We start from the raw sequence: 230686 nt of genomic DNA on the forward strand, positions 1-230686 counted from the left end.
CCCCTCTACCGGCACGACGAGGAGACGACGGCGTGAAACGTCGTCCTCGCCGCACTGCCTGCTGAACCAGGGCGGGAAAACGAGGACTTCGCCGCCGCGGCTGCCGGGGCGGCTGTTCTCCTGGACGGGGCCGGCGTGGCCGGGGCGGAGACCGGGTGCACGCACGGCATCGCCTGGTTCTCCTCGACACTGGGCGGGCTGCTGCTGAGCACCATCACCGCACAACCTGCCCGGCCGCTTGCCGACTGCCTGGCCGACTCCATCCGGGTCGTTCGGTCCTTGCATGAGGACAGCTGCGATCTGACCTATCGGGCCAGCCCGACCAGTACCGTCGTTGCCGTCCGGGTCGGCGCGGGAGCTCTGGAATACGTCGTGCTCGGTGATTCGACGCTCCTCCTCGCCGACGAGGACGGGAAGACGACTGCCATCACCGACCAGCGCCTGGACGAGGTCGGCAAGCGGCTCCGCGGTCCAGTCGACGAACTGCTCACGGGCTCACCCGAACATGCTGCCGCCCTGGCCCGGTACCGGGATGCCCTTACGGGGCTCCGCAATCGGTCGGGCGGCTTCTGGATCGCCGGGCCCGATGCGCAAGCGGCCGAACACGCCCTGACCGGGGTGGTACCGCTGGAGAACCTGGCGTCCGTAACGCTGCTGAGCGACGGGGCGACGCGCCTTGTCGACTCCTTTGACATCGCTACTTGGGAAGGGACGTTGTCAGTCCTCAGCTCTGCCGGGCCCGGTGAACTGATCCGCCGTGTGAGGGAAGCAGAGACCGGCGACCCTGATGGTCGGCGCTGGCCGAGCGGCAAAGCGCAGGACGATGCCACTGTTCTTCACTGGGTGCTGTCGGAGTAACCGGCGCTGCCCCTGCTCTCGTCCTCGCTCAGATGCGATAGGCCCCTGCTGGTACACCGCGGGTGACGCCGTACGGGGTCAAGGCGATGACGCCGGTTCCCCGTGACGGTGTGTCGGGGCCGATGTGGAGAGGGCTGACGCCGTAGGAGTCGGCGAGGTCGGCGGCGAGGTCGTGCGCGGCCCACTGCCACTCGTCCTCGTCCTCCTGGCTTTCCTGCGCCGGGTCCCAGGCGGGTTGCAGCCCCAGTTCCGTACGACGTGCTCGCTCGTACGGCACGGGTTCGCCGAGGGTGAGCAACTCGTCCTCTCCCACGCCTGTTTCGCAGTACCGCCGGACCACTACGCCGTGTTCGGCGATGAGCCAGGCGGAGCCGTCTCCCTGGCCTCCGTAGTAGTAGGCATGCGCCCGCCCGTAGCGGACGCTGAGTTCGGTGCACAGGCGCAGGACGTCATCGCGACGTTCCTCGCCGCTTGGGTCGCACCAGGCGCCGAGGACGAGAGTCCATCCGTTCAGCTCGGGCGTCACGAAGACCCGTTCGTAGCCGGTGTAGGGGTCTTCGTCGTCGCCGCAGCCGTGGCCGTCGGCGTCGACGATGTCGTTGCCGAGGGCGAAGGTCACAGGTCTTGGGTCGACCACGCCGAGGGCGCGCAAGATGCCGGTCTGGTCGCCGCTCGGGAGGGCGATCCAGTGATTCCAGCACCCCCACATTCCTTCGGGCCGGTCGTCCGGGAGCTTGACGCGTATGAGTCGTTCGATCGCGGCCACGTCGGCGGCGGACAGTGCGGGCTCCCCGCCCAGGGCGGCGAGCACCGTTAGCGCTCGCGCTCGCTGTTCTCCCGGCCCCACCTCCCGAATGCGCTGGAGCAGTGGAATCACGTGCGGTCCCTGGAAGACCAGGGTGTCTTGTGCCTGGCGGGCGACTTCCTGGTCCGGATCTCCGAGCAGCGGCAGCAGGGCGGCCACGGCTGACCGGCCGGCTTCGCCGCAGTACTGGATTCCGCGGACCGCTTCGCGGCGTACCAGCGGCACGGGATGGGAGAGGGCCGCGGTGTAGCGCTCCAGGAAGGCTGGACCGACGTGAGAGAACGCAAGGGCTATGTGCTTGAGGGAGCGCTCATCGGACGCGGAGACGAGAGCCTGGAGCAATCCATCGAAGCCCGAGTCCCCGATCCGCTGGAGGACGTCGGTGATCGGCCGCCAGGGCACGGGGGAATCTGCGGCTGTCAGCGCCCGTATCAGCTGCTCCACTGCGCCGCTCCCGAGCGCGACCAGGGCGTCTGCCGCTGCTTCGCGTCGGTCCGGCACCCCGAGGTCCCGGACCAAGTCGGTGTCCACCACGTTCCTCCAGGAAGTCGACCGGTGCCGGACGCATCATCGTGCAGGGGTCTGACACTGGCCGTGCGACCTTCTCGTATATCCCCCTAGACGGTTGACGGTCCGTCGGTCTAACGTAGTCGTCAATCCCCCTAGACAGTTCGGGCGGGTCGCCCCTCTGCTGTCTAGGGGGGTATCCAACTCAAGCGGTGCGGACTGAACGCATCGCCAACCAAGTGAGGTTCACGAAATGCGTGTCATCCCCGTAGACGTCTCGGCCGCGACGCTCCTCGTCACCAAGCTGCCCGAGGTCAAGGTGAAGGACCGTCAGACCGGTGAGATCGCCGTCGACCCGGTGACCAACGACCGGCTCATGGTGCTGGAGCTGGTGTTCATCGCGGCGGGCGGTTCGGACATGATCAAGGTCACCGTTCCCGAGAAGGGCATCGGTGAAGGCCTGGTGATGGGAGCTCCGGTCATCCTGCCCGGCCTCATCGCCCGGCCGTGGGAGAGCGAGTTCGGCGGACGGATGCGTCACGGTATCGCCTACCGGGCGGACGCTGTCATGGTCAACGCCCCGGCTCCGGTGCAGGGCTGAACGCCATGACTGACACCGTCTGGACGCTGGCACTGTGCCTGCTGGCACTCGCCGCCCTGCTGGTCCTGCGCCGCCGCGCACCGGTCGCGTTCTGGTGGTTGGTCGGCTACCCGTTCGTCGCGCTGCGCGTGTTCACCACCTACCGGGCCACGATGGACGCGTGCGGCCTGACGGTCCCGGCCTCGGCCGTCCGTCGGGCCACGGCCCGGATGATCGGAAGGGAAGCCGCCCCCGTCCCGCCTCGGCGGTCGCTGCCGTGGCCCACCGGGTCCGGGCTCGTGATGCGGCTGCGCATGGCGACCGGGCAGGCTCCCGAGGACTTCATGGCCTCGGCCGACCGGCTGCGCCACGCCTGGGCCGCGCACGCCGTACACATCCGCCCCACCAAGCCGGGCTGGCTCGAACTGCGCCTGATCGGCTGGGACGTTCTCTCCGACGTGCAGCCCGCACGGCGGTGGAAGCAGCGCGGGCCGCTCACCCTCCCGCTGGCGCTGCGGGATGACGGACGGTGGCACGTACGGGACTTCCGCGCCGTGCCGCATGAACTCATCCTCGGAGCGACGCAGTCCGGCAAGTCTGTCTACCTGCGGAACCTGGTGTGCGGCCTGGCCCGGCAACGGGTCGTGCTCGTCGGCGTCGACTGCAAATGGGGCGTCGAACTGGCTCCGTTCGCGCCCCGGTTGTCTGCGCTCGCCGATACCCCGGACCGGGCGAACGAACTCCTTGACGTCCTGCTGGAAGAGATGGAGGCACGGTTCCGCCTGATCGGTCTCTCGTCCGCTGCGGGCCCGGACGCCGTGCTCACCTCGGACGTGTGGGGGCTGCCGGACACGGTACGGCCGGTGCCGGTCGTGGTCGTCGTCGACGAGGTCGCCGAACTCTTCCTCGCCGCGAGCCGCGACGATGAGAAGCGACGCGACGCCATGGTCACCAAGCTGATCCGCATCGCCCAGCTCGGCCGCGCGGCCGGCATCTACCTCGAAGTGTGCGGGCAGCGCTTCGGCTCCGAACTCGGCAAGGGCGCGACCATGCTCCGCGCCCAGCTCACCGGCCGCATCTGCCACCGGGTCAATGACGAGTCCTCGGCGAACATGGCGCTCGCCGACATCTCTCCGGAAGCGGCCCTCGCCGCCACCTCCATCCCGGCCGAACGGCCCGGCGTCGCGATCGTCGGCGACTCCTCCAGCGGCTGGTCCCGCGCGCGCTCACCGCACCTGTCCCTCGACGAGGCAGCGGCCATCTGCCGCAACACCTCCGCCCTGGTGCCGGAACTGCCCCGCCTCGACTCCTTCCGGCCCGGCGTCGCCGTCGAGTCCTTCAAGGCGCTCACCCCGGCCGGCGTGCCTACCGCCCGCCCGGTGACCGAGTAGCCGCACCACCCTCCCCACGGTCGGCGTGACCGCCTCGCGCCGCATCCCTACCCCTCCCATGCCTCGAACAGGAAGGAACCCGAGCCGATGCGCGCCCAGTTGGCCCGTGTGGACGCCGTGATCGTCCAAGCCGTCATCGCGGGTGCCCTGTCCTTCTCGCACCTTCACGACCTCGCCGACGCGGCCGGACAGGGCGGCTGGAAGGCATGGGCCTATCCCGTCTCCGTCGACCTGCTGCTCGTCGCCGCCTGGCGCCGGATGCGCGAACAGCAGCGCGCCGGGCAACCGGCCGGGGGACCGCGGCTGTGGTTCCTGATCGCCCTGGCCGCATCCCTCGGGGCCAACATCGCCACCGCCGGGCTCCTCGACCTGGACGACGTTCCCGCGTCGCTCCGCGTCGTGGTGGCCGGCTGGCCCGCCGTCGCCTTCTTCGGCGGAACCCTGCTCGCCCACACACCACGCACCCCGGACGCGCCGACAGGCACGGTGACACCCGCGGCGGACACCGAACCGGCCCCCGTTCCGGCTGCGGTCGACGCGCCCGAACATGACGCGCTTCCGGCCCTGGTCACGGGCCCGGACTCCGATTCGGAGCCGCCCGCAACCCCCGAACCAGTCGCGGCTGTCCCCGCTCCGACGCCTGCCCCGGCCGTCACCCTCCCGCCCGCTCTCGTCGACCGTGCCCAGGCCCTGGCCGAGGAACACCGCGCCACCACCGGTCTCGCCGCCGACCCCGACGCCGTCCGCGCCCGCCTGGGCCTGCCTCCATCCATGACGCCCGCTGTCGCCGCCCACCTCTGAGAAGGGACGAACACCGTGAACCCGCGCTTCCGCAACGTCCGCCGCATCGGCCCCGTGCAGGTCGCGTCCTACATCGCCCGCGGCCGAAACCGCCACCTCGCCGCCTGCACCGCACCCCGCTGCGACTTCTCCACCGAGTACGACAGCCGCGCCGCCGCCGAACTCGCCGCCCGCACCCACCGCTGCAAGGCCTGAGAGGAGACCGCTGCCATGACTGTCCCGCTCTGGTTCGCCGTGCTCGTCGTCGCCGTCCTCGGCATCCAGCTCGCCCGCCCGCCGTGGTGGCTGGTCGCCCTACTCCTCCTCGGCGGCTACCTCGTGGCCAACAGCGTCCTCGCCCCCGCCGTCGCCACGCTCCTCGACTGACCACAGAAGGGACCGCCCCGTGTTCACACCCAAGTACCCCCGCCTGGACACCGCCCCGATCACCACCATCACGCCCCCGACGACCTACAGCCCGTCGGTCTACAACCCCACCGCCTACGCCCCGGCCCCGGCCCCGATGGCCCCCGCCTCCAACCGGCCGGCGGTCCAACTCACCCCGGGCAGCGTGCTCACCCTCGTCGCCGGTGGGGGAGCCCTGGTCCTGGTCGTCGGCGCGGTCCTGGTCTCCATGCTCCTCGCGGTCGCCGTCACTGCCGCTTCCGTGGCCGTCTGCGCGGTCGTCTGCGCGGTCGTCATCCGCTCGATCCTCAAGAGCGACCGCCGCTGACCTCATCTGCGCAGCATCCCGGCCTGCCCACGGTGTCTAGCCCCCTATGCAGGCCGGGGTGCTGTGCCCGTCTCGAACTTCCGCCCCTCCAAGGAGGCACCCGCACATGCGCCCCCAGGCTCCTGCTGGAGCCATCCGCCAACTGGCCGCCCTCGCCCAGTACGGCGACCTCAGCACCTACGCACACCAGGTTCAGCGGCTCGGCGGCTGCGAGCGGCCCGTACGGATGGAGGGCCACCGCCTCGACGTCCACGCAGCAACCGGCGAAATCGTCCGCGAGATCTTCGACCGCGACCTTCCCGCCGGACAGCTCCTCATCCGCTGCAACAACCGCCGCGCGACCCGCTGCGCCGCCTGCGCCGAGGTCTACCGCAAGGACACCTACCACCTCGTCACGGCCGGCCTGAGCGGCGGCAAGGGGATCGGCCCGGCCGTCGCCCAACACCCCCGCGTCTTCGCCACCTTCACCGCCCCGTCCTTCGGCCCCGTCCACAACCGGCCCGGCGCCGGTCGCTGCCGCTGCGGACGCCTCCACCCGGACGACGACCCCGCCCTCGGCACCCCGCTGAACCCGGACCGATACGACTACCGCGACGCCGTCCTCTGGAACGCGCACGCCGGAGCCCTGTGGGCCCGATTCACCACCTACCTACGCCAACAGATCGCCTCCCGAGCGGACATCACCCGCTCCGAACTGCGCCACTGCCTCAAGCTCTCGTACGCCAAGGTCGCCGAGTACCAGCGGCGCGGAGCCGTGCACTTCCACGCCGTGATCCGCCTCGACGGCCCTGAAGGTGCTGAGGACTCTCCGCCTGCCTGGGCCACGACAGAACTCCTCACCGACGCGATCCGCTCGGCCGTCCGCCTCGCCGAGACCCCCGGCCTGACCCTCGCCGGCCACGCCCACACCTTCCGCTTCGGCGAACAGCTCGACATCCGCCCCATCCGCTCCGCCGACTTCACCGGAACCACCGACCTGACCAGCCGGGCCGTCGCTGCCTACATCGCCAAGTACGCCACCAAGGGAGCGGAGAGCGCGACCGGCACCATCGACCGCCCGATCCGCAACCCCATCACCGATCTCATCGGGGCCGACGTCACCGACCATGCCCGACAAATGATCCTCACCTGCTGGCACCTCGGCGGACTGCCAGAACTCGAAGAACTCCGGCTCCGTAAGTGGGCTCACATGCTCGGTTTCCGCGGCCACTTCTCCACCAAGTCCCGCGCGTACTCCGTCACCCTCGGCGCCCTCCGCCAGGAACGGGCCGACCACAACGAAGCACTCACCCGCGAACGCGCGGCTCTGGCCGGCCACCCCCTCCCGGACCCGGACACCGTGCTTGTCCTCTCTCATTGGCGCTTCGCCGGTACCGGGCTGACCGCCGCTGAATCCTGGCTCGCCACCTCACGGCGACCCGACGCCTCCGAGACGGAAGGAGACTCGTCGTGGACCGCCGACGAGACGAACTGATGACCGTCCCGCAGATCCTCACCGAGCTGGGCGGAGTCTCCCGCCGCACCTTCTATCGCTGGCGCGAGCTGGGACAGGCTCCGGAAGCGATCAAGCTCCCGAACGGTGAACTCCGCTTCTGGCGAAGTGACTTCACCTCGTGGCTTCACGGACTCGGGGAGGCGGCGTGAAGTCCCATGACGTGAAGGTGTGGAGCATCCGCAAGCGGCCGTACAAGACCCCGTCGTACGACGTGCGATGGAAGGTCGGCGACGTCCCGCCATTCTCCGAGACCTTCCGGACCAAGGCTCTCGCCGACAATTTCCGCGCGAAGCTGCTCCGTGCCGCGCAAAAGGGCGACGCATTCGACACTGAGACCGGTCTGCCGGATTCGATGGCCCCGATCAAAGAGTCCCTCACCTGGTACGACTTTGCGCGGGCGTATGTCGCCATGAAATGGCCGCACGCCGCTCCGAACTCCCGCGACAGCCTGAACGAGACGATGACGCTCGTCACGACTCACCTCCTGGCCGACCGCGCCGGTCGTCCTGCGGATGACGTGTTGCGGCGTGCCCTACGGGGCTGGGCCTTCGTTGTCCAGGCCCCGGACGAGGAGGCCCCGCCGGTGGACATCGCCAACGCCCTCCGCTGGGTGGCCAAAGCCTCGCTGCCGCTGACGACGCTCAAGAACCCGGCAGACATCCGCAGCGTCCTCGACTCGCTCAAGCTCACCCTTGCTGGTGCTCCGGCCGCCGCAGAGACGGTGCGACGTAAGCGGGCTGTCCTCTTCAACGCCCTGGCCTACGCAGTAGAGCTGGGGGAGCTCCCGGAGAACCCGGTCACGCTCGTGAAGTGGAAGCTGCCCAAGGTCACGAAGGAAGTTGACCGCCGAGTCGTGGTGAACCCCCGGCAAGCGGCTGAGCTTCTGGGCGCAGTCTCGTACGTCGGTGGGTACCGCCGGGCCCGTGGGCGCCGACTCGTCGCACTCTTCGCCTGCATGTACTTCGGTGGGCTGCGGCCGGCGGAAGCCGTGGCTCTGTGCCGTACGGACTGCACGCTGCCGGACAAAGGATGGGGCTCGTTGATCCTGGAGAAGAGCCGGCCGACCGTCGGGAAGCGCTGGACCGGAACGGGGGAGGTGCACGACAACCGCGGCCTCAAGAATCGACCCGCCAACGAGACCCGCATCGTTCCCGTTCCGCCCCGCCTGGTGCGCATGCTCCGGGCTCACATCGAGGAGTTCGGCACGGCCAAGGACGGTCGGCTGTTCGCCAACGAACGTGGGGGAGTGGTCGCCTCGACGACGTACTGGCGTGTCTGGGACGAGGCGCGGCACCTGGCGCTCACGCCGGAACAGGTGGCCTCGCCGCTGGCGGCTCGACCGTACGACCTGCGGCACGCGGCGCTCTCCTCGTGGCTCAACGCCGGCGTAGACCCGACAGAGGTTGCGGAGCGAGCGGGCAACAGCGTCGAAGTGCTCCTCAGCCGCTACGCGAAGTGCCTCGACGGGCGACAGGACGTCGCCAATCGCCGGATTGCTGAGCTGTTGGACGATGCCCCTCCAGAATGAGGAGACGGCACAGCCCGATCTACATCGAGCGCAGACTACTCACGTGAGTAGTCTGCGCTCCTCTGTATGGATCGGGCCTTCGGCACCCAGACGTTCAGAGGAAACAGAGCTCGACGTCTTTGTCTATGCACAGTCGCAGGACCACTGCCAGCTGCCGAGCGTCCTCGATGTGCTGCTGGAGGAGTGGTTCTGTGGGCTCCAGTAGCCATTGGCCGATGACTGCTTCCAATCGGGGAAGGATGCCGGCGCACTCTGCTGCCGAAAGGGGGTCGCCGCCGTCGTCCGGGTGATCGAGGAGCGGCTCCAGGCAGGTGGAGAGGTCGCTCCAGGGGCGGTCTCCACCGAAGCCCCACATCGCGGAGAGCACGAATCCCTCGGCCCGTGCCAGCCGTTCCCGGAAAGCGTTGAAGCCGGTGTAGGACCAGGCGACGTCTGGGCTCCTGGTGTTCCCATCCCCTGGGAACAAGGTCAAACCCACGCTGTCCTCCTCGCTCGCCGAGTGGACAGGATCGGCCAGAACAAGGGGCGCCAGCAAGCGAAATGATCGCCTGACGGCTGGTGGGATCATGGGGTCGGAGTCGTCCTGGATATCCCCGTTCCCAGGGCCCACCCCACGCCAGTGATCACAGGTATGCCGACCACAAGATCAGTTACGGCGCAGCCTTACAACGGCTAACACAATGAGCTGAGTTGTCGGTGGGTGATGAGGCAGCAGGCGAGTTTGAGGAATGCTTCGTGGATGTCGGCTCGCCGTTCCCATCGGATCCGCAGACGTCGGAAGCCGTGCAGCCACGCAAAGCTCCTCTCCACGACCCAGCGGTAGGTGCCCAGTCCTGTGCCGTGCAGGGTGCCGCGGCGGGCGATCGCGGGCACGATGCCGCGGGCGCGGACCTGGTCGCGGTAGATGTCGTGGTCGTAGCCTCGGTCGGCGAACAGCGAGTCCGGCCTGCGGCGGGGACGTCCGACCCGGCCGCGGACCGGCGGGATCGCGTCGAGCAGCGGCAGCAACTGCGTGACGTCGTTGCGGTTGCCCCCGGTCAGCAGGACCGCAAGCGGGGTGCCGTGCCCGTCGGTGATCAGATGGTGTTTCGAGCCGGCCCGGCCCCGGTCGACCGGCGAGGGGCCCGTGTGGATCCCCCTTTTAACGCCCTGACGTGGGAGGAGTCGACCACGCACCTCGACCAGTCCAACCGGGAAGCCGCATTCAGCTCGGCCAGCAGGACCTCGTGCAGCCGCTGCCACACGCCGGCCTCGTTCCAGTCCCGCAGCCGCCGCCAGCACGTCATGCCCGAGCCGAAACCGAGCTCCTGCGGCAAGTACTCCCACTGGATCCCGGTATGCAGCACATACAAGATCCCGCACAGCACGTCCCGGTCCGGCAACGGCTTGCGGCCGGGATACCGAAAGCGCCGCTCACGCTGCGGTAACAGCGGCTCCAGGCGATCCCACAGCTCATCCGACACAATCCACGGCGACGTCCCCACACCAGACCGAACGCTCAACTCCCGCGCCAGTCACGGCAGCCAGGACCGATCCACCTCTTTGTGTTAGCCGTTGTTAGTCTCGTAGCGGTGGGTCTGCGTCGTGCACTCTCGAGCGTCAGACTCCCGCGTGCGCAACGAGGGCCCGACCTGCGGATTCCTACCCCGCGGCCAGTCCACGCATAGTCCACAGCACCCGACATACGGCCGCCCCGAGCGGCACACGCCTGCACATACGCCAAGACCCCGTCCTCAGCGAAAGCGCTGGTGGCGGGGTCTTTGGGCACCTAATCCAAGGTGCCCCCGGCAGGATTCGAACCTGCGCACACGGCTCCGGAGGCCGTTGCTCTATCCCCTGAGCTACGGGGGCGTGCCGGTCGTGAGGTGTTGCTCGCGGCGACGGGTAGAACACTACCAGCTCGCTCGGGGTGTTCATGAACGGGTTTCTGCGGGTCCGGGGAGGGGTGTCGGTCGCCCGCACGGGGGTGGAAGTGGGGAAAACCCGGACGCGGTGGCCGGTCCCGACCTACTCTCGAGTTGTGCCAGGCGCGTCGGGCCGGGTGCTTGTTGTGGACGACAACAAGGTCATCCGGCAGCTGATCAGGGTCAATCTCGAGCTGGAGGGCATCGAGGTCGTGACCGCGGGCGATGGTGTCGAGTGTCTGGATGTCGTTCATCAGGTGCAGCCCGATCTCGTGACGCTCGATGTCGTCATGCCCCGGTTGGACGGGTTGCGTACCGCCGCTCGGCTGCGTGCCGATCCGCGGACGCGTGATCTTCCCCTTGTCGTGATCAGTGCCTGTACGCAGTACGAGGTCGAGGCCGGTCTCGAGGTCGGCGTCGACGCGTTCCTCGCCAAGCCCTTCGACCCTGCCGAACTTGTCTCCGTCGTAAGGGAGTTGATGGAGCGTGGGGAAGGTGTGGGTCTGGAGAGGGGGCTCGGGACCGTGCTCGGGGCAGGGGAAGGCGTAGGGGCGGGGAAGGGTGTAGGGCCGGGCGGTGCGGGCTCAGGGGCCGAATAACGCCGTTCTGTAAGCCCGACGCAAATCAGTGGATCAGTGGATCAGCGGATCAGGAGATGAGTCCCGGTCCCCGTCCCCGTCCCCGTCCTGGTCTGTACGGCCCAGTGGGTTCTGCTGCCCGAACCATTCGCCCGGCTTGCCCGGCACCACTCCCCATTGCGGTCCGCACAGCCTCAGCACCCAGCACCCCACCCCCGCCCCAGCCGGCGCCCCTCCGAAGCCGTTGCCCCGCCCCCCTCCCCCCGCGTCCACATCCCGGACCACCGGCAAACCGGCTCGCCTACCCACCCCCCTCCTCCCCTACGCTTGTGCCGTGACCCCCGTCGAGCTCTCCCGTACCGTGCTGCGCGCGGTGCGTTGTGCTGTCGATGACGGGGAGCTGGGTGTGGTCGTGCCGGGGCGGGCTTTGGTCACCGCTCCGGGGCCCGGTGGCTGCGGGGACTACGCGACCAATATCGCCCTCCAGCTCGCGCGGCCGGCCGGGCAGTCGCCGCAGCGGGTCGCCGAGGTTCTCCGGCCGTATCTCCTCGGGGCCGTCGGGGTCAGTGACGTCGTCGTCACGGGGCCCGGGTTCCTCAATATCAGCCTGCACGGGGCGGAGGCGTCGGTCGCGCTCGTGCGGGAGATCCTGCGGAGCGGGGTGAGGTACGGGCACGCCGATCGCCCCACCGGGCAGCTCGTGCAGCTGCATGCCCGTCACGAGGTCCGCGCCGTTGTTTTCATGGACGTGGTCGCCCGTGTGCTGCGTTCGCAGGGAGCCCTCGTCCGTACCAGCTGTGTGGCGCGTCCCGAGCGGGAGTGGACGGAGGTGCTCGGTGCCGAGGTCGACGCGTACGGCAGGCCCGACGCGCCGGCTCCGCTCGAGGTCAACGTACGTCCCGTCCCCGCCGCACCGGCCGATCCCGTTTCGCTCGGTCGCGACGCCGGTCGTTGGGCTCTTCTCCACCCCGCCGCTCACGACCGGCCCCGGATCACCGCCGAGTACCTGTCCCAGCGGGAGGGCAACCCGCTCTTCCGGGTCCGTTACGCCCACGCCCGCACCCGGGCGCTCAGCCGTAACGCCGCCGACCTGGGCTTCGACGCCCACCCCGGAGACGTCCAGGACGTACGCGAACTCGAGATCGCTCTCGCCGACCATCCCCGCATCCTGGCCGCGGCGGCGACACAGCACGCTCCCGACCGTCTCGCCCGGCATCTCCTCGCCGTCGCCGACGCCGTCACCCCTCTGTTCCCCACCGTCCTGCCCCGTGGTGAGGAGAAACCCTCGGCCGCCCACCGTGCCCGGCTCGCGCTTGCCGAAGCCGCCGGGACGGTGCTGGCCGGCGGCCTGTCCCTGCTCGGCATCGACGCACCCGACCATCTCTGAAAGAGCACGCCCAAGATGAGCCGTTCCGCCCACCCCGCCGGGCCCCGTCACGCCGATGTCTTTCCGGAGGGGCACTACTCCGCCCCGCCCGCCGATCTCAACGCCCTCCACCCGAAGGTCTGGGCGCATACCGTCACCCGTAACACCGACGGTGTGCTGACCGTGGGCGGTGTCGACGTCGCCGCCCTCGCCGAGGAGCACGGCACCCCTGCCTACATCCTCGACGAGGCCGACTTCCGGGAGCGGGCCCGTGCCTGGCGTACCGCCTTCGGGGCCGACGCCGACGTCTTCTACGCCGGCAAGGCGTTCCTGTCCCGGGCCGTCGTGCGCTGGCTGCACGAGGAGGGGCTCAACCTCGACGTCTGTTCGGGCGGCGAGCTCGCCACCGCCCTCTCCGCCGGCATGCCCGCCGATCGCATCGCCTTCCACGGGAACAACAAGTCCGTCGACGAAATTCACCGCGCCATCGACGCCGGCGTCGGGCGTATCGTTCTCGACTCCTTCCAGGAGATCGTGCGCGTCGCCCATGTCGCGCAGTCCCTCGGTAAGCGGCAGCGGGTGCAGATCCGTATCACCGTCGGCGTCGAGGCCCATACGCACGAGTTCATCGCCACCGCGCACGAGGACCAGAAGTTCGGGATTCCGCTCGCGGGCGGACAGGCGGCGGAAGCCGTCCGGCGGGCTCTCCAGCTCGACGGGCTCGAACTCATCGGGCTGCACTCCCACATCGGGTCGCAGATCTTCGACATGTCCGGCTTCGAGGTCGCCGCCCACCGGGTCGTCGGGCTGCTCAAGGACATCCGTGACGAGCACGGCGTCGAGCTGCCCGAGATCGACCTCGGCGGCGGGCTCGGAATCGCGTACACCAGCGACGACGATCCCCGCGAGCCCCACGAGATCGCCAAGGCGCTCACCGAGATCGTCACCCGTGAGTGTGAGGGCGCCCGCCTCCGCACTCCTCGTATCTCCGTCGAGCCGGGGCGCGCCATCGTCGGCCCGACCGCCTTCACCCTCTACGAGGTCGGCACCATCAAGCCCCTCGACGGGCTGCGTACGTATGTCTCCGTCGACGGAGGCATGTCGGACAACATCCGTACCGCGCTGTACGACGCGGAGTACAGCGTCGCGCTGGTCTCCCGGACCTCCGACGCCGAGCCGATGCTCGCGCGGGTCGTCGGCAAGCACTGCGAGAGCGGCGACATCGTCGTGAAGGACGCGTTCCTGCCCTCCGACCTGGCACCGGGTGACCTGATCGCCGTACCCGCCACGGGCGCGTACTGCCGGTCCATGGCCAGCAACTACAACCATGTGCTGCGACCGCCCGTGGTCGCCGTGCGCGAGGGGGAGTCGCGGGTCATCGTGCGGCGGGAGACCGAGGAGGATCTGCTGCGGCTCGACGTGGGCTGAAATCGGGGACGGGACGGCAGAGAGAACGGCTGAGAGAGCGATAGAGAGAATGGCAGTCGGAACGGTCGGCGGAACCGGCCGCTGAACGACTGCCGGAAACCGCCCACGGACGTCGACAGGCGTCGACGGAAAAGGGCGGAAGATCTCCTGTCTGCCACCCCGGTGAAAATGAAATAGATGTCTCACGATCCGGACCAGGGATAGAAACTCCGGTCCGGTGAGTGAGACTGGGGCAACCGGAAACAACCGTAGACGGTATGAGGAAACGAGGTCGGATGATGCGTACGCGTCCGCTGAAGGTGGCGCTGCTGGGCTGTGGAGTGGTCGGCTCAGAGGTGGCGCGCATCATGACGACGCACGCCGACGACCTCGCCGCGAGGATCGGGGCCCCCGTTGAACTGGCCGGTGTGGCGGTTCGGCGGCCTTCCCGGGTCCGGGAGGGCATCGACCCCGCCCTCGTCACCACCGACGCCACCGCCCTCGTCAAGCGCGGCGACATCGACGTCGTCGTCGAGGTCATCGGAGGCATCGAGCCCGCTCGTACGCTCATCACCACCGCCTTCGAGTACGGCGCCTCCGTCGTCTCCGCGAACAAGGCGCTCCTCGCCCAGGACGGCGCCGCGCTGCACGCCGCCGCCGAGGAGCACGGCGAGGACCTCTATTACGAGGCCTCCGTCGCCGGCGCCATCCCGCTGATCCGGCCGCTTCGCGAGTCCCTCGCCGGGGACAAGGTCAACCGGGTGCTCGGGATCGTCAACGGCACCACCAACTTCATCCTCGACAAGATGGACTCCACCGGCGCCGGGTACCAGGAGGCCCTCGACGAGGCCACCGCCCTGGGATACGCCGAGGCCGACCCCACCGCCGACGTCGAGGCGTTCGACGCCGCCGCCAAGGCGGCCATCCTCGCCGGGATCGCCTTCCACACGCGCGTGCGTCTCGACGACGTGTACCGCGAGGGCATGACCGAGGTGACGGCGGCCGACTTCGCCTCCGCCCGGGAGATGGGCTGCACCATCAAGCTGCTCGCCATCTGCGAGCGGGCCGCGGACGGCGGGTCGGTCACCGCGCGCGTGCACCCCGCGATGATTCCGCTGAGCCACCCGCTGGCCTCCGTGCGCGGCGCCTACAACGCCGTGTTCGTGGAGTCGGACGCGGCCGGGCAGCTCATGTTCTACGGTCCCGGCGCCGGCGGTGCTCCCACCGCCTCCGCCGTGCTCGGCGACCTCGTCGCCGTCTGCCGCAACCGGCTCAGCGGGGCAACGGGGCCCGGCGAGTCGGCGTATGCCGCCCTGTCGGTGTCGCCGATGGGCGACGTCGTCACGCGCTACCACATCAGTCTGGACGTCGCCGACAAACCGGGTGTTCTCGCCCAGGTGGCGACCGTGTTCGCCGAGCACGGGGTGTCCATCGATACGGTGCGCCAGCAAGGGCGACAGGACAGCGACGGCGAGGCCTCTCTCGTCGTCGTCACCCACCGCGCGTCCGACGCCTCCCTCACCGGGACCGTCGAGGCGTTGCGCAAGCTCGACACCGTGCGGGGTGTCGCCAGCATCATGCGGGTTGAAGGAGAGTAACCAGCAATGACCCACCAGTGGCGCGGAATCATCGAGGAGTACCGGGACCGGCTGCCGGTATCCGACAGCACGCCCGTCGTGACGCTCCGTGAGGGTGGCACGCCCCTCGTGCCCGCGCAGGTGCTCTCCGAGCGCACGGGCTGCGAGGTCCACCTCAAGGTGGAGGGCGCCAACCCCACCGGGTCCTTCAAGGACCGCGGCATGACCATGGCCATCACGCGGGCCAAGGAGGAGGGCGCGCAGGCCGTCATCTGCGCCTCCACCGGCAACACCTCCGCGTCCGCCGCCGCGTACGCGGTGCGGGCCGGAATGGTCTGTGCCGTCCTCGTCCCGCAGGGCAAGATCGCGATCGGCAAGATGGGCCAGGCCCTCGTCCACGGCGCGAAGATCCTCCAGGTTGAGGGGAACTTCGACGACTGCCTCACGCTCGCCCGTTCGCTGAGCGACAACTACCCGGTGGCGCTGGTCAATTCGGTGAACCCGGTGCGCATCGAGGGCCAGAAGACGGCCGCCTTCGAGATCGTGGACATGCTCGGCGACGCCCCCGACATCCACGTCCTGCCGGTCGGTAACGCGGGCAACATCACCGCGTACTGGAAGGGGTACCAGGAGTACGCCGCCGACAAGATCGCCGTGCGGACCCCCCGTATGTGGGGGTTCCAGGCTTCGGGCAGTGCCCCGATCGTGCGCGGCGAGGTCGTCAAGGACCCGTCGACCATCGCCACCGCGATCCGCATCGGCAACCCGGCCTCCTGGAAGTTCGCGCTGGCTGCGCAGGAGGAGTCCGGCGGCTTCATCGACGAGGTGACGGACCGTGAGATCCTGCGCGCCTACCGGCTGTTGGCCGCGCAGGAGGGTGTCTTCGTGGAGCCCGCGTCCGCCGCGTCCGTGGCCGGTCTGCTGAAGGCCGCCGAGCAGGGCAAGGTGGATCCGGGGCAGAAGATCGTGTGCACCGTCACCGGCAACGGTCTGAAGGACCCCGACTGGGCCGTCGCCGGCGCCCCGCAACCCGTCACCGTCCCGGTCGACGCGGTGACGGCGGCCGAGCGCCTCGGCCTCGCGTAGGCGGCCCGTGCGTCGCCCGTGAGTCACGTGCGGGCGACGCGCGGAGGGCCGGAAAGCGGCTCGCGGGGGGCTTTCCCGCGCAGGGGTGCACAGGGGGCTTGCGACACGCATCGTGCGCCGCCTGTGCGCCCTATGTCGCCACAGAACCTTCCTTCGATAGGCTGGTACCGAATCCGCCCGCCGCATATGCCGCAGTGCCGCGTTGTCGCCGTGTCGTAGCCGCGTCGTCTCCGCGGACTCCAGGGTTCTCCGTACAGGTCTCCCGTACATATCGAATGTCATTCGACAGTCCCGCAGCTCAAGGAGAGTCATCGCGAGATGGCCGGTCCCGCCTTCCGCGCCGCCCCCGTCCGGGTGCGCGTTCCCGCCACCAGCGCCAACCTCGGCCCGGGCTTCGACGCCTTCGGCCTCGCGCTGGGGCTCTTCGACGACGTCGTCGTCCGGGTGGCCGACTCAGGGCTGCACATCGACATCGCGGGGGAGGGCAGCGAGACGCTGCCGCGTGACGAGAAGCATCTCCTCGTCCGCTCCCTGCGCACCGCCTTCGACGTCCTGGGCGGCCAGCCGCGCGGCCTCGAGATCGTCTGCGCCAACCGCATCCCGCACGGCCGCGGCCTCGGCTCCTCCTCCGCCGCGATCTGCGCCGGAATCGTCGCCGCGCGCGCGGTGACCATAGGCGGCGAGAGCAAGCTCGACGACGCGGCCCTGCTCGAGCTCGCGACCGAGATCGAGGGCCATCCGGACAACGTGGCGGCCTGTCTGCTGGGCGGGTTCACCCTGTCCTGGATGGAGGCGGGCGCCGCGCGGGCGATCAGGATGGAGCCCGCCGATTCCATCGTTCCGGTGGTTTTCGTGCCCGGGAAGCCGGTCCTCACCGAGACCGCGCGCGGTCTGCTCCCGCGCTCCGTCCCGCACGTCGACGCCGCCGCCAACGCGGGCCGGGCCGCACTGCTCGTCGAGGCCCTCACCCGGCGCCCCGAACTGCTGCTGCCCGCCACCGAGGACCGTCTGCACCAGGAGTACCGCGCGCCGGCCATGCCCGAGAGCGCGGCATTGGTGGAAAGGCTGCGCGCCGACGGGATTCCCGCCGTCATCTCCGGTGCCGGACCCACCGTGATGGCGCTGGCCGACGCGGGCACGGCCGACAAGATCGAGGCCTCGGCCGGCGCGGACTGGGCCGCGAACCGCCTGGCCCTGGACCTGAAGGGCGCGTGCGTGTTGCCGCTCGCGCCCGCTGGTGACAGCCACTCCGGCGACATTTAAGCGCACGGTTGCCGGATTTCGAGAGGGGGAATGTTTGTTGGATCCGGTAGTGTTAACCTCAAGTCTGCACCCGACCCCACCATGGCGAGGTGCTTCGTGTCCCCCTTCGGGACAGACATTCTTCCGGGAGCTCCCCAAGCCGCACTGCGTTCCGTACGTCGTACCTGGGCAGTACGCAGTACAGCGACGCTGAGTGGTCCACAGGGCACGCTCCGGAATTGGTGCGACCACGCCGCGTGACACTGAGTGTCATGGCTCGTCGCGGTAGCGCCATCACCAGCAAATTCTCTTCCGCCGCTTTGGCGGACCACCGCCCCGGCTTCGCCACAGCAAGGACCGAAGTCGGACAGCACAACCGGTCGCCGAGCCAGACAGGCCGACGTCCGCTCCAGGGAAGGACCCTTCGTGAGCGACACCACCGATCTGATGGGCGCACGTGTCGAGGAGACAGCTGCCGCGCCCGCCACGGACGCCTCCGCGCCTGCCACCGGTGCCGGCTCCCGGCGGCGCCGCGGTACCGGCCTCGAGGGCATGGTGCTGGCCGAGCTTCAGCAGGTCGCATCCGGCCTCGGTATCAGGGGCACGGCGCGTATGCGCAAGAGCCAGCTGATCGAGGTCATCAAGGAGGCGCAGGCGGGAGGCGGAGCAGCCGCCCCCAAGGCCACGACGAGCCCCGCCGGGGACGCCGCCGAGACCAAGCCCAAGCGCCGCGCCACCTCCAAGGCGCGCACCGGCGACGAGGCCGTCGAGAAGAAGGCGGACACCGCCAAGGCCGAGGCCCCCGCCGAGAAGGCCGTGGCCCAGCAGCAGATCGAGATCCCCGGCCAGCCGGCCAGCAACGACGCGCCCACCGAGCGCCGTCGCCGCCGCGCCACCGCCGACGCGGGCAGCCCGGAGACGGTCGTCGCCGAGGCGAAGGCCGCTCCGAAGGCCGAGGCGTCCGCCCCGGCGCAGACCGAGGCCCAGGCTCAGCCGCAGGGCGACGCCAAGAGCGACGCCGACGGTGGCGAGGGCCGCCGCCGCGACCGCCGTGAGCGCGGCCGCGACCGCGGTGAGCGTGGCGACCGCGGTGACCGTCGCAAGGGCGACGACCAGCAGGGTGGCGGCCAGCAGCAGCGGGGCGGCCAGCAGCAGGGTCAGCAGCAGAGCGGTGGCCGTCAGGACCGCCAGCAGCGCGACAACGGCCCTCAGGACGACGACGAGTTCGGCGATGGCCGGCGTGGCCGTCGCGGCCGTTACCGCGACCGCCGTGGCCGTCGCGGGCGTGACGAGATCGGCGCCGCCGAGCCGCAGGTCGCCGACGATGACGTCCTGATCCCCGTCGCGGGCATCCTGGACATCCTCGACAACTACGCCTTCATCCGTACGTCGGGTTACCTGCCGGGCCCCAACGACGTGTACGTCTCGCTCGCCCAGGTCCGTAAGAACGGCCTGCGCAAGGGCGACCACGTCACCGGCGCGGTCCGTCAGCCCAAGGACGGCGAGCGCCGCGAGAAGTTCAACGCGCTGGTCCGTCTGGACTCCACCAACGGCATGGCGCCCGATTCCGGGCGCGGGCGACCGGAGTTCAACAAGCTGACCCCGCTCTACCCGCAGGACCGCCTCCGTCTGGAGACGGACCCGGGCGTGCTGACCACCCGCATCATCGACCTCGTGTCGCCGATCGGTAAGGGCCAGCGCGGTCTGATCGTGGCCCCGCCGAAGACCGGCAAGACCATGATCATGCAGGCGATCGCCAACGCGATCACGCACAACAACCCCGAGTGCCACCTGATGGTCGTCCTCGTGGACGAGCGTCCGGAAGAAGTCACCGACATGCAGCGGTCGGTCAAGGGCGAGGTCATCTCCTCGACCTTCGACCGCCCGGCCGAGGACCACACCACGGTCGCCGAGCTCGCCATCGAGCGCGCCAAGCGTCTGGTGGAGCTGGGTCACGACGTGGTCGTGCTGCTCGACTCGATCACGCGTCTGGGCCGTGCGTACAACCTCGCCGCCCCGGCCTCCGGCCGCATCCTGTCCGGTGGTGTCGACTCGACCGCCCTGTACCCGCCGAAGCGCTTCTTCGGTGCGGCCCGCAACATCGAGGACGGCGGCTCGCTGACCATCCTCGCCACCGCTCTGGTGGACACCGGGTCCCGCATGGACGAGGTGATCTTCGAGGAGTTCAAGGGCACCGGCAACATGGAGCTCAAGCTCGACCGGAAGCTCGCCGACAAGCGCATCTTCCCGGCGGTGGACGTCGACGCGTCCGGTACCCGTAAGGAAGAGATCCTGCTCGGCAACGAGGAGCTCGCGGTCACCTGGAAGCTGCGCCGGGTGCTGCACGCGCTCGACCAGCAGCAGGCGATCGAGCTGCTCCTCGACAAGATGAAGCAGACGAAGTCGAACGGCGAGTTCCTGATGCAGATCCAGAAGACGACGCCGTCGACGGGCAACAACGACTGACGTCGTTCAGCCGAACACCGAGTGAGGGCCGCCCCTTTGAAGGGGGTGGCCCTCACTCGTGTCGTACCGGCGGGATACGATCTCGCTCTTCACGCTTTCTTCAGATTCGAACTTTGATCCCGAGGGGGGACTCGAGTGGGTATACCCACGTCCGGAGGCGGTCGGCACAGACGCCGGATACGGATCGCTCTGCCCGTGGTCGCGGTCGGCCTCGCCGCCACTGTCGCCGGTGCGCTGCTGAGCTCGTCCGCGCAGGCGGCCGAAGCGCCGCCGGCGCCCAGGGCCACCGCGCCGTCGGCGAAGGAGCTCCAGAAGCGGCTCGACGTCGCCCTGGCCGGTGACGACATCGCGGGGCAGACGTCGAAGGAGTCGCTGACCGCGGGCTCCAAGGCCACCACGGTCGACCCGAAGATCATCGGTGGTACGACCACCACCATCACCAAAGCGCCGTGGATGGCCCAGCTCTGGTACGGCGACGATCGCGGTACGCCGGACAACACCAGCGACGACATCGGCTTCTTCTGCGGCGGCGCGGTCGTGTCGCCGACCAAGATCCTCACCGCCGCGCACTGCGTCAAGGGCTACGACTGGAAGGCGCACGGCGCCATCGTCACCGGCACCACGCAGCTGCCGTCCGAGGGCGATGTGCACGGCGGCACCGTCAGCGGTGTCTGGCTCCAGTGGAATCACTGGTCGTACAACGCCTCGACGATCGACAACGACATCGCCGTGCTGACCCTGCCGAACCCGGTCAAGGCCACGCCGATCCCGCTGATCACGCCCGCGAACACCGGGTCGTACGTGGCGGGCACGAAGGCCACGGTCTACGGCTGGGGCCGCACCACCTCCACCAACGAGGACATCTCCGAGACGCTGAAGACGGCCACGCTGCCGATCCAGTCGGACACCACCTGCGCGAACACCTACGGCGCCGACTTCGTCAAGGGCCACATGGTGTGCGCGGGTACCCCCGCCACCGGAAGCGACGAGGGCACCACCTCGGCCTGCAACGGTGACTCCGGCGGTCCGCTGGTCTACGGCGGCCGGATCGTGGGCGTCGTCTCGTGGGGTGTGAAGGACTGCGTCGAGAGCGGCGCGTACAGCGTCTTCAGCAAGGTCACCTCGTACGTCGGCACGGTCTACCCGCGCATCGACGACACCAACCTGAGCGGCGACCACAACGCCGACCTGTGGGTGCGCAACGCGGCCACCCAGACCGGCTACGAGTTGGACTCCAAGGGCACCACGCTCGCCGCCCGGCAGTCCTGGGGCACCTGGAGCGGCTACAACCTCCTCCTTCAGACCGACCTCGACCGGGACGGCTACCAGGACCTGATCGTGCGCCGTACGTCCGACGGGGACGTCTTCTGGAAGCACTACGTGCCCGCCAGCGAGACCTGGGCCACCCAGCTCGTCGGCGACAACTGGAAGACCCGCCTGTCGATCGTCGCCCCCGGTGACGTCACCGGGGACTACCTGCCCGACCTGCTCTCCGTGGACTCCGCCGGCGTCTTGTGGATCTACCCGGGCAAGGGCAACGGCAGCTTCGGCACCCGCGCGAAGGCCGGCACGGGCTGGAACAGCTTCAACTTCGTGCGCGGCCACGGCGACTTCAACGGCGACGGCCGGGCCGACCTGCTCGCCCGCAACAGGACCAGCGGCGCCGTCTACCTGTACCGGGGCCGGGGCACGACCGGCACGGGCGCCTTCGCGCCCGGCCTCAAGGTCGCGACCTGGAGCAACACCACGTACAACGCGTTCGCCACGGTCGGCGACGTGAACGGCGACGGTATGGCCGACCTGCTGGCCCGTACACCCGCCGGCAAGCTGGTCCTGTACCGGGGCAACGGAGGGGCCACAAATGTGATCTTTTCCGCAGCGCTCTCCCTTGGGACGTCTTTCAAGCAGTATGACCTGTTCGGCTGAGTCCGGCCGAACTTGCAGGTGAGTGGGGGTAGACCTCACTCGCCCCTGTCACGCAGCGTGCCCGGTCCACCGCGGACCGGGCACGACGCGTTGTGCAACCCTGTCCCGAGTTTCCCCGTCTGACCTGGCGGAGTGACGATGGTGAGGTTGCACGAGAACAGAGGAGCACATGTCCGCCGAGAGCACGCCGGAGCCCGGAACCCCGGGTGAGGCCGGCACAACGAGCGGGGCGGCCGGCAGCAATGGCCCGCGCCACCGCAGGCAGCGTGGCCGACGCAAGGGGGTGCTGATCGCCGCATGGAGCGCCGCGGGCGTCCTCGTGCTGGGCGGCACCGGTGTCGGCTACCTCTACTTCAAGCTCAACGGCAACATCAAGAGCGTCGACATCGACCAGGCCCTGGGCACCGACCGGCCCACCAAGGTCGACAACGGCTCCGAGAACATCCTCGTGCTCGGCTCGGACACCCGCTCCGGCACCAACAAGAAGCTCGGCGGCGGCACGGACGACGGCAGCGCCCGCTCCGACACCGCGATGATCATCCACGTGTACGAGGGCCACAAGAAGGCCAGCGTGGTCTCCATACCGCGCGACACGCTCATAGACCGCCCCGCCTGCACCGACACGAGCGGTGCCACGCACGACGCCGCGTCCGACGTGATGTTCAACTCGGCGTACTCGACGGGCGGCGCGGCCTGCGCGGTGAAGACGGTCGAGTCGATCAGCGGCGTCCGTATGGACCACTACCTGGAAGTCGACTTCTCGGGCTTCGAGAAGCTCATCGACGAACTCGGCGGCGTCGAGGTCACCACGACCAAGGCCATCGACGACCCCGACAGCCACCTGAACCTCGAGGCCGGCACGCACACGCTCACCGGCGAGCAGGCGCTCGGCCTGGTCCGCACCCGGCACGGCGTCGGCGACGGCTCCGACCTCGGCCGCATCCAGCTCCAGCAGGCCTTCATCAAGGCCCTGGTCAACCAGGTCAAGCAGGTCGGCCTGTTCACCAGCGGCACCAAGCTGTACGACCTCGCGAACACCGCGACCAAGGCCGTCACGGCCGACTCCAAGCTCGGCTCGCTGAACTCCCTGATGTCCTTCGCGAACGGCCTCAAGGGCATCAGCGCCGCCGACATGAACATGGTCACGATGCCGGTCCGGTACGACCCGTCCAACCTCAACCGGGTCATCGTCGCCAAGGCGAAGGCCGAACAGGTGTGGACGGCCCTGAAGAACGACCGGCCCATCCCGAAGGCCGCCACCGAGGGCACCGCCACGGGCGAGGCGGCGGGGGTCGTGACGTCCTCCTGAGGGCCTTCGCGCACCCCGGGGAATAGATCCCCCCGCCCCCCGGTTTTGGGGGATGCGGCCAGTCCTGGCAGACTGGTACGTCGGCTCCGGTTCACGTTTGTCGTATCCCGCGGCAGCGACCCGGCGCCCTCCCGAAACTAGGAGACACCTTGAAGCGCGACATCCACCCCGAGTACGTCGAGACGCAGGTCAGCTGCACCTGTGGCGCCTCGTTCACCACCCGTAGCACGATCGAGAGCGGTTCCATCCGCGCCGACGTCTGCTCCGAGTGCCACCCGTTCTACACGGGCAAGCAGAAGATCCTCGACACCGGTGGCCGTGTGGCCCGCTTCGAGGCCCGCTTCGGCAAGGCTCCCGCCGGCTCCAAGAAGTAGCGAGCCCCTTTTCGCCGGTCCACGGCAGTGTCCCCGCCCAGGGGCACGCCGGGACCGGCGTTTTTGGTCGCCCGCCCTTCCCCCACGCACGTCATTCAGGAGCGCATCATGTTCGAGGCCGTCGAGGAGCTGCTCGGAGAGCACGCCGACCTGGAGAAGAAGCTCGCCGACCCGTCGGTCCACGCCGACCAGGCCAACGCGCGCAAGCTGAACAAGCGCTACGCCGAGCTGACGCCCATCGTCGGCACGTACCGCTCCTGGAAGCAGACCGGGGACGACGTCGAGACCGCGCGCGAGTTCGCCTCCGCCGACCCGGACTTCGCCGCCGAGGTCAAGGATCTGGAGAAGCAGCGCGAGGAGCTGACGGAGAAGCTGCGGCTGCTGCTCGTGCCCCGGGACCCGTCCGACGACAAGGACGTCATCCTCGAGATCAAGGCGGGCGCGGGCGGCGACGAGTCGGCCCTGTTCGCCGGCGACCTGCTGCGCATGTACCTCCGGTACGCCGAGCGCGTCGGCTGGAAGACCGAGATCATCGACGCGACCGAGTCCGAGCTGGGCGGCTACAAGGACGTCCAGGTCGCGGTGAAGACCAAGGGCGGACAGGGCGCCACCGAGCCCGGGCAGGGCGTCTGGGCGCGGATGAAGTACGAAGGCGGCGTGCACCGGGTGCAGCGGGTCCCCGCGACCGAGTCCCAGGGGCGGATCCACACCTCCGCCGCCGGTGTGCTCGTGACGCCCGAGGCCGAGGAGGTCGACGTCGAGATCAACGCGAACGACCTCCGCATCGACGTCTACCGGTCCTCCGGGCCCGGCGGGCAGTCCGTCAACACCACCGACTCCGCCGTGCGCATCACGCACATTCCCACCGGAGTCGTCGCCTCCTGCCAGAACGAGAAGAGCCAGTTGCAGAACAAGGAGCAGGCGATGCGTATCCTGCGCTCCAGGCTGCTCGCAGCGGCGCAGGAGGAAGCGGAGCGGGAGGCCGCCGACGCCCGCCGCAGCCAGGTCCGCACCGTCGACCGCTCCGAGAAGATCCGCACGTACAACTTCCCGGAGAACCGCATCTCGGACCACCGCGTCGGCTTCAAGTCGTACAACCTGGACCAGGTCCTGGACGGCGACCTCGACGCGGTGATCCAGGCCTGCGTCGACGCGGACTCGGCCGCCAAGCTCGCAGCCGCGTAAGCGTTGTAGGACGTACGCACGACGAGTACGACACGGAGGACTTGCGTGAACCTGCTGCTCGCAGAGGTGGCCCAGGCCACCCAGCGGCTGGCCGACGCCGGCGTGCCCTCGCCGCGCAACGACGCGGAGGAGCTCGCCGCGTTCGTGCACGGCGTGAAGCGCGGTGAGCTCCACTCCGTGAAGAACTCCGACTTCGACGCCCGTTACTGGGAGACCATCGCCCGGCGGGAGCAGCGCGAGCCGCTCCAGCACATCACCGGGCGGGCCTTCTTCCGGTACCTGGAGCTCCAGGTCGGCCCCGGCGTCTTCGTACCGCGCCCCGAGACCGAGTCCGTGGTCGGCTGGGCCATAGACGCGGTACGCGCCATGGACGTCGTCGAGCCCCGCATCGTGGACCTGTGCACCGGCAGCGGCGCCATCGCGCTCGCCCTCGCCCAGGAGGTGCCGCGCTCGCGTGTGCACGCCGTGGAGCTGTCCGAGGACGCCCTGCGCTGGACGCGCAAGAACATGGAGGGGTCCAGGGTCGACCTGCGTCAGGGAGACGCCCTGGACGCCTTCCGCGACCTCGACGGCCAGGTCGACCTGGTCATCTCCAACCCCCCGTACATCCCGCTCACCGAGTGGGAGTACGTGGCGCCCGAGGCGCGCGACTACGACCCCGAACTCGCCCTGTTCTCGGGGGAGGACGGCCTCGACCTGATCCGCGGCATCGAGCGCACCGCGCACCGGCTGCTGCGTCCCGGCGGTGTCGTCGTCATCGAGCACGCCGACACCCAGGGCGGCCAGGTGCCGTGGATCTTCACCGAGGAGCGGGGCTGGGCCGACGCGGCCGATCACCCCGACCTCAACAAGCGCCCGCGCTTCGCGACCGCCCGCCGGGCGACGCCATGAGCGGTCCCCACACTTTCGACCCGCAGCAGTACGTGTACGAGGAGGCCCGCTGATGGCACGGCGATACGACACCAACGACGCGACCGACCGCGTGACCGGTCTGCGCGAGGCCGCGTCCGCCGTCCGCCGTGGCGAGCTCGTGGTCCTCCCGACCGACACGGTGTACGGCATCGGCGCCGACGCGTTCTCCTCGGAGGCCGTCGCCGACCTCCTCCAGGCCAAGGGCCGGGGCCGCAACATGCCCACCCCTGTCCTCATCGGCTCCCCGAACACGCTGCACGGGCTCGTCACGGACTTCTCCGAGATGGCCTGGGAACTGGTCGACGCGTTCTGGCCGGGCGCGCTGACGCTCGTCGCCAAGCACCAGCCGTCCCTCCAGTGGGACCTGGGCGACACCCGCGGCACGGTCGCCGTCCGTATGCCGCTGCACCCGGTCGCCATCGAGCTGCTGACGGAGGTCGGCCCGATGGCGGTGTCGTCGGCGAACCTCACCGGGCACCCGGCGCCGGAGAACTGCGACTACGCCCAGGAGATGCTCGGCGACTCCGTCTCCGTCTACCTCGACGGCGGCCCGACCCCCGGCAACGTCCCCTCCTCGATCGTCGACGTCAGCCGAGAGGTGCCGCTGCTGCTGCGTGAGGGCGCGATCTCCGCGGACGAGCTGCGGAAGGTCGTACCCGACCTCGAGGTGGCGAATTGACAGCCCCTGACGCGGGGCGTGGCATAGGCAACGGGGAACGTGCCGCGGAACAGACGACGACGTTCGGGTTTCCGCGCGACAGCTTCCGCATCCTCCACGTCAGCACCGGCAACGTCTGCCGCTCGCCGATCACCGAGCGGCTGACCCGGCATTTCGTGTCGCAGCGGCTCGGGGTGCTGGGCCGCGGGCTGATCGTGGAGAGCGCGGGCACCTGGGGTCATGAGGGCGCGTCCATGGAGGCCAACGCGGAGACCGTGCTGGCCGACTTCGGCGCGGACGCCACCGGGTTCACCGGCCGCGAGCTCCTCGACGAGCACGTCATCATGGCCGACCTGGTCCTGACGGCGACCCGCGACCACCGCGCCCAGGTCATCTCCATGGGCCACTCGGCGGGCCTGCGCACCTTCACCCTCAAGGAGTTCACCCGCCTGGTGAATGCCATCGACCCGGCCACTCTCCCGCCGCTGGACGAAGGCGTGGTGATGCGCGCCCGGGCCCTGGTGCGCGCGGCGGCTGCGCTACGCGGGTGGCTCCTCGCCCCGACACTCGAGGCGGACGAGGTCTACGACCCGTACGGGGCGCCCCTGCCGTTCTTCCGCTCGATCGGTGACGAGATACACCAGGCCCTGGATCCGGTCGTCACCGCTCTCACCGGGGTTCCCGCGAGGATGTAGCGACCGCGCGCGCCCCCCGGCCCGGGCCTACATTGGACGTACGTCACCGTCGACGCCCGGAGCACATCATGTCGGTCACCCATGTCCCCGAGACCGATGTCCTGCGCCGGCAGGACCCCGAGCTGGCCGAGATCCTGCTCGGGGAACGGGAGCGGCAGGCGTCGACGCTCCAGCTGATCGCCGCCGAGAACTTCACCTCGCCCGCCGTGCTGGCCGCGCTCGGCTCGTCGCTCGCCAACAAGTACGCGGAGGGCTATCCGGGGGCCCGGTACCACGGCGGCTGCGAGATCGTCGACATCGCCGAGCGGATCGCCGTGGACCGCGCCAGGACGCTGTTCGGCGCCGAACACGCCAATGTGCAGGCCCACTCGGGCTCCTCCGCGATGCTGGCCGCCTACGCCGCGCTGCTCCGGCCCGGCGACACCGTCCTGGCGCTGGGGCTGCCCGACGGCGGGCATCTCACGCACGGCTCGCCGGCCAACTTCTCCGGCCGCTGGTTCGACTTCATCCCCTACGGGGTGGACGCGGAGACCGGGCTCATCGATCACGAGCAGGTCCGTACCCTGGCCCGGGGACACCGGCCCAAGGCCATCGTGTGCGGGTCCACCGCCTACCCGCGCCACATCGACTACGCCTTCTTCCGCGAGGTCGCCGACGAGACGGGCGCCTATCTGATCGCCGACGCCGCCCATCCCATCGGGCTCGTCGCCGGGGGAGCGGCGCCCAGTCCGGTGCCGTACGCCGACCTCGTCTGCGCGACCACGCACAAGGTGCTGCGCGGGCCGCGCGGCGGGATGCTCCTGTGCGGCGGCGAGCTCGCCGAGCGGGTGGACCGGGCGGTCTTCCCGTTCACCCAGGGCGGCGCGCAGATGCACACCATCGCCGCGAAGGCGGTCGCGTTCGGCGAGGCGGCCACCCCGGCGTTCTCCGTGTACGCCCATCAGGTGGTCGCCAATGCGAGGGTTCTCGCGGCGGCTCTGGAGGCGGAGGGGCTGACCGTCACGACCGGCGGGACGGACACCCACCTCATCACCGCCGACCCGGCACCGCTCGGCGTCGACGGGCGCACCGCGCGCGGGCTGCTCGCGGCCGCCGGGATGGTGCTGGACTGCTGCGCCCTCCCGCATGTCTCGGGCGCGGATGTCACCGCCGCCCACGTCCGTGGCCTGCGCCTGGGCACCGCGGCGCTGACCACACAGGGCATGGGGGAGGAGGAGATGGCGCGGGTCGCGGCACTGCTGGCGGGGGTGCTGCGGGACGAGGTCGAGAGCAGGAAGGCCCGCGAGGAGGTGCGCGAGCTGGCCCTGGCGTTCCCGCCGTATCCGGGCTGAAACGGGGCAGGCGTGTCGCGTACACACCCTCGTGCGTCCCCGCGCACAGCCTCACGTGAAACCATCGTCACTACCCGGAAGTCCTCACACATATGCGCCGTGCGGTAGTCGATCGCTAGGGTGTGGGACTGAGATGGCCAGCGAGACCTGTGGGGAAGCCCGTGCGTGAATACCTGCTGACGCTCTGCATCACGGCCGCGGTGACGTATCTGCTGACAGGGCCGGTACGGAAGTTCGCGATCGTGGCCGGAGCGATGCCGGAGATCAGGGCCCGTGACGTGCACCGGGAACCCACTCCGCGGCTCGGCGGGATCGCCATGTTCTTCGGCCTGTGCGCCGGTCTGCTGGTCGCCGACCACCTCACCAACCTCAACGAGGTCTTCGAGAAGTCGAACGAGCCGCGCGCCCTGCTCTCGGGGGCCGCGCTGATCTGGCTGATCGGTGTCCTGGACGACAAGTTCGAGATCGACGCCCTGATCAAGCTGGGCGGCCAGATGATCGCCGCCGGCGTCATGGTCATGCAGGGTCTGACCATCCTGTGGCTGCCGGTGCCGCTGGTCGGCACGGTCGCGCTGACCCAGTGGCAGGGCACCCTGCTGACGGTCGCGCTGGTGGTCATCACGATCAACGCGGTCAACTTCGTGGACGGCCTCGACGGCCTGGCGGCGGGCATGGTGTGCATCGCCTCGGCGGCGTTCTTCATGTACGCCTACCGCATCTGGTACTCGTACGGCATCGAGGCCGCCGCGCCGGCGACGCTGTTCGCGGCGATCCTGATGGGCATGTGCCTGGGCTTCCTGCCGCACAACATGCATCCTGCGCGGATCTTCATGGGCGACTCCGGCTCGATGCTGATCGGGCTGGTGCTGGCGGCGGGCGCGATCTCCGTCACGGGGCAGGTCGACCCGGACATCATGCGGCTGTTCTCCGGCTCCGAGCGCAACGCGGTGCACCAGATGGTGCCGGTCTACATCCCGCTGCTGATGCCGTTGACGATCATCGCGATCCCGGCCGCCGACCTGATCCTGGCGATCGTGCGCCGCACCTGGCGCGGTCAGTCGCCGTTCGCCGCGGACCGCGGGCACCTGCACCACCGGCTGCTGGAGATCGGCCACTCGCACAGCCGCGCGGTGCTGATCATGTACTTCTGGTCGGCGCTGATCGCGTTCGGCGCGCTCACCTACTCCGTCAACGCGGCTTCCATGTGGATCGTCCTCGGTGTCGTGATCCTCAGTGCGATCGGTCTGGCGCTGCTTCTGCTGCCGCGCTTCCGGCCGCGCACCCCGCGCTGGGCCGAGGCCTTCGTGCCGCCGCGTTACCGGCGCCGGGGCGGGCTGGCGGCCGAGGCGCAGGAGACCGAGGCCCCGGCCGGGCAGTACGGGTCGACCGGTCCCGAGCAGCCCGCTGCCGTCGACGCGCAGAGCCCTGTCACGGTGGGGGTTTCGGGGGCGAACGGGGCCACCGCGATCGGTGGCCGGGGCAGCTCCAAGGTAAGAATCTGACTAGAGCATTGCCAAGTCGTGGGAGAACCGATGGAGGGCAAAGCCCCCCAATACCAGACAAGCCCTCCCGGTTTCTGCACAGACGCGCACTGTCACTCTCATGTGTGACAGCGAGCACACCTGCCAGGTAAAGACCTCATCAAATAGTTTGTGATACGGTTCACGAGAACCCCCCGGACAGAGCCGAAGGACCGCACTACGACGGTTCATTGGAGTGAGGTGGCGTGAGGTCTCTCGCCCCTCGGGCCGGGACTACGCTCGTCCATGACGACACCCTGCCCCCCTTGAATGCGGAGTTGCCGCCATGCAGTCCAACGACGTACGAACACTCCTGCACTGTGCCCTGCCCACCGCAACCGCGGGTGTGGCGGGAGTCGCGGTGAGTGCCGCCGTTGCCGGCGGCAAGGGAGCGCTCGGCGCCGTGTTCGGTGCGGCTCTCGTCCTGCTGTTCATGGGCGGCGGTCTGGTGGTGCTGCTGCGCACCGCGCGCCAGCTTCCCCATCTGTTCCAATCGATGGGGCTGTTGCTCTACACCACCCAGATCCTGCTGCTGATGATCGTGCTGATCACGTTCAAGGGGACCTCGGCCTTCAACCCGAAATGCTTCGCGTTCACGCTGCTGGCGGCCACCCTGGTGTGGATCGCCGCCCAGGTGGTCTCGCACATGAAGGCCAAGATCCTCTACGTCGAGCCGGATTCCGCTCGGGCGTCGTCGTGACCTGTAGGGCCGGTGTAAAGGGACTTCCGCTCTTTTGCTATGGTCTCGCCACAACTGCGGCAGAGCTGGCGCGGGCGGCAGTCGAGCCTGTGACGTCTCACGGTTCGGAGCCCAGTAGCCGCCCCCACATCCGCAAGTCCAGTCCAGTGCCGTCCCGCGGTCGCAGGCCGCGCCGACACATCGAGGTTGCCGTACCCATGCGCCACGCTGAAGGAGCTCGCGGTGAGTAACGCCAAGACGCTCGCCTTCGAGACCGACTGTCATATTTTCGACGGGTGCGGTTTCCCGACCCCCGGCCTGCACTCGTTCCTCTTCGAACCGCTCTTCACCGTCGGCGGCATCGAATTCAACAAGCCGATGCTGCTCTCGCTGGTGAGCACCGTCATCGTCATCGGATTCTTCTGGGCGGCCTTCAACAAGCCGAAGCTGATTCCCGGCAAGCTCCAGATGGTCGGCGAGGCGGGCTACGACTTCGTCCGTCGCGGGGTCGTGTACGAGACGATCGGCAAGCGCGAGGGCGAGAAGTACGTCCCGCTGATGTTCTCGTTGTTCTTCTTCATCTGGATCATGAACCTGTGGTCGATCGTCCCGATCGCGCAGTTCCCGGCCACCGCGGTCATCGCGTTCCCGGTCGGTCTCGCGGCCCTCGTCTACATCGTGTGGATGAGCGTGACGTTCAAGCGCCACGGGTTCATCGGCGGCTGGAAGAACATCACCGGCTACGACCCGTCGCTCGGCCCGGTGTTCCCGATGGTCATGTTCTTCGAGTTCCTGTCGAACGTGTTCATCCGGCCGTTCACCCACGCCGTCCGGCTCTTCGCCAACATGTTCGCCGGGCACGTCCTGATCCTGATCTTCACCATCGGGACCTGGTACCTGCTCAACGGCATCGGCATCGCCTACTCGGCGGTCTCGTTCCTGATGGTCATCGTGATGACGGTCTTCGAGCTGTTCATCCAGGCCCTCCAGGCCTACGTCTTCATCCTCCTGTCCTGTAGCTACATCCAGGGCGCGCTCGCCAAGCACCACTGAGCACCTGCTCAACATCCCCTGAACTTCCGGTGGCCAACCCCCACCGGCCTGTGTAAAGAGAAGGAAGTTACGGCATGTCCGCTCTCGACACCCTCGCCGCGGTCGAAATCAAGGGCAACCTCGCTGCCATCGGCTACGGTCTCGCGGCCATCGGCCCCGGCGTCGGCGTTGGCATCATCTTCGGTAACGGCACCCAGGCGCTGGCTCGCCAGCCCGAGGCCGCCGGCCTGATCCGTCAGAACCAGATCCTCGGCTTCGTCCTCTGTGAGGCGCTCGCCCTGATCGGTCTGGTCATGGGCTTCGTCTACCCGACGTCCTGATCCGGTCATCGCCGACGAGAGAATTCCACGGAAGGAACTGATGTGATCTCGCCCTTGCTGCAAATCGCGGCTGAGGAGGAGGCCCAGAATCCTCTGATCCCGGAGATCCCCGAGCTCGTCATCGGTCTGATCGCGTTCGCGATCGTGTTCTTCGTCCTGGGCAAGAAGCTCCTTCCGAACATCAACAAGGTTCTGGAAGAGCGTCGCGAAGCCATCGAGGGCGGGATCGAACAGGCCGAGATTGCTCGCACTGAGGCCCAGAGCGTCCTGGAGCAGTACAAGGCCCAGCTCGCCGAGGCCCGTCACGAGGCCGCGCGGCTGCGCCAGGAGGCGCAGGAGCAGGGCGCCGCACTCATCACCGAGATGCGTGCGGAAGGCCAGCGCCAGCGCGAGGAGATCGTCGCCGCCGGACACAGCCAGATCGAGGCGGACCGCAAGGCCGCCGCGTCCGCGCTGCGTCAGGACGTCGGCAAGCTCGCCACCGACCTGGCCGGCAAGCTCGTCGGGGAGTCCCTCGACGACCACGCCCGCCAGAGCCGTGTCATCGACCGCTTCCTCGACGACCTCGAGGAGAAGGCCGAGGCATCTCGATGACCGCACACGGAGCGAGCCGCGAGGCATTCGCAGCAGCCCGTGAGCGTCTCGACGCGCTGACGGACTCCACGTCCGTGGACGCGGCGCAGCTCGCCGACGAGCTGGCGGCCGTCACCGCGCTGCTCGACCGCGAGGTCTCGCTGCGTCGGGTCCTCACCGACCCGGCGCAGGCCGGCGAGGCCAAGGCCGAGCTGGCCCAGCGCCTGCTCGGCGCCCAGATCAGCGGCGCCACCGCCGACCTGGTGTCCGGCACGGTGCGTTCCCGCTGGTCGCAGTCCCGCGACCTGGTGGACGTGCTGGAGGAGCTGGCGAACATCGCCGACCTCACCGCCGCGCAGAAGGCCGGCAGGCTCGACAACGTCGAGGACGAGCTGTTCCGCTTCGGACGGATCGTCTCCTCGAACACCGAGCTGCGCGCCGCACTGACCAACCGGAAGGCCACCGCCTCGGCCAAGAGCGAGCTGCTGCGCAGCCTGCTCGGCGGCCGGGCCGACGCGGCCACCGAGCGACTGGTGACGCGCCTCGTGACCGCGCCCCGGGGACGTAGCCTGGAAGCGGGCCTCGAGTCCCTGTCCCGGCTCGCCGCGGAGCGCCGGGACCGCATGGTCGCCGTCGTCACCTCGGCGGTACCGCTGAGCGACCCGCAGAAGCAGCGCCTCGGCGCCGCTCTCGCCAAGCTCTACGGCCGCCCGATGCACCTCAACCTCGACGTGGACCCCGCGGTCCTCGGCGGGATCCGGGTGCAGGTCGGTGACGAGGTGATCAACGGCTCCCTCGCGGACCGCATCGAGGACGCCGCCCGCCGCATGGCGAGCTAGCAGCAACTCAAGACCGCAGTACGAACTGATGGCGGCCCTGGTTGGGCCGTGCAGAGGATTCACCTCTTTCAGGGGGGAGTCCCCATCCCCCCAAAGTGAAACTTCGGGCCCAACAAGGAGAGCAGGGAACCCAGATGGCGGAGCTCACGATCCGGCCGGAGGAGATCCGGGATGCGCTGGAGAACTTTGTCCAGTCGTACAAGCCGGACGCGGCCTCGCGCGAGGAGGTCGGTACGGTCACCCTTGCCGGCGACGGCATCGCGAAGGTCGAGGGCCTTCCCTCGGCCATGGCCAACGAACTGCTGAAGTTCGAGGACGGCACCCTCGGCCTCGCGCTCAACCTCGAAGAGCGCGAGATCGGTACCGTCATCCTCGGCGAGTTCAGCGGCGTCGAGGAGGGCCAGCCGGTCACCCGCACGGGAGAGGTCCTGTCCGTCGCCGTCGGCGAGGGCTACCTCGGCCGTGTCGTCGACCCGCTCGGCAACCCGATCGACGGCCTCGGCGAGATCGAGACGTCCGGCCGCCGTGCCCTGGAGCTCCAGGCTCCGGGTGTCATGGCCCGTAAGTCGGTCCACGAGCCGATGGAGACCGGCTACAAGGCCGTCGACGCGATGACCCCGGTCGGCCGTGGTCAGCGTCAGCTGATCATCGGTGACCGCCAGACCGGCAAGACCGCCCTGGCCGTCGACACGATCATCAACCAGCGCGACAACTGGCGCTCCGGTGACGTGAAGAAGCAGGTCCGCTGCGTCTACGTCGCCATCGGCCAGAAGGGCTCGACCATCGCCTCCGTGCGTGGCGCCCTCGAAGAGGCCGGCGCGCTGGAGTACACGACCATCGTCGCCGCCCCGGCGTCCGACCCGGCCGGCTTCAAGTACCTGGCGCCGTACACCGGTTCGGCCATCGGTCAGCAGTGGATGTACGAGGGCAAGCACGTCCTCATCATCTTCGACGACCTCTCGAAGCAGGCCGACGCCTACCGCGCCGTGTCGCTGCTGCTGCGCCGCCCGCCGGGCCGTGAGGCCTACCCGGGCGACGTCTTCTACCTGCACTCCCGTCTGCTGGAGCGCTGCGCGAAGCTCTCCGACGACCTGGGCGCCGGCTCGATGACGGGTCTGCCGATCGTCGAGACGAAGGCCAACGACGTCTCGGCGTTCATCCCGACCAACGTCATCTCCATCACCGACGGCCAGTGCTTCCTGGAGTCGGACCTGTTCAACGCCGGTCAGCGCCCCGCGCTGAACGTCGGTATCTCCGTCTCCCGAGTCGGTGGTTCCGCGCAGCACAAGGCGATGAAGCAGGTTTCCGGCCGCCTCCGCCTCGACCTCGCCCAGTACCGTGAGCTGGAGGCGTTCGCCGCCTTCGGTTCCGACCTGGACGCCGCGTCGAAGTCCCAGCTGGAGCGCGGTCAGCGCCTGGTCGAGCTGCTCAAGCAGGCTCAGTACCAGCCGATGCCGACCGAGGACCAGGTCGTCTCCGTGTGGGCCGGTACCACCGGCAAGATGGACGACGTTCCGGTCGCCGACGTCCGCCGCTTCGAGAAGGAGCTCCTGGAGTACCTGCACCGCAAGGAGCAGGGCCTCATGACCTCCATCAAGGAGGGCGGCAAGATGTCGGACGACACCCTCATCGCCATTGCCGACGCGATCGCCGAGTTCAAGAAGCAGTTCGAGACCTCGGACGGCAAGCTTCTCGGCGAGGACGCCCCGGCCGCGGCCAAGTGACGTAAGGAAGGGACCTGACTCATGGGAGCCCAGCTCCGGGTCTACAAGCGTCGCATCCGATCCGTCACCGCGACCAAGAAGATCACCAAGGCGATGGAGATGATCGCCGCCTCGCGTGTCGTCAAGGCACAGCGCAAGGTGGCGGCCTCCACGCCGTACGCGACCGAGCTCACCCGCGCGGTCACGGCGGTCGGTACCGGCTCGAACACCAAGCACCCGCTGACCACGGAGGCGGAGACGGCGACCCGTGCCGCGGTGCTGCTCCTCACGAGCGACCGCGGACTGGCCGGCGCCTTCAACTCCAACGCCATCAAGGCCGCCGAGCAGCTGACGGCGCGGCTTGAGGCGGAGGGCAAGGAGGTCGACACGTACATCGTCGGCCGCCGCGGTCTGGCCCACTACAACTTCCGCGAGCGCAAGGTCGCGGAGTCGTGGTCGGGCTTCACCGACGAGCCCACCTATGCGGACGCGAAGAAGGTCGCGGGTCCGCTGATCGAGGCCATCGAGAAGGAGACGGCGGACGGCGGCGTGGACGAACTCCACATCGTCTTCACCGAGTTCGTCTCGATGATGACGCAGACGGCGCTCGGCGACCGTCTGCTGCCGCTCAGCCTCGACGAGGTGGCCAAGGAGTCGGCGCCGAAGGGCGAGATCCTTCCGCTGTACGACTTCGAGCCGTCGGCGGAGGACGTCCTCGACGCCCTGCTGCCTCGGTACGTCGAGAGTCGTATCTACAACGCTCTGCTCCAGTCGGCTGCCTCCAAGCACGCCGCCACGCGCCGTGCGATGAAGTCGGCGACCGACAACGCGGGAGACTTGATCAACACGCTCTCCCGCCTTGCCAACGCGGCCCGCCAGGCCGAAATCACCCAGGAAATCAGCGAGATCGTCGGTGGCTCCGCAGCCCTGGCCGACGCGACCGCGGGGAGTGACAGGTAATGACGACGACAGTTGAGACGGCCGTTGCCACGGGCCGCGTCGCCCGGGTCATCGGCCCGGTCGTCGACGTGGAATTCCCCGTCGACGCCATGCCGGAGATCTACAACGCCCTTCACGTCGAGGTCGCCGACCCGGCGAAGGACGGCGAGAAGAAGACGCTGACCCTGGAGGTCGCCCAGCACCTGGGTGACGGCCTGGTCCGCACGATCTCCATGCAGCCCACCGACGGTCTGGTCCGCCAGGCCCCGGTCACCGACACCGGCAACGGCATCACCGTTCCGGTCGGCGACTTCACCAAGGGCAAGGTGTTCAACACCCTCGGTGAGGTGCTGAACGTCGACGAGCAGTACGAGGGCGAGCGCTGGTCCATCCACCGCAAGGCCCCCAACTTCGACGAGCTCGAGTCGAAGACCGAGATGTTCGAGACCGGCGTCAAGGTCATCGACCTGCTGACCCCGTACGTCAAGGGCGGCAAGATCGGTCTGTTCGGTGGTGCCGGCGTCGGCAAGACGGTGCTCATCCAGGAGATGATCTACCGCGTCGCCAACAACCACGACGGTGTCTCCGTGTTCGCCGGTGTCGGCGAGCGCACCCGTGAGGGCAACGACCTCATCGAGGAGATGGCGGAGTCGGGCGTCATCGACAAGACCGCCCTGGTCTTCGGCCAGATGGACGAGCCCCCGGGCACTCGTCTGCGCGTGGCCCTGGCCGGTCTGACCATGGCGGAGTACTTCCGCGATGTGCAGAAGCAGGACGTGCTGTTCTTCATCGACAACATCTTCCGCTTCACCCAGGCCGGTTCCGAGGTCTCGACCCTGCTCGGCCGCATGCCCTCCGCGGTGGGCTACCAGCCGAACCTGGCCGACGAGATGGGTCTCCTCCAGGAGCGCATCACCTCGACCCGTGGTCACTCGATCACCTCGATGCAGGCGATCTACGTCCCCGCGGACGACCTGACCGACCCGGCCCCGGCCACCACGTTCGCCCACCTCGACGCGACGACGGTTCTCTCCCGTCCGATCTCCGAGAAGGGCATCTACCCGGCCGTGGACCCGCTGGACTCCACGTCCCGCATCCTGGACCCCCGCTACATCGCGGCGGACCACTACAACACCGCGATGCGCGTCAAGACGGTCCTCCAGAAGTACAAGGACCTCCAGGACATCATCGCGATCCTCGGTATCGACGAGCTGGGCGAGGAGGACAAGCTCACCGTCCACCGTGCCCGTCGCGTGGAGCGCTTCCTGTCGCAGAACACCCACGTCGCCAAGCAGTTCACCGGCGTCGACGGGTCGGACGTCCCGCTGGACGAGTCGATCACCGCGTTCAACGCGATCATCGACGGCGAGTACGACCACTTCCCGGAGCAGGCGTTCTTCCTGTGCGGTGGCATTGAGGACCTCAAGGCCAACGCCAAGGAGCTCGGCGTCTCCTGAGCCTCGTGCTCTTGAAGAGGGGCGGGCGCGTCCCGCCCCTCTTCGTACGCCCACTAGACTTGTAACCAACACCCGGCAGATCCGCCGGGTGGTGACCCGAGGAGCCACCTTGGCTGCTGAGCTGCACGTCGCGCTGGTCGCGGCCGACCGAGAGGTCTGGTCCGGCGAGGCCACCCTGGTCGTCGCGCGCACCACGTCGGGCGACATCGGCGTCATGCCCGGTCACCAGCCGCTGCTCGGTGTGCTGGAGTCGGGCCCGGTGACCATCCGTACGAGTGATGGTGGAACGGTCGTCGCCGCGGTGCACGGCGGTTTCATCTCGTTCGCGGACAACAAGCTGTCACTGCTGGCCGAGATCGCCGAGCTTTCGGACGAGATCGACGTCCAGCGCGTGGAGCGGGAACTCGAGCGCGCGAAGGCGGAGGGCGATGCAGCCGCCGAGCGTCGCGCGGACGTACGACTGCGTGCGGCGGCCTCGCGCTGAGCCAGCGTGTAACCGCTTGACGTCACTCAGCCGCGGTCGGCACCGGAGCAATCCGGAGCCGACCGCGGCTGAGGCAGATATGGATGTTTTTTCCGTTCCGTTACCTATTTTCGGTACCTAGGAGACGAGGAGGTCGGTGTCGATGGTCCTCGCTCTGACTGTGTGCGGAATCGTCGTGGCCCTGGTGGCGCTGGGGTTGTTCGTCTTCGGCCTGCGCCGCAGACTCATCCAGCGGTCCGGCGGCACCTTCGACTGTTCCCTGCGCTGGGACGTCTCCGAGAAACCGGACACGAGCGGAAAAGGCTGGAGCTACGGGGTCGCCCGCTACAACGGCGACCGCATCGAGTGGTACCGCGTCTTCTCGTACGCCTACCGCCCGCGCCGGGTCCTGGAGCGCGGCTCGATCGAGGTGGCCGGCCGCCGTCTTCCCGAGGGCGAGGAGGAGCTGGCGCTGCTGTCCGACGCGGTGATCCTCACCTGTGTGCACCGGGGCACGCGCCTCGAACTCGCGATGAGCGAAGACGCGCTGACCGGTTTCCTCGCTTGGCTGGAAGCAGCCCCGCCCGGTCAGCGCGTCAATGTCGCTTGATCACACGAACATTTCTACGACGGTTACGACAGTCCGCTGTTGATGGCGCTCACCAGTTCACCGTTGCTGGTGTCTCCGCTGAACTCCCAGAAGAACGCGCCGCCCAGACCCTGGTTCTTGGCCCAGGTCATCTTCCCGGCGATGGTGGCCGGGGTGTCGTAGGACCACCAGTTGCTGCCGCACTTCGCGTACGCCGTGCCGGCGATGGTGCCGGTGGCCGGGCAGGACGTCTTGAGGACCTTGTAGTCCTCGATGCCCTGCTCGTAGGTGCCGGCCGCCGGGCCCGTGGCCGTGCCGCCCGGGGCGTCCTGGGTGACACCGGTCCAGCCGCGGCCGTAGAAACCGATGCCGATGAGCAGCTTGCTCGCGGGTACGCCCTTCGCCTTGAACTTGGCCATCGCGTCGGCCGTGGTGAATCCGGCCTGCGGGATGCCGCTGTACGAGGTGAGCGGGGAGTGCGGGGCCGTCGGGCCCTGGGCCGCCCAGGCGCCGAAGAAGTCGTACGTCATCACGTTGTACCAGTCGACGTACGCCGCCGCGCCCGCGTAGTCGGCCGCGTCGATCTTGCCGCCGGAGGAGCCGTCGGCGGTGGTGGCGGCGGTGACCAGGTTGCCCGTGCCGAACTTGGCGCGCAGGGCCTGCATCAGGTTCTTGTAGGCCGCCGCCCCGCTGGTGTCACAGGACAGGCCGCAGGCGTTCGGGTACTCCCAGTCGATGTCGATGCCGTCGAAGACGTCGGCCCAGCGCGGGTCCTCGACCAGGTTGTAGCAGGACTGCGCGAACGCGGCCGGGTTGGCGGCGGCCTGGGCGAAGCCACCGGACCAGGTCCAGCCGCCGAAGGACCACAGCACCTTGATGTTCGGGTACTTGGCCTTCAGCTGGCGCAGCTGGTTGAAGTTGCCGCGCAGCGGCTGGTCCCAGGTGTCGGCGACGCCGCTGACCGACTGGTCCGCGGTGAAGGCCTTGTCGTAGTCGGCGTAGGAGTCGCCGATCGCGCACTGGCCGCCTGTGACGTTGCCGAAGGCGTAGTTGATGTGCGTGATCTTCGCGGCCGAACCGGACGTCACCAGGTTCTTGACGTTGTAGTTGCGGCCGTAGATGCCCCACTCGGTGAAGTAGCCGAGCTTGACCTTGGAGCCGGTGGTCGGGGGAGTGGTGGTGCCGCCCGTGGTGTGGACCGCGACCGCGCCGCTGACCGGGCCGGTCTGGTCGGCGGTGTCACGGGCCTGGACGGTGTAGGAGTAGTCGGTCCCGGCGGTCAGACCGGTGTCGGTGTACGAGGTCGTCGTGACCGTGGCGACCTTGGCGCCGTCACGCAGGACGTCGTAGTTCTTGACGCCCTTGTCGTCGGTGGCGGCGGACCAGGTCAGCTTCACCGAGGTGTCGGTGAGGGCGGAGGCGGTCGGGGTGCCCGGGGCGGACGGGGAGGCGTCGCCCGGGACCGTCGTGCCGTCGCAGCTGTCGCCGTTGAGTTTGCAGTTGGACGGGGAGCCGGAGCCCGCGCCGTTGAAGCCGAAGGAGACGGAGGCGCCTGCGGCGAGGGTGCCGTTCCAGGACTTGTTCTTGGCGGTCCAGTGGGTGCCGGAGGACGTGACGTCGGCGTCCCAGGCGGAGGTGACGGAGGTGCCGGAGGGGAAGTCCCACTCGACCGTCCATGAACTGATGGCGGTGGTGCCGGTGTTCTTCACCGTCCACCTGCCCTCGAAGCCGGTGCCCCAGTCCGATGCCTTGGTGTAGGTGGCGGTGGCGGTCGTGGCGGCCTGAGCGGGGCTCGCGAGGCCGACCAGGCCGGCCAGCGGGAGCAACAGCGTCGCGAACCCTGCCGCGGCTCTGTGTCTGAAGCGCATCCTGCGCCTCCTCGGGGGGAGTCGGGGGGCGTGACTGAGCCTTCACGCCCACGGTGCCGCGAGAATAGAAAGGTCTGGACCACAGGTCAATAGGTCTGGACCACTGCGGCCCGCTAAACCTCCGGAGCCCCCTCGGATCCCGCCTGGATCCCCAACTCCTGGGCCAGCACCGCCGCTTGCACCCGGCTGCGCAGCTCCAGCTTCCCCAGCAGACGGCTGACATGCGTCTTCACCGTCGCCTCCGCCATGTCGAGGCGCCCGGCGATGCCCGCGTTGGACATCCCCTCGCCCAGACAGGCCAGCACCTCGCGCTCGCGCCGGGTGAGGGCGTCCAGGACGGCGGGGTCGGCCTTCGGCGCCCGCACCGGCTTCGCGGCGAACTCGGCGATCAGCCGGCGGGTCACCGCGGGAGCGATCAGCCCCTCCCCGGCGGCCACCGTACGCACCGCCGCCAGGAGGTCCCTCGCCTCCGTGTTCTTCAGCAGGAAGCCCGCCGCGCCCGCCCGCAGCGCCCCGAACACATACTCGTCATGGTCGAAGGTGGTCAGCACCAGGACGTCGGCGAGACCCTCCTCGACGACCTTCCGGGTCGCCGACACCCCGTCGAGGCGCGGCATCTGAACGTCCATCAGCACCACGTCGGGCCGCAACTCGCGGGCCAGCGCGACCGCCTGCTCCCCGTCCGCCGCCTCGCCCACCACCTCGATGTCGGACGCGCTGCCCAGGATCAGGACGAGCCCGGCGCGCACGGCGGACTGGTCCTCGGCGACGAGGACCCGGATGGCGGAGCTCATACGGGCTCTCCTTCGACCAGGGGGAATGTGGCACGCACCGTCCAGCAGGAGTCCTCGGGGCCGGCGTCGAACGTGCCGTCCAGCAGCGCCGCACGCTCCCGCATCCCGACGAGCCCGGCGCCGGAGCCGGGGGCGCGGGGCCCGTCCCGATGGCCGTAGGGACTCCGCACCCGCACGTCGAGCACCCCGTCGCGCTGGACGAGGGCGACGGTGACCCGGCCGGGGCAGGCGTGCTTCAGCGCGTTGGTCAGCGACTCCTGGACGATCCGGTAGGCGGCGAGTTCGACGGGGGCGGGTACCTCACCGTGCGCGGAGTCGAGGGTGACGTCGAGACCATTGGCGCGGGCGCCGTCGACGAGAGCCTCCAGGCCGTCCAGGGTGGGGGCCGCGGCGGGCTCGCGGTCCCCGCTGCCGTCGCGCAGGATCCCGATCAGCCGCCGCATCTCCGCCAGCCCCTCGACGCTGTTCTCGCGGATGACGGACAGCGCCTGCCTGGATGTGTCCGGGTCGTCGATCGAGAGCGCCGCCGTCGAGTGGATGGCGATCGCGGACAGGTGGTTGGCGACCATGTCGTGCAACTCCCGCGCCATCCGGGCCCGTTCGGTCGTGACGGCCTGGGCGCGGTCCATCTCGGCGAGCAGCGCGGTCTGTTCGGCCCGCAGCCGGGCCGCCTCGGCCGCGTCGCGGTGGTTGCGCACGATCCAGCCGGTGGCGGCGGGCCCGTAGGCCACGATGCCGACCACCACCCCGATCAGCAGGGCCTCCGGCACCCGCCACACCGCGAACGGCACCAGCGTCCCGGCCACCGTCAGCAGTCCGGTGATCCACTGGATCCGGCGGGCCGACGCGAGCGGGCCGTACAGGACGGCCGCGTACATCACGTCGGTGTACATCAGCACCGTGAACAGGTTGCCCTGGGTCAGGGTGTCCAGGACGATCGCGGCCGTGCCGATCAGCAGGGCCGTGCGCGGCGCGATCCGGCGCAGCACCTCACAGCCGGCCATCACGCAGAGCGGCACCAGGACCGGCCAGGGGCCGTCCAGGAGCGCGATCGGATCGTCGGACGGCCGGGTGCCCAGACCGATGGCGACCAGCAGCAGCCCACCGAGCAGCCCGCCGACCGCGATGTACACGTCGAAGCGGTGCGGGCGACGCAGGCGGTGCAGTTCTCGGACGGCCATGCCCTCCATCCAACACGCCTCGCCTCCCGTCCGCCTGCTCCCCGGGAACGGTCCCGAACTGCATCTTTCGATGTACCGCGAGTTCGTCACCGCCGACGACGAGACGCGATCTCCCGCCCGGGAGCCTGGAAGGGTGAGCGAGAGGAGCGAACCGTGATCGTCGGACTGATCATCGCCTGCGAGGTGGCCTTCTGGGTGCTGCTGGCCGCCGGACTGGCCTTCCGGTACGTGTTCCGGATGCCGCGGCTGGGGCTGGCCCTGCTGCTGTGCGAGCCGCTGCTGGAGGTCGTGCTGTTCGCGGTGACCGCGATCGACCTCAGACACGGCGCCGAGCCGGACTGGCGGCACGGCCTCGCCGCGGTCTACATCGGCTTCACCGTGGGCCTCGGCCACTCCACCGTCAAGTGGGCGGACGCCCGGGTCGCCCACCGCTTCGCCGGCGGCCCGCCGCCCGTGCGGCCGCCGAAGTACGGCAGGGCCCGCGCCGTCCACGAATGGAAGGTCGCGGGCCGCTGGACCCTCGCCGCACTGGTCGCCGTGGCGCTGCTCCAGGCGGCCGTCTGGTACGTCGGCGGGCACGGCGGGACCGGCTCGCTGCGGGCGTGGCAGCTGCGGATGCTGTGGGTGATCGGCATCAACCTCGTCATCGCGGGGAGCTACACCCTGTTCCCGAAGTCCGAACCGAAGTCCGAACCGAAGTCCGAACCGAACGGCGGACCGGACGGCGGACCGGACGGCGGATCGGAGCGGGAACCGGCCAAGATGCGCTAGCGCTCCCCGCCCGGCACCCAGAGCACGTCGCCGACCGCCTTGTTGGCGGTGCGGGCCAGAATGAACAGCAGGTCCGAGAGCCGGTTGAGGTAGGTCGCGGTGAGCGGGTTCATCCACTCACCGTGCACCTCCAGCGCAGCCCAGGTGGAGCGTTCGGCCCGCCGGACGACCGTGCAGGCCTGGTGGAGCAGGGCCGCGCCCGGGGTGCCGCCGGGCAGGATGAACGACCGCAGCTTCTCCAGCCGCTCGTTGAACCGGTCGCAGTCCGCCTCCAGACGGTCGACGTAGAACTGCTCGACCCGCAGGGGCGGGAACTCCGGGTTCTCCACCACCGGCGTCGACAGGTCCGCGCCCACGTCGAACAGGTCGTTCTGGACCCGGGTGAGCACCACGACGAGCTCCTCGTCCAGTCCGCCCAGGGCGAGTGCCGTGCCGAGCGCCGCGTTCGCCTCGTTGACGTCGGCGTACGCGGCGATCCGCAGGTCGGTCTTGGCGACCCGGCTCATGTCGCCGAGAGCGGTGGTGCCCTGGTCGCCGGTCCTCGTGTAGATGCGCGTCAGATTGACCATGCGGCCAATCTAGACCGTCCCGGAGAATCCGTTCGGTTCCCTTCGTCACTGCTGTCGGAGCCTGGTCAGTCCCGGTCCAATCGTCGTGAATCGGACAGTAATTGACGACGTGACCGGCGTCTCACGCCCTGAGACGTGAGCCGCGTTACTAACCGGTCACACAGCGCCTCACGCCCGCTAATCTCCCGCCGAGAGGCATGCGGAGCGGCTGCGCCGGATGGTTGACGCCGGTGACATCGGACGCCTGAGCGGGCAGGGCTTCTACAAGCACCGAAACCGCACAGGCCCCATGGGCCTCACCCCTGCGAGTGAATTCGGTATCGGTTCGCTCACAGACGGCAACCTCCGACCGCCTCCCGCAGTCAGAGGATGCAACACCGGACACCACACCGCGGAGCACGAGACGCACGCTTAGGGGAGCGCTATGCACATCAGGGGCGACCACGTAGAGCTGGTCGTCGGGGGCCGTCTCGACGTCCGCAGTGCGGCGGACGCCCGTACGGCTCTGCACACGGCCGTGGACGACGGAGTCGGCGACCTGGTGCTCGACCTGTCCGAGCTGGACTCCTGGGACGCCACCGGACTCGGCGTCATCATGGGCGTCCACCGACGGGCCGGCCGGTGCGGCCGCCGCCTGGTGCTGCGCGGGGTGCCTCCGCAGATGCAACGCCTGCTGGTGGCCACCCGACTGCACCGGATCCTCGCGATCGAGGGCGGTATCGGAGTGGAGTCCCTGCCCCGGGTCTGACCCCCGAGGGGGCGTGGCCTGCGGCGCGAAACATTCGACGGGCGCAATCCTCACGAGACTGTGACGGTTCGGGCGGCCCGGCACCCCGGGCTGTCGTAGATACTGTGCGAAGGTTTACGGTTCGTCTGCCCGCCGCTCTCAGCCCTCGAGCGGGCACCGGACCAGAAGCGACAGCGCAGTGTGCAGCAAGGCCGGGAGGGGCTACCGCCACACGACGCTTTTGGGGGGCTTGAACCTATGGACCCGAACACCCGGGGACCCGAGGAGTACGGCCAGGACGACGACGGCGGCACGCCGCGCCCGCGCCCGTCCAGGGACCCCCTCACACCCGACTTCGGCCAGCACACGCCGGCCCTGGCCCGCACCGTGCGGCTCGTCGCGGGCGAACACCTGCTCACGGTCAACCCGGTCGACGGCAGCGAGATAGAACTCCGCCCGCCCGGGGGCCCCTCCCGCTCGAGCGCAGCCGAGAGCGGGGGAGAAATACCGGAGCGCCCCGCCAAGCGCACCGCGGAGCAGCGAGCCGAGGCCGAGCGCGCCGCCCGGCCGCCGGCCCCCGCCGGAACCGCCCGGCCCGCCCAGCCGCTCCTGGGCCGCCAGGACGAACGCGAACAACTGGTCCGCCTGTTGGCCCGTGGCCGCTCCGTCCGCCTCACCGGCCCGGCCGGCTCCGGCCGCACCAGCCTTCTCGACCTCGTCGCCGAGGACTGCGAGGACCTCGCCCCCGACGGCGTCGTCCGCCTCACCGGCTTCCGTCGCACCTCGGCCGACCTGCTGCACGACCTCTTCCACGCCGTCTACGACGCCCCCCGGTACCGCCCCGAGGGCGACGACCTGAGCGCCCTGGTCCGCGAGATCGGCGCGGTCGTCGTGGTCGACGACCTCGACCTCGGCGGCACCGCCCTCGACGAACTCCTGGACGCGACGCCCGAGTGCGCCTTCCTGCTCGGCGCGACCCCGGACACCCCGCTGCCCTCCGCGGAGTCCGCCGTCGAGGAGGTCGTCCTCTCCGGACTGGACCGCGCGGGCGGCGTCGAGGTGATCGAGCACGCCGTCGGCCGCGTCCTCACCGAGGAGGAGGCCAACTGGGCCGGCGACCTGTGGTTCGAGTCCGAGGGCCTGCCGCTCCGGTTCGTCCAGGCCGGCGCCCTGCTCTCGCAGCGCGACCAGCTGCGGGCCGGCGCCGACGCGGTCGACGCGTTCGGTGTCTTCGAGGACGCCCGGCCGCTCGCCGGTTCCGTCGACGGCCTTGCCGGAGCCGGCGAGGCCGAGGAGATACCCCTGCCCTCGCTCGGCGAGGCCGCCGCGCCCGCGCCGCTGCTCGCCGCCCGCCTCAGCGCCTCCGCCCGCGCCACCCTGCGCTTCGCCGTCGCCCTGGACGGCGAGGTCCCGCACCAGGCGCACCTGCCCGCCCTGGTCGGCGACACCCACGCCGACGCGGCCCTCGGTGAACTGGCCGCCTGCGGACTCGTCTCCCCGGTCGGCACCCGCTACCGGCTCGCCGCCGGCGTCCAGACCCAGCTCGAGGCCGCCGGATACGCCGACGACGTCGAGACCCGCGCCCACTCCGCCGCCCAGCACTACGCCTGGTGGGCCGGACACCCCTCGGTCACACCCGAGCGGGTCTGCGCGGAGGCCGACGCCGTGCTCGCCGCCCTCACCGTGATCGTCCCCACGACGACCCGGACCGGCGAGGACGAGGAGTCCACCGCCGTCCAGCTTGCTCGCACCGCTGCGCCCGCGTTCGCCGCGGGCCTGCACTGGAGCGCCTGGGAGAGCACCCTGCACGAGGGCGCCGAGGCCGCCCGGCTCGCCGGGGAGTCCGCCGACCGCGCCTACTTCCACCACGAACTGGGCGTCCTCGCCCTCTGCGGCGGAGATCTCGACCGGGCCCGCTCCGAGCTGGAGGCCTCCCTCGCCCTGCGCGGGGCGATCGCCGACAAGCGCGGCACCGTCGCAGGCCGCCGCGCCCTCGCCCTGGTCACCGACCGCTCCGGGGACATACCCGGCCTCGCGGCGGCGACGGCCGGCGAGGAGGTGCCCGACGCCCGCCACGAGGAGTCGGCGTCCCCGCCACGCGGCATCCAGGCGGTGCTCCCGACCTACCCGCCGGAGGCCGAGACCGTCGTCGCCCGCCGTGAGCCCGTCGGTCCGCCGGTCCGCCACAACCGGGGCGGCCTGAAGAGCCTGGCCAAGCGCAACCTGGTCGCGGCCGGCGCGGGCGCGCTGCTCGTCGCCGTCCTCGGCACGGTCGTGACGCTCGGCGCGACTTCCAACAACGACGCCAACGACCCCTCCGACCGGGTCGGCGTCAACCCGTCCGCCAGCACCGGCCTGGACGACGGCGGCCTGGACTCGGACACCCCGGGCGACGACGCCGGTTCCGCCGACACGGGCGAGGCGACCAGCAGGCCGACGGACCCGGGCCCGGACGGCACGATGGGCACCTCGGACGACCCGACCTCCACGGGGGAGGCGGAGCCGTCGTCGGAGGCGAGCAGCTCACACGGGTCGGGGGGCGGTGGGTCGTCCCCGACGCCGACCTCGAAGCCGTCGTCGAGCACGAGTCCGAAGCCCTCGTCATCACCGTCGTCGTCGCCGAGTTCGTCCACCACGCCGAGCACGACGCCTCCGACCGAGACCACCGACCCGCCCAGCGGAACCCCCACCGGCGACCCGTCCACCGGGACCTCGGCCAGCGGTACCACCTCAAGCGCCCCGGTGTCGCCGAGCACGGCGGACACCACGCCCTCCTCCTCGGACTCGGTGATCTGAGCCGTCGGGCACATGAAAGGGCCGGGTTCCTCTCCAGGAACCCGGCCCTCTCGTCGTACGGGTGAGTGGGTCAGAACAGCCGCAGCTTGTCGTCCTCGATGCCCCGCATCGCGTTGTAGTCCAGGACCTGGCAGCCGATGCCGCGGTCCGTGGCGAGCACACGGGCCTGGGGCTTGATCTCCTGGGCCGCGAAGACGCCGCGGACCGGGGCGAGGTGCGGGTCGCGGTTCAACAGCTCCAGATAGCGCGTGAGTTGCTCGACGCCGTCGATCTCGCCGCGCCGCTTGATCTCCACCGCGACGGTCTGCCCCTCCGCGTCCCGGCACAGGATGTCGACCGGGCCGATGGCGGTCATGTACTCGCGGCGGATGAGGGTGTAGCCCTCGCCGAGGGTCTCGATGCGGTCGGCGAGCAGCTCCTGGAGGTGTGCTTCCACGCCGTCCTTGATCAGGCCGGGATCGACGCCGAGTTCGTGCGACGAGTCGTGGAGGATCTCCTCCATCGTGATGATGAGCTTCTCTCCGCCCTTGTTGACGACGGTCCAGACGCCTTCCTCTTCGCCCGTGCCCTCCTTCAGAGTGCAGGGCGGCGACATCCAGTTCAGGGGCTTGTAGGCCCGGTCGTCCGCGTGGATCGAGACGCTGCCGTCCGCCTTCACCAGGATGAGACGAGGGGCGGAGGGCAGGTGGGCGGTGAGCCGGCCGGCGTAGTCCACGGAGCACCGGGCGATGACGAGACGCATGGTGCACAACGCTATCCGACGCCCCACCGGGCACGCGATTCGCCCGCCCGTCTCCCACCCCCACCCTCAACCGAGGCCCCTTCGGGCCCGCCCCTTTCGACCTGGTAACCCATCGTTCGCCAGCTGCTCGACAGTGGCCGATTGTGTGCCTACTTGGAGTTCCCTATGTGCCCATTCTCCTGGTGCGGTCACGGTCCGTTGCCTACCGTAGTGAACGGGAGGTCGCGATGCGTGTACTCAGCGTGTGCGGTGTTTCGGCATGCGAACTCCCTTTCCCTGTCCGGCAACCCCTGTTGTTCCGGGGGTGCGAGAGGAGTACCCATGTCGCTCGACGTCTCACCGGCCCTACTCGAACAGGCCGAGCGAGGCGAGGTCGACGAAGTAGAATTCGTCGACTGCGTCCGGACCTCCCTGCCTTACGCATGGGAGATGGTCAGCTCCCTGGTGGCCCAGCTGAAGGTGGACGGCGGAGACTTCGCCGACAACCAGACGCCCCCGCCGGACGAGCAGGCACGCGGGCAGTTGCTGCGCGCGCTCGCGAGTGACGCCATACGCGGCGCGCTTCAGCGGCACTTCGGTGTGCGGCTGGCCTTCCAGAACTGCCACCGGGTGGCGGTGTTCCCGTTGGAGCCGGCTGTCGACGAGAAGCTCGCCCGTTTCACCTCGGTCCGCAGCCAGGTGCTGAACCAGTCCCCGGAATTCCGGGACTGCTGACACGTGAGCTTGTTGCTTGCCGCTCCTGACGCGGGAGGATCCATCGGTACGGGAGTGGCAAGCCTCGCGGCCGGCTGGGCTGTTCACCGGAGGTGGGGGAGCACCTCCGAGCCCAGCCGCCGTACGTTCTCCTCGGTGGCCGCCAGGTCGCCGGAACCTTCGACCAGCAGGGCGAAACGCGAGATGCCGGTCCGCTCGCTGGTCGCCGCGAGGCGGTCGACGCACAGCCGTGGGGTGCCCACCGGGTGCAGCCCGCAGAGCAGTTCGGTGTACGCCACCGGGTCCCGCATGGAACGGGCCCGGCCGTCCACCGTGACATGCGCGTCGAGTCCCTGCCTCAGCCAGCCCGGCATCGCCTTCACCAGGGTCTCCACCGCGTCCGTGCGCCGGTCCGCGATCTGGCAGACCCCCGCCGAGACATGCGCCGCGCCCCGGATCTCGTCCCCGGACCGCCCGGCCGCGCGCGCGTACTGCCGCCACGCGGCGACCATCTCGGCCTTCTCCTCGTCCCCCACGTGCATGCCGAGGAGCATCGGCAGCCCGCGCTCGGCGGCCAGCCGTACGCTCGCCGGCGAGGTGCACGCGACGACGACCTCCGGGCCCGACGCGTCCGTGAGCGCCTCCGACGGCCTGGGGACGACGGGGACTTCGCGGAAGCGGAACCGCTCGCCGTCGGCCCCCACCGAGGGGTCGCGCAGCCAGCGCACCAGCAGATCGAGTGATTCCGGGAACCCTTGCTCGTACGCCTCCAGGCCCGCGCCGAACACCTCCAGGTCCACCCACGGGCCGCCGCGCCCCACGCCCAGCGAGAAGCGGCCGCCACTCGTCAAGTGCAGCAGCGCGGCCTGCTCGCCCAGGGCGACGGGGTGGACGGTGGGCAGTACGCTGACCGCGGTGCCGACCCGGATGCGGCGGGTGCGGCCCAGCAGCAGAGCGGCGAGCGTGACCGCCGACGGGCACGTGCCGTACGGCACGAAGTGGTGCTCGGCCAGCCAGACCGAGTCGAGGCCCGCCTCCTCGGCCACCTCGGCCGAGCGGACCGCGCGGTGCAGCGCCTCGCCCTGACCCTGGCCGGGGAACTGGGCTCCCAACACGAAACTTCCAACGCGCATGGACTTTCCTGCTTCCTTGGCTCCGACACGGAGCTCCCCCACCCGGCATAACCGTCTGACACGTGCCGAGGACACGGCCTGGCGGAGAGATTTGCGGATTGTCTGGAGAATGGGGCGCCGGGGAGGGCGACTTGTGGGGACCGCTGCCCTACGGGTACCCGCGCGCACGCCGCGTAGGCTGGACACCAATCCTGCTTCCTGTATAGCCCGTGAGGTGTCCCGTGTCCCCGCGTCGCAACCGCCCCAAGGGTGAGGGCTCGTCCGACCAGAGCGCCGAGGACGACCGCGCGAGCCGTTACGGCGGCTGGCAGTCCGCGGAGAGCTGGCAGGGCGAGCAGTGGAGCGTGCGGCACGTGGCCGGCGCGAGCGCGCAGGGCAAGGCGTACCGGTGCCCCGGCTGCGACCAGCTGATCCCCGACGGTGTGCCGCATGTCGTCGTCTGGCCCGAGCACGCGGGCGTCGACGACCGCCGGCACTGGCACAAGGCGTGCTGGAACGCACGGGACCGCCGCACCCCAGGGGTGCGGCGGTCCCGTAACGCGCCGAAGTTTTAGGGCCTGTCCGGCGGATCATGCCGGAGACGCGGGGTCTGGCACGCCGATCTGCGGCGTTGTCGTCGGTTGCCGACGCTCCGCGTCGACGCCCTCCTCCGCCTTGCAGCTCAACGCAGACCCCGCTCACCCGCAGTGATGAGGTGCCGTGGCTTTCCTCCGACCTGATCCGCCGAACAGGCCCTAGCCCTCAGACGTCGCGCTTCTCCAGCAGGGCGAAGGCGCCGCCGAGCACGGCGGCGGTCACGCCGAGCGCGATCCACAGCGGGTCCCAGCCGCTCGGCCCGCTCTCGCTGAGCGAGGTCGAGTAGAAGACGCTCAGCTGGTTCGGGATCGAGTACTCGAACAGGGCCTGGCGCAGGTCCTCCAGCGAGGACGAGAACATGAAGATCGCGATGACCAGCGGGGCCAGCAGGACGCCGATCATGATGGTGATGGCGCCGGCCGAGTGCCGGATGATCGAGCCGACGGCCAGCGAGATCAGCCCGAGCAGCGCGATGTAGAGGGACACACCGAAGGTGGCCTTGAGCCACTCCGAGCCGGTCGGCTGCCGGGCGTCGCCCAGCATGCCCACGTCCACCATGGCGACGAAGCCCGAGGACACGAGCGTGACGACGAACGCGACGGCGAAGAACACGACCGCCTTCGCGGCGAGCACCCGGCCGCGGGACGGGCAGGCCACCATCGTCGTCCGGATCATGCCGGTGCCGTACTCCGAGGCCGTGGTCAGCACGCCGAGCGTGATGACGCACATGCTGCCCAGGAGCAGCCCGAAGAAGCCGAACGACAGGGCGGTGTCGCCCGCGAGGTCGCCCTCGGTCGCGTTCGCGGCGACGACGGCGCCGGCCAGTAGTCCGATGCCGACGACGAGCAGCACGAACACGCCCAGCGTCCACATCGTGGAGCGCACCGAGCGGATCTTCGTCCACTCCGAGGCGATGGCGTGCCCGAGGTGCGTGCGCACGATCGGGATCGGCGAGGTGTAGGCGGGGCCGGTCGCGGCGTACGCGGGGCCGGGCGCCCCCTGCCAGGCGGGCGCGGCCTGCGGCGACGGGTGCTGCGGGGTGCTCATCGGGCGTCCTCGGACTTGGTCGGGGCGGCGTCGGGGGCGGGCGCGGCGGGTGCGGCCGGGGCCGGCTCGGGCGCGGCGGCCACCGGGGCGGGGGCGGCCGCGGGCGGCGCCTTCTCCAGCGATGCCGGGGCCGGCGGCTGGGCCGGGGCCTGTGCGGGCGCCTGCGCGTACGGGTTGGCCCCGTTCGGGTCGGGCGCCGTGGCGGGTGCCCCGGGGGCGCCGTACGCCCCGTAGGAGGCCGCCGGGGGCGTCTGGGCCGGCTGCGGCGGCGCGTATCCGGGGTGCTGCGGGGGCGGCGGGGCGTACCAGCCCGGCTGGCCCTGGCCCGGCACCGGCATGGGCGGCTGTGCGCCGAGCGGCAGCTGCTGCTGGAGGCCGGCCTTCTGGTCGATGGTGGACCGGTAGTCGACGGCGCCCTGCGTCATCCGCATGTACGCCTCCTCCAGCGAGGCCTGGTGCGGCGACAGCTCCCACAGGCGTACGTCGGTGTCATGGGCGATGTCGCTGATGCGAGGCAGCGGCAGCCCGGTCACCCGCAGCGCGCCGTCCTGCTCGGGCATCACATGGCCGCCCGCCTCGGTGAGCGCGGAGGCCAGCTTCTCGCGCAGCTGCGGTTCGGTGTGCGGGGTGCGGACCCGCGCGAAGTCGGCGGAGTTGGCCGAGATGAAGTCCGTCACGCTCATGTCGGAGAGCAGCTGCCCGCGCCCGATCACGATCAGGTGGTCGGCGGTCACCGCCATCTCGCTCATGAGGTGGGAGGAGACGAACACCGTGCGGCCCTCGGCGGCCAGCGACTTCATCAGGTTGCGCACCCAGAGGATGCCCTCGGGGTCGAGGCCGTTGACCGGCTCGTCGAAGAGCAGCACCTGCGGGTCGCCGAGCAGCGCGGCGGCGATGCCGAGCCGCTGGCCCATGCCCAGGGAGAAGCCCTTGGAGCGCTTGCGCGCCACGTCCTGGAGGCCGACCACGCCGAGCACCTCGTCGACCCGCCGGGCCGGGATGCCGGACAGCTGGGCCAGGCTCAGCAGGTGGTTGCGGGCGTGCCGGCCGCCGTGCACCGCCTTGGCATCCAGCAGGGCGCCCACCTGGCGGGCGGCGTTCGGCAGCTTGCGGTACGGGTAGCCGCCGATCGTCACCGTCCCGGAGGTCGGGTTGTCCAGGCCCAGGATCATCCGCATGGTCGTCGACTTGCCCGAGCCGTTCGGCCCGAGGAAGCCGGTGACGGCGCCGGGCCGTACCTGGAAGGAAAGGTTGTACACAGCGGTCTTGTCGCCGTAGCGCTTGGTCAGGCCGACTGCTTCGATCATGCTCCGCACCCATCGAAAGGTTCAGGACAGCAGGGCACACGCCCCCGTAAGGGTTAGGAGACTATCGGGGCGCTGACGGTTCCGCTCAAATGAAAGCAAAGCCCAAAGCGTTACGCGTCGCGTTTCTTCAGCAGGAGGTAGCCGCCCGCGAGCGCGGCGACCGCCCACAGCGCCATGATGGCGAACCCGCCCCAGGGGCCGTACGGGGTGTCGTCGTCGATCGGCGTGACCACCTGCATGATCTTGCTGCCCGCCTGGTCGGGCAGATACCGGCCGATCTTCTTCGTCGCGGAGACGTTGCCGAGGATGTTGGAGATCAGGAAGAAGAACGGCATCAGGATGCCGAGCGACAGCATCGGTGAGCGCAGCATCGTGGCCACACCCATCGAGAACACGGCGATGAGCGTCATGTACAGACCGCCGCCGATGACCGCCCGCAGGACTCCGGTGTCCCCGATCGACGCCCTGTGGGAGCCGAGCATGGCCTGCCCCAGGAAGAACGTGACGAAGCTGGTGGCCAGCCCCACGGCCAGCGCGAGCCCGGTGGCCACCGCGATCTTGCTGAACAGGAAGGTGCCGCGCTGCGGCACGGCGGCCAGCGAGGTGCGGATCATGCCGGTGCTGTACTCGTTCGACACGACCAGCACCCCGAACACGATCATCGCGAGCTGGCCGAGGCTCATCCCGGCGAAGCTGATGAAGGTGGGGTCGAAGGAGAGCCGGTCGTCGCGGCTCATGTTGTCGAACTCGTTCCTCGACAGCGCCGAGATCAGCATGCCGAGGGCGATGGTGACCACCACGGCGAGCGAGAGCGTCCACACGGTGGAGGCCACCGACCGGATCTTGGTCCACTCGGACCGGACGACCTGGGTCGCCGCCATCATCAGCTCCTCGTCCAGTCGTCGCCCCACTGCGGTCCGGGCCGCTCGACCTGCTCGAGCGGGCCGGGGGGCGTGTCCGTGTGCGCGTGGTACTCCACCGACTCCGCGGTCAGCTGCATGAACGCCTCCTCCAGGGAGGCCCGCTGGGGGCTCAGCTCGTGCAGCACGATCTGGTGCTGCGCGGCCAGCTCCCCGATGTGCTCGGACTTGCCGCCGTCGGCCTCCAGCACCCCGCTGCCGGACTCGACGACCAGGATCCCGGCGCCGTGCAGCACGTCCAGCAGCCGCTCCCGCTGCGGGGTACGGATGCGGACGTACGAGCGCGAGTTCTGCGCGATGAAGTCGGCCATCGAGGTGTCGGCGAGCAGCCGGCCCTGCCCGATGACGACGAGGTGATCGGCGGTCAGCGCCATCTCGCTCATGAGGTGGGAGGAGACGAACACGGTCCGCCCCTGCGCGGCGAGGGACTTCATCAGGTTGCGGATCCAGTGGATGCCCTCGGGGTCGAGGCCGTTGACCGGCTCGTCGAACATCAGGATCCGGGGGTCGCCGAGGAGCGCGCCCGCGATGCCCAGCCGCTGCCCCATGCCCAGCGAGAACCCCTTGGCCTTCTTCTTCGCCACGGAGGTGAGACCGACGGTGTCCAGTACCTCGTGCACCCGGCTCTTCGGGATGCCGTTGCTCTGCGCCAGGCACAGCAGATGGTTGAAGGCGCTGCGCCCGCCGTGCATGGCCTTGGCGTCCAGCAGGGCGCCGATGTACTTGAGGGGGTCCTTCAGCCGGTCGTAGTGCTGCCCGTCGATCCGGACGTCCCCGGCGGTCGGCCGGTCGAGGCCCAGCATCATCCGCATGGTGGTGGACTTGCCGGCGCCGTTGGGACCGAGGAAGCCCGTGACGATGCCCGGTCTGACGGTGCAGGTGAGGTTGTTCACCGCGACCTTCTCGCCGTACCGCTTCGTCAGGCCCGACAGCTCGATCATGCGGCCACGCTAAAGCGCGACAAAGCCCTCTGCCACCGGAGTGGCGGAGGGCTTCGCCGATGTTCGGTCGCCGTACCGGTGGACGTTACCGGGACTGCTGCGCCGGGACCCCGCGGGAGATCGGCTCGTCGTCCGTGGACGGCGTGCCGGCCGCGGCCACCGCGGCGCCGGTCAGCGTGGCGAGCATCTCGCGGACGTTCGTCAGCTGGGCGTTGATCGAGTCGCGGCGGTTGGTGAGGGCCGCCAGCTCGCGCTCGGACTCGGAACGGATGCGGTCCGCCTTGGCATTGGCGTCGGCCACGATGTCCTCGGCCTGGCGCTGCGCCGTCTCGACGGTCTGACGGGCCCGGCGCTCGGCGTCGGTGCGCAGCTTCTCGGCCTCGAGGCGCAGCTGCTCCGCGCGGTGCTCGATCTCCGCGAGACGCTTCTCCGCCTTCTGCTGACGGGACGCCAGGTCGCGCTCCGACTGCTCGCGACGCTTGGCGAGGTTGGTCTCGAAGTCGGCGGCGGCCTGCGCGGCCTTGGCACGGGTCTCCTCGAAGAGGGCGTCCGCCTCCTCACGCTTCGACTGCGCGTCCTTCTGCGCCTCGGAACGCAGCTGCGACGCGTCGCTCTTGGCCTTCTCGACGATCCGGACGCCCTCGTCCTCGGACTTGGCCTTGCGCTCCGCAGCGAACGATTCTGCGTCGTTGCGCACCTGCTGGGCCGCCGACTCGGCGAGCTCACGGTGCTGCTCGGCCGCGCGACGGGCCTCCTCGCGCAGATCCTTGGCCTCTTCCTCGGCGAGGCGGAGGATCTTCTCGACACGCGCGCCGAGACCGGCGTACGACGGTTCCGCGTCGCTTACCTGAGCCTGGGCGTTCTGCGTCTCGAGGTGGAGCTCCTCGATGCGCTTTTCCAGAGCAGTGATACGGGCCAGAGCGCTGTCACGGTCGGAGACGAGCTTCGAGATGCGTTCGTCCACCTGAGCGCGGTCGTACCCACGCCGCACAAGCTCGAAGCCGTAGGGGGAAGTGTCGCTCATGGGGTTCCTGTCGAATGAGACCGGTGAGGTGATAGGTGGAATCCTAGGGGCCTGAGCGGTGTGTCATCGAGCGTATGCGTGTTTGATCTGGAGAATGACACCCCTTTTGGGTGGCTGAGCGGCAGACCGCTTGCCAAAGGTCCGGTCAAAGGCCTCAGACTTTAACGCAATTCACACATTTCACTAGCTGTCCGACGGCTTCCCACTCGATCGGGGCGCCCCGATGGCGGCGCCCGCTTTGACGCCCCCGTCCTTCGCGCCGGTCGGGACCTCGAAGGATTCCAACGCCTCCAGCACGTCCTGGACCCGGGAGATCTCGGCGTTGATGTCCTCACGCCGGCGCACCAGGACCTCCAGCTCGCGCTTGCCCTCCTCGACCGTGCGGCGCGCCTCGCGGATCGCCTCGGCCTTGAGCTCCTCGGCCTCCCGTACGAGCGTCGCCTTCTTCTGCTCGGCCTCCTTGAGCAGCCCCTCGGCCTTCTTCACGGCGGCGATACGCACCTTGCCCGCCTCGGAGTTGGCGTCCGACACCAGCTCCTTCGCCTTGGCCTGCGCCTTGGCGAGCTGCTCCTCGGACGCCTTGATGAGCGCGTCGCAGCGGTCGCCGGTCGTCCTCATCGTCTCGGCGGCCTCACGGCGGGCCCGCTCGTGCAGCCCTTCGATCTCGCTCGTGATGCGGTCGCGCAGCTCCTCCGCCCGCTCCCTTATGGCGGTCGCGTCCCGGCGGGCGCCGACCAGCAGTTCGTCGGCGTCCGTGCGGGCCTTCTCCACCCGGGAGTTGCCGTCGACCGTCGCCTCGGAGACCAGTCGCTCGGCCTCGTTGCGGGCCGCGCCGACCATCGAGTCGGCCTGCGCCTCCGCGTCGGCCGTGACCTGCTGCGCCTGCTGCTGTGCCTCCGTGAGCAGCTTGTCCGCCTCGGCCGCGGTCTCCGTGATGAGCGTGTCGACCTGCTCGGCCGCCTCGGAGCGCCGCTTGTTGGCCTCCTTGCGGGCCTCGTCCAGCGTCGAGTCGGCCTCCTCGCGGGCGACGCTCATCAGACGGTCGGCCTCCGCCGCCGCCGACGTCCTGACGCGCTCGGACTCGGTGCGGATCCGCTCGGCGTGCTGCTGCGCGGAACCCACCGTCTCGGCGGCCTCGGCGCGCAGCCGCTCCGCGTCCCCGGCGGCGTCCGAGATCAGCTTCTCCGCCTTGGCGACCGACTCGGCCCGCAGCCGGTCGGCCTCCGCGATCGTCTCGGACTGGAGGCGCTCGGCCTCCGCGATGGTCTCCGTCTGGAGCCGCTCCGCCTCGTTGCGGGCCTCGGTGATGAGGGTGTCGGCCTGCGTCGCCGCGTCCGAGCGGATGCGGTTGGCGTCGTCCCGGGCGTCCGCGCGGGTCCGCGAGGCGTCCTGGTCGGCCTGGGCGACGGCGTCCGAGACCTCGGTGCGGACCCGCTGGGCGTGCGCGGACGCCTCCGAGCGCATCCGCTCCGCCTCGGCGATCGCCTCGCCGACGGTCTGCTCGGCCAGCGCCTGCGCGGCCTCCGACGCCTCGCTCGCCTCGCGCCGGACCCGGTTCGCGTCCTCGGCCGCCCGCTCCTGCACCGCGTAGGCGTCGGAACGGACCCGGTCCGCCTCCTCCTCGGCCTCGCGCCGGGTGCGCTCCGCCGCGTGCTCGGCGGCGGAACGCAGCCCGTTGATCTCGTCCTGCGCCTGCTCGTGCAGCCCGACGACGGACTCCCGCACCTGCTGCGCGTGCTGCTCGGCCGCCGACACCATCTCGTTGGCCCGCCGGTCGGCCTCCTCGACCAGCCGGACGGCCTCGGTCTGTGCCTCCTCCACGCGCTTGCGCGCCGAGGCCAGCAGATCCTCGCTCTGCCGACGGGCCTGCTCGCGCTCCTGGTCGGCCTCCTGGCGGGCGGAACCGAGGAGCTCCTCGGCCTCGCGGCGGCGCCGGAGCGCCTCCTCCTGGGCGGCGGCCAGCGTCTCGGACGCCTCGGTGGCCAGCCGCTCGGCGGCGGCCTGCGCCTCCGCGCGCACCCGGTCGGCGGTGTCCTGCGCCTCCGACTTCAGCCGCTCCGCCTCGGCGGCGGCCTCGGAGCGCAGCCGTACCGCGACGGCCTCGCCCTCGGCGCGCGAGGCGGAGGCGTCGCCGGCGGCCTCGTCGCGCAGCCGGTCCGCCTCCGCGGCGGCCTGCTGCTGGAGCGTGCGGATCCGCTCCGCGGCCTCCGAGCGCAGCCGGTCAGTCTCCTCGCCGGCCTCGCGGCGGATCCGCGCGGCCTCCTCCCGGGCGTCGGTCAGCGCCTGCTCGGCGGAGGCGAGCCGGGCCTCGGCCTCGGTGTGCAGCCGGGTCAGCTCCTCGGCGGCCTCCGCCTGCCGGGCCTCGACCCCGCGTTCGGTCTCCTCGCGCAGCTCGCGTGCGGCCTGCTCGGCGTTCGAGGTGATGGTCTCGGCGAGCTCCACCGCCTCGTCGCGCTGGCGCTCGGCCTCCGCGCGGGTGCGCTCCAGGGTCTCCTCGGCCTGCCGGCGCAGCGTGGTGGCGCGCTCGATGGCCTCGGTGCGCACCTTCTCGCTGTCCGAGGTGGCCTTCTGGCGCAGCTCGTCCGCGTCGGCCTTCGCCTTGGACAGCAGCTCCTCGGCGGTCCTGGCCGCCTCCTCGATCTGCTGGACGGCCTCCTTGCGGGCCTCCGCGCGGATCTTCTCGCCCTCGGCGACCGCGTCGGCGCGCAGCTGCTCGGCGTCGCCGCGCAGCCGACGGGCCTCCTCCTGGAGCTCGACCGTCTTGGCGCGGTACTCCTTGGTGTCGTCCTTCGCCGAGCCCTTGAGCTGCTCGGCGATGTCGTGCGCCTCGGCACGCAGCCGGTCCGCCTCGGTCTCCGCCTCGCGGCGGATCCGCTCGGCCTCCTCGGCGGCGGCCTTGGTGGTGTTCTGCGCGTCCTCCTGCGCCTTGTTCAGGACGTCCTCGGCGGTCTTCGCCGCCTTCGACAGCTGGGTCGCGCTCTCCTCGGCGGTGAGCGTGCGGGCCTTCTCGGAGGCCTCCGCGACGATCTTCTCGGCCTCGGCACGGGCGTCGGCGACGGCCTGCTCGGCGTCCGCCTTGGTCGCCTCGGCCTCCTTCGTGGCCTCGCTGACCAGCCGGGCGACCTGCTCCTTCGCCGTACGGGTGCGCTGTTCCTTGGCCGCCTCCGCGCCGGCCAGCGCCTTCTCGGCGGTGGCCTTCGCCTCCGCGAGCACCTTGTCGGCCTCGGCCTGCGCCTTGCGCAGCGCCTCCTCGGCCTCGGACATGCGCTGCTCGGCGGCGCGGCTGAGTTCACCGGCCTGCCGGCGGGCCGCGTCGGACTCCGTGACGGTGGAGGTGCGCAGCTGCTCGGCGTGGTCGCTGGCCTCCTGGGCCTGGCTGGAAGCGGCGTTCAGCAGCCGTTCGGCGTCCGTGCGGGCCCGCAGCAGCAGCTGCTCGGCCTCCGCGCGGGTCGCCTCGGCGTCGGCCTGGAGCCGCTGGCGGGCCTCCGCGGCCACCCGTTCGGCCTCGGCGCGGGCGGCCGTCAGGGCCTGCTCGGCCTCGGCCCGCGACTCGTCGAGCAGCCGGCGCGCCTGAGCCTCGGTGCGGGCCCGCAACTGCTCGGCCCACGCCACGTTCTCGTTGACGTGCGACTCGACGTTCTGCCGGCGCTCGGCCAGCTCCTGGTCGAGCTGCTGACGACGGGCCACCGCCTCCTGGTGCAGCTCCGCCTGGAGCCGGGCCGCCTGTTCGGCGTGCTCCTGGAGGATCCGCTGCGTCTGCGCCCGGGCCTGACTCAGCTCCCGTTCGGCGTCCTGCCGCAACTGGTCGGCCTGCATCTGCGCGTTACGCAGCATCTGCTCGGCCTGGTACCCGATGTCGCCGCCGTCGAAGGCGGGCCGGGACATGATGGTGCGCCGCGCCTCGTGCAACTTGGCGCGCAGCACCTCGACCTGGTAGCCGAGGTCCTCGGCATGCTGGATCGCCTTTTCCCGCTCGGTCTTCAGCCGCTTCATCTCGGCTTCGAACCGAGTCAGGTGGTCGACGTCAGCCGCCGGTTCCCGCTCCTGGCTCTCGTAGCCCCGCACTGCGCGGTCCCATCCGTCCCTGGTCGCAAGCTTCCCGAACGAGCTCCGTCCATCCGCCGAACGGGGCTCCCGGGGAATGGTGTCAGATCAACGACGGAGCATGGGCTGCTGCCCCGACGCTCGTCCCCCGAAACCCGGACCCCGGCTGCGTCCCGCCGCCGTACGGCAGGACCGGGTCGCCCCGGTGTGAGCGGCGACCGCCCCCAACCCTACCGGCCCATATGTACGAGGGTCAGTGCTCAGGTGACTCAACAGGCGCCGATGTGACCAGTTCTGTCAGTACTCCGTGGCAATCCTTTGGATGCAGGAAGGTGATTCGTGACCCCATGGAGCCGCGTCGCGGCTCTTCGTACAGAACGCGTACGCCCTTGTCCTTGATGTCCGCGGCGTCCGCGTCGACATCCGCCGTACCGAAAGCGATGTGGTGGACGCCCTCGCCGTTCTTGTCGAGCCACTTGGCGACGGTGGAATCCGGTCGTGTCGGCTCCAGAAGCTGGAGGTAGGAGGCCCCGCCGTCGGACGTATCGTTGATCTTGAGCATGGCCTCGCGCACGCCCTGCTCCTCGTTGACCTCGGAGTGGAACACCTCGAAGCCGTACGTGGAACGGTAGAACTCGACGGTCGCGTCGAGGTCGTGGCAGGCGATCCCGATGTGGTCGATTCGCGTCAGCATGTTGTCAGTGGAGCGCGGCCGTGACGGTTACGCAACGTGCGCGCGATCACACTGACGGCCCGATGACGGCACGGAGTGCCACTCAGTACATTCGAAGTAAACCCTCGTTCACTCCTCGGCCAGTGCAGGCCGGTAAGGGGAATCGCAGCTCATGACTGACTCGACTGGTACCAACGGCACGACCTCGGTGATCGTCGCGGGCGCGCGGACGCCCATGGGACGGCTGCTGGGCTCCCTGAAGTCCTTCTCCGGAGCCGACCTCGGCGGCTTCGCGATCAAGGCCGCCCTCGACCGTGCGGGGATCGGTGGCGACCAGGTGCAGTACGTGATCATGGGGCAGGTGCTCCAGGCCGGGGCGGGGCAGATCCCGGCCCGTCAGGCCGCGGTCAAGGCCGGCATCCCGATGAGCGTCCCGGCGCTCACGATCAACAAGGTGTGTCTGTCGGGCCTCGACGCGATCGCGCTGGCCGACCAGCTGATCCGCGCGGGTGAGTTCGACATCGTGGTGGCCGGCGGCCAGGAGTCCATGACCAACGCCCCCCACCTGCTGCCGAAGTCCCGCGAGGGCTTCAAGTACGGCGCGATCGAGATGCTCGACGCGATGGCGTACGACGGTCTGACCGACGCCTTCGAGAACATCGCCATGGGCGAGTCCACGGAGAAGCACAACACGCGGCTCGGGATCGCGCGTCCCGAGCAGGACGAGATCGCCGCGCTGAGCCATCAGAGGGCCGCCGCCGCGCAGAAGAACGGCATCTTCGCGGCCGAGATCACCCCGGTCGAGATCCCGCAGCGCAAGGGCGAGCCGGTCGTCTTCAGCAAGGACGAGGGCATCCGCGCCGACACCACCGCGGAGTCCCTGGGCAAGCTCCGCCCGGCGTTCACCAAGGACGGCACGATCACCGCGGGCACCTCCTCGCAGATCTCCGACGGCGCGGCGGCCGTGGTCGTGATGAGCAAGGCCAAGGCCGAGCAGCTGGGCCTCTCGTGGATCGCCGAGATCGGCGCCCACGGCAATGTGGCCGGGCCGGACAACTCGCTCCAGTCCCAGCCCTCCAACGCCATCCTGCACGCCCTGAAGAAGGACGGCCTGGAGGTCTCCGACCTCGACCTGGTCGAGATCAACGAGGCCTTCGCCGCCGTGGCGGTGCAGTCAATGAAGGACCTCGGCGTGTCCACGGAAAAGGTGAACGTGAACGGCGGCGCGATCGCCCTCGGCCACCCGATCGGCATGTCCGGCGCCCGTCTCGTCCTGCACCTGGCCCTGGAGCTCAAGCGGCGGGGCGGCGGGGTCGGCGCGGCCGCGCTGTGCGGCGGCGGCGGTCAGGGTGACGCGCTGATCGTGCGGGTACCCAAGGCCTGAGCCCCCTCGCACGCCTCGTGCACGTCTTACCCTGAACGGATCTGAACGGAGCTGTGATGCAGGACGTCTCCTCGCTGGTCGCCCAGGCCAGGGAAGGCCGGCCGCGGGCCGTGGCCCGGCTGATCTCCCTGGTGGAGGGGGCGTCCCCGCAGCTCAGGGAGGTCATGGAGGCGCTGGCCCCGCTCACCGGCAACGCGTATGTGGTGGGCCTGACCGGTTCACCGGGCGTGGGCAAGTCCACGACGACGTCCGCGCTGGTCACCGCCTACCGCAAGCAGGGCAGACGGGTCGGGGTGCTGGCCGTCGACCCGTCCTCGCCGTTCTCCGGCGGCGCCCTGCTCGGCGACCGCGTCCGGATGTCGGAGCACGCCTCCGACCCCGGCGTCTACATCCGCTCGATGGCCACCCGCGGCCACCTGGGCGGCCTCGCCTGGTCGGCCCCGCAGGCGATCCGGGTGCTGGACGCGGCGGGCTGCGACGTGATCCTGGTCGAGACGGTCGGCGTCGGCCAGTCGGAGGTCGAGATCGCGTCGCAGGCGGACACCAGTGTCGTCCTGCTGGCCCCCGGCATGGGTGACGGCATCCAGGCCGCCAAGGCCGGGATCCTGGAGATCGGCGACGTCTACGTCGTCAACAAGGCCGACCGGGACGGCGCCGACGCCACCGCCCGCGAGCTGAACCACATGCTCGGCCTCGGGGAGGCCCGCGGCCCCGGGGACTGGCGCCCGCCGATCGTGAAGACGGTCGCCGCCCGCGCCGAGGGCATCGACGAGGTCGTCGAAGCGCTGGAGAAGCACCGCGCGTGGATGGAGGAGCACGGCGTCCTCACCGAGCGGCGCCGCTCCCGCGCGGCCCGCGAGGTGGAGACGATCGCCGTCACGGCCCTGCGCGAACGCATCGGGGACCTGCACGGCGACCGCCGGCTGAGCACGCTCGCCGAGCGCATCGTCGCCGGCGAACTGGACCCCTACCGGGCGGCGGACGAACTGGTGGCGGGGCTGACGCACGGCTGACGCGGCAAGCGCGGGGCGGCTGAGGCAGGGCCGCGGAGCGGACGTCGGCGGGTGCGCGTCTGCCCGGCGGTCGCCGCCGTGCGTCGCGCGACGCGTCCGGGCCCGGCGGCGCACCGGCCCGCCCCGGACGCGGGGACGAGCCGACGAGCGGTTCGTAAAAGCCGTCGTCGGGCCCCGGGCCGCGCTGATACGGTCGCGTTCATGTTCCTTCTCTTGGCATAGGGCCCGCCTCGGCCCGTGATCGGTGAGCGGCGTTCGGCCGCCCCGCTCGCGGCGATCAGGCGTCCCCTTTCTCCTGCCATGAGTCGAGGAACTCCTCATGTCCGCTTCACCTGCCGTGCGGCCTTCGTATGCCGTCGTCCTGCGCGTTCCGCACGCCCGCCGAACCTTCGCCGCCGCCCTCACCGGACGGCTGTCGTACGGGATCGTCCCGCTGTCCCTGATGCTCGCCGTGACCCGCTCCTCGGGCTCGTACACGGTGGCGGGCACCGTGATGGCCCTGTTCGGGGCCACCACCGTCTTCCTGTCGCCCGCCCGGGCGGCCCTCATCGACCGGCACGGGCCACGCCGGGCGCTCGTCCCGATGACCGCCGCCTACCTCGCGGTGCTCGTCCTGCTCACCCTGGTCCTCGCGCGCCCGGCCGGCGCCCCGGCTCCCGTGCTGGGCGTCCTCGCCGCCACCGCGGGCGCCTGTGTGCCGCCGCTGGGGCCGACCATGCGGGCGGTGTGGGGGAGGCTCACCCCGGACCGCGCCCTCCTTCAGCGCGCGTACAGCCTCGACGGGGTCGCCGAGGAACTCCTCTTCGTCACCGGGCCGTTGCTCGTCGGTGTGCTCGTCGGCTTCGCACCGCCGGCCGCGGGGATCGTCGTCGGGGCGGTCCTGATGGCCGTGGGCACGGCCGGGTTCCTGTCCTCGCCGGCCCTGCGGGCGGTGGGGCCGGGCAAGGCCACCGTGCGGCGGGGCGGCGGCGGTCTGCGCGGGCTCGGGCGGCCGGTGGTCGCCATCGCGGGCGTGGGGCTGGCGCTGGGCGTGGTCGATCTGCTGGTCGTGGCGTTCGCCGAGCGCCACGGGCACGGGACCGGCGGGGCGAGCGCCGCCTGGGTGCTGGCCGCGCTGTCGGCCGGCAGCGCCGTCGGCGGGCTGCTCAACGGGGCCGTCACCTGGCGGGCGTCGGCCGGGGTGCGGCTGCCGCTGCTCACGGCGGGGCTCGGGCTGACGCTGTGCGGTGCGGGACTCGCGCCGGGGCTCGGCACGCTGGCCGTCGCCGTCGCGGCCGCCGGGTTCTTCGTGTCGCCGGCGATCACCACGGCCTATCTCATCGCCGACGAGATCGCCGCGCCGGAGGCCCGGGTGCGGGCCGGGGCGTGGGTCAACACGGCCGTGAACGCGGGCAGTACGGCCGGCACGGCGGTCGCCGGAGCGCTGGCCGGGTCGCTGCCGGTGGCGGTGTGCTTCGCGCTGACCGGAGCGGTGGTGCTGATGACGGCGGCGGCCGTCGCCAGACGCGCCCGGAGGGGCACGAGCGATCTCGTGCCCCTCGCCTGACGGCCCCCTGACGGCCGGACGGACGCCAGGTCAGTCGTCGAGCTCCTGGGTGACCTTGCCCGTGCGTACGTCGACCTGCCACTCGCCGGCCTTGGCGGTGTCCACGCTCCAGACCGTGGCGCGGTCGTCGTCGTCCAGGTCGACGTCGGTCACCGCGCCCTTGGCTGCGACGGCCAGCGCGGCCTCGCGGGCGTCGACGTCCGCGCCCTTCAGCTCGGCGAGGTCCTCACGGCCGTCGTCGTCGCCGTCGTCGTCGGTGTCGCGGTGGACGCCGACGACCTTGCCGGTGTGGGGGGAGACGGCGACGGTCTGCTCGACACCGTCGGCCTCGACGACGTCCACGTGCCAGGTGCCCGCTTCGGCGCCGTCGTCCTCCCGGTCGGCGCCGACGGCGGTGCCCGGCGTGTGCCGCAGCGCGGCCGCGATCGCCTCGGCGGCGGTGGCCTTCGAGGAGCTCACCGTGCTCCCCGTGGCCCGGTCGGCGGCCACCTGCTCGGCGGCCCGCGCCTTGGGAGCGCCGGTCTGCGCGTCGTCGTCCGCGAAGGCGACCGCCGCACCCCCGCCGATCACGACGGACGCGGTGACGGCGGCGATGACGAGCTTGCGCTTCATGAGGTTCCTCCCGGTGGGGTTGCTTTCGACCTGCTTCGGTCTCGACGGGAACCAAGCTGCCTGAACGCACCTGAAGCCACGCTGAAGCAGCCTGAAGATCACTTCAGGTTCGGTTTGGGACCCTGGTGCGATGTGGCTGTTGATCGTGGAGGACGAGAAGCGACTGGCCAGGTCGCTCGCGGGCGGCCTGACCGCCGAGGGCTACTCCGTGGACGTCGTCCACGACGGGCTGGAGGGGCTGCACCGGGCGAGCGAGTCGCCGTACGACCTGATCATCCTCGACATCATGCTGCCCGGCATGAACGGCTACCGGGTCTGCTCCACCCTGCGTGCCGCCGGCAACGACGTCCCGATCCTCATGCTCACCGCCAAGGACGGCGAGTACGACGAGGCGGAGGGCCTGGACACGGGCGCGGACGACTACCTCACCAAGCCGTTCTCGTACGTCGTCCTGGTCGCCCGTGTGAAGGCGCTGCTGCGTCGCGGCGGACAGGGGGCCGGGGCCCCGGCCGTGCACGTCCTGGGCGACCTGAAGGTGGACACCGCCGCCCGGCGGGTGTTCCTGCGGGACGGCGGCACGGAGGTCGAAGCCGCTCTGACCACCAAGGAGTTCGCCGTACTGGAGCAGCTCGTCGTGCGGGCGGGCGAGGTGGTGTCCAAGACCGAGATCCTCGACCACGTCTGGGACTTCGCCTACGACGGCGACCCCAACATCGTCGAGGTGTACGTCAGCGCGCTGCGCCGCAAGCTGGGCGCGGGGCTCATCCGGACCGTGCGCGGCGCCGGTTACCGGCTGGAGCGACCGGAGACGGCGCGATGAGCCGCCGGTTCGGGTCCGTGCGGGCCCGGGCGACGCTCGGCGCCACGTTCGTGGTCGCCGTGGCGCTCCTCGCGGCGGGGGCGGCCGTGCTGCTGTCGCTGCGCTCCAGTCTGACCGGCCAGGCCGGCGGACAGGCGGAGCGCACCGCGCGGACCGTCGCCGCCCAACTGGCTCTCGGCACGCCGTACGACAAGCTCTCCTCGCTGGACGACGACGAGCGGGTGGTCCAGGTCGTCGACGCGAACGGCGAGCAGGCCGCCGCCACCGAGGACCTGGAACGGATCACCGGTGTCGGCACGAGCGTGGCGCGGGCGCGGGAGGACACCGGGGACGACACCGGGGACGACACCTCGGAGGGACCGGGAGAGGAATCCGGGGAGGATCCCGGGGCGGACGGCGGGGGCGCCGACCTCGACGACGACTCCGCCCAGGACTCGCTCGAACCCGGCGAGATCGGCGACGAGACCCACTTCGACGACGGTTCCGCGACCGTCGACGGCGACACGGCCGACTACCGCTTCGCCGCCGTGGATGTCCGGGACCCGAGGAAGGGCCTGCTCACCGTGTACGCGGGTGCGTCCCTGGCGGCTGAGCGGAGCGCCGTACGCACCGCCCTCACCGTCATGCTGATCGGCTTCCCTCTGCTGCTCGCGGTGGTCGCGGGAGTGACCTGGCTGGTCACCCGGCGGGCGCTGCGCCCGGTCGAGGACATCCGGCGCGAGATGGCCGCGATCACCGCCGCCGCCGATCTGACCCGCCGGGTGCCCGAGCCGGACACCCACGACGAGGTCGCCCGGCTCGCCCGCACGACGAACGAGACGCTGGCCGCGCTGGAGACCTCCGTGGAACGTCAGCGCCGGTTCGTCGCCGACGCCTCGCACGAGCTGCGCAGCCCCATCGCCTCGCTGCGTACCCAGCTCGAAGTGGGTGTCGCGCATCCCGGGCTGCTGGACGTGTCGGGCGCCGTCGAGGACACCGTGCGGCTCCAGCGGCTGGCCGCCGACCTGCTGCTGCTCGCCCGGTTGGACGCGGGGGAGGGGCCGGTGGCCGGCGCGCGGGTGGATCTGGCGGCGCTGGCCCGGGAGGAGGCGGCCGGGCGACCGGACGTGGCGGTGGAGCCCCTGGAGCCGGAGTCCGTGGAGCCGGAGTCCGTGGAGGTGGCCGGATCGCGGGGGCAGTTGGGGCGGGTGCTGGCCAACCTGCTCGACAACGCGCACCGGCACGCCCGTTCGGCCGTCACCGTGACCGTGCGGAGGGCGGGCGGGCAGGCCGTCGTCGAGGTCGCCGACGACGGGGACGGGGTGCCCGAGGCGGACCGGGAGCGGATCTTCGAGCGGTTCGTACGGCTCGACGACGCCCGCGGCCGTGACGACGGCGGGGCCGGCCTCGGCCTGGCGATCGCCCGCGACGTGGCCGTCCGGCACGGTGGCACGCTCACGGTCCGTGAGACGCCGGCAGGCGGAGCCCTGTTCGAGCTCCGCCTGCCGATCGCCTAGACCGATCGCCTGAACCGATCGGCTAGCGGGTGTCCCTCACGGGCGTCCCCGCTGCCCGCGCAGGTGTTCCGCGACGGGTTTCAGGGCCTTGGAGAGTTCCGTCGTGGACTCGGGGGAGAGGAGGTCGATGAAGTGCCGCCGCACGGATTCCACATGATGGGGCGCGACCTTCTGCATGGTCTCCATGCCGTGCTCGGTCAGGACCGCGTACAGGCCGCGGCGGTCGGACTCGCAGTTCTCACGGCGCACCAGGTTGGCGCTCTCCATGCGGGTGATCTGGTGCGAGAGACGGCTCTTGGACTGGAGGGTGGCGGACGCGAGGTCACTCATCCGCATCCGGACGCCCTCCGACTCGGAGAGATTCACCAGGATCTCGTAGTCGTTCATGGTCAGGCCGAATGGTTGGAGATCCTTTTCGAGCTGGTACGTCAACAGCCTGTTGACCTCCAGGTGGGTGCGCCAGGCGCACTGCTCCGCATCGGTCAGCCAGCGCGTGGCCGTTTCGGTCTCCATAAATGAAGTCTACCTAAAATGTTGAAAGGCGAACTAGTGAGGGTGGTGTGACGGTGCGCACGCGTTCGATGTCACACTCCGCAGACTACCGCTCACAGCCCGAAGCGACGCTGGAGGTCCCCCAGCTGTCCGGGAAGGCGCGGTGCGCCGGTTTGCGCGCCGTGGCCACCGTGCCCACCGGGTACGCCGCCCCCGCCGGGCACTCCCGGCTCGTGCGGAACCGCCCCCGTCGCCTGCTCGGCCATGAGCAGCTCGGTCGACTGGAGCAGCACCGTCCCGGCCCCCACGAACTCGAACTGGTGCTCCTCCCCGGAAGCCCCTCCGAGGCCTGTCAGTGCACGTAGACCGCCCATCAGGCCGGTCATGTACCCGTGGTCGTAGTGATGGCACGGAGAGGGGCAGTCGGCCCACCCGACGAGTGCCTGCGGGTCGACCCGGATCGGGGGTTCCATGAACACCACCGGACCGTTAGATGCCGCGACGAACTTGCCGGTTCCGATCAGCGTGAGAAATCCCGGCACGATCGACTGCTTGAGCGACAGAGTTGGCTGAAAAGCAAGCAGATTGCCCGAGCGAATGGTCAGGTTGCCGTCGTCGAGGTCGTACGAATTCACGTCGAAGGCCCGGTCGGCGAGGAGCATCTTGCCCGATCCCTCCGCCACGACCCAGTCGCTGGCGTGCAGAGGCGAATGGAACGAAGTGCGGACCAGACGGTCCAGCCGGCCGTGTCCGATGCCGTTGAAGTCGATCGACCCGTAGTAGGCGATCATCTTCCCCTTCTGGAGGAACCACTGGCTCCCCTTGAGCTCCACGCAGAAGGTGTAGCTGTTCACGTTGTCGTCGACCGGCAAGGTCATCGGGTCGTGCACCGTCGGGCCGCCGCCCGGAGCCCCGTACATGCTCACAGCTTCTCCTCCGACGCCTGGACGAACACCGCACCGCTGCCGCTCAGCTCCAGCTGGAACGCCTCGCCGGAGCCCCGGCCCACCATGTCCCGCCAGCCCAGCGCCGTCGACAGCTTGTTGCGGACGTCGCCGTGGTGGGCGACATAGGCCTGGGGGTCGACATGGACCGGGCGCTGCGGGGTGATCGGCACCTCGAAGACTCCGCCGTGGGCCATCACGGCGACGGCCCCTTGCCCCTTCAGGGTGGTGGTGAACAGGCCCTGTCCGCTGACCTGGCCGCGGACCATGCCCATGACCCCGCCCTGGGAGCCCAGGAACATCGTGCCCTGCTGGAGGGTGCCCTCGAAGGCGAGCAGGCGGTCCGCCTCGACGTACAGCGTGTCGCCGGTGAGCCGGATGACCTGGACGTGGTGGCCGCCGTGTCCGAAGAGGACCGTGCCGTTGCCCTCGACGGTCATCAGGGGGGTGTCCTCGTTGGCGAGCCGCCGCCCGATCATGGACCTCACCCCGCCCTGCCCGCCCTGGACGTTGGGGGTGAAGGCCACCTCGCCGCGGTAGGCGAGCATGGCGCCGCGCTGGCTGAAGAGCCGTTGGCCGGGGACGACGGTCGCCTCGACCATCTTGGAGTTGATCTCGCGGAAGGTCATCTCACACATCCCCCGCGATCGTGTTGCGCTCGCTCGGCTGGACGTACACCAGGCCGTCCCCCTCGAACCGGATCTGGAAGGCCTCGCCGCCGCCCTCGCCCATGAACGTGCGGAAGGTCACACCGGACTGGAAGGTCTGCCGGACGTTGCCCTGGTGCGCGACATAGGCGCCGGGATCGACGGTCAGCGGGTACTGCGGACTGACGCGCAGCACCACGGCCGGTCCGTCCGAGGTGATGGCCGCCTGGCCGGTGCCCTCGACGGTCGTCGTGAACAGTCCGTTGCCCTGGGTCGCGCCGCGCAGTCCGGTGAAACTCGTCCCGGTCCTGAGCCCGGCGTCGGTCGCGAGCAGATTGCTCGACTCGACGTACAGCTTGTCCCCTTGGAGCTGGACGAGATTGATCTCGGAGGCGCGATCGGCCAGCCAGCACGTGCCCTGCCCCCTCACCTCCATCATGGTCATCTGCTCACCGGTGAGCCGCCGGGTGACCATCCCCCGGATGCCCTCGCCGCCGCCGCTGAGCTTCTTGAACGCCATCTGCCCGTCGTACGCGACCATCGAGCCGTTCTTCGCCTTCACGGCGTCCCCGGTCATGTCGACGGCGAGCACTTTGCTGCCTTGAAGTCGAAACATCGCCACGCTGCGAAAGGTATCGGCCGGACGGGTGCGTCGAACAGCACCCGGAGGTGGAGAACGACCCTGAACGCACCCTTAGGTGGACCGTTTGCCACAATGGGCGAACGCTTGTGCGTGCATTCACAAACCGACCTGTTCGTCGCCGTACCTCCCCCGAAGGTGACCCGTGGACCTGAAGACAGCCTCCGCCCTCCGCCGCCTGCGCCTGGTCTCCGCCCCCGAGGCCGTTTCCTTCCTTCTGCTGCTGGTCTGCTCGGTGCTGAAGCGGACCACGGACTTCAACGCGGTGCCCGTGATGGGCATGGTCCACGGCGTGCTGTTCGTCCTGTACGTGCTCTTCTGGGCCGACGCCTGGAACCGCACGAAGTGGTCCCTGAAGACCGCGGCCCTCTACTTCGTCCTGTCGGTCCTGCCGACCGGCGGCTTCTTCGCCGAGCGCAAGCTGCGCCGTGAGGCCGAGGACGCGGTCATCGCCTCCCGCGCCCGCCAGGAGACGGCGGCCAAGGCATGATCGTCGCGTTCTCGGTCACGCCGCTGGGTGTCGGCGAGGACGTCGGCGACTACGTGGCCGACGCCGTCCGGGTGGTCCGCGCGTCCGGCCTCCCGAACCGCACCGACGCCATGTTCACCTCCATCGAGGGCGAATGGGACGAGGTCATGGACGTCGTCAAGCGCGCCGTGGCCGCCGTCGAGGAACGGGCCCCCCGGGTCTCCCTGGTCCTGAAGGCGGACATCCGCCCCGGGGTGACGGACGGCCTGACCTCCAAGGTGGAGACGGTGGAACGGCATCTGGGGGAGCGCTCGGAGTAGCGGGAGGGATCGCGACGGAACACCCGTTCCAGTAGTCGCTCGAACGGGTTGTATCGGATGGGGTTTTCGGCCGGTGCCGCCTGGCTAATGTCTCCCGAGGCCGATCAGGTTCCGCGCGGTGGCGTGGCATTGAAGGGGAGTGTGCGGTGGCAGGGCGGCGCGGACCGGGACTGGTCGGCAGGGCGGTCACGGCGCTCCTGGTGGCGGCATCGCTGTCGGTGGTCTGCGTGGGGGAAGTGCCTCGGCCGCCCGCGTGCGCACTCGCCCGCGGCGAGCTGACCGTGGACGACCTGCCCGCCGGCTCGTCCGTGCTCGACTGCCTCGCCGTCGGCCGGGTGGTCACCCACGAGGGCGCCGGAGTGGCGGTGCCCGAACCCGGCACGACGGTCAGCGTCGAAGCGCTCACGGTGGACGGCTCGGCGCACGGATTCACCCTGACGGTCGCAGCCGACGGAGCGGTCTCCTACACCTACGAGGCGGCCCACGCGGAAGCCGTAGCCAGGGCCCGCACCGACGCCCCCGCCCCCTGCACCGACAGCGCCTACTCCACCGCGGGCCGCAAGGAGTACGACACGTACGAGTGGTTCATCGGTGACGGCCCCCTGCCGGGCCGGCTGTCCCTCGCCGAGGGCCGACGGGCCTTCGAGGACGCCATCGCCACCATCACCACCAGCCGTAACGACTGCGGCTACGACGACACGGTCACGGCGAAGGCCAGGTTCCTGTCGACCACCGGCAACGAGGCCGGCATCGACCGTGCGGCCCGCTGCACCCGCCGGGACGGTCTGAGCGTGTGGGACGCGGGGGACATCGGCGGCGAGGCCGTCGCGACGACCTGCTCCTGGAGCCGGCCGGTGCCCGACGGCCCCGAGGAACTGCTCGAGGCCGACGTCCGCTTCAACACCCATGACTTCCCGTTCACGAACCGCCCGTCCGGCGGCTGCACGCACGCGTACGACGTCCGCAGCGTGGCCACGCACGAGGCCGGGCACGTCTTCGGCCTCGGTCACTCCGGCGTCGGACACGAGAACCTCACCATGTACGCGAACTCCTTCGCCTGCTCCACGGACGCCCGCACGCTCGGCAAGGGCGACATCCTCGGCCTGCGCAGCCTCTACTGAGCGCCGCCCGACACCAGCGCCATCCCCAGCGGCGTCCGCTCGTACAGCACCTGGTGGCCGTAGCGCCGGGACACCAGCAGCCCGGCGTCGCGCAGCACCGTCAGGTGCGCGGAGACCGAGGACGGGGCGAGGCCGAGCCGGTGGGCGAGGGCGGAGGTGGTCGCCGGATCGTCGAGCGCGCCGAGCACGCGGGCCCGGCCCCGGCCCAGCAGCCGGACGAGCGCCTCGGGGGAGTGGGCGGTGGTGTCGGTCCACAGCCCGCCGATGCCCCGCGCCGGGTACACCAGCGTCGGCTGCCAGGGAGGGTCGAAGCCGCTCACGACGTCCGGCCACGAGAACACGCTCGGCATCAACACCAGCCCCGCCCCTCCCAGGTGCCGCTCGTGCTCACCGTTCGAGGCGACGGTCAGCGTCCCGGCCCGCCAGCCGCACCGTCGGTTGATCTCCGGCAGCAGCCCGCCCAGGCCCACTTCGGCCAGTCGTCGGGAGTGGAAGACGACATCAGCCTCCAGCAGGGCGCGCAGCCGGGGCCAGTCCGGTGCGAGCAGGGTGTGCCAGATCTCCTCCAGCACGCCGGACAGCTCCCGGATCATCCGCTCCGGATCCGCCAGCCAGGCCCGCCCCCGTGGCGAGTCCAGCGCGCCGGGGGTGTCCGCGAGTGAGCGGGCGGTGTCCGCGAGGGCGGCTTCCGGGTCGGCGGCCCGGACCGCGGCGAGCTCCTCCTCGAACCCTGCCGCGGGCCCGACCGGCGGCGGGCACAGCCAGTCGGGTGAGTGCCCCCGGCGCGGCATCAGCAACCACAGCCCGGTCAGGTCGAGCGCCTCGGCGACCGTACGGATCCGGCGCAGCCAGGGCGCGTGGTAGCCGTGCCGGTCGGGCCGCTTGAGGGTGCGCGCGACCTCCTGCGTCTCCCACAGCGGGGACACGGCGAAGCGGCAGCGCAGGAAGTCGTCCTCCCCGAAATGCAGGTATGACGGCACGACCTCACCTCTCGAACATTCGGCGGTGACCGAAACACTAGGGCCTGCGCACTCCTCCGAGCACGCTGCCGCCATGTCAGAAGTCACGACGCCCTCGACCCCCGCGACACCGGCGAACCAGGCGAACCCGGCGACCGGGACACCACCCGCCGGCTACCTCCGCGTCTTCGCCGTCCGTGAGTTCCGGGCCGTCTTCGCCGCCCACCTGCTGTCCATGCTCGGCGTGATCGTCGCCGAGGTCGCGCTGTCCGTCCTCGTCTACGACCTGACCGGCTCCCCGCTGATGAGCGCCCTGGCCTGGGCCCTCGGCTTCCTGCCCTACGTCGTCGGCGGCACCCTGCTCGCCGGGGTCGCCGACCGCTTCCCGGCCCGGCGCGTGCTCGTGGGCTGCGACCTGGTGTGCGCGGTGTGCGTGGTGCCGATGACGGCGCCGGGCGCGCCCCTCGCCGTGCTGCTCGCCCTGCGCTGCTGTCTCGCCGTCGTCTCGCCGATCTTCGCGGGCACCCGGATGGCCACCCTCGCGGACATCCTCGGCGACGGCGACCTGTTCGTCCTCGGCCGCTCCCTGCTGCGCATCACCGCGCAGAGCGCGCTGCTCGTCGGCTTCGGACTCGGCGGGCTGCTGCTCACCGTCACCTCCCCGCGCCAGGCCCTGCTCGTCACCGTCGGCACCTTCCTCGCCTCCGCCGCGCTGCTGCGGCTCGGCACCCGCCGCCGCCCCGCCCGGGCCAGGACCGGCGGCGCCCTGGTCACGGACTCCCTCAAGGGCGCCCGGCAGATCCTCGCCGACCGGCGGGTACGGGCGCTGCTGCTGCTCTTCTGGGTGCCGCCGACCTTCACGGTCGCCCCGGAGGCGCTGTCCGCGCCCTACGCCGACGGCCTCGGCGTCGGCCCCACCGGCCTGGGCCTGCTGATGTGCGCGCTGCCGGTCGGCGCGATCGCCGGCGAGCTGTACGCGGGCGCCCGGCTGCGCCCGGTCACCCGTGAGCGCGTCGCGCTGCCGCTCGTCTGTGTGACCCTGCTGCCCTACCTCGGCTACGCCCTCCACCCCGGACTCGCCGTCTCGCTGCTCCTGCTGGTGGTCTCGGGCGCGGGGTCGGCGTACACCCTCGGCCTCGACCAGTGGATCGTCCGGGACGTGCCCGAGGAACTGCGCGGACGGGCCATGACGCTGCTCACCGCCGGGCTCATGACGTTCCAGGGCGTCGGCATGGCCCTGGCGGGGGTGGCCGCGGAGCTGGTGGGGGTGGCGGCCGCGGTCGCGGGGGCCGGTGTGCTGGGGACGGTCTGCTGCGTACTGTCCGCCCTGGAGGTCCGGCGGACCGAAGGCCGAGACGGGGCTGACCACGATATGACCGGCCGGTAAGGTCTGGAGGCGTGCCGAAACCGCCCAGTCTCCCCTTCGATCCGATCGCCCGCGCCGACGAGCTCTGGAAGCAGCGCTGGGGGAACACGCCGTCCATGGCCGCGATCACCTCGATCATGCGCGCGCACCAGATCCTGCTCGCCGAGGTGGACGCCGTGGTCAAGCCGTACGGCCTGACGTTCGCACGCTTCGAGGCGCTGGTGCTGCTCACCTTCTCCAAGGAGGGCGAGCTGACCATGTCGAAGATCGGCGAGCGGCTCCAGGTGCACCCCACCTCGGTGACGAACACCGTCGACCGCCTGGTGAGGTCGGGTCTGGTCGCCCGGCGCCCCAACCCCAACGACGGCCGCGGCACCCTCGCCGTCATCACCGACAAGGGCCGGGAGGTCGTCGAGGAGGCCACCCGCGACCTGATGGCGATGGACTTCGGCCTCGGGGTGTACGACGCGGAGGAGTGCGGGGAGATCTTCGCGATGCTCAGGCCGCTGCGGGTCGCCGCGCAGGACTTCGACGAGGAGTGACCCGGATCCGGGAGGAGTGACCCGGGGCAAGATCTCCCGGAACGGGTCGTTACGCTCGTCGGCATGAAGAAGAGCGTGCTGACCCGCTACCGCGTCCTGGCCTATGTCACCGGTGTGCTGCTGGTCCTGCTGTGCCTGGGCATGATCGCCAAGTACGGCCTGGACGTCGACGGGGCCGCGGACTTCACCCGCGTCGTCGCCATCGCGCACGGCTGGCTCTACGTCCTCTACCTGGTCTTCGCCTTCGACCTGGGCTCCAAGGCGAAGTGGCCGGTGGGCAAGCAGCTGTGGGTGCTGCTCGCCGGGACCGTCCCGACGGCCGCCTTCTTCGTGGAGCGCAGGATCAGCCGCGAGCTGGAGGGCCGGATCGCCGACGAGGCTCCCGTGGCCGCCAAGGCCTAGATCCGGCGCCGATCCCACCGTCGTACCCATGCCCCCACACGCGTGCGTACGACGGTCGGACACGCACAGTTACTGGGATGTCCTGCCAGCAGCCATCGACATTTACTTGGACGTCCTAGTAAATTTGAGTCATGGACGCTGACGCCATCGAGGAGGGCCGCCGTCGCTGGCAGGCCCGGTACGACGCTTCGCGCAAGCGTGAGGCCGACTTCACCACGCTCTCCGGGGACCCCGTGGAGCCGGCGTACGGGCCCCGGCCCGGTGACACGTACGACGGCTTCGAGCGGATCGGCTGGCCCGGGGAGTACCCCTTCACGCGCGGCCTGTACCCGACCGGCTACCGGGGGCGCACGTGGACCATCCGGCAGTTCGCCGGGTTCGGCAATGCCGAGCAGACCAACGAGCGCTACAAGATGATCCTGGCCAACGGCGGCGGGGGTCTGTCCGTGGCGTTCGACATGCCCACGTTGATGGGGCGCGACTCCGACGACCGGCACTCGCTGGGCGAGGTCGGGCACTGCGGGGTCGCCATCGACTCGGCCGCCGACATGGAGGTCCTGTTCAAGGACATCCCGCTGGGTGATGTCACGACCTCCATGACGATCAGCGGGCCGGCCGTCCCCGTCTTCTGCATGTACCTCGTCGCCGCCGAACGGCAGGGCGTCGACCCCGGCGTCCTCAACGGCACGCTCCAGACGGACATCTTCAAGGAGTACATCGCCCAGAAGGAGTGGCTCTTCCAGCCCGAGCCGCATCTGCGTCTCATCGGCGACCTGATGGAGTACTGCGCGTCCGGCATCCCCGCCTACAAGCCGCTGTCCGTCTCCGGCTACCACATCCGCGAGGCCGGCGCGACGGCCGCGCAGGAGCTGGCCTACACGCTGGCGGACGGCTTCGGGTACGTGGAGCTGGGGCTCAGCCGCGGTCTCGACGTGGACGTGTTCGCACCCGGGCTGTCCTTCTTCTTCGACGCGCACGTCGACTTCTTCGAGGAGATCGCCAAGTTCCGCGCGGCGCGCAGGATCTGGGCGCGCTGGATGCGGGACGTCTACGGGGCGAAGTCCGAGAAGGCGCTGTGGCTGCGCTTCCACACCCAGACCGCCGGGGTCTCGCTGACCGCCCAGCAGCCGTACAACAACGTGGTGCGTACGGCGGTGGAGGCCCTCGCGGCGGTGCTCGGCGGGACCAACTCGCTGCACACGAACGCCCTGGACGAGACCCTCGCGCTGCCGAGCGAGCAGGCGGCGGAGATCGCGCTGCGCACCCAGCAGGTACTGATGGAGGAGACCGGCGTCGCCAACGTCGCCGATCCGCTGGGCGGTTCCTGGTACGTAGAGCAACTGACGGACCGGATCGAGGCCGACGCGGAGAAGATCTTCGAGCAGATCAGGGAGCGGGGGCTGCGGGCCCACCCCGACGGGCGGCACCCGATCGGGCCGATCACCTCCGGGATCCTGCGCGGGATCGAGGACGGCTGGTTCACCGGGGAGATCGCGGAGTCGGCGTTCCGGTACCAACAGTCCGTGGAGAAGGGCGAGAAGCGGGTCGTCGGCGTCAACGCGCACACCGGGTCGGTGACCGGGGACCTGGAGATCCTGCGGGTCAGCCACGAGGTGGAGCGGGAGCAGGTGCGGGCGTTGGGCGCACGCAAGGCCGCCCGGGACGAGACGGCGGTGCGGGGCGCGCTCGCCGCCATGCTGGGCGCCGCTCGTGACGGCTCCAACATGATCGGGCCGATGCTGGACGCCGTGCGGGCCGAGGCGACGCTGGGCGAGATCTGCGACGTACTGCGGGAGGAGTGGGGGGTGTACACCGAGCCCGCGGGGTTCTAGACGGCGCAGGCAGGGGCGTCGGCGGGGGCGGGGGCGAGCAGCGGCCCCCGCCCTCAGACGTGTTCGCCGGGGAGGTCTTCGAACGGGCCGGTCTCTTCGGACGGGCCGGTGGACGCGGTCAGGCCCAGGAGAAGCACCCGGGTGAAGCTGCGCACCCACTCCTCGTCCGCGGGTTCCGCGCTGACCAGGGTGCGGTGGACCACCGCACCCGCCACGACGTCGAAGATGAGGTCGACCGTGCGGGCGGCCTCGGCCGGGTCGGTCTGCGGCGGGAGTTCACCGCGCGCCTGGGCGCGGGCGCGGCCTTCCAGGACCAGGTCCTTCTGCGGGTCGACGATGGAGGCGCGGATGCGCTCGCGCAGGGCGTCGTCGCGGGTGGACTCGGCTACGGCCGCCATCAGGCCGCTCTTGGCCTCCGGCCGGGCCAGGATCGCCGCGAACTGAAGGACCACACCCTCGATGTCGGCGGCGAGGCTGCCCCGGTCGGGGAGTTCGAGTTCACCGAAGAGCTCCGCGACCGCGTCGACGACCAGTTCGTTCTTGCCGGCCCAGCGGCGGTAGAGAGTCGTCTTGGCGACCCCGGCGCGCGTCGCCACATCCCCCAGCGTCAGCTTGGACCAGCCCAGTTCGACCAGCGCCTCCCGGGTCGCGGCCAGGATCGCGGTGTCCGCCGCGGCGCTGCGCGGACGGCCCGTACGGCAGGCGGGGGTGCGGATCTGCATTCCCAGACCATAACCGGCGGTTTGTCATGGGCTTCCGTGAGGGAGATCACCGAGGGGTGGTGTTGCGTAGGCACTCGGTGCCATTACGCTACGACTCGTAGCGAAAGCTCGCGCGGGACGTGCGCGGGCCGCTCGGTCCGGCAGGGTGCGGGGTGGGGACCCCGGCGCTCATGTTCGGGATGTTCGGGACGTATTCGGAACGCTTTTCACGCAGGCGCGCGGACGGGGGAGGATAGACGCATGCAGCCACGGAACATGTCCATGAGCGGAGTCGTCGACCTCGCCGCGGTGAAGGCGGCCCAGGAGGCCAAGGCGAAGGCGGAGCAGACGCGCGCCGAAACGGCACGGCAGGGCGGCGCGGGGGCCGTCTCCCCGGCCGATCTCGTCATCGACGTCGATGAGGCGGGCTTCGAGCAGGAGGTCCTCCAGCGGTCCGCCGAGGTGCCGGTCGTCATCGACTTCTGGGCCGAGTGGTGCCAGCCCTGCAAGCAGCTGAGCCCCGTCCTCGAGCGGCTCGCCGTCGAGTACAACGGCCGCTTCCTGCTCGCCAAGGTCGACGTCGACGCCAATCAGATGTTGATGCAGCAGTTCGGGGTGCAGGGCATCCCGGCCGTCTTCGCGGTCGTCGCCGGTCAGGCGCTGCCGCTCTTCCAGGGGGCCGCCGGCGAAGCGCAGATCCGGCAGACCCTCGACCAGTTGGTGCAGGTCGCCGAGCAGCGGTTCGGGCTCACCGGCCTGACCGTCGACGCCGACGCCGAGCCGGGCGCCGTGGAGGCGGCCGAGGCCGAGCCCGTCGGGCCGTACGACGCGCTGCTGGAAGCCGCCGTACAGGCGCTGGACGCCGGGGACTTCGGCGGCGCCGTGCAGGCGTACCGCAACGTCCTCGCCGACGACCCGGGCAACAGCGAGGCCAAGCTCGGGCTCGCGCAGGCCGAGTTGCTCCAGCGGGTGGGCGGTATGGACCCGCAGCAGGTGCGCAAGGACGCCGCCGACAAGCCCGAGAACGCGCAGGCGCAGATCGCCGCGGCCGACCTGGATCTGGTGGGCGGTCATGTCGAGGACGCGTTCGGACGGCTCATCGACACCGTGCGGCGCACGGCCGGTGACGACCGGGACGCCGTACGGCTGCGACTGCTCGAACTGTTCGAGGTGGTAGGGCCGGACGACCCCCGGGTCGCGGCGGCCCGGCGGGCGCTGGCGCGCGCCCTGTTCTGATCCGGCGGGAGCCGGGTTCTGACCAGTCACTAAACGTCAGAGCCCGTGGTGCCGGAGTGAAAGTTCTGCCGATGTGGTTCCCCTGCGGCCGCGCTTTACCAAATCTTGGTAATCGCGGCCGCTGTTACTTCCAGTAAGACTTGGGCGTTGTTCTGTCGGATTCTGTCCAGCGATCAACAGCTTTGTCCGGGGCGTCGATGACACCCTGTGTTGCCGGTCGAGACCTATGGGTCGTTGTTCGGTTATCCGGCCGTTACTAGCGAGTAACGAACCCCCTTGTGCGGGCGGCGAGAATGCACCACGATCGGCCACGCTCGGTCCAATCCCGTACCCCGACAGCCGGTTGGGTCAACGGGTTTTCCTGGGTCCCCACCGAGCAGAGCCGACGGCAGTGGAGTCGGCTCTCGGACAGGGGGGTCTTCGCTGCGGTGAAGCCTGTCCAGCAAGGTTGTGCGTGATGCGTGTCAGGCGCGACCAGTGGTTGTCGCTCGGGGGTGATCGCCGGTGATCGGTGCGCGGTTCGCGCCTCCGAGACAGGCGCTCCCCTTCCCGAGGACGTAGCACTTCTCCCATCCCTGCCCGGCTGAGCCGCCGTCCGAGGGGGCTCACGGGATCAGGAGATGTACGTCCGAGAAGGAGGAAATATGGAGTCCCAGGTGCGTGGCGGGACCAGATGGAAGCGCTTCGCTGTGGTCATGGTGCCCAGCGTCGCCGCTACGGCATGTATAGGTGTCGCCCTCGCGCAGGGTGCACTGGCCGCGTCGTTCAGCGTGTCCGGTCAGTCGTTCAAGGTGACGGCCGACAAGCTTGAAGGCACGGGCTTCTCGCAGTACGGCGCGATCGACTCGGGTTACACCCTCGACGGCAAGAAGACGGCTCACGCCGTTGCCGTCTCGGCGTTCAAGAGCGCCTCGATCACGAACATGTGCCAGTCCGTGGTCACCCCGAACATCCCGCTGCTCGGTTCCGTCAGCCTCACGCTGAAGGCGGGCGGCGGCGGTAAGCCGGTCGAGGCAGAGAACCTGTACATCGACGTCGAGGACCTTCAGGCGGATGCCGTCTTCAGGGGCATCGACATCGGTGTGGCCGCGAAGGACGCCAACAAGGGTCCGGGCCTCAAGAGCGGTGACACGGCGAACCCGTACGGGTTCGCCCAGCAGGCGGACTCCGCCACGCTGACCGACGTGAAGCAGACGGCGTGGGCCACCACCGCCGGAACCTTCAAGCTCAGCGGCCTGAAGATGTCGCTGTCGACGGGTGTCAAGGAGTGCTACTAAGCACTCTCTGACGGGCGGGGGGGCCGGTGGCGCCCCCGCCCGTCCAGTCTGAAGCCCGGGGCTTCACCAGCACTTCGACCCACCACCACAGAAACGCCGCACCAGGGAGCTGTTTTCCATGAGCGCCGAGACCCCTGTCGCCCCCGGCCAGTTCACCCGCCGGAGGCAGCAGTTCCGCGCCTGGCGGGGCACCAGGCCGTTCTGGGCGGGCTTGTTCGTCCTCCTCGCCGGCTTCCCCATCGCCTACTTCCCTTACGCGCACCTCCAGGTGGGCCACCTGACGCTGGCGATGGCCACCACCGCGGGCGCGGGGTCGCTGATCATCGGCGTGCTGCTGGGCGTTCTGGGCATCAGTCTGTGGTTCCAGAAGCACGTACAGGTCTTCGCGGGAGTCGCGGCGATCCTGCTCGGTCTGGTCTCCATCCCGGTGTCGAACCTGGGCGGCTTCCTCATCGGCTTCCTGTTCGCGCTGATCGGCGGGGCGATGGCCGTGTCCTGGGTGCCGGGCACACCGCCCGCCCAGGCTCCGGGGCCCGAAGCCGGCGCGACCGCCGGAGGCGCCCCCGAGGGCGCGTTCCCCGCACCTCCCGCCGACGCGGGCGACCTCACCGAGAACCCGTACAGCACGGGCCCGGCCCCCATCGAGAAGCCGTCCTTCACGAAGGACGACGACGGGGCGGGCGAGCCGCACGATCTGCACGATCTGTCAGGAACGAGCCCGGCCAACGGGGCGAACGGGAGGCACAGTGCCGGCTGACGAGGTTTCCACCGGGAGCGATGTGGACGCTGCCCGCGTGAGAACCACCGGGCCGCGGCACGCGGCACCCAAGAAGCCGATCTTCACCAGGTTCCACATGCCGGCCGGCAAGGCGATAGCCCTGGCGGCCATGCCGACGGCGGTCCTGATGGGCATGGGGTTCACGCCGACCCTCGCCAACGCCGAGGACCAGCCGGCGTCCAAGAGCCTCACGATCGACGAGTACAAGGACTGTGTGGCGGCCCTGGAGGGCGCGGACGCCTCCGCGTCGGCCTCCCCGTCGCCGTCCGCCTCGGCGAGCGCGAGCGAATCGGCCGACGACTCCAAGGACGACTCCAAGGACGACTCCAAGGACGGCTCCAAGGACGACTCGAAGGACACGTCGAGCGGCTCGGGCGACACGGGTGACTCCGGTTCGTCGGATTCAGGTTCCGACGACACGGCCGAGCCCGCTCCCGCCGCGTCCTCGGCGGCCGCCGCGCCCGACAAGTCGTCGACGTCCGGTGACACCGCGACGGCGAGCCCCTCGGCCTCCGCGACGGACAAGAACGTCCTGGAGACCATCGGCGACGCGATCACGGACCTCTTCGACGGCAACGGCTCCGACGCGGAGGCCGGTTCGAGCCCGTCCCCGTCGGCCTCGGCCTCGGAGTCGGCGTCGGCCGGTGACTCGTCGTCGACCGGTGACTCGTCGTCGGACTCCGGCTCGGGCTCCTCGGACAGCTCAGGCTCCTCCGACTCCGGCTCCTCCGGCAAGGACTCCTCCGGTACCTCCAAGGACACCACCGACACCGTCACCGACACGGTGAAGGACGCCGCCGACGAGGCCGAGGAGACGGCGAAGGACACCGAGGAGGCCGCCGACGACGCCACGGCCTCGCCGAGCCCCTCGGAGAGCGCCACCACGGACGCCGACGACTGCCCCGCCGCCACGGACGACGAGGGCGGCATCGACAACAAGATCAGGCTGCCCGACGACCCCTGGTACCTGAACGCCAGTTCGCTGCTCCTCAAGGGCGCCGACTACCAGGGCATCGTCAAGGTGAAGACCGCCAACGGCACGGTCAAGGAGGTGCTGAAGTACGTCATCTCCGACGGCACCGACATCGGCGACCTGCACCAGACGGTGGACGACAAGCAGTCCGGCAAGACGTACCACGTGCAGGCGGGCAAGGGCACCACGTCCACCATCCGTGACGGCGACACGATCATGTACACGGAGAGCATCTCCGGCAACCTGTTCGGCCTGATACCCATCACGTTCAGCCCGAAGAGCCCGCCGCCGTTGAACATCCCGCTGATCTACTTCACCGACGTGAAGGTCCAGCAGGCGGGCCAGCTCGGCGGCACGCTGACCGTCCCCGGCCTGCACCAGTACACGACCGGCTGAGCAGTACCGGCCGATCGTCCCCAAGCCCGTCCGGGAGCCGCAACAAACGCTGAGGGCGCCCCCTTTTTCACAGGGGGCGCCCTCAGCGCCGTACAAGCCCGCTCGGACGGCCAGGGCCGCCCGCTCGGTCGCCTCAGTCGCGGGAGCCGCCACCGAGGTGGTGGACACGGAGCATGTTGGTGGTGCCGGGCACGCCGGGGGGCGAGCCGGCGGTGATGATGACGATCTCGCCCGGGCTGAAGCGGTTGATCTTGGCGATCTGCTGGTCGACCATGTCGACCATCTCGTCGGTGCTGTTCACGAACGGCACGATGTGCGACTCGACGCCCCAGCTGAGCGTCAGCTGGTTGCGGGTGCCCTCGTCGGTGGTGAAGGCGATGATCGGCTGGGCCGCGCGGTAGCGGGAGAGCCGACGGGCGGTGTCGCCGGACTGGGTGAAGGCCACCAGACCCCGGCCGCCCAGGAAGTCGGAGATCTCGCACGCGGCGCGCGCGATCGAACCGCCCTGCGTGCGCGGCTTCTTGCCCGGCACGAGCGGCTGGAGACCCTTGCTGAGCAGCTCCTGCTCGGCCGCGGTGACGATCTTCGACATCGTCTTCACGGTCTCGATCGGGTACGCGCCCACGCTCGACTCGGCGGACAGCATGACCGCGTCCGCGCCGTCCAGGATCGCGTTGGCCACGTCGGAGGCCTCGGCGCGGGTCGGACGGGAGTTGGTGATCATCGACTCCATCATCTGGGTCGCCACGATCACCGGCTTGGCGTTGCGCCGGCACAGCTCGATGAGGCGCTTCTGCACCATGGGGACCTTCTCGAGCGGGTACTCGACGGCCAGGTCGCCACGGGCCACCATGACGGCGTCGAACGCCATCACGACGTCCTCCATGTTGTCCACCGCCTGCGGCTTCTCCACCTTGGCGATGACGGGGACCCGGCGGCCCTCCTCGTCCATGACCCGGTGGACGTCGGCGACGTCCTTGGCGTCCCGGACGAAGGACAGCGCGACCAGGTCGCAGCCCATGCGCAGCGCGAACCGCAGGTCCTCGATGTCCTTCTCGCTGAGCGCGGGCACGTTGACGGCCGTGCCGGGCAGGTTGATGCCCTTGTGGTCGGAGATGACGCCGCCCTCGATGACGATCGTCTTCACCCGCGGGCCCTCGACGTCCAGGACCTTCAGCTCGACGTTGCCGTCGTTGATGAGGATCTGGTCGCCGCGCGAGACGTCGCCCGGCAGGCCCTTGTACGTCGTGCCGCAGATCGTCTTGTCGCCGGGGACGTCCTCGGTGGTGATGGTGAACTCGTCACCGCGCACCAGCTCGACCGGACCCTCGGCGAAGGTCTCGAGGCGGATCTTCGGGCCCTGGAGGTCGGCGAGGACACCGATGGCCCGGCCGGTCTCCTTGGCGGCGGCCCGGACCCGGTCGTAGCGGCCCTGGTGCTCGGCGTGGGAGCCGTGGCTGAAGTTGAAGCGGGCCACGTTCATGCCGGCCTCGATCAGCGACACGAGCATTTCGTGGGAGTCGACCGCGGGGCCGAGAGTACAGACGATTTTCGAACGGCGCATGGGGCGATCCTATCGGTTTGTTTCGCTACGGAATATTCCGTCTGGTGGAAGATACAAATGAGAGGGGTTGTGCTCAGTTGCTTTCCTGCTCAGTTTGTCTTTTTCACCAGTGCGTAGGTCTGTGTGGCGATCTCCAGTTCCTCGTCCGTCGGCACCACGGCGACCGCCACCCGCGCGCCGGCGGGCGAGATCAGCCGCGGCTCGTCACCGCGTACCGCGTTCAGCTCGTCGTCCACCGCCAGGCCCAGGGAACCCAGGCCCGCCACGGCCGCCTCCCGCACCGGTGCCGCGTTCTCCCCGACCCCGGCGGTGAACGCGACCGCGTCCACGTGCCCGAGTACGGCGTAATAGGCGCCGATGTACTTCTTCAGCCGGTGAATGTAGATGTCGAAGGCGAGCTTCGCCCCCTCGTCACCCTCGTCGATCCGGCGTCGGATCTCCCGCATGTCGTTGTCACCGCACAGCCCGATGAGCCCGCTCTTCTTGTTGAGAAGAGTGTCGATTTCATCGATGGACATTCCACCAACCCGCGCCAAATGGAAGATGACGGCCGGATCGGTGTCCCCGGAGCGCGTACCCATCACGAGCCCCTCCAAGGGCGTCAGCCCCATCGAGGTGTCCACGCACCGGCCCTTCTCGACGGCCGAGGCGGATGCCCCGTTGCCGAGGTGCAGCACGATGACATTCACCTCTTCGGGTGCCTTGCCCAGCAGCTTCGCCGTCGCCCGGGAGACGTACGCGTGCGAGGTCCCGTGAAAGCCGTAGCGCCGCACCCGGTGCGCGTCGGCGGTCTCGACGTCGATCGCGTAGCGGGCCGCCGCCTCCGGCATCGTCGTGTGGAACGCGGTGTCGAAGACGGCGACCTGGGGCAGGTCGGGGCGCAGGGCCGTCGCGGTGCGGATGCCGGTGAGGTTGGCCGGGTTGTGCAGCGGGGCGACCGGGATCAGCCGCTCGATCTCGGCGAGGACGGCGTCGTCGATCACGGTCGGCTCGCTGAAGCGCTTGCCGCCGTGCACGACCCGGTGCCCGATGGCGGCGAGTTCGGGGGAGTCGAGACCGAGCCCGTCCTTCGCGAGCTCCTCCGCCACGGCCTTCAGAGCGGCGTCGTGGTCGGCGATCGGCCCGGTCCACTCACGGCTCTCGCCGCCGGTCGCGAGGGGCGTGTGCTTGAGCCGGGAGGACTGCTCACCGATCCGCTCGACGAGCCCGTTCGCCAGCCGGCTGCTGTCCCGCATGTCGAGCAGCTGGTACTTCACCGACGAGGAGCCGGAGTTGAGGACGAGGACACGCGTTGCTGTCACTGCTGGGAAGCCTTCTCGTTCGGGGTCTGGGCCTGGATCGCCGTGATGGCGACGGTGTTGACGATGTCCTGGACCAGAGCGCCCCGGGACAGGTCGTTGACCGGCTTGCGCAGGCCCTGGAGCACCGGCCCGACCGCGATCGCGCCGGCCGAACGCTGCACGGCCTTGTAGGTGTTGTTGCCGGTGTTGAGGTCCGGGAAGATCAACACGCTTGCCTGCCCGGCGACTTCGGAGCCCGGCAGCTTGGTCGCGGCGACGGTCGGCTCCACGGCGGCGTCGTACTGGATCGGCCCCTCGATCCTCAGGTCGGGGCGCCGCTCGCGGACGAGCTTCGTCGCCTCCCGCACCTTGTCGACGTCGGCGCCCGAGCCGGACGTACCGGTGGAGTACGACAGCATCGCGATCCGCGGCTCCACCCCGAACTGGGCGGCGGTCGCGGCCGCCTGGATGGCGATGTCGGCGAGCTGCTCGGCGTTCGGGTCGGGGTTCACGGCGCAGTCGCCGTAGACGAGGACCTTGTCGGCGAGGCACATGAAGAAGACGGACGAGACGATGTCGGCGTCCGGCTTGGTCTTGATGATCTCGAAGGCGGGCCGGATGGTGGCGGCCGTGGAGTGCACCGACCCGGAGACCATGCCGTCGGCGAGGCCCTCCTGGACCATGAGCGTCCCGAAGTAGTTCACGTCCGAGACGACGTCGTACGCCAGCTCCACCGTGACGCCCTTGTGGGCCCGCAACCGGGCGTACTTCTCGGCGAAGGAGTCGCGCAGCTCGGAGGTGGCCGGGTCGATCAGCGTGCAGTCGCCGAGGTCGATGCCGAGGTCGGCGGCCTTCTTGCGGATCTGGTCGACGGGCCCGAGGAGCGTGAGGTCGCAGACGCCCCGGCGCAGCAGCACCTCGGCCGCGTGCAGCACGCGCTCCTCGGTCCCCTCCGGAAGGACGACCCGGCGCTTGTCGACGCGGGCCTGCTCCAGGAGCTTGTGCTCGAACATCATCGGCGTGAGGCGGTCGGTGCTCGGTGCGGAGACGCGGCTGAGCAGATCGCTCGTGTCCACGTGCCGCTCGAACAGCCCCAGCGCGGTCTCGGCCTTGCGCGGGGTGGCCGCGTTCAGCTTGCCCTCGAGGGAGAACAACTGCTCGGCCGTGGGGAAGCTGTTACCGGGCACGGATACGACGGGCGTGCCGGGGGCCAGGCGGGCGGCGAGGGTGAGGATCTCGTCGCTCGGCACCTCGTCGAGGGTGAGCAGCAGGCCGGCTATCGGCGGGGTGCCGGCGCTGTGCGCGGCCAGCGAGCCGATGACCAGGTCGGCCCGGTCTCCCGGCGTGACGACCAGGCAGCCCGGGGTCAGCGCGTTGAGGAAGTTCGGCAGCATCGCCCCGCCGAAGACGAAGTCGAGCGCGTCACGGGCCAGCCCGGAGTCGTCGCCGAGCAGCACCCTCGCGCCCAGCGCGTGGCTGATCTGCGCGACGGTCGGCGCGGAGAGGGCGGGCTCGTCGGGCAGCACGTAACAGGGCACGGGCAGCCGGGTCGCGAGCCGGGCGGCGATCTCCTCCCGGTCGTCCGGGGCCACCCGGTTGGTCACCATGGCGAGGACGTCGCAGCCGAGAACCTCGTACGCCCGGTAGGCGTTGCGGGTCTCCGCGAACACGGACTCCACCGGCTGCTTGCGGCCGCCGACGACCGGGATCACGGACGCGCCGAACTCGTTCGCGAGGCGCGCGTTGAGGGCGAGTTCGTCCGGGAACTGGGTGTCGGCGTAGTCCGTTCCCAGGACGAGGACGACGTCGTAGGCGCGGGCGACGCGATGGAACCGCTCGACGAGGGTGGAGACCAGCTCGTCCGTCCCCTGCTCCGCCTGGAGGGCGGACGCCTCGTGGTAGTCCATGCCGTAGACGGTGGCCGGATCCTGCGCCAGCCGGTAGCGCGCACGCAGCAGCTCGAAGAGCCGGTCGGGCCCGTCGTGGACGAGGGGACGGAACACGCCCACCCGGTCGACCTGCCGGGTCAGGAGCTCCATGACTCCCAGCTCGACGACCTGACGGCCGTCGCCGCGATCGATTCCGGTCACGTACACGCTGCGGGTCACGCCAGCTCTCCGTCTCTGTACAGGGGCACGAGGGCACGGGGCACAAAAATCGCCCACCTAGGTGAGCAGATCCCTCTTGACAATACCTCTGGCCGTAGTTAAGGCGCCCGTCAAGAGACAGCCCGCTCGGCGGCGTGAAACAATCGAACCTGGCTCACCGGTACCAACAGCGAGCAGGAGACACAGCACGATGCGCATCGGAGTTCTCACCGCAGGTGGCGACTGCCCCGGCCTGAACGCAGTGATCCGGTCGGTCGTGCACCGCGCCGTCGACAACTACGGCGACGAGGTGATCGGCTTCGAGGACGGCTACGCGGGTCTGCTGGACGGCCGTTACCGAAGCCTCGACCTCAACGCGGTGAGCGGCATCCTGGCCCGCGGCGGCACCATTCTCGGCTCGTCCCGCCTGGAGCGCGACCGGCTGCGCGAGGCCTGCGAGAGCGCCTCCGACATGATCCACGACTTCGGCATCGACGCGCTGATCCCGATCGGCGGCGAGGGCACGCTGACGGCGGCGCGGATGCTGTCGGACGCCGGCCTGCCGGTGGTGGGCGTCCCGAAGACGATCGACAACGACATCTCGTCGACGGACCGCACCTTCGGCTTCGACACGGCGGTGGGCGTCGCGACGGAGGCGATGGACCGCCTCAAGACCACGGCGGAGTCCCACCAGCGGGTGATGGTGGTCGAGGTCATGGGCCGCCACGCGGGCTGGATCGCGCTGGAGTCCGGGATGGCCGCCGGCGCGCACGGGATCTGTCTGCCGGAGCGGCCCTTCGACCCCACCGACCTGGTGAAGATGGTCGAGGAGCGGTTCGCGCGCGGCAAGAAGTTCGCGGTGATCTGCGTCGCGGAAGGCGCGCACCCGGCCGACGGCACCATGGACTACAGCAAGGGCGCGATCGACCAGTTCGGTCACGAGCGCTTCCAGGGCATCGGCACGGCGCTGGCCTACGAGCTGGAGAAGCGGCTCGGCAAGGAGGCCCGACCGGTGATTCTCGGCCACGTCCAGCGTGGCGGTGTCCCGACGGCGTACGACCGTGTCCTCGCGACCCGCTTCGGCTGGCACGCGGTGGAGGCGGCGCACCGGGGCCAGTTCGGGCGGATGACCGCGCTGCGCGGGACGGACGTGGTGATGGTGCCGCTGGCGGAGGCGGTGACCGAGCTGAAGACGGTGCCGAAGGACCGGATCGTCGAGGCGGAGTCGGTCTTCTAGGGCGGACCCCGGGGCGCTTGCCTCGCGGACGGCCCTAGGCGGTCCGGTTCTCGAGGCTCGTCCAGAAGGTGTCGACGATCCGGTCGAGGAAGTCCCGGCCGGCGTCGCTCGCCTCCCCGGCCGCGCTGCCGCCGCCCCAGCTCAGTGTGGCGACCATCTGCCCCTGGTAGTCCTGGTGCAGCTCCTGGAGGGCCTCCTCCAGGAGACGCCGGTCCAGGGGCACGATCCTGCCCACGGGCCTGACGTACGCCTGCCAGCGGGTGCGGGCGGCGGTGCGCAGCAGGTCCGCCAGCTTGGCCTCCAGGCCGGTGACGGTGACCAGGTCGGGCAGCGAGAGGTCGAGCAGCTCGGCGAGGGCGGCGGACTGCCGGTCCGTGCCGCGCCACTGCCCGCTCTCCTCCATCCGCGTGTACGCCAGGAACTCGTGCCCCACGGCCCGGGCGACGTCCTCGGGGGCGAAGCCCTGGGCGACGCGGTGTTCGCGCAGGGTGCGCGGCCTGCCGATCAGCTCACCCGGGGAACACCACAACACGCCCGCGAGAGCGGTGAGTTCGGGATGCGTGGGGGTGAGTGCCCCGCGCTCCCAGCTGATGACGAGATCGGGGGTGGCGTGCGGCAGGGCGTAGGAGGCGCGCAGTCCGTGGGCGACGTGGTCCGGGGTCATGCCGAGCGCCGCGCGGAGCCTGCGGGCGGCGGGGGCGTTGAAGGGGGGACCTGGCTGACGGGTGTGGGCTGGAGGTCTGGGCACGGGGGACAAGGTAGGGGGGCGGAAGGCGCGGTGACTACAGGGTGTTTGGACATGGTCACCAGTTGTAGGAACCTACGGTGGTGACCGGTCGGTCAGTTGTGCCGCGTGATCTTTCCGACGACCGGCCCGTAGTAGGTGCCGCCCTGGAAGTTGATGGTGTCGCCGCCTGAGCCTGAGCCTGAGCCTGAGCCTGCTCCTGCTCCTGCTCCTGAGCCGGGTCGGGGCTCCTCCTGGGTGCCGGAGGTGCTCCGTGGGCGGGGGGCGTGCTTGCGCAGGACCGCCACCGCGACCTTGGCCGCCTGCCCCGCCGCCAGCTCCTGCGAACCCTCCGCGTCGGCCGCGCCCTTCCCGGCGTCGGCGAGGTCGCTGATGCCCCGGATGACGAGGGCGTCCAGCCGGCCGCCGAGGTGCGCCGCGTGGGACGCCCCCGAGCCCTCCATCTCGATGGCGTACGCGTCGTTGTACGTCCGTCGGATGTGATCCCGCACCGCGGACCGCTCGTCGGCCAGCACGACGTCCCCGCAGGCGATCGGCTTGCGGTGGGCCCGCACCCCGTCCAGGTCCCGCAGCGCCGAGCGGGCCGCCTGGACCAGGCGGTGCGAGCCGTGCCAGGACTCGGGGCGGGCCAGGAAACCCTCGGGGGTCTGCTTGCCGCCGTGGACGGCGTAGACCTTGGTGCCGACGACTACGTCACCGAGCCGCAGGTCGTCCTTGAGGCCGCCCGCGACCCCCACGAAGAGCAGGCACTCGGGGGTGAGTTCGGAGACGATACGGGTGGTGAGCGCCGCCGTGGTCAGGGCGCCCTCGCCGAGCTCGGCGAGCGCCACCGTCCAGCCCGTGCCGGAGAGCCGGCCCTGTTCGAGACGGGTTCCGTCGTCGAGGACGACTTCGTCGAGGGATTCCAGGAGTGCGCGCACGGCGTCGTACTCGACGGGAAGCGCGGTGAGGACCACGGCGATGGGTTCGGTCTCGGGCACACCCTTAAGGTACTGCCAGGATCATCGGGGGAGGGGGCGGTCACCATGGCCGAACAGGACGTCAGCGCCGGTCAGTTGCTGCTCGCCGAGTACCAGAGTGTCAAGGACGAGCAGAAGGCGCGGATCGGGTTCCGGGACAACCTGCTGTACGTGACCCTGGCGGTGGTGGCGGCGGTGATCGCCGCGGCGGCCCAGGCCGAACAGGCGTCGATGTTGCTGGCGTTGCCGCCGGTGTGCGTGGTGCTGGGGTGGACCTACCTGGTCAACGACGAGAAGATCTCGGCCGTCGGGCGGTATGTACGGCAGGAGTTGGGGCCGAGGCTCGCCGAACTGGCCGGGACCGAGGCGGCCTTCCGGTGGGAGACCTACCACCGGGGCGGCCCCGGGCGGACCTCCCGGAAGGTCGTGCAGTGCGTGGTCGATCTGCTGGCGTTCTGTGTCGTGCCGACGGCCGCGCTGGTCGTGTACTGGGGCGGGGGACAGGTGTCGGCGGGGCTGCTGGTGCTGTCCCTGGCCGAGGCGGGAGCGGTGGCGGGGCTGGGGGTCTTCGTCGTGCGGTACGCGCTGCCGTTCGGGGGCGGTGGTGAGTGAGGGCGGCGGCGGTGAGCGGTGAGCGATGCCGGTGGCGGTGAGCGAGGTGGTGGCGGTGAAGTGAGGGGGGCGGTGGGTGAGTGTGGTGGCAGTGAGTGACGGCGGCCGCGGTGGGTCAGGTGGCGGCGGCGGGTCAGGTGGCGGCGGCGGGTCAGGGGGGCGGCGGTGGGAGATGGCCCTGGCGGTGGGTGAGTGTGGTGGCAGTGAGTGACGGCGGCCGCGGTGGGTCAGGTGGCGGCGGCGGGTCAGGGTGGTGATGGTGGTGGTGGGTGGTCAGGGGGGTGCGGCGGTCACTTGCCGCGGGTCGTGCGCACCCAGCGGTAGACCAGTTCCGGCCTCCCCACCTGCCCGTACAGCGGCTTTCGCTCGGCTCTTCCCGCCTCCACCAGATGCTCCAGATACCGCCGGGCCGTGATGCGTGAGATGCCCACCGACTCGGCGACCCCCGCCGCGGTCAGCCCCTGCTCCGCCTCCCGTACGGTCTCCGTCACCCGCTCCAGCGTGGGCGCGCTCAGCCCCTTGGGCAGCGCGGCCGGCCCCGGCGCGCGCAGGGCCGCCAGCGCCCGGTCCACCTCGTCCTGACCGCTCGCCTCGCCCGCGGCCCCCCGGAACTCGGCGTACCGCACCAGCCGGTCCCGAAGCGTGGCGAAGGTGAAGGGCTTCAGCACGTACTGCACGACGCCGAGCGAGACGCCCTCCCGCACCACCGTCAGGTCCCGCGCCGACGTCACCGCTATCACATCCGCGTGATACCCCGCCGCCCGCAGCGAGCGGGCCAGCTGGAGCCCGTGCGCGTCGGGCAGGTGCAGGTCCAGCAGCAGCAGGTCGACCGGCGTGCGGTCCAGCAGACGCCGGGCCTCCGCGCCGGTGTGCGCCTTGCCCACCGCGACGAATCCCGGCACCCGGCCCACGTACATCACATGGGCGTCCGCGGCGACCGGATCGTCCTCCACGACCAGCACTCTGATCGGCTCTTCGCTCGTCATCCCTTGCCTCCAGACCCCGACACGGAGCCGGTGGTACCGGACGCGGCGGCACCGGAGGCCGTCGTCGTCGGCAACGGCAGGCGCACCAGGAACTCCGCTCCGCCGCCCGCGGCCTCCGCCACCGACAGCGTCCCCTCGTGCCGCTGTACCGCCTGCCGGACCAGCGCCAGCCCGAGGCCCCGCCCGCCCGGCCCGGCCGGCTTCGTCGAGAAGCCGCGTTCGAAGACCAGGGAGGCGTGTGCGGGATCCACTCCCGCTCCCGTGTCCGCCACCCGCAGCAGCAGCTCGGCGCCCTCCGTGGCGGCGGTGACCGTCACCTGCGCCCGGGTGCTCCCCTGGGCCGCGTCCACCGCGTTGTCGATGAGGTTGCCCAGGATCGTCACCAGGTCCCTGGCGGGGAGCGACTCCGGCAGCAGGCCGTCGTCCAGGGTGCTCTCCTGCGACACCACCAGCTCCACGCCCCGCTCGTTCGCCTGGGCCGTCTTGCCCAGCAGCAGGGCCGCCAGGACCGGCTCGCTGACCGCCGCGACCACCTGGTCCGTCAGCGCCTGGGCCAGTTCCAGTTCCGCGGTCGCGAAGTCCACCGCCTCCTCCGCCCGGCCCAGCTCGATCAGCGACACCACGGTGTGCAGCCGGTTCGCCGCCTCGTGGGCCTGTGAGCGCAGCGCCTGCGTGAAGCCGCGCTCGGAGTCCAGCTCGCCCATCACGGACTGGAGCTCGGTCACATCGCGCAGGGTGACCACGGTGCCCCGGCGCTCGCCGCCCGACACCGGGGAGGTGTTCACCACGAGCACCCGGTCCGCCGTCAGATACACCTCGTCCACCCGGGGCTCCGAGGAGAGCAGCGCACCCGTCAGCGGGGCCGGCAGACCCAGTTCCGCCACGGACATGCCCACCACCTCCCCCGAGACGCCCAGCAGCTCCCGGCCCCCGTCGTTGATCAGCGCCACCTTGTACTGTCCGTCCAGCATCAGCAACCCCTCCCGCACCGCGTGCAGCGCGGCCTGGTGGTAGTCGTGCATATGGCTCAGCTCGGCCGCGTTCATGCCATGGGTGTGGCGGCGCAGGGAGGCGTTGATGACGTACGTGCCGATCGCGCCGAGGGCGAGCGCGCCGACGGCCACCGCGAACAGGGCCGTCACCTGGTCCTGCACCCGCTTGCTGATCGACTCGACCTTGATCCCCGCGCTGACCAGGCCGATGATCGTGCCGTCGTCCTCGATCGGGGTGACCGCGCGGACGGACGCGCCGAGGGTGCCGGTGTAGGTCTCGGTGAAGGTGTCGCCCTTCAGGGCCTTCGCCGTGTTGCCGCGGAAGCGCTGGCCGATCTGGGTCTTGTCCGGGTGGGTCCAGCGGATGCCCTCCGGGTTCATGATCGTGACGAAGTCGACCTCCGTGTCCTTCATGACCCGCAGGGCGTACGGCTGGAGCTCGGCGGTGGGCTTCGCGGTCCGGATCGCCGCCCGTACGGAGGGTGAGTCGGCGACCGAGCGGGCCACGGCCGTGGCCTGGCGGCCCGCCGCCTCCTCGGCCTGGTTGCGGTCGCTGACGTACGTGAACAGCGCGTATCCCGCGACGAGCACCGCTATCAGCACCGCCTGCATGGCGAAGAGCTGGCCGGCCAGGCTGCGGGGTCTCGGCAGAGCGGGTATGCGCATGTCGTCAGTGTGCCCCCGGCGTTAAGTGTGAACTAAATGAACGGAAGGGTGACCGCCCTCACAGGGCGGGAGATAGTCACGGCAATCCCCCATAAACCCCGGACGTGAGCCGCACGCCGGTGATGCCGACGAAGACGTCAAGGAGGGCAGCCGTGGCCGCCAGCAGCACCCCCGACAAGGCACCTGCCGCACCCGCGGTCAAGCGGGACCGCACCCACTACCTGTACATCGCGGTGATCGTCGCGGTCGCCATCGGCATCGCCGTGGGGCTCGCCGCCCCCGACTTCGCCGTCGAGCTGAAGCCCATCGGGACCGGCTTCGTCAACCTGATCAAGATGATGATCTCGCCGATCATCTTCTGCACGATCGTGCTGGGCATCGGGTCCGTACGGAAGGCCGCCAAGGTCGGCGCCGTCGGCGGTATCGCCCTCGGCTACTTCATGGTCATGTCGCTGGTCGCCCTGGGTATCGGCCTCGTCGTCGGCAACATCCTGGAGCCGGGCACGGGCCTCGCCATCACGGACGCCGTGAAGGAGACCGGGCAGGCGCAGGTCTCGCCGGAGGCCAAGGACACCACCGAGTTCCTGCTCGGCATCATCCCCACCACGATCGTCTCCGCCTTCACCGAGGGCGAGGTCCTCCAGACCCTCCTCATCGCCCTGCTCTGCGGCTTCGCGCTCCAGGCCATGGGCAAGGCCGGCCAGCCGGTGCTGCGCGGTGTCGAGCACATCCAGCGCCTCGTCTTCCGCGTCCTCGCGATGGTGATGTGGGCCGCCCCGATCGGTGCCTTCGGCGCCATGGCCGCGGTCGTCGGCTCGTCGGGCGTGGACGCGCTCAAGAGCCTCGCCGTGCTGATGCTCGGCTTCTACGCCACCTGTTTCCTCTTCGTCTTCATCGTGCTCGGCGCGCTGCTGAAGATCGTCTCGGGTCTGAACATCCTCTCCCTGTTCAAGTACCTGGCCCGGGAGTTCCTGCTGATCCTGTCCACCTCCTCCTCCGAGTCCGCGCTGCCGCGGCTCATCGCGAAGATGGAGCACCTGGGTGTCAGCAAGCCCGTCGTCGGCATCACCGTCCCGACCGGCTACTCCTTCAACCTCGACGGCACCATGATCTACATGACCATGGCGTCCCTGTTCATCGCCGACGCCATGGGTACGCCGATGTCCCTCGGCGAGCAGATCCCGCTGCTGCTCTTCCTGTTCGTCGCCTCCAAGGGCGCGGCCGGTGTCACCGGCGCCGGCATGGCGACCCTGGCCGGCGGTCTCCAGTCGCACAAGCCCGCCCTGGTGGACGGCATCGGCCTCATCGTCGGCATCGACCGCTTCATGAGCGAGGCCCGCGCCCTCACCAACTTCGCGGGCAACGCCGTCGCGACCGTCCTGATCGGGACCTGGACCAAGGAGATCGACAAGGAGCGCGTCGAGCTGGTGCTCGCAGGCGGCCTGCCCTTCGACGAGAAGACCCTGCTCGACGACGACGACGCCGACGGCGTCGAGACCGCCCCGGCGGACGTGCCCGAGCAGCGCGAGGGCGGCGAGAAGGAACTCGCCAAGGCCTGACCCTCCCGACTCCGGGTGTCCGGCCCCGCCTGAACCGGGGCCGGACACCCGGCCACCACCCCACCGTCTCCGGGCGGCCGAGCACTCCCCCGTAGCTCGGCCGCCCGGTCCTTTGTTTCACCGGGGGCGTCGTACCGCCTCGTCCAGGTGGCTCAGTTCCTTCTCGGTCAGGGACAGGTCGGCTGCTGCCGCCGAGTCGCGTATCGACCGTGGGCGGCTTGCGCCCGGGATCGGGATCACTGTGGGGGAGCGGGTCAGGAGCCAGGCCAGGCAGAGCTGTTGGGGGCTGACGCCCCGCTCGAGAGCGAGCCGGTGGAAGGTGCCGAGGGCGTCGGAAGGCTGCTCGGCGGGCCCGTCGAGGGAGCTGCGGGAGATGCCGCCCAAGGGGCTCCACGGGAGGAACGCCAGTCCCAGTTCGGCAGCCAGCCGCAGTTCGGGCTCGCTGTCGCGCACGGCGGGGGAGTAGCGGTTCTGGACCGACACCAGCCGGTCGCCGAGGATCGCGTGGGCCCGGCGGATCTGGTCCGTGTCCGTGTTGGAGAGGCCGGCCAGCCTGATCTTCCCCTCGTCGAGCAGGTCCCGCAGCGCGCCCACGGACTCCTCGAAGGGGATCGCCGGGTCGGGCTTGTGGAGCTGGTACAGCCCGATCGCCTCGACGCCGAGCCGCCGCAGGGAGGCCTCCGCGGCCCTCTTCAGATGGCGGGGATCGCCGTTCACCGTCCAGTCCGCCGAGCCGCCGCCCGGTCTGCCCCGGCCGCCCTTCGTCGCCACGAGCACATGGGAGGTGTCACCGCCGTAGCCGGCGAGCGCGCGGGCCACGAGCCGCTCGTTGTGGCCGGGCTCCGCGCCCGGCAGGTGGTAGGAGTCGGCCGTGTCCAGCAGGGTCACGCCCGCGTCCAGCGCCGCGTGGACCGTGGCCAGGGCACGGGCCCGGTCGGGGCGGCCCTCGATGGACAGCGGCATCGCGCCGAGCCCGATCGCGCTCACGCGGACGTCGCCGAGGGTGCGGTGACGCACGTCAGTTCCCCTTCCCCAGGGTCTCGTCGGCCGCGCGCCGCAGCCACTGCCGTACGTTGCCGAAGGTGAACCCGAGCCGGACGGCACGGGTGTTGTCCATGCCGTAGAAGCGGCGGAAGGAGAGCGGGGACACCTCACCGACCTCGACCTCCTGGAACACCGCCCGGCCGGTGGGGACATGCGCGGCCACCGCCTCGCACAGCTCGTGCGTGGTCAGCGTCCCGTGCGAGGCCGCGTTGACCGGGCCGGTGAAGTCCTGGCCCACCGTCCAGAACAGGAAGTCGGCGATCTCCTCGACGTGGATGTACGTCGCCGGACGGTTCGCCGTCGGCACGGTGATCGGCTCACCCGCGCGGATCCGGGAGGCGTAGTGCTCCAGCCGTCCCGTGAAGTCGTCGTCCCCGCCCAGCACATGGGCGACGCGGACGGCCACGTGGGGGAACGCCGGCTCCGCCGCGAACACCGCCTCCGCCTGCCGCTTGCCCTCGCCGTAGTGGGAGTCGAGGAACTCCGTTTCGTGCCAGGGGAGTTCGAGATCGACCCGCACGCCCAGCGGATCGACGTCCTGCTCCCGCACGAAGGCGACGGAGTCCTCGTACTCGTACACCTCGACCGTCGACGTCAGCACGTATCGCCGGGTGCGGCCGGCGAACACCCGGCGGGCGATCGCGGCCTGGCGCGGGGTGTAGCAGACCTGGTCGACGACGACGTCGAAGGCGCGTGAACCGAGCGCCGAGTTCAGCGCGTTCTCGTCGTCGCGGTCGGCGATCAGGTGGGTCGCTCCCGGAGGCGGCGCGGACGAACCGCGATTCAGTACCGTCACCCGGTCCCCGGCGGCCAGCAGGCGCGCGATCAGCCGCTTGCCGAAATAGCGGTTTCCGCCGATGACCAATACCTCACGGGCGTTCCCTTGCCGGGCCGCTGCCTCTCCGGCCGCCACCTTCCGGGCCTTTACCTCCTGCGTCATTTCCATGACCATGATTCTCCCGGCGTACACGCGTGTCCTGAAGGGGTAACCATGGGAGTTCCGGCCGTCGCACCGAAAGAACCTCGGCATTCACGGGCCACCGCCGACGAAACATCGGTGGCCTTCGACGCGCTGGACCGGCAGATCCTGGAGCTGCTCCAGACCGACGGCCGGATCAAGCTCAGCGAGCTGGGCCGCCGGGTGCGGCTGAGTCCGGCGGCGGTGACGGAACGGGTGCGGCGACTGGAGGCCGCGGGGGTCATCAGCGGCTACGGCGCGCACGTCAGCCCCGCTCGGCTCGGCTACGGCATCCAGGCGTTCATCCGGGTCGACCCGCACGGCGGCTACAATCTGAAGCACCCGAGGACCCTGGAGCTGATCGAGCGCCCCGAGATCACCGAGGTCCACCACGTGGTGGGCGAGGACTGCTGGATCATCAAGGTCGCCGTCCGGGACACCGTCCACCTGGAGGGCGTCCTCGAGGCGGTCTCCGCCCTCGGGCGCACGACGACGTCGATCGTGCTCACCTCGCCGGTGGAGCGGAAACCGCTCTTGCCTTGACGTGGGCGTCAAGCCTTACGTTCGTAGACATGCGCATCGGCGAGCTGGCCGCACGGGCCGGGACCACCACCCGGACGCTGCGGTACTACGAGTCGCGCGGGCTGCTGCCCGCGCGGCGCGGCGACAACGGGTACCGGACGTACGACGAGAGCGATCTGCGGCTGTTGCGGCAGATCAGGACGCTCCAGGACTTCGGGTTCGACCTGGAGGAGACCCGGCCCTTCGTGGAGTGTCTGCGGGCCGGGCACCCGGAGGGCGACTCGTGCCCTGCGTCGCTCGCGGTCTACCGGCGCAAGCTGGACGAGCTGGACGCGCTCATCGGGGAGCTGCGGGCGGTGCGGGAGACGGTCGCCGAGCAGCTGGTGCGGGCCGAGGTGGCGCGCGACGAGCTGGCTGCCGAGGCGCGGGTTCCGGGGGGTCCGGAGCCCGAGTGCGAACTGGGAGGGCAGGAACGGTGATCAAGGCGGACGGGGTGGCCGAGGTGACGGACGCGGACTTCGGGGCGGAGGTGCTGGGGGCGGATCTGCCGGTGCTGGTGGAGTTCACCGCCGACTGGTGTCCGCCGTGCCGGCAGATGGGGCCGGTGCTCACCGCGCTCGCCGCGGAGGAGGGCGAGCGGCTGAAGGTGGTGCAGCTGGACGTGGACACCAACCCGGAGACCACCAACGCGTACAAGGTGCTGTCGATGCCGACCTTCATGGTGTTCCGGGCCGGTGAGCCCGTGAAGTCGATGGTGGGCGCCCGGCCCAAGCGCCGGCTGCTGGCGGAGCTGGACGAGGTCCTGTGAGCCCGCGATGAGCTGACCGGCGGGACGGCTCCGCCGCACAAAGAAATCCCCCGAGCAATTGCGCTCGGGGGATTTCTCTGCGTATATTCGATGGTTCGCGACTTCATATGAATGAGATCGCAAAGAAGCTCAGTGAGCACAGTATATGCGGGCGGGAGTGGAATTGTCAAACGCCGACTTTCCGGATAGTGAATTGCGCTGCGAGCAGGAATTCATCGACGGCCTGTACGCGCGCGTGGACGCACTGCGCGGCGACACCGAGGGCGCCGTCACCGACGCGCTGGCCCAGGGCAACACGCCCATGCAGGCCCGGCTCGAGCGGGACATCCTGGTCGCCGAGCGCTCCGGGCTGCTCGCCGCGCTGAACGCGGTGGACGGCTCCCTCTGCTTCGGCCGCATCGACCTCACCTCCGGCACCAAGCACCACATCGGACGCATCGGGCTGCGTGCCGAGGACGCCGAGCGCACCCCGGTCCTCATCGACTGGCGCGCCGACGTCGCCCGCCCCTTCTACCTGGCCACCGGCCACACCCCGATGGGGCTGCGCCGGCGTCGGCACCTCACCACCGAGGACCGCCGGGTCACCGCCCTGCACGACGAGATCCTCGACATCGGCGACCAGGAGCGCACCGGCCACGAGGACCCGACCGGCGACGCCGTGCTGCTCGCCGCGATCGACTCCGCGCGCACCGGCCGGATGAGCGACATCGTGCAGACCATCCAGGCCGAGCAGGACGAGATCATCCGGGCGCCGCACCGAGGGGTGCTGGTGGTCGAGGGCGGCCCCGGCACCGGCAAGACGGCCGTCGCCCTGCACCGTGCCGCCTTTCTCCTCTACGAACACCGGGAACTGCTCGCCAAGCGGGCCGTTCTGATCGTCGGCCCCAACCCCGCCTTCCTCGGCTACATCGGCGAGGTGCTGCCCTCGCTGGGCGAGACCGGTGTGCTGCTGGCGACGGTCGGTGAACTCTTCCCCGGCGTGAAGGCGACGGCGACCGACACCCGCGCGGCGGCGGCCGTGAAGGGCCGCGCCGACATGGCGGACGTACTCGCCGACGTCGTACGCGACTGGCAGGCGCTGCCCGATCCGGTGATCGCGATCGGGCACGACCGCGAGATCCTGATGCTGGACGACGGCCTGGTGAACATGGCCCGCGAGCGGACCCGGGCCGCCCGGCTGCCGCACAACGCGGCCCGCGAGATCTTCGAGGGCCACATCCTCAACACGCTCACCGACATGGTCGCCGAACGCATCGGCACGGACCCCTACGACGGCTCGAACCTCCTCGACCCGAGCGACATCACCCAGATCCGCGACGAGCTCGCCGACAACCCCGAGGTCTGGGCCGCCATCGACCAGTTGTGGCCGCGTCTGACCCCGCAGCGCCTGGTCGCCGACTTCCTCGCCGACCCCGTGGGCTACGTCTCCGACGACGACGCGGCCGCCATCCGCCGCCCGGTGACCCGGGCCTGGACCGTGGCGGACGTACCGCTGCTCGACGAGGCGGCCGAGCTGCTCGGCGAGGACGACCGGGTGGCGCGGGCCCGCGCGGACCGCGAGCGGGAGACACAGGTCGCCTACGCGCAGGGCGTCCTGGACGTCTCGTACGCCTCCCGCACCTACGAGTTCGAGGACAAGGAAGAGGACGACTCCGAGGTCCTGTCCGCGCACGACATCATCGACGCCGAACGCTTCGCCGAACGCCACGAGGAGGACGACCACCGCAGCGCCGCCGAACGCGCGGCCGCCGACCGCACCTGGGCGTTCGGGCACATCATCGTCGACGAGGCGCAGGAGCTGTCGCCGATGGCCTGGCGGCTGCTGATGCGGCGCAGCCCGACCCGCTCGATGACCCTGGTCGGCGACCCGGCGCAGACCGCCGAGGCGGCCGGCGTCGGCTCCTGGGCCAAGATCCTCCAGCCGTATGTCGAGGACCGCTGGGAGCACACCCGGCTCGGCGTCAACTACCGCACCCCGGCCGAGATCATGGACGTGGCCGCGGCGGTGGTGCGCGCGGAAGACCCCGGCTTCGAGCCGCCGAGTTCGGTGCGGTCGACCGGCGTACGGCCGTGGGCGCGCGCCACCGACGACCTCCCCGGCGAGGTGGCCAAGGCGGTCGGCGAGCTCACCCCCGCCGAGGGCCGGCTCGCCGTCATCGCCCCGCGCGACCTGCACCGGAAGCTGGCGGCCCGGCTGGAAGGGGTGACGGCGGGCGCCGAGCCGGACCTGACCCGGAGCGTCGTCCTGCTCGACCCGCGCCAGTCCAAGGGCCTGGAGTTCGACTCCGTGCTGGTGGTGGAGCCTTCGCGGTACGGCACCAGCGACCTGTACGTGGCGCTGACCCGGGCGACGCAGCGGCTGGGGGTGCTGCACAGCAGGACCCTCCCGAAGGCGCTGGCAGCGACCCTCGGGGGAGCTCCGGCGTAACGCCGGATCACCGCGGGATCACCGCGGGGGAACGGCCGGTGCGGTGAGCGCGTGAGGCAGGGATGCCTGCCCGTACGCCGACGCACCGGCCGACAGCCCCGCACCGGGGTCGCGCCCCGGGGCGAGGCTCAGGCCTCAGGCAGGCCGCAGCCACACCGTCGCGAGCGGCGGCAGCGTCAGCCGGACGCTCGCCGGCCGGCCGTGATGGCCCTGCGGCTCCGGCTTGACCGGGTCGGCGTGGGCGACACCGCTGCCGCCGTACCCGGCCGCGTCGGTGTTGAGGACCTCGTGCCAGGCCGGGACGTCATCGGGTGCGCCGAGGCGGTAGTCGTGGCGGACGACCGGGGAGAGGTTGGAGACGGACAGCAGCGGGGAGCCCTCGGCGTCGTACCGCAGGAAGGCGAAGACGTTGTCCTCCGCCGCGTCCCCGACCACCCACTGGAAACCGGCGGGGTCGGTGTCCAGCTGCCAGAGGGCCGGCGCCGCGCGGTAGACGGTGTTCAGGTCGCGGACCAGATCCCTGACACCCCGGTGGTCGGCCTCGGCGCCGTACGCCGGATCCAGCAGCCACCAGTCGGGGCCGTGGGCCTCGGACCACTCCGCGCCCTGGGCGAACTCCTGCCCCATGAAGAGGAGTTGCTTGCCCGGGTGGGCCCACATGAACGCCAGGTACGCCCGCAGGGCGGCGCGCTGCTGCCACCAGTCGCCGGGCATCTTCGACACCAGTGAGCGCTTCCCGTGCACCACCTCGTCGTGGGAGATGGGCAGCACGTAGTTCTCGCTCCAGGCGTACACCATCGAGAAGGTCATCTCGTGGTGGTGGTACCTGCGGTGCACCGGCTCGTGGCTCATGTACTCCAGCGAGTCGTGCATCCAGCCCATGTTCCACTTCAGCCCGAATCCGAGCCCGCCGAAGCCGCTCGGGCCCGCGTGGTGCGTGGCCCGCGTGACACCGTCCCAGGCCGTGGACTCCTCCGCGATCGTGACGACCCCGGGGCTGCGGCGGTAGACCGTCGCGTTCATCTCCTGGAGGAACGCCACCGCGTCCAGGTTCTCCCGGCCCCCGTGCTCGTTCGGGGTCCACTGGCCCGGCTCGCGCGAGTAGTCGAGGTACAGCATCGAGGCGACGGCGTCCACGCGCAGCCCGTCGATGTGGAACTCCTCGCACCAGTAGACCGCGTTGGCCACCAGGAAGTTGCGCACCTCGCGCCGCCCGAAGTCGAACTCCAGCGTCCCCCAGTCGGGATGCGCGGCGCGCAGCGGGTCCTCGTGCTCGTACAGCGGACGCCCGTCGAACTCCGCGAGGGCCCACTCGTCGCGCGGGAAGTGCGCCGGCACCCAGTCCATCAGGACGCCGATGCCGGCCCGGTGCAGCGCGTCCACCAGGAACTTGAAGTCGTCGGGTGTGCCGAGCCGGGCGGTGGGCGCGTAGAAACCGGTGACCTGGTAGCCCCACGAGCCGCCGAAGGGATGCTCGGCGACCGGCATCAGCTCGACATGCGTGAAGCCGAGGTCCCGGACGTACGCGGGCAGCTGATCGGCCAGTTGCCGGTACGTGAGCCCCGGGCGCCAGGAGGCCAGATGGACCTCGTAGACGGAGAACGGCGCCTCGTGCACGGGTATCTCGGCCCGCCGGGCCAGCCACTCCTCGTCGCCCCACTCGTAGTGCGAGGCGTGCACGATCGACGAGGTCGCAGGCGGCACCTCGGTGCGCGTGGCCATCGGGTCGGCGCGCAGGGTGTGCGAGCCGTCCGGGCGGGTGATGTCGAACTTGTACAGCTCGCCCTCGCCGATCCCGGGCACGAACAGCTCCCAGACCCCGGACGAGCCCAGCGAGCGCATCGGGTACCCCGTGCCGTCCCAGAAGTTGAAGGTGCCGGCCAGCCGCACCCCGCGCGCGTTCGGCGCCCACACGGAGAAGGCGGTGCCGCTCACACCCTGGTGGGTCGTCGGACGCGCGCCCAGCACCGTCCACAGCTGCTCGTGCCGGCCCTCGCCGATCAGGTGCAGGTCCAGGTCGCCCAGCGTCGGCAGGAAACGGTAGGCGTCCTCGGTCTCCACGGTGGTGTTCTCGTAGGTCACCAGGAGCCGGTGGACCGGGGCCTCCGTCAGGGGCAGCAGTCCGGAGAAGAAGCCGTCGCCGTCGTCGTGGAGTTCGGCGCGCAGGTCGCCCGACAACACGGTGACGGACCGCGCGTACGGGCGCAGCGCCCGGAAGACGATCCCGCCGGGCACCGGATGCGCGCCGAGCACGGAGTGCGGGTCGTGATGGGTGCCGTGCAGCAGGCGTTCACGGTCGGCGGCGCCCAGGGCGGGGTCCACGGGGGGCGTCTCCGGGCTGCTCGGCTTCTTCGGCCTGTGCGACTTCCCCGGCTTCTTCACGGCGACCTCCTCGGCCGCCGCAGCCGCCTCCTCGACGGTCGCCTTCGTGCCGGCCGCTGTCTGGCCGGCCGCTGTCTCGCTCGCCGCTTCGCCGCTCGCCGCCTTCTTGCCCGTCGACTTCTTCTTGCTCGCCGCCTTGTCGGCCGCCGCCTTCTTGGTCACTGCTTTCTTCGCGGTGGCCTTCTTCTTCGGGGGAGTCACGTACGGAGCCTCCTCAAGGCAGGTCGGGTGCGGCGAGGCGGTGTATCGCGGAAAGGGGCACGGGGAGCCAGTCGGGGCGGTGCCGGGCCTCGTAGACCACCTCGTAGACCGCCTTGTCCGTCTCGTGGGCCCGCAGCAGCACGGGGTCGGTGCGCGGATCGACGCCCGACACCTCGGCGTACCCGGAACAGTAGGCCGCCCGGCAGGCGTGTGCCCAGGCCGGAGCCGGCGGATCCGCGGAGTGGGCGGCGTAGTCGAAGGAACGCAGCATGCCCGCCACGTCCCGCACGGTCGGCTGGGGCATCCGCCGCTCGGCCAGTGGCCTGGCGGGCTCCCCCTCGAAGTCGATCAGCGCCCACTCCCCGGAGGCCGAGCGCAGGCACTGCCCGAGGTGCAGATCGCCGTGGACGCGCTGGGCGGTCCAGGTGTGGCCCTCGGCCGCGAGGTCGGCCAGCGCGGTGAAGGCGGTGCGCAGGGCCGGCGCGTACGGGCGCAGCGCGGGCACCGCCTGCGCGGCGGCGTCCAGCCGCTCGGTCATGCCGTCCACCATCGGCCGTATCTGTGCCTGCCCCAGGGTCGCCGTGGGCAGCGCCCGGGCCAGCGCCCCGTGCACCTCGGCGGTGGCCCGCCCCAGCGCTCGCGCCTCGGCGGCGAAGTCCTCGCCCTTGGCCAGTTCCCGCAGCGCCAGCTCCCAGCCGTCCGCCGCGCCCTGCACATACGGCTGGAGCACGGCCAGGACGTACGGCTCGCCCTCGCCCTCACCCGGGTCCCCGTACATCCACGCGGTCGGCGCGGGCACCCGGGGGCAGCCCTCGCGGGCCAGCGCCAGCGGCAGCTCCAGGTCGGGGTTGACGCCCGGTACGACCCGGCGCAACAGCTTCAGAATGAACGTATCTCCATAGATGACGGACGAGTTCGACTGTTCGCCGGTCAGCCGGCGCGGGACCAGACCGGACCGGATCTCCTGCCCGGGGTCCCGCTCGCAGCGCAGCCCGCCGATCCGGGCCCCGGTGCGCAGGGCCTCCAGCAGCACCTCGGCGGGCCGGGTGTCGTACAGGGCGTCGAACACCGTCCGCCCGGCCAGCGGACCCTGTGTCACATGGCCGATCAGCGCGGGCGCCAGCCGGGGCGGCAGGGCCTCGCGGGTGCCGATCAGGAGCTGGTAGCAGTCGCCGGGCGCCGCCTGTTGATGGGCGCGCACCAGCAGGTGGTACAGCCCCAGTCTGGTGTGGGCCGGCAGCAGCTCGGTGGCGGCCACCAGCGAGAACCCGGTGACCGGACGCCCCTTGCCGGCGAACCAGCGCTGCCGGGGCAGCCACTCCCGCAGCAGGGGGTCCAGCGAAGAGAGGAGACCGGGGTCGGTCCGGCCGGAAGGTGTGACAGTCGCCGCCATAGGTGTCACATTCCTTTCCCCGGGTGTCGGGGTCGGGGCGTTACTGATGCGTGCCCCGGGCGGGGCGGGGGAAACCGCCCCGCCCGGTCTTCTAGGCCGCGTCCCTGCGCAGCCTGAACCAGTAGAAGCCGTGGCCCGCCATGGTGAGCAGGTACGGCAGGTCACCGACCGCCGGGAATCGCACCCCGCCGAACAGCTCCACCGGGTACCGCCCCTTGAACCGGCTCAGGTCCAGTTCCGTGGGCTGCGCGAACCGCGAGAAGTTGTGCACGCACAGCACCAGGTCGTCCTCCCCGTCCTTGGTCAGCGGGGCCTCGCGCAGGAAGGCGAGGACCGCCGGGTTGGAGGACTGGAGTTCGGTGTAGGTGCCGAGGCCGAAGGCGGGGTTCTGCTTGCGGATCTCGATCATTCGGCGGGTCCAGTGCAGCAGCGAGGAGGGCGACGACATCGACGCCTCGACGTTGGTGACCTGGTACCCGTAGACGGGATCCATGATGGTCGGCAGAACGAGCCGCCCGGGGTCGCAGGAGGAAAAACCTGCGTTGCGGTCCGGTGTCCACTGCATGGGGGTGCGGACGGCGTCGCGGTCGCCGAGCCAGATGTTGTCGCCCATGCCGATCTCGTCGCCGTAGTAGAGGATCGGCGAGCCGGGGAGGGAGAGCAGCAGGGCGGTGAAGAGCTCGATCTGGTTGCGGTCGTTGTCGAGGAGGGGGGCGAGCCGGCGGCGGATGCCGATGTTGGCGCGCATACGCGGGTCTTTCGCGTATTCCGCGTACATGTAGTCGCGTTCCTCGTCGGTGACCATTTCGAGGGTGAGCTCGTCGTGGTTGCGCAGGAAGATGCCCCACTGGCAGCGGGAGGGGATCGCGGGGGTCTTGGCGAGGATTTCCGATACCGGGTAGCGGGATTCCCGGCGGACCGCCATGAAGATGCGGGGCATGACGGGGAAGTGGAACGCCATGTGGCATTCGTCGCCGCCGGAGGCGTAGTCGCCGAAGTAGTCGACCACGTCCTCGGGCCACTGGTTGGCCTCGGCGAGGATCACCGTGTCCGGGTAGTGGGCGTCGATCTCCTTGCGGACCCGTTTGAGGAACTCGTGCGTGGCCGGCAGGTTCTCGCAGTTGGTGCCCTCCTCGGCGTACAGGTAGGGCACGGCGTCGAGGCGGAAGCCGTCGATGCCCAGGTCCAGCCAGAACCGCAGCGCGGAGATCATCTCCTCCTGCACGGCCGGGTTCTCGTAGTTGAGGTCCGGCTGGTGGGAGAAGAAGCGGTGGAAGAAGTACTGCTTGCGGACGGGGTCGAAGGTCCAGTTGGAGACTTCGGTGTCGACGAAGATGATGCGGGCGTCGCCGTACTGTTTGTCGTCGTCGGCCCACATGTAGTAGTCGCCGTAGGGGCCGTCGGGGTCTTTCCTCGATTCCTGGAACCACGGGTGCTGGTCGCTGGTGTGGTTCATCACGAAGTCGATGATGACGCGCATGCCGCGTTGGTGGGCGGCGTCGACGAATTCGACGAAGTCGGCGAGGTCGCCGAATTCGGGGAGGACGGCGGTGTAGTCGGATACGTCGTATCCGCCGTCCCGTAGGGGTGATTTGAAGAAGGGCGGCAGCCAGAGGCAGTCGACTCCCAGCCATTGGAGGTAGTCGAGTTTGGCGGTGATGCCTTTGAGGTCGCCGACGCCGTCGCCGTTGCTGTCCTGGAAGGAACGGACGAGGACCTCGTAGAACACGGCGCGTTTGAACCACTCGGGGTCGCGGTCCTTGGCGGGCGTGTCCTCGAAGGTGTCCGGAACGGGCTCGTTGACGATCATGGTGTGGGTGACCCTCCGATCTGCGGGTTGGACGGTCGCAGGACGGTGAGTACGTGCGCGGGCCGGGTGCCCGGTTCGAGGCGCACGTAGTTGGCCCTGCCCCAGTGGTAGGTCTCGCCGGTGAGCTCGTCGCGCACCGGCACCGACTCGTGCCAGTCCAGGCCGAGTTGCGGCATGTCCAACGACACCGTCGCCTCCTGGGTGTGGTGGGGGTCGAGGTTGACGACCACCAGAACCGTGTTCGAACCGCTCTTCTTCGAGCTCCTCTTGGAGTAGGCGATCACCGCTTCCTTGTCGGTGGGATGGAAGTGCAGATCGCGCAGTTGGTGCAGGGCCGGGTTCGCCCGCCGGATCTCGTTGAGCCTGGTGAGGAGCGGGGCGAGGCTGTGGCCCGCGCGCTCGGCGGCGGCCCAGTCACGGGGCTTGAGCTGGTACTTCTCCGAGTCGAGGTACTCCTCGCCGCCCTCGCGCAGAGGCGTGTTCTCGCAGAGTTCGTAGCCGCTGTAGACGCCCCAGGTCGGCGAGAGGGTGGCGGCGAGGACGGCGCGGATCTCGAAGGCGGGACGGCCGCCGTGCTGGAGATAGGCGTGCAGGATGTCGGGGGTGTTGGCGAAGAGATTGGGCCGCATGTAGGAGGCGGCGTCCCCCGAGAGTTCGGTGAGGTACTCCGTCAGTTCCTGCTTGGTGTTGCGCCAGGTGAAGTAGGTGTACGACTGCTGGAAGCCGATCTGGCCGAGCGTGTGCATCATCGCGGGGCGGGTGAAGGCCTCGGCGAGGAAGATCACGTCGGGGTCGGTGCGGTTGATGTCCGCGATGACCCGCTCCCAGAACACGACCGGCTTGGTGTGCGGGTTGTCGACCCGGAAGATCCGCACCCCGTACGACATCCAGTGCCGCAGGACCCGCACGGTCTCGGCGACGAGACCGTCCAGATCGGCGTCGAAGGCGATCGGATAGATGTCCTGGTACTTCTTCGGCGGGTTCTCGGCGTAGGCGATGGTGCCGTCGGGGCGGTGGTGGAACCACTCGGGGTGTTTCTGCACCCAGGGGTGGTCGGGGGAGCACTGGAGGGCGAAGTCGAGGGCGATCTCCAGGCCGAGTTCACCCGCCCGCTCCACGAACCAGGCGAAGTCCTCGATGGTCCCCAGGTCCGGGTGGACGGCGTCGTGGCCGCCCTCCGGCGAGCCGATCGCCCAGGGCACGCCGACGTCGTCGGGGCCGGGGTCGAGGGTGTTGTTGCGGCCCTTGCGGAAGGTCGTGCCGATGGGGTGGACGGGCGGGAGGTAGACGACGTCGAAGCCCATCGCGGCGATGGCGGGGAGCCTGCGCGCGGCGGTGCGGAAGGTGCCGTGCGGGCGCTCGGCGGTGCCCTCGGAGCGCGGGAAGAACTCGTACCAGGCGCCGTACAGGGCGCGTTCCCGCTCGACCAGCAGCGGCAGCGGCTCGGACGCGGTGACCAGCTCCCGCAGCGGATACCGGCCGAGCACGGCGTCGACCTGCGGCGTCAGCGCCGCCGCCAGCCGGGAGACGGCCGGGCGGGTCTCGTCGCGCAGCGCCTCGGCCGCCGTCAGCACCACGGTGCGGTCGGGTCCCTCCGGCACCTCGCCGGCCGCCCGTTCGTACAGCCGCGCGCCCTCTTCGAGGACCAGCTCGGTGTCCATCCCCGCGGGGATCTTGATGCGGGCGTGGTGGCGCCAGGTGGCGACCGGGTCGCTCCAGGCCTCCACGGTGTACGTCCAGCGGCCCGTCGCGTCCGGCGTGACGTCCGCGCCCCAGCGGTCGGTGCCCGGGGCGAGTTCACGCATCGGCGTCCAGGGGCCCGGTTCGCCGTCCGGATTTCGCAGGACGACGTTGGCGGCGACGGCGTCGTGCCCCTCCCGGAACACGGTCGCCGAGACTTCGAAGGTCTCACCCGTGACCGCCTTGGCGGGCCGGCGACCCTGCTGGACGAACGGGCGGACGTCCAGGACGGGTATGCGCCCGACGGCGGTGGCGTCGCCGCCCGAGGAGGATCGCTCCCGGGCCGGCGGATCGGGTGCGGGCGTGAGCACCGGGACGGACGTGTCCTTCTCCGCGTTGCCGGCGCTGTCGGTGCTCTTGCCGTTCTTGCTGCTCTTGTTGTTCTTGGTGCGAGGCGTCGGGGGTGATGACGGGTGGTGCCTTGCTGGCATGACCGCTCCTGTCCGCATCAACGGGGGGTAGGCGGATGGATGTGGTGGGGAGGGGGTCCTGCGGGGAGTACCGGAGGAGCCTTCCACCCTATTCGGGTGAGCAATCCGGCACGTTGCTAACTGCTTACGTATATGTCTACGTACAAGACCGGCCCCGTTCGAGGGGAACGGAGCCGGCCTCGGAGCTCCGTCAGGTGAACGGTGGGACCTGGAGGAGTTTGTTCGGCGAACCGGTCCCGCGGCCGGAGACCTTGCCGTTCACCGCCCCCGCGACCAGCGCCCGCGCTACCTGAGCGGGCGTGGCTTTCGGGTGGTCGGCGAGATGGAGCGCGGCCGCGCCCGCCGCGTGCGGCGCCGCCATCGACGTACCGGAGTAGGCCACCCGGCCGGTGTCGCTCGTGTACGAGGCGGAGGTGATCGACACTCCCGGCGCGAACAGGTCCAGGGCCGAACCGTAGTTGGAGAAGCCCGCCCTGGCGTCCCCCCGGTCGGTGGCGCCGACCGTGATGGCCTCCCGCACGTCGGCGGGGGAGTGCAGGGCGGCCGGCTGTCCCACGTTGCCCGCGGCGACGGTGTAGGTGACGCCGGACCGGATGGAGCTGCGGACGGCCGCGTCCAGCGCCGCGTTGTAGCCGCCGCCCAGGCTGAGATTGGCGACCGCGGGCTTGTGCGCGTGCCGGGTGACCCAGTCGATGCCCGCGATGGCCTGCGCGGTGGTGCCCGCACCGGCGTTGTCGAGCACCCGTACCGCGACCACCCTGGCCTTCTTGGCGACGCCGAGACGCGTGCCCGCGACGGTGCCCGCGACATGCGTGCCGTGGCCGTTGCCGTCGGCGGCGACACGGTCACCTCCGACGAAGTCCCAGCCGTAGCTCGCCCGGCCGCCGAAGTCGGCGTGCGTGATCCGGACTCCGGTGTCGATCACGTACACCGTGACCCCGGAGCCCGCCGACTTCGGCCAGTTGTAGCTGTTGTCCAGCGGCCGGCCCGGCTGGTCGACGCGGTCGAGCCCCCAGGACGGCGGATTCTTCGCGACCCCGGCCGCATCCAGCGTCACCCGGGTGTCCTGGACCACCGAGGCCACCCGCGGGTCGGCCGCGAGGCGCCGGGCCTGTCTCTCGTCGGCCTCGACGGCGAACCCGTTGAGGACCGTGTCGTAGGTCCGGCTGACGGTCGCCCCGTACGAACCGACGAGGCCGCGCCCGGCCTTCGACGACGCGTCGGTGTCCCCCCTCAGCGTCACCAGATAGCTTCCGCCGACGGAACCGGGCAGACCGGCGCCGAGTATCTTCCCCTCCGGTGCGGCGTGCGCGGGCAGGGTGACGGCCGAAAGGACCACGGTCGTGACGACCGCGGTCAGGCCCCCCACCCGGCGCAGACGCCGCTTTCGCGTCCGTGCCATGGTTCGAGTTCCCCTCCTCGACTCGGCGCACGGCGGCTCCGCCGACTTATCCGACTTCGCCGGGTACGCCACTGGGCAGCCTCTCGTGCGGGGCGAAAGGCCACAAGGTGGCCTACCGGGACGAAACAGGGTTTCGGCCCGTTGTCGCGGGTCGGGCCGAAAAGCGAGGGTCCGCGGGCGGCCAGCCCTCAGCGGGGCCCGCGTCGGCGCCGGTACCTTCGTAGACGACGTGGACGCACACCGCCGTGCGTCTCTTCCTCACGCACGCCGAGGTGGAATGTGAAGGCGATCCGTCGATTCACCGTCCGACCCCTCCTCCCCGAACCCCTCCGGCCACTCAGCGATCTGGCCCGCAACCTGCGCTGGTCCTGGCACGCGGAGACCCGCGACCTCTTCCAGTCCGTCGACCCCGAGCGGTGGGCCGTCTCGGACGGCGATCCGGTGAGACTCCTCGGCGGCGTGCGCCCGGCACGCCTCACCGAGCTCGCCGGCGACCGCCGTTTCCTGCGCAGGCTGAGTGCCGCCGCCGACGACCTGCACGACTACGTGACCGGCGACCGCTGGTACCAGGCGCAGCCCCGTACCGCAGGGCTGCCCGCCGCCGTCGCCTACTTCTCACCCGAGTTCGGCGTCACGGCCGCGCTGCCCCAGTACTCCGGCGGTCTCGGCATCCTGGCCGGCGACCATCTGAAGGCGGCCAGCGACCTGGGCGTCCCGCTGATCGGCGTGGGGCTGCTCTACCGGCACGGCTACTTCCGTCAGTCGCTCTCCCGGGACGGCTGGCAGCAGGAGCACTATCCGGTCCTCGACCCCAACGAACTGCCGGTGACCCTCCTGAAGGAGGACGACGGCACCCCCGCGCAGATCTCGCTCGCCCTCCCCGCCGGCAAACAGCTGCACGCCCGGGTCTGGCTGGCCCAGGTCGGCCGGGTCCCGCTCCTCATGCTCGACTCGGACGTCGAGGAGAACGACCTCGGCGAACGCGGGGTGACCGACCGGCTCTACGGCGGTGGCAGCGAGCACCGGCTGCTCCAGGAGATGCTGCTGGGCATAGGAGGTGTCCGGGCGGTACGCACGTACTGCCGGCTGACCGGCCACGCCCCGCCCGAGGTCTTCCACACCAACGAGGGCCACGCGGGCTTCCTCGGCCTGGAACGGATCGCCGAACTCGCCGACACCGGGCTGGATTTCGACTCCGCCCTCGAAGCCGTCAGGGCCGGCACGGTCTTCACCACCCACACCCCCGTCCCGGCCGGCATCGACCGCTTCGACCGTGAGCTGGTCGCCCGCCACTTCGGCCCCCAGGCCGAGCTCCCGCGCATGCCCGTCGACCGGATCCTGCGGCTGGGCATGGAGACCTACCCGGGCGGCGAGCCGAACCTCTTCAACATGGCCGTGATGGGCCTGCGGCTGGCGCAGCGCGCGAACGGCGTGTCACTGCTGCACGGCCAGGTGAGCAGGGAGATGTTCTCCGGCCTGTGGCCCGGCTTCGACCCGGACGAGGTGCCGATCACCTCCGTCACCAACGGTGTGCACGCCCCGACCTGGGTGGCCCCGGAGGTCCTGCGTCTCGGCGCCCGCCAGTTCGGCTCCGGGCGGGCCGAGGACGCTCTGAGCGTCGGCGGCTCCGACCGCTGGGACGCCGTCGCCGACATCCCCGACCAGGACATCTGGGAGCTGCGCCGCGATCTGCGCGAGCAACTGGTGGTGGAGGTGCGGCAGCGACTGCGCGCCTCCTGGCGCCAACGGGGCGCCGGGACGGCCGAGTTGGGCTGGATCGACGGTGTCCTGGACCCGGACGTCCTCACCATCGGCTTCGCGCGCCGGGTCCCCTCGTACAAGCGCCTGACGCTGATGCTGAGGGACCGCGACCGTCTGATGGACCTGCTGCTGCACGCGGAGCGGCCGATCCAGATCGTCGTCGCGGGCAAGGCGCACCCGGCGGACGACGGCGGCAAACGGCTGGTCCAGGAACTGGTCCGGTTCGCCGACGACCCGCGCGTTCGGCACCGCCTCGTCTTCCTGCCCGACTACGGCATGGCGATGGCGCAGAAGCTGTACCCGGGATGCGACATCTGGCTCAACAACCCGCTGCGGCCCCTGGAAGCATGCGGCACGTCCGGCATGAAGGCGGCGCTCAACGGCTGTCTCAACCTCTCCGTCCTGGACGGCTGGTGGGACGAGTGGTTCCAGCCCGACTTCGGCTGGGCCATCCCCACCGCCGACGGCGTCGGCACCGACCCCGACCACCGCGACGACATCGAGGCGGCGGCCCTCTACGACCTCCTCGAACAGCGCATCACCCCCCGCTTCTACGAACGCGGCCAGGCGGGCCTGCCCGACCGCTGGATCGAGATGGTCCGCCAGACCCTCACCCTGCTCGGCCCGAAGGTGCTGGCGGGACGCATGGTCCGCGAGTACGTCGAACGGCTCTACACGCCGGCCGCCCACGCGCACCGGACGATGAGCCCCGACACCGCGCGCGAACTCGCCCTCTGGAAACAGCGGATGCGCTCGGCCTGGCATGCGGTGCAGGTGGACCATGTCGAGACGTCGGTGGCCACCACCACCGCCGAACTCGGCACGACCCTCGCGCTGCGGGTCCGCGTCGGCCTCGGCGACCTCACCCCCGACGACGTCGAGGTACAGGCCGTCTCGGGCCGGGTCGACGAGGAGGACCGCATCACGGACGCGGCGACGGTCCCGCTGAAACCGTCCGGCGGCCCGGACCTGGAGGGCCGCTGGCTCTACGAGGGTCCCCTGTCCCTGGACCGCACCGGCCCCTACGGCTACACGGTCCGCATCCTCCCGGCCCACCGACTCCTCGCCTCCGGCGCGGAGTTGGGCCTGCTGGAGGTGCCGTCGGAGGAGGCGGTCGAGGGGACGGGAGTGGTGTTGCGGTAGGCGTGCGGTAGAGGTACGACGCGCTCCGGGCGCCGACGCGATGGCGTCGGCGCCTGCGCTCTTTTGGGCACGCCTGATCGGTTGAGACTGCATCGTCACCACGTCTGAGAAGCGCTGGCATAGGCTTTGCCGCTCGGTGATCGACGCAGAGAAAGGCCGACGAGCGCGTGGCCGAGAGACCGTCCGAAGAGCACAGATCCGGTTCGGAAGAGGGGGATGGGGACAAGGGCGGGGTGCCTCCCGAGTCCGGTAGCTCCATATCCGACGCCGAATGGGCCAAGTTCGTCCAGGAGAGCGAGCGCGGAATACCCGCCTCCGCCCCGAAGGAGCCGTCCGCGCGGGCTCGGATGGTCACCGGGCGACTGCGGGAGCAGGAGGCGCGCGGGGCGAAGCCCGGGGGGTGGCGTACCACTGCCTCCCTGCACGAGATGGAAGAGCGGGCGTCCCGGAGGAAGCGGCGGCGGTGGGTCTTCCTCGGTCTGCCCGTCGTGGTCGCTCTGGCCGCCGTGGCCATGCGGCCGTCGCTGCTGCCCGGGGATCCCTTCGGCACCGGTGAGCCGAAGGCCGCCGTCTCCGCGTCTCCGCTGCCGGCCGAGACCGCGGCCCCGAGCGCCGCGCCGGACTCGGTGGATCCCGAAAGGCCCACCCTCGCCCGGCCGTTCGCGGGCTCGCCCGCCGCGCAGTGGGCCGACGGCGAGGCCGGCATCGTCCTGCCGAAGGCGACCCCGGTCGGATCGCTGTCCAAGGCGCAGGTGGAGCAGGCGCTCAAGCAGACCGGGAAGCTCCTGATCGACGCCAACCTCGACCCGGCCACCCTGCGCGGCGGACGCCCCGAGACCGCGCTCGCGGTGATCGACCCACAGCAGAAGGACCTGCTCAAGCTGTTGAACACCGCGCTGAGCAAGCCGGACGAGGACCACGACCCGCTGTGGATGTTCAGCCGCTTCGACCCCGCCGAACTGCGCCTGGCCGGTGACGTGGTCAAGACCCGGGGACGGATGACGTTCAAAGCGGGTGAGCGCGCCTCCGTCGTCGTGCACGCCGACTACACCTTCGTCTACCCGGTGGTGCGCATCGGCAAGGACGCCACGACCGAGGTGGAACGCACCATCATCCGCCGCGTACTCGACGTCGAGCTCTACGACCCCGCCGAGTACGTCGTCACCCCGGGGAAGATCACCGTCACGAAATACGACGAGAACATCGGCAACTCCGCCTGCGACGTCTACGACGGCTATCTGCACCCCGAGTTCTCGACGACCGAGCCGACGGGCGCGCCTGCCACCGGGCCGACCACGGACCCGTACGACCGCAGCCAGAGTCTCGACGAGGACCGCGAAGCGGGCTGCGGAGTGGTGTCCCGCACCTGATCCATGGGGACGGCGCCGGACGGGGCGGCGGGGTCGGGAAGTTGCTGTGGTTCGAGGTCGGTGGGCGAGGCCGGCGGGGCCGGGGGGATATTCGGTGGGCAGATCGGGGGGTGGGGGTTATGCTCCCCGCGATGACTACTCCTTCTGGTGTCAGATCGGGGGACCCGTCCGCGCAAGGTGAGTGCTGATGCTCACTCAGATCGCGAACGAGGATTCCCGGCTTTCCTTCTGGCTGCGCGTGCGCGAGTTCGCCGTGCCGGCCTCCATGATCGAGACTGCGACCGCCCGCCGCCGTGTTGGGGACTGGGCCGGGGCTTGTGCCGCCGCAGGTATCGACGTCGATCTCGACCTTCGTGCCGTAGCGCGCGTCCACGGTCGTGCATTCGTTTCCCGGCTTCGGGCCGATCTCCGTCACCTGGCCCCTGACCTGCTGCGTTGGCACCTGCCGAGGGTTGCCCCCGACGGGTTGCTGCGGCCGGGGCTGACCGTCTCCCTCGCCCGGTACGACGTCGACATCGGCGTCTGCGGGCGGGACGACACCCGGTGGCCCGTGCACCTTGTGGTGCGGACGCCGCCCGCCTGGGCGGATGCCGGGCAGCGGTTCAGCCTCGCGCTGTGGGACGCGTCCGGCTCGGTGGCGGGTGACCGCCGGCATCCGCATCCGCGTCCCGACCGGCGGTTCCGTCTCGACCTGCACCGTCATCTGTGGGACGCGCGCAGAGCGGGTGAGCTGCGGGTCCGGTGCGGAGCCGATCGACCGCCGGGAGACGACCCGCCCGCCCTGGACTCCTCTGCCCCGGACCCGCCCGCGCGGGACACGGAACTGCCGGGGCACGGCTGTGCCGTGGACCGGTGGGTGGCCGAAGCGGGAATCGTGCTGCGGGCGGAGGGGCGGACCACCGGTCCCGTCCTGGTGCGCCTCGGGTCCGGGCGGCGGCTGGTCCTGGATCCGGCCGGGGGCCGCGAACTTCACGACGGGCGGCCCGTCCTGCGCAGGGCGACGGGCTGTGTCTCCGCGCTGCCGGTGCTGCCCGACGCGGCGACCTGGGTGCTGCCCGACCTGGAGCTGCTCCGTACGGGGGCGATCGAGGCCGAGCGGCTGCATCCGCTGGTCGCCTCGGCGCTCGTACCGGAGTACGCCGTACCGGAGTTCCGCGTACCGGACCAGCCCGTACCCGAGCACGCGGCGCCCGGTCCGGGCCTGGTGCCCGACCGGGCGGGACGGGCCCGGCTCGTGGAGTGCCGGGGAGCGACGCACCGGATCGGCCTGGTCGACGGGGTGCTGGCTCCGCTGGACCACGACCCGGCCGAGATCCGGCGCGAGGAGCTGCTGGCCGCGCTGACCGGCACTCCGCTGCCCTGCCTCCAGGCGATCGACCGGGCACACCGGCGCCCGGACTGTCTCGTCGGCGTGCGCGAACGCCTGGTCCACGGTGATGTCGCCGGTGCGCTGGCCGTCGTGGAGGGGCTGCTGGGCCCCGAGGCGGTCCTGCGCGACGGCGCTCTGCGGGACGAACTGGAGGCGGCCGCGCAACGGCGGATCACCTACGGGCTGTTCAGGGCAGGCCTGATCAGCCCCGGGCCCGGCCAGGATCGCCGCCGTCCCGGCCATATGCGCGCCCACCCACGCCACGGCATTCCTCGCTGATCCGGGACCTCCGTCCCCGCACCCCCTCCGCTCGCGTTCCTCTGTTCCTTCTCACCGTCGTCTCGCTCTTCTCTTCCTACGAACCCCAAAGGTGATCACTCATGCCCACACCCGTGCCCACGCATACCCTTTTCGCCCCTCCGGCACCTTCTGTTCCGACCCATTCCGTCCCGGCTTCCGCCTCCCAACTCGACGTGGCGGGCGAGCTGTTGGCCCTGTTGCGCGACTCCACCACCGAACCGCGCCCCGACAGCCAGCTGGAGGCCCTGACGCTGGCCGTGGCCGCCGACCTCCCCGTGCTGCTGTGGGGTGAGCCGGGGATCGGCAAGACAGCCGCGCTGACCCAGCTCGCGGAGGCGCTGGACCTGCCACTGACCACGGTGATCGCCAGCGTGCACGAGCCGTCCGACTTCTCCGGGCTGCCCATCGTCGGGGACGATCCGGCGGAACAGGGCGTCCCGATGGCTCCGCCGGACTGGGCGGTGCGCCTGGTCCGGGCCGGCCGGGGGCTGCTGTTCCTCGACGAGCTGTCCACCGCGCCGCCGGCCGTGCAGGCCGCCCTGCTCCGGCTCGTGCTGGAGCGCCGGATCGGCGCACTGACGCTGCCGCCCGGGGTGCGGATCGTGGCCGCCGCCAACCCGCGCGGCTCGGCCGCCGACGGCTGGGAACTGAGCCCGCCGCTGGCCAACCGGTTCGTCCACCTCCAGTGGACCCACGACCACGAGGTCGTCGTCCGCGGACTCGGCGGGACCTGGCCCCGGGCCACCCTGCCCCGGCTCGACCCGGCGAAGCTGCCGGAGGCCGTGGACTTCGCGCGTCGCGCGGTGTGCGGACTGCTCACCGCCCGCCCCAAGCTCGTGCACCGGCTGCCCAGCAGCGAAGCGCGCCGGGGCGGCGCCTGGCCGTCGCCGCGCAGCTGGGACATGACCCTGAGCCTGATCGCCTTCGCGACCGCGGCCGGCTCCTCCCGCGACGTACTCTCCCTGCTGGTCAGGGGCACGGTCGGCGACGGCCCGGGACTGGAGCTGCTGGCGAGCCTGGACCGGATGGACCTCCCCGACCCCGAGACACTGCTCGCCGACCCGGCGGGCGCCGACCTGCCCGAGCGGGGCGATCTGCGCCAGGCCGTGCTGGACGGTGTCGTGGCGGCGGTCCGTGCCCGTGCCGACAGGGCCCGCTGGGACGCGGCGTGGGCGCTCCTCGTACGGGCGTTGGAGACCGGCGCCCCGGATCTGGTGGTCGTCCCCGCGACGACGCTCGCCTCGCTGCGCCAGGAGGACTGGGACGTACCGGCGTCGATCGAGAAGCTGGCCGGAGTGGTCACCCTGTCCCGGCGGTCGGACCAGGCGGCGGCGCGCGCGGCGGCGCGGACCGCGGCCGTCGCGAAGGCGGGCCGATGAGCTCCGACGAGCCGCTGAGCCCCGACGAGCCGCAGAGTGTCACCGGCAGGCCCCGGGGCGCGGTGGAGCCGAGGGCCCTGGACCTCGACAAGCTCTTCGCCGCCCGGCTTCAGGCCGCCCGGGCCCGGCCCTACCTGGCGACTGCCCTGTTCGCCCTGCACCCCGTGGAGTCGCGGTGGGTGCCGACGATGGCCGTGGACCGGCACTGGCGGTGCTACGTCTCACCGGCGTTCGTGGACCGTATGCCGGTGGAGGAGCTGGCCGGGGTGTGGGTGCACGAGGTGTCGCACCTGCTGCGCGATCACCACGGGCGCAGTGAACGGGTCGCCCGGGAGCGGGGGCTGACCGGTGCCGGGGAGCGGCTGCGGATGAACATCGCCGCCGACTGCGAGATCAACGACGACGCGTTCGGGGACGGGCTGGTCACGCCCGAGGGCGCCGTCACGCCGGGCTCCCTCGGACTGCGGCCGGGCGAACTCATGGAGGACTACCTGCGCCAGTTCCGGCTGGGGCCGCACACCCAGAGCCTGGTCTGGCTGGACTGCGGCAGCGGCGCCGACGGACGGGAACGGGAGTGGGACCTCGGCCCGGACGGCGCGCACGGCCTGAGCGAACAGGAACGGGACGCCGTCCGCTTCCGCGTGGCACAGGGCATCGCCGGCCGCCGGGGGACCGCCCCGGCGGGGTGGCGGCGGTGGGCGGAGGAGGCCTTCCATCCGCCGCAGCCGTGGCGGGAGTTGCTGGGCGCGGCGGTCCGCTCGGCGGCTTCCGCCCCGGGTGCGGGGGAGGACTACTCCTACGGCCGTCCGTCCCGCCGCTCGGCGGGCGTCCCGGGCGCGGTCCTGCCGAGCCTGCGACGCAGACCGCCCCGGGTGAGCGTGGTCATCGACACCTCCGGATCGGTCAGCGACGCCGAACTGGGCAGCGCGATCCTGGAGGTCGCCGCGATCTCCCGGGCCGTGGGCGGCCGACGCGACCTGGTCACCGTGGTGCCGTGCGACGCGGCGGCCCGCATCGTGCACCCGCTGTGCCGGGGCGAGGGCATCCCCCTGATGGGCGGGGGCGGTACGGATCTGCGCGCGGGCTTCACCAAGGCGCTCCGCGCACGGCCCGGTCCCGATGTCATCGTCGCCCTGACCGACGGCCAGACCCCCTGGCCGAGCACCCGCCCGCCGTGCCGCACGGTGGTGGGCCTGTTCCCCCGCGGCTCGGCGTCGTACGACGAGGAAGACCCCGACCACGTACCGGACGAGCCGCCGGCCTGGGCCCGGGTGGTGGAGATCGGGTGACCGGGTGAGGGCGGTCTGTGGTGAATGTCGTGTGATCACGTTCACTTCGACCGGGGGAACGGTGTGAATATCTTGTGCTTCTGCTTGGAGATCCTTTAGAACTGGCCCACTCGTGATCGTTTGGGTGGGGGGAATCCGCGCGTTCGGCACGTCGGAGCAGCGGATGAGTGGAATGAAGCAAGTGAGCGAAGAGAGACCCGAGATGCCCGGAGTCCGTCCTCGTGGGGCGGCTGTCCTGCGGGCTGTCGTGGTAGTGGCCGGTCTGTGTGTGGTGGGATGTTCGGCCGCCGGGGGGACCGGTGCCGACGAGCCGGCGGACGGGGAGCGGTCGCCGGTGAGCTCGGTGTCCGCGCCGGTCGGTTCGTCGAGTGGTGTCGCGTCACCGAGCCCTGCTGCGAGTCGCTCGGTGACCGCGTCGTCGACGCCGTCGAAGACCTCGGCTCCGCGGGCGACGAAGGACTCGTCGGCGCAGGTGGGCGGCGGCTCCGGTAGGTCGGGTGGTTCCGGTACGACCGGGGGTGGGTCGGGCGGGTCGGGTTCTGCCGCGCAGAATCCCAACCGGGGCTCGAATCCTGCGCCCGCGCCGCCTCGTCCGTCGCCCACGCCGGAGTGGAGTTCCGAGGAATGGCAGCCCGGGGATCCGGTCGAGACCAGGCCTCTCGCCACGCCCGAGCAGGGCTGACACAGGTGTGCCGCCCGGCTAGGACTCCTCGCCCCCGGACAACCCCCGCAACACCACCCCGCACCGCCGCGCGTACGCCTGCTGCAAGCCTCGGGTCGCCGGACCGCCGGCCCTTGCGTACCACTTCGCGCCGCGGCTGAAGGCGGACACCGTCAGCCATACCGTGCCGTCTCCCGTGCGGTCGACGACGAAGGACTCCTCGCCGCATTCGGGGTGGCCGGGGAGGGTGCCGTACGCCCAGCCGGCCCGCCGGTGTTCGTCCACCGTCCAGACCACTCGGCAGGGGGCTTTTATGAGGCCGGCCAGGGTGACCGTGACGTCCACGTCGGGGGCCGCCCGTTCCGCGGTCGTGTCCATGCCCACGCCGAGGGTGCGGTGCATTTCCCAGGTCAGGACCGCTTCGGCGGCTCGGCGGAAGACCTCGTGGCCCTCGCCGAGGCGGGTGCGGACGTGGAGGGAGTGGAAGCCCGGAGGGCAGTGGCCGGGCCGGTCGCGCGTCGCGCCGACGTCGTCGTACGTGAAGTCCTTCGAAGACATGGGAGCCAAGAGTAAGGCGGTACCCGGGGATGCCTTCGTCCCGGGTACCGCCTCACGTCAACCACACACAGGTCAGGCGACGTTGACGGCCGTCCAGGCCGCCGCCACCGCCTTGTACTCGGTGCTGGTCGAGCCGTACAGCGCCGACGCCGCGCTCAGGGTCGCCGTGCGGGCGCCCGAGTAGGTGGTCGTCGAGGTCATGTAGGTCGTCAGCGCCTTGTACCAGATCTGGACGGCCTTGGCGCGTCCGATACCGGTGAGGGTGGAGCTGTTGTACGTCGGGGAGTTGTAGGCGACCCCGTTGATGGTCCGGCTGCCGCTGCCCTCGCTCAGCAGGAAGAAGAAGTGGTTCGCCGGGCCGGACGAGTAGTGCACGTCCAGGTTCTTCAGCGAGGACGACCAGTAGTTGGCCGAGCCGCCGTCCTTGCTCGGCTGGTCCATGTAGCGCAGCGGGGTGCCGTCGCCGTTGATGTTGATCTTCTCGCCGATGAGGTAGTCACCGACGTCGGAGGTGTTCGCCGCGTAGAACTCGACGGCGGTGCCGAAGATGTCGGAGGTCGCCTCGTTGAGGCCGCCGGACTCGCCCGAGTAGTTCAGGCCCGCCGTGTTCGAGGTGACGCCGTGGGTCATCTCGTGGCCGGCCACGTCCAGCGAGGTCAGCGGGTGGGTGTTGCTCGACCCGTCGCCGTAGGTCATGCAGAAGCAGCTGTCGTCCCAGAAGGCGTTGACGTACGCGTTGCCGTAGTGGACGCGGGAGTACGCGGCGACGCCGTTGTTCTTGATGCCGCTGCGGCCGAACGTCGACTTGTAGAAGTCCCACGTCGCCTGCGCGCCGTACGCGGCGTCGACGGCGGCCGTCTGGTCCGTGGTCGAGCTGGAGGCGGCGCCGGTGCCCCAGGTGTCGTCCGCGTCGGTGAACAGCGTGCCCGCCGAAGAGGTCGTGGCGTGCGCCTTGTTGTACGTCTTGTGGCCGCCGCGCGTGCTGTCCGTCAGGTTGTACGTCGAGCCCGAGAGGGTCGTGCCGAGGGTCACCGTGCCCGAGTAGAGGCTCTTGCCGGTGCCGGTCTCGATGCCCTGGTACTCGTACAGCTTCTTGCCGGTGGCCGCGTCGGTGATGACGTGCAGCTCGTTCGGGGTGCCGTCGTCCTGGAGACCGCCGACGACCGTCTCGTAGGCGAGGACCGGCTTGCTGCCGTTGCCGGCCCAGATCACCTTGCGGGGCGCGTCGCTGGCCTCGGTGCTGGCGGAGCCGGCGTCCTTGGCGAGGGTCAGGGCCTGCTTCTCGGCCTTGGCGGCGGTGACGACGGGGGTGAGCGAGGCGACCTTGATGGTGGTGTTCGTCGCCTTGGTGACGCCCTTGTTCGCGCCCGCGGCCGACTCGTGGACGACCAGGTCGCCGCCGAGGACCGGCAGACCCGCGTAGGTCCGCTCGTAGCGCGTGTGGACCGTGCCGTCCGCGTCCTTCACGACGTCGCGCACGACCAGCTTCTCCTGAACGCCCAGGCCTATCTCCTGCGCGGTCTCGGGCGCGTCGGCCTGCTTGTCCTGGATCAGGGCGGTGCGGGCGGCCGGGGCCAGCGCGGTGGGCACGGCGAGGGGCGTCGCACCGGTGGCGTCCGCCGGGGTCTGGGCGGCGGCGGTACCGGCGGTCAGGCCGGTGGTGACCAGGGCTCCGGCCGCCACGGCGGTGGCGATGGCCAGAGTGGTGCGCTTGTGACGCGCGTAGAGGGAGGTCACACAAGCTCCTTGGATGTGGGGGTGCCCGGGCAGCGTGGGGTGGCTGTCCGTGACTGCTGTGAAGTTGTGCGGCGGGTGACAGGAAGACTGGCATCAAGGCGCGTACATGTCAGGACCCCGAAGTGATGTTGGCTGAAAATCAACTGTCTGGTGAACATTGCCGGAATGTAAACGGACTTGACCTGGGTCAAAGGCCAACAGGGCGTAGGTAAGGCGCTGGCAAAAAGGGGGCGCCGCCCCAGGGGAGTCGAAACTCCCGGGGCGGCGTCCTGTGCGCTGTCTCTCGGTCGGCTGTGTACGACCCCTGCGGGGCCTGTGGCCTACAGGAAGGTCAGTTTCCAGCTGTTGATGTAGCCGGTGTCCTGGGCCGCGTTGTCCTGGACCCGCAACTTCCAGACCCCGTTGGCGACCTCGGAGGAGGCGTTCACGGTGTACGTGGTGTTGATGTTGTCCGTGCTGCCGCCGGTGCCGTACGCCTTCAGTGTGTAGGCCGTGCCGTCGGGGGCGAGCAACTGCACCTGGAGGTCACCGATGTAGGTGTGGACGATGTTGACCGCCACCGCGAGGTTCGAGGGCGCGTTGCCGGTCCGGCCGGAGACGGTGACCGAGGACGTGACCGCCGCCCCGTTGTCCGGAATCGATACGTCGGCGGTGTTCTCGAAGGAGGTGCCGCCACCGCCGCCCCCGCCGTCGGAACGGGCGCCGACCGCGACGCCGGCCCACGCGTCCTGCACCGCCTTGTACTCGGTCGAGGTCGTGCCGTACAGCTCACCGGCCGCCGCCAGCGTGCCGGTGCGGGCCGCCGCGTAGTTGGTGGTCGTGGTGAACTTCGTGGTCAGCGCGCGGAACCAGATCTTCTCCGCCTTGTCGCGGCCGATGCCGGTGACCGGAAGGCCGTCCGCGGTCGCGGAGTTGTAGCTGACGCCGTTGATGACCTTGGCGCCGCTGCCCTCCGACAGGAGGTAGAAGAAGTGGTTCGCCGGGCCGGACGAGTAGTGGACGTCGACCGATCCGATCCCCGAGTACCAACTGTCCTTCGACGCACCGTCCTTGCTCGGCTTGTCCATGTAACGCAGCGGCGAGCCGTCGCCGTTGATGTCGATCTCCTCGCCGATGAGGTAGTCACCGACGTCGGAGGCGTTCTGCGCGTAGAACTCGACCGAGGTGCCGAAGATGTCCGAGGTCGCCTCGTTGAGGCCGCCGGACTCACCGCTGTAGTTGAGGCCCGCGGTGTTGGCGGTGACGCCGTGCGTCATCTCGTGGCCGGCCACGTCGATCGCGGTGAGCGGGTGGGTGTTGCCCGAGCCGTCGCCGTACGTCATGCAGAAGCAGCTGTCCTGCCAGAACGCGTTGACGTAGTTGTTGCCGTAGTGGACCCGGGAGTACGCGCCGACGCCGTCGCCCCTGATGCCGGAGCGGCCGTGCACGTTCTTGTAGTAGTCCCAGGTCAGGGCAGCGCCGTAGTGCGCGTCGGCGGCCGCGGTCTCCAGGTTCGACGCGGCGCCGGTGCCCCAGACGTCGTCGGAGCCCGAGAAGAGCGTGCCGGTGCCGGAGGTGCCCCGGTTGAGGTTGTACGTCTTGTGGCCGCCGCGCGCCCCGTCGGTCAGGTTGTACGTCGACCCCGACTGCGTGGTGCCGAGGGTCACCTGGCCGCTGTACATGGTGTTGCCGGTGCCGGTCTCGACGCCCTGGTACTCGTACAGCTTCGCGCCGGTGGTGGCGTCGGTGATGACGTGCAGCTCGTTCGGGGTGCCGTCCTCCTGGAGGCCGCCGACGACCGTCTCGTACGCCAGGACCGGGGTGCCGTTCGCCGCCCAGATCACCTTGCGCGGCGCGCGGTTCGTGTCCGCCTGCTCGGCGCCGGCGGCCGTGGCGAGGCTCAGCGCCTGCTTCTCCGCCTTGGCCGCGCTGAGGGTGGGCGAGAGCGAGGCGACCTTGATGGCCGTCCGGGTGGCCTTGGTGACGCCCTCGGTGGCGCCGGACTTCGCGGTCTCGACGACCAGGTCGCCGCCGAGCACCGGCAGACCGCCGTAGGTGCGCTCGTAGCGGGTGTGCAGGGTGCCGTCGGCGTCCTTGACGACGTCACGGACGACGAGCGCCTCCTTGGCGCCGAGTCCCAACTCCTTGGCGGTGGCCGCCTTGTCGGCGTCCGCGTCGCGTATCAGCGTGGCGCGCTGGGCGGGGGTGAGGCGCACCGACTCGGCGCCCGGGTTGGCCTGGCCGGCCGCCTGCGGTGCCTTCACCGGGGCGGCGGTCGCGGCGCCGGACTGCACGGCGGCGGCGATGAGCGCGGAGACGCCGACGAGGGCGACGGCCGCGGCACGACGGGAGGTGCTGTGGGGGGTGCGTCTGCGAGAGGGACTGCTGCTCAACACTGACTCCTTCTGCGCGGCCACGGGTCACGCGGCCAGGGGAGACCCGACGGCGGGTGAGCCGTGCGGGCACGACAAAGGCGGTACGCAGAACAAAGGCGGTACGTGGAGCGGGCTTAGCTGTGGGGTTGCTGTGAACCAGCAGTGGGAAGAGTGGCAGGGGATTGCGCTATCTGTCAGGAGCGCGTCAGGAAGTTGGCCGGAAACGGTTCGTTGTCCGGTAATTCATGTTCGATATGCGGTCGATTGGTCGGCAGGACATGTCGAGTCGTCCGCAGGACCTGTGGTCAGGCGAACCCGAGCACGAGCCCGGCCCCGAGCTCGTGCCGCCGCCGGATGACCCCGCGCGGACGAAGGGGCCAGGTTCTGCTCCTGGCGCGCCGCGCGCGCTGCGGGACACCGCGAGCAGCGCGGCGGCGATCGCCACCAGTGCTCCCGCTGGGCCCGTTTCCGGAGCGGGGCGAACAGCGGATCAGGATTCGGTCCGCTCACCGTGCCAGGTCCGCCAGAGTGCCGCGTACGCGCCGTCCGCCGTCACCAGCGCCTCGTGTGTGCCGAGTTCGGTGAGACGGCCGTCCTGCATCACGGCGACCCGGTCCGCGTCGTGCGCGGTGTGCAGGCGGTGGGCGATGGCGATGACGGTCCGGCCCCGGAGCACGGCGGCCAGGGCCCGCTCGGTGTGCCGGGCGGTCGCCGGATCCAGCAGCGCCGTCGCCTCGTCCAGGATCAGCGTGTGCGGATCGGCCAGCACCACCCGGGCCAGGGCGAGTTGCTGGGCCTGCGAGCCGTCCGTACGGGTACCGCCCCCGCCGAGCCCGGCGTCGAGGCCGCCGGGCAGCTCCCGGACCCAGTCGGCGGCGCCGACCGTGGCCAGCGCCGCCCACAACTGTGCGTCGCTCGCGGCCGGTTCGGCGATCAGCAGGTTGTCGCGGACCGTACCGAGGAAGACATGGTGCTCCTGGGTGACCAGCACCACCTGTCGGCGCAGCGTCTCCGGCGCCAGCTCCGCGACCGGCACCCCGCCCACCGTCACCGTGCCCGTGCTCGGCGCGTCCACGCCCGCGAGCAGCCTGCTCAGCGTGGTCTTGCCCGCGCCCGACGGGCCGACGACCGCGAGCCGCTCCCCGGGCCGCACCGTCAGGTCGACCCCGCGCAGCACCTCGCCGCCGCGCTCGTAGGCGTACCGCACGCCCGTCACGTCGATCCGGTCGTCCGCCGGAGTGCGCGCCCCGCCGTCCGGCTCGGCGCGCGGCGCCCGGGCCAGGCCTTCCACCCGGGCGAACGAGGCGCCGCTGCTCTGGAGTTGTTCGACGCGCACCAGGATCTGGTCCAGCGGTTCGGTGAACTGCCGCAGATACAGCGCGGCCGCCACCACCGCGCCCAGGCTCATCGCGCCCCGCGCGTGCAGCGCGCCACCCAGCAGCAGCACGCCCGCCACCGGCAGCGAGTACGACACCTCGATCACCGGGAAGAACACCGTGCGCAGGTAGAGGGTCCGGAAGCGGGTGCGGCGCGAGATCTCCAGCGCGTCCTGGGCGGCCGCGGTCCGCCGCTCCTGGAGCTGGAACGCCTCGACCGTGCGCGCCCCGGACGCGGTGGCGGCGACGATCTCGGCGACCTCGGAGGTGGCCGCGCCCTCGGCGAGGTAGGCCGCGCGCGCCCGCCGCAGATACCAGCGCAGCGCGAACCAGATCGGGGTCAGTCCCAGCACTCCGATCGCCCCGAGCAGCGGGTCGATCACGAACACCGCGCCGAGCGTGAACAGCGCCTGGACCGTGCAGACCAGCAGCTCGGGCCCGGCGTCCCGCAGGGTCGTGCCCACGGCCGCCACGTCGGCGGTGCCGCGCGTGGTCAGATCGCCGGTGCCGGCCCGCTCCACCACCGACGCGGGCAGTGCGAGCGCCCGCCCGACGAACTCCTCCCGCACCCGTGCCAGCGTCCGCTCGCCGAAGCGGTGTCCCGCGTACCGGGCCCAGCGGGCCAGCAGCAGCTGCGCGAGCGCGCAGGCCAGGATCGCCGCCGCCAGCCGGTCCACGGCCCCGGCGCCGTGCCCGGCCCGCACCTCGTCGATGATCCGCCCCAGCAGCCACGGCCCGGCCAGCCCGGCCCCGGCGGCCAGCACGTTCAGGGCGAGGGCGCCGGTGAAGGCCCGCCGGTCGGCCCGCAACAGCCGGGCCGCCGCCCGGCGCACGTCACCGGGCTCGGCGACCGGCAGCCGTCCCGAGCCCCCGTCGATCACCGTCACCGCGCAACCTCCTCGGCACCGGCACCGGCACCGGCACCCGTGTCCGAATCCGTGCCCGTGTCCCCACTCATATCGTCACCCGTGTTCCTGTCCGGGTCCGGGTCCGGAACGGTGTCGTCGGTGTCTCGTGCCACCAAGGCCCGGTATCCCGGCTCCCGCTCCAGCAGGTCGTGGTGGTGGCCGGTTGCCGTCACCTTTCCGTCGACCAGGTAGTGGACGGTGTCCGCCTGGGCGAGGAGCAGCGGGGAGGTGGTGGTCACCACCGTGGTCCGGCCCGTCCGTGCCGCGCGCAGCCGCTGGGCGACCGCCGCCTCCGTGTGCGCGTCGAGCGCCGAGGTCGGCTCGACGGCCAGCAGTGTCCCGGGGTCGGCGAGCAACGCCCGCACCAGCCGGACCCGTTGCCGCTGGCCCCCGGAAAGGCTGCGGCCCTGTGCGGTCACGGCTGACTCGAGTCCTTCCGGCAGGCCCTGCACGATGTCGTCCGCGGCCGCCGCCCACACCGCCCGCCCGACGTCCGCCGACGAGGCCGTACGCCGTCCGCCCACCACCTCGCGCAGACTCCCGGCGAACAGGTCGGCCTCGTTGTCGGCGACCAGGATCCGGTCCCTGACCTGGTCCAGGGGGACGGCGTCCAGCCGTACCCCGCCCCAGTTGGCTTCCGTGGGGCCGTACCGGCCGAGCCGGTCCACGACGGCGGTCACTTCCGCGTGCCGCGCGCCGACCAGCGCGGTCAGCCGGCCCGGTGCCACCCGTACACCCGAGACGGGGTCGTGCAGCACCGACGGCTCGATCGGCGCGTCGGCGACACCGGTGGCGGTGCCGGTGCCGGTGTCGGGGGCCGGTTCCAGCCGCAGCAGCCGTACGACGCGCCGGGCGGCCACCACGGCCCGGCTGAGCTGGTAGCCCATGTCGACGAGGAACGCCACCGGGCCGATCAGGACCGCGACATAGCCGTACACAGACACCAACTCGCCGACCGTCATGTCCCCCTGGGCGGCGAGCCGGGCCGCCAGCCAGGTCACCACGGCCAGGAACAGCGTCGGCAGGCCCATCCCGAGCGCCTGCATCCAGCTGGTGACCGCGCCGACCCGGTAGCCCTGCGCCCGCAGCCGCTGCGAGTCGCGGTCGAAGGAGGCCGCGAACAGCTCCTTGCCGCCGAGCCCGTTGAGCACCCGCAGCCCGCCCGCGAGATCGCCGATCCGCGCGGTGAGCACTCCCTGCCGCTCCCGGTACTCGGCCTCCGTGCCCTGCAACCGTGACATCAGCGGTCCGACCAGCACCGCGACCACCGGCATCCCCAGCAGCACGACCGCCGCCAGCAGCGGCGACACCGACAGCAGCAGCCCGGCGACGAAGACATAGACGACGACCGAGCCGACACCCGGCCCGATCACCGTCAGCGCGCCCGCGATCGTGTGCACGTCGCTCACCCCGATGGTGACGACCTCCGCGGCCCCCACCTGGCGCGGCAGCTCGGCGCCGAGCCGTGTCGTGTGCCTCACGACGACCTTGGTGGTGCGGAAGTACGCGTCCATGCGCACCCGGGTCATCGTGCGGTGCCGCATGATGCTCACCCAGGCGTTGAGCGCGCCCACCGCGAACAGGGCCGCCGTCCAGCCGGCCAGCGCCGCCGTGTCACCGGGTTCGAGACCGTCGTCCACCGCCTTCGACAGCAGGTACGGCGCCACCGCCAGCAGCACCATCCAGACGCTGGCCAGCACCGCCCCGGCCAGCGCCCGCCAGGGCTGGCAGCGCACCAGCCACGCCAGGTACGCCCAGCCGCCGCGGCGGTCGGGCGTGCCGGGATCCTCGTACGCGTCGATCATCCACTCGTCCTTCCGGCCCCCGTCGTCCCCCTGGATGCTTACGCCAAGCTGTCCCGCCAGGCCCGGTGCAGGTCCGCGAACCGGCCGGTGCCCGCGATCAGTCCGGCCGGGGTGCCGTCCTCGATGATCCGCCCGTGCTCCATGACCAGGACCCGGTCGGCGATCTCCACGGTCGACAGCCGGTGTGCGATCACCACCGCCGTACGGCCCTTCAGCACCGTCGCCATCGCCGCCTGCACGGCCCGCTCGCCCGGGATGTCGAGCGAACTGGTCGCCTCGTCGAGGATCAGTACCGCCGGGTCGGCGAGCAACGCCCGCGCGAACGCGACGAGTTGCCGCTGCCCGGCGGAGATACGGCCACCGCGCTTGCGTACGTCGGTGTCGTAGCCGTCGGGCAGGGCGCTGATGAACTCGTGCGCGCCGATCGCCTTCGCCGCCCGCTCGATCTCCTCCCGGCTCGCGTCCGGCCGTCCGATGGCGATGTTCTCGGCGACCGTGCCGGAGAACAGGAACGCCTCCTGCGTCACCATGACCACCCCGCGCCGCAGTTCGGGCACGGCCAGCTCGCGCAGCTCGACCCCGTCCAGCAGCACCCGCCCCTCGGACGGGTCGTAGAAGCGGGCGAGCAGCTTGGCCAGCGTGGACTTGCCCGCGCCGGTCGAGCCGACCACGGCGACGGTCTGCCCGGCGGGCAGGGTCAGGTCGAAGCGGGGGAGGATCTCGCCCCCCGTGCGGTAGCCGAAGGAGACCCCGTCGAAGACGACCTCCCGGCCGGGCAGTTCACTCGCCGGCGGCGGGAGTTCCCGCGGCGCCTGCGGCTCGGGCACGGACGGCGTCTGCGCGAGCAGCCCCGCGATCTTCTCCAGCGAGGCGGCCGCCGACTGGTAGGAGTTGAGGAACATGGCGAGCCGGTCTATCGGGTCGTACAGCCGCCGCAGATACAGCACGGCCGCCGCCAGCACCCCCAGCTCCAGCGAGCCGTCGGTCACCCGGGTGGCGCCCCACAGCACGATCACCGCGACCGCCGCGTTGGCGACCAGCCGCGATCCGGTGACGTACCGGGCCATCTCCAGGAGCGCGTTGCCGTTGATCCGTTCGTGCCGCCGGTTCAGGACGCGGAAGTCGGCGTCGTTGACGGGCTCGCGGCGGAACGCGCGCACCGGCCGGATGCCGTTCATCGTCTCCACGAACTTCACGATCACGGCCGCGATCGCCGTGGAGCGGGCCCGGAACACCTCCCCGGCGCGCCGCTGGTAGATCCGGACGAGGAGGTACAGCGGTACGAAGGAGGCCACCGCCACGGCCCCGAGGCCGAGGTCCAGCCAGAGCAGCATCGCCGAGATGTAGAGGAAGGAGAGGATCACCGTCACGAGTTCCTGGAGGCCCTCGCTGAGGAGCTCGCGCAGCGACTCCACGTCCGTGGTGGAGCGGGAGATCAGCCGGCCCGAGGTGTAGCGCTCGTGGAAGTCGAGGCTCAGCGCCTGCGCGTGCCGGAAGATCCGGCCGCGCAGATCGAGCAGCGCGTCCTGGTTGACGCGGGCGGAGGCGATCAGGAACGCGTACTGGAGTCCGCCGGAGACCAGCGCGCACAGCAGATAGCCGACGCCCACCGCGACCAGCGGCCCGTGGTCGTCGGCCCGGAACGCCGGTACGGCGCGGTCGATGGCGTACGCCACCAGCAGCGGGCCGGCCTGCACGGCCGCCTGCTGGAGCAGCAGCAGGAGCGAGGTGAAGGCGACCCGCGCCCTCATGGGCTCGAGCAGGGAACGCAGCAGCGCGCCCGTGGCGCCGGGCGGGGTGGGCAGGACGTCCTTGTCGAAGGGGTCGTCGGCGGCGGTCCGCGGAGGGACCTCGGGGTCGTCGTCGGTGACGGGGGAAGCGGTGGTGGGGGCGGTCATCGGCGGTCGGCCTCCTGTTCACCGAACTGGGTTCCGAACTGAGTTCCGGACGGCTCTCCGGACATGAGGTGGGCGTACTCGGTGTTGCTGCGCAGCAGTTCCTGATGGGTGCCCACGGCGGTGACGCGCCCGTCGGACAGCAGGGCGACACGGTCGGCGAGGAGCACGGTGGACGGGCGGTGCGCCACGATCAGCGCGGTGGTGTCGGCGAGGACCTGCCGCAGCGCGGCCTCCACGGCGGCCTCGGTGTGCACGTCCAGCGCGGACAGCGGGTCGTCCAGGACGAGGAACCGGGGCTGCCCGACGACGGCTCTGGCCAGCGCGAGGCGCTGCCGCTGCCCACCGGAGAGACTGAGCCCCTGCTCGCCGACCTGGGTCTCGACGCCCTGCGGCAACGCGTGCGCGAAGTCGGCCTGCGCCACGCCCAGCGCCCGCTCCAGCTCGACGGCGCCCGCACCGTCCGCCGCCCCCATGAGGACGTTCTCCCCGACGCTCGCGGAGAACAGGGTCGGCTCCTCGAAGGCGACGGCGACCCGCGAGCGCAACTCCTCGCGGGACATCGCGGTGATGTCCTCGCCGTCGAGCGTGATGCGGCCGGCGGTCACCTCGTGCAGCCGGGGGACGAGGGCCGTGAGCGTGGTCTTCCCGCTGCCGGTCGCCCCGACCAGCGCCATGGACTCGCCGGGCCGGATGTGCAGGTCGACGCCGTCGAGGGTGGGCGGGGAGTCGGGGGAGGCGTCGGGATAGCGGAAGGTGACGCCGTCGAACCGCAGACCGCCGTCGGACGCGGCGGCCCGCCCGCCGTGGCCGTCGGGCTCCTCGGGCGCCTCGTCCATCACCTCGAAGTAGCGCTCCGTCGCCGTCGCCGCCTCCTGGCTCATCGCCAGCAGGAAACCGATCGAGTCCACCGGCCAGCGCAGCGCGAGCGCCGTGGACAGGAAGGCGACCAGGGTGCCCGCGGACAGCTCGCCGTCCGCCACCTGCACCACGCCGAGCACCAGCGCCGCCCCGATCGCCACCTCCGGGAGCGTCACGATGACGGCCCAGATCGTGGCCAGCAGCCGCGCCTTGTGCAACTCCGTGCCGCGCAGCGTCGACGACAGCTCCCGGAAGGCCAGCGCCTGGCTCCGGTGCCGCCCGAAGCCCTTGATGATCCTGATCCCGAGGACGCTCTCCTCGACCACCGTCGTCAGGTCCCCGGCCTGGTCCTGGGAGCGCCGCGCCACGACCGCGTACCGGTTCTCGAAGTACACGCACACCACGACGACGGGGATGGCCGGCCCGAGGATGACCAGCCCGAGCGTCCAGTCCTGGAGCAGCATGATGACCACTCCGAAGAGGATCGTCACCGAGTTGACAAGCAGGAACGTCAGCGGGAAGGCGAGGAACATGCGCAGCAGCCCCAGATCGGACGTCGCCCGGGACAGCAACTGCCCCGAGGCCCACCGGTCGTGGAACGCCACCGGCAGCCGCTGGAGCCGCCCGTAGAGATCCGCCCGCATCTCCGCCTCGACATGTGACAGCGGACGCGCCACCAGCCAGCGCCGCAGCCCGAACAGCAGCGCCTCCGCGACCCCGAGCAGCAGCAGGCAGAGCGCGCCCAGCCAGACCCCGGCCGTGTCCCGGTCGGCCACGGGGCCGTCCACCATCCATTTCAGGACGAGCGGAATGACCAGACCCGTACAGGAGGCGAGCACGGCGACGAAGGCGGCCGCGAACAGCCGTATCCGCACGGGACGGACGTACGGCCACAGGCGCAGCAGGGAGCGTACGGCGGAGCGGTCCTGGGAAGCGGTTGCTGGTGTCCTGGGCATCACCGCGAGCCTACGGACCGGCACTGACAACGCCCACCGAGTTTTGGCCCGACCGGGCTCGGCCGCTGGTCCTACGACCTGCGTGTTCGAGGGGTCGTACCGGCGCATCCACCGATCGGCTGATGCCCGTTCGAGCGAGCCGGCCGATGTGCGGACCCGGGGCCGCCCGCGACGCTGGTGCCATGCCCGTCATCGAAGTCACCGACCTGCGCAAGTCCTACGACGGCCGTACGGTCGTCGACGGCGTCTCCTTCACCGTGGAGGAGACCGTGGAGGAGGGCGACATGCGGGTACGGCCGCCGCGGCGTACGGCGTCCGGGTCGAAGCCCCGGCCGTCGTCGCGGATGTCGAGGATGACCCATCTCACCCATCTGTACGCCAAGTTGGCCGTCAACGACCGCGCGGCGGCGGTGGCCGTGGCGTACGAACGGGGGATCCTGGGCGGGGCGGGTACCTGAGCGGGGCGGGTACCTGAGCGGGCAGGGACATGCCGATCCGTCGAGTCCCCGGCCGCCCAGGGGCCGCCCTCTCCGGGTCGCCGCTCAGTCGGTGTACGGCAGCAGCCCAGCCGCGGTCCGCTCCCAGGCCGCCTTCAGCTCGGCGAGCAACTCGGGCCTGTCCGGGGCGAGATCGGCCTGTTCACGGGAGTCGGCGGCCAGGTTGTAGAGATGGTCGGTCTTCGTGGCGTCCTGGTAGTACTTCCAGTCCCCGCGCCGCAGCGCCCGGTTGGCCCGGACCCGCCAGAACAGGTCGTGCTCCGGGAGCCGTTCGCCGCGCAGCAGATATCCTGCGAGGCTCGTGCCGTCCAGCGGGTACGCCGGATCGGGGCGGGCACCCGCCACCTCCAGCAGGGTCGCCGTCCAGTCGGGGGAGACGTTCGGTTCGTGGCTGACCTGGTGGCCGTCGATGCGGGCGGGCCAGCGGACGATCGTCGGGACCCGGATCCCGCCCTCCAGCAGGACGAACTTCTGGCCGCTGAGGGGCCAGTTGTAGGAGTAGCGCTCACCGCCGTTGTCGCTGGCGAACAGCACCAGCGTGTTCTCCTCCTGGCCGGAGCGGCGCAGCGCGGTGAGGACCTCGCCGACCGCCGCGTCCAGGCTCTCCACCATCTGCGCGTACTTCTCGACCGAGCCGCCGTCGTAGTGGTTGAGGGCCCTGCTGACCTCGGCCTGGGTCTTCGCGGCCCGGATCTTCGCCGCGATCTCGGCGCCCGTCTCGGCGTCGTCCTCCGCGAGCCAGGGCCAGTGCGGGGTGGTGAAGTTGAGGTTCAGCAGCCACGGCCTGTCGTGGTCCCGGCCGACGTACTCGACCGCCCGCTCGGTGAGGACCTCGGTGTAGTAGCGCAGGTCCTTGTACTCGGCGTCGCCTTCGTAGAGGTCGTAGTCGCCGAGCTGGCCGAGCTTGGAGAAGTACTCCAGTACGCCCCCGTGGTTGCCGAAGAACTCGTCCCAGCCCGACTTGGTGGGGCTGTAGTCCGGCAGCCAGCCGCAGTGCCACTTGCCGATCAGCGCGGTCGAGTAGCCCGCCTTCTTCAGCAGGGAGGCCAGGGTGGGGTGGTTCGGGTCCAGGCCCTGCGTCCTGTTGGCGATCGGCTCGGCCAGCCCGCCCTTCGTACGGCCCGGGTACCGCCCGGTGTACAGGCTGAACCGGGTGGGGGAGCAGGTCGCCGACCCCGAGTACGCGTCGGTGAAGCGCACCCCCTGCCGGGCCAGCCGGTCCAGGTTCGGCGTCCTGATGTGCGGGGCGCCGTAGGAGGACAGGTCGGCCCAGCCGAGGTCGTCACCGAGGATGACCAGGATGTTGGGGCGCCTGCCGGAGGCGGCGGGGCGGGCCTTGAACGGGCGTTCGGCGGGCACGGCCTCGGCTGCGGTGGCCGTACCGGCGACGGCGGTCACGGCACCGCCACCGACTAGACCACCGAAGGTACGACGGGATATCTCAGGCATGCCCTTCAGTTGATCAGCGGGCTCCGCGTCCTGGCCAGGAATCCGGCGTGGAGTTCACGGTCCTGAAACGTTGTCTCAGCCGACCACCTTCAGCCCACCACCCTCAGCAACAGCACGGCCCGCGCCGGCACCGTGATCGCGGCCCCCGCCGGGTGTGTCACCCCCGGCGCCTCCCCCTGCTCCTCGCTCGACGTGTCGACGACCACCTCGTACCGCTCCGCCCACGGCGGCCCCGGCAGCACGAAGCTCACCGGCCGGTCCCCGGCGTGCAGGACGGCGAGGAAGCTGTCGTCGGTGATCGGGGTGCCCCGCTCGTCCCGGCCGGGAATGTCCCGTCCGGACAGATACATCCCGAGGGTCGCCGCGGGCGCGTACCAGTCCCCCTCGGTCATCTCCGTGCCCCGCTCGGTGAACCAGGCGAGGTCCCGCAGCCCGTCCGCCGAGTGCGCCCGCCCGGAGAAGAAGGCGCGGCGGCGGAGCACCGGGTGACGGTGGCGCAGCGCGATCAGCCGCGAGGTGAGGTCGAACAGGGCCCGCCACCCCGGCTCGTCGAGCAGCCCCCAGTCCACCCAGCTGATCTCGTTGTCCTGGCAGTAGGCGTTGTTGTTGCCCCGCTGGGTGCGCCCCAGCTCGTCGCCCGCGACCAGCATCGGCACGCCCGTCGACAGCAGCAGCGTCGTGAGCAGGTTCCGCAGCTGCCTCCGCCGCAGCGCCAGTACCCGCTCGTCGGCCGTCTCGCCCTCGGTGCCGCCGTTCCAGGAGCGGTTGTCGTTCGTGCCGTCCCGGTTGCCCTCGCCGTTGGCCTCGTTGTGCTTGCGGTCGTACGACACCAGGTCGCGCAGGGTGAAACCGTCGTGCGCGGTCACGAAGTTGACCGACGCGTAGGGCCGGCGTCCGCCCCACGCGTACAGGTCGCTCGACCCCGACAGCCGGTAGCCCATCTCCCGCACGTCCGGCAGCGCGTGCCGCCAGAAGTCCCGCACGGTGTCGCGGTAGCGGTCGTTCCACTCCGTCCACAGGGGCGGGAAGGCGCCCACCTGGTAGCCGCCCGATCCCACGTCCCAGGGCTCGGCGATCAGCTTCACCCGGCGCAGCACCGGGTCCTGCGCGATCACCGCGAGGAACGGCGACAGCATGTCGACGTCGTGCATGGAGCGGGCCAGCGCCGCCGCCAGGTCGAAGCGGAAGCCGTCGACGCCCATCTCCGTCACCCAGTAGCGCAGCGAGTCGGTGATCAGCCTCAGCACATGCGGCTGGACCACGTGCAGGGTGTTCCCGCAGCCCGTGTAGTCGGCGTACCTGCGCGCGTCCGACTGCACCCGGTAGTAGCCCCGGTTGTCGATGCCCTTCAGCGACAGCGTCGGCCCCAGCTCGCCGGCCTCCGCCGTGTGGTTGTAGACGACGTCGAGGATCACCTCGATGCCGGCCGCGTGCAGGGCGCGCACCATCCGCTTGAACTCGCCGACCTGCCCGCCCGTCGTCCCGGCGGAGGCGTACGCGGCATGCGGGGCGAAGTAGCCGATGGAGTTGTAGCCCCAGTAGTTCTTCAGCCCCCTGCGCAGCAGATGGTCCTCGTGCGCGAACTGGTGGACCGGCAGCAGCTCCACCGCCGTGACGCCCAGCTTCACCAGGTGCTCCACGGCCGCCGGGTGCGCCAGACCTGCGTACGTGCCGCGCAGCTCCTCCGGTATCCCCGGGTGCAGCCGCGTGAAGCCGCGCACATGCAGCTCGTAGATCACCGAGTCCGCCCAGGGCGTCTTCGGACGGCGGTCGTCGGCCCAGTCGTCGTCATCGTGCACGACGACGCCCTTGGGGACGTGCGGCGCCGAGTCCCGTTCGTCGCGCACGGTGTCGGCGACCTGCTGCTGGGGCCAGTCACGGACATGCCCGTAGACCTCGGGCGGCAGGCTGAACTCGCCGTCCACCGCCCGGGCGTACGGGTCCAGGAGCAGCTTCGCCGGGTTCCAGCGGCCGCCGGTCCAGGGGTCCCAGCGGCCGTGCACCCGGTAGCCGTAGCGCTGGCCCGGCATGATCCCCGGCACGAAGCCGTGCCAGATCTCGTGCGTGAGCTCGGTGAGCCGGGCGCGGGTCTCCCGGCCGGCCTCGTCGAACAGACACAGTTCGACCGACTCCGCCCCACCCGCCCACAGCGCGAAGTTGGTGCCCGCGACTCCGTCCGGGCCGACCCGGAACCGGGCGCCCAGTGGTGTGGACGCGCCCGGCCACACGGGTGGACCCGGCACCTTGCGCGACGCACCGTTCATGACGGTGTCCGGCGTGGCGCGCTCCGCCACCGCCTCCTGCTCGGCTGCGCTGGACACCGTTCAGCCTCCCGCGGCTCATGGAACGACGTGGGAAAAGAGCGCGCGGTGTCCCGGCCGCGGCTCCCCGTCGCGTCGTCCTCCCCCCATTTCTGCCCAGAGCGGCCCTCGCACTCACGTTTCCCCGGGGCGTGCCCGGTCGTTGGGCACCATGTGAGGCACGTACAAGGGCGCGCACGGCGCGCGGGGGTCGCACTGGCCGCCGTACTGACATGGGCAGGACTACTGGCCGGGGCCGCCGGTTGCACCGGCGAGGACAGCCGGAGCGGACTCGAACGGGTGCTCGGCAAACCCCCGGCCCCCGAGGACGTCATCCGCGTCACCCCGGAGGACGGAACGAAGGGAGTACGGCCCGAGGAGCGGCTGTTGGTGCGGGTGCCGGGCGGGCGGCTGGAGTCCGTGAAGGTCGTCAGATCGCAGGACGCCCAGGAGACCCCGGTCCCGGGCAGGATCGCCGCGGACGGATCGAGCTGGCGGCCGGACGACGACCGGCTCGGGCTCGCCGCCCGCTACACCGTCGACGCCGTCGCCCTGGACGGCGACGGGAACCGCTCGGCCCGGCACACCACTTTCACCACCTACGTCCCCGAAGAGCGCTTCATCGGCTATGTCACCCCGGAGAACCGCTCCACCGTGGGCACCGGGATGATCGTCTCGCTGGAGTTCAACCGGGAGATCGACAACCGCGCCGCGGTCCAGCGCGCCGTCCGGGTCACGGCCGAACCGGCGGTGGACATCCGGCCGCACTGGTTCGGTGACACCCGGCTCGACTTCCGGCCCGAGGAGTACTGGGCGCCCGGCACCCGGGTCACCGTCACGCTCGGGCTGCGGGACGTCGAGGGGGCGCCCGGTGTCTACGGGCTCCAGGACAAGTCGTTCTCCTTCACCGTCGGCCGCAGCCAGGTGTCCCTGGTGGACGCGGCGAAACACACGATGCAGGTGCGACGCGACGACGAACTGCTGGCCACCGTGCCGATCACGGCCGGGGCGCCGAAGAACACCACCTACAACGGGAAGATGGTGGTGACCGAGATGCTCGAGCTGACCCGGATGAACGGCGCCACGGTCGGCTTCAAGAAGGCGAACGGCAAGGGCGAGTACGACATTCCGGACGTCCCGCACGCCATGCGGCTGACGAGTTCCGGCACCTTCCTGCACGGCAACTACTGGGCGGAGGACGTCTTCGGCCGGGTCAACGTGAGCCATGGCTGCGTGGGCCTCAGGGATGTCAAGGGCGGCGCCTCGGACACGCCCGCGGGCTGGTTCTTCGACCGCTCGCTCGTCGGTGACGTCATCGAGGTCGTGCACAGCAAGGACAAGCAGGTCGCCCCGGACAACGGGCTCGGCGGCTGGAACATGACCTGGAAGGAGTGGATCGCCGGCGGCGCCCTGAAATGACCTGGCCCCCCGGTGCAACCTTCCCCGCGTTCCCACAGTCCTAGTTGGGACTGAACGGTGACAATCTTGGCCCGTCCAGGCCGTTGACCTTGTGGTTAATATGCGGCGAACGCGGGGGACGCGTCGCGGTGCGGGCCCGGGGAGGGCCCGGGGGAGTGGGGAGAACGACTTTGAACGTGCGACCGATATCGGGGGCGTCGGTTGGAGGGCGCTCACGCGGCCGCGACAAGCGGTTGGCGCTGATCGTCGGCGGGCTGCTGCTGGCCGTCACGGCCTGCGGCGGGGGCGGGGACTCGGACTCCGGGTCCGCGAAGGACGCGGGCTCCGAAGGCAAGGGCGCTTCGGCCACCGCCGAGAGCAAGCAGTCCGAGGCGGTCGTGACCATCGCCCCGAAGACCGGCGCCAAGGATGTCGACACCAGCGGCGCCCTGAAGGTGACGGCGGCCAAGGGCAAGCTGACCGAGGTCGTCGTCAAGGACGACAAGGGCACGGCGGTCACCGGCGCGATCTCCGCGGACGGCGTCGGCTGGACGCCGGCCACGCACCTCGCCGGGGCCACCAAGTACCAGGTGCACGCCGTCGCGAAGGACTCCGAGGGCCGTACGGCCGCCGAGGACTCGTCCTTCACCACGCTGAGCCCGCAGAACACCTTCACCGGCAACTTCACGCCCGAGGACGGTTCCACGGTCGGCGTCGGCATGCCGTTCTCGGTGCGCTTCACCCGGGGCATCACCCACCCGGACGACGTGGAGAAGGCCATCTCCATCACGACCGTGCCGGCCGTCGACGTGCAGGGCCACTGGTTCGGCAACGACCGTCTCGACTTCCGTCCCGAGAAGTACTGGAAGGCCGGCACCAAGGTCACCGTGAAGCTGAACCTCGACGGCGTCGAGGGCCGCAAGGGCGTCTACGGCAAGCAGGCCAAGACCGTCTCCTTCACCATCGGCCGCGATCAGGTGTCCGTCGTGGACGCCAAGAAGCACACGATGAAGGTCACGCAGGAGGGCAAGGTCGTCAAGACCATTCCGGTCACCACCGGCAAGCCCGGCTACGCCACCTGGAACGGCCAGATGGTCATGAGCGAGAAGTTCACCGTGACCCGGATGAACGGCGACACGGTCGGCTATGACGGCGAGTACGACATCAAGGATGTCCCGCACGCCATCCGCCTGACCGACTCCGGCACCTTCGTGCACGGCAACTACTGGGGCGGCGACGCCTTCGGCAACTACAACGCCAGCCACGGCTGCATCGGCCTGCGGGACGTGCGCGGCGGCTACGACAGCGGCGTGCCGGCCGCGTGGTTCTTCAACCACTCGATGGTCGGCGACGTGGTGGTCGTGAAGAACTCCACCGACCCGACGGTCAACCCGGCCAACGGCCTCAACGGCTGGAACATCCCGTGGGCGGAGTGGACGAAGTAGCACCCGCTCGATGACTCCACGAAGGGCCCGGCGCCACGACACACGGCACCGGGCCCTTCGTCGTCTCCGCCCCCCGATGTGACCGACCGCACCGGCCCGCTCGCCGTTGGTCCCCGTGCTGTGTCTGCCTGGGGGACAACCCCCGGACCCCCGGCCCGATGTGACCGACCGCACCGGCCCGCTCGCCGTTAGTCCCCGTGCTGTGTCTGCCTGGGGGACAACCCCCGGACCCCCGGCCCGATGTGACCGACCGCACCGGCCCGCTCGCCGTTAGTCCCCGTTAACCTGCTGGCATGACCGTGAATCTCGAAGTCGCCGACGGCGTCGGCACGCTGCGTCTCGACCGTCCGCCCATGAACGCGCTGGACGTGGCCACCCAGGACCGGCTCAAGGAGCTCGCCGAGGAGGCGACCCGGCGTGACGACGTACGCGCGGTCGTCGTGTACGGCGGGGAGAAGGTGTTCGCGGCGGGCGCGGACATCAAGGAGATGCAGGAGATGGACCACACCGCGATGATCCTGCGGGCCCGCGCCCTCCAGGACTGCTTCACGGCCGTGGCCCGCATCCCCAAGCCGGTCGTCGCGGCGGTGACCGGCTACGCGCTGGGCGGCGGCTGCGAGCTCGCGCTGTGCGCGGACTTCAGGATCGCCGGGGACAACGCCAAGCTGGGCCAGCCGGAGATCCTGCTCGGGCTGATCCCCGGCGCCGGCGGCACCCAGCGCCTCTCCCGGCTGGTCGGCCCCTCCAAGGCGAAGGACCTGATCTTCACGGGCCGGATGGTGAAGGCGGACGAGGCGCTGACCCTGGGCCTGGTGGACCGGGTCGTCCCGGCCGCCGACGTGTACACGGAGGCGCACCGCTGGGCCGCGAAGCTGGCGCAGGGTCCGGCGATCGCGCTGCGCGCCGCGAAGGAGTCGATCGACACCGGTCTGGAGACCGACATCGAGACGGGTCTGGCGGTCGAACGGAACTGGTTCGCGGGTCTGTTCGCGACCGCCGACCGCGAGATCGGCATGCGCAGCTTCGTCGAGGAAGGCCCGGGCAAGGCCAAGTTCCTGTGAGAGAGGTCTCCTTCAAACTCCCCGGAATCACTTGCAATTGACGGGGCGTCTCATCCGGGTCCCTCGATGGGGCGGTTTATGGGAACCTTAAGGCGACCTTAAGCCTGCCTTGTCGAGCGACCCCGCCGAGCGCCTCCCGGCGCGTTGTCGCCGCAGGTCAGTCCCGGTTTGTGGGGCTTTGAACTGTCCCTGGCATATGCCGATCGACCTATCCGGAACGGCAGATTCCGGGGGGCGTATTCCGCCGGAACGGCCCCGGAGGGGGCTCCGGGCGGCCATGATGGGGGCATGGCGGGGCTGGAGGGCATCGAACAGCCGCGGGGACCGGGCCGTGCGACCGCGGCGCGCTGGTCGCCTGCGGTCGAGGACGAACGGGCGTTGAAGGCGCTGGAGTTGTTCGGCAACCCGACGGAGGGCGAGGTTCCGCTGCCGTCCCGCCCCGAGTCCGCCGCCACGGCCCGACGGCTGGCCCAGATCGTCGTACTGCGTCAGTGGGGACTGACCCCCAAGATGACCGAGGACGCGGTCCTCCTCGTCTCCGAACTCGTCGGCAACGCCGTACGGCACACCGGTGCCCGGGTCTTCGGCCTCCGGATGCGGCGTCGGCGCGGCTGGATCCGGGTCGAGGTCCGCGATCCCTCCCGGGGGCTGCCCTGTCTGATGCCGGTCCAGGAACTGGACATCAGCGGACGGGGGCTGTTCCTCGTCGACAAACTCTCCGACCGCTGGGGCGTGGATCTGCTGCCCCGGGGCAAGACGACGTGGTTCGAGATGCGGGTCGCCGACCGCTAGGGCCTCCGGCGGTCGGCCGGGTATGTGCGGGTGCGTCTCGTGGCCGTCTTCCGGGGGCTGTCGCCCCCGGGCCCCCGCTTCGGCCCTGAACGGGCCTCGTCCTCACACGCCGGACGGGCTGAGTGTGTCGCCCCTGCTCGGCGAGCCGGGTTGCGTCAATGGCCGGAAATACCCCATATCCGCCCTTAAATGGTGCGGGTGACCACATCCGACCGTCGTTTCGCGCTGCGGGCCGGCGCCGGGCTTGTCGCCGGGGGTGCGTTCGCGGCCGCGTGCTCGCCCTTCAAGTCCCCTTCCGGCGCCGTCGCCCCGCACGCCCCCGCCTCCGCCTCCCCGGGCCCCGCGTCCCCCACCCGTGCCTCCGAGGCGACCGCCCGTCCCCTCGCCGCCCCCGCGCCCCGTGCCTTCCCCCGGCAGCCCGCTCAGATCAGTCACGGTCCGCGCGGCCGTTCCCGGGTCGCTCTCACCTTCCACGGTCAGGGGGAGCCCTCCGTCGCCCGGGCCCTGCTCGGTGAAGCCGAGCGGCACGGCGCGCGGGTCACCGTGCTGGCCGTCGGGTCCTGGCTCGACGAACACCCCGACCTCGCCCGCCGGATTCTCGACGGCGGCCACGACCTCGGCAACCACACCCAGCGCCACCTGGACATCAACGCCATGCCGGCGGCCGAGGCGGCCGCCGAGATCACCGGGTGCGCCGAGCGGCTGCGCAGGCTCACCGGGTCCATCGGCACCTGGTTCCGGCCCTCCCGCGCCACCCGCGCCTCCCCGGTCGTGGAGACGCTGGCCCGCCGCGCCGGCTACCCGCACGTCCTCTCCTACGACGTCGACTCCCTCGACTTCACCTCGCCCGGCGCCGCCGCCGTCGCCCGCAACATCCTCGGCGAGATCCGGGACGGGTCCGTCGTGAGCCTGCACTTCGGGTACGCGGACACGGTCGCCGCACTCCCCGCCGTACTCGACGAACTCGACCGACGCGGACTGCGCGCGGTCACCACCACGGAGCTGATCGGCTGATGCACCGCAACCTCGTGAAAAGCGCCCTGCTCGCCGGCGCCGCGCTCACCGTCCTCGCCGCCTGCGGCACCGACAACGGGGGCGGGGCGGCCAGGGAAGGAGGGAGCGGCGCCACCAAGGCGGCCGTTCCCGCACCGGCGAAGAAGGTCCACAAGTCCGTCGTCGACGGCCTGCCCGGCATGCCGCCGGTGCTCGACCCGAAGGACGTCTACGCCGCCGACCGCCCCGGCAGACTCTCCCCGGTGGTCAAGGACTTCCCGTCCCGGGTCTACGTCCCCAACACCGAGTCCGACACCGTCTCCGTCATCGACCCGAAGACGTACGAGGTGATCGAGACCCTCAGGGTGGGGCGGCAGCCGCAGCACGTCGTCCCTTCCTGGGACATGAAGACGCTGTGGGTCAACAACAACCGGGGGCACACCCTCACCCCCATCGACCCGAAGACCGGCAAGGCGGGCAAGTCGGTCGAGGTGCACGACCCGTACAACCTCTACTTCACGCCCAACGGCAAGTACGCCGTCGTCATGGCCTCCCTCGACCGCGAACTCGTCTTCCGCGACCCGCACACCATGAAGCGGATCAAGACGGAACCGGTCACCTGCTACGGCGTCAACCATGCCGACTTCTCCCTCGACGGGAGGTACTTCATCGTGTCCTGCGAGTTCAGCGGCGAGCTGCTGAAGGTCGACACCGAGAAGATGAAGGTCGTCGGACAGCAGAAACTGCCCTACAAGGGTGCCATGCCGCAGGACGTGAAGGTCTCGCCCGACGGGAAGCGGTTCTACATCGCGGACATGATGGCCGACGGGATGTGGATCGTCGACGGCGACACCTTCGGCAAGCCGGAGTTCCTGCACACCGGCAAGGGCTGCCACGGGCTGTACATCGGCCGCGACTCCCGCGAGATGTACGTCTCCAACCGCGGCGAGGGCACGGTCTCCGTCTTCGACTTCCACGAGAACGCGCTCACCAAGAAGTGGCGCCTCCCGAACGGCGGCAGCCCCGACATGGGCGGCGTCTCGGCGGACGGCAAGGTGCTGTGGCTGTCCGGGCGGTACAACTCCGAGGTGTACGCCATCGACACCCGCACCGGAGAGCAGCTCGCCCGCATCAAGGTCGGCAGGGGCCCGCACGGCCTGGCCGTCTACCCGCAGCCGGGCCGCTACTCGCTCGGCCACACCGGCATCTTCCGCTAGGGCAACCCCGGTCGGGGACACGCCGCCGATCGGGTGATGATCCACGACTCGCCGTCGGGGAACCGACATCGTGCAGCGCATGATCATCACTCGCGTCCGGCGGCGGGTCGCCGCCGCCGTCCTCTCCCTGGGTGCCGTCCTCGCGACCACGGCGGCCGTGCCCGCCGCCGCACCGGCCGAGGCTCCCGCCAAGGCGAGGACGAAGGCCGCCGCACCCGCCTGTCCCCTGTTCGACGACCCCGTCAAGGCCGCCGCCGACCGGCAGGTGGACGTCCCGCGCATCACTCCGGCACCGGTCTGGCGCAAGACCTGCGGCACGCTGTGGCGCAGCGACAACCGCACCCCCGAGGTCATCTTCGACGAGGGCTTCTACCCCAGGGACGTCGTCAACGGCCAGTACGACATCGAGAAGTACGTCCTCGACAACCAGCCCTCCCCGTACGTCTCCACGACCTACGACCACGACCTCTACAAGCGCTGGAAGTCGAACTACAACTACTACATCGACGCCCCGGGCGGCATCGACGTCAACCGCACCATCGGCGACGGCCACAAGTACGCCGACCAGGTCGAGGTGGCCTTCCCGGGCGGCGTCGCACGGCAGTACATCCTCGGCGCGTGTCCCGTCGACAAGGCCACGAAGACCGAGGTGCTCAGCGGCTGTGTGAGCAATCTGAACTACGTACCGTGGCACTGACCGCCCCGACGCCCGGCTCCCGCCGGACGGTGAGCAGCGCCTCCGCCCCGACCGGCAGATAGCCCGCCGCCTGGAACGCCCGTGTGCTGCGGGCGTTCCCCGGCGAGATCTGCGCCCACACCGGCTCGCCCCCGCCCAGGTGCCGCGCCGCGCCCACCAGGGCCCGGCCCAGCCCCCGGTGCCGTACGCCCTCCTCGACCTCCACGGCGACCTCCAGCCGCCCCGCGACCCCGCGCCCGAGGACGACCACGCCCCCCTCCGCGGCCCACACCCGCACCTCGTCGCGCCGCCTGCGCGAGCTGACCACCCGGGGATGGTCCGGGTCCTCGATCTCGGTGAGCGCGAGGGGCGGCGGGCCCGGCAGCGGGGAGCCGACCACCAGCTGGTCGACCGTCTCCGCGACCCGGCCCGTACGGTCCAGCAGCGCCGTCAGGAACCGGGGGCTCATCGACGCGGCGAGGGCGTCGCAGTCGGCGGCGCGCAGCGTCTCGTACACCCACTCCGGGTCCTCGTCGGTGAAGACCACCGAGTGCGCGGTGAAGGAGAGGACGCCCGCGTCACGCGGGGAGGCCTGGGGGAGGACGGTCGTGCGGCCGTCGGGGGGAGGGAAGACACCGCGCGCGGCCGCGTCGAGAATGTCCCGCAGGTTCCCCACCGCACCGGTTCCCTTCGCGCGCCTTGAGTCTCCACCCACTGGAAGGCCCACACTCACACACATGATCGACGACGGCACCGGACTTTTCACCATCGGAGAGCTGGCCCGCTCCACCGGACTGACCGTGCGCACCATCCGCTACTGGTCCGACGAGGGCGTCCTGACCCCGGTGACCCGCTCGGCCGGCGGCTACCGCCTCTACGACGCCGAGTCCGCCGCCCGGCTGGAACTGATCCGCACCCTGCGCGAGCTGGGCCTCGGCCTGGCCGATGTGCGCCGGGTGCTGATCGGGGAGCGGACGGTCGCGGAGGTCGCGGCGGCGCATGTGGCGGCGCTGGACGCGCAGATCCGCTCGCTGCGGGTGACTCGCGCGGTGCTGTCGTCCGTGGCGCGACGCGGTTCGACCGCAGAGGAGATGACCCTGATGAACAATCTGGCCCGGCTTTCGGCAGCGGAGCGCAGGCGGATTCTTCAGGAGTTCGTGGACGAGATGTTCCACGGGCTCGACCTGGCCGACCCGGACATCCGGGAGCGGATGCGCACGAGCGCGATGGATCTGCCGGAGGACCCGACACCCGAGCAGGTGGACGCCTGGGTCGAACTGGCCGAGATGGTGCGGGACCCGGAGTTCCGGGCCCAGATGCGGCAGGCGGCCGAGTTCAACGCCGCCGACCGGGCGCACGAAGTCCCTCGCGGGGCGTCCATGTGGTTCTTCAAGCGGCTGATCGAGCTGGTGGGCAGCGCCCGTGAGCAGGGGATCGCCCCGGAGTCCCCGGAGGCCGACGAGGTGTTGGGGGACCTCCTCGGCGACACCGACCGGGCGGCCGTGCTGGAGCGCATGAAGGCGACCCACAACGTGCGCCTGGCCCGGTATCGGGAGCTGATGGCGGTCCTGAAGGGGGCCACGCTCTCGGCCCACGAGGAGGAGTTCGCCTGGGTGGTCGCCGCACTGGAGGTTCGCACGGCCAGCTAATCTGACCTGCGTCAGCACGACAGCGAGACCAGCAAGACACGCAGGTATGGAGAAGAGGGGCGGATCGGTGGCCGACATCGAAGAAGCGCGCAAGGAGTTCCAGCGGATCGACACGGACGGTGACGGCTTCATCACCGCGGCCGAGTTCAAGACCGCTCTGGCCCAGGGGGGTGACTGGAACGTCACCGAGTCGGTCGCCGAGGTCATCATCAAGAGCCGCGACCTCGACGGTGACAAGCTCCTCTCGTTCGACGAGTTCTGGGCGCACCTGAACAAGTGAGTCGAGCGGAAAGGGGGCGCCTCGCGATGCGGGGCGCCCCCTCCTCATGACCGGCGCTCGATGCGCACGGTCCGACGGCCGCCGTGCCGTTCAGAGCCAGCGGCAGGTCGAAGCACTTGCCGACCCGGTAGCCGGTGAGGACGTACGCGGCGGAACCCTGGGCGAGGGCGCGGCCGTCGCGCAGCAGCAGGGCGTGGGTGGTGCCCGCGGGGAGCGCGTCGATCAGCTGCTCGCGGCCCGGCAGGACCAGGCCGCTCGCCGGTTCGTCCAGAAGCAGCAGTCTCGGCTCCGGCATGAGCGCTCGGGCGATCACCCCGTGCTCACCGACCTCTTCGCGGAGTTCGTCCCGGCCCTGCGCAAGGGCCAGGTCGGCCTCCTGGCCCTGACCGGACTGCGCGTCCAGGAGCCCAACACCGCCGACGAGGCCCACGAGGCGCTGGTCCGGGCCGTCGCGGACGGGGACCCGGAGGCCGCGGCGGCCGTCCTCGCGGCGGAACCGGAGGATCCGTTCGGCGGCTGACGCCAGGGCCGCGGAGAATCTCGTAGAGATTGGCATGGAGCCGGAATAGCCCGCCGCCGACCGGGGTTGGCCCCATCAGATGCATGCATGTGCATCGAATCTGAATCGACTCGGTCCCGGAAGGCAAGGCCTCTCATGAAGATCGGCATCATCGGCGCGGGCAACATCGGCGGCAACCTCACCCGGCGCCTCAGCGCGCTCGGCCACGACGTCTCCGTCGCGAACTCCCGCGGCCCGCAGACGCTCAAGGAGCTCGCCGAGGAGACGGGAGCGACCCCCGTCACCGTCGAGGAGGCGGCGCGCGGTGCCGAGGTCGTGGTGATCACGATTCCGGTCAAGGCGGTCCCGAGCCTGCCGTCCGGCATCCTGGAGGGCGCGGCCGACGACGTGGCCGTCATCGACACCAACAACTACTACCCGCAGCAGCGCGACGGCCGGATCGCGGAGATCGAGGACGAGGGTCTCGCCGAGAGCCGCTGGACGGAACGCCGCATCGGCCACCCGGTGATCAAGGCCTTCAACGGCACCTACGCCCAGGACATCCTGGACCGCCCGCTCGCCGCGGGTGACCCCGACCGCATCGCGCTCCCGGTGGCCGGCGACGACGAGGCGGCGAAGGCGAAGGTACGCGCCCTGATCGACGAGCTCGGCTTCGACACCGTCGACACGGGCGGCATCGACGACTCCTGGCGCCAGCAGCCCGACACCCCCGTCTACGGGCTGCGGGCCGGCACCGAGGCGGTCACCAAGGCCCTGGCCGAGGCGAGCCCGGAACGCCCGGCGACCTTCCGCGGCTAGGACGGGCCTCGGACGATCCGCAGCGGGTGGCGCGGTCCGTCCGGCAGCTCGACCGTCCGTCCGGCCGTCCGGACCGTGGTCGAGGTGACCGGGCTGCGGAATCCGTGCGGGCGGATCGACGACTTCCAACCAGCGCCCTTCGTCCCGGATGCAGGTGCTACCTGGCGAGAGGCCCCCGGATCCATCCGGGGGCCTCTCGTGTCGGGCTCGTACGGCAGCGCGGTTCCGCCACCGCGTCAGCCGTCTCCTCCCATCGCCGGGTCCTCCAGGGCCGACGCCCCGAAATCAGCCGGCAGCCCGACTCCGGTGACGGATCACGCCCGTGCGGGAGCGGCGAAATAGCTGGGCGCGTTGTATCCCGAGTGAGGGTAGGAGGCCGCCCAGCTCACGGCCTCGGGCTGGGTGCGAGGGAAGTCCGCGGCCACCAGCGTCGCCAGCTCGAGGTAGGCCTCGCGGGTCCGTGCCTTCATCTGCTCCAGATCGACCTCCGCGCCCGTCGCGAGGTGCTCGTCGAACGGGACCACCACCACACCCCGGCAACGGGCACGGAAATGGTCCAGGACCTCGTTCACCTTCACCATCTTGCTCTTCCGGCGCGCCTCGGACACCACGGTGATGCTCCGGCTGACGAGGTCCTCGTACTGGTGCGCGATGAGCCAGTCCAGGGTGGTACTGGCGCTGGTCGCGCCGTCCACGCTGGGCGTGGCGACCACGATCAGTTGATCGGCGAAGTCCAGGACGCCCCGCATCGCGCTGTGCAGCAGGCCGGTGCCGGAGTCGGTGAGGATGATCGGGTAGTGCTGTCCGAGGCAGCTGACGACCTGTCGGTAGTCCTCGTCGTTGAACGCCGTCGAGAGAGCGGGGTCCACCTCATTGGCCAGGACCTCGAGGCCGCTCGGGGACTGGGAGGTGAAGCGCCGTACGGACATGTAGTTGGTGAGGTTGGGGATTTCGGCTACGAGGTCGCGGATGGTCGCGCCGGTTTCGCTACGGACACGGCGGCTGAGGGTACCTGCGTCCGGATTGGCGTCGATCGCGACGACCCGGTCCTGACGCTCGGTGGCGAGAGTCGCGCCCAGGGCGGTCGTGGTGGTCGTCTTGCCGACTCCGCCCTTGAGGCTGATGACGGCGATCTTGTGGCACTGCATCACCGGCGTGCGGAGGATGGCCATTTTCTGCTGGCGCTCTCGTTCGGCGGTCCTGCCACCGATGCGCAACCGGCTGAGGATTCGTCGGCCGTTGGGCTGACCGCGCAGCAGACGGTCGGAGGAGAGCTCGACGGTCGCACTGTGCCCCAGTGCCCCGCGGCCGCTCCGGTCCGGCTCCAGCCATGGTGCCGCAGCGTGGTGCGCCGGCGGGCGGGCGAAGGGCGGTGTTCCGCCGGCGACCCGGGTCGGCTGCGCGACCCTGTCATAGGGAGCCGTAAAGGGCACTGCGCCGTAGCGGTTCCCCGCGGGTGCCGGGGAGTGATTCTCCGCCGGCCCGCCCTGCGACACGGTCTCGTTGGCCGCCCGCGGGCCGGCCAACGGCTCCGCCGGCACGAAGGCCTGGGGCCCGCCGACGACGTGCGGGTCCGGCGGCGTGGGAACGAGTCCGTCGGAGAGCTCCCTGCCCCTGCCGGGTGCAGGATCGTCGGCGTAGATGTTGCGATCGTTCGTCATGTTCTGTCCTTTCGACGAGATGGTGGGCCCCTCGGGCACGGAGTCGACGGCGTGGCGGCGGGCAGGCGTTATGCCCGACACCACTCCTGCGGGGTCAAGCGCCGGACGCCCGCCCTGCCCGGCAGTGGGGGCATGCACCGCGTGACCGGACCGAGACAGGACAGCGACGCCCGGGCGGTCCGTCACCGGCTCGATGGGGCGGAGCGGCCGCGGCGGCGCGGCGAGAGCGCTCGGCGGGGCGGCGCGGACCAAGCTGCCGTTTTCGCTGAAAGAAAGCCCCATCGATATCAACTGATCAGGGGTCAGTGCCCGCTTTTCACCCCGCAGGACGTGCGCCGGCGGTGGCCAGGGCCGGGCGCCACTGCCGCCCGGCCCGAGCGCCGTCGCGTGCGTGGCGCGGTACCACTGGTCGACTTCCAGGGCGTGCTTGACCTCGGGCGGCACCTCGAGGCGGCTGCGCACGCGATACTGCCCGACCTTCAAGTTCTCCGCCCGCTGTAGCTGAACCTTCAACGGACCTACGAACGAGTACTGCTGTTCCTCGGCGTGCGCGCGCACCTTCTCCACCAGCTCTTCGCCGAGCATGACCAGGCATGCGCCGTAGGTCTCGTGGTCGCCCGGACTGAGTTCGACGACGAAACCGTTGGGTGCGATGGTGCAGCCCTCGGTCCAGATCCTGGCGTTGACGTCGCACTCGCGCCGGAGCGCGCCGGCAAACTCCAGGGGTTGCACGGCGGATCTGAAGATCTTGGCGAAGGCATCGTTGACTAGAGCCTCGAAGCGCTGTTCCAGCTTGTTCAGCGTTCCCACTTCAGCCTCCGGGTGCCGATCCGCTGTAAGGCAGTCAGATCGGCCGATGATGTCACTGATAGTGCTTATGTAGACACAGAGAGTGCTGATCTTGCGGCATGTCGTCGCATTTCACCGGATCGGTCGTAAAGCCCCGCCCATCGGGCCGCGTGGACCGCCGATTCGACGCCGCCCCCGGAACGCGGGGGTTCCTGGTGCTGTGGCGTCCGGGCGGCGCGGTGTCGTCAGGCCGGGGTGGCGGAACGAGTACGCGTCCGCGAGATCGATGACGACGAGAGACAGTGCCTGTCGCGGATCGTCCGCAGAGGCACCGGGTCAGTGGTGACCTGGCGGCGGGCCCGGAGGGCGCTGTTGTCCGCGCGGGGCAAGCCGGTGGCGAAGATCGCCGGGGTCAAGAAGATCGCCAGGTCACCTGTTCGCTGCCTGGGACCTGAGCAAGGGCAGGCTCTACGGCCGCACCCTGGCAACCGCAGCTCGCGTCCTGGACGGCGGGATCGTCACCGCCGGGAACGCCTACCACTTCATGGGAGGCCCCTGACCGAGCCGGTCCCGGGGACACTCCGCCCAGTGATCAGGGAAGGTCTATTTCCCTAGCACTCGATGATGTTCACCGCCAGCCCGCCGCGGGCTGTCTCCTTGTACTTGACGCTCATGTCCGCGCCCGTGTCCTTCATCGTCTTGATGACCTTGTCCAGGGACACCTTGTGCGACCCGTCGCCGCGCATCGCCATACGGGCCGCCGTGACCGCCTTCACCGAGGCCATGCCGTTGCGCTCGATGCACGGGATCTGGACCAGGCCGCCCACGGGGTCGCAGGTCAGGCCGAGGTTGTGTTCCATGCCGATCTCGGCCGCGTTCTCGACCTGCTCGGGGGAGCCGCCGAGGACCTCGGCCAGCGCGCCCGCCGCCATCGAGCAGGCCGAGCCGACCTCGCCCTGGCAGCCGACCTCGGCGCCGGAGATGGAGGCGTTCTCCTTGAAGAGCATGCCGATCGCGCCGGCCGCGAGCAGGAAGCGGACCACTCCGTCCTCATCGGCGCCGGGCACGAAGTTCACGTAGTAGTGCAGGACTGCCGGGATGATGCCGGCCGCGCCGTTCGTGGGGGCTGTCACCACCCGGCCGCCGGCCGCGTTCTCCTCGTTCACCGCCATCGCGTACAGCGTGATCCACTCCATGGAGAGCGCCAACGGGTCGCCCTCCGCCCGGAGCTGCCGCGCCGTCATGGCGGCCCGGCGGCGGACCCGCAGGCCACCCGGCAGGATGCCCTCGCGTGACATGCCCCGCGACACGCACGCCTGCATCACCCGCCAGATCTCCAGCAGCCCGTCCCGGATCTCGTCCTCGGTGCGCCAGGCGCGCTCGTTCTCCAGCATCAGCGAGGAGATCGACAGGCCGGTCTCCTTCGCCAGGCGCAGCAGCTCGTCGCCCGTGCGGAAGGGGTACTTCAGGACCGTGTCGTCGAGTTTGATGCGGTCCGCGCCGACCGCGTCCTCGTCCACGACGAAGCCGCCGCCGACCGAGTAGTACGTCTTCGACAGCAGCTCGGCGCCCTGGGCGTCGTGGGCCCATATCGTCATGCCGTTGGCGTGGTACGGGAGGGCCTTGCGGCGGTGCAGGACCAGGTCCTCGTCGAAGGAGAACGGGATCTCGTGCGAGCCCAGCAGCCGCAGCCGGCCGGAGTCCTTGATCTGCTCCACCCGGTCGTCCGCGCCCTCCACGTCCACCGTGCGCGGCGAGGAGCCCTCCAGGCCGAGCAGCACCGCCTTCGGCGTGCCGTGGCCGTGGCCGGTCGCGCCGAGCGAGCCGTACAGCTCGCAGCGCACCGACGTGACGGAGTCCAGCAGGCCCTCGCCCCGCACCCGCCGTGCGAACATGCGGGCCGCGCGCATCGGGCCGACCGTGTGGGAGCTGGACGGGCCGATGCCGATCGAGAACAGGTCGAAGACCGAGATGGCCACGGGGAACTCCTCAATACGGGGGTGGTGCGGGGTGCCGCCCACACCTCACAGTGTGCGCGGCACCCGGGAAAAGGAACTATTCGCTCAGACCGGGGTACAGCGGGTGCTTGTCGGCCAGGGCCGTGACCCGGGCCTTCAGCGCCGCCGCGTCGGCCTCCGCGAACGGGGACGGCGCCTTCAGCGTCTCGGCGATCACGTCCGCGACCTCGGCGAAGTCCTCGGCGGTGAAGCCGCGGGTCGCGAGGGCGGGCGTGCCGATCCGCAGTCCGGAGGTGACCATCGGGGGCCGCGGGTCGTTCGGGACCGCGTTGCGGTTGACCGTGATCCCGACCTCGTGCAGCCGGTCCTCGGCCTGCTGACCGTCCAGCTCGGACTCGCGCAGGTCGACCAGGATCAGGTGCACGTCGGTGCCGCCGGACAGGACGTTCACCCCGGCCGCGCGGGCGTCCGGCACGGTCAGTCGCTCGGCGAGGATCCTCGCGCCCTCGACCGTGCGGACCTGACGCTCCTTGAATTCCTCGCTCGCGGCGACCTTGAAGGAGACCGCCTTGGCCGCGATCACGTGCTCCAGGGGGCCGCCCTGGAAGCCCGGGAAGACGGACGAGTTCAGCTTCTTCGCGAACTCCTTCTTCGCGAGGATGATGCCGCCGCGGGGGCCGCCCAGCGTCTTGTGGGTGGTGGACGTGACGACGTCGGCGTACTCCACCGGGTTCGGGTGGAGACCGGCCGCGACCAGACCCGCGAAGTGCGCCATGTCGACCCACAGGAAGGCCTCGACCTCGTCCGCGATCCGGCGGAACTCGGCGAAGTCCAGCTGCCGCGGGTACGCCGACCAGCCCGCGATGATCACCTTCGGACGGTGCTCCTTGGCGAGCCGCTCGACCTCGGCCATGTCGACCAGGCCGGCGTCGTCCACGTGGTACGCGACCACGTCGAACTGCTTGCCGGAGAAGTTCAGCCGCATGCCGTGGGTCAGGTGACCGCCGTGCGCCAGGTCCAGGCCGAGGATCGTGTCGCCGGGCTGGGCCATCGCGAACAGGGCGGCCTGGTTGGCGGAGGCGCCCGAGTGGGGCTGGACGTTGGCGTACTCGGCGCCGAACAGCTCCTTGATCCGGTCGATCGCGATCTGCTCGGCCACGTCGACGTGCTCGCAGCCGCCGTAGTAGCGGCGGCCCGGGTAGCCCTCGGCGTACTTGTTGGTCAGGACCGAGCCCTGCGCCTCCATCACCGCGAGCGGAGCGAAGTTCTCCGAGGCGATCATCTCGAGCGTGGACTGCTGGCGGTTCAGCTCGGCGTCGACCGCGGCGGCGATCTCCGGGTCGAGCTCGTGCAGGGGCGTGTTCAGGACGGACATGCGTCTACGACTCCTCAGCCGGCGGTGTAGGCGGTGTACTCGTCGGCGGTGAGCAGGTCGTCCTGCTCGCCCGCCGTGCGTACCTTGAACAGCCATCCGCCCTCGAAGGGGGCGGAGTTCACCAGCGCCGGGTCGTCGACGACGTCCTGGTTGACCTCGACGATCTCGCCGGAGACCGGTGCGTACAGCTCGCTGACCGACTTGGTCGACTCCAGCTCGCCGCAGGTCTCGCCCGCGGTCACCGTGTCACCGACCTCGGGGAGCTGGACGAAGACCACGTCGCCGAGCGCGTTGGCCGCGTGCTCCGTGATGCCGACCGTCGAGACGCCGTCCTCGGCGACCGACAGCCACTCGTGCTCCTTGCTGTAGCGCAGCTGCTGGGGGTTGCTCATGGCCTGAATTCTCCTGTACGCGGGAGGGTGCTGGTGAATGGGGGACTGCTGGAAACGCACGTGAGCAGCGGAAATGTGCGCAGGGTCACGCGCGGGCGGGCGTCAACGCGCCCAGTGTCTACTTCTGGCGCTTGTAGAACGGCAGCGCCACGACCTCGTACGGCTCGTGGCTGCCTCGGATGTCCACGCCGACGCCCGTGGTTCCCGGCGCCGCGTGGGCGGCGTCGACGTACGCCATCGCGATCGGCTTGCCGAGGGTGGGGGAGGGGGCGCCGGAGGTGACCTCGCCGATCACCTCGCCGCCGGCGACGACGGCGAACCCGGCGCGCGGGACCCGGCGGCCCTCGGCGACCAGGCCGACGAGGACGCGCGGGGGCTGCGAGGCGGCGCGCCCGGCGGCCGCCTCCAGCGCCGTACGCCCGACGAAGTCGCCGTCCTTGTCGAACTTCACCACCCGGCCGAGGCCGGCGTCGAACGGGGTGAGGGAGGTGCTCAGCTCGTGCCCGTACAGCGGCATGCCCGCCTCCAGGCGCAGCGTGTCCCGGCAGGACAGACCGCAGGGCACCAGTCCGACACCCTCGCCGGCCTTGGTCAGCGCCTGCCACAGCTCGACGGCGTGCTCCGGCCGTACGAAGAGTTCGAAGCCGTCCTCGCCGGTGTAGCCGGTGCGCGCGATGAGGGCCGGGACGCCGGCGACGGTGCCGGGCAGGCCGGCGTAGTACTTCAGGCCGTCCAGGTCGGCGTCGGTGACGGCCGCGAGGATGCCGGGGGACTCGGGGCCCTGTACGGCGATCAGCGCGTAGGTGTCGCGGTCGTCGCGGACCTCCGCGTCGAAGCCCTCGGCGCGCTCGGTCAGAGCGTCCAGCACGACCTGCGCGTTGGAGGCGTTGGCCACCACCATGAACTCGGTCTCGGCGAGCCGGTAGACGATCAGGTCGTCCAGGATGCCGCCGTCCGCCCGGCAGATCATCGTGTAGCGGGCGCGGGCGTTCTTGACCGCCCCGATGTTGCCCACCAGGGCGAAGTCGAGGAGGGCGGCGGCCTGCGGGCCGGTGACGGTGATCTCGCCCATGTGCGAGAGGTCGAAGAGCCCGGCCCTGGTGCGGACGGCGTGGTGCTCGTCGCGCTCGGAGCCGTAACGCAGGGGCATGTCCCAGCCGGCGAAGTCGGTCATCGTCGCGCCGAGCGCACGATGCACCGCGTCGAGGGCGGTGTGGCGCTGCTCGGCGCTCTGGTCGGATGCGGGGTCGGTACTGCTCATCGGGCGTTCGTCTCCCAAGGCATGACGGCACGGCGAGGTCGTTCCTCCCCATCTGTCATCGGAACCTGAGAGGTTCGCCATGACGGCCCGCGACGGGATCGATCATGACTTGCACCTTGGGTGGAGCCACTGGAGACAGCGGCCCGCTTTTCAGATGTGCCTCGCCCGCGCGGTAACGGGGCCTGAGAGATTCAAGGGAGGGACTTGCTCCTTCGGCGCCCCAGCGAAGCTGCTGCTGAGGACTCTCCCGCGCGGATTCAAACGGCCGGTATGCAGTTGGCGCGGCCATCATTGCACGGCTCGCCCCGATCACGGCAGGCCGCATCTGTAACCGGCTTGTGTCGGTACGCGCACGAAAACGCTAGGCGCAGCGCATTACCTTCTCTTTACGCTCAGTGGGGATGAGGACACCATCTGACCCCAGGGGAGGACGATCACGGTGAACAGGACGACCACGGCAAGGTCCACGGCATTCGCGACCGGCTCGGGGGTCGCGCTGCCCGCGCAGCCCGTCGCCCCGGCCCGGGAGGCGTGCGGTCCGCAGCCGGCGCCCGTCGTCCGCGACCTGCGCGAGCGGGCCGGCCGCAGCCCGCACGGCCTGCTCTTCGGCCCCCGTGACCTGGTCGTGGTCACCGGTCTGCCCGGCAGCGGCAAGTCCACGCTCATGCGGCGGACCGTGCAGGGCATCCGCGTCGACTCCCAGGACACCCGGGACCGCTGGGACGCCCGCGCCCCCCGCTTCCTGCCCTACGGCCTCTACCGCCCCCTCGTCCGGCTCGCCCACTACGCCGGACTGCGCCGGGCGCTGCGCAGTGGCGCGGGCGTCGTCGTGCACGACTGCGGCACGCAGGCCTGGGTCCGTGACTGGCTGGCCCGAGAGGCCCGCCGCCGCGGCGGCACCCTCCACCTGCTGCTGCTGGACGTCGGCGCGGACACGGCGCTGGAGGGGCAGCGCGAGCGAGGCCGGGGCGTCTCCCGGTACGCGTTCCTGCGCCACCGCCACGCCGCCGCCCGGCTGGCGCGCTCGGTGGAGAAGGGCCGACTGCCCGAGGGCTGCGGCTCGGCGGTGCTGCTCGACCGCGCGGCGGCCGACACACTGCGCCGCATCGGTTTCACGGGCTGAGGGCTCGGGTGCGACCCCCGGTACCCGCTAGCCTTTCAGCCACAGCGAAGTGAGCGGTTCTCAGCAGGCGGTAGGCAGATGGATTTCCCCCCGGCGAACTTTCCGACGGACTTCTCCGCGGACTTTCCGGCGCAGGCACACCCCCATCCGCACGGCGGATGGCCCGGCAACGAGCTGGAGGAGGTGCTCTCCGTCTCCCTCGGCGTGCCGGGAGCCGGCGGCCGGATCGTCGAGGTGCTCGGACGCAGCTTCGTCTGGGTGCCGCTGCCCGGCGGCGGCGGCCCGCACAGCGGCCCCCTCGACCTGCCCACGATGGAGCTCGAGGGCCAGGTGTACGTGCCGGTCTTCAGCTCCGAGGAGCAGTTCCGGCAGGTCGTCGGCTCGCACATGTCGTTCACGATCGCGCCGGCCGTGGAGTTCGCCCGGGGGCTGCCCCCGCAGGTGGGCATCCTGGTGAACCCGGACGGCGTGGTCGGCGTCCCGCTGCCCCCGGCAGCCGTGGCGGAGCTCTGCCGGGCGGGCCGCACCCCGCTGGACGGCACCGCGGCCGGCGGCCGGGTCCGCCTCTACGAGCCCGACTGGCAGGACGACCCGATGGACTTCCTGGCCGCGGCCTCGGCGGAGTTCGAGGCCACGGGCGTGGTCCGCACGGCCCGCCGTTGCCTGGCCGCCATCGAGACGGCGGACCCGGTGATGTTCGTGGGCGTGGAACTCTCCCAGTGGGAGGGCGACCTGCGGGCCCTTCCCCTGGAGGCCCTGGGCCGGGCCCTGACGACGGCGCCCGCCCCCTGGCCGGTCAACCTGGTCCTCCTGGACGTCGCCCAGGACCCGGTGGGCGACTGGATGCGGGAGCGGGTCCGCGCCTTCTACTCACGCTAGGGCGGCCCACCCCGGGGCGCGGGCTGCATCCGTATGCGGCTCCGCCGCGGGGCGCGCACGGCCACGCACGATCGGCAGCCCGAAGAACACAGCAAGCCTCGAGCTCTCAACGGCTCGACCAGCGGAGCGCCTAAGCTGGACTCCAACGCGGGGCAACTTCTCGAAGGGGCGATAAAAAGTGAGCGCTGGCACTGCCGCGACCGGCTCGGTCGAGCACATGCTGCGCCAGGTCACGCCCGGGCGCTACGACGCCTACGAGGCGCTCCTGCGCGCGCTCGCGACGCCCTCCTCCGGTCAGCTCTGGATGCTGCTGTGGCACGGCCAGGCCGGCTCCCCGGACGCCCAGTACGGAAACATGGAGGTCGACGGGCACGGCTACGCCCCCTGCGTCACCTCCGCCCAGGAGCTCAGCGCGAGTGGCTGGAACAGGTCCTACGAGGTGGTGGACGGGCTGGACGTGGCCCGCACCCTCTACCCCGACCACTACGGCCTCTGGTTGAACCCGCACGCCCCCGGCGGCGGTGTCGGCATTCCGTGGCTGGATCTGCGCCGTATCGCCACCGGCCTGGAGCGCCAGCCGGCCGGGCCGTTGCGGCTGTCCGAACCGGGCATCGAGATCCCGCAGTTCTACGCCCTGCTCGCGCAGAACGCCCACCGTACCCCGGCGGTCCGCGCGTTGCGCCGCGCCTGGGTGCAGCCGGCGCTGGGTGCGCCCTACCTGGCGATCGGGCTCGACGTGTACGACTCCTCCCCGCCGGCCGTGGACGCCGTACGGGCGATGATGCAGCAGTCCATCGGGGCCGTGCCGGACGGGCTGCCGGTGTCGACGGTCGCCATGACGGACGAGTACGACCCCGTCGTGATGTGGATGCGTGCCACCGCCCGGCCCTTCTACGACCGCGAGGCCCACGCGCCAGCACCGGCCCAGGCTCCCGCCGGCGGCTACGGCTATCCGCCCACCGGACGCTACTGACATCCGAAGCGGGTCCTGCCGCGAGGTGGGGGCCGGATGTCTTCGCGCGTAGATAGCGGCGATTGGTACCGGTTTTGTCCGTTCTGACCCAATAAGTCACCGTCCGGGGGCCGTTACCCGCCGTCCGGATAACGGAACCCCTCTACCCGGATCACGTTTACGCATCCATTCACTGCCAAGTCTGGCTACAGATCGCCAAACCGTTGAAGACTCCGGCGTCAGGGGACTTATCCCCTGCGTATTACGGACTGATCACGCCGCTACAGCGGCAAGTGCGGGCCGGCTACCGCCGGTTGAGAGGGGTCCCTGCCAGATGACGGCACCATTGCACGAGCCGACCGCGGAAGCGGCCCCGAGCGCGGCCGAGGAAGCGTCGGTCGCCACCAGCGGCGCCAAGGCCGTTCAGGGCCGTTCCCTGGGCCGGATCGCCTGGGAGCGCCTCAAGCGGGACAAGCTCGCCCTCACGGGCGGCGTCGTGGTGCTCGTCCTCGTCGTGATCGCGCTGCTCGCGCCGGTCATCACCGGGCTCCTCGGGCAGGACCCGAACGAGTATCACGAGAGCCTCATCGACCCGCTCTTCGGTACGCCCACGGGCTCCCTGGGCGGCGTCAGCGGCGACCACCTGTTCGGTGTCGAGCCGGTGAACGGCCGTGACATCTTCGCCCGCATCCTCTACGGCGCCCGGATCTCCCTGCTGGTCGGCTTCCTGTCGGCCGTGGTCGCCGTGATCCTCGGAACGGTGCTGGGCATCCTCGCCGGCTTCTTCGGCGGCTGGGTCGACTCCGTCATCAGCCGGGTGATGGACGGTCTGCTCGCCTTCCCGCAGTTGCTGTTCATCATCGCGCTGGTCTCCGTCATGCCGAGCAACATGCTGGGACTCTCCGGTTCGAGCGTGCGTGTCTTCGTGATGATCCTGGTCATCGGCTTCTTCGGCTGGCCCTACATCGGACGCGTGGTGCGCGGCCAGACGCTCTCGCTGCGTGAGCGCGAGTACGTCGAGGCCGCCCGATCGCTGGGCGCGGGGCGGCTGTACATCCTGTTCAAGGAACTGCTGCCCAACCTGGTCGCCCCGATCGTCGTGTACACGACGATGATGATCCCCACCAACATCCTCACCGAGGCGGCGCTCAGCTTCCTGGGCGTCGGGGTCAAGCCGCCCACCGCCTCGTGGGGGCAGATGCTCTCGAGCGCGATCGACTACTACGAGTCGGACCCGATGTACATGGTGGTCCCGGGTGTGGCGATCTTCATCACCGTGCTGGCCTTCAACCTCTTCGGTGACGGCATCCGGGACGCGCTGGACCCGAAGGCCTCCCGCTGATCCGCCCCTTCGGGGATCCGCGACAAACAGCGAGCCGCAGAACCGCCGAACACACGGCGCCTCAACCGTCCCGTGGTCTTCACACGGGGTATCTCTCATCTATCCGGAGGATCCGAGATCGTGACTACCCAACGCACCTCAGGGCGGCGGAAGCAGGCGTTTGCCGCTGCTGCCGCGGTCGCCGCGCTGCTGACCACGGCGGCGTGCGGCGGCGGTGGAGATGACGGCGACAAGGGCTCGAGCTCCGGTGCCGCCGGCTTCGACGCCGCGAACAACAAGGTCGCCCAGGCCTCCGCCGCCAAGAAGGGCGGCACACTGAAGTTCGGTGCCGCACAGGACGCCGACTCGTGGGACACCACGCGTGGCTACTACGGCATGATGTGGAACTTCGCCCGCTACTACAGCCGTCAGCTCGTCACGAACAAGGCCGAGCCGGGCGCCGCGGGCGCCGAGGTCACTCCGGACCTCGCCACCGAGACCGCGAAGGTCACGGACGACGGCAAGACCTACACGTACACCCTGCGTGACGGCATCACGTGGGAGGACGGCAAGGCGATCACGTCCAAGGACGTGAAGTACGGCATCGAGCGCGTGTGGGCGCAGGACGTGCTGTCCGGCGGTCCGACGTACCTGAAGGACGTGCTGGACCCCAAGGGCGAGTACAAGGGCCCCTACAAGGACACGTCCGCGGACAAGCTGGGTCTGAAGGCGATCGACACGCCCGACGACAAGACCATCGTCTTCCACCTCCCGCAGGCCAACTCGGACTTCGAGGAGATGCTGGCCCTGGTCTCGGCCTCGCCGGTCCGCCAGGACCAGGACACGAAGTCCAAGTACGGCCTGAAGCCGTTCTCCTCGGGCCCGTACAAGTTCGCGTCCTACAGCCCGGGCAAGGACCTCAAGCTGGTCCGCAACACCAACTGGAAGCAGGCCTCGGACCCGATCCGCAAGGCCTACCCGGACCAGATCACCATCCAGTTCTTCTCGGACGCCAACCAGCTCGACCAGCGTCTGATCAGCGGTGACCTGGACCTCGACCTGAACCAGACCGGCATGTCGCCGCAGGGCCGCACCACCGCCCTGAAGGAGCACAAGGGCAACCTGGACAACCCGGTCACCGGTTACGTCCGCTACGCGGTCTTCCCGCAGAGCGTCGCGCCGTTCAACAACATCGAGTGCCGCAAGGCCGTCATCCTCGGCGCCGACCACGTGTCGCTCCAGACCGCCCGCGGTGGTCCGGTCGCCGGTGGTGACATCGGCACCAACATGCTGCCGCCGTCCGTCCCGGGTGCCGAGGGTCAGAAGTACGACCCGTACGAGATCTCCGGCGCCAACAAGAGCGGCAACGAGGCCAAGGCCAAGGAGGCCCTGAAGGCCTGCGGTCAGCCGAACGGCTTCAAGACCACCATCGCGGTGCGTAACAACAAGCCGGTCGAGGTGGCCACCGCCCAGTCCCTCCAGGCGTCGCTGAAGAAGATCGGCATCACCGCCGAGATCGACCAGTACGACGGCTCGCAGACCGCCGGCATCATCGGTAGCCCCTCGAACGTGAAGAAGAAGGGCTACGGCATCATCATCATGGGCTGGGGTCCGGACTTCCCGTCCGTCCAGGGCTTCGGTCTGCCGCTGTGGAACAGCAAGTACATCTCGGAGAGCGGTAACAACAACTACGCGCTCATCAACGACAAGACGATCGACGGTCTGTTCTCGTCGTACGTCACCACGCTGGACGACGCCGGCAAGACCAAGATCGCCACGGAGATCAACCACAAGGTGATGGAGGGCGCGTACTACCTGCCCTTCGTCTTCGAGCGGTTCCTCAACTGGCGCTCGGACAACCTGGCGAACGTCTACACCACCGACGGTTACAGCGGTCAGTACGACTTCGTCAACCTCGGTCTGAAGAACCCGAAGAAGTAGTCCCGGCACACCCGCCGAACGGCACGAAAGGCAGGTGAAGGCCGGCGCGGCGGATCCGCGGGTCATCGGACGATCTCCGGTGGCCCGCGGTCCGCGGCGGGCCGAGAGCTGTGCTCGCTTACCTCATCAGGCGGTTGTTCGCCGCCGTAGTGATGCTCGTGGTCATCGTCATGGTGGTCTTCGGCATCTTCTTCCTCATCCCCAAGTGGGCTGGCGTAGACATCGCCTTGAGCTTCGTGGGCAAGCAGGCCGACCCTGCCGCCGTCGAGGGTGTGCGCGAGAAGCTGGGCCTGGGCGACCCGATCTACGCCCAGGTCTGGGAATTCTTCAAGGGCATCTTCGCCGGCCGGACCTACACGGGCGGTGGCGACTCCATCCACTGCGCCGCCCCGTGCTTCGGCTACTCCTTCCGCAGTGAGCAGGCCGTCTGGCCGGTGCTGACCGACCGCTTCCCGGTGACCCTGGCGCTCGCGCTCGGTGCCGCCGTGCTGTGGCTGATCTTCGGTGTCTCGGCGGGTGTGCTCTCCGCGCTCAAGCGGGGCAGCCTGTGGGACCGCGGCGCGATGGTGGTCGCGCTCTCGGGCGTCTCCCTCCCGATCTACTTCACCGGCATGCTCGCCCTGTCGATCTTCGTGTACGGACTGGACCTGTTCGACGGGCAGTTCGTACCCCTGGAGGACAGTTTCAGCGGCTGGTTCGGCGGCATGATCCTGCCGTGGGTCACCCTCGCGTTCCTGTACGCGGCCATGTACGCCCGCATCACCCGGGCCACCATGCTGGAGATCCTGGGCGAGGACTACATCCGTACCGCCCGCGCCAAGGGCCTCAAGGAACACACCGTCATCGGCAAGCACGCCATGCGCTCCACGATGACCCCGCTGCTGACCATGCTCGGCATGGACCTCGGCGCCCTCATCGGCGGTGCGATCCTGACCGAGACGGCGTTCAACCTGCCCGGCCTCGGCCAGGCGGTGCTCAACGCCATCAAGAACCAGGACCTGCCCATCATCCTGGGCGTCACCCTGATCACTTCTCTGGCGGTGCTCGTCGCCAACCTCGTGGTGGACATCCTGTACGCCGTGATCGACCCCCGAGTGAGGCTCTCATGACCGAACTCAGCAAGAGCGGAGCGGCCGTGGGCGAGCCCACCCCCGCCTCGCCCGCGCCGACCGCCTTCCTCGAAGTGCGCGACCTCAAGGTGCACTTCCCGACCGACGACGGCCTGGTCAAGTCCGTCGACGGGCTCAGCTTCCAGCTGGAGAAGGGCAAGACCCTCGGCATCGTGGGCGAGTCCGGCTCCGGCAAGTCGGTGACCTCGCTCGGCATCATGGGCCTGCACACCGCTGGCCAGTACGGCAAGCGCAAGGCGCAGATCTCCGGCGAGATCTGGCTGGACGGCACCGAGCTGCTGTCCGCCGACCCGGAGCACGTGCGCAAGCTGCGCGGCCGCGAGATGGCGATGATCTTCCAGGATCCGCTGTCGGCGCTGCACCCGTACTACACGATCGGTCAGCAGATCGTGGAGGCGTACCGGATCCACCACGACGTCGACAAGAAGACCGCCAAGCGTCGCGCGGTCGAGATGCTCGACCGGGTGGGCATCCCGCAGCCGGACAAGCGGGTCGACAGCTACCCGCACGAGTTCTCCGGTGGTATGCGCCAGCGCGCGATGATCGCGATGTCGCTGGTCAACAACCCCGAGCTGCTGATCGCGGACGAGCCGACGACCGCCCTGGACGTGACCGTCCAGGCGCAGATCCTCGACCTCATCCGCGACCTCCAGAAGGAGTTCGGCTCGGCGGTCATCGTGATCACCCACGACCTGGGCGTCGTCGCCGAGCTCGCCGACGACATCCTGGTGATGTACGGCGGCCGCTGCGTCGAGCGGGGCCCGGCCGACAAGGTGTTCTACGAGCCCCGGCACCCCTACACCTGGGGTCTGCTCGGCTCGATGCCGCGGCTGGACCGTGAGCAGCAGGAGCGCCTGATCCCGGTCAAGGGCTCCCCGCCCTCGCTGATCAACATCCCGTCCGGCTGCGCCTTCAACCCGCGCTGCCCGTACGCGGACCTCCCGAAGGACAACGTCACCCGCACCGTCCGGCCCGAGTTGGCCGAGGTCGGCAGCCGGCACTGGGCCGCCTGCCACCTGGGCACGGAGCAGCGGGAGCGTATCTGGACCGAAGAGATTGCGCCGAAGCTGTGAGTGACGACGAGAAAGCGGTGAAGATCCCCGCGCAGGCCGACGGGCCGACGGAGCAGGGCGCCACCCTCACCAAGGACGCCGCCCCCGGCGAGGTCCTGCTGAAGGTGACCGGGCTCCAGAAGCACTTCCCGATCAAGAAGGGCCTGCTCCAGCGGCAGGTCGGGGCGGTGCACGCGGTCGACGGCATCGACTTCGAGGTCCGCTCCGGCGAGACGCTCGGCGTCGTGGGCGAGTCCGGCTGTGGCAAGTCCACGATGGGCCGGCTGATCACCCGGCTGCTCGAGCCGACCGCGGGCAAGGTCGAGTTCCAGGGCAAGGACATCACCCACCTCGGGGTGAGCGGCATGCGCCCGCTGCGCCGCGATGTGCAGATGATCTTCCAGGACCCGTACTCGTCGCTGAACCCGCGCCACACCATCGGCACGATCGTCGGCGCTCCCTTCAAGCTCCAGGGCGTCGAGCCCGAGGGCGGCGTCAAGAAGGAAGTGCAGCGGCTGCTGTCGGTCGTGGGTCTCAACCCCGAGCACTACAACCGCTACCCGCACGAGTTCTCCGGCGGTCAGCGTCAGCGCATCGGCATCGCCCGCGCGCTCGCGCTGAACCCGAAGCTGGTCGTGGCCGACGAGCCGGTCTCGGCGCTCGACGTGTCGATCCAGGCCCAGGTCGTCAACCTGCTCGACGACCTCCAGCAGGAGCTCGGCCTCACCTACGTGATCATCGCGCACGACCTCTCGGTCGTCCGGCACGTCTCGGACCGCATCGCGGTGATGTACCTCGGCAAGATCGTGGAGCTGGCCGACCGGGACCTGCTCTACAAGTCGCCGATGCACCCGTACACCAAGGCGCTGATGTCGGCGGTGCCGATCCCGGACCCGCGGCGCAAGCACGCCAAGAGCGAGCGGATCCTGCTCAAGGGTGACGTGCCCTCGCCGATCTCGCCGCCGAGCGGCTGCCGCTTCCACACCCGGTGCTGGAAGGCGACCCAGGTCTGCAAGACCACCGAGCCGGTCCTCGTCGAGCTGCGGACCGGCCAGCAGGTCGCCTGCCACCACCCGGAGAACTTCGAGGACCAGGCCCCGCAGGACACCGTCCTGCTGACCGTCGCGAAGGAGGCGGCGGAGCTGGTGGCCGACGAGGTGCTCGCGGAGTCGGCGGAGACGTCGGCCGCGGTGGCGGCGGAAGTGGCGGCCGAAGCGGCTGCCGAGACCGCTGAGCCGACCGAGGCCACCGGGGACACCGAGGCGGTCGACGAGACCGCTTCGGAGGCTTCCGGTGACGACACTCCGGCCAAAGAGAAGTAAGTAACACCGAGCCCCCGCCTTGCAATGTAAGGCGGGGGCTTCGTGCTGGGTGAGAATGTAGGGGTGCTCCAGCAAATCTTCAGCCCCTCCGTCCAGCACACGCTCGACCTGATCGGCATCTTCGTCTTCGCCATCTCGGGCGCGCTGCTGGCCGTCCGCAAGAACTTCGACGTGTTCGGCATCGCCATGCTCGCCGAGGTCACCGCGCTGGGCGGCGGAGTCTTCCGGGACCTGGTCATCGGGGCCGTGCCCCCGGCCGCCTTCACGGACCTGGGGTACTTCCTCACCCCGCTGCTGGCCGCCCTTCTGGTCGTCTTCCTGCACCCGCAGGTGGAGCGCATCCAGGCGGGCGTCAACGCCTTCGACGCGGCCGGCCTCGGCCTGTTCTGCGTCACGGGGACGACGAAGGCCTACGACTACGGCCTCGGCCTCACCGCGTCGGCCGCGCTGGGCGTCGCCACCGCCGTCGGCGGCGGTGTGCTGCGCGATGTGCTGGCCAACGAGGTGCCCTCGCTGCTGCGCTGGGACCGCGACCTCTACGCGGTCCCGGCGATCGTCGGCGCCACCCTGGTGGTGCTCTGCATCCGCTACGACGCGCTCACCCCGCTGGCCAGCGGAGTGGCCGCGGTCACCGCCTTCGTGCTGCGGCTGCTCGCGATGCGGTTCCACTGGCGAGCGCCGCGTGCTTGGAATCGACGCTCGACGGTGCGCGAGGAGTAGTCCCCTTCGCCTTCCCCGTCCCGTCGCCGGTGACCGGGCGCTGGCCCAGCTGGGTGGTCAGCCAGCGGAACGCCGGCACGACCTGCGGCCGCCACAGCGTCATGGTGTGGCCGCCCGCGCTGGTCGGGATGTAGACGACGTGCACGGCTGTCGGCGCCTTCGCCTCCTTCCGCAGGGCCAGGGCCGCCTCGTAGCCGTCCTTCGGCTGGCCGGAGAGGTAGAGGGCCACGGGCGGCGGCACGGTGGCCTTGCGCAGCAGCAGGCAGGGGTTGTTGGCGCGGCGCAGACCGGGGCTCTGCGCGGCGAGGGAGTTGGGCTCGACGATCGGGTCGCTGTAGCCGGACAGGCTCACGGCCGCCCGGTAGCGGTCCGGGTGGGCGACGGCGAGCTTGGCTGCGCAGTGGCCCCCGGCGGAGTACCCGGCGACCGCCCAGCCCTTGGGTGCGGGCTGGGCCCGGAAGTTGTCCCTGACCATCTTCGGTACGTCGATGCTGAGCCAGCTGTCGGCGTTGACGGTGCCCGGGACGTTGGCGCAGCCGGTGTCCACGCCCGGCAGCAGTGTGGTGCGCGGCGCGACCAGGATGAACGGGGCGATCTTGCCCGCGCGCATCAGCGGTGCCAGTTGTTCGTGCACGTGCAGCGTCCCGTACCAGGACTTCGCGGACCCGGGGTAGCCCGGCAGCAGCTCCACCACGGGGAAGGCGCGGTGCGCGTAGGCGGGCTCGTCGTACTGCGGGGGCAGCCAGACGTAGACCTCGGCGTTGACGCCGGAGACCCGGCCCTCGAGCTGGGTGACGCGTACCCCGCCCGCCGCGTGCATGCCCGGCCCCTCGGCCTGTGTGAACGTCTGCCGGACCTTGGGCAGCCGGTCCAGCGCGATCCCGCCGGTGCCGTCGGCGCCCAGGTCGGCGGCCTGCTGCACATGGGTGCCGGTGCCCAGCAGGTCGTCCCACGTGTCGTACAGGCCGTTGGCGTTGTTGACCAGGACGAAGACCAGGGCCACGGCCGTGCCCTGGGCGGACAGCAGCATCATCATCCGGGCCGCGGCGCGCAGGACCCGCGGCCCGCGCAGCCGCGACCACATCAGCAGCGGCAGCGCGACGGCGACCACGGACAGCGCGATCAGGGTGTAGAGGAACGGAGTCCCGGTGAGGCTCATGTCCTTGCAGAGGGGAAACCGGGCGTCGAGGTTACGGACGAGTTCGGACACTTACCAAGAAATTGCCGACCGCTCACCCGAACCGGTCACCGGTGAGCCCCGAATCGGTCATGGGTGGGCTCGGTGTGTTCATCCGGCCGTGGCGCGGCCGCCACCCGGCCGTGGCAACCAAAGCTACCGCTTAGTAATGCACTGTTGTACGGTTCAGGCATGCCAGAAGCAGCTACCGCGGCGGCCGAGCCGGCCTCCATCGCCCTCGTCACGGCCCCCACCGGAGACGGTGAGTTCGAGTTCGACCGCGACACCGCGCTCACCCGACGCGCGCCCGGGGTCTACGACATCGACCTCTCGGCCGGCTGGACGATCATCAGCGCCGTCAACGGCGGCTACCTTCTCGCCGTCCTCGGCCGCGCGCTCGCGGACGCCCTGCCGCACCGTGACCCGTTCACGATCTCGGCGCACTACCTCACGGCGTCCCAGCCCGGCCCCGCGGTCGTCCGCACGGACGTCGTACGCACCGGCCGCACCCTCTCCACCGGCCAGGCCTCGCTCTTCCAGTACGACGAGAACGGCGCCGAGGTCGAGCGGATCCGCGTCCTCGCCTCCTACGGCGATCTGGACACCCTGCCGGACGACGTCCGTACGACGGCGAAGCCGCCCGCGATCCCGCCGATGGACCAGTGCTTCGGCCCCGAGGACGGACCGGCGCCCGTCGACGGCAGCTCCGCGATCGCCGACCGTCTGATGCTCAAGCTCGACCCGTCGACCCTCGGCTGGGCGCTCGGACAGCCCTCCGGCAAGGGCGAGATGCGGGCCTGGTTCGGCCTGAAGGACGGCCGCGACCCCGACCCGCTCTCCCTCCTCCTCGCGGTGGACGCCCTGCCGCCCACCGCCTTCGAGATCGGCCTGCGCGGCTGGGTCCCCACGGTCGAGCTGACGGTCCACGTCCGCTGCCGTCCGGCTCCGGGCCCGCTGCGCGTCTCCATCACCACCCGCAACCTCGCCGGCGGTTTCCTTGAGGAGGACGCCGAGGTCTGGGACAGCGCGGACCGACTGGTCGCGCAGTCACGGCAGTTGGCGCGGGTCAGGCTCGGCTGAGCCCCGGCGCACGGGGGCTTCTGTCACGGAGCTGTACCAGCGCCCCGACCGGTCCACCGAGGCGAACTGCCAGGTCAGCAAGGTTTCTTGAGTTGCGCTTTACCTGATTGACAGGCGAGGGACAGAGGGGCCCCAAGGAAGGCCTAAGCACCGTTGGTTGAGTGCCGGTCTCAGGTCGTCCTCATCTTCCCTGGAGCTGTTTCTCATGAAGCGTGCGCTGATGCCCGTCCGTCTCGCCCCCGCGGTGGCGTTGCTGGCGCTCTCGCCCCTCGCCCTGGTGGCCTGCGGCTCGAGCGACTCCTCCTCGAGCAGCGGGACCTCCGCCCAGCAGTCCTGTCAGCCGCCGTCCGGCAACCCCTCGGGCATGCCGAGCGGCGCCCCCTCGGGAGCGCCCTCGGGAGCCCCGTCGGGCGCGCCGACCGGTGCCGCCTCGGGGCAGCCCACGGGCACTCCGACCGGCACGCCGACCGGTGTCCCGTCGGGCATGCCGAGCGGCGGTCCCGGCGGTGGCGGTCAGGGTGGCCCCGGCGGCGGCCAGGGAGGCGGCTGTGGCGGTCCGGGCGGAGGCCAGGGACAGCAGGCCCAGCAGCAGGGCTGACGGCGGTTCACCCACAGGGGCGGCGCACTCGGGAACGGGTGCGCCGCCCCTGTGTCGTACGGGTGCGTCGTGGGGCCGTCAGTCCAGCCAGTGCCTGCGGCCGATGCTGATGAGCCGCATCTGGCGGGCGGCGAGCCGGCTGACCCGCTCCCGGTCCTCCGGCGAGGACTCCAGTGCCTCCAGGAACAGCGAGGCCGTGACGAGCATCTGGTCGACGTAGAGATGCGAGAGCATCAGCAGGTCGTCGTCGCTCCAGCCTTCGGACTCGGCGTCCTTGGCCAGTTCGGTCTTCACCTCCTCGGCGAACCGGGCCAGTTGGTCCCGGATCGCCTCCCGCACCGGCTGTACCCCGCCATGTCGTTCACGGGCGATGAAACGGACGGGTGCGGGGTACGCGGTCACATGACCGGCGATCAACTCGACAGCGCGCGTGATGCGTTCCTCGCTCGTGTCGGCCGCGGTCACCGTGGTCCGGATCATCGGGTGCAGGCTGCCCAGCGCCTCCTCGACCAGGGCCACGCCCAGATCCGCGGTGGAGCGGAAGTGGCGGTAGAAGGCGGTCGGGGCGACCCCGACGGCGCGGGTGACCTCGCGCAGCCCCAGGCTGCTCAGGCTCTGCTCCTCCAGCAGCACCAACGCCGCGTCCATGAGCGCCTGCCGGGTCTTCTGCTTCTGGGCCTGCCGGATGCCGAGGGTGTGACTCATATCATCCAGTTAACAACTGTTCTCTGGAATTGGAAAGCCGGGGTACACGCTAGACTCGAGAGTCAGTGAACAAGTGTAACCACAACTGTTCACCCAAACTTTACGGAGGGGGATCCGATCCCATGCTGTTCCTCGTTGCGGCCCTGCTGCTGTTCGGCGTCGTCATGGGCACCGTGGCCCACGCGCCGTTCGCCTTCACTCTCGTCGCCGCCGCCGTGATCGCCGCCTGGCTCGGCGTCTTCGCGCTCCGTGAGCGCCACGACCGCCGCCGGCACACCTCGACCCACTGACCCGTCGCACTTTCCTCCACAGGAGCTGACCAGCCATGCAACTCACCGCACCGGCCACCCGCCGCACCGGCGTCCGGGACACCGACGGCATGGCCGTCGCGTCCTTCATCCTCGGCCTTCTCGGCCTGCTCGTCCTCAACGTGTTCCTCGGCCCGATCGCCATCGTCCTGGCGTCGGTCGCCCTCTGGCGCGGCACGGCCCGCCGCGGGCGAGCCTTCCTCGGACTGGGTCTGGGCGTCGCCGACCTCCTGGTCCTGGTGGCGTTCATGCAGGCCGACGCGACGGTTTCCTGGAGCTTCTGACCGCAAGGGCTCACCTGGCAGCGAGGCGTGCCACCCGGCCCCCGTAGAATCGGGGCCACCATGGCATACCTCGACCACGCCGCGACCACGCCGATGCTCCCCGAGGCGGTCGAGGCACTCACCGCGCACCTGGGCGTCACCGGCAACGCCTCCTCCCTCCACGCGGCCGGCCGGCAGGCCCGCCGCACGGTCGAAGAAGCCCGGGAGACCCTCGCGGAGGCGCTCGGCGCCCGTCCCAGCGAGGTCGTCCTCACCTCCGGCGGCACCGAGGCCGACAACCTCGCGGTCAAGGGCCTGTACTGGTCCCGCCGTGACACGGACCCGGCCCGCACCCGGGTCCTGGCCAGCCCGGTCGAACACCACGCGGTCCTCGACGCCGTGCACTGGCTCGGCGAGCACGAGGGCGCCACGGTCGAGTACCTGCCGGTCGACTCCTACGGGCGGGTCCATCCCGAGGCGCTCCGCGAAGCCATCGCCCGCGACCCCCACGACGTGGCCCTGGCCACCGTCATGTGGGCGAACAACGAGATCGGCACGATCCTGCCGGTCCGTGAACTGGCGGACGTGGCGGCCGAGTTCGGCGTCCCGCTGCACGCCGACGCCGTCCAGGCCTTCGGCCAGGTCCCCGTCGACTTCTCCGCCTCCGGCCTCGCCGCGATGACGGTCTCCGGCCACAAGATCGGCGGCCCGTACGGCATCGGCGCCCTGCTCCTCGGCCGCGAGCACACCCCCGTACCCGTCCTGCACGGCGGCGGCCAGGAGCGCCATGTCCGCTCCGGCACCCTCGACGTCCCCGCCATCGCCTCCTTCGCGGTCGCCGGACGCCTCGCCGCCGAGCAGCGCGAGTGGTTCGCCCGCGAGATCGGCGCGCTGCGCGACTCGCTGATCGACGCCGTCCGTACGGCCGTCCCGGACGCGATCCTCGGCGGGGACCCGGTGGACCGGCTCCCGGCCAACGCCCACTTCACCTTCCCGGGCTGCGAGGGCGACTCCCTGCTGCTGCTGCTCGACGCCCAGGGCATCGAGTGCTCCACCGGCTCCGCCTGCACCGCCGGCGTCGCCCAGCCCAGCCACGTCCTGCTCGCCACCGGCACCGATCCCGACCTGGCCCGCGGCACCCTGCGCTTCTCCCTCGGCCACACCTCCACCGAGGCCGACGTCGAGGCGGTCGCCAAGGCCATCGGCCCGGCGGTGGAGCGGGCGCGCGCCGCCGGACTGACGTAACGCCGACGATCTGCGGCGACGGCTGTTGGCTGTGGCGGCGACGGTGGCTGTTGGCTGTGGCGGCTCCCGTCTAGTGTCGACACTCGGCTCGAATCTAAGGGTCACCTGTCAATGCTGCGGCTAGGTGTCGACAGTTGAGTCCTTCTGGTCTACCTTCCGGTGCAGGTTCCCGCCCAGTCCTGTCGACAGAAGGCCACCCCATGACCGCCGAGTCATCGCGCGAACGCCACGTCACCCGACGGAAGTTGTTCCTGCTCGGCGGCGCCGGAGCCGCCGGGCTCGCGCTGCCCGGCCGGGCCCCGGCGGCAGCGGCGCCGGGCGCCGCGCAGGAGACCGCCGCCGGCGAGGAGCTCGTGGAGATCCCGGCCGATCCGGACTTCGTGTTCGCCGCCGACCTGTCGAACAACAAGGGCGCGGGGGAGGCCGCCGCGGTCACCGCCGGCTACTGGCTCGGCGCCTACCAGGTCACCAACGCCCGGTACGGATCGTTCCTCGAGGACTCCGACCGCGCCGCCCCCTCCTACTGGGCCGACGGCGCCGTCCCGTCCGGCAAGGAGGATCATCCGGTCCTCGGGGTCTCGGCGGAGGACGCCGACGCCTACTGCGCCTGGCTCACGGCTCGGGCCGACGGCTGGACCTTCCGGCTGCCGACCGAGGCGGAGTGGGAGAACGCTGCGCGCGGCCCCGGGGCGTACGCCTACCCGTGGGGCCAGGAGGCCGGCACCACCTACAACGGCTCCACCCTGACCAGCAGATACAACTACAACGCGGTGTGCGCCGCGTACTACCTCACCCACTACGGGTCCACCGAGGCGACCTACGACAACCCCGAATCCAGCCGCTACGGCGAGAGCGAACCGATCTCCGACATCCTCGCCGTCACCGCCACCGGCGGGGTGAGCGGCTGGATCGACCACTCGACCTGGACCGGCTTCGTCTACACCGACGTCTTCGACGCGCTGACCGCGACCGGGGGCAACACCTCGGCCGTCGGCGCGTATCCGGACGGCGTCAGTGCGCACGGCGCGTACGACATGGCGGGCAACTGCTTCGAGTGGACCTCCAGCGTGGTCACGGCCACCAACGGCGCCGAGGCCGGGCAACAGGTCAACGCCGTGCGGGGCGGCTCCTGGTACGCGACCGGCCGCAGCTGCGCCACCTGGTACCGGGGCGAGGGCCGCGAAGGCAGCGGCGGCTACGCCACCGTGGGCTTCCGCGTCGCGGCCGACCGGAGCTGAGCGCCGACCGGAACCGACCGCCGATCGGAGCCGACCGCAGTCCTCCTCGTACGCCTCGACCAGTTCCTCGACCAGCGCCTCGACCAGCGCCTCGACCAGCGAAGGAACCGCATGAGCCCGATCCCGTCGAAGTGCCGCCCCGCCGTGGTCGCCCTGCTCCTCGTCGGTGCCCTGGCCACGACCCCGACGGCCACCGCCGGCGAGCGGGCCGCGAGCAACTCCTGCGCGGGCACGCTCTCGTACACCCGGCTGGACACCTCCTCGGCGGCCGCCGCGCAGACCCGGCACCTCGTCACCGGGGACCTGAACGGCGACGGTACGCAGGACGTGGTCGCCGCCAACCTCGACGCCGACTCGGTGACCGTGCTGCTCGGCGCGGGCGACGGGACGTTCGCCGCGGGCACCGCCCACCCGGTCGGTACGCGCCCGTACCAGAGCGTGCTCGCCGACTTCGACGGCGACGGCAGCCTCGACCTCGCGACCGCCGACTTCGGCGGCGCCCAGGTCAGCGTGTTGCTGAACACCGGTGACGGCGGCTTCGGCACGGCCTCGGCGCTCGACGTCGGCACATCGCCGCGCGCGCTGGCCACCGGCGACCTCGACGGCGACGGCACGCCCGACCTCGTCGTCGCCGAGCAGGGCCCGAGCACGGTGCGCGTGCTGCTCGGACGCGGCGACGGCACCTTCGACGACCGGGGCCAGACCGCCACGGGGAGCCAGCCGCACGGCATCGTCGTCGGCGACTTCGACGGCGACGGCGCTGCGGACGTGGCCACGGCCAGTGTCGGAAGCGCCGGGGTCGGTGTGCTGCTCGGTGACGGTGCCGGCGGCCTCGGCGCCGTGGCCGGGTACGCGGCCACCGCCCGTCTCTACTCCCTCGCCGAGGGCGACTTCGACGGGAACGGCACCCTCGACCTGGCCACGGTGAGCAACGGCGCCGATGTGCTGGACGTGCTGCCGGGCAACGGCGACGGGACCTTCGGCGCGGCCACCGGCTACGCCACCTCCGCGCTGCCGGTCGCGGTGGGCGCCGCCGACCTGGACGGCGACGGACTCACCGACCTGATGGTCTCCTCCCTGAAGGGCAACTCGGTGACGCTCTTCCAGGGCGTGCGCGGCGGCCCGCTCACCCCGCTCGCCGAGCTCCCCGCCCCTGGCGCCTATGACGCGGCGGCCGCCGATCTCGACGGTGACGGCGTACGCGACCTCGCGGTGGCCAACAGCACCGGAGGCGAGGTGGACGTGTTCAAAGGTGCCTGCCAGCCACCGCCACCACCATGGACCTGGCCCGGGTGCGCTGGGCCAGGGGCTGCCGCCGGCACTTCCACTGCCGGCGGCAGCCTGCTCAAGAGGCTGGAGTGACTGGCCCGCTGGAGCCGGGCTAGCTGTCCGTGACCATGAGGGACGCCATCATGCCCTCGTCCTCGTGCTGGAGAAGATGGCAATGGAGCATGTACATGTACGTGTCGTCGGTGAAGTCGGTGAACTTCATCGCGATCTTGATGGAGCCGCCGCCGACGACCTCGAAGGTGTCGAACCAGCCGAGGTCGACGCCGGTCGGCGCCTCGCCGTTGATCTCGATCACCTGGTAGGGCACGTCATGCAGATGGAACGAGTGCTCGAGCTGCGTGCTGTTCGTGATCGTCCAGACCTCCTCGGCGTTCAGCGTCGTGCTGATCATCGCCATCCCGGCCATGGTGGTGCCCACCGAGCCGTTGATCGACATGGTCCCGCCGGTGCCCTGACCGAGGGTGATGGTCCGCGCGGTGAAGTCGCTCGTGTCGTACCGGGTGATGGTGTTGAGCGTGCTCGGCAGGGCGGCCGGGGTGTCGGTGGCGTCGGGGGTCACGGTCAGGAAGTCGTAGGTGCCGCTGCCGCCGCGGATCCAGCCGGTGGTGACGACGGCCTGGAGCGTGACCGCGTCCTCGAGGTCGAGGACGAACTCGGCGCGGGCGCCGGCCACCAGCCGGATCGTGGTCACCTCGGTGGGCTCGGTGAGATAGCCCTGGTCGGTGGCGATCTGGGTGAGCGTCCCGCCGTCGCCGCGCTGGACGGTCATGATGTCGGCGGGGGAGGCGTTCAGGACCCGGAAGCGGGTGCGCTTCTTGGTCGCGGTGAAGCCGAGGGTGGTCGAGTCGACGTTGGTGCCGTTGACCAGTACCGGGAAGCTGACGCCGGAGCTGCGATAGCCGGCCGCCTCGTACTTGATGTCGCCGGCGCTGTCGACCGCCAGACACTGGAGGATGATCGGGATGTCGTCGACGCCGTACTCGCTCGGCAGCGCGGCCGAGACGTCCGAGTCGTCCTCCACGATGATCATGCCGGCCAGACCGTGGACGACCTGCTCGGCCGTGGTGCCCAGGGCGTGCGGGTGGTACCAGAGCGTCTTGGCCTCGTCGAGCACCTCGAAGGTGGGCGACCAGGTCACGCCGTCCGCGAAGGCGTTCTGCGGGCCGCCGTCCATCTTGGGCGGGATGTGGGCGCCGTGGAAGTGGACCGAGGTGTCCGCGCCCAGGGTGTTGGTGAAGTTCATCAGGACCGTGTCGCCCTTGGTCCACTTCATGGTCGGGCCGAGGTACGAACCGTTGTAGCCGGCCGTGGTGCTGGTGACGCCGCTGAGCACCTCGCCGGTGCCGGTCTTCGCGGTCAGGGTGTAGGTGGTGGTGCCGTCGGAGGTGGTGGCCTCCAGCAGGTCGGGGATCGTGAGGGTGCCGGTGGCGTCGGCGGCGGACGCCTTGTTGCTGTTGCCGCCCGTCAGCAGGGAGAAGGTGACCCCGGCGGTCCCGACGGCGGCCAGCCCGGCCGCCCCCGCCATGCCGCCGAGGAACTTCCGCCGGTGCAGGCCCTTGCCGTGCCCGCCCTTGGTCTCGCTGCTCTTCGTGTGGCGCTCGTCCTTGGCGCCCCGGTCGCTCCGGGCGTGGGCGCCCTTGCTCTGCCGTCCCGCGCCGGAGGCGGGATCTGTGGTGTGGGTCATGGCCGTGGAGCTTTGGGCTAAGGCCTATGTGAAGACTGGGTCGAAGTTAGGAGTGAGCCGAGGAGGCTGTGTGGCCACCGTGTTCCCCAACTCCATTGAAGAAAAGCCAAGTTGGTGGAACGCAGGTCATGTTCGGGGCGTGGGACACATCGGACGGCCGGCTCTCATCAATTGTTCACGATTTTGAGTACATGTGACCTGCATCACATTGCCTGTGCTCAGGCGGCCGTGGCCTGCGCCTCCCGCACGAGCCGCAGATACCGATCCCAGTCCCAGTGCTCGCCCGGGTCGGTGTGATCCGTGCCCGGCACCTCCACATGCCCGATGATGTGCTCGCGGTCGACGGCTATGTCGTACCGCCGGCAGATCGCGGCGGTCAGCCGGGCGGAGGCGGCGTACATCGCGTCGGTGAAGTCCTTCGGCCGGTCCACGAAGCCCTCGTGCTCGATGCCGACACTGCGCTCGTTGTACGCGCGGTTGCCCGCGTGGTACGCCACGTCCAGCTCTCGGATCATCTGCGTGACGTGCCCGTCCTTGCCGACGATGTAGTGCGCGGCCGCCTTGTGCCCCGGGTCCTCGAACGCCTTCACCGCGCTGTCGAGGTCGCCCTGCGTGACATGGACGACGACCATGTCGATCCCGTAGTCGTCCGGCCGGTCCGCCCAGCGGAAGTTCGCCTCCGACGCCGCCACCCACCGGGCGCCCCGGAAGTCCACGGCGCCTTCCACCCGCTGCCTGCGCACGCCCGGCAGCCGCCAGTACAGCCGCGCCAGCTCCTCGCGCGCCAGCACGCCCGTGCCGACGGCGGCCGCCGCCCCGCCGATCAGCAGGGCGCGCCGCCCGATCCGCCGGTCGGAGTCGCTCTTCCCGTCCCCCATGTCCGTGCCCTTCCTCGCCCCTTGTGATCGTCAACGGATACTCGCGGGCTCCGGTTCCCGAGGACCCGTACCCTGGAAGGGTTATGACTGAGACCTCGCAGCGCTCCCGCCCCCTTCGCGTACTCGCCGCCATGTCCGGCGGGGTCGACTCCGCCGTCGCCGCCGCCCGCGCGGCCGAAGCCGGCCACGACGTGACCGGCGTCCACCTCGCCCTCTCCGCGAACCCGCAGTCGTTCCGCACCGGCGCGCGAGGCTGTTGCACCATCGAGGACTCCCGCGACGCCCGCCGCGCGGCCGACGTCATCGGCATCCCGTTCTACGTCTGGGACCTCGCCGACCGCTTCCGCGAGGACGTCGTCGACGACTTCGTCGCCGAGTACGAGGCCGGCCGCACGCCCAACCCGTGTCTGCGCTGCAACGAGAAGATCAAGTTCGCCGCGCTGCTGGACAAGGCGCTGGCGCTGGGCTTCGACGCGGTGTGCACCGGCCACTACGCGAAGGTCCTCGTCAACGAGGACGGCACGCGCGAGCTGCACCGCGCCTCCGACATGGCCAAGGACCAGTCCTACGTCCTCGGCGTCCTCGACGACCGGCAGCTCGCCCACGCGCTCTTCCCCCTCGGCGACACGGTGACCACGAAGGACGAGATCCGCGCGGAGGCCGAGCGCCGGGGCCTGGCGGTCGCCAAGAAGCCCGACTCCCACGACATCTGCTTCATCGCCGACGGCGACACCCAGGGCTTCCTCGCGAACCGGCTGGGCAGGGCCGAGGGAGACATCGTCGACGAGTCCGGCGCCAAGGTCGGCACCCACGAGGGCGCGTACGGCTTCACCATCGGCCAGCGCAAGGGCCTGCGCATCGGCACCCCGGCCGCCGACGGCAAGCCGCGCTACGTCCTCGACATCTCCCCGGTGAACAACACGGTGACGGTCGGCCCGGCCGCCTCCCTGGACGTCGCCGCCCTGACCGCGATCAGGCCTCGCTGGTGCGGCGCCGCCCCGACCGGCCCCGGCACCTACACCGCCCAGCTGCGCGCCCACGGCGGCGAGACCGAGGTGCGGGCCGAACTCGTCGACGGCTCCCTCGAGGTCACCTTCACGGAGCCCGTCCGGGGCGTGGCCCCCGGCCAGGCGATCGTGCTGTACGACGACACGCGCGTGGTGGGCTCGGCGACGATCGCTTCCACGGTGAGGGCGACGGCCGGGGTGGCCTGACCGTCAGCCGCGCGACCCGAGGAACTCCGCCAGCACCGGCGCGAGGACGTTCGGGTCCACCATGTGGGTCTGGCCCTCGAGCTCGCGGTACGTGCCGTCCGCGACCGCGTCCGCGACGGCGCGCGTGGCCTCGCGCAGCCACGGCGGACTGGCCTCGCCCGCCACGGCGAGGACCGGGACGCCGACCGCGGCCAGCCGCTCCCGGGGCGGCGCACCGCCGCCCAGGACGGCGTCGTCGTAGGCGAGGGTCGGCGCGATGGCCTCCATCCCCTCCCACATCGGTGCCTGACGGGCGCCCCGGATCATCTCCTCGGCCAGCCCGGTCAGCCGCAGGAACAGCTCGACGGCGTCCCCGCGCCGCCCCTGCGCGAGCGCCTCGGTGAGGTCCGCCGTGTAGGCGGCGCGTCGCTGTGCGCCCTCCTCGTCCACGGCGTACGGCGTCTCGTACACGGCCACCCGCCGCACCGGCAGCCCGGCGGCGGCCGCCTCCAGCACCAGCGCGCCGCCCGAGGAGATGCCGTACAGCGCCGCCTCGCCGCCCGCCGCATCGATGAGGGCCGCCAGGTCCTCGACCTCGCGTTCCACCGCGTACGGCGCCGTGTCGCCGCTCTCGCCACGGCCCCGGCGGTCGTACCGGAGGACCGTGCAGCGGTCCGCGAGCAGGCCGGCCAGGGGCGCCATGGTGCCGCCCGTGGACATCGCCCCGCTCACCAGGATGACCGCGGGCCCCTCGCCGGCGCGTGTGTACGCGAGTTCGGTGCCGTCGCGCGAAATGGTCTTCTTGTCCATGCTCATGCAGACTGCCGCACGGCACGGCGGTCATCGGCCTACGACACCTCCGCTTGCGGCACTTCCGCCTCCGAGACCTCCACTTCGTAGAAGCACAGGTGGTTCTTGATCTCGGCGACATCGGGCTTGGGATCCGGGTACGCCCAGACGAGGTCCGCCGCGTCCGGCAGCGACCAGTAGGACGCCGTTCCCTTGAACGGGCAGTATGTGTGGGTGTCGGAGGGGGTCAGCAGGTCGAGCCGGACGTCCTCGGCGGGGATGTAGTACCGCACCGGACAGCCGGTCTCGCGCAGGGCGAGCGCCCGGTCGGTCTCGGCCAGCACGTGGCCCTCGTGGACGACCCTGATGTGCCGGTCGCCCCGCTCGATCGTGATCGTGTGTCCTCGGGTCATGCCGGAACAGCGCCCGCGGGCCTCCGGTTCTTCCCGCGTACGGTGACCACATGCGTATCTGTGTCTTCCTCTCAGCCGCCGACCTCGACGACCGTTACACCCGCCCCGCGCGCGAGTTCGCCGAACTCCTCGGCAAGGGCGGCCACACCCTCGTGTGGGGCGGCTCCGACACCGGCCTGATGAAGGTGGTCGCGGACGGTGTGCAGGAGGCGGGCGGCCGGCTGTGCGGGGTCTCGGTGGGCTTCCTCGCGGCCAAGGCGCGGGCCGGGGCCGACGAGATGGTCGTCGCGCGGGATCTCGCCGAGCGCAAGCGGCTCCTCCTGGAGAAGTCCGAGGCCGTCGTGATCATGGTCGGCGGGACCGGCACGCTGGACGAGGCGACCGAGATCCTCGAACTGAAGAAGCACGGGCACACCGACAAGCCGGTGGTGCTGCTCAACACCGCGGGTTTCTACGACGGCCTCAAGGAGCAGTTCCGGCGCATGGAGGACGAGGGTCTCCTGCCCCGCCCCCTCACCGACCTGGTGTTCTTCGCGGAGGATCCGGTCGGGGCGCTGGCCTACCTCGAAGAGAGCCAGGGCATCGCGTGACTCCTCGGTGATGCGAGCATGGCGGGCATGGCTACTCATGTGATCACCGGAGCCGGTTCCGGCATCGGCGCGGCCGTCGCCCGCCGCCTGCACGCGCGCGGGGACGAACTCGTGCTGCACGCGCGCGACGCGGGCCGCGCGAAGGAGCTGGCGGCGGAGTTTCCCGGGGCCCGGACCCTGGTCGGCGACCTGGCCGAGCCCGCCAAGCTGAGCTGGGCCTTCTCCCACCAGACGCTTCCCGACCGGGTGGACTCCCTGCTCCACATCGCCGGCGTGGTCGACCTGGGGCCGGTCGGCGACCTGACCCCGAAGTCCTGGCGCCACCAGCTCGACGTCAACCTGATCGCCCCGGCCGAGCTGACCCGCCACCTCCTGCCCCAACTCCGGGCCACCCGGGGACACGTGGTGTTCGTGAACTCCGGAGCGGGTCTGCGGGCGAGTGCCGACTGGTCCGCGTACGCCGCCTCCAAGCACGGCCTGAAGGCGCTGGCGGACGCCCTGCGCGCCGAGGAGCACGACAACGGCGTCCGCGTCACCTCCGTCTACCCCGGCCGCACCGCCAGCCCCATGCAGGCCAAGGTCCACCAGCAGGAGGGCAAGGAGTACGACCCGGGGGAGTGGATCGACCCCGAGTCGGTCGCGACGACGATCCTGATGGCCGTCGACCTGCCCCGGGACGCGGAGGTCAACGACCTGACGGTGCGGCCGGGGCGGTGAGGCCGCCCGCGGGGGCGAGGCGCGCTCCCGCGCCTACGTAGGCTTCACCCCGTGAACGCACACTTCAGTTTCGGCCCCGCCACCGGCGTCGGTTCCCTGCCCGGCGGTGACGCCCGCGAGGCCGCCAAGGCCGCCACCGGGTCCTTCGAGGACTTCCCGTTTCTCGCCGAGCTGCCGGCCCGCGGCCCGGGCGCCGACATGATCGGCCGCACCGCGGGGATGCTCGTCGAGCTGTTCGCGCGCGTGGAGCCCAGCGGCTGGCGGATCGGCGACCGGCCGGGCCGCGACACCAAGCGGGCCCGGTCCTGGCTGGGGGAGGACCTCGACGCGCTGGAGGAGTTCACGCAGGGCTACGAGGGCCAGGTGAAGGTGCAGGCCGTCGGGCCCTGGACCCTCGCCGCCGCGCTGGAGCTGAAGAACGGCCAGTCGGTGCTCTCCGACCACGGTGCCCGCCGCGACCTCGCCGGCTCCCTCGCCGAGGGGCTGCGCCTCCATCTCGACGAGGTGCGCCGCCGCCTGCCCGGTGCGCGGCTCGTGCTCCAGCTCGACGAACCCTCCCTCACCGCCGTCCTGCGCGGCGAGGTGAAGACCGCCAGCGGCTACCACACCCACCGCGCCGTCGACCGGCAGGTCGTGGAGGCCACGCTTCGGGAGGTCGTCGGGGTGCACGGCGACGGCCCCGTCGTGGTCCACTCCTGCGCCCCCGACGTCCCGTTCGCCCTGCTGCGCCGGGCCGGCGCGGCGGCGGTCTCGTTCGACTTCTCGCTGCTCACCGAGCGTGACGACGACACGATCGGCGAGGCGGTGGAAGGCGGTACCCGGCTGTTCGCCGGTGTCGTGCCGGGCGTGGACGCCCCATTGTCGGACCCTGCCGGTAGCGTCATGGGTGTCAGGACGCTGTGGCGCAGGCTGGGACTGCAACCGGGGCTGCTCACCGAGGCGGTCACGCTCACGCCGTCGTGCGGCCTCGCGGGAGCTTCTCCCGCGTACGCGCGCCAGGCCCTCGCCCACTGCGCCCGGGCGGCGAGATCTCTCGCGGACAACCCAGAGTAACGGGAGGACGACACGGTGGCCGGCGACAGGCAAGCGGAGACGACGGTGCCCAGCGAGGCACGGGAGAAGCACGCGCAGCTGGCTGAGCAGATCGAGGAGCACCGCTTCCGGTACTACGTGAAGGACGCTCCCGTCATCAGCGACGCGGAGTTCGACCGGCTCCTGCGCGCCCTGGAGGCACTGGAGGAGGAGTACGCCGAGCTGCGGACGCCCGACTCGCCGACCCAGAAGGTCGCGGGCGCGTACGCGACGGAGTTCACGGCGCTCCAGCACCGCGAGCGGATGCTCTCGCTCGACAACGCCTTCGACGACCTGGAGCTCGCCGCGTGGGCCGAGCGCGTCCACAAGGACGTGGGCAGCTCCGCGTACCACTTCCTGTGCGAGCTCAAGGTCGACGGCCTCGCCGTCAACCTCACCTACGAGAACGGCCGTCTCACGCGCGCGGCGACCCGTGGCGACGGCCGCACGGGCGAGGACATCACGCCCAACGTGCGCACCATCGCGGAGATCCCCGACCGCCTCACCGGTGACGGGGTCCCGTCCCTGGTGGAGATCCGGGGCGAGGTCTACTTCCCGATGGAGAAGTTCGAGGAGCTGAACGCCCGTCTGGTCGAGGCGGGCGACAAGCCCTTCGCCAACCCGCGCAACGCGGCTGCCGGTTCACTGCGTCAGAAGGACCCGCGGGTCACCGCCTCCCGCCCGCTGTACATGGTCGTGCACGGCATCGGCGCCCTGGAGGGCTACGAGGGTCTCACCCGCCTCTCCGAGGCCTACGACCTCCTCAGGACCTGGGGCCTGCCCACCTCCCCGCACAACAAGGTGGTCGGCGACCTCGACGGCGTGCGGGCGTTCATCGCGTACTACGGCGAGAACCGGCACTCGGTGGAGCACGAGATCGACGGCGTGGTCGTCAAGCTCGACGAGATCCGCCTCCAGGGGCGGCTCGGTTCCACGGCCCGTGCCCCCCGGTGGGCGATCGCCTACAAGTACGCGCCGGAGGAGGTCAACACCAAGCTCGTCAACATCCGCGTGGGTGTCGGCCGTACCGGCCGCGTGACGCCGTACGCCCAGGTCGAGCCGGTCACGGTGGCGGGCTCCGAGGTCGAGTTCGCCACCCTGCACAACCAGGAGGTCGTCAAGGCCAAGGGCGTGTTGATCGGCGACACCGTGGTGCTGCGCAAGGCCGGTGACGTGATCCCGGAGATCCTCGGCCCGGTCGCCGACCTGCGCGACGGCAGCGAGCGCGAGTTCGTGATGCCGGCCGAGTGCCCGGAGTGCGGGTCGGCGCTGCGGCCGATGAAGGAGGGCGACATCGACCTGCGGTGTCCCAACGCCCGCTCCTGCCCCGCCCAGTTGCGTGAGCGGGTGTTCTACCTGGCCGGCCGCAGGGCGCTGGACATCGAGCAGTTCGGTTACGTCGCCGCGGCCGCCCTCACCGACCCGCTGGAGCCGGCCGACCCGCCGCTGCGGGACGAGGGCGACCTCTTCGACCTCACCATCGACCGGCTGCTGCCCACCAAGGCGTACGTCCTCGACCAGGACAGCGGGCTGCCCAAGCGGGACCCGAAGACGGGCGAGGAGAAGATCGCCACGGTCTTCGCCAACCAGCAGGGCGAGCCGAAGAAGAACGCGCTCGCCATGCTGGAGAACATCGCCGCCGCCAAGGAACGCCCGCTGGCGCGCATCCTCACCGGTCTGTCGATCCGTCACGTCGGACCGGTCGCGGCCGAGGCGCTGGCCCGCGAGTTCCGCTCGATCGAGCGGATCGAGCAGGCGTCGGAGGAGGAGCTGGCGGCCACCGACGGGGTGGGCGCCATCATCGCGGCCTCCCTCAAGGAGTGGTTCGCCGAGGAATGGCACCAGGAGATCCTCCGCAAGTGGCGGGCCGCCGGCGTCCGGATGGAGGAGGAGGGCTCCGGAGAGGACGAAGGACCGCGTCCCCTCGAAGGGCTGACGCTCGTCGTCACCGGCACCCTCGAGCACTTCACCCGGGACGGCGCCAAGGACGCCCTCCAGAGCCAAGGGGCGAAAGTGACCGGTTCGGTTTCGAAGAAGACATCTTTCGTCGTTGTGGGTGACAATCCGGGATCGAAGTACGACAAGGCGATGCAGCTGAAGGTGCCGGTTCTGAACGAGGACGGCTTCACCGTCCTGCTGGAACAGGGACCCGAGGCCGCGGCCGAAGTGGCCCTTCCGACCGAGGAGTAGCGACGAGTGGCGGTTGAAGGTCACCCGATCGGCGCATACCAGATGCATACGGGTGGCCGGGGCGCATTCGGGCAACCGTCGACGACCGCTGCCCGTGGAAGCCTTCTGCGGCCTACTGTTGAGACGTGCGCCTGCCGTGCCCAGCTGCGGTCGGGGCATCCCCGTGCTCCTGGTGAGCAGGGGGAAGGGTTCTCCAACGTGGTGCCGCCCGGGGTCGTCGGGCAACGGGCCGCGTGGCGTGGGCACCGCCGGCTGTGAGAGGGACGGGAATGGAACCGACCGAGAGCGCCGCCCCGGACGAACGGCTGCGCCGACGCCGGGTCGCCGGCGTCTGGTGGGGGAGCTGGTGGACGGCGCGCTCCGGGCGACCTCCGGGCGCGGAGGCCTATGTGCCGCACACCGCGCCGTACCTGACGCCGCATGCCGCTCCGGACCTCCGCGTCGCCTCCGCCCCGCATCCCGGGATGCCCGACACCGAGGCCGACCGGCACCTGTCCTGGCCCGCGCTGCCCGCCTCGGTCATCTCCGCGGCCGCCTTCGCCCTCGGCGCCGGCTTCTACCGCGCCTTCACCGGCCACCACGCGCTCTTCCCGTCCGGCACGGCCGGCTGGGCCCTGGCCGTGCTGGCCGGCGTCATCGTCGGCCATCTGGTCCTGCTCGGCCGCGCCCGCTGGTGGGGCGGCACCGGCTCCGGCGCCGCGCTCACCCTCGCCGTCCTGCTGCTGTACGGCTGGGTGCCGGCCGGTCTGGTCAGCCTCACCGTCGTCGTCCTGGTCGGCATAGCCCGGCGCCACCGCTGGCGGCAGGGCGTCCTGCACGGCGCGGTGGACATCCTCGGCATCGGCGCGGGCGCGCTGCTGCTGGCCGCCTGCGGACGGATACCGTCCGTGGAGCGGCCCTGGACCCCCGACAGCTGGACGGTCTACACCGGCCCCCAGGTGGTCCTGGTGGCCGCCGCCTACCTCGCGGTCACCCGTGTCCTGCTCTGGTATCTGCACGCCCCGCGCTCCGGCGGACTGCCCACCGTCGCCCGCACGGCCCTGGTCAGACAGGGCCTGGTCGCGGTCGCCCTGCTGGGCATCGCGCCGCTGATCTGCGTGGTGGCCGTGGCCAAGCCGATCCTGCTGCCGCTGTTCGCCATCCCGCTCATCGCCCTCGACTCCACCCTGTGGATGGCCCGCGCCCGCGCCGAGGAGCAGCTGCGCGACCCGCTGACCGGGCTGCCCAACCGCCAGTGGCTGCTGGAGCGCATCTGGACCGCCCTGGACGACGCGGAGCGCATCGGCGCCCGGGCCGCCCTGATGCTGATCGACCTCGACCGCTTCCGCTCGGTCAACGACACCCTCGGTCACCTCGCCGGTGACCGGCTGCTGCTCCAGATAGCCGAGCGGCTGAAGCTCGCCCTGCCGCGCGGGGCGGAGGTCGCGCGGCTCGGCGGGGACGAGTTCGCCGTCTTACTGCCCGTCGCCGACTCCACGACGTCGGCGTCGCGGATCGCCCGCGGGCTGGTCTCCGACCTCAGCTCGCCGCTCGACCTCGACGGGCTCACCCTCGTCCTGGAGGCCAGCGCCGGCGTCGCCGTCTTCCCCGACCACGCCCTCGACGCGGAGGGCATGCTGCGCCGGGCCGACGTGGCGATGTACCAGGCCAAGCGGGACCGTACGGGCGTGGAGGTGTACGAGTCCAAGCGCGACTCCAACACTCCCGACCGGCTCGGACTGCTGGGCGACCTGCGGCGCGCGCTCGACGCGCACGAGGTCGAGCTGCACTACCAGCCGAAGGTCCGCTTCGACGGGCAGGTGGCGGGGCTGGAGGCGCTGGTCCGCTGGGTGCACCCGGAGCGCGGGAAGGTACCGCCGGACGAATTCATAGCGATCGCCGAGTCGTCCGGGCTGATGCCCCATCTGACGGAGTACGTGCTGGAGAGGGCGCTCGGCCAGGTCGCGCGGTGGCGGGCCCAGGGGCTGTACGTGCCGGTCGCGGTCAACGTCTCCCCCCGCGACGTGCACACGCCGGGCTTCGCCGGCTCCGTCGCGGCCCGGCTGGCCCGGCACGGAGTGCCCGCGGGAGCGCTCCAACTGGAGATAACGGAACACGTCCTGCTGGAGGACCCGCAGCGCGCCGCAGACACCCTCAACGGGCTGACCGGGCACGGCGTGAAGATGTCGCTGGACGACTTCGGAACGGGTTACTCCTCCCTGGTGCACCTGCGCCGGCTCCCCGTGAGCGAGCTGAAGATCGACCGCTCCTTCGTGGCCCGGCTGGCCGTCGACAACGAGGACGCCGAGATCGTGCGCTGCACGGTCGACCTCGCACATTCGCTGGGGCTGCTGGTGGTGGCCGAGGGCGTCGAGGACGACGAGACCTGGGAGCGTCTGCGCGACCTGGGCTGCGACGCGGTCCAGGGCTGGCTGGTGGCCGCGGCGATGCCCCCGGAGGAGACGACGGCATGGCTGCGGGCCCGCGGCTCACGGGGCTGGCAGCGCCCCGCGGCGGCCCTCCCGGCGGCGGCGTCCGACGAGTAGCCCGCCCGCCGATGCAGCGCGTTTCACGGGTAGGCCGCCCCGCACCCTAGGATTGGGCCCAAACCACACACTCACTCCACCCCAGAGGAACGCTGCATGCCTGGCATCACGCGCGAGGAGGTCGCCCACCTCGCCCGGCTGGCGCGTCTGGAGCTGAAGCCCGAAGAGCTCGAACACTTCGCGGGACAGCTGGACGACATCATCGGCGCGGTCGCCCGCGTCAGCGAGGTCGCCGACCAAGACGTACCGCCGACCTCGCACCCGCTCCCGCTGACGAACGTCATGCGGGCGGACGAGGTCCGTCCGTCGCTCACCCCCGAGCAGGCGCTCTCCGGCGCCCCGGCCCAGGAGCAGCAGCGTTTCAAGGTGCCGCAGATCCTGGGGGAGGACTAAACCGCCATGACGGACAACGTCAACATCATCAAGCTCACGGCCGCCGAGACCGCCGCGAAGATCGCCTCCGGCGAGCTCACGGCCGTCCAGGTCGCCGAGGCACACCTGGCGCGCATCGAGGCCGTCGACGAGAAGGTCCACGCCTTCCTGCACGTCGCCCGTGCGGGCGCGCTGGCCCAGGCCCGCGCCGTCGACGAGAAGCGGGAGCGGGGCGAGAAGCTCGGCCCGCTGGCCGGCGTCCCGCTCGCGCTCAAGGACATCTTCACCACCGAGGGCATCCCGACGACCGTCGGTTCGAAGATCCTCGAGGGCTGGATCCCGCCGTACGACGCGACGCTCACCAAGCGGCTGAAGGCCGCCGACGTCGTCATCCTCGGCAAGACCAACATGGACGAGTTCGCCATGGGGTCGAGCACCGAGAACAGCGCCTACGGGCCGACCGGCAACCCCTGGGACCTCACCAAGATCCCCGGCGGCTCCGGCGGCGGTTCCTCCGCCGCGCTCGCGTCCTTCCAGGCGCCCCTGGCCATCGGCACCGACACCGGTGGTTCCATCCGCCAGCCGGCCGCCGTCACCGGCACGGTCGGCGTGAAGCCCACGTACGGCGCGGTCTCGCGGTACGGCATGGTCGCCTTCTCGTCCTCCCTCGACCAGGGCGGCCCCTGCGCCCGTACGGTCCTGGACGCGGCGCTGCTGCACGAGGTCATCGCCGGGCACGACCCGCTGGACTCCACGTCCATCGACGCGCCCGTCCCGCCGGTCGTCGAGGCCGCCCGCAACGGCAGCGTCGAAGGCATGCGCGTCGGTGTCGTGAAGCAGTTCCGCGGCGAGGGCTACCAGGCCGGCGTCATCCAGCGGTTCGACGAGTCCGTCGCGCTGCTGAAGGAGCTGGGCGCAGAGATCGTCGAGCTGGACTGCCCGTCCTTCGACCTCGCCCTGTCGGCGTACTACCTGATCGCGCCGTCCGAGTGCTCGTCCAACCTCGCCCGCTTCGACGGCCTGCGCTACGGCCTGCGGACCGGCGACGACGGCAGCCACTCGGCGGAGGAGGTCACCTCCCTCACCCGTGAGGCGGGCTTCGGCCCCGAGGTCAAGCGCCGCATCATGCTCGGCACGTACGCCCTGAGCTCCGGCTACTACGACGCGTACTACGGCTCGGCCCAGAAGGTCCGCACGCTCATCACGCGGGACTTCGAGAAGGCCTTCGAGCAGGTCGACGTGATCGTGTCGCCCACGACGCCGACCACCGCCTTCGCGATCGGCGAGCGCGCCGACGACCCGATGGCGATGTACCTGGCCGACCTGTGCACCATCCCGACGAACCTCGCGGGCAACTCGGCCATGTCGCTGCCCTGCGGTCTCGCCCCGGAGGACAACCTCCCGGTCGGTCTCCAGATCATCGCCCCGGCGCTGAAGGACGACCGGCTGTACAAGGTCGGCGCCGCCGTCGAGGCCGCCTTCGTGGAAAGGTGGGGTCACCCGCTTCTCGAGGAGGCTCCGTCGCTGTGAGCGCACTGAACAAGGCCAAGGGCTTCAAGAAGTCCAAGTCCGGTACGTACCTGTCCATCGCCGGGACCGCGTTCGGCGCGTTCGGCGTCGCCAAGCGGCTGAAGAAGGCCCGCGCCGAGAAGGACACCCTGGTCCTGATCGACGCCACCGTGTCCGCCGTCGCCATCGTCACCGGCCTCGCCATCCTCTACCGCGAGCTGAAGCGGCTGGGCGACGACGACGTCCTGCTGGGCTGAGAGGGAAGTTTCACCGTGACCACCACGACCGACCTGGTGTCGTACGAGGACGCGCTGGCGTCGTACGACCCCGTCATGGGCCTCGAGGTCCATGTCGAACTCGGCACCAAGACGAAGATGTTCTGCGGGTGCTCGACCGAGCTGGGCGCCGAGCCCAACTCGCAGACGTGCCCCACCTGCCTCGGCATGCCCGGCGCGCTTCCGGTCGTCAACGCGATCGGCATCGAGTCCGCGATCAAGATCGGTCTCGCGCTGAACTGCGAGATCGCCGAGTGGTGCCGCTTCGCGCGGAAGAACTACTTCTATCCGGACATGCCGAAGAACTTCCAGACCTCCCAGTACGACGAGCCGATCGCCTTCGACGGCTACCTCGACGTACAGCTGGAGGACGGCGAGACCTTCCGGGTGCAGATCGAGCGCGCCCACATGGAGGAGGACACCGGCAAGTCGCTGCACGTCGGCGGTGCCACCGGCCGGATCCACGGCGCGTCCCACTCCCTGCTGGACTACAACCGCGCCGGCATCCCGCTCATCGAGATCGTCACCAAGCCGATCGAGGGAGCGGGCGAGCGCGCTCCCGAGGTCGCCAAGGCGTACGTCGCCGAGCTGCGCGAGCTCATCAAGGCGCTCGGCGTCTCGGAAGCCCGCATGGAGCAGGGGCAGATGCGCTGCGACGTGAACCTGTCGCTGCGCCCGCACGGCCGCGAGAAGTTCGGCACGCGGAGCGAGACCAAGAACGTCAACTCGCTGCGCTCCGTGGAGCGTGCCGCCCGCTTCGAGATCCAGCGCCACGCCGCGGTGCTGAACTCCGGCGGCACGATCATCCAGGAGACCCGCCACTTCCACGAGGACACCGGGTCCACGACCTCGGGCCGAGTGAAGGAAGAGGCCGAGGACTACCGGTACTTCCCCGAGCCGGACCTCGTGCCGGTGGCCCCCTCGCGTGAGTGGGTCGAGGAGATCCGGGCCGGTCTGCCGGAGCTGCCGCTGGCCCGCCGCAACCGCCTCGTGGCGGAGTGGGGCATCTCGGCCTTTGACATGCAGTCGATCCTCAACGCCGGCGCGCTGGACCTGATCGTCGCCTCCATCGACGCCGGCGCCGACGCAGCCTCCGCCCGCAAGTGGTGGATGGGCGAACTGGCGCGCAGCGCCAACGAGTCGGGCGTCTCGCTCGACGAGCTGGCGATCACGCCGGAGCAGGTCGCCCGGGTCACCGAGCTGGTGAGCAAGGGCGATCTGAACGACAAGCTGGCCCGTCAGGTCATCGAAGGCGTTCTCGCGGGCGAAGGCACCCCGGACGAGGTCGTCGACAAGCGTGGTCTGAAGGTCGTCTCCGACGAGGGCGCGCTCACCACCGCCGTCGAGGAGGCCATCGCCGGCAACCCGGGTGTCGCCGACAAGATCCGCGGCGGCAAGGTGGCCGCGGCCGGCGCCCTGGTCGGCGCGGTGATGAAGGCCACGCGCGGGCAGGCCGACGCGGCCCGCGTCAAGGAGCTGATCCTGGAGAAGCTGGGCGTCAGCGAGGGCTGATCCCGCCGCTCTCCTCGCGCCCGGGGGGAGTGCGCCGCACCGGCGCATTCCCCCCGGGCGCCTCTCTTCTCAGCCCGACGCGCTACGCTCGCCCGCCATGAGGGCACGAACCGACTCCGACACGCAGGACGACATACACGACGGCCCGCAGGCCGAAACGACCGGAACGACCGGCAGGACCGAAGCCGCCGACGCGGCCGAACCGGCCGACACGGACGACGACGCGGACGACGACACGGACGAGGAACACGGCACCGAGGACGCCCGGCGGGCTCGCTGGACGGCGATCGGCACCGGGGCGCTGCTCACCCTCGCCGGACTCGCCGCGTCCCTCCTGCGCCTCACCGGCTCCGCCCCTGCCTTCGTCCCGGCGGCCTACGCCCTGGGCGCCGCCGTCTGTGCCCTCGCCGCCCTCCTGGGCTCCCGCGGCCGTACTCGGCGCGCACTGTGGCTGCTGATCGCCGGGGTGATGGTGATGGCGATCGGCGACCAGGCCGACTGACACGTGCCCGGCTGACACGTACCTGACTGACACGTGCCCGACGAGGCCTGACACAGTGGCCGTTATTGTCCTGTGATCTGCCTCCCACTCCTGTGAAAAGCCCCACGAACGCGATAAACGATCACCTTCGCCTGCAAGAGTGACCCCACATCGCTCATACGTTCTTTGCGGGCTGTTCAGGTCAGGCACGACGGTTCCCGGTCAAAGATCCACAATTCACCCTCCGGGAGCACGTCAAGTGGCAGCCCTCGCACGCTGGTGTGTTCGCAACCGCCTCATGGCGGTGCTGATCTGGCTCCTCGCTCTCGGCGGCACCGCGACCGCCGCGCTCGCCGTCGGCTCCGCGTACTCCAACGACTACGAGGTCCCCGGCACCGAGTCCGACCGCGCCACCCGGCTGCTCACGGAGGGCTTCCCGGACCTCGGCGGCGACAGCGACACCGTCGTCTGGCACACCGCCTCGGGCTCCGTCCGCGCCGCCGACGTCGAACAGACCATGAACCGCGCGCTGGAGAAGATCGCCGACCTGCCCGGCGTGGCCTCCGTCGCCGGCCCCTACGACGACCAGGGCAAGGCGCGGATCAGCAAGGACGGGCACACGGCGTACGCCACCGTCACCTTCGAGGACCGCGCCGAGGACATCGACGAGGCCGAGGCGCGGGCCGTCGTCGAAGCCGCCGTAGCCGCCGAGACCGACGGACTCCAGGTGGAGCTGGGCGGCAGCGCGATCGGCCTCACCGAGTCCTCCGGCGGGCATCTCGCCGAGGTCGCCGGCGTGGTCGTCGCCGCGGTCGTGCTGTTCCTCGCCTTCGGCTCGCTCGCCGCCTCCGCCCTGCCCATCGCCACCGCCCTGGTCGGCGTCGGCACCGCGTACGCGGGCATCGTGCTGCTCGGACACGCCATGACCGTCGCCGACTTCGCGCCCATGCTCGGCCTGCTCATCGGGCTCGGCGTCGGCATCGACTACGCGCTGTTCATCGTGACCAGACACCGGCGCGGCCTGAAGCGGGGGCTCACGGTCCCCGAGGCCGCCGCGAGCGCCGTCGCCACCACCGGACGCGCGGTCGTCTTCGCGGGCGCCACGGTGTGCATAGCCCTGCTCGGCATGCTGATCCTGCGGCTGAGCTTCCTCAACGGCGTGGCGATCGCCGCCTCCCTGACCGTGGTCCTGACGGTCGCCGCCTCCGTGACGCTGCTGCCCGCCCTGCTGTCCTTCATCGGCATGCGCGCCCTCAGCCGCCGCGAACGCCGCCGGCTCGCCGAACACGGACCCCAGCCGGAGCTGCCGACCGGGCTCGCCGCCCGCTGGTCGGCGTTCGTGGAGCGCCGTCCCAAGCTGCTCGGCGCGTTCGCCCTCGTCGTCATCGCCGTCCTCGCCCTGCCCACCTTCTCCCTCCGCCTGGGCACCTCCGACCAGGGCAACGCCCCCGAATCGGCCACCACCCGGCAGGCCTACGACCTCCTCGCCGAGGGTTTCGGCGCCGGTGTGAACGGTCCGCTGACCCTGGTGACCCGCGTCGAGGGCGCCGAGGACCGGCTCGCTCTCGACAACCTCGACACCGCCCTGCGCGGCACCGAGGGCGTGGCCTCGGTGACACCGGTGACCTTCGACTCCGGCGGCCGCACCGCGTACCTCACCGTCGTCCCCGAGTCCGCCCCGCAGTCGCAGCGCACCAGCGAGCTCGTCGCCCGGCTGCGCACCGAGGTGCTGCCCCGCGCCGAGGCCGGCACCTCCCTCGACGTGCACGTCGGCGGGGTGACGGCCGGCTACGACGACTTCGCGGACGTCATCGTCGGCAAGCTCCCGCTGTTCGTCGGCGTCGTCATCGGCCTGGGCTGTCTGCTGCTCCTGCTCGCGTTCAGGTCCGTCGGGATACCGCTCAAGGCCGCCGTGATGAACGTGGCCGCCGTCGCCGCCGCCTTCGGGATCGTCGTGGCCGTGTTCCAGTGGGGCTGGGGCAGCGAGCTGCTGGGGCTCGGCCGCGCGGGGCCCATCGAGCCCTTCCTCCCCGTGATCATGGTGTCCGTGCTGTTCGGCCTCTCCATGGACTACCAGGTCTTCCTGGTCAGCCGGATGTACGAGGAGTGGCTGGAGACCGGCGACAACCGACGCGCCGTCCGGGTCGGCCTCGCGGAGACCAGCCGGGTGATCAACTCCGCCGCGGTCATCATGATCTCGGTCTTCCTCGCCTTCGTGCTCAGCGGCGACCGGGTGATCGCCATGTTCGGCATCGCCCTCGCCGCCGCCGTCGCCCTGGACGCCTTCGTTCTGCGGACGCTGCTGGTGCCCGCCCTCATGCACCTGCTCGGCAGCGCCAACTGGTGGCTGCCCCGCCGGCTCGACCGGCACCTGCCGCGGATCAGCATCGAGCCGCCCGAGTGCCGTGCCGCCCATGAGAGGCTCACCGAGGTAGTGGAGGCACTGGAGAAGGAGCGGCGGCCGGATGTACGCGATATCGCTGGGTGACGACGGGGCCGAACTGCGCCCGCTGGAGCCCTGGCATGCCGAGGAGTTCCTGGCGCATCTGGAGCGCGGCCGGGAGTTCATCAACCAGTACGTCCCGTTCGGCTCGAAGGCCACCGACGTGGCCACCGCGCGGGAGGCGCTCCAGAGGTACGCCGACATGCGTGCCGCCGACACCGGCTCGCTGCACGGCCTGTGGCTGGACGGCACGCTCGTGGGCGGTGTGCTCTTCCTGAACTTCGACGCCGAGGACGCGAACTGCGAGGTCGGCTGCTGGCTGGAACCCGCCGGTACCGGGCGCGGTCTGGTCACCCGGGCCATGCGGGTGCTGATCGACTTCGCGGTGGAGCAGCGCGGGATCCAGCGGGTCGAATGGGTCGCCTCCGCGGGCAACACCCCCAGCCTGGACGTCGCCCGCCGGCTGGGAATGACCCGCGACGGCGTCCGCCGGCAGTCGTACCCCTATCGTGGGGTGCGGCACGACCTCGAGGTGTGGTCCGTGCTAGCCCAGGAGTGGCGCGACGCACGCGCGCGTGCCGCTCACAACGATCATTAAGGGACCTCTCAGAGAGCGTCCGTACGGTGCGAGGTATGGGAACGAAGACTGTGGACGAGGCCGGCACGGAATCCGGCACCGAGGCGAAGCGCGACGAGGAGAAGGTGGACGTCACGAAGACCGAGGCGCCGGACGAAGCGACCGAGGCGGAGGCCGTCGAGGACGCCACCGCCGACGACACCGAGGACGGTGACGAGGTCCTCGCCGAGGAGGGCGCCGACAAGGCGGAGGGTTCCACCGGCGTCGGCCAGGGCGCCGGCGCCGTGGTCTCCGCCGCGCTCGGCGTCGTGTCGCTCACCGGCGGCTGGATCGGCACCGTCGCCGCCGCCCGCGAGACGCTGGTCGGCCAGCTCCAGACCTCGTCGAGCGCCAGTGTGGCCACCCAGATCAAGGAGGTCTACGGCGACGCCTGGCAGACCACCGCGCTGTGGGCCGGCGTGTTCGCGCTGGCCGCGCTGATCATCGGTGTGGTCGTCCTGGCCCGGCCCGCGTTCGGCGCCCCCGGCAGGCCGCAGGCCCCCTGGATCAAGTCCGTCTCCTGGGCCGGCGTCGCCCTCGGCGTCATCGGCCTGCTGCTGGCCGTGCTCAAGTACACCGACGCCCTGCTCGGACTGCCGTCCGCGAGCTGAGTACCCCGCAGGTCACGAGGGGTCTTAGACGACCGTGAGCCACTCACGGTTGTCCTAAGGCCCCTCAGTCGCGTCTAAGGCGCCGTCCGCCGCCGAAGATGCGGAACTCTCCCGATGTGGCGGACCCCCCTGGGAGACGAAGGTTGAGGCATCGCAACAAGCGAAGCCGGAACAACCGACCTCTCAGAGGACACACCATGTACGAGTACGAGCTTCAGCAGGCCCGTTCCGCCGAACTGCGCCGCCGGGCCGAGCACGAGCGACTGGCCCGCGAGGTGGTCCGCGGCCGCCGCTCCGCCCGCCGCGAGGCCGCCGAACGCGCCGCCGAGCGGGCGGAGGGCGGAGCCGGGAGCGAGTCGCATACCCATCTCCTCCATCGGCTCCGGTTCGCCCGGCCGGCGTGAACGCGGGGGCGGGGGAGGGCGGCCGCACGGGGGTCGGCCGCCCTCCCGCCGGGGCCCCGGCGATATCCGCTGGGCTGTCGTCGCACCCGCGTGCGATGCTCGCCCCCGTGGAGACCAGGTCCGTCAGCCCCGTCTTCGTCGGTCGCGCCGACGAGTTGCACACCCTGAACGACGCGCTCTCCCGCGCCGCCGCGGGAGAGCCACAGGCGCTGCTCATCGGCGGCGAGGCCGGGGTCGGCAAGACCAGACTCGTCGAGGAGTTCACCGCTGCCGCCCACCGCGGGGGCGCCGTCGTCGCGCTCGGCGGCTGTGTCGAGATCGGCGCCGACGGACTGCCGTTCGCCCCGTTCTCCACCGCACTGCGCGCACTGCGCCGGGCCCTGCCGGACGAACTGGCCACCGCCGCGGCCGGCCAGGAGGAGGAACTCGCCCGGCTGCTGCCCGAACTGCGCGAGACGGCGCCCGGACGACGCCACGACGAGGAGGGCATGGCCCGCCTCTTCGAACTCACCGCCCGACTCCTGGAACGCGTCGCCGCCGAGCGCACGGTCGTGGTCGCCCTGGAGGACCTGCACTGGGCCGACGCCTCCACCCGCCATCTGCTGTCCTATCTGCTGCGCACCCTGCGCACCGGCCGCCTCGTCGTCCTCGCCACCTACCGCGCCGACGACATCCACCGCCGCCATCCGCTGCGCCCCCTGCTCGCCGAACTCGACCGGCTGCGTACCGTCCAGCGCCTCGAACTCGCCCGCTTCACCCGTGACGAGGTCTGCCGTCAGGTCGCCGGCATCCTCGCCGCCGAACCCGACTCCGTCCAGGTCGACGACATCTTCGAACGCTCCGACGGCAACGCCTTCTTCGTCGAGGAACTCGCCGTGGCGGCACACGAAGGCTGCTGCACCGGCCTCACCGACACCCTGCGCGACCTGCTGCTCGTCCGCGTAGAGGCGCTGCCCGAGAGCGCCCAGAAAGTCGCCCGGATCATCGCCGAGGGCGGCTCCACCGTCGAGTACCGGCTGCTCGACGCCGTCGCCCGGCTCGCCGAGGACGACCTCATCGAGGCACTGCGCGCCGCCGTCGGCGCCAACATCCTGCTCACCACCTCAGACGGGGACGGCTACCGGTTCCGTCACTCCCTGGTCCGCGAGGCCGTGAGCGACGATCTGCTCCCCGGCGAACGCGCCCGCCTCAACCGCCGCTACGCCGAGGCCCTCCAGGCCGACCCGACCCTCGTCCCCGCCGACGAACGCGTCATGCGGCTGGCCAGCTACTGGTACCACGCCCACGACCCGGCGAAGGCGCTCCCCGCCGTCCTGGACGCCTCCGTCGAGGCCCGCTCCCGACGCGCCTACAGCGAGCAACTGCGGCTTCTGGAACGGGCGATGGAGCTGTGGGAGACGGTCCCCGAGGACATCCGGGCCGCCCTGCGCCCCGTCGACTACACGGAGGCCTATCCTCCCTGCGGCTGCGATCCGGCCACCACACCGCTGCGCTACCTCGACCTGATGGCCGAGGCCGCCGTCGCCGGCCGCTACTGCGGGGAACGCGAACGCGCCCTGAAGATCACCAAGCGGGCGCTGCGCCTGCTGGAGGACGAGGACGACCCCCTGCGCTCCGCCTGGTTCTGGGTGCAGCGCTCCCGGCTGACGCACTCCCTGGGCCGCGGTGGCGGTCGCGAGGAACTGGCCAGGGCCGAGGACCTGTTGCGCGGTCTGCCGCCCAACGAGGTGCACGCCGAACTGCTCACCCACATCGCCTGCTGGTCCTTGGTGCACGTCCCGGGACCCGAGGCCTATGGAGCCGCCGAGCGGGCCGTGGAGTACGCCCGCCTGGTCGGCGCCCGCGAGACCGAGCTCGACGCCCGCCAGGTCCTCGGCGTCCTCATGGTCGACGCCGGCCACATCGAGGCCGGCCTCGCGGAGCTGCACGAGGTCAGGGAACAGGCGCTCGCCGAGGACACTCCCTCCGTCGCGCTGAACGCGTACGTCAACCTCCCCTCCGAACTGGAGGGGATCGGCCGCTCCCGGGAGGCCGTGCCGATCCTTGAGGAGGGCCTCGCCTTCGCCAAGCGGCACGGACCGCCCGACGCCGAGGCATGGGTGTGGGGCAACCTCGCCGAATCCCTCCTCTCCCTGGGCCGCTGGGACGAGGCCGACCGGGCCTGCGCCGCCGCCGGAAGGGTGGGCCAGGGCGTGGCGGTCCGAGGCTTCCACGCCACCCTCCTCGCCGAACTCGCCCTCGCCCGCGGCGACCTCGCCGAGGCCGACCGTCAACTGGTCGCGGCACAGGGCTTTTTCGGCTCCCACGAACACGCCCCGCAGAACCACCTCCCCCTCGCCCGCCTAGCCATCGGACTCGCCGCGGCCCAGGGCCGCCCCCTGGACGCCCGCGCCCACCTCGCCCGCGCCCACGACCGCGACTTCCGGCCCGGCACCCAGCGCTACGCCTGGCCCCTGCTGCTCGCCGCGGCCTCCGCCGAGGGCGACGCCCGCGCGACCCCCGCCGCCGACCCCGGCCGCGCCGACCTCCTCGACCGCATCCGGGCGGCCGCCAGGAGGCTCGCCACGATCGCGCCCGTCTGGCAGGCCCACGAACGCTGGGTCCGCGCAGAGCTCCTGCGCGCCGAGGGCCGGACCGACCCGGAGGACTGGGCCGAGGTGGTCGCCGCCTTCGAGTGTCTGGAACGGCCCTACGACCTCGCCCGCACCCGGCACCGCCTGGCCGAGGCCCTTCTCTCCGTCGGCGGTGACGACGAACGCGACCGGGCCGCCGAGCTGCTGCGCCTCGTCCACGCGGTCGCCGCGCACCTCGGCGCACGTCCCCTCACCGAGGCCGTCACCCTGCTCGGCCGGCGCGCCCGACTGTCCCTGACCCCCGCCGCGGGCCCGCCGGACACCCCGGCCGACCCCACCGACCCGCTGGCGACGCTGGGCCTGACCAGCCGGGAACGCGACGTCCTGCGTCTGGTCTCGGCCGGCCGCACCAACCGCCAGATCGCGGAGGTGCTCTTCATCTCCCCGAAGACGGCGAGCGTCCATGTCTCGAACATCCTGTCCAAGCTCGACGTCTCGGGCCGCGGCGAGGCGGCGGCGGTGGCCCACCGGCTGGGGTTGTTCCCGCCAGGGGTCGAAGAACGGCTGATCGCGCGATAATGGGGCAGGCCGGCAGGGAGGAAGCCGCACAGGCCACCGACCGTGATCCGGCCCGGCAGGGGAGAACGATGTTCAACGCATTCGAGGACCTCTTCGCCCCGGGCCGCAAGCACACCCGGGACGAGCAGAACCGGCTGGAACTGACCAGGGAGGACGTCGGCGACGGCGACCCCGGGCGCGGGCCGATAGACCTCGCGTCCGGAAAGGTCGTGGTGCGGCCCTCCGAGCCGGCGGCGGAGGACGAGTGACGCCGCTCAGCTCACCTCCAGCTCGAGGATCCGGTCGTCCCCCTTCTTCGGGTCGCCCCGGCCGTCCGTGTTGCTGGTCGTGACCCACAGCTTGTCGCCGCCCGCCGACACCACCGTGCGCAGCCGGCCGTACTCGCCCTGGAGGAAGGGCTGCGGGTCCGCCGAGGCCGCCGTGCCCTTCAGCGGGACGCGCCACAGGCGCTGCCCCTTCAGCCCCGCCATCCAGATCGAGCCCGCGGCGTAGGCGATGCCGCTGGGCGAGGCGTCGTCGGTGTGCCACTGGGCTATCGGGTTCCGGAACTTCGTGTCCTCGGACCTGCCCTCGGCCGTCGGCCAGCCGTAGTCGGCGCCCGGCACGATCGCGTTCAGTTCGTCCCAGGTGTCCTGGCCGAACTCCGCGGCGAACAGGCGCTGCTTGGAATCCCAGGCCAGCCCCTGCACATTGCGGTGTCCGTACGAGTACACCGGGGAGTCCGGGAACGGGTTGCCGGCGGCCGGTTCGCCCTCCGGGGTCAGCCGGAGGATCTTGCCGCCGAGGGACTTCTTGTCCTGGGCCAGGCCCCGGTCGCCGCTCTCGCCGGTGCCGACGTAGAGCAGCCGGTCGGGACCGAAGGCGATCCGGCCACCGTTGTGGATCATGCCCTTGGGGATGCCCTTGAAGACCGTGTCGGGCGCCCCCAGCTGGTCGCCGGACGGCCGCGCGGGGTCGTAGATCATCCGGACGATACGGTTGTCCGAGGCCGAGGTGAAGTACGCGTAGACCATGTGGTCCGACGCGTAGTCGGGGGAGAGGGCGAGGCCCAACAGGCCGCCCTCGCCGGCCGCCGAGACCCCCGGCACCTCGCCCAGCTCGGTCTTCTTGCCCGTCTCCGCGTCCACCCGGGTGATCGTGCCCTCGTCGCGGGAGGCGACCAGGAGGCCGCCCTCGGGGAGGGGAGCGAGGCCCCAGGGCGTGTTCAGGCCCTCTGCGACCGTGCGCACCACCTTGACCGTGCCCTTCGCGGGCGGGGTCTCCTCGGCGGACGGGGCGGCCTGGGCCGCCGTACGACTCGGGGACGCGCTGGCCGAGGCGCCCGAGGACCCCCCGGCGTCGGACGAGCAGCCTGCCGTCACCAGCAGAGCACTCGCGGCCAACACGGCTGAAACAGCTCGACGTTGCACGATCATGGTCCCTTCGACACGGCGGTTCCTGCGGCGGGCTTCACCTGTCCTACGCCGTTCACGCCTCACGGGTTCCCGATCCGGGCCATCGCGACCCGAAAGCGGGACTACTCCCACGATCCTTGCGCCCCGGGCAGCTCCGCCACCTCCGTCAGGTCCTGCGGTGTCAGACGCAGGCCGGCCGCCGCCGCGTTCTCCGTCACCCAGCGTTCCCGCTTGGCGCCCGGGACGGGGATCACGTGCCGGCCCTGCGCCAGCACCCAGGCCAGCGCCACCTGCGCGGCCGTCACGGTCCCGCCGTGCCGGGCGGCGACCCGGCGCAGACCGACGACGATCGGCTGGTTCGCGGCCATCATCTCGGCGGTGAAACGGGGGTGCCGGGCGCGCATGTCGTCCGGTTCGAAGCCCTGGCCGGGAGTGAGTGTGCCGGTGAGGAACCCGTTGCCGAGCGGCATCGCCGCCAGGAAGCCCACGCCACGCGCCTCGCACCAGGGCAGCAGGGTGTCCAGCGCCTCGGGCGACCACACCGACAGCTCCGCCTCCACGGCGCTCACCGGGAAGACCTGCTGGACGCGCCGCAACTGCCGAATCGTTCCGTCGTACAGCCCACCGGATCGGCGACCACCCCGGGCCCCCACCGCGCACAGCCCCAGCGCCCGCACCTTGCCCGCCCGGACGAGCTCGGCCATCGCGCCCCAGGTCTCCTCGACCGGGACCTCGGGATCGGCCCGGTGCAGCTGGTAGAGGTCGATGACGTCCGTCTGGAGGCGCCGGAGCGAGGCGTCGCAGGCCCGCTTCACATACCCCGGCCGCCCGTTGGCCACGATGTGCTGCTCACCGACGAGCAGACCGACCTTCGTCGACACGAACGCGTCCTCGCGCCGCTCCTTCAACGCCCGCCCCATCAGCAGCTCGTTGGTGAACGGGCCGTACATGTCGGCGGTGTCCAGCAGGGACGAACCCGCGTCCAGCGCCCGGTGCACCGCCCGGAGCGACTCGTCGCCCCGCTGCCGCGACCCGCTGTACGCCCAGCTCATCGGCATGCACCCGAGACCGACGGCACCCACCTCGAGCGCCCCCGCGCCGATCGTCCTGCGCTCCACCTGCCCGTGACCCTCCCTCTCCCGAGCCCCCAACCTAACCTCTGCACGCGCGCGTACCTGACATAGCCTCCTGACCATGAGCGCTGACGTCTGGCTTCCCATCCCCCCGGAAGAGATCGAGGGCCTTCCGGAGGGGCCGAACTACCGCTTCTGGAACGGTGAGGAGGACTTTCCGGCCGACCCGGCCGACTGCGTCTTCTACGTCGTCCCCTACATGAAGCCCGCCGGCCTCGGGCAGCGGCCGCTGCCCGCGATGACCTCACTGGAGGTCGTCCAGACCCTGTCCGCCGGCATCGACCACGTGGTGCCGGCCCTCGAGTCACTGCGTCCCGGCGTGCGGCTGTGCAACGCGCGGGGGGTGCACGAGGCGAGCACGGCAGAGCTCACGCTCACCCTGATCCTCGCGTCGCTGCGCGGGATCCCCGACTTCGTCCGGGCCCAGGACCGGGGGGAGTGGCTCAGCGGGTTCCGGCCGGCGCTCGCCGACAAGAACGTGCTCATCGTCGGGTACGGCTCCATCGGCTCCGCCATCGAGGACCGGCTCGTGCCCTTCGAGGTGGCGCGGGTGGCGCGCGTCGCGCGCTCCTGGCGCACGACGGCGCGCGGCCCCGTGCATCCGATCGCCGAACTCCCCGCCCTGCTCCCTGACGCGGACGTGGTGATCCTGTGCACGCCCCTGAACGAGAGCACCCTCGGCCTGGTCGACGCCGATTTCCTGGCCCGGATGAAGGACGGCGCGCTGCTCGTGAACGTGGCCCGCGGCGGGGTCGTCGACACCAAGGCCCTGCTCACCGAAGTGGAGAGCGGCCGCCTCACCGCGGCGCTGGACGTCACCGACCCCGAGCCCCTGCCCCCGGGCCACCCGTTGTGGAGCGCGCCGGGCGTCCTCGTCAGCCCGCACGTCGGCGGGCCCACCTCCGCCTTCCTGCCCCGCGCCGTACGCCTGCTGGTGGACCAGTTGGGCCGCTTCGTGAACCGGGAGCCACTGCGCAACGTGATCCTCACTACGGGCACGGCGAACGGATCGTGACGGCCAGGGCGCTCCTGTAGTCCGATTCAGGCACCCTCCGCAGTCCTCCGGACGCGTTCCGTACCTCTTCCGGGCGCATATGCCGATGATCGTCACGCAGCGTAGAGGAACTATGTCCCTGAGTGACGAGACTGGTGTATCGTCCCGACAGGGGCTACGCCGCGCACGTTCGGCGTCAGGGATGGACATTTCAGACTTGTGAGGGGGGCGACGGGCGATGCACGGCCTATGGACGAACGATCCGACGCGGCGGAGCCGCCGCCGGCGACCCTGGCGTTCCACCGAGCGCCGACACGGTCACGGCGCTCACCCCGGCCTTCACCGCCACCGGTGCGGCGGCCACGGGACGCACGCGCCACCGGCGGTCCAGGACCCGAGGGATCCGGGAGTGACGCGGACCGGGAGGACGCGGTGAGTCCGCCGCCGACCTCCACGCCCCTCCTCGACGGAGTGCTGCGGACGCGGCCTTCGACGGGGACACCGCACACCGCGCCGCCGACCGGCGGCCCCGGAACGAACCTGGTCCAGCAACTGCTGCTCGCCCTGCTGTGCGCGGGATACGCCGTCGGTTCCGCGCTCGGCTGGGGCTCCGACCGACTCGCGCTGATCATGGGTGACTTCGGGCTGACCGCGGCGGCGGGCACCGCCGCCGTGTCCTGCTTCCTCTACGCGCGCAGCCGCCGCGTCCGGTTTCGACCCGCCTGGCTGCTGTTCTCGATCTCCTCGGCGATGGCGGCCCTCGGCAACCTGGTCTGGGGCTGGTACGAGGTGGTCCTGGGGCGGCCCGTGCCCAGCCCCAGCTTCGCCGACCTGTTCTTCCTGTGCTTCGCGCCCCCCGCCATCGTGGGGCTGCTCGTGCTCGCCGCCCGACCCATGACGAAGGCGGGCTGGGTCTGCCTGGCCCTGGACGCCTGGCTGATCGCCGGCTCACTGCTCACCCTCTCCTGGAGCCTCGCGCTCGCCCAGGCGGCGAAGTTCGACGGACCGAGCGTGGCGCACGCCGCGCTGTCGCTCGCGTACCCGCTGCTCGACATCGCCCTGGTGAGCATGGTGCTGGTGCTGCACTTCCGGCGCACGGCGGTGAACCGCACGGCGGTCAACACGGCCGTCGCCGCGCTCGCGCTGACCGTCATGTGCGACGCCCTGTTCACCTCGCCGCTGATGCACAACAACTACCGCTCGGGCCAGCTCCTCGACGCGGGCTGGTTCGCGGGCTCGCTGCTCCTGGCGTACGCGCCCTGGGCCGCCTCCCGCCGGCAGCGGTCGGCCGCGGATGAGGGGCACACGCGTGTGGTGCACGAACACGTACCGGGTCCGCGCCCCACGGGGCGCCCCCACGGGCCGTCGCGCACGGCGGCCGCCGCGGCCGCCGCGGCCGCCGCGTCCGCGCAGACGTCCGCCCAGCGGCCCGACCAGACGCCTCCCCAGGGAGGTGATCACAGCCGGTATCCGGTCACCCGGCCCATCACCGGCTCCCTGGCCGCCCTCACGCCCTATCTCGCCGCCGCCGTCTGCACCCTGGGCATCCTCTACAACGTCCTCAACGGCCGCAGCGTCGACCGCGTGGTGCTGCTGACCGGTGGCGCGGTCGTGCTCGCCCTCGTGGTGCGCCAGGGGATCATGCTGCTCGACAACATCACCCTCACCCAGGAACTGGCGCAGAAGGAGAACCACTTCCGCTCCCTGGTGCAGGGCTCCAGCGACGTCATCATGATCGCCGCGCCCAGCGGCGTCCTGCGCTACGTCTCCCCGGCCGCCGCCGGGGTCTACGGACGGCCTGCCGAGGACCTGGTGGGTTCCGAACTGGCCGACCTCATCCACCCCGAGGACCTGGGCTGCGTGGTGCACGAGGTGCGCCGGTTCCTCGCCGCCGTCCCCTCGGAGGAACCCACCACGCGCATCGAGTGCCGCTTCCACTCCGGCGACGGAGGCTGGCTGAATGTCGAGTCGACCGTCAACCGCCATCACGGCGGCCTGATCTTCAACAGCCGGGACGTGACCGAGCGGGTGCGGCTCCAGGCGCAGCTCCAGCACAACGCCGAACACGACCCGCTCACCGACCTGCCCAACCGCGCCCTGTTCACCCGGCGCGTCCAGCAGGCCCTGTCCGGCCGCCGCAGCTCCGACCGGGGGCCCGCCCTGCGCAACACGGCGGTCCTCTTCATCGACCTCGACGGTTTCAAGGCCGTCAACGACACGATCGGCCACGCGGCAGGCGACGAACTGCTGGTCCAGGCCGCCCGCAGGCTCCAGGACGCGGTCCGCAAGGGAGACACCGCCTCCCGACTGGGCGGCGACGAGTTCGCGGCACTGATCGTCGGCGACGGCACCCGCGACCGCGCCGCCCGGGAACGGCACATAGTGGAACTCGCCGACCGCCTCAGGCTCACCCTGTCGCAGCCCTACCTCATCGACGGCAACGAGGTCCGTGTCGCCGCCTCCATCGGCGTCGCCTTCGCCGAAGCCGGTCTGGGCGCCGGTGAGCTGCTGCGCAACGCCGACCTCGCCATGTACCGCGCCAAGGCGGGCGGCAAGGGCCGGGTCGAGCTGTACAAGCCGCAGATGCAGCAGGACGTCGTACGCAAGGCGGAGCTGGCCACGCGGCTGCGTGCCGCGCTGCACGACGGCGAGTTCGCGCTGCTGCACCAGCCCGTGGTGCGCCTGGAGGACGGCCGGATCTCGTCGGTCGCCGCACAGGCCCGCTGGCGCTCCTCCCAGGGGGTGCTCTTCACGCCCGCCGAGTTCCTGCGGGTCGCGGAGGACAGCGACAAGACGACCGAGCTGGGGCGCTGGATGCTGGAGGAGGCCGTCGAGCAGGCCGCCGACCGGGCCGCGAGCGGGCTCACCCTGCCGGTGGTCGTGCGGGTGGGCGCCCGGCGGCTGCTGGACCGGTCGTTGCCGCTGGGCTCCGTGGAGGCACTGCTGACCCGGCACGGGCTGCCGTCGGGATCCCTGGTGGTCGAGCTCTCCGACACCGACCCGAGGGTGCCGCTGGACGAGCTGGAGCGCCGTCTGGGGGCGCTGCGCCGCCTCGGGGTGCGGATCGCCCTCGACGGCTTCGGCAGCGGCTACGCGGCCCTCACGGCGCTGCGGCGGCTCCCCGTCGACGTGCTCAGGCTCGACCGCTCGCTGGTCGAGGGGGTCGTCGAGTCCGCGCGGCTGCACAAGATCACCAGCGGCCTGCTGCGGATCGCCACCGACCTCGGGCTCCAGTCCGTCGCCGAGGGCGTGGATCTGCCCGAGCAGGTGGTCGCCCTGCGCGCGATGGGCTGTACGCACGGCCAGGGCATGGCGTTCTCCGGGCCGCTCGACGAGTACCGGCTGCGCCGGGCCCTCGCGACCGGCCGCTATCCGGTGCCGCACGGGCCGGCCGAGCCCGCGTTCGCGGGCGGTGGCTCGGGGGTGTACACCAGTGGTGTCCATGCCGGTGGCGTCGCCGGCGGTGTCACGGCCGTCCTGGGGAGCGGTAGTGCCCTTCGCTCACATAATGAGACTCCCGTCCCACCCACTTGACAGTCGGTGCGTGCCGGGGGGAGGGTCAATGCCATGCGCACCCGAATTCTCGTACTTGGAAAGCGCGTCGGCTGAAGTTGGTGACGCTCCGGACGGACCCGGAACTCCCAGCGACCCACACCCGGCGCGCTCCCCTCGCTTGCCTTTTGGCACGAGGGGTTTTTTGTTGCACAAAACCCGCCTCGGCACTCGTGCCGCAGCCCTGAAAAACCCTCAGTAAAACCCTCAGCATCGAGAAGAGAATGCCGATGACCGAGCAGGCCACCGGGGCCCATCCGCAGCCGCGGCCCCGATCCGGAGGACAGCACTCCGCGACCGTCGAGCACGTGACGGGTGCGCAGTCCCTCATCCGTTCTCTCGAGGAGGTCGGCGCCGACACGGTATTCGGCATTCCCGGCGGTGCGATCCTTCCCGCCTACGACCCGCTGATGGACTCGACGAGGGTCCGCCACGTCCTGGTCCGGCACGAGCAGGGCGCGGGCCACGCGGCCACCGGATACGCGCAGGCCACCGGCCGGGTCGGCGTCTGCATGGCCACCTCGGGTCCCGGCGCCACCAACCTGGTGACCCCGATCGCCGACGCCCACATGGACTCGGTGCCGCTCGTGGCGATCACCGGGCAGGTGGCGTCGAAGGCGATCGGCACGGACGCCTTCCAGGAGGCGGACATCGTCGGCATCACCATGCCGATCACCAAGCACAACTTCCTGGTCACCAAGGCCGAGGACATCCCGCGGGTCATCGCGCAGGCGTTCCACATCGCCTCCACCGGCCGGCCCGGCCCGGTCCTGGTCGACATCGCCAAGGACGCCCTCCAGGCGAAGACCACGTTCTCCTGGCCGCCCACCATGGACCTGCCCGGCTACCGCCCGGTGACCAAGCCGCACGCCAAGCAGATCCGCGAGGCGGCCAAGCTGATCACCGCCGCCAAGCGGCCGATCCTGTACGTCGGCGGCGGTGTCCTGAAGGCCGGCGCCACCGCCGAGCTGAAGGTCCTCGCGGAGCTGACGGGCGCGCCCGTCACCACCACGCTGATGGCGCTGGGCGCGTTCCCCGACAGCCACCCGCAGCACCTGGGCATGCCGGGCATGCACGGCTCGGTGGCCGCTGTCACCGGTCTCCAGAAGGCCGACCTGATCGTCGCGCTCGGCGCCCGCTTCGACGACCGCGTCACCGGCAAGCTCGACAGCTTCGCCCCCTACGCCAAGATCGTGCACGCGGACATCGACCCGGCGGAGATCGGCAAGAACCGCGCCGCCGACGTGCCGATCGTCGGTGACGCGCGTGAGGTCATCGCCGATCTGGTCCAGGCGGTCCAGAAGGAGCACAGCGAGGGCCAGCAGGGCGACTACACCGCCTGGTGGAAGGACCTGAGCCGCTGGCGCGACACCTACCCGCTCGGCTACGACCAGCCCGCCGACGGTTCGCTCTCCCCGCAGCAGGTCATCGAGCGCATCGGACAGCTCGCCCCCGAGGGCACGATCTTCGCGGCGGGCGTCGGCCAGCACCAGATGTGGGCCGCGCACTTCGTCCAGTACGAGAAGCCCGCCACCTGGCTGAACTCGGGCGGCGCGGGCACGATGGGGTACGCGGTCCCGGCCGCGATGGGCGCCAAGGCGGGTGTCCCGGGCCAGACCGTCTGGGCCATCGACGGCGACGGCTGCTTCCAGATGACCAATCAGGAGCTCACGACCTGCGCCCTGAACAACATCCCGATCAAGGTCGCCATCATCAACAACGGCGTCCTCGGGATGGTCCGCCAGTGGCAGACCCTGTTCTACAACCAGCGCTACTCCAACACCGTGCTGCACAGCGGCCCGCAGGCCGCCGCGCCCGACAGCGGCTCCGCCGCCAAGCAGCCCAGCGCCGGCACCCGCGTCCCCGACTTCGTGAAGCTGTCGGAGGCCATGGGCTGCTACGCGATCCGCTGCGAGTCCCCGGACGACCTCGACAAGGTCATCGAGGAGGCGAACTCCATCAACGACCGTCCCGTCGTCGTCGACTTCATCGTCCACGAGGACGCGATGGTGTGGCCGATGGTCGCCGCCGGCACCTCCAACGACGAGATCCTGGCCGCCCGGGACGTCCGCCCCGACTTCGGCGACAACGAAGACGACTGAGCGAGAGAGACGTAAGAAGACATGTCCAAGCACACGCTCTCCGTCCTGGTGGAGAACAAGCCGGGCATCCTGGCCCGGATCGCCGCCCTGTTCTCCCGCCGGGGCTTCAACATCGACTCGCTCGCCGTCGGCGTCACCGAGCACGCCGACATCTCCCGGATCACGATCGTGGTGAGCGTCGACGCCCTGCCGCTGGAGCAGGTCACCAAGCAGCTCAACAAGCTCGTCGAGGTGCTGAAGATCGTCGAGCTGGAGCCGGGACAGGCCGTTCACCGCGAACTCGTTCTGGTGAAGGTGCGCGCCGACAACGAGACGCGCTCGCAGATCGTCGAGATCGTCCAGCTGTTCCGCGCCAAGACCGTCGACGTCTCCCCGGAGGCCGTGACCATCGAGGCCACCGGCAGCAACGACAAGCTGTCCGCCATGCTCAAGATGCTGGAACCGTACGGCATCAAGGAGCTGGTCCAGTCCGGCACGATCGCCATCGGCCGCGGCGCCCGTTCGATCACGGACCGGTCGCTGCGCGCTCTCGACCGGTCGGCGTAAGTACGTAACCGGTCTTCGTACGAACGGATCCGGGCGGCCAGTGATCACCGACCGCCCGTATACCGAGACCCCGAGACTTCCCTTCCGCTCGCCGTCATACGGTGGGACGCAACACCTGCACTCAAGGAGAGAACCCAAAGTGGCCGAGCTGTTCTACGACGCCGACGCCGACCTGTCCATCATCCAGGGCCGCAAGGTCGCGGTCATCGGATACGGCAGCCAGGGCCACGCCCACGCCCTGTCGCTCCGTGACTCCGGTGTCGACGTCCGGGTCGGTCTGCACGAGGGCTCCAAGTCCAAGGCCAAGGCCGAGGAGCAGGGTCTGCGCGTGGTGACCCCGGCCGAGGCCGCCGCCGAGGCCGACGTCATCATGATCCTCATCCCGGACCCGATCCAGGCCCAGGTCTACGAGGAGTCCATCGCCCCGAACCTGAAGGACGGCGACGCGCTGTTCTTCGCCCACGGCTTCAACGTGCGCTTCGGCTTCATCAAGGCCCCGGCCGGCGTCGACGTCGCCCTGGTCGCCCCGAAGGGCCCGGGGCACCTGGTGCGCCGCCAGTACGAGGAAGGCCGCGGTGTCCCCGCGATCGCCGCCGTCGAGCAGGACGCGACCGGCAACGCCTTCGCGCTGGCCCTGTCGTACGCCAAGGGCATCGGCGGCACCCGCGCCGGCGTCATCAAGACGACCTTCACCGAGGAGACCGAGACCGACCTGTTCGGTGAGCAGGCCGTCCTCTGCGGTGGCACCTCCGCGCTGGTCAAGGCGGGCTTCGAGACCCTGGTCGAGGCCGGCTACCAGCCGGAGATCGCCTACTTCGAGTGCCTGCACGAGCTGAAGCTGATCGTGGACCTCATGTACGAGGGCGGCCTGGAGAAGATGCGCTGGAGCGTCTCCGAGACCGCCGAGTGGGGCGACTACATCACCGGCCCGCGCATCATCACCGACGCCACCAAGGCCGAGATGAAGCAGGTCCTCGCCGAGATCCAGGACGGCACCTTCGCCCAGAACTGGATGGACGAGTACCACGGCGGTCTGAAGAAGTACAACGAGTACAAGGACGCGGACTCCGAGCACCTGCTGGAGACGACCGGCAAGCAGCTGCGCAAGCTGATGAGCTGGGTGAACGAAGAGGCGTAAGGCCTCGGGACGGGGGGCCGGAGCAGATCGCTCCGGCCCCGTTGTCCATCCCGTCCAACCACGGACGGGTGATCCTTCCGCGGAGGCGTGAGGCGGCCTCCGTCGCAGCACTACACTGCTGCACTACATACGCGTCAGGCCCACAGCGTCGTGCGTCTTCCACGCGGCTAGCCCCTCCTCCGCCTGCGGCCGTCGGGACGGCCGTCCGCACGCTTTGGACTTGTGAGGACTCACGTGAGCTCGAAACCTGTCGTACTCATCGCTGAAGAGCTGTCGCCCGCGACCGTGGACGCGCTTGGCCCGGACTTCGAGATCCGGCACGTCAACGGAGCGGACCGAGCCGAACTGCTCCCGGCCATCGCCGACGTCGACGCGATCCTGATCCGCTCGGCCACCAAGGTGGACGCCGAGGCGATCGCCGCCGCGAAGAAACTGAAGGTCGTCGCACGAGCCGGCGTCGGCCTGGACAACGTGGACGTCTCCGCCGCCACCAAGGCCGGCGTGATGGTCGTCAACGCCCCCACCTCCAACATCGTGACCGCGGCCGAGCTGGCCTGCGGTCTGCTGCTCGCCACCGCGCGCTACATTCCGCAGGCCAACACGGCGCTGAAGAACGGCGAGTGGAAGCGCAGCAAGTACACGGGTGTGGAGCTGGCCGAGAAGACCCTCGGTGTCGTCGGTCTCGGCCGCATCGGCGCGCTCGTCGCCCAGCGCATGTCCGCCTTCGGCATGAAGGTCGTCGCCTACGACCCCTACGTGCAGCCCGCGCGCGCCGCGCAGATGGGCGTGAAGGTGCTGTCGCTGGACGAGCTGCTCGAGGTCTCCGACTTCATCACCGTCCACCTGCCCAAGACCCCGGAGACGGTCGGTCTGATCGGCGACGAGGCGCTGCGCAAGGTCAAGCCGAGCGTGCGCATCGTCAACGCCGCGCGCGGCGGGATCGTCGACGAGGAGGCGCTGTACTCGGCGCTGAAGGAGGGCCGTGTCGCCGGCGCCGGCCTCGACGTGTACGCGAAGGAGCCCTGCACGGACTCCCCGCTGTTCGAGTTCGACCAGGTCGTGGCCACCCCGCACCTCGGCGCCTCGACCGACGAGGCCCAGGAGAAGGCCGGTATCGCGGTCGCGCGTTCGGTGCGGCTGGCCCTCGCGGGTGAGCTGGTGCCGGACGCGGTGAACGTCCAGGGCGGTGTCATCGCCGAGGACGTCAAGCCCGGCCTGCCCCTCGCCGAGCGCCTCGGCCGGATCTTCACCGCGCTCGCCGGTGAGGTCGCGGTCCGCCTCGACGTCGAGGTGTACGGCGAGATCACCCAGCACGACGTGAAGGTGCTGGAGCTGTCGGCTCTCAAGGGTGTCTTCGAGGACGTCGTCGACGAGACCGTCTCGTACGTCAACGCCCCGCTGTTCGCGCAGGAGCGCGGCGTCGAGGTGCGGCTGACGACCAGCTCGGAGTCGGCCGACCACCGTAACGTCGTCACCGTGCGCGGCACGCTCTCGGACGGCGAGGAGGTGTCGGTCTCCGGCACGCTGGCCGGTCCGAAGCACCTCCAGAAGATCGTCGCGGTCGGCGAGTACGACGTCGACCTCGCGCTCGCCGATCACATGGTCGTCCTCAAGTACGAGGACCGTCCGGGTGTCGTCGGCACCGTGGGCCGGGTCTTCGGCGAGGCGGGGATCAACATCGCCGGTATGCAGGTCGCTCGCGCCGCTGTGGGTGGCGAGGCGCTGGCCGTTCTGACGGTTGACGACACGGTGCCCGCCGCGGTGCTGGCGGAGGTTGCCGAGGAGATCGGTGCGACGTCCGCGCGTGCGGTGAACCTCGTCTGAGGTTGCCGCACCTTCTGGGGGCTGCCGCCCCCAGGCCCCCGCTTCGGCCCTGAAGGGACCTCGTCCTCAAACGCCGGGCGGGCTGGATTTACTGAACGTGGCTCGAGAGCAGGAGCCGGGCGGGCTGGTGTGATCCAGCCCGCCCGGCTCCTTTTGCTCGGGTCACTTCACCCGGATCCTTCGCAGCGTGATCGAAGCCGCTGCCGCCGCTGCGGTGAGGAGTAGTGCTCCGGCGATCGCCGCGCCCTGCATGCCGCTGGTGAACGCCTCGCGTGCCGTCGTCGCCAGGGCGTCTCCCGTGCGCCCCGGGAGACGACCCGCCACCGCCAGGGCGCCGCCGAGGGTCTCGCGGGCCTCGGCCGGGGCCGTGGCCGGGATGTCGTGGCGGTAGATCGCCGTGCCGATGGAGCCGAGGACGGCCATACCGAGGGCGCCGCCGAACTCGGTGCCGGTCTCCAGCAGGGCGGACGCGGAGCCCGCGCGTTCGACCGGGGCCGCGCCCATCGCCAGGTCCGTCATCTGGGACAGGACCATGACGATCCCGCAGGCCAGGACCGCGCAGGCGGTCAGCACGAGCCACATCGAGTCCGGGCCGGCGAGGGCCAGCAGCGCATAGCCGCTCGCGCCGATCGCGAAGCCGGCCGTCACCACGTAGGCGCGGTTGACGCCCTTCTGGACCAGGGAGGTCGCGACCGGGGCCGCCAGGCCGATCGGCACCGAGGGGAGCAGGGCCCACAGGGCCGCTTCCAGCGCGCTCTTGCCGAGGACCGACTGGAGGTACTGGGTGGTGAAGAACGCCGAGCCCATCATGCCGAAGGCGGAGACCAGGTTGAGGGCGAGGGCGGGGGCGAAACCGTGGCCGCGGAACAGGGCCGGGGAGATCATCGGTGAGGCCGTGGTGCGCTGGCGGTGGACGAAGAGGGCCGCGAAGAGCAGACCGACGGTGACCGGGACGACGTACTCCGCGTGCCAGCCCTCGGACGGGATCTCCTTCAGGCCGTAGATCACGGGCAGTACGGCGGCCATCGACAGCGGGACGCTCGGCCAGTCGAAGCGGCCGGGGGCGGGGTCGCGGGACTCCGGCAGCAGGACCGGGCCGAGGACGAGCAGCAGGACCATCGCGGGCAGGTTGACCAGGAAGACCGAGCCCCACCAGAAGTACTGGACCAGCAGGCCGCTCATCACCGAGCCGAGCGCGATGCCGCCCGTCATCACCGCGGACCAGATGCCGATCGCCTTCGCGCGCTGGGCCGAGTCGGTGAACATCGTGCGGATCAGGGCCATCGTCGAGGGCATCAGGGTCGCGCCGCCGATGCCGAGGACCGCCCGGGCCGCGATGAGGGTCTCGGCGCTGTTCGCGTACGCCGCGATCAGTGAGGCGGCGCCGAAGGCGGCGGCGCCGATCAGCAGCAGCCTGCGGCGGCCGATGCGGTCGCCGAGCGAGCCCATCGTCATCAGCAGGCCCGCCAGCACGAAGGCGTAGATGTCGAAGATCCACAGCTGCTGGGTGCCGGTCGGCGCCAGGTCCGCGCTGATCGCCGGGATCGCGAAGTAGAGGACGGAGACGTCCATGGAGACCAGCAGCAGCGGAAGCATCAGTACGCCCAGCGCGGTCCATTCACGGCGGCCGGCGATGCCTGCCGGGGGTGCGGGGGTGCCCACCGAGTCTGTCGTGTTCGTCGAGTTGGTCATGGCGGTGACTGTACGAGCGTCTTAAACGATTGTCTAGAACGAATGTATAAGTCATGCGTCTAGGACGGTTGTATGGATCGGGGGTAGGGTGGCGCGCATGGGACACCGTGAGGATCTGCTCGAAGGCGCCAAGCGCTGCCTGCTGGAGAAGGGGTTCCTGCGTACGACCGCGCGGGACATCGTCAAGGAGTCGGGGACCAACCTGGCGTCCATCGGCTACCACTACGGGTCGAAGGACGCGCTGCTGGTGCAGGCGTACGTCTCGCTGATCGAGGGTGCCGGCGACGAGTTCGACCCCGGGTGGGGCGCGGGGGGCGAGATGACGGCGGCCGCCGGGTCGCTGGAGCGCTTCCAGGAGGTGTGGGCGAGCATCATCGGCTCGGTGCCGCGGACGCGGGCCATCTGGCTGCTGAGCTTCGAGCTCATCGTCCAGGGGGACCGGCTCCCCGAGGTGCGCAAGCTGCTGGCCGAGGCGCAGGAGGAGGGCCGGTCGGGGATCGTGCCCATGTTCAACGGCATTCCGGAGGACGAGCTCGACAAGGAGACCGTCGACACCGAGGGCCGCTTCTACCAGACCCTCCTCAACGGGCTCATGGTCCAGTGGCTCTTCGACCCGGACTCGGCGACCGACGCGGCACAGCTCACCGAGGGACTGCGCCGGGTGATCGCGGGCGCCGCGCAGAGCTGACCCGCTCGGGCCGCCCGGGGTGCCGGAGAGGTGCCTAGGGCAGCCGGGCCGCCTTGAGGGTCATGTGCAGGAGCAGCCGGTCCTCGCCGTCGTCGAGGTCCAGGCCGGTCAGCTGTTCCACCCGGGACAGCCGGTAGTAGAGGGTCTGCCGGTGGATTCCCAACTCGGCTGCCGTGCGGCCCGCTTGGCCCGCGCAGTCGAGGTACACCTCGGCCGTGCGGGCGAGTTCGTGGTGGGCGGGGGTCAACAGGGTCCGCACGGCGGGGTCCTGGGCGGTCTCCTGGGGCAGGGCGGTCAGCAGGCGGTAGGGGCCGATGGACGCCCACCGGGCGACCGGGCCGAGGCCGGGCTCCGCGAGCGCCGCCCGCGCCGACGCCGACGCCTCCTGCCAGGCGGCGCCGAGTTCCGCGAGGCCGATCCGCCCCGCGGCCACTCCCGCGGCGGACTCGCCCGCCCGCTCCAGCAGCCGGGTCGCAGCCGACGTCGCCGGGGTGAGGGTGTCCGTCGAACGCAGGCGGACCAGCAGGGCCAGCGACTGGGATGCGGTGCCCCACGGGACCGTGCACAGTGCCGTCGCCCCCGGCAGCGTACGCAGCGAGGGTGCGTCGTCCGGGTCGGCGGAAGGCCAGGGCGTCACGCACACCACCGTGTGCGGGCCGTCCGCGCGGGCGCCGAGCGCGGTGCGCAACTCCGCCACCGCCATGTCCCGCTGCCAGTCGGGCTGTGCGGTCAGCACCGCCCGCAGCTCCCGGGTGAGGTCCGCGCCGTGCTGGGCCTCGTCGGCGAGCAGGGCGCCGATCCGGCCGGTCACCTCCATCGCGGCCGCCAGCTGGGCGTCCGAGGGTCCGGGGTCGTCGTCGAGCAGCCAGACATAGCCGAGGACGACCCCCCGGTGCCGTACGGGGAGGCAGACCCGCCCCCGGTACACCCCGGCTTCCGGGGTCGGCGGGATCCGCACCGGGCCGGTCGCGCGGGTGATGCCGAAGCCCTCGAACCAGGTACGGACGGCGGCCGTGGAGCGCCGGGTCAGGATCGAGCGGGTGCGCACCGGATCCAGCGCCGACGCGTCGAGCTCGCCCTCGCTGTCGTAGGCGCCGAAGGCGATCAGCTCGAAATCCCGGTTCTCCAGGGTCGCGGGGGCGCCGAGCAGCTCGGAGATCTCGTCGACGAGCTCCTGGTGGTCACCTTGGTAATCGGCTGTCACCCGGGCATTCTCCCGCATGTCCGCATCCTCTTCATACATCTGTCTGAGATCCGCGGCACGGATGCGTGACAGCTGTCGATGGCCCACGATCGGAGGGATCCTTAGGTTTCACGGTGGTTCTCCGTGCCGTTCCCCGATCGTCGGGAAACGGCCTCGTATGGGTTGGTATGTGGAGGTGCCCCGTGCTGGGTCCCGTGATTCTCGCCGCTTCGCGCAGCGACCGGATGCGACGCCTGATCTCGGCGGCCCCGGTGACGAAGCAGGTCGTGGACCGCTTCATCCCCGGTGAGACGGTCGACGACATCGTCCCGATCGTCGAGGAGCTCACCGCCGGGGGGCTGGAGCTGACGATGGACGTCGTCGGCGAGGACATCACCACCCCCGAGCAGGCCGCCGCCGCCCGGGACGCCTACCTGGCGCTGATCGACCGGCTCGCGGAGCTGGAGCTCGGCGAGCGGGTCGAGATGTCCGTCAAGCTGTCGATGTTCGGACAGGCCCTCCCGTCGCCCACCACCGCCCTGATCGAAGGGCCCTCCGGGCCCGCCCCCACCTTCCAGGGCGGCCACGAGCTGGCCCTCGCCAACGTGCGCCCGGTCGTCGAGGCCGCCGCGGCCATCGGCACCACCGTCACTCTCGACGCCGAGGACCACACCACCCTCGACTCGATGTTCGCCATCCACGAGGAGCTGCGGAAGGACTTCCCGCAGACCGGCTGTGTCATCCAGGCCTACCTCTTCCGCACCGAGGCCGACGCCCGCCGGCTCGCGGAGAGCGGCAGCCGGGTACGGCTCGTGAAGGGCGCGTACAAGGAGCCCGCCGAGGTCGCCTACCAGCAGAAGCACGAGATCGACAAGGCGTACGTCCGGATCCTGCGCACGCTGATGGAGGGCGAGGGGTACCCCATGATCGGGTCCCACGACCCGCGCCTCATCTCCATCGCGCAGGAGCTCGCCCGCAAGGCCGGGCGCAAGCTGGACGAGTACGAGTTCCAGATGCTGTACGGCATCCGCAGCGACGAGCACCTGCGGCTGGCCGCCGAGGGCCACCGCATGCGCGTCTACACCGCCTACGGCACCGACTGGTACGGCTACTTCATGCGTCGCTTGGCGGAGAAGCCCGCCAACCTGCGTTTTTTCGCCCGCAGCATGCTCACCCGGGGCTGAGAGACGATGCCGGCGCAGTGGCTGTTCCGCCGGGGGTCCGGGGGTCGTCTCCCGGGAAGGCACAGCATGCGCCGCTTGGCGGAGAAGCCCGCCAACCTGCGGTTCTTCGTCCGTTCGATGATCAGCAAGGGCTGAGCCCGCACCCCCCGCTCGAAACACCCGCTCAGAAGGAGTAACGGAAGACATGGACGCGGTAACCCAGGTCCCCACCCCCGTCAACGAGCCGGTGCACGGCTACGCCCCCGGCTCGCCGGAGCGTGCCCGGCTGGAGGCCAAGCTCAAGGAACTGGCCGACAACCCGATCGACCTGCCCTGCACCATCGGCGGCGAGCAGCGGATGGGCGGCGGTGAGCGGTTCGACGTCGTGCAGCCGCACAACCACAAGGCCCGCCTCGGCACCTACGCCGACGCCACGCAGCAGGACGCCCAGGACGCCATCGACGCGGCGCTCGCCGCCGCGCCCGCCTGGCGCGCGATGTCCTTCGACGACCGCGCCGCCATCATCCTGCGCGCCGCCGAACTGCTCGCCGGCCCCTGGCGCGAGACGCTCGCCGCCTCCACCATGCTCGGCCAGTCGAAGACCGCCCAGCAGGCGGAGATCGACTGTCCCTGTGAACTGGTCGACTTCTGGCGCTTCAACGTCGCCTACGCCCGCCAGATCCTGGCCGAGCAGCCCCCGGCGAACTCCCCGGGCGTCTGGAACCGCCTCGACCACCGCCCGCTCGAGGGCTTCGTCTACGCGATCACGCCGTTCAACTTCAGCGCCATCGCGGGCAACCTGCCGACCGCGCCCGCGCTGATGGGCAACGTGGTCGTGTGGAAGCCGTCCCCGACGCAGACCCACGCCGCCGTGCTGCTCATGCGGCTGCTGGAGGAGGCCGGTCTGCCCAAGGGCGTCATCAACCTGGTCACCGGCGACGGCATCGAGGTCTCCAAGGTGGCCCTGGAGCACCGCGACCTCGCCGGCATCCACTTCACCGGCTCGACGAAGACCTTCCAGTACCTGTGGAAGACGGTCGGCGCCAACATCGAGAAGTACCGCTCCTACCCGCGTCTGGTCGGCGAGACCGGCGGCAAGGACTTCGTCGTCGCCCACCCGAGCGCGGACCGCGCGGTACTGAAGACGGCGCTCACCCGTGGCGCCTTCGAGTACCAGGGCCAGAAGTGCAGCGCGACCTCCCGGGCCTACATCCCGGCGTCGATCTGGAACTCCGGCTTCAAGGAGGAGTTCGCGGCCGAGGTCGACTACCTCACGATGGGTGACGTCACCGACCTCTCCAACTTCGTCGGCGCCGTCATCGACGAGCGTTCCTTCGCCAAGAACAAGGCGGCGATCGACCGCGCGAAGGCGGACCCGACCTGCACGATCGTCGCGGGCGGCTCCTACGACGACTCGGTCGGCTACTTCGTCCGCCCGACCGTCGTCGAGTGCACCGACCCGGAGAACGAGGTCTTCACGACCGAGTACTTCGGCCCGTTCCTCGCCGTGCACGTGTACGACGACAGCTCCGACGAGGCGTACGACGAGATGCTGACGCAGATGGAGTCGGTGTCGGACTACGCGCTGACGGGCTCGGTCATCTCGGGCGACCGCGCGGCCGCCGCGTACACGATGGAGAAGCTGCGCTACGCGGCCGGCAACTTCTACATCAACGACAAGTCGACCGGCGCCGTCGTCGGCCAGCAGCCCTTCGGCGGCGGCCGCGCCTCCGGCACCAACGACAAGGCCGGCGCGCCCCAGAACCTGATGCGCTGGACCCTGACCCGCGCCATCAAGGAGACGCTGGTCGCGCCGACCGACTACGCGTACCCGCACATGGGCTGACGCGTCGTCGTACGACGCGGGAAGGGGCCGGGCTACTGCCCGGCCCCTTCCCGTTCTCCGTCGGCGGGTGCGTCAGCGCGTGCCGCTGCGTCCGAGGAAGTCGCTGATCAGCGCCGCGATCTGGACCGCGTGTGTCTCCAGGGCGAAGTGCCCTGTGGGCAGCAGGTGCACCTCCGCCCCGGGCAGGTCGCGGCGGAACGCGAGCGCGCCGGCCGGGACGAAGATCTCGTCACCGGCGCCCCAGACCGCCAGCAGCGGGACCTGGCTGGTGCGGAAGTACTCCTGGAAGGCCGGGTAGAGGGCGAAGTTGGAGCCGTAGTCGGAGATCAGGTCGAGCTGGATCCCCGACTGGCCGGGCCGGGCCATGAGGGCCGTGTCGTGCTCGTAGGCGTCGGGGCTGACGAGCTCCTGCTGCTCCGCCGGAACCCCGTGCAGGTACTGCCACCTGATCCCCTCCGGGCTGCTGATCTCCCGCACCGGCGCCTCGGTCTGCGGGGTCCGCTCCGCGATCAGCGCCAGCACCGGCGCCCAGGCCTGCGCCCCGAGCCCCTCCTCGTAGGCGTTGCCGTTCTGCGTGATGATCGCGGTCACCCGGTCGGGATGGGCGAGGGCGAGGCGCAGGCCGATGGGGGAGCCGTAGTCCTGGATGTAGAGCGCGAACTTCTTCAGGCCGAGCTGCTCGGTGAACTCCCCGGTGACGGCAGCCAGTTCGTCGAAGGTGTACCGGAAGTCCGCGGGCGCCGCCGACCGGCCGAAGCCGAGGTGGTCGGGGGCGATGACGCGATGGCTGTCGGCGAGCAGCGGGATCAGGTCGCGGAACATGTGGGAGCTGCTCGGGAAGCCGTGCAGGAGCAGCAGGACCGGTGCGTCGGCCGGGCCCGCTTCCCGGTAGTACACCTCGTGGCCGCGGACGGTGGTGGTGCGGTGACGGACCTGGCGGTGGGCGTGGAGGGTCATGGCACGAGTGCATCATGTGATCATCTAACCGGTCAAGAGACTTTTAGAGGTTAGGTGACCGGCGCACCAGGATCTTCCCCGTGTTCCCGCCGCGCAGCATCAGCAGGAACGCCTCCACGATCCGCTCGAACCCGTCCACCACCGTCTCGTCCAGCGCCAGCGCCCCGCTCAGCAGATGCGGTACGGCGAACTCGTACAACTCCTCCTGGACGTCCAGGTGGTCGCGCACCAGGAAGCCCTCCATGCGCAGGCTCTTCTCCACCATGTCGGCGTGGTTGAAGGCCACCGGCGGCGCGTCGGGCGTGTTGTACTGCCCGACCGTGCCGATGCGCACCACCCGCCCCCGCTCCCGCAACGCGCCGATCGCCGCCCCGAGGTGTTCGCCGCCCACGTTGTCGACGAAGACGTCGATGCCGGTGGGGGCGGCCTTCGCCAGGAGGTCGGCGACCGGGCCGTCGTGGTAGTCGAAGGCCGCGTCGTAGCCGACCTGCCGGGTCAGGTACCGCACCTTCTCCGCCGTGCCCGCGCTGCCGATCAGCCGGCCCGCGCCGAGCAGTCGCGCGAAGCGTCCCGTCGCCGTGCCGACCCCGCCCGCCGCCGCGGAGACGAACAGGTCCTCGCCCTCGCGCAGCCGGGCGATGCGGGTCAGGCCGACGTACGCGGTCAGGCCCGTGCCGCCGAGGAGGCTCAAGTGCGCGGAGAGCGGCACCCCTTCGTACCGGGGGAGCCGTCTGACCTCCGCCGGGCGGACCACCGCGTGGGTGCGCCAGCCCTGGCGGTGGAAGACGATCTCACCCTCGGGGAGGGCCACCGGATCGCGGGTGGCGATGATCCGGCCGAGTGAGCGTCCCTCCAGCGGGGAGTTCAACTCGAAGTCGCCGTCCATCATTTCGCGGTGGTAGGGGTCGACCGACCAGTAGAGGTTCTCCACCAGGGCCGTCCCCGGAGCCGGTGTTGGGACCGGGGACTCGGCGAAGCGGAAGTCGTCGGGGGTGGGGAAGCCGGTCGGGCGGGCGGTCTGCTGCACGGTGAGCGCGGTGCTGGTCATGGAAGGCGACCGTAGGCAGGAATGCGGGCTGCGGGCAGAGGGTTGCGCTCATGGAACGGGACGATCCATGAGTCGCCCTCATACCAGCAGGTGGGAGCCCCGGGTGAGCGCAGTCGAGCTTGCGCCGCAGGAGCTGCGGACTCTGGTGGCGATCGCCGACGAGGGAGGTTTCTCGGCCGCCGCCGCCCGGCTCGGGACCACCCAGTCGGCCGTCTCGCACGCGGTGCGGGGCATCGAGGGCAAGGTGGGGGTCGTCCTGTTCGAGCGCGGGCGGTACGGTGCCCGGCCCACCGCGGCCGGCGCCCGCGCGGTCGCCCACGCCCGACGCGTCCTGCGGATGCTCCAGACCCTGGTCATCGAGACGCGGGGCGTCGCGACGGGCCAGGTCGACGGACCGTTGCGGATCGCGGCCTTCCGCAGCGCGGCCCTGTATCTGCTGCCGCCCGTCCTGGAGCGGCTGGCCGCACGGCACCCGGGGATCGAGGCGACCGTGACCGTCGTACGGGAAGTGGGTCCGGGGACGGCCGGCGCGGTGGCCGAGGGGCGGGCCGACCTCGGGATCGCCACCTTCGGCACCAGTTCGCCGATCCCGCCGGAGCTGGTGGGGGACGTGCTGCTGGAGGAGCCGTACGCGCTGGTGCACCCGGCGGGTCACCCCGACCCGCGCTCCCTCCCGCTCGTCGACTGGACGGAGAACTGCTCGTCCTACACGCGCGCGTGGTGGGCCGCGCAGGACTGGATCCCCGCCGCGACCGTCCGCGCCGAGGACGACGGGGCGGTGCTGTCGATGGTGAGCAGCGGCCTGGGGATGGCGATCATGCCCGCGCTCTCCCTCACCCGGACACCCCTCGGGACGGAGATCACCGACCTCGGCCCGGAGCGGCCCACCCGTCAGGTCGGCTATGTCACGACCCCGGAGCTGGCCGCGACCGCGGCCGTCCGGGCGCTCGTCCGGGAGTTGAGGTCGTCCGCGAAACCGCAGGTCGGCACCGGGTGATCCGGGGCGCCGTCTCAGATAGTAGGAAGTCCGAGTAATTGTAGAGACAGGCGCGTGCTCCTCCCTTAGCTTTGTAGGAGCCGAACGTCTCGCTCGACCAAGCGAATGGCGGTCGTGAGCCGGGCCCCGTGCAGGCAACCCCTGTGGCCACGCTCCCCGCCCCTCCGGCGTCTCGTAACCCCCTTCCGCACTCCCTGGAATTCGAAGGAGTCGATTTCCCATGGCCGAGACGACCGTCCGCCGCCGAGTCCGTCACATCTCCCGTACGAGCGAGTCCGACCGGAAGAACGCCGCCGCGGCGCTCCAGCGTGCCCTCGACCGCCGTGACAACGGCGGCGAGACCGGCCACTGAGCCGAGCCGCCCCGCAGTCCGGGAGCCGCACCCGCACGGGGTGCGGCGCGGGCCCCGAACGGGACTTCGGGACCCGCGTCGCACCTCGACCCTTCATGACTCCTCGGGTCCGCGCAGCCACGTCCGCACCGCGACTTCTCTGTCCGTATGGCGGACGGTCCATGTCATCCCATGGGACGAGGAGTACGGTTCCCGTATGTCTCGCAGCCTCAATCTCGCAGTGATTCCCGGTGACGGCATCGGCCAGGAGGTCGTGGCCGAAGGTCTCAAGGTCCTCTCCGCCGTCCTCCCGCAGGATGTGAAGCTGGAGACCGAGGAGTACGACTTCGGCGCCCGGCGCTACCACGCCACCGGTGAGACCCTCACCGACGCGGACGTCGAGGCGCTCAAGCGGCACGACGCCATCCTGCTCGGCGCGATCGGCGACCCGAGCGTCCCCTCCGGCGTCCTGGAGCGGGGTTTCCTGCTCAAGCTGCGCTTCCTCTTCGACCACCACGTCAACCTGCGTCCGTCGAAGCTCCTCCCGGGTGTCGCCACCCCGCTGGCCGGCCAGCCCGAGATCGACTTCATCGTGGTCCGCGAGGGCACCGAGGGTCCGTACACCGGCAACGGCGGCACGATCCGCAAGGGCACCCCGCACGAGGTCGCCACCGAGGTCTCCGTGAACACGGCCTTCGGTGTCGAGCGCGTGGTCCGGGACGCCTTCGCCCGCGCCCAGGCCCGCCCCCGCAAGAAGCTCACGCTGGTCCACAAGAACAACGTGCTGGCCTTCGCCGGTCACCTCTGGACGAACGTCTTCAACCAGGTGGCCCAGGAGTTCCCCGACGTCACCACGGACTACATCCACGTGGACGCCGCGACGATCTACCTCGTCACGGACCCCGCGCGCTTCGACGTCATCGTCACCGACAACCTCTTCGGCGACATCATCACCGACCTCGCCGCGGCCGTCTCCGGCGGTATCGGCGTCGCCGCGAGCGGGAACATCAACCCGTCCGGCGAGTTCCCGTCCATGTTCGAGCCGGTGCACGGCTCGGCCCCGGACATCGCCGGCCAGGGCAAGGCCGACCCCACCGCCACGGTCCTGTCCGTCGCCCTGCTCCTGCGCCACCTCGGCTACGAGGCCGAGGCGGTCCGCATCGAGGACGCCGTCTCCGCCGACCTGGAGGAGCGCGGCTCGCTGCCCGCGCGCAGCACCTCCGAGATCGGTGACGCGCTCTCCGTACGAGTAGCCGGCTGACCCCGCGCTGCGCGAAACCTCTTCGAAGCCGCCGGGTCGCATCCGCACCCGGCGGCTTCCGCATGTCCCCCGCCGGGTGCCACCATCAACCCTGGGTCGCATTCACGCCGTTTTGGACCTCGCCCGCCGCTTGCGATAATCGAACGTGGAGCCGCGGTATGAGGGAATGCTCGGACGTCCTAGCACCGGCCACTGGCCGTACGGGCGTGAGCGCGGCCCCGTCACTACAACCGGTGAAGGACAACCACTCATGACGACGCCCACGATCGAGCTCAAGCCCTCCGCCAGTCCCACCTCCGCCGCCGAGCGGCAGGCGATCCTGGCGAACCCCGGGTTCGGCCGCCACTTCACCGACCACATGGTGACGATCAAGTGGACCGAGGGCCGCGGCTGGCACGACGGTCAGCTCGTTCCGTACGCGCCGATCCCCCTCGACCCGGCCACCAACGTCCTGCACTACGCGCAGGAGATCTTCGAGGGCCTGAAGGCGTACCGCCGTCCCGACGGATCGGTCGCCACCTTCCGCCCGGACCAGAACGCCAAGCGCTTCCAGCGCTCGGCCCGCCGTCTGGCCATGCCCGAGCTGCCGGTCGAGACGTTCATCGAGGCGTGCGACGCGCTGGTCGGTCAGGACAAGGACTGGGTGCCCGCGCACGGCGGGGAGGAGTCCCTCTACCTGCGGCCCTTCATGATCGCGACCGAGGTCGGCCTGGGCGTGAAGCCGGCCAACGAGTACCTGTTCCTCGTCATCGCCTCGCCGGCCGGCGCCTACTTCCCGGGCGGCGTCAAGCCCGTCTCCATCTGGGTCTCCGAGGAGCATGTGCGGGCCGTCCCCGGTGGCATGGGCGACGCCAAGACGGGCGGCAACTACGCCGCGTCCCTGCTCGCCCAGGCCGAGGCCGCCGCCCAGGGCTGCGCCCAGGTCTGCTACCTCGACGCCGTCGAGCGCAAGTGGGTCGAGGAACTCGGCGGTATGAACCTGTACTTCGTGTACGGCGACAAGATCATCACGCCGTCGCTGACGGGCTCCATCCTGGAGGGCGTCACCCGTGACAGCCTTCTCACCGTCGCCCGCGACCTCGGCTACGAGGCCGAGGAGGGCCGGGTCTCGGTCGAGCAGTGGCAGCGCGACTCCGAGAGCGGCGCCCTCAAGGAGGTCTTCGCCTGCGGCACCGCCGCCGTGATCACCCCGGTCGGAACGGTCAAGCGGACCGCCGGCGAGTGGCAGCAGTCGGGCGGCGAGCCCGGCGAGGTCACCCTCAGGCTCCGCCAGGCCCTGCTGGACATCCAGCGCGGCACGGCCGAGGACAAGCACGGCTGGATGCACGAGCTGGGCTAGTCGCCCCTTTCCCGTCAGGGCCACCCCGTCCGGGGTGGCCCTGCGGCGTTCTCGGAGCTCGCCCCTTTTCGAGCGGTGTTCAAAAGTTCCTCGCCATGTCTTCTGATCATCGAGCAGAGCGTTTAGAGTGCTGCTCAAAGAAAGGGAGAGCATCGTGCGACTCACCCCCACCGAGCGGGACCGTCTGCTGCTCTTCGGCGCGGCGGAGCTGGCCCGGGCGAGAAGGGCCCGCGGGCTGCGGCTCAACGTGCCCGAGGCGACCGCGCTCATCGCGGACACGGTGTGCGAGGCCGCCCGTGACGGCGCCCGGCTCGCCGAGGCGATCGAACGCGCCCGGTCGGTCCTCGGCCCGGACGACGTGCTGCCGGGCGTCGCGGACGTCGTCACCGAGGTGCATGTCGAGGCCGTGTTCGACGACGGCTCGCGTCTCGCGGTCGTCGGCGGTCCGATCGCCGGCGGCACGCTCGGGGACCGGGCGCCGGGGGCCCTGCTGCCGGGGCCCGAGCACGCCGAGCCCGAGGCGGCCGTACGGCTGGCGGTCACGAACACGGCGACCGTGCCCGTCTCCGTCACCTCCCACTTCCACTTCTTCGAGGCCAACCCGCGGCTCGACTTCGTCCGGGAGAAGGCCTACGGGATGCGGCTCGCCGTCCCCGCCGGGTCCTCCGTGCGCTTCGGGCCGGGGGAGAGCGGCGAGGTCGGGCTCGTGCCGATCGGCGGCGACCGGGTCGCGATCGGCTTCGCCGGTCTGGTCGACGGCGCGCTCGACGCGCCGGGGGCGAAGGACGAGGCCCTGCGCCGGGCCGCCGCCTGCGGATATCTGGGAGCGGAAGCGGGAGGGACCCGATGAACCCGTACGAGTACGCCGCCACGCACGGCCCCCGGGCCGGCGACCGCGTCCGGCTCGGTGACTCGGGGCTCGTCATCCGCGTCGAGTCGGACTCCCAGCTGCTCGGCGACGAGTTCCTGGCCGGCTTCGGCAAGACCGCCCGGGACGGGCTGCACCTGAAGGCCGCCGCCGTCCGCGAGACCTGTGACGTCGTGATCAGCAACGTCGTCGTGATCGACGCCGTGCAGGGGATCCGGAAGGTGTCGATCGGTATCCGGGAGGGCCGGATCCACGCGATCGGGCGGGCCGGGAACCCCGACACCCTCGACGGGGTCGACGTCGTCGTCGGCACGGGTACGTCCATCGTGTCCGGCGAGGGGCTGATCGCCACCGCGGGCGCCGTCGACACCCACGTCCATCTGCTGTCGCCGCGGATCATGGAGGCCTCGCTGGCCTCGGGGGTGACCACGGTCATCGGGCAGGAGTTCGGGCCCGTGTGGGGCGTCGGCGTCAACTCGCCCTGGGCGCTGCGGCACGCGTTCAACGCGTTCGACGCCTGGCCGGTCAACATCGGCTTCCTCGGCCGGGGTTCGTCGTCGTCCGCCGCGCCCCTGGTGGAGGCCCTCGCCGAAGGCGGTGCCTCGGGCTTCAAGGTGCACGAGGACATGGGCGCCCATACCCGGGCGCTGGACACGGCGTTGCGGGTCGCCGAGGAACACGACGTCCAAGTGGCCCTGCACAGCGATGGGTTGAACGAATGCCTGTCGGTCGAGGACACCCTGAGGGTGCTGGAGGGCCGGACCATCCACGCCTTCCACATCGAGGGCTGCGGCGGCGGGCACGTCCCGAACGTGCTGAAGATGGCGGGCGTCGCGAACGTCATCGGCTCCTCCACCAACCCCACCCTCCCCTTCGGCCGGGACGCCGTCGCCGAGCACTACGGCATGATCGTCTCCGTCCATGACCTCAAGACCGACCTGCCCGGCGACGCCGCCATGGCCCGCGACCGGATCCGGGCCGGCACCATGGGCGCCGAGGACGTCCTGCACGACCTGGGCGCGATCGGCATCACCTCGTCCGACGCCCAGGGCATGGGCCGGGCGGGCGAGACGGTCCGCCGTACGTTCGCCATGGCCGGGAAGATGAAGGCCGAGTTCGGCGCCCCGGACGGCGACCACGACAACGAGCGCGTCCTGCGCTACATCGCCAAGCTGACCGTCAACCCGGCCATCGCCCACGGCCTCGCGCACGAGGTCGGCTCCCTCGAGGTCGGCAAGCTCGCCGACATCGTGCTCTGGCGCCCCGAGTACTTCGGCGCCAAGCCACAGCTCGTGCTCAAGTCGGGCTTCCCGGCGTACGGCGTGGTCGGCGACCCGGGCGCGGCCACCGACACCTGCGAACCCCTGGTCCTCGGCCCGCAGTTCGGGGCGTACGGGGCCACGCCCGCCGACATCTCGGTCGCCTTCGTCGCGCAGGCCGCCCTCGACCAGGGCGCCGACTCGATGCCGACCCGCCGCCGCAGGGTCGCCGTCCGCGGTACCCGCGGCATCGGCCCCGCCGACCTGCGCCGCAACTCCCGTACCGGAGTGGTCGACGTCGACCGGCGCACCGGCCTGGTCACCCTCGACGGCGAGCCGCTGCGCTCAGAGCCGGCCGAGTCCGTCTCCCTCAACCGCCTGTACTTCCTCTGAGGACCGCTGATGTCTGCTGCCGCCGACGGCTTCCGCATGCCCGCCGAGTGGGCCCCGCACGAGCGCACCTGGATGGCGTGGCCGGGCCCCAACCCCACCTTCGACGACCCCGACGACCTCACCGCCGCCCGGGCCGCCTGGGCCTCGGTCGCCCGCGCGGTCCACCGCTTCGAGCCGGTGACGGTGGTGTGCGGCCCCGGGCGGTCGGCGGACGCCCGCGCCCTCCTCGGCCCGGGCGTCGACACGGTCGAGCGCGAGCTCGACGACGCCTGGATGCGGGACATCGGCCCCACCTTCCTGACCGGTGCGGACGGGCGGCTCGCCGCCGTCGACTGGACGTTCAACGGCTGGGGTGCCCAGGGCTGGGCCCGCTGGGAGCACGACGCGAAGATCGCCGCGTATGTCGCGGACCTCGCGGGGGCGCGGACGTACGCCTCGAAGCTGGTCAACGAGGGCGGCGCCGTCCATGTCGACGGCGAGGGCACGGTCCTGCTGACGGAGACGGTCCAACTCGGCCCGGAGCGCAATCCGGGGTGGACGCGGGAGGAGGTCGAGGCGGAGGTCCACGCCATGCTCGGCACCCGCAAGGCGATCTGGCTGCCTCGCGGACTCACCGGCGACTACCCTCCCCACGGCTTCGGCACCCTCGGCCACGTCGACATCGTCGCCGCCTTCGCCCGCCCCGGAGTCGTCGTCGCCCACCACCAACCCGACCCGGCCCACCCCGACCACGAGGTGACGAAGGAGGTCATCGGGCTGCTGAAGGGGCAGACCGACGCGCGGGGCCGCCGTCTGGAGGTCGTCGAGGTCGCCGCCCCGACCGTCCTGGAGGCCGACGGCCACTGGGCCGACTACTCGTACATCAACCACTACCTCTGCAACGGCGGCGTCGTGCTCTGCGGCTTCGACGACCCGCGCGACGAGCTCGCGGCGGGCGTCTTCCGCCGCCTGTTCCCGGAGCGCACGGTCACGCTGGTGGACGCCCGTACGATCTTCTCCGGCGGCGGTGGCATCCACTGCATCACCCAGCAGCAGCCGAGGGTCTGAGATCCGGGGAACGAGACAAAGGGGAGCCGGGAATGGCCGGACCGGCACGGGCACGCAGGAACGCGCCGCCCCGCGAGGACGTCCTCGCCGCCGCCATGGAGATGATCGCCGAGCGCGGGCTGGAGAAGCTCACCATGGCGGGGCTCGGCCGCGAGGTCGGGATGAGCAGCGGCCATCTCCTGTACTACTTCCACTCCAAGGACGAACTGCTGCTGCGCACCCTGGAGTGGAGCGAGGGCCGGCTCGGCGCCGAGCGCGCCCGGCTGCTGGCCCGCGCCGCCCCCGCCCGCGAGCGCCTCGACGCCTATGTCGACCTGTACGTCCCCGACGGCCACCGCGACCCGCACTGGACGCTCTGGCTGGAGGTCTGGAACCGCTCGCAGAACGCCGCCGTCGACGCGGTCGCCCGGGACCGCCAGGCGGCCATCGAGGGCGCCTGGCACCGCGACCTGGTCGCCCTGCTGGCAGAAGGGGTGTCGCGGGGCGAGTTCCGGCGCGTGGACCCCGACCGGTTCGCGGCCCGGCTGCGCGCCCTCCTCGACGGCTTCTCCATCCATGTCGCCATCGGACTGCGGGGCACGGGCCGGGAACAGGTCCTCGGGCACGTCCGCGAATTCCTGGCCGAGAGCCTTCTCGCGGATATGTGAGAACACGCTGCTCGCATCCTGAGACACCCGGTGAGCAAACGGACGGACTGTGCCAGACTGCCGCCGTGCTCTCGTTCGCCACGATTATTGGCAGCAGGCGCGCCGGTCCGCAGTGACCGCTCCGTACGACCAGGTACGAGCGGACATCGTCGTCCTCGACCCGCGCGCAGACCTCTCGCACCCGCGAGGGGTTTTTCGCTTTTCTGGCCCACCCACAGCCGGGAGCGAGAGCGCGAGGGAACATGGGGGGATGGTGGAGCCGGTCATTCCGGTAACGACCGAGATCCAACACAGGAGCCTTCAGACCATGACCGCAACCAGCGAACTCGACGATTCGTTCCACGTCTTCGACACCACCCTGCGCGACGGCGCGCAGCGTGAGGGCATCAACCTCACCGTCGCCGACAAGCTGGCCATCGCCCGGCACCTGGACGACTTCGGAGTGGGCTTCATCGAGGGCGGCTGGCCGGGCGCCAACCCGCGGGACACCGAGTTCTTCGCCCGCGCCCAGGAAGAGATCGACTTCAAGCACGCCCAGCTGGTCGCCTTCGGCGCCACTCGCCGGGCGGGCGCGAAGGCCGCCGAGGACCCGCAGGTCAGGGCGCTGCTGGAGTCGGGTGCGGGGGTGATCACGCTGGTCGCGAAGTCCCACGACCGGCACGTCGAGCTGGCCCTGCGCACGACGCTGGACGAGAACCTGGCGATGGTGAGCGACACGGTGTCGTTCCTGAAGGACCAGGGCCGCCGGGTCTTCGTCGACTGCGAGCACTTCTTCGACGGCTACCGCGCCAACCCGGAGTACGCGAAGGCGGTCGTCCGGGCCGCCGCCGAGGCCGGCGCGGACGTGGTCATCCTCTGCGACACCAACGGCGGCATGCTCCCGGCGCAGATCCAGGCGGTCGTCTCCACGGTCCTCGCCGACACCGGCGCCCGGCTCGGCATCCACACCCAGGACGACACCGGCTGCGCGGTGGCGAACACCCTGGCCGCGGTGGACGCGGGCGCGACGCACGTCCAGTGCACGGCGAACGGCTACGGCGAGCGGGTCGGCAACGCGAACCTGTTCCCGGTGGTCGCGGCCCTGGAACTGAAGTACGGCAAGAAGGTCCTGCCCGAGGGCCGGCTGCGCGAGATGACCCGCATCTCGCACGCGATCGCCGAGGTCGTCAACCTGACGCCGTCCACGCATCAGCCGTACGTGGGAGTCTCGGCCTTCGCCCACAAGGCCGGCCTGCACGCCTCGGCCATCAAGGTCGACCCGGACCTCTACCAGCACATCGACCCCGAGCAGGTCGGCAACACCATGCGGATGCTGGTGTCGGACATGGCCGGACGGGCGTCGGTCGAGCTCAAGGGCAAGGAGCTCGGTGTCGACCTGGGCGGCGACCGTGAAGTGGTCGGCCGGGTCGTGGAGCGGGTCAAGGAACGCGAGCTCAAGGGCTACACCTACGAGGCGGCGGATGCCTCCTTCGAGCTGCTCCTGCGGGCCGAGGTCGAAGGCAGGCCGCTGAAGTACTTCGAGGTCGAGTCCTGGCGGGCCATCGTCGAGGACCGCCCCGACGGCACCCACGCCAACGAGGCCACGGTCAAGCTGTGGGCCAAGGGCGAGCGCATCGTCGCGACCGCGGAGGGCAACGGCCCGGTCAACGCCCTGGACCGCTCCCTGCGCGTGGCCCTGGAGAAGATCTACCCCCAGCTGGCCAAGCTCGACCTGGTCGACTACAAGGTCCGCATCCTGGAGGGCGTCCACGGCACCCAGTCCACCACCCGCGTCCTGATCTCCACGACGGACGGCACGGGCGAGTGGTCCACGGTGGGTGTCGCGGAGAACGTGATCGCCGCCTCCTGGCAGGCCCTGGAGGACGCCTACACGTACGGCCTGCTGCGGGCCAAGGTGGAGCCCGCCGAGTAGGCGCCGCTCAGCGGGAGTCCTCGGCGAGTTTCTCGAACTCGCCGAGGCTCCCCGCACGGCTCAGCGGAAGAGCCTCACCGTCCTACCGCAGCTGCCACTTCTGGTTGGCCGCCCCCGTGCACGACCAGATCTGGCCCCGTGCCCCGTTCGCCGACGAGTTGTCCGTGACGTCGAGGCACTTGTTCGCCGCCGTGTTCACGACATCACCGGTGGTGGCGTTGTACGACCACCGTTGGGCGCCGGTTCCGTTGCAGTCGTACAGCTGTGCCTTGGCCCCGTCGGCCGTCGAACCCCCGACGACGTCGAGGCATTTGCCGAGCGCCTGGAGCGAGCCGTCCGCCTGGACCGTCCAGCGCTGTGCGGCCGACCCGTTGCAGTCGTAGAGCTGCACGGCCGTGCCGTTGGCCGTCGCACCACCCGCCACGTCCAGGCACTTGCCCGCGAGCCCGACGAAGGACCCCGACCGGCTCGCGTCACCCGACTGCGTCCCCGACCAGGTGAAGGTCGCCGACGTCTTCCCCGGCAGTGAGTACGTCGCGTGTTGCGCACCCCAGTTGATCGTCACCGTCCTCGCCGTCGACGCGTCGTTGTAGGCGATCAGCGCCTTGGAGCCGTCGGGGTTGCGCCAGGCCACGTTCGGCACGGACGACGACGCCGTCGACGCGATCCGCTGCGCCCCCGGCCGGACGAACTTCGTCAGGTGCCCCATCGTGTAGTACTCGATCGTGTAGTCGACGGTCCCGCTCGCCCCGTCCCCGTTGTGCACGGTGACCAGCCCGTCGCACGTCCCGCAGCCGCCGTTGTGCGGCCCCCGGTTCTGGTCCACGGCCAGCGACCACTTCGTCACCGACTTCGCCCAGTTGCGGGTGTAGTCCACGATGTCGAGCATGTCCTCGCGCTGCTGGTCGGCGATCCAGGTCCCGCCGGAGTGCTCGGTGCCGAAGGCGTCCAGCTGCGGGTACTGGTTGTGCACCGACGTCTGCTTCGCCACGTCTCCGCCGTAGCCGTGCCAGGCGATCCCGCCGAAGTTCGGGTGCGAGCGGACCGCCGCGTCGTCCACCGTCTGTGCCGCGTACGCGTCGTACGTGTCCCAGTTCCAGTCGTGCGCCAGCACCTTCGTCGACAGTCCCGCCGCCGCCAGTTTCGGCAGCAGTTCGTTCTTCGTGAAGTACGCCAGCCCCGACGCGTTCCAGCTCATCGACGGGTAGCCCGAGCAGCACGTCGGTTCGTTCTGCGCCGTCACGTACGCCACCGGTATGCCCTGGTCCCGGTACGCCTGGAGGTACTTCACGAAGTACGACGCGTACGCCCCGTAGTTCTCCGCCTTCAGCCAGCCGCCGTTGAGCTGCCCGCTGTCCTTCATCCAGGCGGGCGCCGTCCACGGCGACGCCATCACCGTCAGCGCCGGGTTCAGCTCCCGGGCCCGCCGGGTCAGCGGCACCACGTCCGCCAGATCGTGGGCGATCGAGAACTCCGACAGATCGGCGTCCGTCTGGCCGGCCGGCACGTCGTCGTAGGTGTAGCCGAAGCGCGCGAGATCCGAGCCGCCCATCGGATTGCGCAGGAACGACAGGCCGATGCCCTCGGTCGGCGAGAACAGCTTGCGCATGGTCGTGTCCCGGGTCGCCGCGGACAGCGCCCCGCTGCCGTTCATCAGCCAGGCCGCGGTGTCGGTGAAGGACGCGCCGCCACCGGTGAACGTCTGGTACCCGGTGTTCTCGTCGACGGTGATGTTCTCGCCGCTGCCGCCGCTGCCCGGCTGGAACGCGAAGGCGGGCTGGGCCTGAAGACCGCGGACCACGTGCCGCCCGCCGGCGTCGTCGGTGGTGGTGAGCCAGGCCGTGATCTGCTCGCCGGCCGCGTGCGCGGGCGCGGCCGCCGCGCCGATCCCGGCGGAGGTGAGCAGACCGGCGAGGAGCAGCCGGAGGACGCGAGTGGATCTCCTCATGGAGCGCCGCCCTTTCGGAGGTGGGGGATGGGGGCGTGCGAGGCGTGAGTAAATGACGGCTTCAGGGGCGCGTCAAGGGGTCGCGCGTTCATCTGTCGAACGAACAACGTCCCTGATCCGGACGGGTGTTGCGGCCGTACCAGTTCTGGTGTGAAGTCTTGACGGCGCAACGGGTCACGAGTTAACTCACGGCGTGATCTAAGTCATGAGTGGACCACGAGAGTAGAGGGACGTTCCATGCGAAGAACCGCCCTGCTAGCCTCCGCCACCCTGCTGGCCGCACTGCTCCCGATGACCACCGCCGTCGGCGCGTCCGGCGCCGACGACCCCGCCCCCGTCCCGGTCGACCGCTTCGAGGGCGAGGTCCCCTTCGCGAGCCCGCCCGCCGAGGGCATCTTCACCTGGGGCAGCGACACCGACGACCCGCCCGCCCTCCGGCTGACCGCGCGCGACGACGCCCCCGAGGGCGACAAGGTCCTCACCGGCAGCTACGACATCAGCGGTTACGGCGGCTTCACCCACGACTTCGCCTTCGCGGAGCCCGCCCACGACTGGTCCGCCCACCGGGGCATCCGGTTCTGGTGGGAGGGTCGCGGCAACGGCAGGAAGATCGCCTTCGAGCTCAAGGACGGCGGGGCGAACGGAGAGGCGTCCGAGCTCTGGACGACCTCCTTCACCGACGACTGGACCGGCTGGAAACAGGTCGAGATCCCCTTCACCGACTTCACCTACCGCACGGACTACCAGCCCGTCGGCGGCATCGACCAGGTCCTCGGTCTCACCGAGACCTGGGGATACGCCCTCACCCTCCCCGTCGGCGTCAAGGGCGACTTCGCCATGGACGGCGTGGAGCTGTACGGCCGGGCGGACCAGTCGTTGCGCGCCGCCGTCACCACCGACGCGGCCGTGTACCCGGTCCAGGAGGGCAGAGCGGCCGCCGTCACGCTCACCGTCGCCACCACCGGCGCCGCCCCCCTCGACGATCCCGTCACCGTCGCCTACGAGACCGCCGCGAC

Annotated in this window: 198 protein-coding genes, 1 tRNA gene, 2 pseudogenes and 2 riboswitches (2 of these 203 running past the window's edge); of the genes and pseudogenes, 135 read left to right on the forward strand and 66 right to left on the reverse strand. The window is 70.8% G+C overall.

Features of this window, described 5'->3' with window-relative positions; translation table 11 throughout:
• Together G9272_RS30320 and G9272_RS30325 are read left to right on the forward strand one after the other, a co-directional pair.
• Nucleotides 1–36 carry the 3' portion of a sigma factor-like helix-turn-helix DNA-binding protein gene (locus tag G9272_RS30320; RefSeq protein WP_171399457.1) on the forward strand. 816 nt of this gene lie to the left of the window's left edge, so the window shows 36 of its 852 coding nt (coding positions 817–852); the start codon falls outside the window, past its left edge; the stop codon is at nucleotides 34–36.
• An 18-nt stretch (nucleotides 37–54) separates the two neighbouring features.
• Nucleotides 55–858 carry an integrase gene (locus G9272_RS30325; RefSeq protein WP_171402243.1) on the forward strand — a complete coding sequence of 268 codons (804 nt, stop codon included), beginning with the start codon at nucleotides 55–57 and terminating at the stop codon, nucleotides 856–858.
• Between the two features lie 28 nt (nucleotides 859–886).
• Here G9272_RS30325 and G9272_RS30330 read toward each other — a convergent pair whose 3' ends face one another.
• On the reverse strand, nucleotides 887–2194 hold the full coding sequence (locus tag G9272_RS30330) for a HEAT repeat domain-containing protein (protein WP_253267990.1): 1308 nt from the start codon (nucleotides 2192–2194) through the stop codon (nucleotides 887–889).
• A 229-nt stretch (nucleotides 2195–2423) separates the two neighbouring features.
• On the opposite strand from G9272_RS30330, the gene G9272_RS30335 reads away from it, so the two are divergent.
• The 9 genes from G9272_RS30335 (at nucleotide 2424) to G9272_RS30375 (ending at nucleotide 8677) form a co-directional block, all read left to right on the forward strand.
• A complete protein-coding gene (locus G9272_RS30335; protein ID WP_054239926.1) occupies nucleotides 2424–2771 on the forward strand; it encodes an SCO3933 family regulatory protein in 348 nt (115 codons plus the stop codon).
• A gap of 5 nt (nucleotides 2772–2776) precedes the next feature.
• Entirely contained in the window at nucleotides 2777–4141 is a 1365-nt protein-coding gene (locus G9272_RS30340) for an FtsK/SpoIIIE domain-containing protein (protein ID WP_171399459.1), read from the forward strand.
• A gap of 87 nt (nucleotides 4142–4228) precedes the next feature.
• The gene (locus G9272_RS30345) at nucleotides 4229–4942 is read left to right on the forward strand and encodes a DUF2637 domain-containing protein (RefSeq protein WP_171399460.1); all 714 of its coding nucleotides are present in this window, start codon (nucleotides 4229–4231) and stop codon (nucleotides 4940–4942) included.
• Nucleotides 4943–4957: 15 nt separating this feature from the next.
• Nucleotides 4958–5137 carry a mobile element transfer protein gene (locus G9272_RS30350; RefSeq protein ID WP_030795965.1) on the forward strand — a complete coding sequence of 60 codons (180 nt, stop codon included), beginning with the start codon at nucleotides 4958–4960 and terminating at the stop codon, nucleotides 5135–5137.
• A gap of 15 nt (nucleotides 5138–5152) precedes the next feature.
• Nucleotides 5153–5308 (forward strand): hypothetical protein, encoded by a 156-nt coding sequence (locus tag G9272_RS30355; RefSeq protein ID WP_167467581.1) that lies wholly within the window; start codon nucleotides 5153–5155, stop codon nucleotides 5306–5308.
• A 19-nt stretch (nucleotides 5309–5327) separates the two neighbouring features.
• Nucleotides 5328–5654 (forward strand): SpdD protein, encoded by a 327-nt coding sequence (locus G9272_RS30360; RefSeq protein WP_171399461.1) that lies wholly within the window; start codon nucleotides 5328–5330, stop codon nucleotides 5652–5654.
• A 106-nt stretch (nucleotides 5655–5760) separates the two neighbouring features.
• Nucleotides 5761–7128, forward strand: a complete 1368-nt coding sequence (locus tag G9272_RS30365; RefSeq protein ID WP_171399462.1) for a replication initiator — start codon at nucleotides 5761–5763, stop codon at nucleotides 7126–7128.
• Nucleotides 7128–7298 carry a helix-turn-helix transcriptional regulator gene (locus tag G9272_RS30370; RefSeq protein ID WP_093776451.1) on the forward strand — a complete coding sequence of 57 codons (171 nt, stop codon included), beginning with the start codon at nucleotides 7128–7130 and terminating at the stop codon, nucleotides 7296–7298. Before G9272_RS30365 ends, G9272_RS30370 begins: the two co-directional genes overlap by 1 nt.
• Entirely contained in the window at nucleotides 7295–8677 is a 1383-nt protein-coding gene (locus G9272_RS30375; RefSeq protein WP_171399464.1) for a tyrosine-type recombinase/integrase, read from the forward strand. Before G9272_RS30370 ends, G9272_RS30375 begins: the two co-directional genes overlap by 4 nt.
• Before the next feature lie 94 nt (nucleotides 8678–8771).
• On the opposite strand, the gene G9272_RS30380 is transcribed toward G9272_RS30375, so the two are convergent.
• The 3 genes from G9272_RS30380 to G9272_RS30390 form a co-directional block, all read right to left on the reverse strand.
• The gene (locus G9272_RS30380) at nucleotides 8772–9155 is read right to left on the reverse strand and encodes a hypothetical protein (RefSeq protein ID WP_171399465.1); all 384 of its coding nucleotides are present in this window, start codon (nucleotides 9153–9155) and stop codon (nucleotides 8772–8774) included.
• 194 nt (nucleotides 9156–9349) lie between these two features.
• A protein-coding gene (locus tag G9272_RS30385) for an IS5 family transposase (RefSeq protein WP_437184317.1) occupies nucleotides 9350–10161 on the reverse strand; the annotation gives its coding sequence in 2 pieces (ribosomal slippage) (nucleotides 9350–9807 and nucleotides 9807–10161; 813 coding nt in all).
• 295 nt (nucleotides 10162–10456) lie between these two features.
• A tRNA-Arg gene (locus G9272_RS30390) sits at nucleotides 10457–10528 on the reverse strand.
• A 64-nt stretch (nucleotides 10529–10592) separates the two neighbouring features.
• Here G9272_RS30390 and G9272_RS30395 point away from each other — a divergent pair.
• The 26 genes from G9272_RS30395 to G9272_RS30520 all read left to right on the forward strand — a co-directional run bounded on the left by G9272_RS30395 (nucleotide 10593) and on the right by G9272_RS30520 (nucleotide 38849).
• Nucleotides 10593–11180: a response regulator gene (locus G9272_RS30395; protein ID WP_171399466.1), complete on the forward strand. Its 588-nt coding sequence runs from the start codon at nucleotides 10593–10595 to the stop codon at nucleotides 11178–11180.
• A gap of 313 nt (nucleotides 11181–11493) precedes the next feature.
• Nucleotides 11494–12546, forward strand: coding sequence for an ArgS-related anticodon-binding protein NrtL (gene nrtL, locus G9272_RS30400; RefSeq protein WP_171399467.1), 1053 nt, complete (start codon nucleotides 11494–11496; stop codon nucleotides 12544–12546).
• A gap of 15 nt (nucleotides 12547–12561) precedes the next feature.
• Entirely contained in the window at nucleotides 12562–13953 is a 1392-nt protein-coding gene (gene lysA, locus G9272_RS30405; protein WP_171399468.1) for a diaminopimelate decarboxylase, read from the forward strand.
• Nucleotides 13954–14231: 278 nt separating this feature from the next.
• Entirely contained in the window at nucleotides 14232–15530 is a 1299-nt protein-coding gene (locus tag G9272_RS30410) for a homoserine dehydrogenase (RefSeq protein WP_171402244.1), read from the forward strand.
• A 6-nt stretch (nucleotides 15531–15536) separates the two neighbouring features.
• Nucleotides 15537–16595, forward strand: coding sequence for a threonine synthase (thrC, locus tag G9272_RS30415; RefSeq protein WP_171399469.1), 1059 nt, complete (start codon nucleotides 15537–15539; stop codon nucleotides 16593–16595).
• Between the two features lie 318 nt (nucleotides 16596–16913).
• Nucleotides 16914–17858: a homoserine kinase gene (gene thrB / locus G9272_RS30420; RefSeq protein WP_171399470.1), complete on the forward strand. Its 945-nt coding sequence runs from the start codon at nucleotides 16914–16916 to the stop codon at nucleotides 17856–17858.
• 405 nt (nucleotides 17859–18263) lie between these two features.
• On the forward strand, nucleotides 18264–20303 hold the full coding sequence (gene rho / locus G9272_RS30425) for a transcription termination factor Rho (protein ID WP_171399471.1): 2040 nt from the start codon (nucleotides 18264–18266) through the stop codon (nucleotides 20301–20303).
• Nucleotides 20304–20438: 135 nt separating this feature from the next.
• Complete coding sequence (locus G9272_RS30430; RefSeq protein ID WP_171399472.1) at nucleotides 20439–22229, forward strand: trypsin-like serine protease; 1791 nt, start codon at nucleotides 20439–20441, stop codon at nucleotides 22227–22229.
• 169 nt (nucleotides 22230–22398) lie between these two features.
• On the forward strand, nucleotides 22399–23538 hold the full coding sequence (locus tag G9272_RS30435) for an LCP family protein (protein WP_171399473.1): 1140 nt from the start codon (nucleotides 22399–22401) through the stop codon (nucleotides 23536–23538).
• Nucleotides 23539–23687: 149 nt separating this feature from the next.
• Nucleotides 23688–23912 carry a 50S ribosomal protein L31 gene (gene rpmE, locus G9272_RS30440; RefSeq protein ID WP_062642060.1) on the forward strand — a complete coding sequence of 75 codons (225 nt, stop codon included), beginning with the start codon at nucleotides 23688–23690 and terminating at the stop codon, nucleotides 23910–23912.
• A 108-nt stretch (nucleotides 23913–24020) separates the two neighbouring features.
• A complete protein-coding gene (prfA, locus tag G9272_RS30445) occupies nucleotides 24021–25097 on the forward strand; it encodes a peptide chain release factor 1 (protein ID WP_171399474.1) in 1077 nt (358 codons plus the stop codon).
• 45 nt (nucleotides 25098–25142) lie between these two features.
• A complete protein-coding gene (gene prmC, locus G9272_RS30450) occupies nucleotides 25143–25988 on the forward strand; it encodes a peptide chain release factor N(5)-glutamine methyltransferase (protein WP_020131188.1) in 846 nt (281 codons plus the stop codon).
• A 52-nt stretch (nucleotides 25989–26040) separates the two neighbouring features.
• Nucleotides 26041–26688, forward strand: coding sequence for an L-threonylcarbamoyladenylate synthase (locus G9272_RS30455; RefSeq protein ID WP_171399475.1), 648 nt, complete (start codon nucleotides 26041–26043; stop codon nucleotides 26686–26688).
• On the forward strand, nucleotides 26685–27362 hold the full coding sequence (locus G9272_RS30460; protein ID WP_171399476.1) for a protein-tyrosine-phosphatase: 678 nt from the start codon (nucleotides 26685–26687) through the stop codon (nucleotides 27360–27362). Before G9272_RS30455 ends, G9272_RS30460 begins: the two co-directional genes overlap by 4 nt.
• 68 nt (nucleotides 27363–27430) lie before the next feature.
• Nucleotides 27431–28693: a serine hydroxymethyltransferase gene (glyA, locus tag G9272_RS30465; protein WP_171399477.1), complete on the forward strand. Its 1263-nt coding sequence runs from the start codon at nucleotides 27431–27433 to the stop codon at nucleotides 28691–28693.
• Nucleotides 28694–28854: 161 nt separating this feature from the next.
• Nucleotides 28855–30195, forward strand: coding sequence for an MraY family glycosyltransferase (locus G9272_RS30470; RefSeq protein WP_171399478.1), 1341 nt, complete (start codon nucleotides 28855–28857; stop codon nucleotides 30193–30195).
• A 304-nt stretch (nucleotides 30196–30499) separates the two neighbouring features.
• Nucleotides 30500–30913 (forward strand): hypothetical protein, encoded by a 414-nt coding sequence (locus tag G9272_RS30475; RefSeq protein WP_171399479.1) that lies wholly within the window; start codon nucleotides 30500–30502, stop codon nucleotides 30911–30913.
• A gap of 222 nt (nucleotides 30914–31135) precedes the next feature.
• The gene (gene atpB / locus G9272_RS30480; RefSeq protein ID WP_020131182.1) at nucleotides 31136–31945 is read left to right on the forward strand and encodes a F0F1 ATP synthase subunit A; all 810 of its coding nucleotides are present in this window, start codon (nucleotides 31136–31138) and stop codon (nucleotides 31943–31945) included.
• Nucleotides 31946–32019: 74 nt separating this feature from the next.
• Nucleotides 32020–32265: an ATP synthase subunit C gene (locus tag G9272_RS30485; protein ID WP_020131181.1), complete on the forward strand. Its 246-nt coding sequence runs from the start codon at nucleotides 32020–32022 to the stop codon at nucleotides 32263–32265.
• Nucleotides 32266–32310: 45 nt separating this feature from the next.
• Nucleotides 32311–32859 carry a F0F1 ATP synthase subunit B gene (locus G9272_RS30490; RefSeq protein ID WP_107095541.1) on the forward strand — a complete coding sequence of 183 codons (549 nt, stop codon included), beginning with the start codon at nucleotides 32311–32313 and terminating at the stop codon, nucleotides 32857–32859.
• Nucleotides 32856–33677, forward strand: a complete 822-nt coding sequence (locus tag G9272_RS30495; protein WP_171399480.1) for a F0F1 ATP synthase subunit delta — start codon at nucleotides 32856–32858, stop codon at nucleotides 33675–33677. Before G9272_RS30490 ends, G9272_RS30495 begins: the two co-directional genes overlap by 4 nt.
• 134 nt (nucleotides 33678–33811) lie before the next feature.
• A complete protein-coding gene (gene atpA, locus G9272_RS30500; RefSeq protein WP_020131178.1) occupies nucleotides 33812–35401 on the forward strand; it encodes a F0F1 ATP synthase subunit alpha in 1590 nt (529 codons plus the stop codon).
• A gap of 21 nt (nucleotides 35402–35422) precedes the next feature.
• On the forward strand, nucleotides 35423–36340 hold the full coding sequence (locus G9272_RS30505; protein ID WP_171399481.1) for a F0F1 ATP synthase subunit gamma: 918 nt from the start codon (nucleotides 35423–35425) through the stop codon (nucleotides 36338–36340).
• Complete coding sequence (gene atpD, locus G9272_RS30510) at nucleotides 36340–37776, forward strand: F0F1 ATP synthase subunit beta (RefSeq protein WP_171399482.1); 1437 nt, start codon at nucleotides 36340–36342, stop codon at nucleotides 37774–37776. The genes G9272_RS30505 and atpD overlap by 1 nt, the downstream gene beginning before the upstream one ends.
• A gap of 109 nt (nucleotides 37777–37885) precedes the next feature.
• Nucleotides 37886–38260 (forward strand): F0F1 ATP synthase subunit epsilon, encoded by a 375-nt coding sequence (locus G9272_RS30515; protein ID WP_057584029.1) that lies wholly within the window; start codon nucleotides 37886–37888, stop codon nucleotides 38258–38260.
• A gap of 142 nt (nucleotides 38261–38402) precedes the next feature.
• Nucleotides 38403–38849, forward strand: a complete 447-nt coding sequence (locus tag G9272_RS30520; protein WP_020131174.1) for a DUF2550 domain-containing protein — start codon at nucleotides 38403–38405, stop codon at nucleotides 38847–38849.
• A gap of 23 nt (nucleotides 38850–38872) precedes the next feature.
• Here the strand turns inward: G9272_RS30520 and G9272_RS30525 are convergent, their stop codons facing one another.
• From G9272_RS30525 to G9272_RS30535, 3 genes are all read right to left on the reverse strand, one after another.
• Nucleotides 38873–40696 (reverse strand): glycoside hydrolase family 18 chitinase, encoded by a 1824-nt coding sequence (locus G9272_RS30525; RefSeq protein ID WP_171399483.1) that lies wholly within the window; start codon nucleotides 40694–40696, stop codon nucleotides 38873–38875.
• A 113-nt stretch (nucleotides 40697–40809) separates the two neighbouring features.
• Nucleotides 40810–41490, reverse strand: coding sequence for a response regulator (locus tag G9272_RS30530; protein ID WP_171399484.1), 681 nt, complete (start codon nucleotides 41488–41490; stop codon nucleotides 40810–40812).
• Nucleotides 41487–42680 carry a sensor histidine kinase gene (locus G9272_RS30535; protein ID WP_437184318.1) on the reverse strand — a complete coding sequence of 398 codons (1194 nt, stop codon included), beginning with the start codon at nucleotides 42678–42680 and terminating at the stop codon, nucleotides 41487–41489. The genes G9272_RS30530 and G9272_RS30535 overlap by 4 nt, the downstream gene beginning before the upstream one ends.
• A 144-nt stretch (nucleotides 42681–42824) precedes the next feature.
• Between G9272_RS30535 and G9272_RS30540 the strand changes: the two genes are divergently transcribed.
• Entirely contained in the window at nucleotides 42825–43442 is a 618-nt protein-coding gene (locus tag G9272_RS30540; protein ID WP_171399486.1) for a hypothetical protein, read from the forward strand.
• Here G9272_RS30540 and G9272_RS30545 read toward each other — a convergent pair.
• On the reverse strand, nucleotides 43439–44011 hold the full coding sequence (locus tag G9272_RS30545) for a cob(I)yrinic acid a,c-diamide adenosyltransferase (RefSeq protein WP_171399487.1): 573 nt from the start codon (nucleotides 44009–44011) through the stop codon (nucleotides 43439–43441). The two genes, G9272_RS30540 and G9272_RS30545, sit on opposite strands and share 4 nt — an antisense overlap.
• A gap of 424 nt (nucleotides 44012–44435) precedes the next feature.
• Between G9272_RS30545 and G9272_RS30550 the strand changes: the two genes are divergently transcribed.
• Both G9272_RS30550 and G9272_RS30555 read left to right on the forward strand, forming a co-directional pair.
• A complete protein-coding gene (locus G9272_RS30550; RefSeq protein ID WP_020131168.1) occupies nucleotides 44436–44759 on the forward strand; it encodes an STAS domain-containing protein in 324 nt (107 codons plus the stop codon).
• A gap of 237 nt (nucleotides 44760–44996) precedes the next feature.
• Nucleotides 44997–47534 (forward strand): ATP-binding protein, encoded by a 2538-nt coding sequence (locus tag G9272_RS30555; RefSeq protein ID WP_171399488.1) that lies wholly within the window; start codon nucleotides 44997–44999, stop codon nucleotides 47532–47534.
• Between the two features lie 70 nt (nucleotides 47535–47604).
• Here G9272_RS30555 and nucS read toward each other — a convergent pair whose 3' ends face one another.
• Nucleotides 47605–48276 carry an endonuclease NucS gene (nucS, locus tag G9272_RS30560; protein WP_171399489.1) on the reverse strand — a complete coding sequence of 224 codons (672 nt, stop codon included), beginning with the start codon at nucleotides 48274–48276 and terminating at the stop codon, nucleotides 47605–47607.
• A 321-nt stretch (nucleotides 48277–48597) separates the two neighbouring features.
• Here nucS and G9272_RS30565 point away from each other — a divergent pair, with 321 nt between their 5' ends.
• A complete protein-coding gene (locus tag G9272_RS30565; RefSeq protein WP_171399490.1) occupies nucleotides 48598–48990 on the forward strand; it encodes an SCO5389 family protein in 393 nt (130 codons plus the stop codon).
• 83 nt (nucleotides 48991–49073) lie between these two features.
• Here the strand turns inward: G9272_RS30565 and G9272_RS30570 are convergent, their stop codons facing one another.
• Entirely contained in the window at nucleotides 49074–50102 is a 1029-nt protein-coding gene (locus tag G9272_RS30570) for an LLM class flavin-dependent oxidoreductase (RefSeq protein ID WP_171399491.1), read from the reverse strand.
• 221 nt (nucleotides 50103–50323) lie between these two features.
• Between G9272_RS30570 and G9272_RS30575 the strand changes: the two genes are divergently transcribed.
• Nucleotides 50324–50656, forward strand: coding sequence for an ATP/GTP-binding protein (locus G9272_RS30575; RefSeq protein ID WP_171399492.1), 333 nt, complete (start codon nucleotides 50324–50326; stop codon nucleotides 50654–50656).
• Between the two features lie 187 nt (nucleotides 50657–50843).
• Here G9272_RS30575 and G9272_RS30580 read toward each other — a convergent pair whose 3' ends face one another.
• The 7 genes from G9272_RS30580 to mce form a co-directional block, all read right to left on the reverse strand.
• Nucleotides 50844–51725 carry an ABC transporter permease gene (locus G9272_RS30580; RefSeq protein ID WP_171399493.1) on the reverse strand — a complete coding sequence of 294 codons (882 nt, stop codon included), beginning with the start codon at nucleotides 51723–51725 and terminating at the stop codon, nucleotides 50844–50846.
• Nucleotides 51722–53032 (reverse strand): ABC transporter ATP-binding protein, encoded by a 1311-nt coding sequence (locus G9272_RS30585; RefSeq protein WP_171399494.1) that lies wholly within the window; start codon nucleotides 53030–53032, stop codon nucleotides 51722–51724. Before G9272_RS30585 ends, G9272_RS30580 begins: the two co-directional genes overlap by 4 nt.
• A gap of 110 nt (nucleotides 53033–53142) precedes the next feature.
• Nucleotides 53143–53913, reverse strand: a complete 771-nt coding sequence (locus G9272_RS30590; RefSeq protein ID WP_171399495.1) for an ABC transporter permease — start codon at nucleotides 53911–53913, stop codon at nucleotides 53143–53145.
• A 2-nt stretch (nucleotides 53914–53915) separates the two neighbouring features.
• Nucleotides 53916–54893 (reverse strand): ABC transporter ATP-binding protein, encoded by a 978-nt coding sequence (locus tag G9272_RS30595; protein WP_171399496.1) that lies wholly within the window; start codon nucleotides 54891–54893, stop codon nucleotides 53916–53918.
• A gap of 85 nt (nucleotides 54894–54978) precedes the next feature.
• Nucleotides 54979–55917, reverse strand: a complete 939-nt coding sequence (locus G9272_RS30600) for a cellulose-binding protein (protein WP_020131158.1) — start codon at nucleotides 55915–55917, stop codon at nucleotides 54979–54981.
• Between the two features lie 183 nt (nucleotides 55918–56100).
• Complete coding sequence (gene scy, locus G9272_RS30605; protein WP_171399497.1) at nucleotides 56101–59982, reverse strand: polarized growth protein Scy; 3882 nt, start codon at nucleotides 59980–59982, stop codon at nucleotides 56101–56103.
• 232 nt (nucleotides 59983–60214) lie between these two features.
• The gene (gene mce / locus G9272_RS30610) at nucleotides 60215–60655 is read right to left on the reverse strand and encodes a methylmalonyl-CoA epimerase (protein WP_057603473.1); all 441 of its coding nucleotides are present in this window, start codon (nucleotides 60653–60655) and stop codon (nucleotides 60215–60217) included.
• Nucleotides 60656–60806: 151 nt separating this feature from the next.
• Here mce and G9272_RS30615 point away from each other — a divergent pair, with 151 nt between their 5' ends.
• The 3 genes from G9272_RS30615 (at nucleotide 60807) to G9272_RS30625 (ending at nucleotide 64577) form a co-directional block, all read left to right on the forward strand.
• The gene (locus G9272_RS30615; RefSeq protein ID WP_171399498.1) at nucleotides 60807–62018 is read left to right on the forward strand and encodes an acetyl-CoA C-acetyltransferase; all 1212 of its coding nucleotides are present in this window, start codon (nucleotides 60807–60809) and stop codon (nucleotides 62016–62018) included.
• Between the two features lie 56 nt (nucleotides 62019–62074).
• Entirely contained in the window at nucleotides 62075–63031 is a 957-nt protein-coding gene (meaB, locus tag G9272_RS30620) for a methylmalonyl Co-A mutase-associated GTPase MeaB (protein WP_171399499.1), read from the forward strand.
• A gap of 319 nt (nucleotides 63032–63350) precedes the next feature.
• Nucleotides 63351–64577: an MFS transporter gene (locus G9272_RS30625; protein WP_171399500.1), complete on the forward strand. Its 1227-nt coding sequence runs from the start codon at nucleotides 63351–63353 to the stop codon at nucleotides 64575–64577.
• A gap of 30 nt (nucleotides 64578–64607) precedes the next feature.
• Here G9272_RS30625 and G9272_RS30630 read toward each other — a convergent pair whose 3' ends face one another.
• The gene (locus tag G9272_RS30630) at nucleotides 64608–65189 is read right to left on the reverse strand and encodes a PepSY domain-containing protein (RefSeq protein ID WP_171399501.1); all 582 of its coding nucleotides are present in this window, start codon (nucleotides 65187–65189) and stop codon (nucleotides 64608–64610) included.
• A gap of 130 nt (nucleotides 65190–65319) precedes the next feature.
• On the opposite strand from G9272_RS30630, the gene G9272_RS30635 reads away from it, so the two are divergent.
• A complete protein-coding gene (locus G9272_RS30635; protein ID WP_171399502.1) occupies nucleotides 65320–66009 on the forward strand; it encodes a response regulator transcription factor in 690 nt (229 codons plus the stop codon).
• The gene (locus tag G9272_RS30640; RefSeq protein ID WP_171399503.1) at nucleotides 66006–67505 is read left to right on the forward strand and encodes a sensor histidine kinase; all 1500 of its coding nucleotides are present in this window, start codon (nucleotides 66006–66008) and stop codon (nucleotides 67503–67505) included. Before G9272_RS30635 ends, G9272_RS30640 begins: the two co-directional genes overlap by 4 nt.
• Nucleotides 67506–67541: 36 nt before the next feature.
• On the opposite strand, the gene G9272_RS30645 is transcribed toward G9272_RS30640, so the two are convergent.
• The 4 genes from G9272_RS30645 to G9272_RS30660 form a co-directional block, all read right to left on the reverse strand.
• On the reverse strand, nucleotides 67542–68018 hold the full coding sequence (locus G9272_RS30645; protein ID WP_171399504.1) for a MarR family winged helix-turn-helix transcriptional regulator: 477 nt from the start codon (nucleotides 68016–68018) through the stop codon (nucleotides 67542–67544).
• A gap of 92 nt (nucleotides 68019–68110) precedes the next feature.
• The gene (locus G9272_RS30650) at nucleotides 68111–68917 is read right to left on the reverse strand and encodes an AIM24 family protein (RefSeq protein WP_171402246.1); all 807 of its coding nucleotides are present in this window, start codon (nucleotides 68915–68917) and stop codon (nucleotides 68111–68113) included.
• Nucleotides 68918–68919: 2 nt separating this feature from the next.
• Complete coding sequence (locus G9272_RS30655; protein ID WP_171402245.1) at nucleotides 68920–69570, reverse strand: AIM24 family protein; 651 nt, start codon at nucleotides 69568–69570, stop codon at nucleotides 68920–68922.
• Between the two features lies 1 nt (nucleotide 69571).
• Nucleotides 69572–70204, reverse strand: coding sequence for an AIM24 family protein (locus G9272_RS30660; protein ID WP_171402247.1), 633 nt, complete (start codon nucleotides 70202–70204; stop codon nucleotides 69572–69574).
• Nucleotides 70205–70373: 169 nt separating this feature from the next.
• On the opposite strand from G9272_RS30660, the gene G9272_RS30665 reads away from it, so the two are divergent.
• The 3 genes from G9272_RS30665 to G9272_RS30675 all read left to right on the forward strand — a co-directional run bounded on the left by G9272_RS30665 (nucleotide 70374) and on the right by G9272_RS30675 (nucleotide 72138).
• Entirely contained in the window at nucleotides 70374–70718 is a 345-nt protein-coding gene (locus tag G9272_RS30665) for a DUF3817 domain-containing protein (RefSeq protein ID WP_171399505.1), read from the forward strand.
• Entirely contained in the window at nucleotides 70715–71017 is a 303-nt protein-coding gene (locus tag G9272_RS30670) for an MTH1187 family thiamine-binding protein (RefSeq protein WP_171399506.1), read from the forward strand. Before G9272_RS30665 ends, G9272_RS30670 begins: the two co-directional genes overlap by 4 nt.
• 146 nt (nucleotides 71018–71163) lie before the next feature.
• Nucleotides 71164–72138, forward strand: coding sequence for a matrixin family metalloprotease (locus tag G9272_RS30675; protein WP_171399507.1), 975 nt, complete (start codon nucleotides 71164–71166; stop codon nucleotides 72136–72138).
• Here G9272_RS30675 and G9272_RS30680 read toward each other — a convergent pair.
• Nucleotides 72132–73118 (reverse strand): ArsR/SmtB family transcription factor, encoded by a 987-nt coding sequence (locus G9272_RS30680; protein ID WP_171399508.1) that lies wholly within the window; start codon nucleotides 73116–73118, stop codon nucleotides 72132–72134. The two genes, G9272_RS30675 and G9272_RS30680, sit on opposite strands and share 7 nt — an antisense overlap.
• Before the next feature lie 73 nt (nucleotides 73119–73191).
• Between G9272_RS30680 and G9272_RS30685 the strand changes: the two genes are divergently transcribed.
• The 4 genes from G9272_RS30685 (at nucleotide 73192) to G9272_RS30700 (ending at nucleotide 77239) form a co-directional block, all read left to right on the forward strand.
• Nucleotides 73192–74484, forward strand: coding sequence for an MFS transporter (locus tag G9272_RS30685; protein ID WP_171399509.1), 1293 nt, complete (start codon nucleotides 73192–73194; stop codon nucleotides 74482–74484).
• An 11-nt stretch (nucleotides 74485–74495) separates the two neighbouring features.
• The gene (locus G9272_RS30690) at nucleotides 74496–75005 is read left to right on the forward strand and encodes a MarR family winged helix-turn-helix transcriptional regulator (RefSeq protein WP_062641981.1); all 510 of its coding nucleotides are present in this window, start codon (nucleotides 74496–74498) and stop codon (nucleotides 75003–75005) included.
• Between the two features lie 63 nt (nucleotides 75006–75068).
• The gene (locus G9272_RS30695) at nucleotides 75069–75407 is read left to right on the forward strand and encodes a DUF3817 domain-containing protein (protein WP_057603486.1); all 339 of its coding nucleotides are present in this window, start codon (nucleotides 75069–75071) and stop codon (nucleotides 75405–75407) included.
• Nucleotides 75408–75538: 131 nt separating this feature from the next.
• On the forward strand, nucleotides 75539–77239 hold the full coding sequence (locus G9272_RS30700) for an acyl-CoA mutase large subunit family protein (protein WP_171399510.1): 1701 nt from the start codon (nucleotides 75539–75541) through the stop codon (nucleotides 77237–77239).
• Between the two features lie 53 nt (nucleotides 77240–77292).
• Here G9272_RS30700 and G9272_RS30705 read toward each other — a convergent pair whose 3' ends face one another.
• Nucleotides 77293–77961 carry a TetR/AcrR family transcriptional regulator gene (locus tag G9272_RS30705; RefSeq protein ID WP_171399511.1) on the reverse strand — a complete coding sequence of 223 codons (669 nt, stop codon included), beginning with the start codon at nucleotides 77959–77961 and terminating at the stop codon, nucleotides 77293–77295.
• Nucleotides 77962–78201: 240 nt separating this feature from the next.
• Between G9272_RS30705 and G9272_RS30710 the strand changes: the two genes are divergently transcribed.
• The 4 genes from G9272_RS30710 to G9272_RS30725 all read left to right on the forward strand — a co-directional run bounded on the left by G9272_RS30710 (nucleotide 78202) and on the right by G9272_RS30725 (nucleotide 82600).
• Complete coding sequence (locus G9272_RS30710) at nucleotides 78202–79176, forward strand: tetratricopeptide repeat protein (protein ID WP_171399512.1); 975 nt, start codon at nucleotides 78202–78204, stop codon at nucleotides 79174–79176.
• A gap of 644 nt (nucleotides 79177–79820) precedes the next feature.
• Nucleotides 79821–80453: a DUF6230 family protein gene (locus G9272_RS30715; RefSeq protein ID WP_171399513.1), complete on the forward strand. Its 633-nt coding sequence runs from the start codon at nucleotides 79821–79823 to the stop codon at nucleotides 80451–80453.
• Nucleotides 80454–80571: 118 nt separating this feature from the next.
• The gene (locus G9272_RS30720; RefSeq protein ID WP_171399514.1) at nucleotides 80572–81210 is read left to right on the forward strand and encodes a DUF6114 domain-containing protein; all 639 of its coding nucleotides are present in this window, start codon (nucleotides 80572–80574) and stop codon (nucleotides 81208–81210) included.
• Nucleotides 81200–82600 (forward strand): hypothetical protein, encoded by a 1401-nt coding sequence (locus G9272_RS30725; RefSeq protein ID WP_171399515.1) that lies wholly within the window; start codon nucleotides 81200–81202, stop codon nucleotides 82598–82600. Before G9272_RS30720 ends, G9272_RS30725 begins: the two co-directional genes overlap by 11 nt.
• Nucleotides 82601–82733: 133 nt before the next feature.
• On the opposite strand, the gene pyk is transcribed toward G9272_RS30725, so the two are convergent.
• The 3 genes from pyk to pta all read right to left on the reverse strand — a co-directional run bounded on the left by pyk (nucleotide 82734) and on the right by pta (nucleotide 87552).
• Nucleotides 82734–84164 carry a pyruvate kinase gene (pyk, locus tag G9272_RS30730; protein ID WP_171399516.1) on the reverse strand — a complete coding sequence of 477 codons (1431 nt, stop codon included), beginning with the start codon at nucleotides 84162–84164 and terminating at the stop codon, nucleotides 82734–82736.
• 89 nt (nucleotides 84165–84253) lie between these two features.
• Nucleotides 84254–85465, reverse strand: a complete 1212-nt coding sequence (locus tag G9272_RS30735; protein WP_171399517.1) for an acetate kinase — start codon at nucleotides 85463–85465, stop codon at nucleotides 84254–84256.
• A complete protein-coding gene (gene pta / locus G9272_RS30740; RefSeq protein ID WP_171399518.1) occupies nucleotides 85462–87552 on the reverse strand; it encodes a phosphate acetyltransferase in 2091 nt (696 codons plus the stop codon). The genes G9272_RS30735 and pta overlap by 4 nt, the downstream gene beginning before the upstream one ends.
• A 190-nt stretch (nucleotides 87553–87742) precedes the next feature.
• On the opposite strand from pta, the gene G9272_RS30745 reads away from it, so the two are divergent.
• Nucleotides 87743–88768 (forward strand): ATP-dependent 6-phosphofructokinase, encoded by a 1026-nt coding sequence (locus tag G9272_RS30745; RefSeq protein ID WP_171399519.1) that lies wholly within the window; start codon nucleotides 87743–87745, stop codon nucleotides 88766–88768.
• Between the two features lie 34 nt (nucleotides 88769–88802).
• Here G9272_RS30745 and G9272_RS30750 read toward each other — a convergent pair whose 3' ends face one another.
• Together G9272_RS30750 and G9272_RS30755 are read right to left on the reverse strand one after the other, a co-directional pair.
• Nucleotides 88803–89525, reverse strand: a complete 723-nt coding sequence (locus G9272_RS30750; protein WP_171399520.1) for an XRE family transcriptional regulator — start codon at nucleotides 89523–89525, stop codon at nucleotides 88803–88805.
• Nucleotides 89526–89608: 83 nt separating this feature from the next.
• Nucleotides 89609–90493, reverse strand: a complete 885-nt coding sequence (locus G9272_RS30755) for a 5'-methylthioadenosine/S-adenosylhomocysteine nucleosidase (RefSeq protein WP_171399521.1) — start codon at nucleotides 90491–90493, stop codon at nucleotides 89609–89611.
• A gap of 45 nt (nucleotides 90494–90538) precedes the next feature.
• Here G9272_RS30755 and G9272_RS30760 point away from each other — a divergent pair, with 45 nt between their 5' ends.
• Nucleotides 90539–91084, forward strand: a complete 546-nt coding sequence (locus tag G9272_RS30760) for a hypothetical protein (protein ID WP_171399522.1) — start codon at nucleotides 90539–90541, stop codon at nucleotides 91082–91084.
• 290 nt (nucleotides 91085–91374) lie between these two features.
• Here the strand turns inward: G9272_RS30760 and G9272_RS30765 are convergent, their stop codons facing one another.
• Together G9272_RS30765 and G9272_RS30770 are read right to left on the reverse strand one after the other, a co-directional pair.
• Nucleotides 91375–92070, reverse strand: coding sequence for a response regulator (locus tag G9272_RS30765; RefSeq protein WP_054239862.1), 696 nt, complete (start codon nucleotides 92068–92070; stop codon nucleotides 91375–91377).
• A complete protein-coding gene (locus G9272_RS30770) occupies nucleotides 92067–93728 on the reverse strand; it encodes an ATP-binding protein (RefSeq protein WP_171399523.1) in 1662 nt (553 codons plus the stop codon). Before G9272_RS30770 ends, G9272_RS30765 begins: the two co-directional genes overlap by 4 nt.
• 122 nt (nucleotides 93729–93850) lie before the next feature.
• Between G9272_RS30770 and G9272_RS30775 the strand changes: the two genes are divergently transcribed.
• Nucleotides 93851–95287, forward strand: a complete 1437-nt coding sequence (locus tag G9272_RS30775; RefSeq protein WP_171402248.1) for a cation:dicarboxylate symporter family transporter — start codon at nucleotides 93851–93853, stop codon at nucleotides 95285–95287.
• Nucleotides 95288–95404: 117 nt separating this feature from the next.
• Here the strand turns inward: G9272_RS30775 and G9272_RS30780 are convergent, their stop codons facing one another.
• Nucleotides 95405–96304, reverse strand: a complete 900-nt coding sequence (locus G9272_RS30780) for an aldo/keto reductase (protein WP_171399524.1) — start codon at nucleotides 96302–96304, stop codon at nucleotides 95405–95407.
• 1 nt (nucleotide 96305) lies between these two features.
• Nucleotides 96306–97271: an NAD-dependent epimerase/dehydratase family protein gene (locus G9272_RS30785; protein ID WP_253267991.1), complete on the reverse strand. Its 966-nt coding sequence runs from the start codon at nucleotides 97269–97271 to the stop codon at nucleotides 96306–96308.
• 117 nt (nucleotides 97272–97388) lie between these two features.
• Here G9272_RS30785 and G9272_RS30790 point away from each other — a divergent pair, with 117 nt between their 5' ends.
• The 4 genes from G9272_RS30790 to G9272_RS30805 all read left to right on the forward strand — a co-directional run bounded on the left by G9272_RS30790 (nucleotide 97389) and on the right by G9272_RS30805 (nucleotide 101047).
• Nucleotides 97389–97832: an Lrp/AsnC family transcriptional regulator gene (locus G9272_RS30790; protein ID WP_171399525.1), complete on the forward strand. Its 444-nt coding sequence runs from the start codon at nucleotides 97389–97391 to the stop codon at nucleotides 97830–97832.
• 29 nt (nucleotides 97833–97861) lie between these two features.
• A complete protein-coding gene (locus G9272_RS30795; RefSeq protein ID WP_171399526.1) occupies nucleotides 97862–98290 on the forward strand; it encodes a MerR family transcriptional regulator in 429 nt (142 codons plus the stop codon).
• Nucleotides 98287–98619 (forward strand): thioredoxin family protein, encoded by a 333-nt coding sequence (locus G9272_RS30800; RefSeq protein ID WP_282438255.1) that lies wholly within the window; start codon nucleotides 98287–98289, stop codon nucleotides 98617–98619. The genes G9272_RS30795 and G9272_RS30800 overlap by 4 nt, the downstream gene beginning before the upstream one ends.
• Before the next feature lie 193 nt (nucleotides 98620–98812).
• The gene (locus G9272_RS30805; RefSeq protein ID WP_437184319.1) at nucleotides 98813–101047 is read left to right on the forward strand and encodes a HelD family protein; all 2235 of its coding nucleotides are present in this window, start codon (nucleotides 98813–98815) and stop codon (nucleotides 101045–101047) included.
• A gap of 135 nt (nucleotides 101048–101182) precedes the next feature.
• Here the strand turns inward: G9272_RS30805 and glgB are convergent, their stop codons facing one another.
• The 5 genes from glgB to G9272_RS30830 all read right to left on the reverse strand — a co-directional run bounded on the left by glgB (nucleotide 101183) and on the right by G9272_RS30830 (nucleotide 110406).
• Nucleotides 101183–103630: a 1,4-alpha-glucan branching enzyme gene (gene glgB / locus G9272_RS30810; RefSeq protein ID WP_437184320.1), complete on the reverse strand. Its 2448-nt coding sequence runs from the start codon at nucleotides 103628–103630 to the stop codon at nucleotides 101183–101185.
• A gap of 13 nt (nucleotides 103631–103643) precedes the next feature.
• Complete coding sequence (locus G9272_RS30815; protein WP_171399528.1) at nucleotides 103644–105023, reverse strand: maltokinase N-terminal cap-like domain-containing protein; 1380 nt, start codon at nucleotides 105021–105023, stop codon at nucleotides 103644–103646.
• Between the two features lie 91 nt (nucleotides 105024–105114).
• Nucleotides 105115–106833 carry a maltose alpha-D-glucosyltransferase gene (treS, locus tag G9272_RS30820; RefSeq protein WP_171399529.1) on the reverse strand — a complete coding sequence of 573 codons (1719 nt, stop codon included), beginning with the start codon at nucleotides 106831–106833 and terminating at the stop codon, nucleotides 105115–105117.
• Entirely contained in the window at nucleotides 106830–109004 is a 2175-nt protein-coding gene (locus G9272_RS30825; protein ID WP_171399530.1) for an alpha-1,4-glucan--maltose-1-phosphate maltosyltransferase, read from the reverse strand. The genes treS and G9272_RS30825 overlap by 4 nt, the downstream gene beginning before the upstream one ends.
• 190 nt (nucleotides 109005–109194) lie before the next feature.
• A complete protein-coding gene (locus G9272_RS30830) occupies nucleotides 109195–110406 on the reverse strand; it encodes a S8 family peptidase (protein WP_171399531.1) in 1212 nt (403 codons plus the stop codon).
• 279 nt (nucleotides 110407–110685) lie between these two features.
• Here G9272_RS30830 and G9272_RS30835 point away from each other — a divergent pair, with 279 nt between their 5' ends.
• The 5 genes from G9272_RS30835 to G9272_RS30855 all read left to right on the forward strand — a co-directional run bounded on the left by G9272_RS30835 (nucleotide 110686) and on the right by G9272_RS30855 (nucleotide 119017).
• Nucleotides 110686–113310: a glycosyltransferase family 1 protein gene (locus G9272_RS30835; protein WP_171399532.1), complete on the forward strand. Its 2625-nt coding sequence runs from the start codon at nucleotides 110686–110688 to the stop codon at nucleotides 113308–113310.
• A gap of 233 nt (nucleotides 113311–113543) precedes the next feature.
• Nucleotides 113544–114680, forward strand: a complete 1137-nt coding sequence (locus G9272_RS30840; protein ID WP_171399533.1) for a hypothetical protein — start codon at nucleotides 113544–113546, stop codon at nucleotides 114678–114680.
• Between the two features lie 187 nt (nucleotides 114681–114867).
• Complete coding sequence (locus G9272_RS30845; protein ID WP_171399534.1) at nucleotides 114868–116328, forward strand: hypothetical protein; 1461 nt, start codon at nucleotides 114868–114870, stop codon at nucleotides 116326–116328.
• Between the two features lie 101 nt (nucleotides 116329–116429).
• Nucleotides 116430–117728 (forward strand): AAA family ATPase, encoded by a 1299-nt coding sequence (locus G9272_RS30850; protein WP_253267992.1) that lies wholly within the window; start codon nucleotides 116430–116432, stop codon nucleotides 117726–117728.
• Entirely contained in the window at nucleotides 117725–119017 is a 1293-nt protein-coding gene (locus tag G9272_RS30855) for a vWA domain-containing protein (protein WP_253267993.1), read from the forward strand. Before G9272_RS30850 ends, G9272_RS30855 begins: the two co-directional genes overlap by 4 nt.
• 700 nt (nucleotides 119018–119717) lie before the next feature.
• On the opposite strand, the gene G9272_RS30860 is transcribed toward G9272_RS30855, so the two are convergent.
• The 7 genes from G9272_RS30860 to G9272_RS30890 all read right to left on the reverse strand — a co-directional run bounded on the left by G9272_RS30860 (nucleotide 119718) and on the right by G9272_RS30890 (nucleotide 132128).
• Complete coding sequence (locus G9272_RS30860; RefSeq protein ID WP_171399535.1) at nucleotides 119718–120236, reverse strand: DUF1990 domain-containing protein; 519 nt, start codon at nucleotides 120234–120236, stop codon at nucleotides 119718–119720.
• Nucleotides 120237–120308: 72 nt separating this feature from the next.
• Nucleotides 120309–121973, reverse strand: a complete 1665-nt coding sequence (locus tag G9272_RS30865) for a M4 family metallopeptidase (protein ID WP_171399536.1) — start codon at nucleotides 121971–121973, stop codon at nucleotides 120309–120311.
• 320 nt (nucleotides 121974–122293) lie between these two features.
• Nucleotides 122294–124348, reverse strand: coding sequence for a M4 family metallopeptidase (locus G9272_RS30870; protein ID WP_437184321.1), 2055 nt, complete (start codon nucleotides 124346–124348; stop codon nucleotides 122294–122296).
• Between the two features lie 469 nt (nucleotides 124349–124817).
• The gene (locus tag G9272_RS30875) at nucleotides 124818–126590 is read right to left on the reverse strand and encodes an ABC transporter ATP-binding protein (RefSeq protein WP_171399538.1); all 1773 of its coding nucleotides are present in this window, start codon (nucleotides 126588–126590) and stop codon (nucleotides 124818–124820) included.
• Nucleotides 126587–128416 (reverse strand): ABC transporter transmembrane domain-containing protein, encoded by a 1830-nt coding sequence (locus G9272_RS30880; protein WP_171399539.1) that lies wholly within the window; start codon nucleotides 128414–128416, stop codon nucleotides 126587–126589. The genes G9272_RS30875 and G9272_RS30880 overlap by 4 nt, the downstream gene beginning before the upstream one ends.
• Before the next feature lie 38 nt (nucleotides 128417–128454).
• Complete coding sequence (locus G9272_RS30885) at nucleotides 128455–130314, reverse strand: ABC transporter ATP-binding protein (RefSeq protein ID WP_171399540.1); 1860 nt, start codon at nucleotides 130312–130314, stop codon at nucleotides 128455–128457.
• Entirely contained in the window at nucleotides 130311–132128 is a 1818-nt protein-coding gene (locus tag G9272_RS30890) for an ABC transporter ATP-binding protein (protein ID WP_171399541.1), read from the reverse strand. Before G9272_RS30890 ends, G9272_RS30885 begins: the two co-directional genes overlap by 4 nt.
• A 356-nt stretch (nucleotides 132129–132484) precedes the next feature.
• On the opposite strand from G9272_RS30890, the pseudogene G9272_RS30895 reads away from it, so the two are divergent.
• Nucleotides 132485–132586 (forward strand): annotated as a pseudogene (locus G9272_RS30895) (DNA-binding response regulator); the annotation flags it as partial.
• An 84-nt stretch (nucleotides 132587–132670) separates the two neighbouring features.
• On the opposite strand, the gene G9272_RS30900 reads toward G9272_RS30895, so the two are convergent.
• Nucleotides 132671–134074: a sulfatase-like hydrolase/transferase gene (locus tag G9272_RS30900; RefSeq protein WP_171399542.1), complete on the reverse strand. Its 1404-nt coding sequence runs from the start codon at nucleotides 134072–134074 to the stop codon at nucleotides 132671–132673.
• A gap of 89 nt (nucleotides 134075–134163) precedes the next feature.
• Complete coding sequence (gene glgX, locus G9272_RS30905; protein WP_171399543.1) at nucleotides 134164–136395, reverse strand: glycogen debranching protein GlgX; 2232 nt, start codon at nucleotides 136393–136395, stop codon at nucleotides 134164–134166.
• A 153-nt stretch (nucleotides 136396–136548) separates the two neighbouring features.
• On the opposite strand from glgX, the gene G9272_RS30910 reads away from it, so the two are divergent.
• The 7 genes from G9272_RS30910 to G9272_RS30940 all read left to right on the forward strand — a co-directional run bounded on the left by G9272_RS30910 (nucleotide 136549) and on the right by G9272_RS30940 (nucleotide 143977).
• A complete protein-coding gene (locus tag G9272_RS30910; RefSeq protein ID WP_171399544.1) occupies nucleotides 136549–137793 on the forward strand; it encodes a L,D-transpeptidase in 1245 nt (414 codons plus the stop codon).
• A 170-nt stretch (nucleotides 137794–137963) separates the two neighbouring features.
• The gene (locus G9272_RS30915; protein WP_437184322.1) at nucleotides 137964–139217 is read left to right on the forward strand and encodes a L,D-transpeptidase; all 1254 of its coding nucleotides are present in this window, start codon (nucleotides 137964–137966) and stop codon (nucleotides 139215–139217) included.
• Between the two features lie 293 nt (nucleotides 139218–139510).
• The gene (locus G9272_RS30920; protein ID WP_171399545.1) at nucleotides 139511–140278 is read left to right on the forward strand and encodes an enoyl-CoA hydratase/isomerase family protein; all 768 of its coding nucleotides are present in this window, start codon (nucleotides 139511–139513) and stop codon (nucleotides 140276–140278) included.
• 288 nt (nucleotides 140279–140566) lie between these two features.
• Nucleotides 140567–141070: an ATP-binding protein gene (locus G9272_RS30925; RefSeq protein ID WP_171399546.1), complete on the forward strand. Its 504-nt coding sequence runs from the start codon at nucleotides 140567–140569 to the stop codon at nucleotides 141068–141070.
• Nucleotides 141071–141259: 189 nt separating this feature from the next.
• A complete protein-coding gene (locus G9272_RS30930) occupies nucleotides 141260–142084 on the forward strand; it encodes a polysaccharide deacetylase family protein (RefSeq protein ID WP_171399547.1) in 825 nt (274 codons plus the stop codon).
• Nucleotides 142084–143280, forward strand: coding sequence for a YncE family protein (locus tag G9272_RS30935; RefSeq protein WP_171399548.1), 1197 nt, complete (start codon nucleotides 142084–142086; stop codon nucleotides 143278–143280). Before G9272_RS30930 ends, G9272_RS30935 begins: the two co-directional genes overlap by 1 nt.
• Before the next feature lie 79 nt (nucleotides 143281–143359).
• Nucleotides 143360–143977, forward strand: coding sequence for an ADP-ribosyltransferase (locus G9272_RS30940; protein ID WP_171399549.1), 618 nt, complete (start codon nucleotides 143360–143362; stop codon nucleotides 143975–143977).
• Here G9272_RS30940 and G9272_RS30945 read toward each other — a convergent pair.
• Nucleotides 143934–144632 (reverse strand): GNAT family N-acetyltransferase, encoded by a 699-nt coding sequence (locus tag G9272_RS30945; protein ID WP_171399550.1) that lies wholly within the window; start codon nucleotides 144630–144632, stop codon nucleotides 143934–143936. The two genes, G9272_RS30940 and G9272_RS30945, sit on opposite strands and share 44 nt — an antisense overlap.
• Before the next feature lie 61 nt (nucleotides 144633–144693).
• Here G9272_RS30945 and G9272_RS30950 point away from each other — a divergent pair, with 61 nt between their 5' ends.
• From G9272_RS30950 to G9272_RS30965, 4 genes are all read left to right on the forward strand, one after another.
• A complete protein-coding gene (locus G9272_RS30950; RefSeq protein ID WP_171399551.1) occupies nucleotides 144694–145605 on the forward strand; it encodes a MerR family transcriptional regulator in 912 nt (303 codons plus the stop codon).
• A 67-nt stretch (nucleotides 145606–145672) separates the two neighbouring features.
• On the forward strand, nucleotides 145673–145885 hold the full coding sequence (locus G9272_RS30955; RefSeq protein ID WP_028807102.1) for an EF-hand domain-containing protein: 213 nt from the start codon (nucleotides 145673–145675) through the stop codon (nucleotides 145883–145885).
• A 46-nt stretch (nucleotides 145886–145931) separates the two neighbouring features.
• Nucleotides 145932–146405 carry a hypothetical protein gene (locus G9272_RS46450; RefSeq protein ID WP_437184323.1) on the forward strand — a complete coding sequence of 158 codons (474 nt, stop codon included), beginning with the start codon at nucleotides 145932–145934 and terminating at the stop codon, nucleotides 146403–146405.
• Nucleotides 146406–146492: 87 nt separating this feature from the next.
• The gene (locus G9272_RS30965; protein ID WP_437184324.1) at nucleotides 146493–147203 is read left to right on the forward strand and encodes an NADPH-dependent F420 reductase; all 711 of its coding nucleotides are present in this window, start codon (nucleotides 146493–146495) and stop codon (nucleotides 147201–147203) included.
• 314 nt (nucleotides 147204–147517) lie between these two features.
• On the opposite strand, the gene G9272_RS30970 is transcribed toward G9272_RS30965, so the two are convergent.
• Nucleotides 147518–149674 (reverse strand): FhaA domain-containing protein, encoded by a 2157-nt coding sequence (locus G9272_RS30970; protein WP_171399553.1) that lies wholly within the window; start codon nucleotides 149672–149674, stop codon nucleotides 147518–147520.
• Between the two features lie 234 nt (nucleotides 149675–149908).
• Between G9272_RS30970 and G9272_RS46225 the strand changes: the two are divergent.
• Nucleotides 149909–150094 (forward strand): annotated as a pseudogene (locus G9272_RS46225) (IS630 family transposase); the annotation flags it as partial.
• A gap of 170 nt (nucleotides 150095–150264) precedes the next feature.
• On the opposite strand, the gene G9272_RS30975 reads toward G9272_RS46225, so the two are convergent.
• From G9272_RS30975 to gcvT, 4 genes are all read right to left on the reverse strand, one after another.
• A complete protein-coding gene (locus G9272_RS30975) occupies nucleotides 150265–151632 on the reverse strand; it encodes an L-serine ammonia-lyase (protein ID WP_171399554.1) in 1368 nt (455 codons plus the stop codon).
• 76 nt (nucleotides 151633–151708) lie between these two features.
• Nucleotides 151709–152986: a serine hydroxymethyltransferase gene (glyA, locus tag G9272_RS30980; protein WP_171399555.1), complete on the reverse strand. Its 1278-nt coding sequence runs from the start codon at nucleotides 152984–152986 to the stop codon at nucleotides 151709–151711.
• Nucleotides 152987–153000: 14 nt separating this feature from the next.
• Nucleotides 153001–153378 (reverse strand): glycine cleavage system protein GcvH, encoded by a 378-nt coding sequence (gcvH, locus tag G9272_RS30985; protein WP_171399556.1) that lies wholly within the window; start codon nucleotides 153376–153378, stop codon nucleotides 153001–153003.
• A 118-nt stretch (nucleotides 153379–153496) separates the two neighbouring features.
• Nucleotides 153497–154639, reverse strand: coding sequence for a glycine cleavage system aminomethyltransferase GcvT (gcvT, locus tag G9272_RS30990; protein ID WP_171399557.1), 1143 nt, complete (start codon nucleotides 154637–154639; stop codon nucleotides 153497–153499).
• Nucleotides 154640–154681: 42 nt separating this feature from the next.
• Nucleotides 154682–154799: riboswitch (glycine riboswitch) on the reverse strand.
• A riboswitch (glycine riboswitch) is annotated at nucleotides 154800–154899 on the reverse strand.
• 179 nt (nucleotides 154900–155078) lie between these two features.
• On the opposite strand from gcvT, the gene G9272_RS30995 reads away from it, so the two are divergent.
• From G9272_RS30995 to G9272_RS31035, 9 genes are all read left to right on the forward strand, one after another.
• Entirely contained in the window at nucleotides 155079–155762 is a 684-nt protein-coding gene (locus G9272_RS30995) for an AAA family ATPase (protein WP_437184325.1), read from the forward strand.
• 78 nt (nucleotides 155763–155840) lie between these two features.
• Nucleotides 155841–156641, forward strand: coding sequence for an enhanced serine sensitivity protein SseB (locus tag G9272_RS31000; protein ID WP_171399558.1), 801 nt, complete (start codon nucleotides 155841–155843; stop codon nucleotides 156639–156641).
• Nucleotides 156642–156858: 217 nt separating this feature from the next.
• Entirely contained in the window at nucleotides 156859–157614 is a 756-nt protein-coding gene (locus G9272_RS31005) for an enhanced serine sensitivity protein SseB C-terminal domain-containing protein (RefSeq protein WP_171402255.1), read from the forward strand.
• Between the two features lie 313 nt (nucleotides 157615–157927).
• A complete protein-coding gene (locus tag G9272_RS31010) occupies nucleotides 157928–158935 on the forward strand; it encodes an ABC transporter permease (RefSeq protein ID WP_171399559.1) in 1008 nt (335 codons plus the stop codon).
• A 120-nt stretch (nucleotides 158936–159055) separates the two neighbouring features.
• The gene (locus tag G9272_RS31015) at nucleotides 159056–160855 is read left to right on the forward strand and encodes an ABC transporter substrate-binding protein (RefSeq protein ID WP_171399560.1); all 1800 of its coding nucleotides are present in this window, start codon (nucleotides 159056–159058) and stop codon (nucleotides 160853–160855) included.
• A gap of 110 nt (nucleotides 160856–160965) precedes the next feature.
• Nucleotides 160966–161964 carry an ABC transporter permease gene (locus G9272_RS31020; RefSeq protein WP_171399561.1) on the forward strand — a complete coding sequence of 333 codons (999 nt, stop codon included), beginning with the start codon at nucleotides 160966–160968 and terminating at the stop codon, nucleotides 161962–161964.
• Complete coding sequence (locus G9272_RS31025) at nucleotides 161961–163058, forward strand: ABC transporter ATP-binding protein (RefSeq protein ID WP_171399562.1); 1098 nt, start codon at nucleotides 161961–161963, stop codon at nucleotides 163056–163058. Before G9272_RS31020 ends, G9272_RS31025 begins: the two co-directional genes overlap by 4 nt.
• A complete protein-coding gene (locus G9272_RS31030) occupies nucleotides 163055–164359 on the forward strand; it encodes an ABC transporter ATP-binding protein (protein ID WP_171399563.1) in 1305 nt (434 codons plus the stop codon). The genes G9272_RS31025 and G9272_RS31030 overlap by 4 nt, the downstream gene beginning before the upstream one ends.
• 63 nt (nucleotides 164360–164422) lie before the next feature.
• Complete coding sequence (locus G9272_RS31035; protein ID WP_171399564.1) at nucleotides 164423–165079, forward strand: trimeric intracellular cation channel family protein; 657 nt, start codon at nucleotides 164423–164425, stop codon at nucleotides 165077–165079.
• On the opposite strand, the gene G9272_RS31040 is transcribed toward G9272_RS31035, so the two are convergent.
• Nucleotides 164988–166238 carry an alpha/beta hydrolase gene (locus tag G9272_RS31040; RefSeq protein WP_171402256.1) on the reverse strand — a complete coding sequence of 417 codons (1251 nt, stop codon included), beginning with the start codon at nucleotides 166236–166238 and terminating at the stop codon, nucleotides 164988–164990. The genes G9272_RS31035 and G9272_RS31040 overlap by 92 nt on opposite strands.
• Before the next feature lie 210 nt (nucleotides 166239–166448).
• Between G9272_RS31040 and G9272_RS31045 the strand changes: the two genes are divergently transcribed.
• Both G9272_RS31045 and G9272_RS31050 read left to right on the forward strand, forming a co-directional pair.
• Complete coding sequence (locus G9272_RS31045) at nucleotides 166449–167336, forward strand: thioesterase family protein (protein ID WP_020131398.1); 888 nt, start codon at nucleotides 166449–166451, stop codon at nucleotides 167334–167336.
• 205 nt (nucleotides 167337–167541) lie between these two features.
• Nucleotides 167542–167934 carry a hypothetical protein gene (locus G9272_RS31050; RefSeq protein WP_171399565.1) on the forward strand — a complete coding sequence of 131 codons (393 nt, stop codon included), beginning with the start codon at nucleotides 167542–167544 and terminating at the stop codon, nucleotides 167932–167934.
• A 78-nt stretch (nucleotides 167935–168012) separates the two neighbouring features.
• Here G9272_RS31050 and G9272_RS31055 read toward each other — a convergent pair whose 3' ends face one another.
• Complete coding sequence (locus tag G9272_RS31055; protein ID WP_171399566.1) at nucleotides 168013–168639, reverse strand: TetR family transcriptional regulator; 627 nt, start codon at nucleotides 168637–168639, stop codon at nucleotides 168013–168015.
• A 122-nt stretch (nucleotides 168640–168761) separates the two neighbouring features.
• Here G9272_RS31055 and G9272_RS31060 point away from each other — a divergent pair, with 122 nt between their 5' ends.
• The 5 genes from G9272_RS31060 (at nucleotide 168762) to G9272_RS31080 (ending at nucleotide 173055) form a co-directional block, all read left to right on the forward strand.
• On the forward strand, nucleotides 168762–168929 hold the full coding sequence (locus tag G9272_RS31060; protein ID WP_171399567.1) for a hypothetical protein: 168 nt from the start codon (nucleotides 168762–168764) through the stop codon (nucleotides 168927–168929).
• Nucleotides 168930–168964: 35 nt separating this feature from the next.
• Nucleotides 168965–169231 carry a DUF4190 domain-containing protein gene (locus G9272_RS31065; RefSeq protein ID WP_171399568.1) on the forward strand — a complete coding sequence of 89 codons (267 nt, stop codon included), beginning with the start codon at nucleotides 168965–168967 and terminating at the stop codon, nucleotides 169229–169231.
• Between the two features lie 60 nt (nucleotides 169232–169291).
• Nucleotides 169292–170455: a cysteine desulfurase family protein gene (locus tag G9272_RS31070; RefSeq protein WP_171399569.1), complete on the forward strand. Its 1164-nt coding sequence runs from the start codon at nucleotides 169292–169294 to the stop codon at nucleotides 170453–170455.
• A 200-nt stretch (nucleotides 170456–170655) separates the two neighbouring features.
• Entirely contained in the window at nucleotides 170656–171693 is a 1038-nt protein-coding gene (locus G9272_RS31075) for a formylglycine-generating enzyme family protein (protein ID WP_171399570.1), read from the forward strand.
• Between the two features lie 111 nt (nucleotides 171694–171804).
• A complete protein-coding gene (locus G9272_RS31080; RefSeq protein ID WP_171399571.1) occupies nucleotides 171805–173055 on the forward strand; it encodes an FG-GAP repeat domain-containing protein in 1251 nt (416 codons plus the stop codon).
• A 19-nt stretch (nucleotides 173056–173074) separates the two neighbouring features.
• Here the strand turns inward: G9272_RS31080 and G9272_RS31085 are convergent, their stop codons facing one another.
• A complete protein-coding gene (locus tag G9272_RS31085; protein WP_171399572.1) occupies nucleotides 173075–174667 on the reverse strand; it encodes a multicopper oxidase family protein in 1593 nt (530 codons plus the stop codon).
• A 218-nt stretch (nucleotides 174668–174885) separates the two neighbouring features.
• Nucleotides 174886–175545 carry an N-acetylmuramoyl-L-alanine amidase gene (locus G9272_RS31090; RefSeq protein WP_171399573.1) on the reverse strand — a complete coding sequence of 220 codons (660 nt, stop codon included), beginning with the start codon at nucleotides 175543–175545 and terminating at the stop codon, nucleotides 174886–174888.
• An 83-nt stretch (nucleotides 175546–175628) separates the two neighbouring features.
• Here G9272_RS31090 and mnmA point away from each other — a divergent pair, with 83 nt between their 5' ends.
• A complete protein-coding gene (gene mnmA, locus G9272_RS31095; protein ID WP_171399574.1) occupies nucleotides 175629–176759 on the forward strand; it encodes a tRNA 2-thiouridine(34) synthase MnmA in 1131 nt (376 codons plus the stop codon).
• Between the two features lie 3 nt (nucleotides 176760–176762).
• On the opposite strand, the gene G9272_RS31100 is transcribed toward mnmA, so the two are convergent.
• Both G9272_RS31100 and G9272_RS31105 read right to left on the reverse strand, forming a co-directional pair.
• On the reverse strand, nucleotides 176763–177548 hold the full coding sequence (locus G9272_RS31100; RefSeq protein ID WP_171399575.1) for an alpha/beta fold hydrolase: 786 nt from the start codon (nucleotides 177546–177548) through the stop codon (nucleotides 176763–176765).
• 38 nt (nucleotides 177549–177586) lie between these two features.
• A complete protein-coding gene (locus G9272_RS31105) occupies nucleotides 177587–177940 on the reverse strand; it encodes a DUF427 domain-containing protein (protein ID WP_171399576.1) in 354 nt (117 codons plus the stop codon).
• A gap of 50 nt (nucleotides 177941–177990) precedes the next feature.
• Between G9272_RS31105 and G9272_RS31110 the strand changes: the two genes are divergently transcribed.
• The 16 genes from G9272_RS31110 to G9272_RS31185 all read left to right on the forward strand — a co-directional run bounded on the left by G9272_RS31110 (nucleotide 177991) and on the right by G9272_RS31185 (nucleotide 196656).
• On the forward strand, nucleotides 177991–178530 hold the full coding sequence (locus G9272_RS31110) for a TIGR00730 family Rossman fold protein (RefSeq protein WP_171399577.1): 540 nt from the start codon (nucleotides 177991–177993) through the stop codon (nucleotides 178528–178530).
• 18 nt (nucleotides 178531–178548) lie between these two features.
• Nucleotides 178549–179247: an SDR family oxidoreductase gene (locus tag G9272_RS31115; protein ID WP_171399578.1), complete on the forward strand. Its 699-nt coding sequence runs from the start codon at nucleotides 178549–178551 to the stop codon at nucleotides 179245–179247.
• Nucleotides 179248–179298: 51 nt separating this feature from the next.
• Nucleotides 179299–180300, forward strand: a complete 1002-nt coding sequence (locus G9272_RS31120) for a methionine synthase (protein ID WP_171399579.1) — start codon at nucleotides 179299–179301, stop codon at nucleotides 180298–180300.
• Nucleotides 180301–180315: 15 nt separating this feature from the next.
• On the forward strand, nucleotides 180316–182508 hold the full coding sequence (gene ligA / locus G9272_RS31125) for an NAD-dependent DNA ligase LigA (RefSeq protein ID WP_171399580.1): 2193 nt from the start codon (nucleotides 180316–180318) through the stop codon (nucleotides 182506–182508).
• A 269-nt stretch (nucleotides 182509–182777) separates the two neighbouring features.
• The gene (locus G9272_RS31130; protein ID WP_171399581.1) at nucleotides 182778–185033 is read left to right on the forward strand and encodes a putative bifunctional diguanylate cyclase/phosphodiesterase; all 2256 of its coding nucleotides are present in this window, start codon (nucleotides 182778–182780) and stop codon (nucleotides 185031–185033) included.
• Nucleotides 185034–185129: 96 nt separating this feature from the next.
• Complete coding sequence (gene gatC, locus G9272_RS31135) at nucleotides 185130–185426, forward strand: Asp-tRNA(Asn)/Glu-tRNA(Gln) amidotransferase subunit GatC (protein WP_007384860.1); 297 nt, start codon at nucleotides 185130–185132, stop codon at nucleotides 185424–185426.
• Between the two features lie 6 nt (nucleotides 185427–185432).
• Complete coding sequence (gene gatA / locus G9272_RS31140) at nucleotides 185433–186935, forward strand: Asp-tRNA(Asn)/Glu-tRNA(Gln) amidotransferase subunit GatA (protein WP_171399582.1); 1503 nt, start codon at nucleotides 185433–185435, stop codon at nucleotides 186933–186935.
• Nucleotides 186932–187171 (forward strand): hypothetical protein, encoded by a 240-nt coding sequence (locus tag G9272_RS31145; RefSeq protein WP_020131415.1) that lies wholly within the window; start codon nucleotides 186932–186934, stop codon nucleotides 187169–187171. Before gatA ends, G9272_RS31145 begins: the two co-directional genes overlap by 4 nt.
• Before the next feature lie 15 nt (nucleotides 187172–187186).
• Nucleotides 187187–188701: an Asp-tRNA(Asn)/Glu-tRNA(Gln) amidotransferase subunit GatB gene (gene gatB / locus G9272_RS31150; protein WP_171399583.1), complete on the forward strand. Its 1515-nt coding sequence runs from the start codon at nucleotides 187187–187189 to the stop codon at nucleotides 188699–188701.
• A gap of 97 nt (nucleotides 188702–188798) precedes the next feature.
• Nucleotides 188799–189203 carry a hypothetical protein gene (locus tag G9272_RS31155; protein WP_171399584.1) on the forward strand — a complete coding sequence of 135 codons (405 nt, stop codon included), beginning with the start codon at nucleotides 188799–188801 and terminating at the stop codon, nucleotides 189201–189203.
• A gap of 238 nt (nucleotides 189204–189441) precedes the next feature.
• Nucleotides 189442–191670 (forward strand): MMPL family transporter, encoded by a 2229-nt coding sequence (locus G9272_RS31160; protein WP_171399585.1) that lies wholly within the window; start codon nucleotides 189442–189444, stop codon nucleotides 191668–191670.
• Complete coding sequence (locus tag G9272_RS31165) at nucleotides 191648–192223, forward strand: GNAT family N-acetyltransferase (RefSeq protein ID WP_171399586.1); 576 nt, start codon at nucleotides 191648–191650, stop codon at nucleotides 192221–192223. Before G9272_RS31160 ends, G9272_RS31165 begins: the two co-directional genes overlap by 23 nt.
• A 35-nt stretch (nucleotides 192224–192258) precedes the next feature.
• Nucleotides 192259–192852, forward strand: coding sequence for a hypothetical protein (locus G9272_RS31170; protein WP_171399587.1), 594 nt, complete (start codon nucleotides 192259–192261; stop codon nucleotides 192850–192852).
• A gap of 197 nt (nucleotides 192853–193049) precedes the next feature.
• Entirely contained in the window at nucleotides 193050–193256 is a 207-nt protein-coding gene (locus G9272_RS31175; RefSeq protein ID WP_171399588.1) for a hypothetical protein, read from the forward strand.
• Between the two features lie 95 nt (nucleotides 193257–193351).
• On the forward strand, nucleotides 193352–196408 hold the full coding sequence (locus tag G9272_RS31180; RefSeq protein ID WP_171399589.1) for a helix-turn-helix transcriptional regulator: 3057 nt from the start codon (nucleotides 193352–193354) through the stop codon (nucleotides 196406–196408).
• Between the two features lie 68 nt (nucleotides 196409–196476).
• Nucleotides 196477–196656: a DUF6191 domain-containing protein gene (locus tag G9272_RS31185; protein WP_171399590.1), complete on the forward strand. Its 180-nt coding sequence runs from the start codon at nucleotides 196477–196479 to the stop codon at nucleotides 196654–196656.
• A gap of 6 nt (nucleotides 196657–196662) precedes the next feature.
• Here G9272_RS31185 and G9272_RS31190 read toward each other — a convergent pair whose 3' ends face one another.
• Nucleotides 196663–197823: a PQQ-dependent sugar dehydrogenase gene (locus G9272_RS31190; RefSeq protein WP_171399591.1), complete on the reverse strand. Its 1161-nt coding sequence runs from the start codon at nucleotides 197821–197823 to the stop codon at nucleotides 196663–196665.
• 101 nt (nucleotides 197824–197924) lie between these two features.
• Complete coding sequence (locus tag G9272_RS31195) at nucleotides 197925–198920, reverse strand: aldo/keto reductase (RefSeq protein ID WP_171399592.1); 996 nt, start codon at nucleotides 198918–198920, stop codon at nucleotides 197925–197927.
• Between the two features lie 76 nt (nucleotides 198921–198996).
• On the opposite strand from G9272_RS31195, the gene G9272_RS31200 reads away from it, so the two are divergent.
• The 6 genes from G9272_RS31200 to serA all read left to right on the forward strand — a co-directional run bounded on the left by G9272_RS31200 (nucleotide 198997) and on the right by serA (nucleotide 209091).
• Entirely contained in the window at nucleotides 198997–199950 is a 954-nt protein-coding gene (locus G9272_RS31200) for a 2-hydroxyacid dehydrogenase (protein ID WP_171399593.1), read from the forward strand.
• A gap of 411 nt (nucleotides 199951–200361) precedes the next feature.
• The gene (locus G9272_RS31205) at nucleotides 200362–203463 is read left to right on the forward strand and encodes a putative bifunctional diguanylate cyclase/phosphodiesterase (RefSeq protein WP_171399594.1); all 3102 of its coding nucleotides are present in this window, start codon (nucleotides 200362–200364) and stop codon (nucleotides 203461–203463) included.
• 248 nt (nucleotides 203464–203711) lie between these two features.
• A complete protein-coding gene (locus G9272_RS31210; RefSeq protein WP_171399595.1) occupies nucleotides 203712–205583 on the forward strand; it encodes an acetolactate synthase large subunit in 1872 nt (623 codons plus the stop codon).
• Nucleotides 205584–205604: 21 nt separating this feature from the next.
• A complete protein-coding gene (gene ilvN, locus G9272_RS31215) occupies nucleotides 205605–206129 on the forward strand; it encodes an acetolactate synthase small subunit (RefSeq protein ID WP_020131429.1) in 525 nt (174 codons plus the stop codon).
• Nucleotides 206130–206268: 139 nt separating this feature from the next.
• Nucleotides 206269–207267: a ketol-acid reductoisomerase gene (ilvC, locus tag G9272_RS31220; RefSeq protein WP_020131430.1), complete on the forward strand. Its 999-nt coding sequence runs from the start codon at nucleotides 206269–206271 to the stop codon at nucleotides 207265–207267.
• Nucleotides 207268–207501: 234 nt separating this feature from the next.
• Nucleotides 207502–209091: a phosphoglycerate dehydrogenase gene (serA, locus tag G9272_RS31225; protein ID WP_171399596.1), complete on the forward strand. Its 1590-nt coding sequence runs from the start codon at nucleotides 207502–207504 to the stop codon at nucleotides 209089–209091.
• A 162-nt stretch (nucleotides 209092–209253) separates the two neighbouring features.
• Here the strand turns inward: serA and G9272_RS31230 are convergent, their stop codons facing one another.
• Nucleotides 209254–210783 (reverse strand): MFS transporter, encoded by a 1530-nt coding sequence (locus G9272_RS31230; protein WP_171399597.1) that lies wholly within the window; start codon nucleotides 210781–210783, stop codon nucleotides 209254–209256.
• A 97-nt stretch (nucleotides 210784–210880) separates the two neighbouring features.
• Here G9272_RS31230 and G9272_RS31235 point away from each other — a divergent pair, with 97 nt between their 5' ends.
• Entirely contained in the window at nucleotides 210881–211471 is a 591-nt protein-coding gene (locus G9272_RS31235) for a TetR/AcrR family transcriptional regulator (protein WP_171399598.1), read from the forward strand.
• A 34-nt stretch (nucleotides 211472–211505) separates the two neighbouring features.
• Here the strand turns inward: G9272_RS31235 and G9272_RS31240 are convergent, their stop codons facing one another.
• Nucleotides 211506–212693, reverse strand: coding sequence for a PucR family transcriptional regulator (locus tag G9272_RS31240; protein WP_171399599.1), 1188 nt, complete (start codon nucleotides 212691–212693; stop codon nucleotides 211506–211508).
• A 164-nt stretch (nucleotides 212694–212857) separates the two neighbouring features.
• Between G9272_RS31240 and G9272_RS31245 the strand changes: the two genes are divergently transcribed.
• Both G9272_RS31245 and pruA read left to right on the forward strand, forming a co-directional pair.
• On the forward strand, nucleotides 212858–213838 hold the full coding sequence (locus tag G9272_RS31245; protein WP_171399600.1) for a proline dehydrogenase family protein: 981 nt from the start codon (nucleotides 212858–212860) through the stop codon (nucleotides 213836–213838).
• Nucleotides 213839–214022: 184 nt separating this feature from the next.
• Complete coding sequence (pruA, locus tag G9272_RS31250; RefSeq protein WP_171399601.1) at nucleotides 214023–215663, forward strand: L-glutamate gamma-semialdehyde dehydrogenase; 1641 nt, start codon at nucleotides 214023–214025, stop codon at nucleotides 215661–215663.
• 72 nt (nucleotides 215664–215735) lie between these two features.
• On the opposite strand, the gene G9272_RS31255 is transcribed toward pruA, so the two are convergent.
• Both G9272_RS31255 and G9272_RS31260 read right to left on the reverse strand, forming a co-directional pair.
• On the reverse strand, nucleotides 215736–216620 hold the full coding sequence (locus tag G9272_RS31255) for an alpha/beta fold hydrolase (protein WP_171399602.1): 885 nt from the start codon (nucleotides 216618–216620) through the stop codon (nucleotides 215736–215738).
• 43 nt (nucleotides 216621–216663) lie between these two features.
• Nucleotides 216664–217668, reverse strand: a complete 1005-nt coding sequence (locus tag G9272_RS31260; protein WP_171399603.1) for an NADP-dependent oxidoreductase — start codon at nucleotides 217666–217668, stop codon at nucleotides 216664–216666.
• Nucleotides 217669–217771: 103 nt separating this feature from the next.
• Between G9272_RS31260 and G9272_RS31265 the strand changes: the two genes are divergently transcribed.
• The 9 genes from G9272_RS31265 to cimA all read left to right on the forward strand — a co-directional run bounded on the left by G9272_RS31265 (nucleotide 217772) and on the right by cimA (nucleotide 227722).
• On the forward strand, nucleotides 217772–218665 hold the full coding sequence (locus G9272_RS31265) for a LysR family transcriptional regulator (RefSeq protein ID WP_171399604.1): 894 nt from the start codon (nucleotides 217772–217774) through the stop codon (nucleotides 218663–218665).
• A gap of 220 nt (nucleotides 218666–218885) precedes the next feature.
• Nucleotides 218886–219017: a hypothetical protein gene (locus G9272_RS45985; protein WP_099935881.1), complete on the forward strand. Its 132-nt coding sequence runs from the start codon at nucleotides 218886–218888 to the stop codon at nucleotides 219015–219017.
• Between the two features lie 196 nt (nucleotides 219018–219213).
• Nucleotides 219214–220257 carry a 3-isopropylmalate dehydrogenase gene (locus G9272_RS31270; RefSeq protein ID WP_171399605.1) on the forward strand — a complete coding sequence of 348 codons (1044 nt, stop codon included), beginning with the start codon at nucleotides 219214–219216 and terminating at the stop codon, nucleotides 220255–220257.
• Nucleotides 220258–220507: 250 nt separating this feature from the next.
• Nucleotides 220508–221596, forward strand: coding sequence for a branched-chain amino acid aminotransferase (locus G9272_RS31275; RefSeq protein WP_054239787.1), 1089 nt, complete (start codon nucleotides 220508–220510; stop codon nucleotides 221594–221596).
• 154 nt (nucleotides 221597–221750) lie between these two features.
• Nucleotides 221751–222446: an urease subunit gamma gene (ureA, locus tag G9272_RS31280; RefSeq protein ID WP_171399606.1), complete on the forward strand. Its 696-nt coding sequence runs from the start codon at nucleotides 221751–221753 to the stop codon at nucleotides 222444–222446.
• Nucleotides 222443–224116: an urease subunit alpha gene (locus G9272_RS31285; RefSeq protein WP_171399607.1), complete on the forward strand. Its 1674-nt coding sequence runs from the start codon at nucleotides 222443–222445 to the stop codon at nucleotides 224114–224116. The genes ureA and G9272_RS31285 overlap by 4 nt, the downstream gene beginning before the upstream one ends.
• Nucleotides 224117–224125: 9 nt before the next feature.
• Nucleotides 224126–225163, forward strand: a complete 1038-nt coding sequence (locus G9272_RS31290) for an agmatine deiminase family protein (protein WP_171399608.1) — start codon at nucleotides 224126–224128, stop codon at nucleotides 225161–225163.
• 32 nt (nucleotides 225164–225195) lie between these two features.
• Nucleotides 225196–225810, forward strand: a complete 615-nt coding sequence (locus tag G9272_RS31295) for a TetR/AcrR family transcriptional regulator (protein ID WP_171399609.1) — start codon at nucleotides 225196–225198, stop codon at nucleotides 225808–225810.
• Nucleotides 225811–226117: 307 nt separating this feature from the next.
• Nucleotides 226118–227722 carry a citramalate synthase gene (gene cimA / locus G9272_RS31300; protein ID WP_171399610.1) on the forward strand — a complete coding sequence of 535 codons (1605 nt, stop codon included), beginning with the start codon at nucleotides 226118–226120 and terminating at the stop codon, nucleotides 227720–227722.
• An 82-nt stretch (nucleotides 227723–227804) separates the two neighbouring features.
• Here cimA and G9272_RS31305 read toward each other — a convergent pair whose 3' ends face one another.
• On the reverse strand, nucleotides 227805–229670 hold the full coding sequence (locus G9272_RS31305) for a ricin-type beta-trefoil lectin domain protein (RefSeq protein WP_171399611.1): 1866 nt from the start codon (nucleotides 229668–229670) through the stop codon (nucleotides 227805–227807).
• Between the two features lie 237 nt (nucleotides 229671–229907).
• On the opposite strand from G9272_RS31305, the gene G9272_RS31310 reads away from it, so the two are divergent.
• Nucleotides 229908–230686, forward strand: partial view of a glycoside hydrolase family 3 protein gene (locus G9272_RS31310; protein ID WP_171399612.1) — the 5' portion only. Its footprint extends 2248 nt past the window's final position; 779 of the gene's 3027 nt are visible here — the first part of the coding sequence; it begins with the start codon at nucleotides 229908–229910; its stop codon lies beyond the right edge, outside the window.

This window comes from Streptomyces asoensis (assembly GCF_013085465.1).
GTDB classification, from domain to species: domain Bacteria; phylum Actinomycetota; class Actinomycetes; order Streptomycetales; family Streptomycetaceae; genus Streptomyces; species Streptomyces cacaoi_A.

Coding starts and splice junctions, on each gene's coding strand:
- G9272_RS30335 (WP_054239926.1), top strand. CDS start 2,424: ATGCGTGTCATCCCCGTAGACGTCTCGGCCGCGACGCTCCTCGTCACC.
- G9272_RS30340 (WP_171399459.1), top strand. CDS start 2,777: ATGACTGACACCGTCTGGACGCTGGCACTGTGCCTGCTGGCACTCGCC.
- G9272_RS30345 (WP_171399460.1), top strand. CDS start 4,229: ATGCGCGCCCAGTTGGCCCGTGTGGACGCCGTGATCGTCCAAGCCGTC.
- G9272_RS30355 (WP_167467581.1), top strand. CDS start 5,153: ATGACTGTCCCGCTCTGGTTCGCCGTGCTCGTCGTCGCCGTCCTCGGC.
- G9272_RS30365 (WP_171399462.1), top strand. CDS start 5,761: ATGCGCCCCCAGGCTCCTGCTGGAGCCATCCGCCAACTGGCCGCCCTC.
- G9272_RS30370 (WP_093776451.1), top strand. CDS start 7,128: ATGACCGTCCCGCAGATCCTCACCGAGCTGGGCGGAGTCTCCCGCCGC.
- G9272_RS30395 (WP_171399466.1), top strand. CDS start 10,593: ATGAACGGGTTTCTGCGGGTCCGGGGAGGGGTGTCGGTCGCCCGCACG.
- lysA (WP_171399468.1), top strand. CDS start 12,562: ATGAGCCGTTCCGCCCACCCCGCCGGGCCCCGTCACGCCGATGTCTTT.
- G9272_RS30410 (WP_171402244.1), top strand. CDS start 14,232: ATGCGTACGCGTCCGCTGAAGGTGGCGCTGCTGGGCTGTGGAGTGGTC.
- thrC (WP_171399469.1), top strand. CDS start 15,537: ATGACCCACCAGTGGCGCGGAATCATCGAGGAGTACCGGGACCGGCTG.
- thrB (WP_171399470.1), top strand. CDS start 16,914: ATGGCCGGTCCCGCCTTCCGCGCCGCCCCCGTCCGGGTGCGCGTTCCC.
- G9272_RS30435 (WP_171399473.1), top strand. CDS start 22,399: ATGTCCGCCGAGAGCACGCCGGAGCCCGGAACCCCGGGTGAGGCCGGC.
- prfA (WP_171399474.1), top strand. CDS start 24,021: ATGTTCGAGGCCGTCGAGGAGCTGCTCGGAGAGCACGCCGACCTGGAG.
- G9272_RS30455 (WP_171399475.1), top strand. CDS start 26,041: ATGGCACGGCGATACGACACCAACGACGCGACCGACCGCGTGACCGGT.
- glyA (WP_171399477.1), top strand. CDS start 27,431: ATGTCGGTCACCCATGTCCCCGAGACCGATGTCCTGCGCCGGCAGGAC.
- G9272_RS30475 (WP_171399479.1), top strand. CDS start 30,500: ATGCAGTCCAACGACGTACGAACACTCCTGCACTGTGCCCTGCCCACC.
- G9272_RS30485 (WP_020131181.1), top strand. CDS start 32,020: ATGTCCGCTCTCGACACCCTCGCCGCGGTCGAAATCAAGGGCAACCTC.
- G9272_RS30495 (WP_171399480.1), top strand. CDS start 32,856: ATGACCGCACACGGAGCGAGCCGCGAGGCATTCGCAGCAGCCCGTGAG.
- atpA (WP_020131178.1), top strand. CDS start 33,812: ATGGCGGAGCTCACGATCCGGCCGGAGGAGATCCGGGATGCGCTGGAG.
- G9272_RS30505 (WP_171399481.1), top strand. CDS start 35,423: ATGGGAGCCCAGCTCCGGGTCTACAAGCGTCGCATCCGATCCGTCACC.
- atpD (WP_171399482.1), top strand. CDS start 36,340: ATGACGACGACAGTTGAGACGGCCGTTGCCACGGGCCGCGTCGCCCGG.
- G9272_RS30520 (WP_020131174.1), top strand. CDS start 38,403: ATGGTCCTCGCTCTGACTGTGTGCGGAATCGTCGTGGCCCTGGTGGCG.
- G9272_RS30525 (WP_171399483.1), bottom strand. CDS start 40,696: ATGCGCTTCAGACACAGAGCCGCGGCAGGGTTCGCGACGCTGTTGCTC.
- G9272_RS30530 (WP_171399484.1), bottom strand. CDS start 41,490: ATGAGCTCCGCCATCCGGGTCCTCGTCGCCGAGGACCAGTCCGCCGTG.
- G9272_RS30535 (WP_437184318.1), bottom strand. CDS start 42,680: ATGGAGGGCATGGCCGTCCGAGAACTGCACCGCCTGCGTCGCCCGCAC.
- G9272_RS30545 (WP_171399487.1), bottom strand. CDS start 44,011: ATGGTCAATCTGACGCGCATCTACACGAGGACCGGCGACCAGGGCACC.
- G9272_RS30550 (WP_020131168.1), top strand. CDS start 44,436: ATGCACATCAGGGGCGACCACGTAGAGCTGGTCGTCGGGGGCCGTCTC.
- G9272_RS30555 (WP_171399488.1), top strand. CDS start 44,997: ATGGACCCGAACACCCGGGGACCCGAGGAGTACGGCCAGGACGACGAC.
- nucS (WP_171399489.1), bottom strand. CDS start 48,276: ATGCGTCTCGTCATCGCCCGGTGCTCCGTGGACTACGCCGGCCGGCTC.
- G9272_RS30565 (WP_171399490.1), top strand. CDS start 48,598: ATGTCGCTCGACGTCTCACCGGCCCTACTCGAACAGGCCGAGCGAGGC.
- G9272_RS30570 (WP_171399491.1), bottom strand. CDS start 50,102: ATGCGCGTTGGAAGTTTCGTGTTGGGAGCCCAGTTCCCCGGCCAGGGT.
- G9272_RS30580 (WP_171399493.1), bottom strand. CDS start 51,725: ATGAGCACCCCGCAGCACCCGTCGCCGCAGGCCGCGCCCGCCTGGCAG.
- G9272_RS30585 (WP_171399494.1), bottom strand. CDS start 53,032: ATGATCGAAGCAGTCGGCCTGACCAAGCGCTACGGCGACAAGACCGCT.
- G9272_RS30590 (WP_171399495.1), bottom strand. CDS start 53,913: ATGGCGGCGACCCAGGTCGTCCGGTCCGAGTGGACCAAGATCCGGTCG.
- G9272_RS30595 (WP_171399496.1), bottom strand. CDS start 54,893: ATGATCGAGCTGTCGGGCCTGACGAAGCGGTACGGCGAGAAGGTCGCG.
- G9272_RS30600 (WP_020131158.1), bottom strand. CDS start 55,917: ATGAGCGACACTTCCCCCTACGGCTTCGAGCTTGTGCGGCGTGGGTAC.
- mce (WP_057603473.1), bottom strand. CDS start 60,655: ATGCTGACGCGAATCGACCACATCGGGATCGCCTGCCACGACCTCGAC.
- G9272_RS30615 (WP_171399498.1), top strand. CDS start 60,807: ATGACTGACTCGACTGGTACCAACGGCACGACCTCGGTGATCGTCGCG.
- meaB (WP_171399499.1), top strand. CDS start 62,075: ATGCAGGACGTCTCCTCGCTGGTCGCCCAGGCCAGGGAAGGCCGGCCG.
- G9272_RS30625 (WP_171399500.1), top strand. CDS start 63,351: ATGTCCGCTTCACCTGCCGTGCGGCCTTCGTATGCCGTCGTCCTGCGC.
- G9272_RS30630 (WP_171399501.1), bottom strand. CDS start 65,189: ATGAAGCGCAAGCTCGTCATCGCCGCCGTCACCGCGTCCGTCGTGATC.
- G9272_RS30635 (WP_171399502.1), top strand. CDS start 65,320: ATGTGGCTGTTGATCGTGGAGGACGAGAAGCGACTGGCCAGGTCGCTC.
- G9272_RS30640 (WP_171399503.1), top strand. CDS start 66,006: ATGAGCCGCCGGTTCGGGTCCGTGCGGGCCCGGGCGACGCTCGGCGCC.
- G9272_RS30645 (WP_171399504.1), bottom strand. CDS start 68,018: ATGGAGACCGAAACGGCCACGCGCTGGCTGACCGATGCGGAGCAGTGC.
- G9272_RS30650 (WP_171402246.1), bottom strand. CDS start 68,917: ATGTACGGGGCTCCGGGCGGCGGCCCGACGGTGCACGACCCGATGACC.
- G9272_RS30655 (WP_171402245.1), bottom strand. CDS start 69,570: ATGACCTTCCGCGAGATCAACTCCAAGATGGTCGAGGCGACCGTCGTC.
- G9272_RS30660 (WP_171402247.1), bottom strand. CDS start 70,204: ATGTTTCGACTTCAAGGCAGCAAAGTGCTCGCCGTCGACATGACCGGG.
- G9272_RS30670 (WP_171399506.1), top strand. CDS start 70,715: ATGATCGTCGCGTTCTCGGTCACGCCGCTGGGTGTCGGCGAGGACGTC.
- G9272_RS30685 (WP_171399509.1), top strand. CDS start 73,192: ATGTCAGAAGTCACGACGCCCTCGACCCCCGCGACACCGGCGAACCAG.
- G9272_RS30695 (WP_057603486.1), top strand. CDS start 75,069: ATGAAGAAGAGCGTGCTGACCCGCTACCGCGTCCTGGCCTATGTCACC.
- G9272_RS30700 (WP_171399510.1), top strand. CDS start 75,539: ATGGACGCTGACGCCATCGAGGAGGGCCGCCGTCGCTGGCAGGCCCGG.
- G9272_RS30705 (WP_171399511.1), bottom strand. CDS start 77,961: ATGCAGATCCGCACCCCCGCCTGCCGTACGGGCCGTCCGCGCAGCGCC.
- G9272_RS30710 (WP_171399512.1), top strand. CDS start 78,202: ATGCAGCCACGGAACATGTCCATGAGCGGAGTCGTCGACCTCGCCGCG.
- G9272_RS30715 (WP_171399513.1), top strand. CDS start 79,821: ATGGAGTCCCAGGTGCGTGGCGGGACCAGATGGAAGCGCTTCGCTGTG.
- G9272_RS30720 (WP_171399514.1), top strand. CDS start 80,572: ATGAGCGCCGAGACCCCTGTCGCCCCCGGCCAGTTCACCCGCCGGAGG.
- pyk (WP_171399516.1), bottom strand. CDS start 84,164: ATGCGCCGTTCGAAAATCGTCTGTACTCTCGGCCCCGCGGTCGACTCC.
- G9272_RS30745 (WP_171399519.1), top strand. CDS start 87,743: ATGCGCATCGGAGTTCTCACCGCAGGTGGCGACTGCCCCGGCCTGAAC.
- G9272_RS30760 (WP_171399522.1), top strand. CDS start 90,539: ATGGCCGAACAGGACGTCAGCGCCGGTCAGTTGCTGCTCGCCGAGTAC.
- G9272_RS30765 (WP_054239862.1), bottom strand. CDS start 92,070: ATGACGAGCGAAGAGCCGATCAGAGTGCTGGTCGTGGAGGACGATCCG.
- G9272_RS30770 (WP_171399523.1), bottom strand. CDS start 93,728: ATGCGCATACCCGCTCTGCCGAGACCCCGCAGCCTGGCCGGCCAGCTC.
- G9272_RS30775 (WP_171402248.1), top strand. CDS start 93,851: ATGCCGACGAAGACGTCAAGGAGGGCAGCCGTGGCCGCCAGCAGCACC.
- G9272_RS30785 (WP_253267991.1), bottom strand. CDS start 97,271: ATGACGCAGGAGGTAAAGGCCCGGAAGGTGGCGGCCGGAGAGGCAGCG.
- G9272_RS30795 (WP_171399526.1), top strand. CDS start 97,862: ATGCGCATCGGCGAGCTGGCCGCACGGGCCGGGACCACCACCCGGACG.
- G9272_RS30815 (WP_171399528.1), bottom strand. CDS start 105,023: ATGGCGGCGACTGTCACACCTTCCGGCCGGACCGACCCCGGTCTCCTC.
- treS (WP_171399529.1), bottom strand. CDS start 106,833: ATGATCGTCAACGAGCCCGTTCCGGACACCTTCGAGGACACGCCCGCC.
- G9272_RS30825 (WP_171399530.1), bottom strand. CDS start 109,004: ATGCCAGCAAGGCACCACCCGTCATCACCCCCGACGCCTCGCACCAAG.
- G9272_RS30830 (WP_171399531.1), bottom strand. CDS start 110,406: ATGGCACGGACGCGAAAGCGGCGTCTGCGCCGGGTGGGGGGCCTGACC.
- G9272_RS30845 (WP_171399534.1), top strand. CDS start 114,868: ATGCTCACTCAGATCGCGAACGAGGATTCCCGGCTTTCCTTCTGGCTG.
- G9272_RS30850 (WP_253267992.1), top strand. CDS start 116,430: ATGCCCACACCCGTGCCCACGCATACCCTTTTCGCCCCTCCGGCACCT.
- G9272_RS30855 (WP_253267993.1), top strand. CDS start 117,725: ATGAGCTCCGACGAGCCGCTGAGCCCCGACGAGCCGCAGAGTGTCACC.
- G9272_RS30860 (WP_171399535.1), bottom strand. CDS start 120,236: ATGTCTTCGAAGGACTTCACGTACGACGACGTCGGCGCGACGCGCGAC.
- G9272_RS30880 (WP_171399539.1), bottom strand. CDS start 128,416: ATGATCGACGCGTACGAGGATCCCGGCACGCCCGACCGCCGCGGCGGC.
- G9272_RS30885 (WP_171399540.1), bottom strand. CDS start 130,314: ATGACCGCCCCCACCACCGCTTCCCCCGTCACCGACGACGACCCCGAG.
- G9272_RS30890 (WP_171399541.1), bottom strand. CDS start 132,128: ATGCCCAGGACACCAGCAACCGCTTCCCAGGACCGCTCCGCCGTACGC.
- G9272_RS30900 (WP_171399542.1), bottom strand. CDS start 134,074: ATGCCTGAGATATCCCGTCGTACCTTCGGTGGTCTAGTCGGTGGCGGT.
- G9272_RS30920 (WP_171399545.1), top strand. CDS start 139,511: ATGACCGTGAATCTCGAAGTCGCCGACGGCGTCGGCACGCTGCGTCTC.
- G9272_RS30925 (WP_171399546.1), top strand. CDS start 140,567: ATGGCGGGGCTGGAGGGCATCGAACAGCCGCGGGGACCGGGCCGTGCG.
- G9272_RS30930 (WP_171399547.1), top strand. CDS start 141,260: ATGGTGCGGGTGACCACATCCGACCGTCGTTTCGCGCTGCGGGCCGGC.
- G9272_RS30935 (WP_171399548.1), top strand. CDS start 142,084: ATGCACCGCAACCTCGTGAAAAGCGCCCTGCTCGCCGGCGCCGCGCTC.
- G9272_RS30940 (WP_171399549.1), top strand. CDS start 143,360: ATGATCATCACTCGCGTCCGGCGGCGGGTCGCCGCCGCCGTCCTCTCC.
- G9272_RS30950 (WP_171399551.1), top strand. CDS start 144,694: ATGATCGACGACGGCACCGGACTTTTCACCATCGGAGAGCTGGCCCGC.
- G9272_RS46450 (WP_437184323.1), top strand. CDS start 145,932: ATGACCGGCGCTCGATGCGCACGGTCCGACGGCCGCCGTGCCGTTCAG.
- G9272_RS30965 (WP_437184324.1), top strand. CDS start 146,493: ATGTGCATCGAATCTGAATCGACTCGGTCCCGGAAGGCAAGGCCTCTC.
- glyA (WP_171399555.1), bottom strand. CDS start 152,986: ATGTCCGTCCTGAACACGCCCCTGCACGAGCTCGACCCGGAGATCGCC.
- gcvH (WP_171399556.1), bottom strand. CDS start 153,378: ATGAGCAACCCCCAGCAGCTGCGCTACAGCAAGGAGCACGAGTGGCTG.
- gcvT (WP_171399557.1), bottom strand. CDS start 154,639: ATGAGCAGTACCGACCCCGCATCCGACCAGAGCGCCGAGCAGCGCCAC.
- G9272_RS31000 (WP_171399558.1), top strand. CDS start 155,841: ATGGATTTCCCCCCGGCGAACTTTCCGACGGACTTCTCCGCGGACTTT.
- G9272_RS31005 (WP_171402255.1), top strand. CDS start 156,859: ATGCTGCGCCAGGTCACGCCCGGGCGCTACGACGCCTACGAGGCGCTC.
- G9272_RS31010 (WP_171399559.1), top strand. CDS start 157,928: ATGACGGCACCATTGCACGAGCCGACCGCGGAAGCGGCCCCGAGCGCG.
- G9272_RS31025 (WP_171399562.1), top strand. CDS start 161,961: ATGACCGAACTCAGCAAGAGCGGAGCGGCCGTGGGCGAGCCCACCCCC.
- G9272_RS31040 (WP_171402256.1), bottom strand. CDS start 166,238: ATGAGCCTCACCGGGACTCCGTTCCTCTACACCCTGATCGCGCTGTCC.
- G9272_RS31045 (WP_020131398.1), top strand. CDS start 166,449: ATGCCAGAAGCAGCTACCGCGGCGGCCGAGCCGGCCTCCATCGCCCTC.
- G9272_RS31050 (WP_171399565.1), top strand. CDS start 167,542: ATGAAGCGTGCGCTGATGCCCGTCCGTCTCGCCCCCGCGGTGGCGTTG.
- G9272_RS31055 (WP_171399566.1), bottom strand. CDS start 168,639: ATGAGTCACACCCTCGGCATCCGGCAGGCCCAGAAGCAGAAGACCCGG.
- G9272_RS31060 (WP_171399567.1), top strand. CDS start 168,762: ATGCTGTTCCTCGTTGCGGCCCTGCTGCTGTTCGGCGTCGTCATGGGC.
- G9272_RS31065 (WP_171399568.1), top strand. CDS start 168,965: ATGCAACTCACCGCACCGGCCACCCGCCGCACCGGCGTCCGGGACACC.
- G9272_RS31070 (WP_171399569.1), top strand. CDS start 169,292: ATGGCATACCTCGACCACGCCGCGACCACGCCGATGCTCCCCGAGGCG.
- G9272_RS31075 (WP_171399570.1), top strand. CDS start 170,656: ATGACCGCCGAGTCATCGCGCGAACGCCACGTCACCCGACGGAAGTTG.
- G9272_RS31080 (WP_171399571.1), top strand. CDS start 171,805: ATGAGCCCGATCCCGTCGAAGTGCCGCCCCGCCGTGGTCGCCCTGCTC.
- G9272_RS31085 (WP_171399572.1), bottom strand. CDS start 174,667: ATGACCCACACCACAGATCCCGCCTCCGGCGCGGGACGGCAGAGCAAG.
- G9272_RS31090 (WP_171399573.1), bottom strand. CDS start 175,545: ATGGGGGACGGGAAGAGCGACTCCGACCGGCGGATCGGGCGGCGCGCC.
- mnmA (WP_171399574.1), top strand. CDS start 175,629: ATGACTGAGACCTCGCAGCGCTCCCGCCCCCTTCGCGTACTCGCCGCC.
- G9272_RS31100 (WP_171399575.1), bottom strand. CDS start 177,548: ATGGACAAGAAGACCATTTCGCGCGACGGCACCGAACTCGCGTACACA.
- G9272_RS31105 (WP_171399576.1), bottom strand. CDS start 177,940: ATGACCCGAGGACACACGATCACGATCGAGCGGGGCGACCGGCACATC.
- G9272_RS31110 (WP_171399577.1), top strand. CDS start 177,991: ATGCGTATCTGTGTCTTCCTCTCAGCCGCCGACCTCGACGACCGTTAC.
- G9272_RS31115 (WP_171399578.1), top strand. CDS start 178,549: ATGGCGGGCATGGCTACTCATGTGATCACCGGAGCCGGTTCCGGCATC.
- G9272_RS31130 (WP_171399581.1), top strand. CDS start 182,778: ATGGAACCGACCGAGAGCGCCGCCCCGGACGAACGGCTGCGCCGACGC.
- gatC (WP_007384860.1), top strand. CDS start 185,130: ATGCCTGGCATCACGCGCGAGGAGGTCGCCCACCTCGCCCGGCTGGCG.
- gatA (WP_171399582.1), top strand. CDS start 185,433: ATGACGGACAACGTCAACATCATCAAGCTCACGGCCGCCGAGACCGCC.
- G9272_RS31155 (WP_171399584.1), top strand. CDS start 188,799: ATGAGGGCACGAACCGACTCCGACACGCAGGACGACATACACGACGGC.
- G9272_RS31165 (WP_171399586.1), top strand. CDS start 191,648: ATGTACGCGATATCGCTGGGTGACGACGGGGCCGAACTGCGCCCGCTG.
- G9272_RS31170 (WP_171399587.1), top strand. CDS start 192,259: ATGGGAACGAAGACTGTGGACGAGGCCGGCACGGAATCCGGCACCGAG.
- G9272_RS31175 (WP_171399588.1), top strand. CDS start 193,050: ATGTACGAGTACGAGCTTCAGCAGGCCCGTTCCGCCGAACTGCGCCGC.
- G9272_RS31180 (WP_171399589.1), top strand. CDS start 193,352: ATGCTCGCCCCCGTGGAGACCAGGTCCGTCAGCCCCGTCTTCGTCGGT.
- G9272_RS31185 (WP_171399590.1), top strand. CDS start 196,477: ATGTTCAACGCATTCGAGGACCTCTTCGCCCCGGGCCGCAAGCACACC.
- G9272_RS31190 (WP_171399591.1), bottom strand. CDS start 197,823: ATGATCGTGCAACGTCGAGCTGTTTCAGCCGTGTTGGCCGCGAGTGCT.
- G9272_RS31200 (WP_171399593.1), top strand. CDS start 198,997: ATGAGCGCTGACGTCTGGCTTCCCATCCCCCCGGAAGAGATCGAGGGC.
- G9272_RS31210 (WP_171399595.1), top strand. CDS start 203,712: ATGACCGAGCAGGCCACCGGGGCCCATCCGCAGCCGCGGCCCCGATCC.
- ilvN (WP_020131429.1), top strand. CDS start 205,605: ATGTCCAAGCACACGCTCTCCGTCCTGGTGGAGAACAAGCCGGGCATC.
- G9272_RS31230 (WP_171399597.1), bottom strand. CDS start 210,783: ATGACCAACTCGACGAACACGACAGACTCGGTGGGCACCCCCGCACCC.
- G9272_RS31235 (WP_171399598.1), top strand. CDS start 210,881: ATGGGACACCGTGAGGATCTGCTCGAAGGCGCCAAGCGCTGCCTGCTG.
- G9272_RS31240 (WP_171399599.1), bottom strand. CDS start 212,693: ATGCGGGAGAATGCCCGGGTGACAGCCGATTACCAAGGTGACCACCAG.
- pruA (WP_171399601.1), top strand. CDS start 214,023: ATGGACGCGGTAACCCAGGTCCCCACCCCCGTCAACGAGCCGGTGCAC.
- G9272_RS31255 (WP_171399602.1), bottom strand. CDS start 216,620: ATGACCCTCCACGCCCACCGCCAGGTCCGTCACCGCACCACCACCGTC.
- G9272_RS31260 (WP_171399603.1), bottom strand. CDS start 217,668: ATGACCAGCACCGCGCTCACCGTGCAGCAGACCGCCCGCCCGACCGGC.
- G9272_RS45985 (WP_099935881.1), top strand. CDS start 218,886: ATGGCCGAGACGACCGTCCGCCGCCGAGTCCGTCACATCTCCCGTACG.
- G9272_RS31270 (WP_171399605.1), top strand. CDS start 219,214: ATGTCTCGCAGCCTCAATCTCGCAGTGATTCCCGGTGACGGCATCGGC.
- G9272_RS31275 (WP_054239787.1), top strand. CDS start 220,508: ATGACGACGCCCACGATCGAGCTCAAGCCCTCCGCCAGTCCCACCTCC.
- G9272_RS31285 (WP_171399607.1), top strand. CDS start 222,443: ATGAACCCGTACGAGTACGCCGCCACGCACGGCCCCCGGGCCGGCGAC.
- G9272_RS31290 (WP_171399608.1), top strand. CDS start 224,126: ATGTCTGCTGCCGCCGACGGCTTCCGCATGCCCGCCGAGTGGGCCCCG.
- G9272_RS31295 (WP_171399609.1), top strand. CDS start 225,196: ATGGCCGGACCGGCACGGGCACGCAGGAACGCGCCGCCCCGCGAGGAC.
- cimA (WP_171399610.1), top strand. CDS start 226,118: ATGACCGCAACCAGCGAACTCGACGATTCGTTCCACGTCTTCGACACC.
- G9272_RS31305 (WP_171399611.1), bottom strand. CDS start 229,670: ATGAGGAGATCCACTCGCGTCCTCCGGCTGCTCCTCGCCGGTCTGCTC.